This is a genomic window from Pseudomonas sp. 203-8 (assembly GCF_020708595.1).
Taxonomy (GTDB): Bacteria; Pseudomonadota; Gammaproteobacteria; order Pseudomonadales; family Pseudomonadaceae; genus Pseudomonas; species Pseudomonas aeruginosa.
The window spans coordinates 453,828-678,971 of record NZ_JAJFDF010000001.1 but is presented as its reverse complement, the minus strand read 5'-3'; the positions used below and the strand labels follow the sequence as shown (position 1 = coordinate 678,971).

Annotated in this window: 206 protein-coding genes, 2 tRNA genes and 1 other RNA gene (2 of these 209 running past the window's edge); 112 read left to right on the top strand and 97 right to left on the bottom strand. The window is 66.5% G+C overall.

Annotated elements, in window-relative coordinates; translation table 11 throughout:
- Together sutA and LJF27_RS03060 are read left to right on the top strand one after the other, a co-directional pair.
- Positions 1–242: the 3' portion of a transcriptional regulator SutA gene (gene sutA, locus LJF27_RS03065; RefSeq protein ID WP_003098240.1), read on the top strand. It extends 76 nt beyond the left edge of the window; the window shows 242 of its 318 coding nt (coding positions 77–318); the start codon falls outside the window, past its left edge; the stop codon is at positions 240–242.
- 423 nt (positions 243–665) lie between these two features.
- On the top strand, positions 666–1,580 hold the full coding sequence (locus LJF27_RS03060; protein WP_003163071.1) for a fimbrial protein: 915 nt from the start codon (positions 666–668) through the stop codon (positions 1,578–1,580).
- A 24-nt stretch (positions 1,581–1,604) separates the two neighbouring features.
- Here LJF27_RS03060 and LJF27_RS03055 read toward each other — a convergent pair whose 3' ends face one another.
- A complete protein-coding gene (locus LJF27_RS03055; protein WP_016852261.1) occupies positions 1,605–2,981 on the bottom strand; it encodes a PLP-dependent aminotransferase family protein in 1,377 nt (458 codons plus the stop codon).
- 162 nt (positions 2,982–3,143) lie between these two features.
- Here LJF27_RS03055 and LJF27_RS03050 point away from each other — a divergent pair, with 162 nt between their 5' ends.
- Positions 3,144–4,313: an MFS transporter gene (locus tag LJF27_RS03050; RefSeq protein WP_003098229.1), complete on the top strand. Its 1,170-nt coding sequence runs from the start codon at positions 3,144–3,146 to the stop codon at positions 4,311–4,313.
- A gap of 30 nt (positions 4,314–4,343) precedes the next feature.
- Here the strand turns inward: LJF27_RS03050 and LJF27_RS03045 are convergent, their stop codons facing one another.
- The 6 genes from LJF27_RS03045 to lptM are packed head-to-tail and all read right to left on the bottom strand — an operon-like array spanning position 4,344 to position 8,941.
- Positions 4,344–5,042, bottom strand: coding sequence for an HAD family hydrolase (locus tag LJF27_RS03045; protein WP_003123715.1), 699 nt, complete (start codon positions 5,040–5,042; stop codon positions 4,344–4,346).
- Positions 5,039–5,950 (bottom strand): tyrosine recombinase XerC, encoded by a 912-nt coding sequence (gene xerC / locus LJF27_RS03040; RefSeq protein WP_003114345.1) that lies wholly within the window; start codon positions 5,948–5,950, stop codon positions 5,039–5,041. The genes LJF27_RS03045 and xerC overlap by 4 nt, the downstream gene beginning before the upstream one ends.
- A gap of 19 nt (positions 5,951–5,969) precedes the next feature.
- Positions 5,970–6,671, bottom strand: a complete 702-nt coding sequence (locus LJF27_RS03035; protein ID WP_003096433.1) for a DUF484 family protein — start codon at positions 6,669–6,671, stop codon at positions 5,970–5,972.
- Positions 6,672–6,701: 30 nt separating this feature from the next.
- Positions 6,702–7,532, bottom strand: coding sequence for a diaminopimelate epimerase (gene dapF / locus LJF27_RS03030; protein ID WP_003098223.1), 831 nt, complete (start codon positions 7,530–7,532; stop codon positions 6,702–6,704).
- A gap of 10 nt (positions 7,533–7,542) precedes the next feature.
- Positions 7,543–8,790, bottom strand: a complete 1,248-nt coding sequence (lysA, locus tag LJF27_RS03025; RefSeq protein WP_003118055.1) for a diaminopimelate decarboxylase — start codon at positions 8,788–8,790, stop codon at positions 7,543–7,545.
- Between the two features lie 10 nt (positions 8,791–8,800).
- Complete coding sequence (gene lptM / locus LJF27_RS03020) at positions 8,801–8,941, bottom strand: LPS translocon maturation chaperone LptM (RefSeq protein WP_003096430.1); 141 nt, start codon at positions 8,939–8,941, stop codon at positions 8,801–8,803.
- Between the two features lie 253 nt (positions 8,942–9,194).
- Between lptM and cyaY the strand changes: the two genes are divergently transcribed.
- From cyaY to rnk, 3 genes are all read left to right on the top strand, one after another.
- Positions 9,195–9,530 carry an iron donor protein CyaY gene (gene cyaY, locus LJF27_RS03015; protein ID WP_004347352.1) on the top strand — a complete coding sequence of 112 codons (336 nt, stop codon included), beginning with the start codon at positions 9,195–9,197 and terminating at the stop codon, positions 9,528–9,530.
- Positions 9,508–9,717: a DUF1289 domain-containing protein gene (locus LJF27_RS03010; protein ID WP_071536992.1), complete on the top strand. Its 210-nt coding sequence runs from the start codon at positions 9,508–9,510 to the stop codon at positions 9,715–9,717. Before cyaY ends, LJF27_RS03010 begins: the two co-directional genes overlap by 23 nt.
- 135 nt (positions 9,718–9,852) lie before the next feature.
- Entirely contained in the window at positions 9,853–10,257 is a 405-nt protein-coding gene (gene rnk / locus LJF27_RS03005; RefSeq protein WP_003096424.1) for a nucleoside diphosphate kinase regulator, read from the top strand.
- Between the two features lie 43 nt (positions 10,258–10,300).
- Here the strand turns inward: rnk and LJF27_RS03000 are convergent, their stop codons facing one another.
- The 5 genes from LJF27_RS03000 to LJF27_RS02980 form a co-directional block, all read right to left on the bottom strand.
- Entirely contained in the window at positions 10,301–11,014 is a 714-nt protein-coding gene (locus tag LJF27_RS03000) for a glycine-rich domain-containing protein (RefSeq protein ID WP_014603416.1), read from the bottom strand.
- A 40-nt stretch (positions 11,015–11,054) separates the two neighbouring features.
- Entirely contained in the window at positions 11,055–13,907 is a 2,853-nt protein-coding gene (locus LJF27_RS02995; protein WP_014603415.1) for a class I adenylate cyclase, read from the bottom strand.
- A 148-nt stretch (positions 13,908–14,055) separates the two neighbouring features.
- Positions 14,056–14,289, bottom strand: coding sequence for a TIGR02647 family protein (locus LJF27_RS02990; protein ID WP_003096418.1), 234 nt, complete (start codon positions 14,287–14,289; stop codon positions 14,056–14,058).
- A gap of 42 nt (positions 14,290–14,331) precedes the next feature.
- Complete coding sequence (locus LJF27_RS02985) at positions 14,332–15,099, bottom strand: substrate-binding periplasmic protein (protein ID WP_003096415.1); 768 nt, start codon at positions 15,097–15,099, stop codon at positions 14,332–14,334.
- A gap of 132 nt (positions 15,100–15,231) precedes the next feature.
- Positions 15,232–15,507: a hypothetical protein gene (locus tag LJF27_RS02980; protein WP_003114340.1), complete on the bottom strand. Its 276-nt coding sequence runs from the start codon at positions 15,505–15,507 to the stop codon at positions 15,232–15,234.
- 101 nt (positions 15,508–15,608) lie between these two features.
- Here LJF27_RS02980 and LJF27_RS02975 point away from each other — a divergent pair, with 101 nt between their 5' ends.
- From LJF27_RS02975 to LJF27_RS02950, 6 genes are all read left to right on the top strand, one after another.
- Positions 15,609–16,589 carry a magnesium transporter CorA family protein gene (locus tag LJF27_RS02975; protein WP_003096411.1) on the top strand — a complete coding sequence of 327 codons (981 nt, stop codon included), beginning with the start codon at positions 15,609–15,611 and terminating at the stop codon, positions 16,587–16,589.
- Positions 16,590–16,638: 49 nt separating this feature from the next.
- On the top strand, positions 16,639–16,830 hold the full coding sequence (locus LJF27_RS02970; RefSeq protein ID WP_123788632.1) for a hypothetical protein: 192 nt from the start codon (positions 16,639–16,641) through the stop codon (positions 16,828–16,830).
- 51 nt (positions 16,831–16,881) lie between these two features.
- Positions 16,882–17,400, top strand: coding sequence for an Hcp family type VI secretion system effector (locus LJF27_RS02965; RefSeq protein WP_003083317.1), 519 nt, complete (start codon positions 16,882–16,884; stop codon positions 17,398–17,400).
- Between the two features lie 199 nt (positions 17,401–17,599).
- Positions 17,600–19,675 (top strand): type VI secretion system tip protein VgrG, encoded by a 2,076-nt coding sequence (locus LJF27_RS02960; RefSeq protein WP_023116831.1) that lies wholly within the window; start codon positions 17,600–17,602, stop codon positions 19,673–19,675.
- On the top strand, positions 19,672–22,941 hold the full coding sequence (locus LJF27_RS02955) for a hypothetical protein (RefSeq protein ID WP_023088680.1): 3,270 nt from the start codon (positions 19,672–19,674) through the stop codon (positions 22,939–22,941). The genes LJF27_RS02960 and LJF27_RS02955 overlap by 4 nt, the downstream gene beginning before the upstream one ends.
- Before the next feature lie 578 nt (positions 22,942–23,519).
- Positions 23,520–24,143 carry a hypothetical protein gene (locus LJF27_RS02950; protein ID WP_003099240.1) on the top strand — a complete coding sequence of 208 codons (624 nt, stop codon included), beginning with the start codon at positions 23,520–23,522 and terminating at the stop codon, positions 24,141–24,143.
- Positions 24,144–24,286: 143 nt separating this feature from the next.
- Here LJF27_RS02950 and argH read toward each other — a convergent pair whose 3' ends face one another.
- Complete coding sequence (argH, locus tag LJF27_RS02945) at positions 24,287–25,681, bottom strand: argininosuccinate lyase (RefSeq protein ID WP_003114030.1); 1,395 nt, start codon at positions 25,679–25,681, stop codon at positions 24,287–24,289.
- Positions 25,682–25,905: 224 nt separating this feature from the next.
- Between argH and algZ the strand changes: the two genes are divergently transcribed.
- The 8 genes from algZ to rsd all read left to right on the top strand — a co-directional run bounded on the left by algZ (position 25,906) and on the right by rsd (position 33,360).
- The gene (algZ, locus tag LJF27_RS02940; RefSeq protein ID WP_003096404.1) at positions 25,906–26,982 is read left to right on the top strand and encodes an alginate biosynthesis two-component system sensor histidine kinase AlgZ; all 1,077 of its coding nucleotides are present in this window, start codon (positions 25,906–25,908) and stop codon (positions 26,980–26,982) included.
- A 4-nt stretch (positions 26,983–26,986) separates the two neighbouring features.
- Positions 26,987–27,733 carry an alginate biosynthesis regulator AlgR gene (gene algR / locus LJF27_RS02935; RefSeq protein ID WP_003096397.1) on the top strand — a complete coding sequence of 249 codons (747 nt, stop codon included), beginning with the start codon at positions 26,987–26,989 and terminating at the stop codon, positions 27,731–27,733.
- A 108-nt stretch (positions 27,734–27,841) separates the two neighbouring features.
- The gene (gene hemC, locus LJF27_RS02930) at positions 27,842–28,783 is read left to right on the top strand and encodes a hydroxymethylbilane synthase (protein ID WP_003114031.1); all 942 of its coding nucleotides are present in this window, start codon (positions 27,842–27,844) and stop codon (positions 28,781–28,783) included.
- On the top strand, positions 28,780–29,535 hold the full coding sequence (locus LJF27_RS02925; RefSeq protein ID WP_003114032.1) for a uroporphyrinogen-III synthase: 756 nt from the start codon (positions 28,780–28,782) through the stop codon (positions 29,533–29,535). The genes hemC and LJF27_RS02925 overlap by 4 nt, the downstream gene beginning before the upstream one ends.
- Positions 29,536–29,561: 26 nt before the next feature.
- Positions 29,562–30,692 carry a uroporphyrinogen-III C-methyltransferase gene (locus LJF27_RS02920; protein WP_017001303.1) on the top strand — a complete coding sequence of 377 codons (1,131 nt, stop codon included), beginning with the start codon at positions 29,562–29,564 and terminating at the stop codon, positions 30,690–30,692.
- Positions 30,689–31,927 (top strand): heme biosynthesis protein HemY, encoded by a 1,239-nt coding sequence (locus tag LJF27_RS02915; protein ID WP_003096390.1) that lies wholly within the window; start codon positions 30,689–30,691, stop codon positions 31,925–31,927. Before LJF27_RS02920 ends, LJF27_RS02915 begins: the two co-directional genes overlap by 4 nt.
- 179 nt (positions 31,928–32,106) lie before the next feature.
- On the top strand, positions 32,107–32,598 hold the full coding sequence (locus LJF27_RS02910) for a disulfide bond formation protein B (protein ID WP_003099230.1): 492 nt from the start codon (positions 32,107–32,109) through the stop codon (positions 32,596–32,598).
- Positions 32,599–32,877: 279 nt separating this feature from the next.
- A complete protein-coding gene (gene rsd, locus LJF27_RS02905; protein WP_003120370.1) occupies positions 32,878–33,360 on the top strand; it encodes a sigma D regulator in 483 nt (160 codons plus the stop codon).
- A 61-nt stretch (positions 33,361–33,421) separates the two neighbouring features.
- Here the strand turns inward: rsd and LJF27_RS02900 are convergent, their stop codons facing one another.
- Positions 33,422–34,051 carry an FKBP-type peptidyl-prolyl cis-trans isomerase gene (locus LJF27_RS02900; RefSeq protein WP_003099229.1) on the bottom strand — a complete coding sequence of 210 codons (630 nt, stop codon included), beginning with the start codon at positions 34,049–34,051 and terminating at the stop codon, positions 33,422–33,424.
- Between the two features lie 125 nt (positions 34,052–34,176).
- Here LJF27_RS02900 and algP point away from each other — a divergent pair, with 125 nt between their 5' ends.
- A complete protein-coding gene (gene algP / locus LJF27_RS02895) occupies positions 34,177–35,199 on the top strand; it encodes an alginate regulator AlgP (protein ID WP_023116830.1) in 1,023 nt (340 codons plus the stop codon).
- Here algP and LJF27_RS02890 read toward each other — a convergent pair.
- Entirely contained in the window at positions 35,196–35,675 is a 480-nt protein-coding gene (locus LJF27_RS02890; RefSeq protein WP_003099227.1) for a TIGR02444 family protein, read from the bottom strand. The two genes, algP and LJF27_RS02890, sit on opposite strands and share 4 nt — an antisense overlap.
- Before the next feature lie 45 nt (positions 35,676–35,720).
- On the opposite strand from LJF27_RS02890, the gene LJF27_RS02885 reads away from it, so the two are divergent.
- From LJF27_RS02885 to LJF27_RS02860, 6 genes are all read left to right on the top strand, one after another.
- Positions 35,721–37,637 (top strand): ATP-binding cassette domain-containing protein, encoded by a 1,917-nt coding sequence (locus LJF27_RS02885; protein WP_003114037.1) that lies wholly within the window; start codon positions 35,721–35,723, stop codon positions 37,635–37,637.
- Positions 37,637–38,215, top strand: a complete 579-nt coding sequence (locus tag LJF27_RS02880; protein WP_003114038.1) for a mechanosensitive ion channel family protein — start codon at positions 37,637–37,639, stop codon at positions 38,213–38,215. The genes LJF27_RS02885 and LJF27_RS02880 overlap by 1 nt, the downstream gene beginning before the upstream one ends.
- A 6-nt stretch (positions 38,216–38,221) precedes the next feature.
- Positions 38,222–38,980: a TerC family protein gene (locus LJF27_RS02875; protein WP_003118047.1), complete on the top strand. Its 759-nt coding sequence runs from the start codon at positions 38,222–38,224 to the stop codon at positions 38,978–38,980.
- Positions 38,981–39,209: 229 nt separating this feature from the next.
- Positions 39,210–39,839, top strand: a complete 630-nt coding sequence (locus LJF27_RS02870; protein WP_003096365.1) for a LysE family transporter — start codon at positions 39,210–39,212, stop codon at positions 39,837–39,839.
- Between the two features lie 104 nt (positions 39,840–39,943).
- Positions 39,944–41,845, top strand: a complete 1,902-nt coding sequence (locus tag LJF27_RS02865) for a cytochrome c/FTR1 family iron permease (RefSeq protein ID WP_003115264.1) — start codon at positions 39,944–39,946, stop codon at positions 41,843–41,845.
- Positions 41,846–41,911: 66 nt separating this feature from the next.
- A complete protein-coding gene (locus LJF27_RS02860; protein ID WP_003099218.1) occupies positions 41,912–42,394 on the top strand; it encodes a YaiI/YqxD family protein in 483 nt (160 codons plus the stop codon).
- On the opposite strand, the gene LJF27_RS02855 is transcribed toward LJF27_RS02860, so the two are convergent.
- From LJF27_RS02855 to LJF27_RS02845, 3 genes are all read right to left on the bottom strand, one after another.
- Positions 42,379–42,852: a thioesterase family protein gene (locus LJF27_RS02855; RefSeq protein ID WP_003118044.1), complete on the bottom strand. Its 474-nt coding sequence runs from the start codon at positions 42,850–42,852 to the stop codon at positions 42,379–42,381. The two genes, LJF27_RS02860 and LJF27_RS02855, sit on opposite strands and share 16 nt — an antisense overlap.
- Before the next feature lie 95 nt (positions 42,853–42,947).
- On the bottom strand, positions 42,948–43,616 hold the full coding sequence (gene elbB, locus LJF27_RS02850; protein ID WP_003099212.1) for an isoprenoid biosynthesis glyoxalase ElbB: 669 nt from the start codon (positions 43,614–43,616) through the stop codon (positions 42,948–42,950).
- Positions 43,617–43,780: 164 nt separating this feature from the next.
- On the bottom strand, positions 43,781–44,371 hold the full coding sequence (locus LJF27_RS02845) for a DedA family protein (protein WP_003096354.1): 591 nt from the start codon (positions 44,369–44,371) through the stop codon (positions 43,781–43,783).
- A gap of 243 nt (positions 44,372–44,614) precedes the next feature.
- Between LJF27_RS02845 and hemB the strand changes: the two genes are divergently transcribed.
- Together hemB and ppk1 are read left to right on the top strand one after the other, a co-directional pair.
- Positions 44,615–45,628: a porphobilinogen synthase gene (gene hemB, locus LJF27_RS02840; protein WP_003096352.1), complete on the top strand. Its 1,014-nt coding sequence runs from the start codon at positions 44,615–44,617 to the stop codon at positions 45,626–45,628.
- Positions 45,629–45,645: 17 nt separating this feature from the next.
- Entirely contained in the window at positions 45,646–47,856 is a 2,211-nt protein-coding gene (ppk1, locus tag LJF27_RS02835; protein ID WP_003099209.1) for a polyphosphate kinase 1, read from the top strand.
- Here ppk1 and ppx read toward each other — a convergent pair.
- On the bottom strand, positions 47,843–49,348 hold the full coding sequence (gene ppx, locus LJF27_RS02830) for an exopolyphosphatase (RefSeq protein ID WP_003114040.1): 1,506 nt from the start codon (positions 49,346–49,348) through the stop codon (positions 47,843–47,845). The two genes, ppk1 and ppx, sit on opposite strands and share 14 nt — an antisense overlap.
- Before the next feature lie 198 nt (positions 49,349–49,546).
- On the opposite strand from ppx, the gene trxA reads away from it, so the two are divergent.
- The 5 genes from trxA (at position 49,547) to LJF27_RS02805 (ending at position 55,948) form a co-directional block, all read left to right on the top strand.
- Entirely contained in the window at positions 49,547–49,873 is a 327-nt protein-coding gene (gene trxA / locus LJF27_RS02825; RefSeq protein WP_003096336.1) for a thioredoxin TrxA, read from the top strand.
- Positions 49,874–50,117: 244 nt separating this feature from the next.
- On the top strand, positions 50,118–51,377 hold the full coding sequence (gene rho / locus LJF27_RS02820) for a transcription termination factor Rho (protein WP_003096334.1): 1,260 nt from the start codon (positions 50,118–50,120) through the stop codon (positions 51,375–51,377).
- Positions 51,378–51,446: 69 nt separating this feature from the next.
- Positions 51,447–53,435: an acyltransferase family protein gene (locus LJF27_RS02815; RefSeq protein WP_014603407.1), complete on the top strand. Its 1,989-nt coding sequence runs from the start codon at positions 51,447–51,449 to the stop codon at positions 53,433–53,435.
- A 78-nt stretch (positions 53,436–53,513) separates the two neighbouring features.
- On the top strand, positions 53,514–54,980 hold the full coding sequence (gene ubiD, locus LJF27_RS02810) for a 4-hydroxy-3-polyprenylbenzoate decarboxylase (RefSeq protein WP_003163059.1): 1,467 nt from the start codon (positions 53,514–53,516) through the stop codon (positions 54,978–54,980).
- Positions 54,980–55,948 (top strand): CDP-6-deoxy-delta-3,4-glucoseen reductase, encoded by a 969-nt coding sequence (locus tag LJF27_RS02805; RefSeq protein WP_003096331.1) that lies wholly within the window; start codon positions 54,980–54,982, stop codon positions 55,946–55,948. Before ubiD ends, LJF27_RS02805 begins: the two co-directional genes overlap by 1 nt.
- Before the next feature lie 36 nt (positions 55,949–55,984).
- On the opposite strand, the gene glpT is transcribed toward LJF27_RS02805, so the two are convergent.
- Both glpT and LJF27_RS02795 read right to left on the bottom strand, forming a co-directional pair.
- A complete protein-coding gene (gene glpT / locus LJF27_RS02800) occupies positions 55,985–57,331 on the bottom strand; it encodes a glycerol-3-phosphate transporter (RefSeq protein WP_017001294.1) in 1,347 nt (448 codons plus the stop codon).
- 249 nt (positions 57,332–57,580) lie between these two features.
- The gene (locus LJF27_RS02795) at positions 57,581–58,558 is read right to left on the bottom strand and encodes an NADPH:quinone oxidoreductase family protein (protein ID WP_003114042.1); all 978 of its coding nucleotides are present in this window, start codon (positions 58,556–58,558) and stop codon (positions 57,581–57,583) included.
- Between the two features lie 154 nt (positions 58,559–58,712).
- Between LJF27_RS02795 and LJF27_RS02790 the strand changes: the two genes are divergently transcribed.
- From LJF27_RS02790 to LJF27_RS02775, 4 genes are all read left to right on the top strand, one after another.
- Complete coding sequence (locus tag LJF27_RS02790) at positions 58,713–59,132, top strand: flagellar basal body-associated protein FliL (protein WP_003096328.1); 420 nt, start codon at positions 58,713–58,715, stop codon at positions 59,130–59,132.
- Between the two features lie 206 nt (positions 59,133–59,338).
- Positions 59,339–60,412: an HlyD family secretion protein gene (locus LJF27_RS02785; RefSeq protein WP_003136086.1), complete on the top strand. Its 1,074-nt coding sequence runs from the start codon at positions 59,339–59,341 to the stop codon at positions 60,410–60,412.
- Positions 60,409–63,159, top strand: a complete 2,751-nt coding sequence (gene rbbA / locus LJF27_RS02780) for a ribosome-associated ATPase/putative transporter RbbA (RefSeq protein ID WP_003114043.1) — start codon at positions 60,409–60,411, stop codon at positions 63,157–63,159. The genes LJF27_RS02785 and rbbA overlap by 4 nt, the downstream gene beginning before the upstream one ends.
- Before the next feature lie 3 nt (positions 63,160–63,162).
- On the top strand, positions 63,163–64,287 hold the full coding sequence (locus LJF27_RS02775; protein WP_003099197.1) for an ABC transporter permease: 1,125 nt from the start codon (positions 63,163–63,165) through the stop codon (positions 64,285–64,287).
- A gap of 9 nt (positions 64,288–64,296) precedes the next feature.
- On the opposite strand, the gene LJF27_RS02770 is transcribed toward LJF27_RS02775, so the two are convergent.
- From LJF27_RS02770 to LJF27_RS02750, 5 genes are all read right to left on the bottom strand, one after another.
- Entirely contained in the window at positions 64,297–64,755 is a 459-nt protein-coding gene (locus LJF27_RS02770) for an EVE domain-containing protein (protein ID WP_003114044.1), read from the bottom strand.
- A gap of 366 nt (positions 64,756–65,121) precedes the next feature.
- A complete protein-coding gene (locus LJF27_RS02765) occupies positions 65,122–65,733 on the bottom strand; it encodes a 5-formyltetrahydrofolate cyclo-ligase (protein ID WP_003118040.1) in 612 nt (203 codons plus the stop codon).
- Positions 65,734–65,742: 9 nt separating this feature from the next.
- Positions 65,743–65,921, bottom strand: a non-coding RNA gene (ssrS, locus tag LJF27_RS02760) — 6S RNA.
- Positions 65,922–65,954: 33 nt separating this feature from the next.
- The gene (locus LJF27_RS02755) at positions 65,955–66,269 is read right to left on the bottom strand and encodes a cell division protein ZapA (protein WP_003096316.1); all 315 of its coding nucleotides are present in this window, start codon (positions 66,267–66,269) and stop codon (positions 65,955–65,957) included.
- Positions 66,266–66,475 (bottom strand): TIGR02449 family protein, encoded by a 210-nt coding sequence (locus LJF27_RS02750; RefSeq protein WP_003096314.1) that lies wholly within the window; start codon positions 66,473–66,475, stop codon positions 66,266–66,268. Before LJF27_RS02750 ends, LJF27_RS02755 begins: the two co-directional genes overlap by 4 nt.
- A gap of 188 nt (positions 66,476–66,663) precedes the next feature.
- Between LJF27_RS02750 and LJF27_RS02745 the strand changes: the two genes are divergently transcribed.
- From LJF27_RS02745 to LJF27_RS02725, 5 genes are read left to right on the top strand one after another with little or no spacing between them, the layout of a single operon-like run.
- On the top strand, positions 66,664–67,218 hold the full coding sequence (locus LJF27_RS02745; RefSeq protein ID WP_003099193.1) for a YecA family protein: 555 nt from the start codon (positions 66,664–66,666) through the stop codon (positions 67,216–67,218).
- Between the two features lie 9 nt (positions 67,219–67,227).
- The gene (pepP, locus tag LJF27_RS02740; RefSeq protein ID WP_003096308.1) at positions 67,228–68,562 is read left to right on the top strand and encodes a Xaa-Pro aminopeptidase; all 1,335 of its coding nucleotides are present in this window, start codon (positions 67,228–67,230) and stop codon (positions 68,560–68,562) included.
- Positions 68,563–68,569: 7 nt separating this feature from the next.
- The gene (gene ubiH, locus LJF27_RS02735) at positions 68,570–69,754 is read left to right on the top strand and encodes a 2-octaprenyl-6-methoxyphenyl hydroxylase (RefSeq protein WP_003099190.1); all 1,185 of its coding nucleotides are present in this window, start codon (positions 68,570–68,572) and stop codon (positions 69,752–69,754) included.
- A gap of 4 nt (positions 69,755–69,758) precedes the next feature.
- On the top strand, positions 69,759–70,241 hold the full coding sequence (locus LJF27_RS02730) for a hotdog fold domain-containing protein (RefSeq protein WP_003099189.1): 483 nt from the start codon (positions 69,759–69,761) through the stop codon (positions 70,239–70,241).
- A gap of 28 nt (positions 70,242–70,269) precedes the next feature.
- Entirely contained in the window at positions 70,270–71,487 is a 1,218-nt protein-coding gene (locus LJF27_RS02725; protein ID WP_003115267.1) for a 2-octaprenyl-3-methyl-6-methoxy-1,4-benzoquinol hydroxylase, read from the top strand.
- 36 nt (positions 71,488–71,523) lie between these two features.
- Here the strand turns inward: LJF27_RS02725 and LJF27_RS02720 are convergent, their stop codons facing one another.
- Both LJF27_RS02720 and LJF27_RS02715 read right to left on the bottom strand, forming a co-directional pair.
- Positions 71,524–72,345 (bottom strand): hypothetical protein, encoded by an 822-nt coding sequence (locus tag LJF27_RS02720; RefSeq protein ID WP_003118038.1) that lies wholly within the window; start codon positions 72,343–72,345, stop codon positions 71,524–71,526.
- Between the two features lie 38 nt (positions 72,346–72,383).
- On the bottom strand, positions 72,384–73,577 hold the full coding sequence (locus LJF27_RS02715; RefSeq protein ID WP_003114048.1) for an MFS transporter: 1,194 nt from the start codon (positions 73,575–73,577) through the stop codon (positions 72,384–72,386).
- A gap of 96 nt (positions 73,578–73,673) precedes the next feature.
- On the opposite strand from LJF27_RS02715, the gene LJF27_RS02710 reads away from it, so the two are divergent.
- From LJF27_RS02710 to gcvP, 6 genes are all read left to right on the top strand, one after another.
- Positions 73,674–74,588, top strand: a complete 915-nt coding sequence (locus tag LJF27_RS02710) for a LysR family transcriptional regulator (RefSeq protein WP_003099180.1) — start codon at positions 73,674–73,676, stop codon at positions 74,586–74,588.
- A 67-nt stretch (positions 74,589–74,655) separates the two neighbouring features.
- A complete protein-coding gene (locus tag LJF27_RS02705) occupies positions 74,656–75,654 on the top strand; it encodes an extracellular solute-binding protein (RefSeq protein ID WP_003096289.1) in 999 nt (332 codons plus the stop codon).
- 67 nt (positions 75,655–75,721) lie between these two features.
- A complete protein-coding gene (locus tag LJF27_RS02700) occupies positions 75,722–77,341 on the top strand; it encodes an ABC transporter permease (RefSeq protein WP_003099178.1) in 1,620 nt (539 codons plus the stop codon).
- A gap of 150 nt (positions 77,342–77,491) precedes the next feature.
- Positions 77,492–78,574, top strand: a complete 1,083-nt coding sequence (gene gcvT, locus LJF27_RS02695; RefSeq protein WP_003114049.1) for a glycine cleavage system aminomethyltransferase GcvT — start codon at positions 77,492–77,494, stop codon at positions 78,572–78,574.
- 46 nt (positions 78,575–78,620) lie between these two features.
- A complete protein-coding gene (gene gcvH, locus LJF27_RS02690) occupies positions 78,621–79,010 on the top strand; it encodes a glycine cleavage system protein GcvH (protein ID WP_003107397.1) in 390 nt (129 codons plus the stop codon).
- A gap of 173 nt (positions 79,011–79,183) precedes the next feature.
- Complete coding sequence (gene gcvP, locus LJF27_RS02685; RefSeq protein ID WP_023116829.1) at positions 79,184–82,060, top strand: aminomethyl-transferring glycine dehydrogenase; 2,877 nt, start codon at positions 79,184–79,186, stop codon at positions 82,058–82,060.
- A 34-nt stretch (positions 82,061–82,094) separates the two neighbouring features.
- Here the strand turns inward: gcvP and LJF27_RS02680 are convergent, their stop codons facing one another.
- The 4 genes from LJF27_RS02680 to LJF27_RS02665 all read right to left on the bottom strand — a co-directional run bounded on the left by LJF27_RS02680 (position 82,095) and on the right by LJF27_RS02665 (position 86,416).
- Positions 82,095–82,424: a DUF2388 domain-containing protein gene (locus tag LJF27_RS02680; protein WP_003096280.1), complete on the bottom strand. Its 330-nt coding sequence runs from the start codon at positions 82,422–82,424 to the stop codon at positions 82,095–82,097.
- Between the two features lie 131 nt (positions 82,425–82,555).
- Positions 82,556–83,008, bottom strand: a complete 453-nt coding sequence (locus tag LJF27_RS02675) for an NfeD family protein (RefSeq protein WP_004352365.1) — start codon at positions 83,006–83,008, stop codon at positions 82,556–82,558.
- A gap of 221 nt (positions 83,009–83,229) precedes the next feature.
- Positions 83,230–85,014, bottom strand: coding sequence for a GspE/PulE family protein (locus LJF27_RS02670; RefSeq protein WP_023116828.1), 1,785 nt, complete (start codon positions 85,012–85,014; stop codon positions 83,230–83,232).
- A 37-nt stretch (positions 85,015–85,051) separates the two neighbouring features.
- Positions 85,052–86,416 carry an inorganic triphosphatase gene (locus LJF27_RS02665; RefSeq protein WP_003100082.1) on the bottom strand — a complete coding sequence of 455 codons (1,365 nt, stop codon included), beginning with the start codon at positions 86,414–86,416 and terminating at the stop codon, positions 85,052–85,054.
- A 113-nt stretch (positions 86,417–86,529) separates the two neighbouring features.
- Here LJF27_RS02665 and LJF27_RS02660 point away from each other — a divergent pair, with 113 nt between their 5' ends.
- The 3 genes from LJF27_RS02660 (at position 86,530) to argE (ending at position 89,774) form a co-directional block, all read left to right on the top strand.
- Positions 86,530–87,207, top strand: coding sequence for a TIGR00153 family protein (locus tag LJF27_RS02660; RefSeq protein WP_003100081.1), 678 nt, complete (start codon positions 86,530–86,532; stop codon positions 87,205–87,207).
- Between the two features lie 44 nt (positions 87,208–87,251).
- Entirely contained in the window at positions 87,252–88,520 is a 1,269-nt protein-coding gene (locus tag LJF27_RS02655) for an inorganic phosphate transporter (RefSeq protein WP_023107373.1), read from the top strand.
- A 99-nt stretch (positions 88,521–88,619) separates the two neighbouring features.
- A complete protein-coding gene (gene argE, locus LJF27_RS02650) occupies positions 88,620–89,774 on the top strand; it encodes an acetylornithine deacetylase (RefSeq protein WP_003100077.1) in 1,155 nt (384 codons plus the stop codon).
- Here the strand turns inward: argE and LJF27_RS02645 are convergent.
- Positions 89,747–90,448 (bottom strand): MarC family NAAT transporter, encoded by a 702-nt coding sequence (locus tag LJF27_RS02645; RefSeq protein WP_003114055.1) that lies wholly within the window; start codon positions 90,446–90,448, stop codon positions 89,747–89,749. The two genes, argE and LJF27_RS02645, sit on opposite strands and share 28 nt — an antisense overlap.
- A gap of 336 nt (positions 90,449–90,784) precedes the next feature.
- Here LJF27_RS02645 and argA point away from each other — a divergent pair, with 336 nt between their 5' ends.
- Positions 90,785–92,083 (top strand): amino-acid N-acetyltransferase, encoded by a 1,299-nt coding sequence (gene argA / locus LJF27_RS02640; protein ID WP_003096265.1) that lies wholly within the window; start codon positions 90,785–90,787, stop codon positions 92,081–92,083.
- Positions 92,084–92,125: 42 nt separating this feature from the next.
- On the opposite strand, the gene gshA is transcribed toward argA, so the two are convergent.
- From gshA to LJF27_RS02625, 3 genes are all read right to left on the bottom strand, one after another.
- Entirely contained in the window at positions 92,126–93,709 is a 1,584-nt protein-coding gene (gene gshA, locus LJF27_RS02635; RefSeq protein WP_023116827.1) for a glutamate--cysteine ligase, read from the bottom strand.
- A gap of 206 nt (positions 93,710–93,915) precedes the next feature.
- Entirely contained in the window at positions 93,916–94,278 is a 363-nt protein-coding gene (locus LJF27_RS02630) for a PaaI family thioesterase (protein WP_042115369.1), read from the bottom strand.
- Positions 94,279–94,316: 38 nt separating this feature from the next.
- Complete coding sequence (locus LJF27_RS02625; RefSeq protein WP_003100071.1) at positions 94,317–96,656, bottom strand: Tex family protein; 2,340 nt, start codon at positions 96,654–96,656, stop codon at positions 94,317–94,319.
- Between the two features lie 188 nt (positions 96,657–96,844).
- Here LJF27_RS02625 and amgR point away from each other — a divergent pair, with 188 nt between their 5' ends.
- Entirely contained in the window at positions 96,845–97,588 is a 744-nt protein-coding gene (gene amgR / locus LJF27_RS02620; protein WP_003096259.1) for a two-component system response regulator AmgR, read from the top strand.
- Positions 97,589–97,682: 94 nt separating this feature from the next.
- On the top strand, positions 97,683–99,002 hold the full coding sequence (gene amgS, locus LJF27_RS02615; protein WP_003096258.1) for a two-component system sensor histidine kinase AmgS: 1,320 nt from the start codon (positions 97,683–97,685) through the stop codon (positions 99,000–99,002).
- Positions 99,003–99,078: 76 nt separating this feature from the next.
- Here the strand turns inward: amgS and LJF27_RS02610 are convergent, their stop codons facing one another.
- The 3 genes from LJF27_RS02610 to LJF27_RS02600 form a co-directional block, all read right to left on the bottom strand.
- Positions 99,079–100,002 carry an LD-carboxypeptidase gene (locus LJF27_RS02610; protein WP_003100070.1) on the bottom strand — a complete coding sequence of 308 codons (924 nt, stop codon included), beginning with the start codon at positions 100,000–100,002 and terminating at the stop codon, positions 99,079–99,081.
- 190 nt (positions 100,003–100,192) lie between these two features.
- A complete protein-coding gene (rimK, locus tag LJF27_RS02605) occupies positions 100,193–101,098 on the bottom strand; it encodes a 30S ribosomal protein S6--L-glutamate ligase (protein WP_003096254.1) in 906 nt (301 codons plus the stop codon).
- 131 nt (positions 101,099–101,229) lie between these two features.
- Positions 101,230–101,664 carry an ATP-dependent zinc protease gene (locus LJF27_RS02600; protein WP_003123679.1) on the bottom strand — a complete coding sequence of 145 codons (435 nt, stop codon included), beginning with the start codon at positions 101,662–101,664 and terminating at the stop codon, positions 101,230–101,232.
- Positions 101,665–101,873: 209 nt separating this feature from the next.
- Here LJF27_RS02600 and LJF27_RS02595 point away from each other — a divergent pair, with 209 nt between their 5' ends.
- On the top strand, positions 101,874–102,269 hold the full coding sequence (locus LJF27_RS02595; protein ID WP_003136003.1) for an RNA-binding S4 domain-containing protein: 396 nt from the start codon (positions 101,874–101,876) through the stop codon (positions 102,267–102,269).
- A gap of 37 nt (positions 102,270–102,306) precedes the next feature.
- Here LJF27_RS02595 and LJF27_RS02590 read toward each other — a convergent pair whose 3' ends face one another.
- Entirely contained in the window at positions 102,307–103,110 is an 804-nt protein-coding gene (locus LJF27_RS02590; RefSeq protein WP_003114057.1) for a phosphatase PAP2 family protein, read from the bottom strand.
- A 112-nt stretch (positions 103,111–103,222) separates the two neighbouring features.
- Between LJF27_RS02590 and hslO the strand changes: the two genes are divergently transcribed.
- Both hslO and LJF27_RS02580 read left to right on the top strand, forming a co-directional pair.
- Positions 103,223–104,116: an Hsp33 family molecular chaperone HslO gene (gene hslO, locus LJF27_RS02585; protein WP_003096245.1), complete on the top strand. Its 894-nt coding sequence runs from the start codon at positions 103,223–103,225 to the stop codon at positions 104,114–104,116.
- A gap of 115 nt (positions 104,117–104,231) precedes the next feature.
- The gene (locus LJF27_RS02580) at positions 104,232–105,773 is read left to right on the top strand and encodes a phosphoenolpyruvate carboxykinase (RefSeq protein ID WP_003109982.1); all 1,542 of its coding nucleotides are present in this window, start codon (positions 104,232–104,234) and stop codon (positions 105,771–105,773) included.
- Positions 105,774–105,830: 57 nt separating this feature from the next.
- On the opposite strand, the gene LJF27_RS02575 is transcribed toward LJF27_RS02580, so the two are convergent.
- Complete coding sequence (locus tag LJF27_RS02575) at positions 105,831–106,187, bottom strand: hypothetical protein (RefSeq protein ID WP_003109981.1); 357 nt, start codon at positions 106,185–106,187, stop codon at positions 105,831–105,833.
- 253 nt (positions 106,188–106,440) lie between these two features.
- Between LJF27_RS02575 and LJF27_RS02570 the strand changes: the two genes are divergently transcribed.
- Complete coding sequence (locus tag LJF27_RS02570) at positions 106,441–107,043, top strand: nitroreductase family protein (RefSeq protein ID WP_003100063.1); 603 nt, start codon at positions 106,441–106,443, stop codon at positions 107,041–107,043.
- A 14-nt stretch (positions 107,044–107,057) separates the two neighbouring features.
- Here LJF27_RS02570 and LJF27_RS02565 read toward each other — a convergent pair whose 3' ends face one another.
- The gene (locus tag LJF27_RS02565) at positions 107,058–107,966 is read right to left on the bottom strand and encodes a LysR family transcriptional regulator (RefSeq protein ID WP_023116826.1); all 909 of its coding nucleotides are present in this window, start codon (positions 107,964–107,966) and stop codon (positions 107,058–107,060) included.
- 142 nt (positions 107,967–108,108) lie between these two features.
- Here LJF27_RS02565 and LJF27_RS02560 point away from each other — a divergent pair, with 142 nt between their 5' ends.
- Genes LJF27_RS02560 through LJF27_RS02545 form a run of 4 tightly spaced genes read left to right on the top strand, consistent with a single transcriptional unit; the run spans position 108,109 to position 112,792 of the window.
- A complete protein-coding gene (locus LJF27_RS02560) occupies positions 108,109–109,344 on the top strand; it encodes a 3-hydroxyacyl-CoA dehydrogenase (protein ID WP_003457758.1) in 1,236 nt (411 codons plus the stop codon).
- Between the two features lies 1 nt (position 109,345).
- Entirely contained in the window at positions 109,346–111,136 is a 1,791-nt protein-coding gene (locus LJF27_RS02555; protein WP_003161200.1) for an acyl-CoA dehydrogenase C-terminal domain-containing protein, read from the top strand.
- A gap of 26 nt (positions 111,137–111,162) precedes the next feature.
- Positions 111,163–112,326 (top strand): iron-containing alcohol dehydrogenase, encoded by a 1,164-nt coding sequence (locus LJF27_RS02550; RefSeq protein WP_003123674.1) that lies wholly within the window; start codon positions 111,163–111,165, stop codon positions 112,324–112,326.
- A 22-nt stretch (positions 112,327–112,348) separates the two neighbouring features.
- Positions 112,349–112,792 carry an acyl-CoA thioesterase gene (locus tag LJF27_RS02545; protein WP_012614655.1) on the top strand — a complete coding sequence of 148 codons (444 nt, stop codon included), beginning with the start codon at positions 112,349–112,351 and terminating at the stop codon, positions 112,790–112,792.
- On the opposite strand, the gene LJF27_RS02540 is transcribed toward LJF27_RS02545, so the two are convergent.
- Positions 112,774–113,331, bottom strand: a complete 558-nt coding sequence (locus LJF27_RS02540) for a chorismate mutase (protein WP_023116825.1) — start codon at positions 113,329–113,331, stop codon at positions 112,774–112,776. The genes LJF27_RS02545 and LJF27_RS02540 overlap by 19 nt on opposite strands.
- Before the next feature lie 224 nt (positions 113,332–113,555).
- Between LJF27_RS02540 and LJF27_RS02535 the strand changes: the two genes are divergently transcribed.
- Positions 113,556–113,771: a carbon storage regulator gene (locus tag LJF27_RS02535; protein WP_003096222.1), complete on the top strand. Its 216-nt coding sequence runs from the start codon at positions 113,556–113,558 to the stop codon at positions 113,769–113,771.
- A 68-nt stretch (positions 113,772–113,839) separates the two neighbouring features.
- On the opposite strand, the gene LJF27_RS02530 is transcribed toward LJF27_RS02535, so the two are convergent.
- The 5 genes from LJF27_RS02530 to LJF27_RS02510 form a co-directional block, all read right to left on the bottom strand.
- Complete coding sequence (locus LJF27_RS02530; protein WP_003100051.1) at positions 113,840–114,247, bottom strand: glycine zipper domain-containing protein; 408 nt, start codon at positions 114,245–114,247, stop codon at positions 113,840–113,842.
- A gap of 98 nt (positions 114,248–114,345) precedes the next feature.
- Positions 114,346–114,861 carry a hypothetical protein gene (locus LJF27_RS02525; protein WP_003100049.1) on the bottom strand — a complete coding sequence of 172 codons (516 nt, stop codon included), beginning with the start codon at positions 114,859–114,861 and terminating at the stop codon, positions 114,346–114,348.
- Positions 114,862–115,170: 309 nt separating this feature from the next.
- Positions 115,171–117,492 (bottom strand): FdhF/YdeP family oxidoreductase, encoded by a 2,322-nt coding sequence (locus LJF27_RS02520; RefSeq protein WP_023115645.1) that lies wholly within the window; start codon positions 117,490–117,492, stop codon positions 115,171–115,173.
- 7 nt (positions 117,493–117,499) lie between these two features.
- Positions 117,500–118,339 (bottom strand): formate dehydrogenase accessory sulfurtransferase FdhD, encoded by an 840-nt coding sequence (gene fdhD, locus LJF27_RS02515; protein WP_003100044.1) that lies wholly within the window; start codon positions 118,337–118,339, stop codon positions 117,500–117,502.
- Between the two features lie 96 nt (positions 118,340–118,435).
- On the bottom strand, positions 118,436–119,317 hold the full coding sequence (locus LJF27_RS02510) for a LysR family transcriptional regulator (RefSeq protein WP_003100042.1): 882 nt from the start codon (positions 119,315–119,317) through the stop codon (positions 118,436–118,438).
- Between the two features lie 175 nt (positions 119,318–119,492).
- On the opposite strand from LJF27_RS02510, the gene lysM reads away from it, so the two are divergent.
- Positions 119,493–119,930: a peptidoglycan-binding protein LysM gene (gene lysM, locus LJF27_RS02505; RefSeq protein ID WP_003096210.1), complete on the top strand. Its 438-nt coding sequence runs from the start codon at positions 119,493–119,495 to the stop codon at positions 119,928–119,930.
- A gap of 154 nt (positions 119,931–120,084) precedes the next feature.
- On the opposite strand, the gene yrfG is transcribed toward lysM, so the two are convergent.
- Positions 120,085–120,750, bottom strand: coding sequence for a GMP/IMP nucleotidase (yrfG, locus tag LJF27_RS02500; protein WP_003114065.1), 666 nt, complete (start codon positions 120,748–120,750; stop codon positions 120,085–120,087).
- 125 nt (positions 120,751–120,875) lie between these two features.
- On the opposite strand from yrfG, the gene nudE reads away from it, so the two are divergent.
- Both nudE and cysQ read left to right on the top strand, forming a co-directional pair.
- Positions 120,876–121,442, top strand: coding sequence for an ADP compounds hydrolase NudE (nudE, locus tag LJF27_RS02495; RefSeq protein WP_003096206.1), 567 nt, complete (start codon positions 120,876–120,878; stop codon positions 121,440–121,442).
- Complete coding sequence (gene cysQ / locus LJF27_RS02490) at positions 121,439–122,278, top strand: 3'(2'),5'-bisphosphate nucleotidase CysQ (RefSeq protein ID WP_023116824.1); 840 nt, start codon at positions 121,439–121,441, stop codon at positions 122,276–122,278. The genes nudE and cysQ overlap by 4 nt, the downstream gene beginning before the upstream one ends.
- 26 nt (positions 122,279–122,304) lie before the next feature.
- Here the strand turns inward: cysQ and fabY are convergent, their stop codons facing one another.
- From fabY to LJF27_RS02365, 25 genes are all read right to left on the bottom strand, one after another.
- On the bottom strand, positions 122,305–124,209 hold the full coding sequence (fabY, locus tag LJF27_RS02485; RefSeq protein WP_003114068.1) for a beta-ketoacyl-ACP synthase FabY: 1,905 nt from the start codon (positions 124,207–124,209) through the stop codon (positions 122,305–122,307).
- Positions 124,210–124,624: 415 nt separating this feature from the next.
- The gene (gene arcC / locus LJF27_RS02480) at positions 124,625–125,557 is read right to left on the bottom strand and encodes a carbamate kinase (RefSeq protein WP_003100033.1); all 933 of its coding nucleotides are present in this window, start codon (positions 125,555–125,557) and stop codon (positions 124,625–124,627) included.
- A gap of 60 nt (positions 125,558–125,617) precedes the next feature.
- Positions 125,618–126,628 carry an ornithine carbamoyltransferase gene (locus tag LJF27_RS02475; RefSeq protein ID WP_003100031.1) on the bottom strand — a complete coding sequence of 337 codons (1,011 nt, stop codon included), beginning with the start codon at positions 126,626–126,628 and terminating at the stop codon, positions 125,618–125,620.
- A gap of 79 nt (positions 126,629–126,707) precedes the next feature.
- A complete protein-coding gene (arcA, locus tag LJF27_RS02470; protein ID WP_003100029.1) occupies positions 126,708–127,964 on the bottom strand; it encodes an arginine deiminase in 1,257 nt (418 codons plus the stop codon).
- A 21-nt stretch (positions 127,965–127,985) separates the two neighbouring features.
- Positions 127,986–129,434 carry an arginine-ornithine antiporter gene (gene arcD / locus LJF27_RS02465; protein WP_003123669.1) on the bottom strand — a complete coding sequence of 483 codons (1,449 nt, stop codon included), beginning with the start codon at positions 129,432–129,434 and terminating at the stop codon, positions 127,986–127,988.
- A gap of 795 nt (positions 129,435–130,229) precedes the next feature.
- Entirely contained in the window at positions 130,230–131,513 is a 1,284-nt protein-coding gene (dctM, locus tag LJF27_RS02460) for a C4-dicarboxylate TRAP transporter large permease protein DctM (RefSeq protein ID WP_003105529.1), read from the bottom strand.
- Positions 131,510–132,142 (bottom strand): C4-dicarboxylate TRAP transporter small permease protein DctQ, encoded by a 633-nt coding sequence (gene dctQ / locus LJF27_RS02455; protein WP_023089721.1) that lies wholly within the window; start codon positions 132,140–132,142, stop codon positions 131,510–131,512. Before dctQ ends, dctM begins: the two co-directional genes overlap by 4 nt.
- Before the next feature lie 18 nt (positions 132,143–132,160).
- Positions 132,161–133,156, bottom strand: coding sequence for a C4-dicarboxylate TRAP substrate-binding protein DctP (gene dctP / locus LJF27_RS02450; protein WP_003105525.1), 996 nt, complete (start codon positions 133,154–133,156; stop codon positions 132,161–132,163).
- Positions 133,157–133,396: 240 nt separating this feature from the next.
- Entirely contained in the window at positions 133,397–134,785 is a 1,389-nt protein-coding gene (gene dctD / locus LJF27_RS02445; protein WP_003096187.1) for a two-component system response regulator DctD, read from the bottom strand.
- Positions 134,782–136,620, bottom strand: a complete 1,839-nt coding sequence (dctB, locus tag LJF27_RS02440) for a two-component system sensor histidine kinase DctB (protein WP_003123664.1) — start codon at positions 136,618–136,620, stop codon at positions 134,782–134,784. The genes dctD and dctB overlap by 4 nt, the downstream gene beginning before the upstream one ends.
- A 59-nt stretch (positions 136,621–136,679) precedes the next feature.
- Complete coding sequence (gene rfbC, locus LJF27_RS02435; protein ID WP_003121267.1) at positions 136,680–137,225, bottom strand: dTDP-4-dehydrorhamnose 3,5-epimerase; 546 nt, start codon at positions 137,223–137,225, stop codon at positions 136,680–136,682.
- Positions 137,225–138,106: a glucose-1-phosphate thymidylyltransferase RfbA gene (gene rfbA, locus LJF27_RS02430; protein ID WP_003161206.1), complete on the bottom strand. Its 882-nt coding sequence runs from the start codon at positions 138,104–138,106 to the stop codon at positions 137,225–137,227. The genes rfbC and rfbA overlap by 1 nt, the downstream gene beginning before the upstream one ends.
- Positions 138,103–139,011, bottom strand: a complete 909-nt coding sequence (gene rfbD, locus LJF27_RS02425; protein ID WP_003121266.1) for a dTDP-4-dehydrorhamnose reductase — start codon at positions 139,009–139,011, stop codon at positions 138,103–138,105. The genes rfbA and rfbD overlap by 4 nt, the downstream gene beginning before the upstream one ends.
- Complete coding sequence (gene rfbB, locus LJF27_RS02420; protein WP_003096179.1) at positions 139,008–140,066, bottom strand: dTDP-glucose 4,6-dehydratase; 1,059 nt, start codon at positions 140,064–140,066, stop codon at positions 139,008–139,010. The genes rfbD and rfbB overlap by 4 nt, the downstream gene beginning before the upstream one ends.
- A 234-nt stretch (positions 140,067–140,300) precedes the next feature.
- A tRNA-Thr gene (locus LJF27_RS02415) sits at positions 140,301–140,376 on the bottom strand.
- 73 nt (positions 140,377–140,449) lie between these two features.
- Positions 140,450–141,979: a DHA2 family efflux MFS transporter permease subunit gene (locus tag LJF27_RS02410; RefSeq protein WP_003096173.1), complete on the bottom strand. Its 1,530-nt coding sequence runs from the start codon at positions 141,977–141,979 to the stop codon at positions 140,450–140,452.
- Positions 141,980–141,989: 10 nt separating this feature from the next.
- The gene (locus LJF27_RS02405) at positions 141,990–143,174 is read right to left on the bottom strand and encodes an efflux RND transporter periplasmic adaptor subunit (protein WP_003110594.1); all 1,185 of its coding nucleotides are present in this window, start codon (positions 143,172–143,174) and stop codon (positions 141,990–141,992) included.
- Positions 143,175–143,188: 14 nt separating this feature from the next.
- Positions 143,189–144,667 (bottom strand): efflux transporter outer membrane subunit, encoded by a 1,479-nt coding sequence (locus tag LJF27_RS02400; protein WP_023116815.1) that lies wholly within the window; start codon positions 144,665–144,667, stop codon positions 143,189–143,191.
- A gap of 3 nt (positions 144,668–144,670) precedes the next feature.
- Complete coding sequence (locus LJF27_RS02395) at positions 144,671–145,141, bottom strand: MarR family winged helix-turn-helix transcriptional regulator (protein ID WP_003110596.1); 471 nt, start codon at positions 145,139–145,141, stop codon at positions 144,671–144,673.
- 403 nt (positions 145,142–145,544) lie between these two features.
- Complete coding sequence (locus LJF27_RS02390; RefSeq protein ID WP_023116814.1) at positions 145,545–146,765, bottom strand: methyltransferase; 1,221 nt, start codon at positions 146,763–146,765, stop codon at positions 145,545–145,547.
- Positions 146,766–146,833: 68 nt separating this feature from the next.
- Positions 146,834–147,526, bottom strand: a complete 693-nt coding sequence (locus tag LJF27_RS02385; protein WP_003096163.1) for an ABC transporter permease — start codon at positions 147,524–147,526, stop codon at positions 146,834–146,836.
- Positions 147,523–148,218 carry an ABC transporter permease gene (locus tag LJF27_RS02380; RefSeq protein ID WP_016562461.1) on the bottom strand — a complete coding sequence of 232 codons (696 nt, stop codon included), beginning with the start codon at positions 148,216–148,218 and terminating at the stop codon, positions 147,523–147,525. The genes LJF27_RS02385 and LJF27_RS02380 overlap by 4 nt, the downstream gene beginning before the upstream one ends.
- A 61-nt stretch (positions 148,219–148,279) precedes the next feature.
- Complete coding sequence (locus LJF27_RS02375) at positions 148,280–149,032, bottom strand: ABC transporter substrate-binding protein (RefSeq protein ID WP_003096156.1); 753 nt, start codon at positions 149,030–149,032, stop codon at positions 148,280–148,282.
- A 14-nt stretch (positions 149,033–149,046) separates the two neighbouring features.
- The gene (locus LJF27_RS02370) at positions 149,047–149,820 is read right to left on the bottom strand and encodes an ABC transporter ATP-binding protein (RefSeq protein WP_003096153.1); all 774 of its coding nucleotides are present in this window, start codon (positions 149,818–149,820) and stop codon (positions 149,047–149,049) included.
- A 248-nt stretch (positions 149,821–150,068) separates the two neighbouring features.
- A complete protein-coding gene (locus LJF27_RS02365; protein WP_003105540.1) occupies positions 150,069–150,758 on the bottom strand; it encodes a DUF502 domain-containing protein in 690 nt (229 codons plus the stop codon).
- Between the two features lie 158 nt (positions 150,759–150,916).
- Between LJF27_RS02365 and LJF27_RS02360 the strand changes: the two genes are divergently transcribed.
- Entirely contained in the window at positions 150,917–151,654 is a 738-nt protein-coding gene (locus LJF27_RS02360; protein ID WP_003096148.1) for an SDR family NAD(P)-dependent oxidoreductase, read from the top strand.
- 56 nt (positions 151,655–151,710) lie between these two features.
- Here the strand turns inward: LJF27_RS02360 and LJF27_RS02355 are convergent.
- From LJF27_RS02355 to LJF27_RS02320, 8 genes are all read right to left on the bottom strand, one after another.
- A tRNA-Phe gene (locus LJF27_RS02355) sits at positions 151,711–151,786 on the bottom strand.
- Positions 151,787–151,899: 113 nt separating this feature from the next.
- Entirely contained in the window at positions 151,900–152,982 is a 1,083-nt protein-coding gene (locus tag LJF27_RS02350) for an oxidoreductase (RefSeq protein WP_003105538.1), read from the bottom strand.
- Positions 152,983–153,009: 27 nt separating this feature from the next.
- On the bottom strand, positions 153,010–153,282 hold the full coding sequence (locus LJF27_RS02345) for an oxidative damage protection protein (protein ID WP_003096100.1): 273 nt from the start codon (positions 153,280–153,282) through the stop codon (positions 153,010–153,012).
- A 43-nt stretch (positions 153,283–153,325) separates the two neighbouring features.
- Complete coding sequence (gene mutY / locus LJF27_RS02340; RefSeq protein WP_003096098.1) at positions 153,326–154,393, bottom strand: A/G-specific adenine glycosylase; 1,068 nt, start codon at positions 154,391–154,393, stop codon at positions 153,326–153,328.
- Positions 154,390–156,642, bottom strand: a complete 2,253-nt coding sequence (locus tag LJF27_RS02335) for an AsmA family protein (RefSeq protein WP_003105535.1) — start codon at positions 156,640–156,642, stop codon at positions 154,390–154,392. The genes mutY and LJF27_RS02335 overlap by 4 nt, the downstream gene beginning before the upstream one ends.
- Positions 156,643–156,735: 93 nt before the next feature.
- Complete coding sequence (locus LJF27_RS02330) at positions 156,736–157,842, bottom strand: NAD(P)/FAD-dependent oxidoreductase (protein WP_023116813.1); 1,107 nt, start codon at positions 157,840–157,842, stop codon at positions 156,736–156,738.
- Entirely contained in the window at positions 157,839–158,075 is a 237-nt protein-coding gene (locus LJF27_RS02325) for a hypothetical protein (RefSeq protein WP_003112622.1), read from the bottom strand. The genes LJF27_RS02330 and LJF27_RS02325 overlap by 4 nt, the downstream gene beginning before the upstream one ends.
- A gap of 36 nt (positions 158,076–158,111) precedes the next feature.
- Positions 158,112–158,510, bottom strand: a complete 399-nt coding sequence (locus tag LJF27_RS02320) for an acetyl-CoA sensor PanZ family protein (RefSeq protein ID WP_003112623.1) — start codon at positions 158,508–158,510, stop codon at positions 158,112–158,114.
- 160 nt (positions 158,511–158,670) lie between these two features.
- Here LJF27_RS02320 and hisB point away from each other — a divergent pair, with 160 nt between their 5' ends.
- From hisB to LJF27_RS02280, 8 genes are all read left to right on the top strand, one after another.
- Positions 158,671–159,264, top strand: a complete 594-nt coding sequence (gene hisB, locus LJF27_RS02315; protein WP_003096088.1) for an imidazoleglycerol-phosphate dehydratase HisB — start codon at positions 158,671–158,673, stop codon at positions 159,262–159,264.
- Positions 159,264–159,902, top strand: a complete 639-nt coding sequence (gene hisH / locus LJF27_RS02310) for an imidazole glycerol phosphate synthase subunit HisH (protein WP_003096087.1) — start codon at positions 159,264–159,266, stop codon at positions 159,900–159,902. Before hisB ends, hisH begins: the two co-directional genes overlap by 1 nt.
- A 3-nt stretch (positions 159,903–159,905) precedes the next feature.
- Entirely contained in the window at positions 159,906–160,166 is a 261-nt protein-coding gene (locus LJF27_RS02305) for a DUF2164 domain-containing protein (protein ID WP_003096084.1), read from the top strand.
- 48 nt (positions 160,167–160,214) lie between these two features.
- A complete protein-coding gene (hisA, locus tag LJF27_RS02300; protein WP_003106336.1) occupies positions 160,215–160,952 on the top strand; it encodes a 1-(5-phosphoribosyl)-5-[(5-phosphoribosylamino)methylideneamino]imidazole-4-carboxamide isomerase in 738 nt (245 codons plus the stop codon).
- Positions 160,953–160,962: 10 nt separating this feature from the next.
- Positions 160,963–161,733 (top strand): imidazole glycerol phosphate synthase subunit HisF, encoded by a 771-nt coding sequence (hisF, locus tag LJF27_RS02295; RefSeq protein WP_003106334.1) that lies wholly within the window; start codon positions 160,963–160,965, stop codon positions 161,731–161,733.
- A 171-nt stretch (positions 161,734–161,904) separates the two neighbouring features.
- Entirely contained in the window at positions 161,905–162,651 is a 747-nt protein-coding gene (locus tag LJF27_RS02290; protein ID WP_003106332.1) for a substrate-binding periplasmic protein, read from the top strand.
- 90 nt (positions 162,652–162,741) lie between these two features.
- Positions 162,742–163,494: a substrate-binding periplasmic protein gene (locus LJF27_RS02285; protein ID WP_003106330.1), complete on the top strand. Its 753-nt coding sequence runs from the start codon at positions 162,742–162,744 to the stop codon at positions 163,492–163,494.
- Positions 163,495–163,643: 149 nt separating this feature from the next.
- The gene (locus LJF27_RS02280) at positions 163,644–164,399 is read left to right on the top strand and encodes a substrate-binding periplasmic protein (protein ID WP_003096075.1); all 756 of its coding nucleotides are present in this window, start codon (positions 163,644–163,646) and stop codon (positions 164,397–164,399) included.
- Between the two features lie 36 nt (positions 164,400–164,435).
- Here LJF27_RS02280 and LJF27_RS02275 read toward each other — a convergent pair whose 3' ends face one another.
- The 6 genes from LJF27_RS02275 to gpmI form a co-directional block, all read right to left on the bottom strand.
- On the bottom strand, positions 164,436–165,917 hold the full coding sequence (locus LJF27_RS02275) for a hypothetical protein (protein WP_021204963.1): 1,482 nt from the start codon (positions 165,915–165,917) through the stop codon (positions 164,436–164,438).
- Between the two features lie 68 nt (positions 165,918–165,985).
- Positions 165,986–166,759, bottom strand: a complete 774-nt coding sequence (locus LJF27_RS02270; RefSeq protein ID WP_003096069.1) for a divergent polysaccharide deacetylase family protein — start codon at positions 166,757–166,759, stop codon at positions 165,986–165,988.
- On the bottom strand, positions 166,759–168,069 hold the full coding sequence (cptA, locus tag LJF27_RS02265; protein ID WP_003096067.1) for a proteolytic complex protein CptA: 1,311 nt from the start codon (positions 168,067–168,069) through the stop codon (positions 166,759–166,761). Before cptA ends, LJF27_RS02270 begins: the two co-directional genes overlap by 1 nt.
- Before the next feature lie 28 nt (positions 168,070–168,097).
- The gene (locus LJF27_RS02260) at positions 168,098–169,384 is read right to left on the bottom strand and encodes a murein hydrolase activator EnvC family protein (protein WP_003123645.1); all 1,287 of its coding nucleotides are present in this window, start codon (positions 169,382–169,384) and stop codon (positions 168,098–168,100) included.
- A 149-nt stretch (positions 169,385–169,533) separates the two neighbouring features.
- On the bottom strand, positions 169,534–170,352 hold the full coding sequence (locus LJF27_RS02255) for a CPBP family intramembrane glutamic endopeptidase (RefSeq protein ID WP_023116812.1): 819 nt from the start codon (positions 170,350–170,352) through the stop codon (positions 169,534–169,536).
- Between the two features lie 313 nt (positions 170,353–170,665).
- The gene (gpmI, locus tag LJF27_RS02250) at positions 170,666–172,213 is read right to left on the bottom strand and encodes a 2,3-bisphosphoglycerate-independent phosphoglycerate mutase (RefSeq protein ID WP_003114478.1); all 1,548 of its coding nucleotides are present in this window, start codon (positions 172,211–172,213) and stop codon (positions 170,666–170,668) included.
- 324 nt (positions 172,214–172,537) lie between these two features.
- On the opposite strand from gpmI, the gene LJF27_RS02245 reads away from it, so the two are divergent.
- From LJF27_RS02245 to secB, 3 genes are read left to right on the top strand one after another with little or no spacing between them, the layout of a single operon-like run.
- Positions 172,538–172,957 (top strand): rhodanese-like domain-containing protein, encoded by a 420-nt coding sequence (locus tag LJF27_RS02245; RefSeq protein ID WP_003096058.1) that lies wholly within the window; start codon positions 172,538–172,540, stop codon positions 172,955–172,957.
- A 1-nt stretch (position 172,958) separates the two neighbouring features.
- The gene (gene grxC / locus LJF27_RS02240) at positions 172,959–173,213 is read left to right on the top strand and encodes a glutaredoxin 3 (RefSeq protein ID WP_003096057.1); all 255 of its coding nucleotides are present in this window, start codon (positions 172,959–172,961) and stop codon (positions 173,211–173,213) included.
- 36 nt (positions 173,214–173,249) lie between these two features.
- Positions 173,250–173,741: a protein-export chaperone SecB gene (gene secB, locus LJF27_RS02235; RefSeq protein ID WP_003096050.1), complete on the top strand. Its 492-nt coding sequence runs from the start codon at positions 173,250–173,252 to the stop codon at positions 173,739–173,741.
- Between the two features lie 58 nt (positions 173,742–173,799).
- Here the strand turns inward: secB and trmL are convergent, their stop codons facing one another.
- On the bottom strand, positions 173,800–174,261 hold the full coding sequence (gene trmL / locus LJF27_RS02230) for a tRNA (uridine(34)/cytosine(34)/5-carboxymethylaminomethyluridine(34)-2'-O)-methyltransferase TrmL (protein WP_003104666.1): 462 nt from the start codon (positions 174,259–174,261) through the stop codon (positions 173,800–173,802).
- Between trmL and LJF27_RS02225 the strand changes: the two genes are divergently transcribed.
- On the top strand, positions 174,260–174,727 hold the full coding sequence (locus tag LJF27_RS02225; protein ID WP_003096038.1) for a hypothetical protein: 468 nt from the start codon (positions 174,260–174,262) through the stop codon (positions 174,725–174,727). The two genes, trmL and LJF27_RS02225, sit on opposite strands and share 2 nt — an antisense overlap.
- 811 nt (positions 174,728–175,538) lie before the next feature.
- Here the strand turns inward: LJF27_RS02225 and ntrC are convergent.
- The 4 genes from ntrC to LJF27_RS02205 form a co-directional block, all read right to left on the bottom strand.
- Entirely contained in the window at positions 175,539–176,969 is a 1,431-nt protein-coding gene (gene ntrC, locus LJF27_RS02220) for a two-component system response regulator NtrC (RefSeq protein WP_003104661.1), read from the bottom strand.
- 2 nt (positions 176,970–176,971) lie between these two features.
- Positions 176,972–178,048, bottom strand: a complete 1,077-nt coding sequence (ntrB, locus tag LJF27_RS02215; RefSeq protein WP_003096033.1) for a two-component system sensor histidine kinase NtrB — start codon at positions 178,046–178,048, stop codon at positions 176,972–176,974.
- Positions 178,049–178,318: 270 nt separating this feature from the next.
- Positions 178,319–178,891, bottom strand: a complete 573-nt coding sequence (locus LJF27_RS02210) for a DUF4124 domain-containing protein (RefSeq protein WP_003114474.1) — start codon at positions 178,889–178,891, stop codon at positions 178,319–178,321.
- Positions 178,888–179,409 carry a DUF4124 domain-containing protein gene (locus LJF27_RS02205; RefSeq protein WP_003104660.1) on the bottom strand — a complete coding sequence of 174 codons (522 nt, stop codon included), beginning with the start codon at positions 179,407–179,409 and terminating at the stop codon, positions 178,888–178,890. Before LJF27_RS02205 ends, LJF27_RS02210 begins: the two co-directional genes overlap by 4 nt.
- A gap of 287 nt (positions 179,410–179,696) precedes the next feature.
- Here LJF27_RS02205 and LJF27_RS02200 point away from each other — a divergent pair, with 287 nt between their 5' ends.
- Positions 179,697–181,904 (top strand): mechanosensitive ion channel family protein, encoded by a 2,208-nt coding sequence (locus tag LJF27_RS02200; RefSeq protein ID WP_003111156.1) that lies wholly within the window; start codon positions 179,697–179,699, stop codon positions 181,902–181,904.
- Here the strand turns inward: LJF27_RS02200 and LJF27_RS02195 are convergent.
- Positions 181,901–182,305, bottom strand: coding sequence for a hypothetical protein (locus LJF27_RS02195; RefSeq protein ID WP_003114473.1), 405 nt, complete (start codon positions 182,303–182,305; stop codon positions 181,901–181,903). The genes LJF27_RS02200 and LJF27_RS02195 overlap by 4 nt on opposite strands.
- 147 nt (positions 182,306–182,452) lie before the next feature.
- Positions 182,453–183,862, bottom strand: a complete 1,410-nt coding sequence (gene glnA, locus LJF27_RS02190; RefSeq protein ID WP_003096016.1) for a glutamate--ammonia ligase — start codon at positions 183,860–183,862, stop codon at positions 182,453–182,455.
- 336 nt (positions 183,863–184,198) lie between these two features.
- Between glnA and thiI the strand changes: the two genes are divergently transcribed.
- Positions 184,199–185,653 (top strand): tRNA uracil 4-sulfurtransferase ThiI, encoded by a 1,455-nt coding sequence (thiI, locus tag LJF27_RS02185; RefSeq protein WP_023116811.1) that lies wholly within the window; start codon positions 184,199–184,201, stop codon positions 185,651–185,653.
- A gap of 216 nt (positions 185,654–185,869) precedes the next feature.
- Entirely contained in the window at positions 185,870–187,687 is a 1,818-nt protein-coding gene (gene typA / locus LJF27_RS02180; protein WP_003096009.1) for a translational GTPase TypA, read from the top strand.
- Between the two features lie 83 nt (positions 187,688–187,770).
- On the opposite strand, the gene LJF27_RS02175 is transcribed toward typA, so the two are convergent.
- Positions 187,771–188,196: a helix-turn-helix domain-containing protein gene (locus LJF27_RS02175; protein WP_003114472.1), complete on the bottom strand. Its 426-nt coding sequence runs from the start codon at positions 188,194–188,196 to the stop codon at positions 187,771–187,773.
- Between the two features lie 83 nt (positions 188,197–188,279).
- Between LJF27_RS02175 and LJF27_RS02170 the strand changes: the two genes are divergently transcribed.
- From LJF27_RS02170 to LJF27_RS02130, 9 genes are all read left to right on the top strand, one after another.
- A complete protein-coding gene (locus tag LJF27_RS02170; protein WP_003114471.1) occupies positions 188,280–188,864 on the top strand; it encodes an SAM-dependent methyltransferase in 585 nt (194 codons plus the stop codon).
- 138 nt (positions 188,865–189,002) lie between these two features.
- Positions 189,003–192,608, top strand: coding sequence for a DUF2339 domain-containing protein (locus LJF27_RS02165; RefSeq protein ID WP_023116810.1), 3,606 nt, complete (start codon positions 189,003–189,005; stop codon positions 192,606–192,608).
- A complete protein-coding gene (locus tag LJF27_RS02160) occupies positions 192,605–193,999 on the top strand; it encodes a DUF3999 domain-containing protein (RefSeq protein WP_003146454.1) in 1,395 nt (464 codons plus the stop codon). The genes LJF27_RS02165 and LJF27_RS02160 overlap by 4 nt, the downstream gene beginning before the upstream one ends.
- 108 nt (positions 194,000–194,107) lie before the next feature.
- Entirely contained in the window at positions 194,108–196,048 is a 1,941-nt protein-coding gene (gene estA / locus LJF27_RS02155) for an esterase EstA (protein ID WP_023116809.1), read from the top strand.
- 156 nt (positions 196,049–196,204) lie between these two features.
- On the top strand, positions 196,205–196,735 hold the full coding sequence (gene gloA / locus LJF27_RS02150) for a lactoylglutathione lyase (protein WP_003101793.1): 531 nt from the start codon (positions 196,205–196,207) through the stop codon (positions 196,733–196,735).
- Positions 196,736–196,874: 139 nt separating this feature from the next.
- Positions 196,875–197,885 (top strand): class 1 fructose-bisphosphatase, encoded by a 1,011-nt coding sequence (locus tag LJF27_RS02145; RefSeq protein WP_003095990.1) that lies wholly within the window; start codon positions 196,875–196,877, stop codon positions 197,883–197,885.
- Positions 197,886–197,889: 4 nt separating this feature from the next.
- Entirely contained in the window at positions 197,890–198,492 is a 603-nt protein-coding gene (locus LJF27_RS02140) for a DUF924 family protein (RefSeq protein ID WP_023116808.1), read from the top strand.
- A gap of 72 nt (positions 198,493–198,564) precedes the next feature.
- Entirely contained in the window at positions 198,565–198,822 is a 258-nt protein-coding gene (gene bamE / locus LJF27_RS02135; protein WP_003095983.1) for an outer membrane protein assembly factor BamE domain-containing protein, read from the top strand.
- Positions 198,819–199,388 (top strand): lipocalin family protein, encoded by a 570-nt coding sequence (locus tag LJF27_RS02130; protein ID WP_003141833.1) that lies wholly within the window; start codon positions 198,819–198,821, stop codon positions 199,386–199,388. The genes bamE and LJF27_RS02130 overlap by 4 nt, the downstream gene beginning before the upstream one ends.
- A 142-nt stretch (positions 199,389–199,530) precedes the next feature.
- Here the strand turns inward: LJF27_RS02130 and LJF27_RS02125 are convergent, their stop codons facing one another.
- Complete coding sequence (locus LJF27_RS02125; RefSeq protein ID WP_023116807.1) at positions 199,531–200,892, bottom strand: formimidoylglutamate deiminase; 1,362 nt, start codon at positions 200,890–200,892, stop codon at positions 199,531–199,533.
- 100 nt (positions 200,893–200,992) lie between these two features.
- On the opposite strand from LJF27_RS02125, the gene hutC reads away from it, so the two are divergent.
- The 20 genes from hutC to LJF27_RS02025 form a co-directional block, all read left to right on the top strand.
- Entirely contained in the window at positions 200,993–201,745 is a 753-nt protein-coding gene (gene hutC, locus LJF27_RS02120; protein ID WP_003095970.1) for a histidine utilization repressor, read from the top strand.
- On the top strand, positions 201,742–202,338 hold the full coding sequence (locus tag LJF27_RS02115; RefSeq protein ID WP_023116806.1) for a HutD family protein: 597 nt from the start codon (positions 201,742–201,744) through the stop codon (positions 202,336–202,338). The genes hutC and LJF27_RS02115 overlap by 4 nt, the downstream gene beginning before the upstream one ends.
- 141 nt (positions 202,339–202,479) lie before the next feature.
- Entirely contained in the window at positions 202,480–203,502 is a 1,023-nt protein-coding gene (locus LJF27_RS02110; protein ID WP_023116805.1) for an ABC transporter substrate-binding protein, read from the top strand.
- Between the two features lie 15 nt (positions 203,503–203,517).
- Entirely contained in the window at positions 203,518–204,456 is a 939-nt protein-coding gene (locus LJF27_RS02105) for a fatty acid desaturase (protein WP_015647888.1), read from the top strand.
- 18 nt (positions 204,457–204,474) lie between these two features.
- Positions 204,475–205,272, top strand: coding sequence for a phosphate/phosphite/phosphonate ABC transporter substrate-binding protein (locus tag LJF27_RS02100; protein ID WP_003101763.1), 798 nt, complete (start codon positions 204,475–204,477; stop codon positions 205,270–205,272).
- 325 nt (positions 205,273–205,597) lie between these two features.
- Positions 205,598–207,277 (top strand): urocanate hydratase, encoded by a 1,680-nt coding sequence (gene hutU / locus LJF27_RS02095; protein ID WP_003095958.1) that lies wholly within the window; start codon positions 205,598–205,600, stop codon positions 207,275–207,277.
- Between the two features lie 106 nt (positions 207,278–207,383).
- The gene (locus LJF27_RS02090; RefSeq protein WP_003123634.1) at positions 207,384–208,826 is read left to right on the top strand and encodes a purine-cytosine permease family protein; all 1,443 of its coding nucleotides are present in this window, start codon (positions 207,384–207,386) and stop codon (positions 208,824–208,826) included.
- 96 nt (positions 208,827–208,922) lie between these two features.
- Positions 208,923–210,452: a histidine ammonia-lyase gene (hutH, locus tag LJF27_RS02085; protein ID WP_023116804.1), complete on the top strand. Its 1,530-nt coding sequence runs from the start codon at positions 208,923–208,925 to the stop codon at positions 210,450–210,452.
- A gap of 62 nt (positions 210,453–210,514) precedes the next feature.
- Entirely contained in the window at positions 210,515–211,918 is a 1,404-nt protein-coding gene (locus tag LJF27_RS02080; protein WP_003101758.1) for an amino acid permease, read from the top strand.
- 117 nt (positions 211,919–212,035) lie between these two features.
- The gene (locus tag LJF27_RS02075) at positions 212,036–213,004 is read left to right on the top strand and encodes an ABC transporter substrate-binding protein (RefSeq protein WP_023116803.1); all 969 of its coding nucleotides are present in this window, start codon (positions 212,036–212,038) and stop codon (positions 213,002–213,004) included.
- Positions 213,005–213,028: 24 nt separating this feature from the next.
- Complete coding sequence (locus LJF27_RS02070; RefSeq protein ID WP_003095946.1) at positions 213,029–213,880, top strand: ABC transporter permease; 852 nt, start codon at positions 213,029–213,031, stop codon at positions 213,878–213,880.
- Positions 213,877–214,707 (top strand): quaternary amine ABC transporter ATP-binding protein, encoded by an 831-nt coding sequence (locus LJF27_RS02065; protein ID WP_003101756.1) that lies wholly within the window; start codon positions 213,877–213,879, stop codon positions 214,705–214,707. The genes LJF27_RS02070 and LJF27_RS02065 overlap by 4 nt, the downstream gene beginning before the upstream one ends.
- A complete protein-coding gene (locus tag LJF27_RS02060) occupies positions 214,704–216,236 on the top strand; it encodes an HAL/PAL/TAL family ammonia-lyase (protein ID WP_003101754.1) in 1,533 nt (510 codons plus the stop codon). Before LJF27_RS02065 ends, LJF27_RS02060 begins: the two co-directional genes overlap by 4 nt.
- Positions 216,233–217,441, top strand: a complete 1,209-nt coding sequence (hutI, locus tag LJF27_RS02055) for an imidazolonepropionase (protein WP_003457622.1) — start codon at positions 216,233–216,235, stop codon at positions 217,439–217,441. Before LJF27_RS02060 ends, hutI begins: the two co-directional genes overlap by 4 nt.
- Positions 217,434–218,234, top strand: coding sequence for an N-formylglutamate deformylase (hutG, locus tag LJF27_RS02050; protein ID WP_003117997.1), 801 nt, complete (start codon positions 217,434–217,436; stop codon positions 218,232–218,234). The genes hutI and hutG overlap by 8 nt, the downstream gene beginning before the upstream one ends.
- A gap of 269 nt (positions 218,235–218,503) precedes the next feature.
- Entirely contained in the window at positions 218,504–220,876 is a 2,373-nt protein-coding gene (locus LJF27_RS02045) for a type VI secretion system tip protein VgrG (protein ID WP_023111962.1), read from the top strand.
- Entirely contained in the window at positions 220,873–223,110 is a 2,238-nt protein-coding gene (gene pldB / locus LJF27_RS02040) for a type VI secrection system-dependent phospholipase D effector PldB (RefSeq protein WP_019396198.1), read from the top strand. Before LJF27_RS02045 ends, pldB begins: the two co-directional genes overlap by 4 nt.
- Positions 223,111–223,992 (top strand): tetratricopeptide repeat protein, encoded by an 882-nt coding sequence (locus LJF27_RS02035; protein ID WP_003115526.1) that lies wholly within the window; start codon positions 223,111–223,113, stop codon positions 223,990–223,992.
- Between the two features lie 8 nt (positions 223,993–224,000).
- Positions 224,001–224,870 carry a tetratricopeptide repeat protein gene (locus LJF27_RS02030; RefSeq protein ID WP_004352479.1) on the top strand — a complete coding sequence of 290 codons (870 nt, stop codon included), beginning with the start codon at positions 224,001–224,003 and terminating at the stop codon, positions 224,868–224,870.
- 8 nt (positions 224,871–224,878) lie between these two features.
- On the top strand, positions 224,879–225,144 hold the 5' end (the start) of the coding sequence (locus LJF27_RS02025; protein WP_078465401.1) for a tetratricopeptide repeat protein. 604 nt of this gene lie beyond the right edge of the window; 266 of the gene's 870 nt are visible here — the first part of the coding sequence; it begins with the start codon at positions 224,879–224,881; the stop codon falls past the right edge of the window.

Genomic DNA, 225,144 nt, shown 5'->3' with positions numbered 1-225,144 from the left:
ACGACGGCGAAGCGGACAGCGGCGACGGCGACGAGGCCCCCGCCCCCGGGAAGAAGGCGAAAGCCGCCGTGGTGGAAGAGGAGCTGCCCTCGGTCGAAGCCAAGCAGAAAGAGCGTGACGCCCTCGCCAAGGCGATGGAGGAGTTCCTTTCCCGCGGTGGAAAGGTGCAGGAGATCGAACCCAACGTGGTGGCCGATCCGCCGAAGAAGCCGGACAGCAAGTACGGCAGCCGCCCCATCTGATTTCGCGCCATCCCAAGGCCCGCCTCCCGCAAGGGATGGCGGGCCTTGTGCTATGGCGCCGGTCACTTTGACGGGCATCTCGCCCCGCCGCATCCCGGTTGGCGAGCCGATCTTTCGCCTGTTCAGGCACGGCTGGCGACGGGCCAAGGCCTTTTCCTTTCCGGTGGCAGCGCTACCGTTCCACATCGTCAACCGAAGCTGCTTGCCATCCAGGCGCTCCAAGCGGCGTCCGGGGCTGCCGGAGAGCGAGCTGTAGAGCTTGCTTAAGAATTTTCCTAGCGATTCTTAGGTGGATTCGCGGAGCCGTGTAGGTCCTGTCTTATGGCTCCTTTCCAGGTGTTCTGAAAAGATTAGCCACCCATCAAGTTCACTCCGGTTCCGGTGGATTTTCCCGGACATGCCGGACACATCGGTTGTCATCCCATGGAGTTCAAGACGTTCCGTCGAACCCTGCTGATCGCGGCATTCCTGTTCGTTCCCGCCGGCACCAGCATGGCTGCCAATCTGTACGCTTTCGGCGGCCGCGATATCGCCGTCCCCTCGATCCTTCCCGAGGGAAACGTCACGTCGCGCTACACGTTCACTCCCATGCAACTGTGCGGCAAGCCCAGCTGCGATCTCATCGGCGTCTCTCTGTACAACAAGGGAAGTGTCTGGGACCCGATCGATGGTCCGGACCTGAATACCAACGTGCCGGGCCTCTCGGTGCGCCTGCTGCTGGATGGCATACCGGCGAGCAGCCGTTTCAAGGGCACTTTTTCGCAAATCGCGGAGGTCCAGTTGTTCCGCAACTCGACGCCGCTCTCCGACGGCCAGTTCGCGAGCGGAGCGTTCAACTCGTACTTCCTCATTACCTACAAGGACGGGCTTATCGCGTCTGGCACCTCTTCCATCAGGTTGACCGGGAGCGTCACCACGATCAATGCGACCTGCCAGGTCGCCGACCAGACCGTGAAGCTGCAGTCGATCGCTGCCGCACGGCTGAACGGCGTCGGCACCTACGCGGCCGTTACCCCGTTCAATCTCGTAGTGGCCGGCTGTCCTCGCGGGTACAACCGCGTCGGCTACAGCCTTCAAGCGGTGGGGGGCGCGGTGGCCGAAGGCTCGGGTGTATTGCCGCGCCTGGCGGGCAGCACCGCGACCGGCGTATCGATCCGGGTCACCGACGAGGCCGGCGTTCCGCTACGGATGGGACTCTCGTTGCCGGTGACCGCGTACGACAAGAACACCGGCGGGGCTTACTGGATCCCGATGAAAGCGTCCTATGTGCAGACCGCCGAGAAAATCACGCCCGGCTCGGTCCTGGCCGCGATGGTGATCCTGCTCGACTACCAGTGAGGCAGGGGAGGGCAAGAGCGCGCCTCACCCGAACGCCTCGAAGAACGCCAGGGCCCGCGGGTCGCTGGCATAGGCGATGTTGATACGCAGCCAGTCGCTCTCCTCGCCTTCCGGGCTGAAGCCGCTGCCCGGCGACAGCAGCACGTTCAGGCGTGTCGCCACGGCCTGCAATTCGGCGAACGGGTAGTCGCCGATACGGGCCCAGACGAACATCCCGCCGACCGGTTCGGCGAACACCTCCCAGCCGTTGTCCCCAAGCACCCGCAGGGTCGCCGCCATCTGCCGGGTCAGGCGCTGGCGCAGGCGTTGCACCAGCTTGCGGTAACTGCCGTTGGCGAGCATGGTCGAGACCACGCATTCGGCGAAGCGCTGGCTGCCGATGCTGGTGTACATCTTCACATCCGCCAGGCGCCGGATCAGCTCGGGGTCGGCGATCAGGTAGCCGACCCGTAGCGAGCAACTGAGGGTCTTCGAAAAGCTCGCCAGGTAGATCACCCGGCGCAGCGAATCGAGGGTTGCCAGGCGGGTGCTGGGGCCGTTCTGGAAGTCGGCGTAGATGTCATCCTCGACGATGTGGAAATCATGCTGCTCGGCCAGTTGCAGCACGCGGTGGGCCACTGAGGGGCTGAGGCTGGTGCCGGTGGGGTTGTGGTACATGCTGTTGGTGAAAAGGAACTTCGGCTTGTGCGCGCGGAGGATCGTCTCCAGCGCGGCGGTGTCCGGGCCGTGGCGGGTGCGCGGCACGCCGAGCATCTTCACCCCGTGGAACTTCAGCAGGTTGAACAGGTTGTAGTAGCCGGGGTTCTCCACCACCACCACGTCGCCCGGCTTGAGCAGCGTGCGTACCAACAGGTCGAGGGCATGGCTGGCGCCGGTGGTGGTGAGGATCTGCTCCGGGTCGACATGGATATCGATCAGCCGCAGGCGTTTCTGGATGTGCTGGCGCAGCGCCGGCAGGCCCAGCGGAGTGCTGTAGTCGAACAGCCCGGCGAGTTCGCTGCGGGCGACCTGGCGGATCGCGTAGCTGAGTTCCTCGACTTCCCGCCAACTGTCCGGAATCCAGCCGCAGCCGAGCTTGAGTTTCGTCGAGCTGCCGCTGAACTGGCCCCATGCGTTTTCCGCGCCTTCGTGCCATTCGCTGTCGAGGTCGGTAGTGGCGGCGGGCGCCTCGGCGACGAAGAACCCCGAGCCGTGCCGCGATTCCAGCATCCCCAGGGCGACCAGGCGGTCGTAGGCCTCGATCACGCTGGACTGGCTGAGCTGGTTTTCCCTGGCCAACTGGCGTATCGACGGAATCCGCGTGCCGGCGCGGACGCGATTGCCGCGGATCCAGCCGCTGACCCCTGCGACGATCTGCTGCACCAGCGGCTCGCTGGCATTGCGGTCGATCCGGAGGTGCATGTCTGACTCACTGTTCGGTTTTTTCAGGCGAACAGTTAAGCACAAATCCGAACAGCTGTTACTTGTTCCGTAGCGCCGCCGCGCCGGATAGTCGACGCCTCTTCTCGCGGGCTAGCCAATGCCCACCGCTCTGCCGCGGCAGGCCCTTGAACGGAGAAACGCATGAGCAATACCCGTCGCCACGCCGCATGCCTGGCCTTCGGCCTGTGCCTGATCACCTTGGCGGTGAACCTCCAGGCGCCGCTGTACACCGCCTACGCGGAGCTTTCCGGTTACGGCGCGGCAGCTACCGCCAGCGCTTTCTCCGGCTATGTGCTCGGCGTACTGCCGGTGCTGCTGGTACTCGGCGGGTTGTCCGATCGGATCGGGCGCAAGCCGCCGATCGTCGTCGCGCTGCTGCTGTCGATGGTGGCCACCCTGGTGATGGCGCTCTGGCCGCGCCTGGAGGCGCTCGGCGTGGCGCGCCTGTTGCTCGGCGTCGGCACGGCTCTGGCATCGGCCACCGGGACGGCCTACATGAGCGAACTGATCGCGGGCGGGGATTCCCGCACCTCGGCCAACTGGGTGACCGCCAGCACCTCGCTCGGCTTCGGCCTCGGCGCGGCACTGACCAGTCTGTTCCTGCTGTTCCGGGAGAGCCTGGTGCCCGGCAGCTTCTGGGTCCAGTTGGGACTGGCCTGCGTGGCCCTGGCGGCGGTGGCGGGCCTGCCGGACGAGGCGCCGCGCGGGCGCGATACGCCGATGCTGCGGCTGCCGTTCTTTCCCGCCGGCAGCCTGCCGTACGGTCTCTCGATCCTGCTGGCATGGGCCACTGTGGGTCTGGTCATCGCGGTCCTGCCTTCGCTGCTGGCGGCCCACGGGCTGGCGCGCTGGTCGGGCTTCTCGACCTTCACCGTGATCAGCTGCGGCCTGCTGTTCCAGCCGCTGGCGCGGCGGATGGCGCCGGCCTCGGCGACCTGCCTGGGGCTGGTGATCCTGCCGCCGAGCTATGCCCTGCTGGCCTGGGGCGCGATCCACGGCTCATTGGCTGCGGTGCTGTTCGGTGCGCTGGGCGCGAGCAGTTCCTGCTACGGCTTCACCTACCTGGGCGGGCTGTCGGCGGTGAATGTCCTGGCCGGTGCGGAAAAGCCGCGGGCCAGCGCGGGCTACTTCCTGTTGGCCTACCTCGGCTTCAGCCTGCCGGTGATCTTCACCGGGTTGATCGCGGATCGCTTCGGTGCGTCGACGGCGTTGCTGCTTTTCGGCGTGTCGCTGACGTTGGCTGCGGTTGCGGTGGCGTTTTCCATCTTGCGCGGGGTCGGGCGCTTCAAGGCCAGCGCTTCGCGTGCCTAGGGCGCTACCCGCGACCGGGGGCCCGGTCCGTCATTGCAGGCGGGCGAGCAGGGCCGGCAGCTCGGCGAGGCTGCGGATCTCCGCGCTCGGCTCTTCCTCCCCGGCCCAGGGCTTGCCGTTTGGGTTGAACCAGATGGCACGCATGCCGGCGCGGCGCGCTCCGGCGATGTCGTCGCTGGGGTGGTCGCCGATGTGTACCGCTGCCGAGGCCTCGACGCCGGCGCGCTTCAGGGCTTCGCGGAATGGCGTCGGGTCGGGCTTGCCGACGCCCAGTTCCTCGGCGCAGAGGGCGAACCGGAAGTAGTCGGCCAGGCCCAGGCGGCGCACGTCGGCGTTGCCGTTGGTGAGCACGCCGAGGGTGAAGCGGTCGGCGAGGATCTCCAGGGTCGGGTGGACCTCGGGAAACAGAGTGACCCGGTGGCGCGCTTCGAGGAATACCTGGAAACCGGCCTCGGCCAGGCTTTCCGCCTCCGCCTGTGGATAACCGGCGTCGAGCAGGGCATGGAACAGGATGCGCCGGCGCAGCTCGCTGAGACGGTGGCGCAGCATCGGCTCGCGATCCAGCAGGCGGGTGCGGATCGCCCACAGGTGCTCGATGGGTACCGGACCCAGGCGCGCCGCGTTGCTCGCCAGCCATTCGCGGAGCAGGGCCTCGGCGTTGTTCATCACCGGGGCGACGTCCCACAGGGTGTCGTCGAGGTCGAAGGTGATCAGTCGCAGGCTGCTCATGGGTCGTTGCCTCCATCGGCGTTGCCCTTGCGCTTGGCGCGGGGATGGGCGCGGTCGTAGACCGAGGCCAGGTGCTGGAAGTCCAGGTGGGTATAGATCTGGGTCGTGGCGATGTCGGCGTGGCCGAGCAGTTCCTGCACGGCGCGCAGGTCGCCGGACGACTCCAGCAGATGGCTGGCGAAGGAGTGCCGCAGCATGTGCGGGTGCAGGTGCTGGCCCAGCTCGCGGACGCCGGCCTGGCGCACCCGCAGCTGGATCGCCCGTGGCGTCAGGCGCTTGCCGCTGCGGCCGATGAACACCGCACCGTCTTCCGGAGCGGCCTGGGTGCGCAGCGGCAGCCAGGCTTCGAGCGCCTGGCGCGCGGCCTTGCCGACCGGCAGCTCGCGGACCTTGTTGCCCTTGCCGCGCACTCGCACCAGGCCTTCCTTGAGGTCCAGCCATTCGAGATCGAGGCCGACCAGTTCCGAGAGGCGCAGCCCGGAGGAATAGAACAGCTCCAGCAGGGCCTGGTCGCGGCGGGCGATGAAGTCATCCTCCACGGCACCGTCGAGCAATTGCAGGGCGCGGTCGGCGTCGAGGGTCCTGGGCAGCTTGCGCGGACTCTTCGGCGCGCTCAGGCCGTTGGCAGGGTCGTGCCGGCAGCGCCCTTCGCGTAGCAGGTACTGGTAGAGGCCGCGCGTCGCCGAGAGCAGCCGTGCCAGGCTGCGGCTGGACTGGCCCTGCTGGTGCAGGCGGGCGACGAAGGTGCGCAGGCTGCGGGTGTCGAGGGCGTTCCAGTCGGAGAGCCCGGCCTTTTCGGCGAGGGCGAGGATCTTCAGCAGGTCGCGGCGGTAGCCGTCGAGGGTGTGCGCGGAGACCTGGCGCTCGCTGCGCAGATGTTCGAGGAAGGCATCCAGGTCGGCGCGCATCTCGGACCGCCCGCCGCGCTCAGCGGACCGAGCGCAGCGGCGAGGAGAAACGCGGCAGCACGCGGGCCAGGACCTCGGCGACGTAGCCGAGGAACAGGGTGCCGAGGGAACTCTTGTAATGCTGTGGATCGGGACTGCCGATGGCGAGCACGCCGTGCAGTCCCTGGAAACTCAGGGAGACCACCGCTGCGGAGCCGATCTCGTCGCGGTCGCTCTCGCCGAAGAGGAACGCCAGTTCGTGCGGACGCAGCACGCCGCAGACGGTCTTGCCGCCGGAGAGCAGGCCGCCGATGGCCTGGTGCGCCTCCGCGCTGCTCACCGAGCGGCCCACCGAGACGCTACTGTCGCTGAACAGGATCAGGCTCACGTAGGGCACCTGGAACTCGTGGCGCAGGCTGTCCTCGACGGTACTGACCACGTCTTCCAGGCTGGTGGCGTCGAGCAGGTCGAGGACCAGGCGGCGGGTCTTGTCGAACAGGCGGTCGTTCTCGCGGGCCACGTCCATCAGTTGCGAGAGCCGGTGGCGCATCTCGATGTTGCGCTCGCGCAGCAGGCGTACCTGGCGCTCCACCAGCGACACTGCGTCGCCGGGCTGGTGTGGGATGCGCAACTCGGGGATCAGCTCGTCATGCTCGACGAAGAACTCCGGGTGCTGGCTCAGATAGGCGGCCACCTGCTCGGCGTCCAGCGCTGCTGTCGGTTCCTGGCTTTTCTCGGTCATAAGCGTCTCGGTTCTCGCGGGCGACGGCCCTTACAGGCGGACCTGGCCTTCATACACGCGGACGGCAGGCCCGGTCATCATAACGGGCTGGCCGGGACCTGCCCACTCGATGTGCAGGCGGCCGCCGGGGAGGTCGATCTGCACCGGCGATTGCAGCCAGCCCTGGCGAATCCCGGCAACCGCCGCGGCGCAGGCGCCGGTGCCGCAGGCTTGGGTCTCGCCGACGCCGCGCTCCCAGACGCGCAGGCGCGCATGGTGCGGATCGAGCACCTGGAGGAAGCCGATGTTGGCCTTCTTCGGGAAGCGCGGATGGACTTCCAGTTGCGGACCGAGGCTGTGTACCGGTGCGCTGTCGACGTTCTCGACGCGCAGCACGCCATGGGGATTGCCCATGGATACCGCGGCCAGTTCGACGCGCTGGCCATTCACCTCTATCTCATAGGACAAGGCTTCGCGCTCGGCCTGGAACGGTATCTCGGCCGGGGCCAGGCGCGGCGGACCCATGTCCACCGTGACCTGGCCGTCCGGGCGGATATTCAGTTCGATGATGCCGCCCTTGGTTTCTACGCGGATGCTCTTCTTCACCGTCAGGCGCTTGTCCTGAACGAAGCGGGCGAAGCAGCGTGCGCCGTTGCCGCACTGCTCGACCTCGGAGCCGTCGGCGTTGAAGATCCGGTAGCGGAAGTCGACGTCGGGGCTGCTCGGGGCTTCGACGATCAGCAACTGGTCGAAGCCGACCCCGGTGTTGCGGTCGCCCCAGAGCTTGACGTGCTTGGGCTGCACATGGGCGTGCTGGCTGACCAGGTCGAGGACCATGAAGTCGTTGCCCAGGCCATGCATCTTGGTGAAGCGCAAAAGCATGGTCTGGGCCTCACTGCGGCAGCAGGCTTTCGCCGGCGTAGAGCTCTTGGACGGTCTCGCGGCGACGGACCTCGTGGGTCTGCTCGCCATCCACCAGCACCTCGGCGGCGCGGCCGCGGGTGTTGTAGTTCGAGCTCATGACGAAGCCGTAGGCGCCGGCCGAGCGCACCGCCAGGAGGTCGCCTTCGGCGAGCGCCAGGTCGCGATCCTTGGCGAGGAAGTCACCGGTCTCGCAGATCGGCCCGACCAGGTCGTAGCGGCGCGGCGCGGCGTCGCGCGGGCGTACCGCCTGCACGTCCATCCAGGCCTGGTAGAGAGCCGGGCGGATCAGGTCGTTCATCGCCGCGTCGACGATGGCGAAATCCTTGTGCTCGGTGTGCTTGAGGTACTCGACACGGGTCAGCAGCACGCCGGCGTTGGCGACGATGGACCGGCCCGGCTCGAACACCAGGGTCAGGTCGCGGCCGTGCAGGCGCTCGCGGATGGCGCGGATGTAGTCGCCGGCCAGCGGCGGCTGTTCGTCGCGGTAGCGCACCCCGAGGCCACCACCGAGGTCCAGGTGGCGAATGCCGATGCCTTTGCCGGCCAGGCGGTCGACCAGCCCGAGCAGGCGCTCGAGGGCGTCGAGGAAGGGCTCCAGCTGGGTCAACTGCGAGCCGATGTGGCAGTCGACGCCGATCACCTCCAGGTGGTCAAGCTCGGCGGCGCGGGCGTAGACCGCCTCGGCCTCGTCGATGGCGATGCCGAACTTGTTCTCTTTCAGGCCGGTGGAGATATAGGGGTGGGTCTGGGCGTCCACGTCCGGGTTGACCCGCAGCGATACCGGCGCTTTCACGCCGAGTTCCGCAGCTACCCGTTGCAGGCGCTCCAGCTCTTCGCCGGACTCGACGTTGAAGCAGTGCACGCCGACTTCCAGGGCGCGGCGCATGTCGTCGCGGGTCTTGCCGACGCCGGAGAACACCACCTTGGCCGGATCGCCGCCGGCGGCCAGGACACGCTCCAGCTCACCGCGGGAAACGATGTCGAAACCGGCGCCGAGGCGCGCCAGCACATTCAGCACCCCGAGGTTGGAGTTGGCCTTGACCGCGAAGCAGACCAGATGCGGCATGCCGGCGAGGGCATCGGCATAGGCGCGGTACTGGGCCTCGATGTGTGCGCGGGAATAGACGTAGGTGGGCGTGCCGAAACGCTCGGCGATGCGGGAAAGCGCCACCCCTTCCGCGAACAGCTCACCGTCGCGGTAACTGAATGTGTCCATGGGCGCTCTCTCAGAAACCGTAGCGGTCTTTGCTGTGTTCTTTCTTGGCTTTTTCGTCGTCCGGCAGGTACAGCGGGCCTTTCTGGCCGCAGGCGGCGATGGAGCCGGCGAGGAGGGCGAGCGCGACGAAGGACAGGAACAGCCGCTTCATGACGGAATCCTTGTAGAAAACGTGAATTGTTCCGGAGTATACCGACCCCCCGGCGCCTTGCCTATGCGAGCCGGATCAGGTGTGCCGGGGCTTGCAGAGGAATGGCCTGCGGCAGAGGGGATGCCGGCGTTTTCCGCGAGCGTCGCGGCAAAACAGCGCGGACTACGGCAATACCAGCGTAGAATTGTCGGAATAGGGCAAGACGAAGGTAGTCGTCCGCCTTTTTTCCCGTTAGCGAATGCCGAGGCAATGCATGAGTACGATGAATGAAGCGCGTTTCCACGACCTGATCGATGCGCTCCAGCAGCAGGTGGAAGACGCCTTCGATGACAGCGACCTGGACCTCGACCTGGAGAACGCCGGCGGCGTGCTCACCGTACGCTTCGAGAACGGCTCGCAGCTGATCCTCAGCCGCCAGGCGCCGTTGCGCCAGCTGTGGGTGGCGGCGAAGTCGGGCGGCTTCCACTTCGATTACGACGAGGCCAGCGGCCTCTGGCGCCACGATGGCAGCCAGGAACCGCTGGGCGCGCTGCTCAACCGGGCGACCCTGGAGCAGGGGGGCGAGGATGTCGAGTTCCCCGGCCTCTGAGGCTTCGCCGCCGGTGGTGCCCTCGCCTTGCCGGCGCCTGTGCTGCCTCGACGATGCGGACGTTTGCGTCGGCTGCGGACGTTCCCTGGCGGAAATCCGCGAGTGGGGCAAGGCCGACGATTCCCGCCGCTTGCAGATCAGGTCACAGGCCGCTCGACGCCAGTCGCTGGCGGGCCGTCTCTCCTGATAGGGGGGATGTTGCTAATTCCTGCGACTGTGTTAGTGTCCGGGAAAACCCCGCCTTCGGGCGGGGTTTTTGCTTTTTTGCGATTCCTGCTTTTCATCGATCAACCGAACCGGACCAAGGAGCACGCCTGCGATCATGAGCACGCCGCCGATCACCATCACTCGTCTGGACCTGCAGCGCCTGGAGCGCCTGCTGGATGGCCTGGACGAATTCGGACCCGCCGCCGAGGCGCTGGAGGCCGAACTGTCGCGCGCCCAGGTGGTGGGGCATGACGAGATTCCGCCGGGCGTCGTGACCATGAACTCCACCGTGCGCTGCCGCGAGGAAAGCAGCGGCAAGGAGTACACCCTGACCCTGGTCTATCCCGAAGACGTCGCCGGCGAAGGCAAGGTCTCGATCCTCGCGCCGGTGGGCACCGCGCTGCTGGGCCTGACCATCGGCCAGACCATCGACTGGCCGGCGCCGAGCGGCAAGACGCTGAAGCTGACCCTGCTGGAAATCGAATACCAGCCGGAAGCCGCCGGCGACTACGCGCGCTGATCGGTTTTCGCCCGTCGCCATTCGGCGACGGGCTTCGCGACCCTCAGTCGCCCCCACCGCCCCCGCATCCTCCACCCCCGCAACCGCTGCCGCCGTCTCCGCCGCTATCGCCGCCGCAGCCGTGGCGCGAATCCTGTCCGTCCGAACCGAAGGTACTGCCGCTATCGCTGGCGCAGCCGCTGCTGCAACCGATATGGCTGGCGCAATACACCGCTGCGCCGCCGTCTTGCCGCTGCGCGCAGTTCAGGGCGTAGCGGAAGCCGTCGGCGATCGCCAGTTCCGTGTCGAGGGCGAACAGCAGCGGTAGGCGCGTGGGATTCAGTGGGTCGATGCCCTCGCGGCGGCAGGCCAGCTTCCAGGCGCGCTGGATGCCCTCCTGGGCCTGTCGGGGGCTGCTCATCGCCTGGGCCGGCGTATGGTGGAGGAAGCGCCCGAGTCCCTTGCGGCAGACGTGCTGGTAGAGCCGGGTATGCAGGATCAGTTCGTGCCAGGCGACATCCACCACCTGGGACGGCATCGCGACCATCCGCTTGCCGGCTGCGCGGCATAGCAGCAGGTATTCGCGTAGGCCGCCGAGCACCCGTTGGACCTGTTCCTCGCTGAGCTGCGGATAGCGCTCGCGGACCGCCTGGGCGACCCGCGGCGGCAGGCGGAATTGCTGGATGAAGCGGTAGCGCCGGCGATCCAGGCCGCGGCGGTAGAGATAGCCGCCCACGAATGCGGCGCCAGCGAGCAGGGTAATACCGAGGAGTGCCATCCGTACGTCCTTGTCGAGCCCCGCGCGGTGCGGCGCTGGGTCATTGTTCCAGCAGCGCCTGGTTCAGCGCCGTTTCCAGGACGCTTTTATAACGCAGATAGTGCAGCGTTTGCGGCTGTTCGTCGGCGAACAGCCGCGACAGGTCGAGGTCGGTCAGGTAGCAGGGGTAGGGTTCGCTTTCCGCGCGATGCGCCAGGATATGCCGGGCGACCGCCTTGAACAGGCCGGCGCCGTACTCCAGTTCGGAAAACTCCTGGTGGTCGCAGTACAGGGTGACCTGCACGCGCTTGCGTTCGCCGCGCTCGAGTAGCGCCTGTAGCTCGTACAGCGCGGGCCCGGCCAGGGCCTCCGGCGCCTCGCGAGGCTCGACATGCACTCTGCCGTCGTTGGAGAGCAACTCGTAGTAGCGGATATCCAGCGCGGCCGGCACCTGTTCCGCCAGCGACAGGGCGTTGCGCCGGTACAGCAGCGATTGCAGGAAGCGCTGCAGCGGTGCGAGCAGGCTGCGTTCGTCACGCAATGCCTGGCGCTGGCGCCAGAGGGCGTTGCGTTCGTCGAGCAGGCTGATCTCGGCGCTGTCGAAGTCGCGCCGGTAGAACACCTGGATGCAGTCCGGCCGCCCCATGGACAGGATCAGCCCGAGGTCCTCGCCCTCCAGGGCGTGACGATCCAGCTTCAGGGCGCTGTAGCCATCTCGCTCGCGGCCCAGGTGCTGGAGCAGGCTCGGCAGGTCGGGCAGGCTCTCGTGGCTGACCGCTTCCGGCGACATTTCCAGCAGGTGGTACTGCTGGCGGATCTGCAGCAGGTAGCGGCTTGGCTGGCCGCCAAGCAGTTGCCCGTAGGTCTCGCGGAACAGCTCTTCGACCCGCACGGCGATGGCGGCGGCCCGGTTGCGACAGAAGCAGCGCACCATCAGTTCAGGCGGCTGCGGCGGGCTTCCGGGCTTTTCGCGGACGGCGTCGAGGAACTCGGCAAGGCACTCGGGCAGCGCCTGGGGGCCTGCGTAATGGCGCACCGTCAGTTCGTTCCAGCTGTTGAGGCTGAGCTGGTCGAGGGTCAGCACCAGGTTGTCGCGCACCCCGGCATAACCAAGCACGTTGGTACGCCCGGTAGCCATGTGCAGGTTCATCTGGCTGTGGTGGCGCAGCGGGTCGACACCGACGTTGACCAGTAGCAGGACGCTCTTGAGCCGACGCGGTTGCAGCAGGTCGGCGTCGTCCACGGTCGCCAGGGGGACAGGCAGAAACTGCCGCAGGCTGCCCAGGAGATTGTCCAGTTCGGCATCGCCGAGGTCGCTCTGGCCGGGATGCAGGGACAGCCGGGTGGCGCTGTCGATGACGCCGTTGCGATGGCACCAGGCGAGCAGCTCGACCAGCCTGAGGCTGCGTTTCAGCGGCGCGTAGTCAGGCCACTGGTGAGCGCCCAGGGCACCGGGGAAGATCGCCCACTGCGCCTGCTCGCGGTCGTCGTCGGCGGGCAGCTGGACCAGGGTCAGGACGTCTTCGCCGAGATCCGGGGCGATCCCCGGGTTGATGTTCTCCACCTTGCCTGCCTTGCGCTCGAAGGCGGCATACAGGCGGCGGCCGAGCAGGCCCAGGTCACGGCTGTCGATGCCGCTGTCAGCGCCTTGCTGGCGGGCGATCTGGAACAGCAGGCGGTAGCTGTAGGTCAGTTCGTTGACCACCGTGCGACGCTCTTCCATCACCTGGCGCATCTTCCACTGGCTGCGGCTGTCGAGCAGGGCCAAGCGGCGAGGCTCCCATTGCCATTCCGCGACGAGCCGCTCCATCGACAGGTGCTGCCAGCCCTTCTGCGCCTGGCGCTGGCGACCGCCGAGCTTGCGCCCGACCTTGAGGTACAGGCAGCGCCGCACGAGTTCCAGGCGTTCCGGCGCCTGCTGTTCCCGCAGGTAGCGTTCGAGATGGCGATAGACCAGGACGTAGGGGTCCAGTTCGTCGAGATCGAGCTGGCCGGCGAATACCTGCTCCTTGAAGCGCAGGGCGACGCAGCGGACCCGCGGGTGCTCGCTGGCGTAGGCTTCGGTGAGCAGCAGCTTGAGCAGCGACTTGTAGGGCGAATCGATGGCCTTGGACAACTGCCAGAGGCCGGCGCCGATGAACTCCCGGGCGGGGATGTGCGCCAGGTGGCCGAGGTCGAGCACCTCTTCGGCGCGGATGAAGCGTTTGCCGAGCAGGGTCCGGCAGTATTCGTCGTAGCGCCGTTCATGGGCCTGCGGCACCAGCCACCATAGAGGGGTGCGTCCGCCGAGCCAGATCGCGCTACGGTAGAACTCGTCGAGCAGCAGGAAGTGCTGGGTATTGCCGTCGCCGCCGGACTCTTTCCAGTCTTTGCGTTCGTCCTGGCCGAAACGGGCGACGTCGATCAGGAAACAGTGCACCTCGCTGCCCTGGCTGCGCGCCCAGTCCTCGATCAACGCGCACTTGCGGCGCAGCTCCTGGCGCGCGCCGGGCTCCAGTTCTGGGGCATGGCAGACCCAGAGGTCGAGATCGCTCTGTTCCTCCTGGGCCAGGCTCCCCAGGCTGCCCATCAGGAACAGGCCGTGGATCGGCTGCTGTGCGGGTTCTTGCCTGCGTGGCTTGTAGACAAACGAGCGGGCCAGGCGCTGGGCTTCGGCGAGTACTTCGTCGTCCGCCTCGAAACCGCTCAGGCCCGCTGGCGTGCTGGCCGACAGGTAGCCCGGCAGCAGCGGATGGTTGATGTGGAACAGCAGCGGTAGCAGGCGCAGGACCCGCTCCTGGCGGCTGGACAACGCCTGCCGGGCGCGTTGCAGGCGACCGGCATTGACCGCCAGGAAGCGTTGGCGCAACTGGCCGAGGACCTTGCGGTCGATGCCATCGTCGAGATCGAGGCTGAGTGCGGGATGTCGGTTCATGGGCGTCCGGGCACAGGCAAGGCCAGGCGCCGTGCCTGGCTCCGGTCATGCCATTGTATCGCCCGGAAGCGCGGCGGCTTGAGCACCGCACCGCGAACCGGGGTAACCGTCGCGGCCTGTCGGGAGCAGGTCGCGATGGCCGCTTCCGTCAACCCTTGAGGATGGTCAGCAGGCCCTGTGCCTGCTCCGCGGCGTCCAGCCCCAGACTGGTCAGGTAGCCGCCGTCGGGCTGGTCGATCAGCCCCTTGTCGTGCAGGCGTCGGGCGGCGGCGACGGCCTTGCCGTCGGCGGTGTGATGGACCTTGAGTCCTTCCTGGGTGTTGTTCAGGTTGAAGAGCGCCAGCAGTTCCAGTTCGTCGATCAGCTCGGGAGTGAAGGCCATGTCGGCTCCTTGCGGTGTTGAGCACCGGTGAGTGTAGTTGGACTAGGGCGTAGCGTCGGCGGCCTGGCTCCAGCCGTCGAGGATCTTCTGGTACTCGCCGCTGGCGAGGATGCGCTGCATGCCGAGGTCGAAGCGTTCGAGCAGATGCTCGGCCTGCGGGTGGCGGCGCGAGAACGACAGGTACAGCTCCGGGCGGTGGACCGTGGCCACCGGCTGGAACTGGCCTTCCAGTTCGGGATGTTCGCTGAACAACTGGCGAGCCGTATTGCGGTAGGCCAGGGCGTAGTCGACGCGGCCGCGCTGGAGCATGAGGAAACCGTAGTAGTCCTTGCGCACCGGGATGCGCACCAGGTCGTGGCGGCGATCGAAGCCGTCGCCGTATTCATAGCCGAGGGTCACCGCGACTTTCCGTCCGCTCAGCGCCTGCTCCGCATTCACCGGCCGCGCTTCGTCGCGTCGCGCCCAGAGCTGGATCTCCGCGCGGAACAACGGATGCCGGGGCAGACGGTAGTCGGCGAGGATGTGCGGGTTCGGCGAGGTATTGAAGCAGCCGGCGATCAAGCCTTTCAGGGCCAGCTTCATGCAGCGGGAGTAGGGGTAGGGATTGAGCTGGACCGGCGTGTCCGCAGCCCTGAAGGCGGCCCGCACGATGTCCGCGCTCATGCCCTGGATGCGGCCGTCCTTGTAGGCGGTATAGGGATACCAGTCGTCTTCGGCGCCGAGCACCAGGGGTTCTGTCGGGACGGCCGCTGCCGGGCCGGAAAGGGCCAGCAGCAGGCAGATGGGCAGGAAGTGGAACCAGGATCGCATCCGGTATCGCTCCGCGAAAGCAGGTGGCACGGAGAGTGGGCGCCACCTTTCTACCAGAGCGGCAGGCGTTTGGCGAAACAAAACCGCATGGATACGAGGGGCATTCGCCGGCACCAGTCGGCCCGGCTCCGCTCATTCGTCGTCCGGCAACGTCGGCAGGGCACGCAGCGCATGCTCGTAGCCGGCGCTGTCGAAAGCGCGGTCGGCGGCGAGCATGGCGTTGATCTCGTGGGCCAGCACGTAGGCCATCATGCCCAGCGCCTCGTCGCGCTCGTAGCCGACCAGGGTCAGCTTGTTGAACACGGCGCGCGCCGCCGGCGGATTCTCGCTTTCGATCTGGTTCTCGATGGCCTGGATCAGTTTTTCCTCGGCGAAGCCGTCTTCCTGGTTGTCGTCCTGTTCGCTCATCGGGCGTTCCTCGTTCTGGCGCAAAGTACCGCTTGTGCGGCGGCGGGAAGTTGTCCACCCTGCTTGGCCAACGGATGGCCGCGAAGGTAGCGATACCCGACATGATCACCTATTACATCCTTTCCGGCGACCGCCTGGAGCGACGCCAGCACGACGATGCCCAGCGGGGGTTGCCGCCGGGCACCCTGTGGATCGACCTGCATCACCCGACCCCCGAAGAGGAGCGCCTGCTCGAATCCCACCTGCAGGTGAACATCCCGACCCGCGAGGAGATGGCCGAGATCGAGGATTCGTCGCGCTTCTACGAGGACGGCAACGTCCTCTACATGACCACTTCGGTGGTCGGCGGGATCACCGAGCACCGGCCGAGCACAGAGGAAGTGACCTTCGTCCTCAGCGAGAAATGGCTGATTACCGTGCGCTACGCCGACCTGCGTTCGTTCCGCGAGTTCGAGAACCGCTGCATCCGCCAGCTCGACGCCAACCGCAGCAGCACCCAGTTGTTCGCCCTGATGATGGACAGCCTGGTGGACCGCATCGCCGACGTGTTGGAGGCCGTACAGGGGCAACTGAGCAGCATGTCGCGGGAGATCTTCGCCGAGTCCACCGCCCAGACCCGCAAGCCGAAGACCGACCTGCAGCAGATCATCAAGCACCTCGGGCGCAGCAGCTCGCTGCTGTCCAAGCTCAACGACAGCCTGCTCAGCATCAATCGGATGAACAGCTATTTCCGCCAGGGTTGCAACGGCTGGCTTTCCGAGCCGGCCAAGGTGCTGGCGAAGACCGTGGAGCGCGATGTGCGCTCGCTGGACGAGTACCTGGCGAAGATGTCCACCGAGATCAACTTCCTCCTCGACGCGACCCTTGGCCTGATCAACATCGAGCAGAACAGCATCATCAAGGTGTTCTCCATCGCCGCCGTACTGTTCCTGCCGCCGACCCTGGTGGGCACCGTCTACGGCATGAACTTCAAGGACATGCCCGAGCTGGACTGGTCCATCGGCTATCCGATGGCGCTGGGGATGATGGTGGTATCGGCGATCCTTCCGTACCTCTGGTTCAAGTTCAAGAACTGGCTCTGAGGCACTCGGCAGGTGTGCAACTTTTTGCTGGATAACTTCGGGAAAAGCTGTGGATACCACGCTGGGGCCAAGGCCTGACGGGGTCTTCGATGAAGTGAGCAAGTTCTTGCATAGCACTGTGCAACAACTTGCTCACTTTTTCGGGGTAAACCCAGGGGAAAGTGTTCGTGCGGGCCGGGAGATTCTTCAAGAATTTGATTTAAAAGGTAAATATTTTATTGGCACGAAGCTTGTTGGGTAGCTGCCGCACCAGGACATGTCGTCCCGGCTACCACTGACAAGGAATGCATCCATGGCAACCCCCGCCTATATGTCCATCACCGGCACCAAGCAGGGCCTGATCACCGCCGGCGCCTTCACCGAGGATTCGGTCGGCAACACCTACCAGGAAGGCCACGAGGACCAGGTGATGGTCCAGGGCTTCAACCACGAAGTGATCATCCCGCGCGACCCGCAGTCCGGCCAGCCGACCGGCCAGCGCGTGCACAAGCCGGTGGTCATCACCAAGGTCTTCGACAAGGCCTCGCCGCTGCTGCTGGCCGCCCTGACCTCCGGCGAGCGCCTGACCAAGGTGGAGATCCAGTGGTACCGCACCTCCGCCGCCGGCACCCAGGAGCACTACTACACCACCGTCCTGGAAGACGCGATCATCGTCGACATCAAGGACTACATGCACAACTGCCAGGACCCGGGCAACGCCCACTTCACCCACCTGGAAGACGTGCACTTCACCTACCGCAAGATCACCTGGACCCACGAAGTCTCCGGCACCTCCGGCTCCGACGACTGGCGCTCCCCGGTCGCCGGCTGAGCCGCGACCGCCGCACGCGGCCAGCCTCGCTGGCCGTCGTGCCCTCGATGACCCATAGCGCCGTGGCCAGGAAAGCCCGCGCCGGGTCGATGCCGCTTTGTTTGTTGTAGGCAGCTTCCGATCGAGCCTGCGCGCCCTTGTCTCGCCCGCGCCAGGCAGGACAATCGAATCGGTCGCCTGCGCCAGTGAGGGACAACGGATGTTCGCAGCAGCCAACCAGACCCATTTCAGCCTCGCCATCGACGGCCTCGCCCTCGACCTGCAGGTGCTCTCCTTCAGCGGCCGCGAAGCCATCAGCCAGCCGTTCGCCTTCGACCTGGAGCTGGTCGGCGAACGCCCCGTGCCGGACCTCGAAAGCCTGCTGCACAAACCCGCCTTCCTTACCCTCGGGCCCGCCGGCAACGGTATCCACGGCCTGGTGCGCAGCGCCGGACAGGGCGACTCGGGCAAGCGCCTGACCCGCTACCGCATCACCCTCGTCCCGCAACTGGCCTACCTCGCCCAGCGCACCAACCAGCGCATCTTCCAGCACCTCACGGTGCCGCAGATCGTCGGTCGGGTGCTGGAGGAACACGGCATCCTCGCCGACGCCTACCGCTTCCAGCTCGGCACCCGCTACCCCGAGCGCGAATACTGCGTGCAGTATGACGAGAGCGACCTGCAGTTCGTCCAGCGCCTGTGCTGCGAGGAGGGCATCCATTTTCATTTCCAGCACAGCGCCACGGCGCACCTGCTGGTGTTCGGCGACGACCAGACGGTGTTCCCGCGGCTCGCGCCGGTGGCCTACCAGCAGGACTCCGGCCTGGTCGCCGACCGGCCGGCGGTCAAGCGCTTCGGCGTACGCCTGGAAACCCGCACCAGCCGCGTCACCCGCCGCGACTACGACTTCGAGAAACCGCGCCTGACGCTGCAAAGCGCCGCCCGCGGCGAAGCCCGGCCGGACCTCGAGGACTACGACTATCCCGGTCGCTTCGTCGACCGCGAGCGCGGAAAGCACCTGGCCAGGCGCGCCCTCGAACGGCAGCGCAGCGACTACCGCCTGGCCGAGGGCCGCAGCGACCAACCGTTGCTGCTCAGCGGCCACTTCCTGCCGCTGGCCGCCCATCCCCAGGCGGGCTGGAACGACCTCTGGCTGCTCACCGAGGTGATTCACGAGGGGCGGCAGCCTCAGGTGCTGGAGGAAAGCATCGTCTCCGATGCCTCGGCGAGCCCGGACGACTTCCGGCAGGGTTACCGCAACCGCTTCCAGGCCGCGCCCTGGGAGGCGTTCTTCCGTCCCCCACCGACGCCGCCGAAGCCGCGCATCCTCGGCACGCAGAGCGCGGTGGTGACCGGCCCGAAGGGTGAGGAAATCCACTGCGATCGCTACGGTCGGGTGAAGGTGCAATTCCACTGGGATCGCGAGGGCCAGGCCGACGACAGCAGCAGTTGCTGGTTACGCGTTGCCTCCGGCTGGGCGGGAAGGAACTACGGTGCCATCGCCATCCCGCGGGTCGGCATGGAGGTGCTGGTGACCTTCCTCGAAGGCGATCCCGACCAGCCGCTGGTCACCGGCTGCCTGTTCCACAGGGAACATCCGGTGCCCTACGAACTGCCGGCGCACAAGACCCGCAGCGTTTTCAAGAGCCTCAGCAGCCCTGGCGGCGGTGGCTACAACGAGCTGCGCATCGAGGACCGCAAGGGCCAGGAGCAGATCTTCGTCCATGCCCAGCGCGACTGGGACGAAAACATCGAGCACGACCAGAAGATCCGCGTCGGTCACCAACGCCACGACACCGTGCAGGCGAACAGCTACAGCGAGTTCAAGGCCGAGGAACACCGCACCACCCACGCCGAGCGCAAGGTGGAGGTCCGAGCCAGCGACCACCTCACCGTAGCCAACGACCAGCACCTGAAGATCGCCAGCGGCCAGTTCGTCGAGGCCGGCCAGGAGATCCACCTGAGCAGCGGTCTGAAGGTGGTGCTGGAGGCCGGCGCCGAACTGACCCTCAAGGGCGGCGGCAGCTTCCTCAAGCTCGACGCCAGCGGCGTGACCCTCTCCGGGGCCAACGTCCGGGTCAACTCCGGCGGCAGCCCGGGCAACGGCAGCGGCGCGGCGCCGCTGTTGCCGGGGCCGCCGCTCGACGCGGATGCGGCGACAGCGGGCCAGGTACTGGACAACCCGGCGCGTAGCCGTCCCGAGCGGAAGGGGCCGGAACAATTGATCGTCGATGTCTGGGGAGACCCGGCGCAAGGAAGCCAGGTCGTACTGTTGCCACCGGAGAGCGAGGCATGAGCGGATTCCAGGACCAGAGTATCGACGAAGGCGTGCGCAAGCGCACCGCCTACCAGAACGATCGGCGTGCACGACTGGCATTGAACGTCGAGCGACAGGACGGCGGTATCCTGCAGATTCCGGTGGCCAGCGATATGCTCGGCCATGAGGAGCACGAGCGTATCCAGCAGAACACCTTCCTGGCTGTGATGCCGCTGGTCCGCCTGCCAACGCTGGGCAAGGCCGGTTATGGCGACCAGCTGCCCGCCGGCGCGCTACCGCGGGCGGGACGGATCTACCTGTTCCAGGACGGCAAGTTGTGGCGCGAACTGGAATGTGATGGCAAGGGCAACCTGTTCGAAGTCGATCTCCTGCAGGGGCGCAGCCAGCGTGCGGACAAGCGTCCGGCCGTAGGCAAGACACAAGCGCTGATCCTGGTGCCGGTGCTGGTCAAGGGGCAGTTCGTGATCCCACGCTACACCATGGCCTATAGCGAAACTCCCTGGCCTTGGTCGTACATCGACTGGCTGGAGGAGGACCCGCAGCGGGTCAACCGGCGCTGCCAGCAGATGGCGTCCGCTTGGAACGCCTCGGTGGCCAACCAGCACTGGAAAGCCTCCATCCATCAACCCGCGCTGGTCATTGATCATCACGCCCAGGGTTTGCGACCTCGCGACTTCAACGTCGAGAGCGCGCTGGAAGACCCGGCGGAATTCACACCTGCGTTCGCCGCCTTTCGCGAAGAGTCGCTGGTGTGCCAGTTGCAGCGACGCCAGCAGGAATTGGCGCCCCTGCTGAAGCAGGCTCCGCCCTCTGCGCTACCTACTCTGGAAGCCGGAGAGGACGTACTGGAAACCCTCAAGCTGCGTGGCCATCCCAACCTCATCGGGCTGATGCTCGACGACTCGCTGTTCGCCTTGCGCCACGCTGCGGCGCAGGCGCGCCACTGCGCCGCCTACTTGCGCAGCCTCAATGCACTGCTGCCGCACCGTCCCAACGGACGCTATGCACAGGTGCTGAGCAACATGCTCGACGGCCCGCTCGCCAAGCTCAGGGGCGAGGTCGATCAGGCCGAACTGGACGAGGCGATCTTCGCCGAGGAGCGACAGTCTTGCCGAATCCACCTGACGCAGCAGGTCGAGCATCTGGTTGCCCTGCTGGAAGGCCCCTTGCACCCGGTGTTGCAGGACTGGACCCACCAGTGCGACGAAGCCCTGCTGGAGCCCTACAGCCTGATGAGCGAGGCACTGGCTGCGCTGAACCAGCTTCCCGACCGCTGCGACGCACTGTACAGCGGTACCGCCTACCGGGCGCTGGCGGCACATGTCGAGCGGGTGGTCAGCACGGTTCTGCAGGCAAGCCACCCGCTTGGCGCCATGCTCCTGGCCAAGGACGAAGGACAACTTCCCGAGCCGGTTCGGCGCCTGCAGGCGCTGCGCGATAGCCCGCGGACGCCGGACCCCGACGCAATGGGCCTCAGCACGCTGATGCTGGGAGCCAGTCTGCTGGGCGAGGTCGACCAGCCCAGCGCCGGCAAGAGCCTCGCCTACTTCCTCGGCGACCTGCTGGACGTGTTCGGCGCCAGCGTAGTCGAGCAACTCGGCCGGCTGTCCCAGGGCGCCACCCAGATCCAGCTCGACCGCTTGTTCGCACCGACCTTCAATACTCTGAGCGCCCTCTCGGTGAAGATGAAAGGTATCCGCCTGCTGCCCGACAGTCAGGTGCCGCTCGACATGGTTGTCGTCGGCGTGCGCGGAGCCGGCCTGCGCAACGGTCTGACCGAGGTCGAGCGCCAGGAGCTGAGGCGCAAGAGCTATCGGCGCGCCATCGTTCAGGACGGTGCCGGCAATCCCCTGGCCGGCACCAGTCCCCGCGACACCGGCATGAGTCGCGCCAACCTGCGCAACGTCATGGTGGTGGCGGTACCCAAGGATCACCCGGACCTGCTTGCCTACACGAAATTCCGTACGCAGTTAGGCACGTTGACCCAGGTGATGGAGAACACTCGCATCGTGCCGACGATGATGCTGGGGTTTGCGATTTATAACTTGAATGTGCAGGTGCAGGCATACAGTGGCTTTGTAGACAGTGGAGAAAAGCACAGAGGGACGATCGGGGCTGTCGGTGCAGTAATCGATTTAACAGCCGCTGGAGGAAGCCATGCAAAGCTGCTTTTCGGACCATCTACTGCAAAGTATCTAGAAACCCCACGTATATCGGTAGCCCAAATATCCCCTCGATGGGCCAGGAATCTAGAAGTTCAAACAGGCAGCCCTAAGTTAGGGTTGCTACGTGGGCTTGGTGGCGCAGCCACACTATTCGGTGCAGGCATCAGTGTATGGGATGGCTACCGAGCTTTGAGGCAGGGAGATAGCGATGCGGCTGCGGCCTACGGTGTGGCCGCAGTGGGTGGGGGCCTGTGGGGTGCCTACGTCCTAGGATGGATAGTAAACCCTTATGCTTTGCTGGCTGGTGCGGTTTTGGCGATCGGAGGCACTGTGGTCGCTAATCTACTGACTGACAGCGATGCGGAAACCATCGTCAAGAAAGGCCCCTTCGGCCGGCAATTCGCCGAGGCTGGCCTGCTCGATTCGCTGATGGGCCAGGACCAGCGCTTCGCCCATCTGAAAGACCCGCAAACGGCCTATCGCCAATTGCTGGGAGTCCTCGGCCATCCGCGGGTCTTTGTCCATCGCCTGGAAGACTGGCGCAAATTGGCGCCGGCGGCGCATCGATCTGTCTTGCAGGAAGCGGAACGGGGTCGCCAAGCGGTCAGCCGCACTGCGCTATCCTGCATCGACCCCAAGTTGCAGGCGCTGGAGGCAAACGATTGGGCCGTGGTGCTGAGTTCCCCGCTCCTGGCCATGTTCGAGAATGGCCAGAAGGCGTTCCGCCTGGTGGCCCAGGAGTTTCTCAGCAGCTTGCCGATCGATCCGGGCACCCTGTTCGGCGTCAAGCGCTACCATCGGGTCCCCGCGGGCCCCGCCAAGCTCGAAGCCTTGCCGTTGGATGCTGCCAGCGTGCTCTACGTGCTGCCGGCCAGCCTGCCGATTCCGCAGTTGTCTCCTCGGGCCCGCTATAGCATGCGCATGACCCAGGGTTTGAAGATCAGCGCACAGTTCGAACTCAATGCCGACCAGCCTGAGCAGCGGCTTGTCCTGCCTCAACCCAGCCCGAAGAGTTGGAGTGCATTCACATCCGCCAATCGGTACCTTCCCCCGGACGACTTGGACCCCCATGCTGCGCCACCTTATTGGTTGATAGAGAACAGTGAGTTCAACGTATGACTGTACACATGGATGCCACGTACTCAGCCAGTGCTTATCGCAGTGAAGTCAACGACTCTTTACCGCCGCCAAGGTGGAAGGAGGAGTCTAACCGTAATGGTATTTTTGACACCCATCTTGCCTTTGGGAACTATGCCAATCTAGATCCGGAAATGGAGATTGTAGGGCAGCTTTCGATCGGGGCTGAGGATAAGTCAGAGGTTGGAGGTGCTGAGGCATATTGCAACTCTATGCGTTGGCAGTTCCAGAACTCTAGCAGAATTCCTTATATAATATTCACGCTTAGGATGCTGTGCTATTTTTTTGTATGGATTGCTTTGGGAATTGGCATAATGGGAGAAGCCACCGGAGAGTGGAGGAGGGACATACAGCAACTCTACATCTTGGTATGCTCATTCTTTGTGGTGGCTGTTTCAGTAATATCCATGGTGGCCTTTCTTTCGAATAAAAAATATCTTCACGTTATTCAGATGTCGGGTTTTTTATTTTCAATCCCATTGGCTTTGTACCAGTATGGAACAATATTTGGAACCAATGGTTTGCAAATAGCAATTTGGATAGGCGTAGCTACTTATTTTATGGGTGCAGTCGGCTTCAGCGCCATCCTTTGGCTCTACAGCAAAGTCTTCAAGCAAGATGGCAGTGAATTCAATCGCCTGGACGGCATGCTCCGCTTCAAGCGTCGCTTCCGCCGCCTGTTCGTCGCTCCCTTCGACGAGTTCGATCCGGTGCTGCAATTGCTGCCCAGTGGCTACGGCAGCCACGACTATGCGCTCTGGTTGCATCACCGCTATACCGACAACAAGGTCTGTCTGGCCACCCGCGTCCACTCCCTCGGTCTCGACAAGGTCAATGCCCTGGCCTTCTGGGACTGCCTGCAACGCTACATGGACGTGACCCAGCCGTTGCCCGACCTGCCGGTCCTGGAGCCGAGCCGCCCCTTGGATCCGGTCACCGCCGAGCATGATCGGCATACCGGACGCGATCCCCATTACTGGCGCCAGCGCACCTACCAGGGCTGGCCAGCCAAGGAGCGCAAGGAGCTGGACCGACGCCTGCATGAGTATCCCTGGCAACAGCAGCCCTGCATCGTCAGGGCGCGCATCGATCCCGGGCTAAGCATCGAAGCCTATTACCGGCGCCAGGAAGCCAAGGGCATTTTTGCCACGCCCAGGGCCGATGATTTCAATGATGAGCACTGATGCTGAGTTATTCCGCCATTGCGACCGGTTAGCGAAGAAGGACTTTCACTAGAGTGGCTGTCGATCTACAAGGGCGTTCCTGTCCCGCCGTGCGATCAAGTCTCGGGTAGGACAGGGAGATCTGCCGGGCACTGGGCGCGACTTCAGCGCTGTGCCAGCAGTTTTCTGCCGCGGGCGACGGCGGCACGGACCTGGTTCGGCGCGGTGCCGCCGATATGGTCGCGGGCGTTGACCGAGCCTTCCAGGGTCAGCACGTCGAAGACGTCGGCGTCGATCTGCTCGCTGAAGCGGCGCAGTTCGTCGAGGCTCATCTCGGCGAGGTCCTTGCCGCTGTCTACGCCGTACTTCACTGCGTGGCCGACGATCTCGTGGCAGTCGCGGAACGGCAGGCCCTTGCGCACCAGGTAGTCCGCCAGGTCGGTGGCGGTGGAGAAACCGCGGCGTGCCGCCTCGCGCATGATCTCGCGCCGGGGCCGGATCGCCGGGACCATGTCGGCGAAGGCGCGCAGGCTATCGCGCAGGGTGTCGGCGGCGTCGAACAGCGGTTCCTTGTCTTCCTGGTTGTCCTTGTTGTAGGCCAGCGGCTGGCCCTTCATCAGGGTCAGCAAGCCGGTGAGGGCGCCGAACACCCGGCCGGACTTGCCGCGTACCAGCTCCGGCACGTCGGGGTTCTTCTTCTGCGGCATGATCGAGGAGCCGGTGCAGAAGCGGTCGGGCAGGTCGATGAACTGGAACTGCGCGCTGGTCCACAGCACCAGCTCTTCCGAGAAGCGCGACAGGTGCATCATCGCCAGGCTGGCGGCGGCGCAGAATTCGATGGCGAAGTCGCGGTCGGAGACGCCGTCCAGGGAGTTGCCGCCAACCGCGTCGAAGCCCAGCAACTGGCAGGTGATCTCGCGCTGGATCGGGTAGGTGGTGCCGGCCAGGGCCGCCGAGCCGAGCGGCATGCGGTTGACCCGCTTGCGGCAGTCGACCAGGCGCTCGTAGTCGCGGCCGAGCATCTCGAACCAGGCCAGCAGGTGGTGGCCGAAGGTCACCGGCTGGGCGGTCTGTAGGTGGGTGAAACCGGGCATGATGGTATCGGCTTCCGCTTCGGCCAGGCCCAGCAGGCCCTCCTGCAGGCGGGTGATCTCGGCGAGGATGGTGTCGATCTCGTCGCGTAGCCAGAGGCGGATGTCGGTGGCCACCTGATCGTTGCGCGAGCGGCCGGTGTGGAGCTTCTTGCCGGTGACGCCGATGCGGTCGGTCAGGCGCGCCTCGATGTTCATGTGCACGTCTTCCAGGTCGACGCGCCAGTCGAAGCTGCCGGCTTCGATTTCCGCCTGGATCTGTTGCAGGCCGTCGACGATCGCATCGCGCTCGGCGTCGCTCAGCACGCCGACCTTGGCCAGCATCGTGGCGTGGGCGATGGAACCCATGATGTCGTGGCGGTAGAGACGCTTGTCGAAGTCGACGGAGGCGGTGAAACGGGCGACGAAGGCGTCGACGGGCTCGCTGAAGCGGCCGCCCCAGGACTGGTTGGTCTTCTCTACGCTCATGGTATCTCTCGCTGCAACAAGAAACGGACAGGCCGCGCGGCCTGCGTGACGGGCAAAGTGCGACGATGATAGCAGGCCGGGAGGAAAAACCGGCGGCTCGTCGACGAAGCCGGAACGAGCGCTGTTTCGCGGTTTTTTGCGGCAGATGGCATTTCGGTGCTTTATTTCGCCCGTACGCCCGCGGCTGTCTTGCGGGCGCCACGGGCCTTGCGGAAACTCTGTCGATGCCTATCCGATTCAAGCCCGGCCGCTCGACCCGGCCGGCCGTCCAAGACGACTTCTTCATTCCCGAGCTCTGCGAAGCCGAAGCCCTGTTCACCCTGGTGCTGCTGGCGGAGCTGCTGGTGCTCGTGCTGGTGCTGGCGGAGCCGATGACGCCGAGCTTCAACTGGGTGCGCCTGGCCCTGGCGTCGCTGTTCGTGCAGTGGATCGTACTGCTCTCGGCGGCGCTGTTCTGCCGCCTGCGGCCATTGCTCGCACGCCTGCCGGTGGCGCTGGCGGGGAGTGCCTGCTGCCTGTTGGTGGTGGCCCTCACCCTGGGCTGCACGGCGGTCGCCGAGCACTATCAGCTGGGCGGAGAACTGACGCGTGCCGGCGAGGTCAATCTGTATCTGCGGCACGCGCTGATCGCGCTGATCATGTCCGCCCTGGTGCTGCGCTACTTTTACCTGCAGAGCCAGTGGCGCCGGCAGCAGCAGGCCGAGTTGCAGGCGCGCCTGGAATCGCTGCAGGCGCGGATTCGCCCGCACTTCCTGTTCAACAGCCTGAACAGCATCGCCAGCCTGATCGAGCTGGACCCGCTGAAGGCCGAGCATGCGGTGCTGGACCTGTCCGACCTGTTCCGGGCCAGCCTGGCGAAGCCCGGCACTTTAGTTTCCTGGGAGGAGGAACTGGCGCTGGCAAGGCGCTATCTTTCCATTGAGCAGTATCGTCTTGGCGATCGCCTGCAACTGGACTGGCAGGTGCACGGGGTGCCGGCCAACCTGCCGATCCCCCAACTGACCTTGCAGCCGCTGCTGGAAAATGCGCTTATCTATGGCATCCAGCCGCGGGTCGAAGGTGGCCTGGTGCAGGTCGAGGCGGTTTATCGTGAAGGAGTGTTCCAGCTATGTGTGAGCAACCCCTACGACGAGGCGCTCGAGTCGCCCCCGTCGAAAGGCACGCGACAGGCGTTACACAATATCGATGCACGACTTGGGGCACTTTTCGGGCCTAAAGCGAGTCTCAGCGTCGAGCGCCGTGACGGACGGCACTACACCTGTCTACGCTATCCATGTGCGCGACTCATGCAGGAAGCCTGAGCTTATGAATGTCCTGATTGTCGATGACGAACCTCTGGCGCGAGAGCGCCTGGCCCGATTGGTAGGGCAACTGGACGGCTATCGCGTCCTCGAGCCCTCGGCCAGCAATGGCGAAGAAGCGCTGACGCTGATCGACAGCCTCAAGCCCGATATCGTCCTGCTGGATATCCGCATGCCCGGTCTGGACGGCCTCCAGGTCGCGGCCAGACTCTGCGAGCGGGAAGCGCCGCCGGCTGTGATCTTCTGCACGGCCCATGACGAATTCGCCCTGGAAGCCTTCCAGGTCAGCGCCGTGGGCTACCTGGTCAAGCCGGTGCGCAGCGAAGACCTGGCCGAGGCGTTGAAGAAAGCCTCGCGACCGAACCGCGTGCAACTGGCCGCGCTGACCAAGCCCCCGGCCTCCGGCGGCAGCGGTCCGCGCAGCCACATCAGTGCACGGACCCGCAAGGGGATCGAGCTGATCCCGCTGGAAGAGGTGATCTTCTTCATTGCCGACCACAAGTACGTGACCTTGCGCCATGCGCAGGGCGAGGTGCTGCTGGACGAGCCGTTGAAGGCGCTGGAAGACGAGTTCGGCGAGCGCTTCGTGCGCATCCACCGCAACGCGCTGGTCGCCCGCGAACGGATCGAACGCCTGCAGCGTACGCCGCTGGGGCATTTCCAGCTCTACCTGAAAGGCCTCGACGGCGATGCGCTGACCGTCAGCCGGCGGCACGTGGCCGGGGTCAGGCGTCTGATGCATCAGCTCTGACGGCGGTCGGCGGTTCGCCAGCGACCCGGGTGCGGCTATCGGGCCCAGCGTCCGCGCACTCGGGTTCGAACTGTTATCATGGGCGCATCCCTGTGCACGGAATATCCCATGTCGTCCCGCGAAATCCGCATCGCCACTCGCCAGAGCGCCCTCGCCTTGTGGCAGGCCGAATACGTCAAGGCGCGCCTGGAACAGGCGCATCCCGGCTTGACCGTCACCCTGCTGCCGATGACCAGTCGCGGCGACAAGCTGCTCGACGCACCGCTGGCGAAGATCGGCGGCAAGGGCCTGTTCGTCAAGGAACTGGAAACCGCCCTGCTCGAAGGCGCCGCCGACATCGCGGTGCATTCGATGAAGGACGTGCCGATGGACTTTCCCGAGGGGCTCGGCCTCTACACCATCTGCGAGCGCGAAGACCCGCGTGACGCTTTCGTCTCGAACACCTACGCCAGCCTCGAGCAACTGCCAGCCGGGAGCGTGGTCGGCACCTCCAGCCTGCGCCGCCAGGCGCAGCTGCTGGCGCGCCGGCCGGACCTGCAGATCCGTTTCCTGCGGGGCAACGTCAATACCCGCCTGGCCAAGCTGGATGCCGGCGAATACGACGCGATCATCCTCGCCGCCGCCGGCCTGATCCGCCTCGGCTTTGAGTCGCGCATCCGCTCCTCGATCAGTGTCGACGACAGCCTGCCCGCCGGCGGACAAGGCGCCGTCGGCATCGAATGCCGTACGGCCGACAGCGACCTGCATGCCTTGCTGGAACCCTTGCACCATACCGACACGGCTCTGCGGGTCACTGCCGAGCGCGCGCTGAACAAGCGGCTCAACGGCGGTTGCCAGGTGCCGATCGCCTGCTACGCCATCCGCGAGGGCGACCAGCTGTGGCTGCGCGGCCTGGTCGGCCAGCCTGATGGCACCCAGTTGCTGCGCGCCGAGGGGCGGGCGCCACTGGCGGAAGCCGAGGCGCTGGGCGTGCGGGTGGCCGAGGACCTGCTGGAGCAGGGCGCCGAAGCGATTCTCGAAGCCGTCTACGGCGAGGCCGGACATCCGTGAGCGGCTGGCGGCTCCTGCTGACGCGCCCCGACGAGGAGTGCGCGGCCCTGGCCGCCAGCCTCGGCGAGGCGGGCGTCCATAGCAGCAGCCTGCCGCTGTTGGCGATCGATCCGCTGGAAGAAACCCCGGAGCAGCGTACGCTGATGCTCGACCTGGACCGCTACTGCGCGGTGGTGGTGGTCAGCAAGCCGGCGGCGCGCCTGGGGCTGGAGCGGCTCGACCGCTACTGGCCGCAGCCGCCGCAGCAGACCTGGTGCAGCGTCGGCGCGGCGACCGCGGCGATCCTCGAGGCCTACGGCCTCGACGTAACCTACCCTGAACAGGGCGACGACAGCGAAGCGTTGCTGGCGCTGCCGGCGTTCCAGGATTCCCTGCGCGTGCACGATCCGAAAGTGCTGATCATGCGCGGCGAAGGTGGCCGAGAATTCCTCGCCGAGCGCCTGCGCGGCCAAGGCGTGCAGGTGGACTACCTGCCACTCTACCGGCGCCGGGCTCCGGACTATCCGGCCGGAGAGCTGCTGGCAAGGGTGCGGGCGGAACGCCTGAACGGCCTGGTGGTCAGCAGTGGACAGGGTTTGCAAAATCTGTATCAGTTGGCGGCAGCCGATTGGCCCGAGATAGGCCGGTTGCCGCTGTTCGTACCCAGCCCGCGGGTCGCCGAGATGGCGCGCGAACTGGGTGCGCAACGGGTGATTGATTGCCGGGGCGCGAGCGCGCCGGCCTTGCTGGCGGCCCTGACGAGCGCCGCCTAGAACTTTCTTGACCAAAGGATGGACCTGTGAGCGAAGCAGTCACTCCCCAAGACGACGCAAGAACTTCCACTTCCACCCCTTCTCCCGTTGCACCCGATGCATCCAGGCGTTCCGGTACCGCCACCGGCCTGGCGTTGCTCGCCCTGCTGGTTGGCGTGGCGGGACTCGGCGCGGGTGGCTGGAGCTTCTGGCAGGTCCAGCAGTTGCAGGGCACCGAGCGTGACCAGCTGGCGCAGCTGGAAGATGCCCGTGGCAAGACCGAATCCCTGGCCCAGCGTAACCAGCAACTGGCTGCCCGCCTGGACGCTTTGCCTACCGCGGACGAACTGGAGGCCCGGCGACGCCTTGTGGTGGAGCTGCAGGGCGACCAGCAGCATCTCAGCGAGCAACTGAAGAAGGTCCTCGGCCAGAGCCGCCAGCAATGGCGACTGGCCGAGGCCGAACACCTGCTGCGCCTGGCCAGCCTGCGCCTGTCCGCCTTGCAGGACGTGGGCAGCGCCACCGAACTGGTGCAGGGCGCCGATGACATCCTGCGCGCGCAGAACGATCCCGGCGCCTATGCCGCCCGCGCCAAGCTGGCGGCCAGCCTCGAGGCCCTGCGTGCGTTGCCGGAGCCGGACCGTACCGGGCTGTTCGTGCAACTGGCGGCGTTGCGCGAGCAGGTCAACCAGTTGCAACCGCTCACGCCGACCTTCAAGGAAGGCGAAAGCGGTGCCAGCAATGTCGCCTGGGGCGACGGCAACAGCACCTGGGAGCTGTGGTGGGAGAAGATCTCGCGCTACATCCGCATCGACTTCAATGCCGGCCAGGACATTCGTCCGCTGCTGGCCGGCGAGCAATTGGCGCAGGTGCGCCTGACCATCGGCCTGGCCCTGGAGCAAGCCCAGTGGGCGGCGCTGAATGGCAAGCAGCAAGTCTACGAGCAGGCGCTGAAGCAGGCCCAGGAAGTGCTGGACGGCTATTTCAACGTAGAGCTGGCCGACAGCCGCGCGTTGAAGTTGCGTATCGATGAGTTGGCGAAGCAGCCGGTCACCGTGCAGGTCCCTGACCTCGCACCGGCCCTGAGCGCCTTGCAGTCCTACGTGTCGCGCCGCGAGGCCGCCGGCAACCTGGTGCCTGAGGCGCAGGCGGCTCCGGCCACGGAGGGCCGTCCATGAGACGCATCTACCTCCTGGTTCTGGCGGTGGTGCTGGTCGCCACGCTGGTTGGGCTGGCGATCTCCGAGCAGGCCGGCTATGTGCTGATCGCCTACAAGAGCTTCCGTTACGAATCCAGCCTGTGGTCGTTCCTCGCCCTGCTGGCGGTGGTCTGGCTGCTGGTGGTGCTGGTGCGCCTGGTCCTGCGCCTGCTCGGCAGCTCGGGGCGGGTGGTCAACCCCTGGTCGCGCTACAACCGCCGGCGTCGCGTGCAGATGGCCGAGCACAGCGGCCTGCGCGATCTCGGCGAAGGCAACTGGCCGCAGGCGCTGCGTCATTTGCGGCGGGCTGCGGAGATGGGCGAGCGGCCGCTGATGCATTACCTCGGCGCGGCGCGGGCCGCCAACGAACTCGAGCGCTACGACGAGGCCGACGACCTGCTGAACCGGGCTCGCGAGCGCGAGCCGGATGCCCAATTGCTGGTCGGCCTGACCCGTGCGCAACTGCTGATCAATCGCGGCGACTACCCGCAGGCACGCAATACCCTCGAAGAGCTGCACGGGCTCCAGCCGCAGCACCGCACGGTATTGCGGCTGATGCAGCAGCTGTACGTCACCCAGCACGACTGGCAGGCCCTTTGCGTCCTGCTGCCGGAGCTGCGCAAGGAGCGTGTGCTGAAGGATTCCGAACTGCGCGACCTCGAACGCCGTGCCTGGGTGGCTTCCTTGCAGGAAGCCGGCGAGCGTGGACTGAACGAGGGCGAAACGGCGTTGCAGCCGCTGACCCAGCGCTGGCAGAACGTGCCTTCGGCGCTGCGTGCAGACCCGGCGATCGTCGCGGGCTATGCCGCCCAACTGCTTCGCCTGGGCGCCGAGGAAGAGGCTGAAGAAGTCCTCCGCCATGCGCTCAAGCAAGGCTTCGACGCGACCCTGGTGCAACTCTACGGGCAGGTGCGCGGGCGCGATCCGGGCAAGCAATTGCAGGCCGCGGAAGGTTGGCTCAAGGAACATCCGAACGATCCCGGCCTGCTGCTGACCCTGGGGCGCCTGTGCCTGATCAACAAGCTCTGGGGCAAGGCCCGGGAATACCTGGAGGCCAGCCTGAGCTTCCAGCGCAGTGCCGAGACCTGCGCCGAGCTGGGACGCCTGCTGGCGCAGCTCGGCGAGGTCGAGCGCAGCAACCAGTTGTTCCAGGAGGGCCTGGTCCTGCTCGATCGGCGTACTCCGGGGCTGCCCGTGGTGGTGGCGGGGATTTGAGCATGGGGAACGCCACCCGGCGTTCCCCGTTCGGCTCCATCGGCAGGACTGTGGCGGCTTGTCGCGGGCGCCCGGCATGATTCGGGATGCCTTGCCGCAGAGCTGCCTTGCGGCTTGAAACGGCCGGAGGCTTTCCACTACCGTAGGCGGCCTTTCCCCTGTGTACCTGTGGATCCGCCATGCCCCTGGCCAGCCCCCGTCAGCTTTTCCTTCTCGCGTTCCTGGCCTGCGTCGCCATCATGGGCGGGGCGCTGTACCTGGAACATGTGGTTGGCCTGGAGGCCTGCCCGCTGTGCGTCGTGCAGCGGATCTTCTTCATCCTGATCGGCTTGACCTGCCTTGCTGGCGCGATCCAGGGGCCCGGCCTGCGTGGGCGGCGTATCTACTCCGTGCTGGTGTTCCTGCTCGCTCTCGGCGGCGGGGCCACGGCCGCCCGCCAGGTATGGTTGCAGACCGTTCCGCTGGACCAACTGCCGGCCTGCCTGCCCAGCCTCGACTACATGATGCAGGCGCTTCCCTTCCAGGAAGTGATCCGCCTGGTCCTGCATGGCACCGCGGATTGTGCCCAGGTGAGCTGGACGCTATTCACCCTGAGCATTCCGGAATGGAGCCTGCTGGCGTTCGTTGCCTATCTCGGCTTCTCCATCGTGCAGTTCCTCCGACGTGCCTGATGCGGGCTGTCGCGTGGTCTTTCGTCAGCTCTCGAGCGTCGGCCGTATCGATTTGGCGAAAACCAGAGCGGATGCGGGATACCGATCAAACATCCGTATGAATTTTTCTGTACGGGCGTCTTGATGGGGTCATCCCGGGGGCATAATCTGGCTTTCCATAGCGCCGGAGTCCGCCCCTTGCACAGGCGTTCTCCCACAGAGCGCAGAGAGTGCGTCAGCAATGCGTCTCGGAGCGGACGATGATTCTCCGGGACGTCCGAAGAGGGAAGCGAGGACAACATGCTCGAAAGCTGCCGTAATGCCCAAGAGCGGTGGGGGGGTGTGCACCAACTGATCGATCGCTGGCTGCATGAGCGCCAGCAACTGGTGCAGGCCTTCGATGCCCTGAGCGGTATTCAGGCACCGGCGCCCAACGCCGAAGAACTCCAGCATTTCTGCCAATTGCTGCTGGACTATGTATCTGCCGGACACTTCGAGGTCTACGAGCAACTGACGGCGGAAGGCAAGGCCTTCGGCGATCAGCGCGGCCTGGAGCTGGCCAAGCAGATCTTCCCCCGGCTGGAAGCCATCACCGAATCCGCGCTGAACTTCAACGACCGCTGCGACAACGGCGATTGCCGTGAAGGAGCCTGCCTCATCGCGGAGCTGAAGGTCCTGCGGCAACAGTTGCACGAACGCTTCGAGCTGGAGGACTGCCTCATCGAAGTCCTGCACAACGCCCACAGCCAGAGCGGCGCAGAGGGTTCGGCAGTACCGGTCTGATTCACCGGCGAGTCGTTACGAAACGGCGCGTCTCCATGCGGGAGAGCGCCGTTTTTGCATTTCAGCGGAAGCCCAGCAGGTCGATCTCGAAGACCAGCGGAGCGTCGGGCGGGATCAGGTCGCCAGCGCCTTCGTGACCATAGGCTTGCGCCGAAGGAATCACCACTCGCCAGCGCGCGCCGACAGGCATCGCTCGCAACGCTGTCCGCCATCCCTCTATCACACTGTCCAGGGCGAACCACTCGGCGCTTTCGCTCTGGTCGAACACTTGACCGTCGGCAAGCAGGCCGCGGTAACGGACGTGTACCTGGGTTGCCGCGCCGATGCCGTTACCTTGGCCACGACGTAATTCGCTGACGAGGACGCCGCCGGTCAATTCGCGGACGCCGAAGCGGGCTTTTTCGTTGGCCAGGAAGCGGGCCTCGGCGGGTGTGGTCCGCGGTGTTTCCGTCGTGGCGTTCTCGTGTTGCAGCAGAAGTTGTTCGATGCGTTCGGGGGGGATTTCAAGTGCCTCGCCGCGATAGGCCTGGCGCAGTCCGAGAAGCAGCTCGGATAGCTCTAGGCCGGGCATTTCCTGCTGTAGGCGCATACCCAGGCGGGCGCCTACGGCATAGGCCAGTTCGTCCTTGGGAGGCGCGGCGAAAAGCGGCAGCGGCAGTAGAAAAAGACCGATGAAAAGGCGGCGCGGCATGCGGTTTCTCCAAACGAATCGGCGGGCAATCCTGGCGCACGTCGCTTGTAGCACATCGAACCCGTTGGCGAGAGGGGGTGTGCGGGTCTAGTATGGGCGCAACCACGTCCGCCTGGAGGCACGTCATGTCGGCCAACAAGAAGCCCGTCACCACCCCCTTGCACCTGTTGCAGCAACTTTCCCACAGCCTTGTCGAGCACCTGGAAGGTGCGTGCAAACAAGCGCTGGTCGATTCGGAAAAGCTCCTGGCCAAACTTGAAAAGCAACGTGGCAAAGCCCAGGAAAAGCTGCACAAGGCTCGCACCAAGCTGCAGGATGCTGCCAAGGCCGGCAAGACCAAGGCACAGGCCAAGGCGCGCGAGACCATCAGCGACCTGGAAGAGGCGTTGGATACCCTGAAGGCCCGGCAGGCGGACACCCGTACCTACATCGTCGGCCTCAAGCGTGACGTACAGGAAAGCCTCAAGCTGGCGCAGGGTGTCGGCAAGGTGAAGGAAGCTGCTGGCAAGGCTCTGGAGAGCCGCAAGGCGAAACCCGCGACCAAACCTGCTGCGAAGGCGGCAGCCAAGCCTGCGGTGAAAACCGTAGCGGCGAAGCCTGCGGCCAAGCCTGCGGCGAAAACCGCGGCAGCGAAGCCCGCAGCCAAGCCGACGGCGAAGCCTGCTGCGAAACCGGCGGCCAAGCCCGCGGCGAAAACCGCAGCCGCGAAGCCCGCAGCCAAGCCGGCGGCGAAGCCTGTGGCGAAACCGGCGGCCAAGCCTGCGGCGAAAACCGCAGCCGCGAAGCCCGCCGCCAAGCCGGCAGCGAAGCCTGTCGCGAAACCGACGGCCAAGCCCGCGGCGAAAACCGCAGCCGCGAAGCCCGCAGCCAAGCCAGCTGCGAAGCCTGCGGCGAAACCGGCGGCCAAGCCTGTGGCGAAATCCGCGGCCGCGAAGCCTGCAGCCAAGCCGGCTGCGAAGCCTGCGGCGAAACCGGCGGCCAAGCCTGCGGCGAAACCCGTAGCCGCGAAACCTGCCGCAACCAAGCCCGCCACCGCTCCTGCTGCGAAGCCTGCGGCGACTCCCAGCGCCCCGGCAGCCGCCTCCAGCGCTGCTTCGGCAACGCCTGCCGCGGGCAGCAACGGTGCCGCCCCGACCAGCGCCTCCTAAGGCGCTGTCTGCAAAGCCGCCGAGCCAAGCACCAGCAAAGCCCGGCGCTCTGCTTCCGTGCAGATGTCCCGGCTGCAGGCTTGCAGCCAGGCATCCGCACTGCGATTCGCTTCCTGGCCCTCCAGCCAGGCTGTGGCCAGGTCGGCCAGGCGTTGCAGGTGTTCCCGTTCCGCTCGTAGTTCCTGGGCCTTCATTTCCTCGCGGAGTTCGGCCAGGCAGGCGTCGTGGGTTGCCGCTTCGCGCCAGGCGCAACGCAATCTGCGCAGGGGTTCGATGACCGTTTCGCGCCAGGGACGCGCGGCGTTCTCCAGGATCTGGGCGCGTTCTTTCGAGCAGCTCACACCGCGCCTGCCAAGCCAGGCGGCGACCAGCAACAGGCAGACGTCCGCACCTTGCTCCTGAAGCGCGAGGCAAGCCGTTTCCACGCCCGGCCGGGCATAGACGTCCACCGCGAATTTCCAGACATTTCCAGTCATACAGCCTCACGCTCCGCAAGGGCGAAACTGATAAACTCCGCCGCCATGATCCGACTCCTCAATCTTACGCTACAGCGCGGGCCGCAGCGCCTCCTGGAAGCTGCTGAACTGACCCTGCACGCCGGCCAGAAAGCCGGTCTCATCGGGGCCAATGGCGCTGGCAAGTCCAGCTTGTTCGCGCTGTTGCGCGGCCAGCTCGGGCAGGATGCCGGCGACTGCCTGTTGCCCGCCGACTGGCGCATCGCGCACATGCGCCAGGAGGTCGATACCCTGGATCGCCTGGCGGTGGATTACGTGCTCGACGGCGACAGTCGCCTGCGCGAGATCCAGGCGGCGCTGGCCGTCGCCGAAGCGGCGCACGACGGTTCTGCCCTGGCGCGCCTGCATACCGAGCTGGACAACGCCGACGGTTATACCGCCGATGCACGGGCGCGCAAGCTGCTGGCCGGGCTCGGCTTCAGCAGCGAGCAGATGGAGCGCCGGGTCGGTGATTTCTCCGGTGGTTGGAGGATGCGCCTGAACCTGGCGCAGGCGCTGATGTGCCCGTCCGACCTGCTGTTGCTCGACGAACCGACCAACCACCTCGACCTGGACGCCATCCTCTGGCTGGAAGAGTGGCTCAAGGGTTATCCCGGCACTCTGGTGCTGATCTCCCACGACCGCGACTTCCTCGATGCGGTGGTGGACCACGTGGTGCATCTGGAAAACCGCAAGCTGACCCTCTACCGCGGCGGCTATTCCGCTTTCGAGCGGACCCGCGCCGAGCGGCTGGCTCAGCAACAGCAGGCCTACGAGAAACAGCAGGCGCAGCGTGCGCACATGGAAAGCTTCATCGCCCGCTTCAAGGCCAAGGCCACCAAGGCGCGCCAGGCGCAGAGCCGGATCAAGGCGCTGGAGCGTCTAGAGGAACTGGCGCCGGCACATGTCGATTCGCCGTTCAATTTCAGTTTCCGCGAGTCGGACAAGATCTCCCGGCCGTTGCTGGATCTCGGCGAAGGCCGTCTCGGCTATGGCGACAAGGCGGTGCTGGAGAAGGTCAAGCTGCAACTGGTGCCCGGTGCGCGGATCGGCCTGCTCGGTCCCAACGGCGCCGGCAAGTCGACGCTGATCAAGACCCTGGCCGGGGACCTGCCCGAGCTGGGCGGCCGCCTGCTGCGCGGCGAGAACCTGGCCATCGGGTACTTCGCCCAGCACCAGCTCGATTCGCTGGATCCACAGGCCAGCCCGTTGCTACATCTGCAGCGTATCGCCCCCGGCGAGCGCGAACAGACCCTCAAGGACTTCCTCGGCGGCTTCGACTTCCGCGGCGTTCGGGTGGACGAGCCGGTATTGAACTTCTCCGGTGGCGAGAAAGCGCGCCTGGCCCTGGCGCTGATCGCCTGGCAGAAGCCCAACCTGCTGCTGCTCGACGAGCCGACCAACCACCTCGACCTGGAAATGCGCCTGGCCTTGACCATGGCTCTACAGGAGTTTTCCGGGGCGGTCCTGGTGGTTTCCCACGACCGGCACCTGCTCAAAAGCACCACCGATGAATTCCTCCTGGTCGCCGATGGGCGCGTGGTGCCGTTCGATGGCGATCTCGACGATTACGCCCGTTGGCTGGTCGACTATCGTGCGCGCAAGGCGCCGCAGGCCGAGACCGCGCCGGGTGCGCCGACCGAACGCACCGACAAGCGCGCCCAGCGCCAGGCAGCGGCCGCGCTGCGCCAGCAGCTGGCGCCGCACAAGCGCGAGGCCGACAAGCTGGAGCGCGAACTCGGCGGCCTGCACGAAAAGCTAGCCGCTATCGAGGCGCGGCTGGGCGACAGCGCCCTGTACGACGTATCGCGAAAGGACGAATTGCGCGAGTTGCTGTCCGAACAATCGAGCCTGAAGGTTCGCGAAGGCGAGCTGGAGGAACGTTGGCTGGAGGCCCTGGAAACCCTCGAAGCCCTGCAGAAAGAACTAGAGGCCAGTGAGTGATGGAAGACTTGCAGGTGTTGACGCAGACCTGGAGCGGGCCGCTGGTGGTGGCGATGCAGATCCTGCTCATCCTGCTGGTCGCCTGGCTGCTACAGCGCCTGGTCCGACGCACGGTGACCCGTATCGGCGAGCGTTATCCGGTGCCGCCGGAGCTGCTCCTGCCGCTGCGTGGGGGCCTGCGCTGGCTGATCATGGTCAGCGCACTGATCATGGTGCTGGAGCGCCTGGGCGTGTCCGCCGAAGTGCTGTGGACCGCGCTGACCGGTTTCGCCGCGGTGGCGGCGGTAGCCTTCTTCGCCATCTGGAGCGTGCTCTCCAACCTGTTCTGTGCGTTGCTGATCTTCACCGTCGGGCCGTTCCGCATCGGCGACCGCGTGGAGCTGATCGATAGCGCCGACAAACCGGGCGTCACCGGACGCGTGGTTGCCATCAATCTCTTGTATACGACACTGGAAGAAACCCTCGAGGATGGCTCGCCGGGCCCGCTGCTGCAGATTCCCAACAGCCTGTTCTTCCAGAAAGCCGTGCGTCGCTGGCGTGGGCCAGGTTTTTCAACTCCAACAAAAAACGGGAAATAACCATCTATGGAATGGCTCGCCAGTCCTGAAATCTGGGTCGCGTTCCTGACCCTGACCGCCCTGGAAATCGTCCTCGGCATCGACAACATCATCTTCATCTCGATCCTGGTCGGGCGCCTGCCGCCGGCCCAGCAACCGAAGGCGCGCTTCTTCGGCCTGGCCCTGGCCATGGGCACGCGGATCCTGCTGTTGCTCTCGATCACCTGGGTCATGCGCCTGACCACCGACCTGTTCCACCTGTTCGGCCAGGGCATCTCCGGGCGTGACCTGATCCTCTTCTTCGGCGGCCTGTTCCTGCTGTTCAAGAGCACCATGGAGATCTACCACAGCCTGGAAGGCGCGGAAGAAGAGCAGAAGAGCGGCGGCAAGGTCCACGGCTTCATGGGCATCATCGTCCAGATCGCGATCATCGACATCATCTTCTCCCTGGACTCGGTGATCACCGCCGTCGGTCTGGTGCAGAACGTGCCGGTGATGGTCGCGGCGATCGTCATCTCGGTCGGCGTGATGATGCTGGCGGCAGGCACCATCAGCGACTTCATCGAGAAACACCCCTCGCTGAAGATGCTCGCCCTGTCGTTCCTCATCGTGGTCGGCACCGTGCTGGTGGCCGAGTCCTTCGAAGTGCACGTGCCGAAAGGCTACGTCTACTTCGCCATGGTCTTCTCCCTGGCGGTGGAGGCGCTGAACATCCGCTTGCGCGGAGCCCTGGCGCGCAAGCGCGGCGAAGAGCCGGTGAAGCTGCGCAAGGGTTCGCCGGACTGAGAGCGTTCGGGGCCAGGGCGAATAGCCGCATCGCGGTGGTCTGCCCAACATGGCTGAGCACGTATCCTCGGGAAAGCCCGGCATCTGCCGGGTTTTTTCTGTCCGCCAGGTTGCGCCCGCAAAGGTTGGGCGAGGCGCGTGGTCGGAAAACCTGTGCGGCTGCTCCGCCTTGGTGCACACTGGCTTTTTCGTTCCCGCCGCCAGCCGCGTTCGCTTTCCGAGGTGTGCAATGCTCGTCAGTACCTGGTTCGCCTTCTTCCTCGCCTGCTGGGCCATCAGCCTGTCGCCGGGCGCCGGAGCCATCGCCTCGATGTCCTGCGGGTTGCAGTACGGCTTTGCGCGAGGCTACTGGAACGCGCTGGGCCTGCAGATCGGCCTGGCCCTGCAGATCGCCATTGTCGCCGCCGGCGTCGGTGCGTTGCTGGCGACCTCGGCACTGGCTTTCAGCCTGATCAAGTGGTTCGGCGTGGCCTACCTGGTGTACCTGGCGGTGCGCCAGTGGCAGGCGCCGCCACAGGCCTTGAGCACCGATGGCGAACGGCCTCTGGGGCGACCGTTGACCCTGGTGCTGCGTGGTTTCCTGGTCAACGCCAGCAATCCCAAGGCGGTGATCTTCATGCTCGCGGTGCTGCCGCAGTTCATCGACCCGCACCAGCCGCTGCTGGCGCAATACCTGATCATGGGCGGCACCATGATCGTCGTCGACCTGATCGTCATGGCCGGCTACACCGGGCTGGCTGCGCGCGTGCTACGCGTACTGCGTTCGCCGCGCCAGCAGAAGCTGGTGAACCGTACCTTCGCCAGCCTGTTCGTCGGTGCCGCGGGGCTGCTGGCGACGGTACGCCGAGCGCCGCTCTGAGCCGCCCGACACGCTGATGGGCGTGATTGTTACAGAGTATTTCTTGCATGGGCGGGAAGGCGAAGGGACAATTTAATCTCTTCCATTCTCACTTCGTCTTCGCCATGCACCCTCCGAAAATCCTGCTGTGGCTGCTGCCGCTGGTCTGCGCGTTCAGCCTTGGAGCTCTTGCCGACACGGCCGTCGACCCCTCCCAAGCCTTGCATCTGTTGAGTTACCTGGCGGCCGACTATCCGCCGACCGTGGCTGACGGCAAGATCGTCGACCCCAGCGAATACCAGGAACAGGTGGAGTTCGTCGGCAACCTGCAGGCATTGGTCCTGACCCTGCCGATGCGCCCCGAGCGCGCCGAGCTGGAGAGGGGCGTCGCCAGCCTGCGCCAGGCCATCGAGCAGCGCTTGCCGGGAAGGGACGTGGCCCTCCAGGCGCGCAACCTCGAGGCACGGGTGGCGGATATCTACCAGGTGGTGCAGACCCCCGCGATCACCCCCGACCCGAGCCGCGCGGCGCCGATCTATGCCCAGCAGTGCGCGATCTGCCATGGCGATGCGGGCAAGGGCGACGGCCCCGCCGGCATCGGCCTGGAACCGCCGCCAGCGAACCTCACCGATCGCCAGCGCCTCGACCACCTGAGCCTCTACGACCTGCGTAACGTCATCGGCCTGGGCGTGGCCGGCACCGACATGCCGGCGTTCGCCGACCAGCTCGACGAACGCCAGCGCTGGGACCTGGCCAGCTATGTGGCCGGCCTGAGCGCCGGCAGTGCGCAGCCGGACAAGGCCCATGCCTACCCGCTGGCGACCCTGGCCACGCAGACTCCGGCCGAAGTCGCCGAGCACGACGGCGAGGCCGCTGCGGAGAGCTTCCGCGCCCTGCGTGCGCATCCGCCGCTGGAGCAGCGCGGTCCTGGGCAGTTGATCGACTATACCGCCGCCACCCTGGACAAGAGCTTCGCGGTCTATCGCGAAGGCGACCGCGACCAGGCCTACGACCTGTCGGTGGCGGCCTACCTGGAGGGCTTCGAGCTGGTGGAAAGCTCGCTGGACAACGTCGACGCCGATTTGCGCCGCTCCACCGAGAAGCAGCTGATGGCCTACCGCCAGGCGTTGCGCGATGGCCTCCCGGAAACCCAGGTGGCGCAACAGCTGGAGCTGGCCAAGGGCAAGCTGGCAGAGGCCGCCAAGCAGCTTGGCGGCGACTCGCTGAGTTTCTCCATCAGTTTCGTTTCCGCCTTGTTGATCCTGTTGCGCGAAGGGGTAGAGGCAATCCTGGTGCTTGCCGCCATCCTCGCCTTCCTGCGCAATACCGGGCAGGAAAGTGCCGTGCGTGGCGTGCACGTCGGCTGGGGGCTGGCCTTCGTCGCCGGTTTCGCCACCTGGGCGTTGGCCGCCTATGTGATCGATATCGGCGGTGCCCAGCGCGAGCTGATGGAGGGCTTCACCTCTCTGTTCGCCTGCGTGATGGTGCTCTGGCTCGGCGTCTGGATGCACGACCGCCGCCACGCGGCAGCCTGGCAGGACTACATCCGCAGCAGCCTGGTGGGCGGTGGCGGACGCTTCGGCTTCGCAGTGCTGGCGTTCTTCTCGGTCTACCGCGAGTTGTTCGAGGTCATCCTGTTCTACGAAACCCTCTGGTTGCAGGCCGGACCGGCCGGGCACAATGCCGTGATCGGCGGCGCGGCGACCGCCGTGGTCCTGCTGATCGGCCTGGCCTGGGTGATCCTGCGTGGTTCGGCGAAACTGCCGCTGGGGTTGTTCTTCAGCATCAACGCGGCGTTGCTCTGTGCGCTCTCGGTGGTGTTCGCCGGACATGGCGTCATCGCCTTGCAGGAAGCCGGGGTGATCGGCACCCGTCCGGTGCCGTTCTTCGACTTCGACTGGCTGGGGATCAAGGCCGACGCCTATTCGCTGTCGGCCCAGGCCATGGCGCTGGTGGCCATCGCGCTGCTCTACGGACGTAGCCGGATCGTCGAGCGCCGGCGTGCGGCGGCCAACGCGGCCGACTGAGCGGGTTCGCGCAACCACGACGGCCAGTGCGATACTGGCCGTCGTCATTTCTACGGAAGTCCGTTCATGCGTATCTGGATCGATGCCGACGCCTGCCCCAAGGCGGCCAAGGAACTGGTCTGCAAGTTCGCTCTCAAGCGCAAGCTGGAAGTCTGGATGGTCGCCGGCCAGCCGCAGGTCAAGCCGCCGTTCGCCTGCGTGCGTCTGGTGGTGGTGGAAAGCGGGATGGATGCGGCTGACGATTACCTGGTGGAGCAGGCTGAGCCGGGCGACCTGGCGATCTGCAGCGACGTACCGCTGGCCGATCGGCTGATCAAGAAACAGGTTGCCGCCCTCGATCCTCGCGGCCGCGAGTTCGACGCGCGGAACATGGGCGATAAGCTGGCCATGCGCAACCTGATGGCCGACCTGCGTGACCAGGGGCAGATGGGCGGCGGCCAGGCGCCCTACGGTGAGCGTGACCGCCAGGCGTTCGCCAACGCCCTGGACCGCCTGCTCACCCGCCTGCAGCGGGAAGCCGATCTACGCGCGAGTCAGCCGCACAGATAAGTACCGGTACCGACGGCGACCAGCGTGCCGTCGTCGCTATGCAGTTCCGAGCGCACCACTGCGACCTTGTTGCCCGAGCGAAGCGGCACCGCATGGGCGGTGAACGTCCGGCCGCGTCCCGGGCGCAGGTAGTCGACGCGCAAGTCGATGGTGCCGAGTTTCGACAGCCGCGCCATGCGCTCATGGCCTGGCAGTTCGCGATGCCGTTCGAGGGCGCCGATCAGGGCCATCGCTCCGCCGGTGACGTCGAGCAGGCTGGAGATCACCCCGCCGTGGAGAATGCCCTGGACGAAGTTGCCGATCAGTTCGTCCTTCATCGGCAGGTCGAGGACTACCCGCTCGCGGCCGAGGCTCACCACGCGGATGCCGAGCATGCGGTTGAAGGGGATGCGCTGGAAGAAATCCGCCACCAGTTGGTGGACGTCGTCAGGCAGGGCGGAGGAGGGCGTTTCGCTCATCGCGGCGTCTCGATTCGATGGTTTCGAGACGCACGCTGGCGTAGCGGCACGGATTTGAAAAGGGCGGCGGCGCGACCGCCCTCGTGCTTGGCCGATCAGGCCTTGTCCTGGTCCACCAGTTCGAGCACCCGGTCGACCAGCTTGTTGATCCCGGAAGCGGCTTCGGCTATCGACTGGGCGAGCATGTAGGCCGGGGTGGTCACCAGCTTGCGCGCGCTGTCTTCGACGATCTCGTCCACCGGCGCGTCGATGTGCTCGGCACCCATCTGCTTCAGCGCGTCGGCGGTGTCGGCGTCGTTGCCGATGGTGCATTGGACGCCGGCGCCGTAGATCTTCGCCGCCATCGCCGGAGCGATGCAGATCAGCCCGACTGGCTTGCCGGCTTCGGCGAAAGCCTTGGCCAGCGCCAGCACGTCCGGCTGCACCTGGCATTGCGCGCCGTTGATGGCAAAGTCGCTGAGGTTCTTCGCAGCGCCGAAGCCACCGGGCACGATCAGCGCGTCGTAGTCCTCGGCGCGGGCTTCGCGCAGGTCCTTGACTTCGCCGCGGGCGATACGCGCGGACTCGACCAGGACATTGCGGCTTTCCGGCATTTCCTCGCCGGTCAGGTGGTTGACCACATGGTGCTGGGCGATGTTCGGCGCGAAGCATTGTGCCTCGGCGCCACGCTGGCTGAGGCGGAGCAGGGTGATCACGCTTTCGTGGATTTCCGCGCCATCGTAGACGCCACAACCGGAGAGGATGACGGCAACTTTCTTGTGCATGAGGCTTACTCCTTGGGAACGCAGGATCCGGACCGGACGGGCCTGGCCGGGGTCGGTATCGCGCAAGCATAGCGAGCCGCCGGCCCCGGCGGCCAGCCGGAGCGGAGGGTACAAGGAGTTGGAGTGTACGAAGGGGCCGGCTGTTCAGTCGCGCCGGCGCGGGTTCACTCGGATTTGTCGGCGTTGCCGCCCGCGCCGTTGCCGCGCGGTGTCTTGAAACGCCGCCATAGCCAGAGCAGCAGGCCCAGCACGATCAGGCCGCCGAGGACCATGAGTTCGTATTTCTTGATGTTGCCGAGCATGCCTTCCAGTACGCTGCCGAAATAGTAGGCGGCGGAGCCCAGCGCGGCGGCCCAGACGATGGCGCCGATGCCGTTGAGAAGAAGATAGCGGGCCGGTGGATAGCCGGACAGGCCGATGGCCACCGGCATCACCGTACGCAGGCCGTAGACGAAGCGGAAACTCAGCACCCACAGGTCGGGATGGCGGCGCACATGGTCCAGCGCCTTGTCGCCGAGCTTCTGCCAGCGCGGCTTGCGCGCCAGCAACCGGCGTCCGTGGCGGCGTCCGAGGAAGTACCAGAGTTGGTCGCCGGCGTAGCTGCCGAGGAAGGCGGTGAGAATCACGGTATCCAGTTGCATGTAGCCGCGGAAGGCAAGGAACCCGGCCAGCACGAGAATGGTTTCGCCCTCGAAGAAAGTACCGAGAAAAAGGGCGAAATAGCCGAAGTCCTGCAGGAATTGTTGGAGCATCATCGGGGCAGCGAAGCGAAATGAACGCGCAGCCTAACTCGGTTGAGGGCGTGGGGAAAGCGCGATCGTCACGGCCCAGGTCATTGATTGTGCAATGAATGGCCTTTGCCGCTGGCTTTTTGCGATGATTGGCGGTGCGGCAGGATGCCGCGACCTTGAGTCACTGTCGTCGCTTGTTGCCAATCCGTCATAATCAGGGACTATAACTGCCACACTGTGCCCGTTATCTGGGCCCTGGAGTAAACCGTGAGCTTCACTCCCGCCAATCGCGCCTATCCCTACACCCGCCTGCGGCGCAATCGCCGCGATGACTTCTCCCGCCGCCTGGTCCGCGAGAATGTCCTCACCGTCGACGACCTGATCCTGCCGGTGTTCGTCCTCGATGGGGTCAACCAGCGTGAAAGCATTCCGTCGATGCCCGGCGTCGAGCGCCTGTCCATCGACCAGTTGCTGATCGAGGCGGAAGAGTGGGTGGCCCTGGGCATTCCGGCGCTGGCGCTGTTCCCGGTGACCCCGGTGGAGAAGAAGTCCCTGGACGCCGCCGAGGCATACAACCCGGAAGGCATCGCCCAGCGCGCCACCCGCGCCCTGCGCGAGCGCTTTCCGGAGCTGGGCATCATCACCGACGTGGCGCTCGACCCGTTCACCACCCATGGCCAGGACGGCATCCTGGATGACGATGGCTACGTCCTCAACGACGTCAGCATCGACGTGCTGGTACGGCAGGCGCTGTCCCACGCCGAGGCCGGCGCCCAGGTGGTAGCGCCCTCGGACATGATGGACGGTCGCATCGGTGCGATCCGCGAGGCCCTGGAGTCTGCCGGCCACACCAATGTGCGGATCATGGCCTACTCGGCCAAGTACGCCAGCGCCTACTACGGTCCGTTCCGCGATGCGGTCGGCTCGGCTTCGAACCTCGGCAAGGGCAACAAGGCCACCTACCAGATGGATCCGGCGAACAGCGACGAGGCACTTCACGAAGTGGCCGCCGACCTGGCCGAAGGCGCCGACATGGTGATGGTCAAGCCGGGCATGCCCTACCTCGACATCGTGCGTCGGGTGAAGGATGAATTCCGCGCCCCGACCTTTGTCTACCAGGTCAGCGGCGAGTATGCGATGCACATGGGCGCCATCCAGAACGGCTGGCTGGCCGAATCGGTGATCCTCGAGTCCCTTACCGCCTTCAAACGTGCCGGCGCCGATGGCATTCTGACCTACTTCGCCAAGCAGGCCGCAGAACAATTAAGACGGGGGCGTTGACCCCCTCGGGAAGATGAATGAATACGCAGCAAGGACTTGATGAGATCGAACGTATCGCCGCCGACGAAACCGTAGTGGCGAACGTGGAAAGCGAAGCAGAAGTGAAGATGGCCGAAACGATCCCGGTGGAAACGCCACCTGCGGTGGTTCCCAGCGTGGATGACAGCAGCCTGTACATTCATCGCGAGCTCTCCCAGTTGCAGTTCAACATCCGCGTGCTGGAGCAGGCGCTGGACGAGTCCTACCCGCTCCTGGAGCGGCTGAAGTTCCTCCTCATCTTCTCGAGCAACCTCGACGAATTCTTCGAGATCCGCATCGCCGGCCTGAAGAAGCAGATCACCTTCGCCCGCGAGCAGGCCGGCGCCGACGGCCTGCTGCCGCACCAGGCCCTGGCGCGGATCAGCGAGCTGGTCCACGAGCAGGTGTCGCGGCAGTACCGGATCCTCAACGAGACCCTGTTGCCGGAGCTGGCCAAGCACCAGATCCGCTTCATCCGCCGGCGTCACTGGACGCTGAAGATCAAGACCTGGGTGCGGCGCTTCTTCCGCGACGAGATCGCGCCGATCATCACCCCGATCGGCCTCGACCCGACCCATCCGTTCCCGCTGCTGGTGAACAAGAGCCTCAACTTCATCGTCGAGCTGGAGGGGATGGATGCCTTCGGCCGCGACTCCGGCCTGGCGATCATCCCGGCGCCGCGCCTGCTGCCACGGATCATCAGGCTGCCGGAAGACGTTGGCGGCGAGGGTGACAACTACGTGTTCCTGTCGTCGATGATCCACGCCCACGCCGACGACCTGTTCCCCGGCATGAAGGTGAAGGGCTGCTACCAGTTCCGCCTGACCCGCAACGCCGACCTGTCGGTGGACACCGAGGATGTCGAGGACCTGGCCCGCGCGCTGCGCGGCGAGCTGTTCTCGCGTCGCTACGGGGACGCGGTACGCCTGGAGGTGGTGGATACCTGCCCGCAGAACCTGACCAACTACCTGCTCAAGCAGTTCGGCCTGTCCGAAAGCGAGTTGTACAAGGTCAGCGGCCCGGTCAACCTGACCCGCCTGTTCAGCGTCACCGGCCTGGAAAGCCATCCGGAGCTGCAGTACCCGCCCTTCACCCCGGCGATCCCGCGTCTTTTGCAGAAGAAGGAAAACCTCTTCAACGTCCTCAGCAAGCTCGACGTGTTGCTGATGCACCCGTTCGAGTCCTTCACCCCGGTGATCGACCTGCTGCGCCAGGCCGCCAAGGATCCGAACGTGCTGGCGATCAAGCAGACCCTGTACCGCAGCGGTGCCAACTCTGAGATCGTCGACGCCCTGGTCGAGGCGGCACGCAACGGCAAGGAGGTCACCGCGGTGATCGAGCTGCGCGCCCGCTTCGACGAAGAGTCCAACCTGCAACTGGCCAGCCGCCTGCAACAGGCCGGCGCGGTGGTGATCTACGGCGTGGTCGGCTTCAAGACCCACGCCAAGATGATGCTGATCCTCCGTCGCGAGGACGGCGAACTGCGCCGCTACGCGCACCTGGGCACCGGCAACTACCATGCCGGCAACGCTCGCCTGTACACCGACTACAGCCTGCTGACCGCCGACGTGGCGCTCTGCGAGGACCTGCACAAGCTGTTCAACCAACTGATCGGGATGGGCAAGACGCTGCGCATGAAGAAGCTGTTGCATGCGCCGTTCACCCTGAAGAAGAACCTGCTGGAAATGATCAACCGCGAGGCGGCCCAGGCGGCGCTCGGCCAGCCTGCGCACATCATGGCCAAGGTCAACTCGCTGACCGATCCGAAGGTCATCCGCGCCCTGTACAAGGCCAGCCAGGCCGGGGTCAGGATCGACCTGGTGGTGCGTGGCATGTGCTGCCTGCGGCCGGGCATCCCGGGGGTCTCGCACAATATCCACGTGCGCTCGATTATCGGGCGCTTCCTCGAGCACAGCCGCATCTACTACTTCCTCAACGGCGGCGACGAGAAGCTCTATCTCTCCAGCGCCGACTGGATGGAGCGCAACCTCGACATGCGCGTCGAGACCTGCTTCCCGGTGGAAGGCAAGAAGCTGGTGCAGCGGGTCAAGAAGGAACTGGAAACGTACCTGACCGACAACACCCAGGCCTGGGTGTTGCAGGCCGACGGTAGCTACCAGCGGCTCAGTCCCACCGGTAACCAGAACCCCCGCAATACCCAGGCGACCCTGCTGGAGAAGCTGGCCGCGCCGGTGCTTACCGCACGTTGAGGCTGTAGCCGACCCGCTTGAGCCATTCGGCTTCCTGGGCGAAGTCGGCCTGGGTCAGCGGGTTGGCTTCCAGCCAGCCCTCGGGGAAGGTCACCGAAAGGCTCTTGGGCTCTGCCTTCAGACGCACCGAGGGCATTTCCTGGGTGCCGCGAATGTGGTGGAAGAGGATCGCGAAGCGCAGCACGATGCACAGACGTACCAGCTTGTCGCCTTCCTCGGCGAACTCCGCCAGCTTGTCCGCCGGAATGTTGCGGCGGTGGCCGCGTACCAGTAGCGACAGCATCTGCTGGTCCTGGCGCGAGAAGCCAGCCAGGTCGGAGTGCTCGATCAGGTAGGCGCCGTGCTTGTGGTAGTGGTAATGGGCGATGTCCAGGCCGATCTCGTGGACCCGTGCGCCCCAGCTCAGCAGGTCGCGGTGCAGTTCGCCGTTCAGCTCCCAGGCGTCGCCGACTTCGGCAAGCACCTTGAGGGCCTTGGCCTCCACCCGCGAAGCCTGCTCCGGATCGACGTGGTAGCGCTGCATCAGCGAGCTGATGGTGCGTTCGCGCACGTCCTCGTGCTGGTGACGGCCGACCAGGTCGTAGAGAACGCCTTCGCGCAGGGCGCCCTCGGAGTGAACCATCTGTTCCAGTTCCAGCGCGTCGAAGATCGCTTCGAGAATGGCCAGTCCGGCCGGGAAAATGGTCCGGCGGTCCGGCTTGATCCCTTCCAGATCGAGCTTCTCCACGTCGCCGAGCTTGAGCACCTTGCGCTTCAGCCAGGCCAGTCCGTCCGGGCTGATCTCGCCGTTGCCGTGGCCGCCGGCCTTGATCGCCAGCGCCACTGCGCGGATGGTGCCGGAGGCGCCGACCGCCTGTTGCCAGCCGAGGCGCCGCAGGCTGTTCTCGATGCCCATCAGTTCCAGGCGTGCAGCAGTGTACGCCTGGGCGTAGCGGGCCGGGGTGATCTTGCCGTCGCGGAAGTAGCGTTGGGTGTAGCTGACGCAACCCATCTGCAGGCTTTCCCGCAGCTCGGACTCGAAACCCTGGCCGATGATGAACTCGGTGCTGCCGCCGCCGATGTCGCTGACCAGCCGGCGACCGCCGCTGTCGGGCATGCTGTTGGCGACGCCGAGGTAGATCAGGCGGGCTTCCTCGCGGCCGGAGATGACTTCCACGGGGTGGCCGAGAACCTCTTCCGCACGACGGATGAAATCGCTGCGGTTGCGCGCCTCGCGCAAGGCGTTGGTCGCGACCACGCGTACGGAACCCTGGGGCATGCCGCTGATGAACTGGGCGAAGCGGCGCAGGCAGTCGAGGCCGCGCTGGGTGGCCTCTTCGCTAAGATTGCGCTCCTCGTCGAGGCCGGCGGCCAGTTGGACCTTCTCGCCCAGCCGTTCGAGGATGCGGACTTCGCCGTGGATATTGGCCTTGGCCAGACAGAGGTGGAAACTGTTGGAACCCAGGTCCAGGGCGGCAATCAGCGGGAATGCCTCGGCAGGTTTTTGCGGCATGCTTTGCAAGTCCATTGGAAAACTGCGCCATCCTGCCACGATAGGGCGAGGGTCGCCAATGCGGCAGCCGATCAATCGGGAATCAGCCGACCAACGATAGAGACTCTCAATCGGCTGCGCCTTCCGGCGAGGGTCAAGGCGGGATATGATGGTCGGCACTTTCGCGTTTCAATTCGCGTCCGACTACGGAGAGATTTCATGAGCGAACATATCGTCAACGTTACTGATGCCAGCTTCGAGCAGGACGTGCTGAAGGCCGACGGCCCTGTGCTGGTGGACTACTGGGCCGAGTGGTGCGGTCCGTGCAAGATGATCGCGCCGGTGCTGGACGAAGTCGCCAGGGACTATCAGGGCAAGCTGAAGGTCTGCAAGCTGAACATCGACGAGAACCAGGATACCCCGCCGAAATACGGCGTGCGTGGCATCCCTACCCTGATGCTGTTCAAGGACGGCAATGTCGAGGCGACCAAGGTCGGCGCACTGTCCAAGTCGCAGCTGGCGGCCTTCCTCGACGCCAATATCTGAGCCGGGCCCAGGCCTCGCTGGAAAGCCCCGCGATTCGCGGGGCTTTTTTTTGCGTTTCTATAGACGCCACCCGGCCACGGTGTTAAATTCGGGTTCGCGACGTTTTTTCCGTCGCCTTCTGCATGCCGTCCCGGACGCACTTCCTACTCGAACTTTCTAGCGCTCCTGTCGCCCCCTTGCGACACGGCTTTCCCAAGCTCGACGCTTTCTCCAATTCCTCTTTCTGCGTACCTATCTCTTTCCTATGAATCTGACCGAACTCAAGCAAAAGCCGATTGCCGAACTGCTGGAAATGTCCGATGCCATGGGCCTGGAAAACATGGCCCGTTCGCGCAAGCAGGACATCATCTTCGCCCTGCTGAAGAAGCACGCGAAAAGTGGTGAAGAGATCTCCGGCGATGGCGTGCTGGAGATTCTTCAGGACGGCTTCGGCTTCCTGCGCTCCGCCGACTCTTCCTACCTGGCCGGCCCCGACGACATCTATGTCTCGCCGAGCCAGATCCGGCGCTTCAACCTGCGCACGGGCGACACCATCATCGGCAAGATCCGGCCGCCGAAAGAGGGCGAGCGTTACTTCGCCCTGCTCAAGGTCGACTCGATCAACTTCGATCGTCCGGAGAATGCGAAGAACAAGATTCTCTTCGAGAACCTGACGCCGCTGTTCCCCAACGAGCGGATGAAGATGGAAGCCGGCAACGGCTCCACCGAAGACCTGACCGGCCGCGTCATCGATCTCTGCGCGCCGATCGGCAAGGGCCAGCGCGGCCTGATCGTGGCGCCGCCGAAGGCGGGCAAGACCATCATGCTGCAGAACATCGCCAGCAACATCACCCGCAACAACCCCGAATGCCACCTGATCGTCCTGCTGATCGACGAGCGCCCTGAGGAAGTGACCGAAATGCAGCGCACCGTGCGCGGCGAAGTGGTCGCCTCGACCTTTGACGAACCGCCGACCCGTCACGTACAGGTCGCCGAGATGGTGATCGAGAAGGCCAAGCGCCTGGTCGAGCACAAGAAGGACGTGGTCATCCTGCTCGACTCCATCACCCGTCTGGCGCGGGCCTACAACACCGTGATCCCCAGCTCCGGCAAGGTGCTCACCGGCGGTGTCGACGCCCATGCCCTGGAGAAGCCGAAGCGCTTCTTCGGCGCCGCGCGGAACATCGAAGAGGGCGGTTCTCTTACGATTCTCGCCACGGCGTTGGTGGAAACCGGCTCGAAGATGGACGAGGTGATCTACGAGGAATTCAAGGGTACCGGCAACATGGAACTCCCATTGGATCGCAAGATCGCCGAGAAGCGCGTGTTCCCGGCCATCAACATCAACCGTTCGGGTACCCGCCGCGAAGAGCTGCTGACCAGCGAGGACGAGCTCCAGCGCATGTGGATCCTGCGCAAGATCCTGCACCCGATGGACGAGATCTCCGCGATCGAATTCCTCATCGACAAGCTCAAGCAGACCAAGACCAACGATGAGTTCTTCGATTCGATGAAACGAAAGTAGTCTTCGAGAGTACCAAACAAAGGCGCTCCGGTTGACCGGGGCGCCTTTTGCATATCTGGAGGGACGTGGATGTCGAGCCTGGCCTATCGAAGGGACATCGATGGTTTGCGAGCGTTGGCCATTCTGCCGGTGGTGTTCTACCACCTTGGCTTGGGGGGCATCACCGGCGGCTATGTGGGCGTCGATGTTTTCCTGGTCATTTCCGGCTACCTGATCACTTCGATCATCCGGCGCGAGCAGCAGGCCGGACGTTTCAGCTTCGTCGACTTCTGGGCGCGCCGGGCACGCCGCATTCTCCCCGCGCTGTTCGTGATGATGGCGGCGAGCCTGGTGATCGGCTGGTTCCTCATGGCGCCGCGCGACTACGAAGAGTTAGGGCGTTCGGTTCGCTACCAGACGATGTTCGCCTCGAACATCCTGTTCTGGAAGCAGGATGGCTATTTCGACGCCGCGTCCGAATTCAAGCCGCTATTGCATACCTGGTCATTGTCGGTGGAAGAGCAGTTCTACATTCTCTTCCCTCTACTGCTGGCCGCGGTCTCCGGGCGTCTGCTGCGCTGGCGGCTCGCCATCCTCCTCGCGGTCCTGGCGCTATCGCTGGCGGCCAGCGTCTGGGCGGTTAGCCAGCGACCTGGCAGTGCATTCTTCCTCCTGCCGATGCGCGCCTGGGAACTCCTGGCGGGTGCCGTGCTGGCGTTGCTGCCGGGCGGTAGCCGCGGTCATTCGCAGTGGTCCCTGCAACTGGCGGCCACCCTCGGCATAGCGGCGATTCTCCTGCCGGTGTTCTTCTACGACAGCGACACTCCTTTCCCCGGCCTCGCGGCGCTGCCGGCGGTGCTTGGCACCGCCCTGCTGATCTGGGCCAACGGCGCCGGCGACACCTGGGTTCGCCGCCTGCTGGGCTGGCAACCGCTGGTCTGGTTCGGTCTGATCTCCTATTCGCTGTACCTCTGGCACTGGCCGCTGTACGTCTTCGTCCAGTACCACGCACTGGAAACCCTGGGCCTGCCGGCACGCCTGGGGTTGCTGGCGGCGAGCATCGGCCTGGCGGCACTGTCGCTGTACTACGTCGAGGCACCGTTCCGCGAGCGCAAGCTGTTCGCCGGGCGCCGGCAGATGCTTGGCGCGGCGCTGTGCAGCTTGCTGCTGCTGGGAGTCATCGGCCAGTTGGTGCGGCATTACGACGGCGTGCCGTCGCGTCTTTCCGAGGAAGCCTTGCGTTATGCCAAGGCGTCCAAATGGCGCGATGGGCAGACCGACTGCATGTTCGACAAGAAGGCGCTCAGTCAGGAAAGCATCTGCCGCTTCCCGGCGGAACTGGCTGCCGAACGACCGCTGCTGGTCAGTTGGGGCGACAGCCATTCCGCGGCGTTGAGCCCGCTGCTGCGCGAACTGGCTACCAGTCGCCGACTGCCGATCTGGCAGGCTTCGCTGGCGGGCTGTCCGCCGTTGCTGGGGATGCTGGAAAAGGACACTTGCCTGCGTTTCAACCAGCAGATGCTCGAGTTCGTCGAACAGCAGCGGCCGGGCGGGGTGATCCTCGCCGGGCGCTGGGACATGTATATATACGGCGACTCGCAGGACGGTACCCGCAACATTCTCCGCGAGCCGGACGACACGCCGGACAGCTCGATCGCCGAGGCGCTGCTGCGGCAACGCCTGAGCGGAATGATCGAAAGGCTGAACGCGGCCGACGTACATGTCTGGCTGGTCAAGGACGTACCGCTGCTGCCATTCAAGGCACCGGCGCGGCTGGTGCGGCTGAGTCTGAGCGGGGAGGATGTCGGGCGCGCACGTTTTCCCTTCGCTGAGCACGCTGCGCGCGTCGCCTACGTGAATGCGCTGTTCGATGCGCTGGCCGAAGGCAACCCGCGGGTGAGCGTGCTCGACCCCTCCAGCGTGCTCTGCGATGGCCTGGATTGTTTCGCCGAACGTGATGGCTGGTCGCTGTACATGGATAACAACCACCTTTCGACCCAGGGGGCCCATGAACTCGGGCCTTTGTTCGAGCCGATGCTACAGAGCCTCGACGACTCGAGGATCGCCAGCCAGCAGTGACCGAATGCCGCGTTTGCCTGCTGCCGGATGGGCCGGGAGCAGGTAGGATGTGGGGTCTTGCAGTGAATGGTTAGGCCAATGACGTTCAAGGATCTCCGCGATTTCATCGCCCAGCTGGAGCAGCGCGGTGCGTTGAAGCGCATCCAGGTGCCGATTTCCCCCGTGCTCGAGATGACCGAGGTGTGCGACCGCACGTTGCGCGCCAAGGGCCCGGCATTGCTGTTCGAAAAGCCGACCGGCTTCGACATGCCGGTGCTCGGCAACCTGTTCGGTACGCCGGAGCGCGTGGCGCTGGGCATGGGCGCCGAGGGCGTCGGCGCACTGCGCGAGATCGGCAAGCTGCTGGCGCAACTCAAGGAGCCCGAGCCGCCGAAGGGCCTCAAGGACGCCTGGGCCAAGCTGCCGATGTACAGGAAGGTCCTGTCCATGGCGCCGAAGGTGCTCAAGGACGCCCCCTGCCAGGAAGTGGTCGAGGAGGGCGAGGACGTCGACCTCGGCCGGCTGCCGGTCCAGACCTGCTGGCCGGGCGATGTCGGGCCGCTGATCACCTGGGGCCTGACCGTTACCCGCGGGCCGAACAAGGAACGGCAGAACCTGGGCATCTACCGCCAGCAGGTGATCGGCCGCAACAAGGTGATCATGCGCTGGCTCAGCCATCGCGGCGGCGCACTGGACTACCGCGAGTGGTGCCAGAAGCATCCGGGCCAGCCCTATCCGGTAGCCGTGGCGCTGGGCGCCGATCCGGCGACCATCCTCGGTGCGGTGACGCCGGTGCCGGACACCCTTTCCGAATACGCTTTCGCCGGCCTGTTGCGCGGGCATCGTACCGAGCTGGTCAAGTGTCGCGGGAGCGACTTGCAGGTGCCGGCCAGCGCCGAGATCGTCCTCGAAGGGGTGATCCACCCCGGCGAGATGGCCGACGAAGGCCCCTATGGCGATCACACCGGCTACTACAACGAGGTCGATCGCTTCCCGGTGTTCACCGTCGAGCGCGTCACCCGCCGGCAGAAACCGATCTACCACAGCACCTACACCGGGCGTCCGCCGGACGAGCCGGCGATCCTCGGGGTGGCGCTGAACGAAGTGTTCGTGCCGATCCTGCAGAAGCAGTTCCCGGAAATCGTCGATTTCTACCTGCCGCCGGAAGGTTGTTCCTACCGGATGGCGGTGGTGACCATGAAGAAGCAGTACCCAGGGCACGCCAAGCGCGTGATGCTCGGGGTCTGGTCGTTCCTGCGGCAGTTCATGTACACCAAGTTCGTCATCGTCACCGACGATGACATCGATGCGCGCGACTGGAACGATGTGATCTGGGCCATCACCACGCGGATGGACCCCAAGCGCGACACGGTGATGATCGACAACACGCCCATCGACTACCTCGACTTCGCCTCGCCGGTTTCCGGCCTCGGCTCGAAGATGGGGCTTGATGCCACCCACAAGTGGCCGGGCGAGACCAGCCGCGAATGGGGGCGCGCCATCGTCAAGGACGAAGCGGTGACACGGCGCATCGACGCCCTCTGGTCGAGCCTCGGGATCGACTGATGCGTATCGTCCTGCAACCGTCCGGCGCCTGCCTCGAGCTGCTGCCGGGGGAACGCATCCTCGATGGCGCCCGGCGGCTTGGCTACGACTGTCCGCAGAGCTGCCGCAACGGCAACTGCCATATCTGCGCGGCGCTGCTGGTGGAGGGGCGGGTACGCCAGAACGGCGAGGTACGCGATCATGGCGAACTCTTCACCTGCCTCGCCGAGCCGCTGGAAGACTGCGTGCTGCATTGGGACGGGGTGCTGGCGCCGGGTGAACTGCCTCTGCGCAAGCTGACCTGCCAGTTGAGCTTCTGCGAAGAGGTCGGCGGCGACGTCTACCGGGTCGGCCTGCGCGCGCCGGCCGGCAAGCCGCCACGCTATCACGCCGGGCAGTACCTGTTGCTGGAGCGTGACGGCGGCGACAGCGCGGCGTTTTCCCTGGCCTCCGCGCCGCATGCGGGACGCGACCTTGAGTTGCACATCCTGGCCAAGGAAGACAGTGCCGTCGCGCTGATCGCGCAATTGCAGCGCGAGCGCCTGGCACGGATCCAGCTGCCGTTCGGCGACGCGCACCTGGCGGAACTGCCCGACGGTCCGCTGGTGCTGATCGCGGCGGGAACCGGCATGTCGCAGATGCACAGCCTGATCGAGCACTGCCGCGCCGCCGGCTTCGCCCATCCTGTACATCTCTACTGGGGCGTTCGGCGTCCGGAGGATTTCTACCGACTGCCGCACTGGACGGAGTGGGAAGGCCTGCCGAACCTGTTCCTGCACCGGGTGGTCAGCGACCTCTGTGGCTGGGAGGGGCGTTGCGGCTTGCTGCACGAGGCGGTGCGCGAGGATTTCGCCGACCTGTCGAGCCTGCATGTGTATGCCAGCGGCTCGCCGGCGATGGTCTACGCGACCCTGGATGCCCTGGTCGAAGCAGGGATGGATGCGCACCAGATGCGCGCCGACGTGTTCGCCTACGCGCCGCGGGACTGAACGCGGCTCCGGCCTGGCGCCGGAGCCGCCGCGTCATCAGCCGGCTTGCTGCGGCGCGGCCTGGACCGCGGGTTTGCGCAGGGTCAGGGAGAGGAACAGGATGGCCAGCAGGCAGGCGCCGATCAGCAGCTTGAAGCCACCGTCCCAGCCGAAGTGATCCACCGTGTAGCCGACCAGGGCGTTGGCCGCCACCGAGCCGCCGAGGTAGCCGAACAGACCGGTGAAGCCGGCGGCGGTGCCGGCCGCTTTCTTCGGCGCCAGCTCCAGGGCCTGCAAGCCGATCAGCATCACCGGGCCGTAGATCAGGAAGCCGATCATGATCAGCGCGGCCATGTCGATCGCCGGGTTGCCGGCCGGGTTCAGCCAGTAGATCAGGGTGCCGACGGTCACCAGGATCATGAACACCACGCCGGTGGCGCCGCGATTGCCCTTGAACAGCTTGTCCGACAGCCAGCCGCAGAGCAGGGTGCCGGGAATCCCCGCCCATTCGTAGAAGAAGTACGCCCAGGACGACTTGTCGACGTTGAAGTGCTTGGCCTCCTTGAGGTAGGTCGGCGCCCAGTCGAGCACACCGTAGCGCAGCAGGTAGACGAACACGTTGGCCAGGGCGATGTACCAGAGCAGCTTGTTGCGCAGCACGTAGGTGACGAAGATCTCCTTGGTCGACAGCTCGCGCTCGTGGTGTTCGTCGTAGCCTTCGGGGTAGTCGTCCTTGTGCTTCTCGATCGGTGGCAGGCCGCAGGATTGCGGGGTGTCGCGCATGGCGAAATAGGCGAACACGGCTACGCCCACGGCGACGATGGCCGGCACGTAGAAGGCCGAGCGCCAGTCGCCGAACAGCGCCAGGCCGAGCAGGAACAGCGGGCCGATCAGGCCGCCGCCGACGTTGTGGGCGACGTTCCACACCGAGACCACGCTGCCGCGCTCCTTCTGCGACCACCAGTGGACCATGGTCCGTCCGCTCGGCGGCCAGCCCATGCCCTGGGCCCAGCCGTTGATGAAGAGCAGGACGAACATGATGGCGACGCTGGAGGTAGCCCAGTGCGCGAATCCGAAAATGAACATCACCGCCGCCGACACCAACAGGCCGAACGGCAGGAAGACCCGTGGGTTGGAACGGTCCGAGACCAGGCCCATGATGAATTTCGACAGGCCGTAGGCGATGGCGATGGCCGACATCGCGACGCCCAGTTGACCGCGGCTGTAGCCGTCCTCGATAAGGTAGGGCATGGCCAGGGAGAAGTTCTTGCGCAGCAGGTAGTAACCCGCGTAGCCGATGAAGATACCGGCGAAGATCTGCCAGCGCAGGCGCCGGTAGGTGCTGTCCACCTCGGCATCGGGCAGTGGCGCCTGGTGTGGCGCGGGACGAAAGATTCCGAACATCGCGAGCTCCGCTTGTTGTTGTGTCGCGCCTTTTTACGCGGTTGCGAACACTACATTTTTCGTAAATGAAAAAATAGCGGAAATGTTACAGGTTGAGTGCATTGGTCGGAAATAAGAAAGCCCCGGTCGGAAACCGGGGCCTTCATAGGGGAAAAACATCTGACAGCGTGGGCCTCGGCCGGTGTATCGCTCCGGCCCGCCATGCCTTTCTCCGCACGGGCGGGAGGCAATACTCGCCGCCTTCGTGGCTCAGCGAACCTCCACCACCACCTTGCCGACCGCCCTGCGCTGGCCGAGGGCGTCGATAGCGTCGCCGGCCCGTTCCAGCGGGAAGCGCTGCGACACCAGCGGCTTCAGTTTGCCTTCGGCGTGCCAGGCGAACAGCTGGCGGAAGTTGTCAGCGTTGTCCTGCGGCTGGCGTTGGGCGAACGATCCCCAGAACACGCCGACCAGCGAGGCGCCCTTGAGCAGGGTCAGGTTGGCCGGCAGCGAAGGGATGCTGCCGCTGGCGAAGCCGACCACCAGCATCCGTCCGTTCCAGGCGATGCTGCGGAAGGCCTCCTCGAACAGTTCGCCGCCCACCGGATCGTAGATCACATCGACGCCCTGGCCGCCGGTCAAGGCCTTGAGCTGCTCGCGCAGGCTACCTTCGCTGTAGTTGATCAGTTCGTCGGCGCCGGCGGCCTTGGCCACGGCGAGCTTGTCGGGGGTACTGGCGGCAGCGATCACCCGGGCGCCCATGGCCTTGCCGATCTCCACGGCAGCCAGCCCGACCCCGCCGGAAGCGCCGAGCACCAGCAGGGTCTCGCCGGGTTGCAGGTTGGCGCGCTGTTTCAGGGCGTGCATCGAGGTGCCGTAGGTCATGCCGAAGGCGGCGGCGCTGGCGAAGTCCATGCCTTCGGGAATCGGCATCACGTTATAGCCGGGCACCTTGACCTGCTCGGCGAAGCTGCCCCAGCCGGTCAGGGCCATGACCCGGTCGCCGGGCCTGACGTGGGCGACCTTTTCGCCGACCGCGGCGACCACCCCGGCCGCCTCGCCGCCCGGGGAGAAGGGGAAGGGTGGCTTGAACTGGTACTTGCCCTCGATGATCAGGGTGTCTGGGAAGTTGACCCCGGCGGCGTGCACATCGAGGAGGATTTCGTTCTTCGCCGGGCTCGGGCTGGCGATTTCTTCCAGGACCAGGCTGCTGGCCGGGCCGAAGGCTTTGCAGAGGACGGCTTTCATCGGGGACGCTCCAGTTTGCGGTCCGGCCAGTGTAGGAGGGAGACGCCGGGGGTCAATCAGCATCGCCGCAACTGATGGTTGTCCATAAACCCCGGGCTTGGGCCCGGCCGAGAGTCTGGCTATGCTTGCCGGCATTCGTCGAGGAGATGCGCCCGTGAGAACCCCCATTGCCCTGTCGCTGGCCCTGTGCCTGAGTCTGTTCCCGTCGTTCGCCTCGGCCGAGGAGGCCGCGCCGGAAGGCGAGGGCGCGAACAAGCCGGTCTACGTCGACCTGACCCCGGCGCTGGTCGGCAACTACGGCAGCGGGCCGCGCCTGCAGTACTACAAGGCCGACATCGCCCTGCAGGTGGCCGACAAGGACGCGGCGACCAAGGTCGAGCATCACGAGCCCTTGATCCGCAACCAGTTGATCATGCTGTTCGCCCAGCAGACCGACCAGAGCCTGGGTACGGTCGAGGCCAAGGAAAGCCTGCGCCAGGAGGCGCTGAAGCAGGTCCAGCAGACCCTCGAGCAGGAAGAGGGCAAGCCGCTGGTGACCGACCTGCTGTTCAACAACCTCATCGTCCAGCCCTGAGGTCAACTATCCGTTCTGTCCCGCGCTCCCGGATGCGAGGCACCGGCGATTCTGCTTTCCTGTGAGATTCGGTCGGGCGCGTCTGACGTGCATCAACACCCGCGCGCCGCCCTGGAGGGACAATCGAGCCAGTGAAGTCCGCGGCGGCCGCGCTTTCCAGCGTGAGCGCTATCGCCGCGGCCTGGCCGGACGTGCGAGGAGAAGGGATGAAACAGGAAAGCAAACGGTGGCTGAGCCGTGCCCTGGTCGTGGCGGCGCTGCTCGGCGTAGGCGTGCTGGTCTGGCAGGTATCGCGACCGACCGGCCTGGGCGAGGGATTCGCCAGCGGCAACGGACGCATCGAGGCCACCGAGGTGGACGTGGCGGCCAAGCTTCCCGGGCGGGTCGCCGAGATCAAGGTCGACGAGGGCGACTTCGTCAAGGCCGGCGAAATCGTCGCGCGGATGGATACCCAGGTGCTCGAGGCGCAGTTGGCCCAGGCCCAGGCCCAGGTGCGCCAGGCGGAGAACGCCAAGCTCACCGCGACCTCGCTGGTGGCCCAGCGCGAGAGCGAGAAGAGCACCGCCCAGGCCGTGGTGGCGCAGCGCCAGGCCGAGCTGACAGCGGCGCAGAAGCGCTTCACCCGTACCGAGGCGCTGGTCAAGCGCAATGCCCTGCCGCAACAGCAACTCGACGACGATCGGGCGACCCTGCAGAGCGCCCAGGCGGCGTTGTCCGCGGCACGCTCGCAAGTGATTTCGGCGCAGGCGGCGATCGAGGCCGGGCGTTCCCAGGTAATCGAGGCGCAGTCGGCCATCGAGGCGGCCAAGGCCAGCGTCGCCCGGCTCCAGGCGGATATCGACGACAGCCTGCTCAAGGCGCCGCGCAACGGCCGCGTGCAGTACCGCGTGGCACAGCCGGGGGAAGTGCTGCCGGCCGGTGGCAAGCTCCTCAACATGGTCGACCTGGCCGACGTCTACATGACTTTCTTCCTGCCATCCATGCAGGCCGGCAGGGTCGGACTGGGCCAGGAAGTGCGCTTGGTGATCGACGCGGTGCCGGACTACGTGATCCCGGCCAAGGTTTCCTATGTCGCCAGCGTCGCCCAGTTCACCCCGAAAACGGTGGAAACCGCCAACGAGCGGGAGAAGCTGATGTTCCGGGTCAAGGCGCGGCTCGATCCGGCGCTGCTGGAAAAATACATCACCTACGTCAAGACCGGCGTGCCCGGAATGGCCTACCTGCGACTGGACCCTGAGGTCGAGTGGCCGGCCAACCTGCAGATCAAGGTTCCGCAATGACCGCTGGCGGGAGCGGCGTGGCGAGCCTCCGGGGCGTTTCGCTGCGCTACGGCGAGACGCGCGCGGTGGACGACGTCAGCCTGGAGATCCCGGCCAACCGCATGGTCGGCCTGATCGGTCCGGACGGGGTCGGCAAGTCCAGCCTGCTGGCGCTGCTGGCCGGCGCACGGAAGATGCAGGATGGCGAGATCCGCGTGCTCGATGGCGACATGCGCGACCGCCGCCACCGCCGGGCGGTCTGCCCGCGCATCGCCTACATGCCCCAGGGGCTGGGCAAGAACCTCTACCCGACGCTCTCGGTGTTCGAGAACGTCGACTTCTTCGGTCGGCTGTTCGGCCACGACAAGGCCGAGCGCGAGCGGCGCATCGCCGATCTGCTGCAAAGCACCGGATTGGCGCCGTTCGCCGAGCGTCCTGCGGGCAAGCTGTCCGGCGGCATGAAGCAGAAGCTCGGGCTGTGCTGCGCGCTGATCCACGATCCCGACCTGCTGATCCTCGACGAGCCGACCACCGGCGTCGACCCGCTGTCGCGCAACCAGTTCTGGGAGCTGATCGGCCGTATCCGCGCGGGCCGCGAAGGCATGAGCGTGCTGGTCGCCACCGCCTACATGGAGGAAGCCGAGCGCTTCGACTGGCTGGTGGCGATGGACGACGGAAAGGTCCTGGCCACCGGTACGCCGCAGGAGCTGCGCGAGCGTACCGGGACGCAGAGCCTCGAGTCGGCGTTCATCGCCCTGCTGCCGGAAAGCAAGCGCGCCGGCCACCATCGATTGGTGATCCCGCCGCGACCGCAGAGCGAAGGCGCGCCGCGGATCGCCATCGAGGCCGAGGGCCTGACCTGTCGTTTCGGCGACTTCGTCGCGGTCGATCACGTCAGCTTCCGTATCGAGCGTGGGGAAATCTTCGGCTTTCTCGGCTCCAACGGCTGCGGCAAGTCCACCACCATGAAGATGCTCACCGGCCTGCTGCCGGCCAGCGAAGGCACGTGCGCGCTGTTCGGCCAGCCGGTGGACGCCAGCGACATGGCGACCCGTCGCCGGGTCGGCTACATGTCCCAGGCCTTTTCCCTGTATGCCGAGCTGAGCGTGCGGCAGAACCTGGTGTTGCACGCCCGGCTGTTCCACCTGCCGGCGGATGGCATCCCGGCACGGGTCGGCGAAATGCTCCGGCGCTTCGACCTGGAGAAGGTGGCCGACGAGCTGCCCAACGACCTGCCGCTGGGCATTCGCCAGCGTCTGTCGCTGGCGGTGGCGGTGATCCACAAGCCGGAAATCCTGATCCTCGACGAGCCCACTTCGGGGGTCGACCCGGTGGCTCGCGACGGCTTCTGGGAGCTGATGGTCGAGCTGTCGCGCCGCGACGGGGTGACCATCTTCATTTCCACCCACTTCATGAACGAGGCTCAGCGCTGCGATCGCATCTCGCTGATGCATGCCGGCAAGGTACTGGCCAGCGATACTCCCGATGAGCTGGTGCGCCAGCGTGGTCTGCCGACCCTGGAAGCGACCTTCATCGCTTACCTGGAGGAAGCCGCGGGTGCCGCCGCGCCAGCGCAACCGGCCGAGGCGCCGGCCGTCGCGGAGCAGCCCGGCGATGGCCAGGAGCGCCAGGCGCAACGCGAACGCTTCAGCCCCCTGCGGCTGTTCAGCTATGCGCGCCGCGAAGCCATGGAGCTGCGCCGCGACCCGATCCGCCTGACCCTGGCCCTGCTCGGCACCGCGCTGCTGATGTTCATCATCGGCTATGGCATCAACATGGACGTCGAGGACCTCTCCTGGGCGGTCCTCGACCGTGACCAGACCACCACCAGCCAGGCCTACGCGCTGAACATCGCCGGCTCGCGCTATTTCGTCGAACATGCGCCGATCACCGACCCGGACGACCTCGACCGGCGCCTGCGCAGCGGCGAGCTGAGCCTGGCGGTGGAGATTCCGCCGAACTTCGGGCGCGATCTCAAGCGTGGCTCCGATCCGGCCATCGGCGTGTGGATCGACGGAGCGATGCCGACCCGTGCCAACACCGTGCTCGGCTACGTGCAGGGTCTGCACACCAGCTACCTGGCGGACCTCTCGCGGCAGGCGGGTGGGGCCGAGGCCAGCGCGGCGGCCAGCACCGAGGTGCGCTATCGCTACAACCCCGACGTGGAAAGCCTGAAGGCGATGGTGCCGGCGGTGATCCCGCTGCTGCTGATCATGATCCCGGCCATGCTCACCGCCCTCGGCGTGGTGCGCGAAAAGGAACTGGGTTCGATCACCAACCTCTATGTCACCCCGGTGACGCGCCTGGAGTTCCTGGTCGGCAAGCAGCTGCCCTACGTCGCCATGGGCATGATCAACTTCCTGCTGATGCTGGTCCTGGCCATCGTGGTATTTCGCGTGCCGCTCAAGGGCAGCTTCCTGGCGTTGACCATCGGCGCTTTCCTCTATGTGGTCACCAGCACTGGCCTAGGGCTGTTCCTCTCGACGTTCATGCGCAGCCAGATCGCCGCTGTATTCGGCGTGGCGATCGCCACCATGATCCCGGCGATCCAGTTCTCCGGGCTGATCCACCCGGTGTCCTCGCTGGAGGGTGCGGCGGCCTGGATCGGCAAGCTCTATCCGACCTCGCATTTCCTGGTGGTCAGCCGCGGCGCCTTTTCCAAATCGCTGGGTCTGTCCGATCTCTGGGCCTACTACCTGCCGCTTGCCGCTTCCATCGTGGTGCTGACCCTGCTCAGCGTGGCCTGCCTGAAGAAGCAGGAGGACTGAGCGATGCGCAGCCTGGCCAACATCTTCAACCTGGGCATCAAGGAGTTCCGCAGTCTCGGCCGCGACTACGCGATGCTGGCACTGATCGTCTGGGCCTTCACCCTGGGCGTCTACAGTTCCGCCACCGGTATTCCGGAAACCTTGCATCACGCGCCGATCGCGGTGGTCGACGAGGACCGCTCGCAGCTCTCGTCGCGTATCGTCAATGCCTTCCAGCCCCCATACTTCCGGCCGCCGGAAATGATCGGACATGCCGAGATGGATCGCGGCATGGACGTCGGCCTGTATACCTTCACCCTCGATATCCCGCCGGACTTCCAGCGCGACGTGCTCGCCGGGCGCAAGCCCTCGATCCAGGTCAACGTCGACGCGACCCAGACCGGGCAGGCCTTCTCTGGCGCGGGCTACATCCAGAACATCGTCGCCACCGAGGTGCGCGAATTCGTCAGCCGCTACCGCGCGGAGCCGAGCATGCCGGCGCAGATCGAGGTGCGCATGGAATTCAACCCGAACCTGACCCAGGCCTGGTTCGGTGGGGTGATGGAAGTGATCAACCAGATCACTATGCTGTCGATCATCCTCACCGGCGCCGCGCTGATCCGCGAGCGCGAGCACGGCACCGTCGAGCACCTGCTGGTGATGCCGCTGTCGGCCTTCGAGATCATGATGGCCAAGGTCTGGTCGATGGGGTTGGTGGTGCTGGTGGCGGCGGGGCTCTCGTTGCAGTGGGTGGTGCGTGGCTGGCTGGACGTGCCGATCAGCGGCTCGGTGGGACTGTTCCTGCTCGGCGCCGGATTGCATCTGTTCGCCACCACCTCCATGGGCATATTCCTCGGCACGGTGGCGCGTTCGATGCCGCAGCTCGGACTGTTGACCATCCTCGTGCTGCTGCCGCTGAACATTCTTTCGGGCGGCACCACGCCACGGGAGAGCATGCCGGAACTGGTGCAGAACATCATGCTGGCGGCGCCGACCACGCATTTCGTCAGCCTGGCCCAGGCGATCCTGTTCCGCGGCGCCGGTTTCGACATCGTCTGGCCGCAGTTCGCCGGTATCGTGGTGATCGGTTCGGCGTTCTTCTTCGGCGCGCTCTGGCGTTTCCGCCGGACCATCTCGCAGATGGCCTGAGCGATGGCTTCAGCGTTTCGCCAGCGGCAGGATCGCCTGCCATTCCTCGGCGCTGACTGGCATTACCGAGAGGCGGCTGCCCTTCTGCACCAGGGCGAGGTTGGCCAGGGCGTCCTGGGCCTTCAGCCGGGCCAGTGGAACGACCTCGGCGAAGGCTTCGACGAAGCTGACGTCGCGGGCGCTCCAGGGGTTCTTCCCGGCGCTGGCCTTGGGGTCGTGGTAGGGGCTGGCGGGATCCAGGGCCGTGGGATCGGGGTAGGCTTCGCCTTCGATGCGGGCGATACCGGCGATGCCGGGCTGCGGGCAACTGGAGTGGTAGAAGAAGAACAGGTCGCCGGGGTTCATGCTGCGGATGAAGTTGCGCGCCTGATAGTTGCGCACGCCATCCCAGCGGGCGGTTCCGAGGCGTTGCAGGTCGCGGATCGAGAGTTCGTCCGGCTCGGATTTCATCAGCCAGTAGGCAGGCATGAACTTTGCTCCTCTTTCGTAGATATACGTAGGAAACGTCTGCGCGTGACCACCGGTCGCCGGTGTAATTGCGTATGACTTCAGCTTATCGGAAAATGCCGTTTTTCAGCGGGGCAGGGTGCTCAGGCGATAAGATAATCGCAAGGACCGGCCTCGAAAATTGCCTGGAAGGGGGAGGCAATCGATGAAGCGCAAGCCAGACTTGCTGTGGGTTTTGGTCATCATCTTCGGACTTGGGGTCGTCACCACCGGTTATACCCAGAGCCTCTGGGAACGACAGGCCAGTACGCCCGCCCAGGTGACGCAACAGCCGTAAGACTCGCCGGGTATCGCATGGAACGCGGTACCCAGGGTTCTCCCTCCTTCCTAGCGTTTCCCTGCCACGTACCAGCCCGCATCGGTCACCGTTCCCGCCAGGGGAATGTCCCAGCTGGCCAGCGCCAGTCGATCCACCTTCTGACATTCATGGGCCAGGCCGATCAGCGTCGGTTTGTGACCATTTTTGCGCCTCGCCAGGTAGGCCAGGCTGCGGTCGTAGAAGCCGCCGCCCATGCCCAGGCGCCCGCCCTGTTCGTCGAACCCCACCAGCGGCAGCAGTACCAGGTCCAGCGCCCAGGCCTTGCGCTGGCGGCCGGCGTCGGCCAGCGGTTCGCTGATGCGGAAGCGGTTGCGGGTCCAGCGTTCGCCGCTGCCGACCCGCTGGAATACCATGCGCGTCCGCGGCCAGGGCGCCAGCACCGGCAGGTAGGTGGCCTTGCCGCGCTTCTGCGCCGCACGCAGCAGCGGACGCGGGTCGATCTCGCCGTCGTTGGGCAGGTACAGGGCGATATGGCGGGCACGGCGGAAAAGGGGATGCTGCGCCAGTTGTCGATAGAGGGCGCGGGCGGCGAGGCGTTGCTGCAGGGGGGGGAGCGCGCGGCGCGCCTGGCGGAGCTTGCGGCGCAGGGCCGGGCGGCTGAGGTCTTGCGATTCGATCATGTGGAAAGGTAGCTCCCCGGTCGTGCCGCTGTCGGGTTAGCCCTTGAACCCGAAAGTTCAAGGTGGCGGTTGCAGTAGACCTTAAGGCTTTCCGTCGTGCGGACATGCACACCGGTCCAACTGGCAACCTCCGTTGTTGCAGTTATCGGCTCAGGGACATCACCGACTGGCCAACACACCAGGGAGCGGAGGCCAGTATACCCGAATTGGCCGCGCCCGGGTCAGGCTTCGCCGGCATCGGCCGGATTCGCCAGGGCGCGGTCGACGCGATCGAGCAGTTCGCGCACGCGCTCGCGGGTCGAGCTGCTTTCCTGGTCCAGGCGCTCCTTGCGGTGCAGCAGGTCGTGGGTGATGTTGAGGGCGGCCATCACGGCAACCCGGTCGGCGCCGATGACTTTGCCGCTGGAGCGGATCTCGCGCATCTTGCCGTCCAGGTAACGGGCGGCGCTTTCCAGGTTGGCGCGCTCGTCGTCCGGGCAATTGATGCAGTATTCCTTGTCGAGAATCTGCACGGTGAGGGTATTCGACTGGCTCATGTGTCCTGCTCCAAGGCTTTCAGACGCAAAATCATCGCTTCGACCTTGTGTCTCGCCATTTCGTTCTTTTCGATCAGATGAGCGCGCTCTTCGCGCCAGGACTTTTCGTTCGCCCGCAGCAGCCGGTTCTCCGCCTTGAGCTGTTCCAGCTTCTGGAGCAGCTGGTCGAACTTGGCCGTCAACAATTGCAGATCGGCGTCTTCCATGGGCTCTCGCTTGGGAATTGGGGTGATTGGACAACTATATAGGATCGTCCCCGGTCGGGGCCAATGCCCCGGCCGGGCCGGCGCGCCGGCAACCGGTCGCATGGTCTTGCCGGGGCGGGCGGTGCTAGGATAACCACCTTCATTTCACGTGTAGCGCCCCAATGGCGCCCAGCCGTCAGGGTCCCGAGATGTCCACTCAGAATTCCGCCTACAGCGCCTTTTCCTCCCTTCTCGCCGAGGCGGCCATGCCGGTCTCGCCGGCCGAACTGCACGGCCATCTGCTGGGTCGGGTCTGCGCCGGCGCCGGCTTCGACGAGGCCGCCTGGCAACACGCTGCCGCCGAACTGCTCGGCGGCGCGCCGGGCGAACGACTCAAGGCCGCGTTGTCCGGCCTGCTCGGCATGGTCCGGCAGGACTTTTCCGCCGGCGAGGTCGCCGTCGTCATGCTCCTGCCCGACGACGAAACCCCGCTCGCCCAGCGCACCGAGGCGCTCGGCCAATGGTGCCAGGGTTTCCTCGCCGGTTTCGGCCTCACCGCCCGCGAAGGCAGCCTGACCGGCGAAGCCGAGGAAGTGCTGCAGGACATGGCCGCCATCGCCCAGGTCCAGGGCCAGCTGGAAGACAGCGAGGACGGCGAGACGGACTATATGGAAGTCATGGAATACCTGCGGGTCGCTCCGCTGCTGCTGTTCGCCGAGTGTGGCAAGCCGCTGGAGCCCGCTCCCAAGCCTTCACTGCACTGAGGTTTCTGCATGATCCGTATCCCCAAGTCGGAGTACGCCCGTCGGCGCAAGGCGCTGATGGCGCAGATGGAACCCAACAGCATCGCCATCCTGCCGGCGGCGCCGATGTACATCCGCAATCGCGACGTCGAGCATGTCTACCGCCAGGACAGCGACTTCCAGTACCTCACCGGCTTCCCAGAGCCGGAGGCGGTGATGGCGCTGATTCCCGGCCGTGCCCACGGCGAATACGTGCTTTTCTGCCGCGAGCGGGATCCGGAGCGTGAACTGTGGGACGGCCTGCGCGCCGGCCAGGACGGTGCGATCGGCCAGTACGGCGCCGACGACGCCTTTCCCATCGGCGATATCGACGACATCCTGCCCGGCCTGATCGAAGGCCGCGACCGGGTCTACTACGCCCTTGGCGCCAATCCCGACTTCGACCGCCGGCTGATGGACTGGATCAACGTGATCCGCTCCAAGGCCCGCCAGGGCGCGCAGCCGCCGAACGAGTTCGTTGCCCTCGACCACCTGCTGCACGACCAGCGGCTGTACAAGAGCGCCAACGAAGTGAAGGTCATGCGCTACGCCGCCGAGGTCTCCGCCCGGGCGCACATCCGGGCGATGGAGGTGTGCCGGCCGGGGCTGTTCGAGTACCACCTGGAAGCCGAACTGGAATACGAGTTCCGCAAGGGCGGGGCGAAGATGCCGGCCTACGGCTCGATCGTCGCCGCCGGACGCAACGCCTGCATCCTGCACTACCGCGAGAACGATGCGGCGATCAAGGACGGCGACCTGATCCTGATCGATGCCGGCTGCGAGATCGACTGCTACGCCAGCGACATCACCCGTACCTTCCCCGCCAATGGCCGCTTCAGTCCCGAGCAGAAGGCGATCTATGAACTGGTGCTGGAAGCCAACATGGCGGCGTTCGACTACATCGCCCCCGGTCGCCACTGGAACGAGGCCCATGAGGCCACCGTACGGGTCATCACCGCCGGGCTGGTGCGCCTGGGCCTGCTGGAGGGCGACGTCGACGAGCTGATCGCCCACGAGGCCTACAAGGCTTTCTACATGCACCGCGCCGGCCACTGGCTGGGGATGGACGTGCACGACGTCGGCGAGTACCGCGTCGGCGGCGAATGGCGGGTGCTCGAACCGGGCATGGCGATGACCGTCGAGCCGGGCATCTACATCGCCCCGGACAATACCTCGGTGGCGAAGAAGTGGCGCGGTATCGGCGTACGCATCGAGGACGACGTGGTGGTCACCCGCAATGGTTGCGAAGTGCTGACCAACGGCGTGCCGAAGACCGTCGCCGAGATCGAGGCGCTGATGGCCGCGGCCAAGAGCGAGGCAGCCTGAGGTGACGATGAGCAAGGTCAACCTGGCGATCATCGGCGGGGGCCTGGTCGGCGCCTCGCTGGCGCTGGCCCTGCAGGCCGGCGCTCGGGAGCGCGGCTGGTCGATCGTGCTGATCGAACCCTTCGCCCCCGGCAACGCCTACCAGCCCAGCTACGACGCCCGCTCTTCGGCGCTGTCCTACGGCAGCCGGCAGATCTACGAGCGACTCGGCCTGTGGCCGGCGATCGCCGAGCGGGCCGAGCCGATCCTGCATATCCATGTTTCCGACCGCGGCCGCTTCGGCGCCACCCGCCTGACCGCCATCGAGGAAGGCGTGCCGGCGCTGGGCTACGTGGTGGAGAACGCCTGGCTCGGCCAGTGCCTGTGGAAGGCGCTCGACCCCGAGGTGGTGCGCTGGCACTGCCCGGCCGAAGTGAAGACCCTGGAAGCCCGGGAGGGCGGTTACCGGCTTACCCTCGACGACGAGACGCAACTCGATTGCGAGCTGGCGATCCTCGCCGATGGCGGTCGTTCCGGGCTGCGCGAACAACTTGGCATCGCCGTGGAGCAGACGCCGTACCGGCAGACTGCGCTGATCGCCAACGTATCGCCCTCCGAGGCGCACCTCGGGCAGGCCTTCGAGCGCTTCACCCCCAGCGGTCCGATGGCCCTGCTGCCGTTGCCGGATAACCGTTGCGCGCTGATCTGGACCCGCCCAGGCAAGGACGCCGAACGCCTGCGTGGCCTCGATGACGCGGCCTTCCTCGGCGAGCTGCAGGCTGCCTTCGGCTACCGCCTCGGCGCCTTCCGCCAGGTCGGCGCACGGCACTGCTACCCCTTGCACCTGGTCGAGGCCCGCGAGCAGGTGCGTCCGCACCTGGTGGTGCTGGGCAACGCTGCGCACAGTCTGCACCCCATCGCCGGCCAGGGCTTCAACCTGTCGTTGCGCGACACCCTGGCGCTGGTCGACGCCCTGCTCCACGACGACGCGCCGCTGGGCGAGTTCGCCGTGCTGCAGCGCTACCTCGATGGGCAGCGCCTGGACCAGCAGATGACCGTCGGCTTCTCCGACCGGGTGACCCGGCTGTTCTCCAACGACCGCGCGCTGCTCGGCGCCGGGCGCAACCTCGGCCTGCTCGGGCTCGACCTGCTGCCGCCGGCCAAGCGCTGGTTCGCCCGCCAGGCCATGGGCCTCGGCGCGCGGCCGCTGTAGCGCCATGCCGGTCTGGTCGAGGGCGCGCAAGGCCCGCCTGCTGCGCTTCGCCATGAATCTCTACCCGCCCTTCCTGGGGGCGGGCATCCGTGTGCGGCACATCGCTGGCGATTTCCGCGAGGTTCGGGTGCGCATGGGCCTGAACCGGCTCAATCGCAACTATGTAGGCACCCAGTTCGGCGGCAGCCTCTACGCGATGACCGACCCGTTCTTCATGCTGATGCTGATGGAGAACCTGGGCCGCGACTACGTGGTCTGGGACAAGGCGGCCAACATCGAGTTCGTCAGCCCGGGCAAGGGCCCGGTGCATGCGCATTTCAGCATCGACCAGAAGCTGCTCGACGAGGTCCGCGAGCGGACCGCCGGCGGCGAGAAGTACCTGCCCCGGCTGCACGCCGAAGTGCGCGACGACGCCGGCACCCTGGTGGCGCGGGTTCAGAAAACCCTGTACGTGCGGCTCAAGCCGCGCCTGCGGAACGCGGCCTGAAGAGGGCCCACGAGTGGAGAACGAGGATATGCACGCGGATCTGGTCATCGTCGGCGCCGGCATGGTCGGTAGCGCCCTGGCCCTGGCCCTGGAGGGCAGCGGCCTGGAGGTGCTGCTGGTGGACGGCGGCTCGCTCGACGTGGCGCCGTTCAAGCCGGAGGCGCCCTACGAGCCGCGGGTCAGCGCGCTGTCCGAAGCCAGCCGGCGGATTCTCCAGCGCCTGCATGCCTGGGACGGCATCGTCGCGCGCCGCGCCGAGCCCTATCGCGAGATGCAGGTGTGGGATGGCTCCGGCACCGGGCGGATCGGCTTCAGCGCCGCCAGCGTGCACGCCGAGGTACTCGGCCATATCGTCGAGAACCGGGTGGTGCAGGACGCCCTGCTGGAACGCCTGCACGATTCCACCACCGGCCTGCTGGCCAATGCGCGCCTGGAACAGATGCGCCACTCCGGCGACGACTGGCTGCTGACCCTGGCCGACGGTCGCCAGCTGCGTGCGCCGCTGGTGGTCGCCGCCGACGGCGCCAACTCGGCGGTACGCCGCCTGGCCGGCTGCGCCACCCGCGAATGGGATTACCTGCACCACGCCATCGTCACCAGCGTGCGCTGCGAGAACGCGCACCGCGCAACCGCCTGGCAGCGCTTCACCGACGACGGTCCGCTGGCCTTCCTGCCCCTGCCGGACCGCGGCGACGAGCACTGGTGCTCGATCGTCTGGTCGACCACCCCGGAACAGGCAGAACGCCTGATGGCGTTGGACGAGGATGGCTTCCGCGCCGCCCTCGGCGAAGCCTTCGAACAGCGCCTGGGCGCCATCCTGCATGCCGACCGGCGCCTGTGCATCCCGCTGCGCCAGCGGCACGCCAAGCGTTACGTCGAGCCGGGCCTGGCGCTGGTCGGCGATGCTGCGCACACCATCCACCCGCTGGCCGGACAGGGCGTGAACCTGGGCTTCCTCGATGCGGCGGTGCTGTCCGAGGTCCTGTTGCACGCCCTGGAGCGCGGCGAACGGCTTGCCGACGAACGCGTGCTGAGTCGCTTCGAGCGGCGGCGGATGCCGCACAACCTGGGCATGATGACGGCGATGGAAGGCTTCGAGCGCCTGTTCCAGGCCGACCGGTTGCCGCTGCGCTGGCTGCGCAACGCCGGCCTGCGCCTGGTCGACGGCCATCACGAGGCGAAGGCGCTGTTCGTCCGCCAGGCGCTTGGCCTCAGCGGCGACCTGCCGATGCTGGCACGAGTCTGAGCGGGGCGGCCCCCCTGACGGGAGGGCCGCCAGTCCTCAGAACAGCGCCGCGCAGTCACGCATGACCTGCGCCTTGTTGCGCAGGTAGAGCCCGAACAGGTTGCGCGCGGCTTCTTCGTTCACCTCGATTTCCATCGCCTCGACGAAGGCGTTCACCGCCGCCGTGGCGTGGGCGAAGTGATTGCTCTCGGTGCCGCCGGTGTGCACCGTTACCCAGGCCACGGTGGCGCGGGCGCGTTCGGCGGGTACGCCCATGTCGCGGCTGAACCATTCCTTGTACAGCGGGTGGATGTACTCCACCTCGCCGTGGGTATAGACCTCGTGTACCAGCGTGGTCAGCAGTCCCTGCATCAGGTCGCGCTCGCGCAGGCGCTGGCGGTCGGTCCAGTCCTTGAACGCCTGCGCCGAAGGCAGGCAGTTCTCGCGCAGCAGCCAGCGGTCGTCGCCGCAAAGGGTGGTGGCCATGGTGTAGAAAAGATCGGCATGCACGGTGTTGCCGAGGGCGCCGAGGTCTTCGTCGGTGATCCGTTGCAGGCTGCCGCAGGCTCGATAGAGCTGGTCTGCCGCTGCCGAACCCTGTTCCGAACGGGCCAGCAGGGTAAGGCGATTGGCCAGTCCGGAAACGCTGGCCGCCGAGTTGTTGGTCTTCGACCAGCTGGCGAAGAACTTGCGCAGCGGCTCGACCGCCTGGCGCCGGGCGGTGACCCGGGCGAAGGCGTCCTCGATGTCCAGCAACGACGCCGTCTCGTCCCAGAAGGCTCGGAACAGTGCGTGGCGCAGGGTTCCGGCGGGCATGTCGTTGAGGACCGGCTCGATGACGCCGAGCAGCTTGCTGTGGGGGGTGATGACATGGTTCATGGCTAACCTCCTGTCGGTTCTTGTTGTTCTTGCGATGGTTACGGTCTTCCTTGCGACGCGCGCAGGGCCGCGCGTTCGGCCTGTGGTGCGGACCAGCCGTAGCGGGTCAGAAGCAACGGCAGCAACTGGGCCAGGAGGATCAGGCCCAGGCAGCCCGGCCAGCCCCAGCGCTCCCAGAATGGCGCCGGCAGCACCGCGCCGAGGCTGCCACCGGCGTAGTAGCAGGTCAGGTAGAGGCCGACGGCACCGGCCTTGTCGGTCCCGGCATTGCTGGCGGTGAAGGCGTTGACCGTGGACTGTGCGAGGAACACGCCGGTGGCGCTGAGGGCCAGGCCGACGAGAATCGTCGGCAGGCCCGGCGCCAGGGTCAGCAGCGAGCCGCACACGCCCAGCAGCGATGCGCCCAGCAGCAACTGGCGGTGCGGGCGGGTGCGGGCCAGGCGGCCGCTGGCGGGAATCACCAGCAGGGCGAGGAGGAACACCGCGTAGATCGAGCCGAGCTGAGCGGTGTCCAGGCTGTACGGCGGACGGCTGAGATGGATGCCGATATAGGTGAACATGGCGACCTGGGAAAAGAGGACACAGAACCCCACCGCGTAGGACGACAGCAGCGGAGCCCGGAACAGTTCACGGGATACTAAGGGGCGTTTCCCCGGTGCGGGCGCGTGCCTGCCAGAATTGGCAGGGAGCAGCGCACGGATGGCGACAGCGATGAGCAGGGTCAGCCCGGCGAGGATCCGGAAGGCGACGCGCCAATCCCACTCCTCGGTCAGCAGGCCGGTGAGGAAGCGTCCGGCGAAGCCGCCGAGGATGGTCCCGGCGACATAGAGGCTGGTCAGCTCGATGACCGCGCCGCCGCTCCAGCGCTCGCCGATGTAGGCCACGCTGCTGGCGAACAGCAGGGGAATCAGCATCCCTTCGGCGAAGCGCCAGAGCAGGAAGGCGGCGAAGCTGCCGGCATGGGCGGCCAGCAGCATGGGCACGCAGAGCAGGCTGGCGGCGAAGGCGATCACCCGGCTGCGCTCGCGGCCGCCGCTGAGTCGGCCGACGAAGGGCGCGGCGAGAGCCACCGCCAGGGTGGTGGCGGTGATGCTCCAGTTCGATTGATGGGCGCTGATGTGGAAGCTCGCCGCCAGTTCGTCGAAGATGCCCTGGGTGGTATAGAGATTGAGGAACGCAGCGCAACCGCAGAGAAACAGCGCGAGGCGGGGGAAACCCTGGGACGAATTCATGGAACGCTCTGCCTGGACGAGAAACCCCCTGTTATAGGGGCGCTCCCGACGGGCTGGCCAATACCGATTCAGGACCGATCGATACCGAGGAACCGCATGCTCGACCTACGCCGCCTGCGCTGCTTCGCAGCCGTTGCCGAAACCCTGCATTTCGGCCGCGCCGCCCAGCGCCTGCACATGGCGCAGCCGCCCTTGACCCGGCAGATATCCGCGCTGGAGGAAGAGCTGGGCTTTCGCCTGTTCGACCGCTCCAGCCGGGCGGTGACCCTCACCGCCGAGGGCAGCCTGTTCCTGCCTTACGCACGCGCCCTGCTGGACCAACTGGAGCGCACCGCCGGCTTCGCCCGCAAGCTGGCGCAGGGGCTGGCCGGCCACCTGACCCTCGGCTACGCCAGCTCCATCGCCCTGTCGGACCTGTTCACCGAGGCGATCCGACTGTTCCGCGAGCGCCATCCGGAGGTGCAACTGGAGCTGCTCGAAGGCGCTTCGGCGGCGCAATGGGCGCAGATCGCCGAAGGCGGCATCGATGTGGGGCTGGGGCGCCTGCCGCCGCCGGAAGGCCAGGTCGGCATCGAGGTGCTGGCCCTGGGCGGCGAGCCGCTGGTGGTGGCCGTGCCCAACGGCGATCCGCTGGCGCGGCAAGAGCGGATCGACCTGTACGATCTGCGTGATCGGCCGCTGATCCTGTTTCCACTGGACTACGGCTCCGGCCTCAACGAACTGATCGAGCGCCTCTACCGGAAGGCCGGGCTGGCGCTGACGAGGGGACCGGCCGGACGCCAGATCACCTCGATCATCGCCCTGGTCGCGGCCGGCCAGGGCGTTGCCCTGGTGCCGCGTTGCAGCACCGCGCTGGCCCGGGCCGGAGTCGTCTATCGCCCGCTGGCCGAGCCCGAGGCGCTGGCCGATTTCCTCGTCTTCACCCGCCGCCATGGCCGCAGCGCCGCGGTGGAGGCGTTCCTCGCCATCCTCGGTGGCTTGGACGCAGGCGAAACACCCCGACACATTTAGTCGCGCGGGTTCGCAAGCGAGATTTCTTATCATTCGTGCCTACGTTCCGCTGACGAGGCTGTTCTTCATGCAGGCAAGCAAAGCTCTACTCGCCGCCCTGGCCCTGGGCATCACCGGCCTGGCCCAGGCCGCCGACGAAGTGGTGGTGTATTCCTCGCGCATCGACGAGCTGATCAAGCCGGTGTTCGATGCCTACACCAGCAAGACCGGCGTGAAGGTCAAGTTCATCACCGACAAGGAAGCGCCGCTGATGGCGCGGATCAAGGCCGAAGGCGCTAACACCCCGGCCGACCTGCTGCTCACCGTGGACGCCGGCAACCTCTGGCAGGCCGAGCAGATGGGCCTGCTGCAACCGTTCAAGTCGGCCACCATCGAACGGAACATTCCCTCGCAGTATCGTTCCAGCACCGATAGCTGGACCGGACTGTCGCTGCGCGCGCGGACCATCGTCTACTCCACCGAGCGGGTCAAGCCGGAAGAGCTGAGCACCTACGAAGCCCTGGCCGACAAGCAATGGGAAGGCCGCCTGTGCCTGCGCACGGCGAAGAAGGTCTACAACCAGTCGCTGACCGGGACCCTGATCGAGACCCACGGGGCGCAGAAGACCGAGGAAATCCTCCAGGGCTGGGTGAACAACCTGGCCACCGACGTATTCGCCGACGACAACGCGGTGATCCAGGCGGTGGACGCCGGCCAGTGCGACGTCGGCATCGTCAATACCTACTACTACGGGCGCCTGCACAAGCAGAACCCGAACCTGCGGGTCAAGCTGTTCTGGCCGAACCAGGCCGACCGCGGCGTCCACGTCAACCTGTCGGGCATCGGCCTGACTCGCCACGCGCCGCATCCCGAGGCAGCCAAGGCGCTGGTGGAATGGATGACCGGGCCCGACGCCCAGGCGCTGTTCGCCGGGATCAACCAGGAATTCCCGGCCAACCCGCAGGTCGCGCCGTCAGCCGAAGTCGCCAGCTGGGGCAGCTTCAAGGCCGACAGCATCCCGGTGGAAGTTGCCGGCAAGCGCCAGGCCGAGGCGATTCGCCTGATGGACCGCGCCGGCTGGAACTGACCGCCGGTTATACTCGACGCCCCGGCTCGTCCGAGCGGGGCGTCGTTCGTTCCGCACCGAGGATTTCGTGGCCCATCCCGCTCCCCGCCGCTGGTACCCCATCACCTTCACCGTTGCCGCGCTGGTGCTGCTGCCGCTCAGCGTGCTGCTGCTGAGCTGGCTGGAGATCGACCGGGAAATCTGGAGCCACCTGTGGGATACCCAGTTGCCGCGCCTGCTCGGCAACACCCTGACCCTGGTGCTCGGCGTCGGCATCGGCGTGACTCTGCTCGGGGTCAGCCTGGCCTGGCTCACCAGCCTCTGCGAATTCCCCGGGCGGCGCTGGCTGGACTGGGCGCTGATGTTGCCGTTCGCGATCCCGGCCTACGTCCTGGCGTTCGTCTTCGTCGGCCTGCTGGATTTCGCCGGACCGGTGCAGAGCCTGCTGCGCGAGTGGTTCGGCAGCGGCCTGCGGTTGCCGCGCGTACGCTCCACCGGCGGGGTGATCCTGGTCCTGGTGCTGGTGTTCTATCCCTATGTCTACCTGCTCGCGCGCAGCGCCTTCATCGCCCAGGGCAAGGGCCTGATGGAAGCCGCGCGGGTTCTCGGCCTGTCGCCCTGGCAGGCGTTCCTGCGGGTCGCCCTGCCGATGGCGCGGCCGGCGATCGGCGCCGGCCTGGCGCTGGCGGTGATGGAAACCCTGGCCGACTTCGGCGCGGTATCGGTGTTCAACTTCGACACCTTCACCACCGCCATCTACAAGACCTGGTACGGCTTCTACAGCCTCTCCAGCGCCGCCCAGCTGGCCAGCCTATTGTTGCTCGGGGTATGCCTGGTGCTGCTCGGCGAGCGCCACACGCGAGGCCGAGCCAAGGCCGCCAGCGAGCGTCCGCGCGGCGCGCCGCTGTACCGCCTGCGCGGCGCCAGGGCGCTGGCGGCGAGCGCCTGGTGCGGGCTGGTGTTCCTCTGCGCCTTCGTGATTCCCGTGGCGCAACTGGTTGTCTGGTTCTGGCGCCAGGGCCGTTTCGACCTCGACGAGCGCTACTGGGACCTGATCGGCCATACCCTGACGCTGGGCGGCATCGCCGCGCTGGCGACGGTCGCCGTGGCCCTGCTGCTGGCCTTCGCCGTGCGCCTGGCGCCGACCCGCGCTATCCGCGGCGCGGTGGGCCTGGGCAACCTCGGTTATGCGCTGCCGGGCTCGGTCCTGGCGGTTTCGATCATGCTGGCCTTCAGCTGGCTGGACAATCACTGGGTGATCCCGCTTTCCAGCGCCCTCGGCGGCGCCGGCAAGCCGCTGCTGCTGGGCAGTCTGTTCGCCCTGCTGCTGGCCTACCTGATCCGTTTCATGGCGGTGGCCTACGGGCCGCTGGAAAGCGGGCTGGCGCGGATCCGCCCGTCGCTGCCGGAAGCTTCGCGCAGCCTCGGCGTGGGCGGCCCGCTGCTGTTCCTGCGGGTCTACCTGCCGCTGTTGCTGCCGGCCTCGCTGAGCGCCGCGCTGCTGGTCTTCGTCGACGTGCTCAAGGAGATGCCGGCGACCCTGCTGATGCGTCCCTTCGGTTGGGACACCCTGGCCGTACGGATCTTCGAGATGACCAGCGAGGGCGAATGGGCGCGCGCCTCGCTGCCGGCCCTGACCCTGGTGCTGGTCGGCCTGCTACCGGTGGTCGGGTTGATTCGTCGTTCTGCCCATCATTCAGATCGCTGAGCCCAGTATCCATGCAGGTCGTAGGGTCTATGCACGGATCGCGGCACGCTTCCATGGTGTCCTGCTCCGGGGCTTGCGGCTACAATGCGCGCGATTTCGTGCCGGCGGTCCCTGCCGACGGCACCCGCTACGCCCGGAAGGAGAATACCCATGGGATTGCGCACCCCGCTTTACGAGCTGCACGTCGCGCTCGGCGCCAAGATGGTCGATTTCGGCGGTTGGGACATGCCGCTGCACTACGGTTCGCAGGTCGAGGAGCACCATCAGGTTCGGCGTGACTGCGGCGTCTTCGACGTGTCCCACATGACCGTGGTCGACGTCGCCGGCGAGCAGGCCACGGCCTATCTGCAGCATCTCCTGGCGAACGACGTGGCGCGTCTCGGCGAAACCGGCAAGGCGCTCTACAGCGCGATGCTCAACGAAGAGGGCGGGGTGGTCGACGACCTGATCGTCTACCTGACCGAGCACGGCTACCGGGTGGTGGTCAATGCTTCCACCCGCGACAAGGACATCGCCTGGATGCAGGCGCAGGCCGCCGGCTTCAAGGTCGACCTGCAGGAACGCGGCGACCTGGCGATGCTCGCCATCCAGGGCCCCAACGCCCGCGTGCACAGCTCCGAACTGGTGTCCCCGGCACGCGCCGCACTGATACGCGAACTCAAGCCGTTCCAGGGCCGTGCCGAGGGCGACTGGTTCATCGCCCGCACCGGCTACACCGGCGAGGACGGCCTGGAAATCATGCTGCCGGCCGCCGAGGCGCCGGGTTTCCTCAACGAGCTGGTTGGCGCCGGGATCTCCCCGGCGGGCCTGGGTGCGCGCGATACGCTGCGCCTGGAGGCCGGGCTCAATCTCTACGGCCAGGACATGGACGAAAGCGTTTCCCCGCTTGCCGCCAACATGGGCTGGACCGTAGCCTGGGAGCCGGTTGCGCGGGACTTCGTCGGCCGCCGCGCGCTGGAAGCGCAGAAGGCCGCCGGCGACCAGCCGAAGCTGGTCGGCCTGGTTCTGGAGGAGCGCGGCGTGCTGCGCGCCCACCAGGTGGTGCGGGTAGCTGGCATTGGTGAGGGGGAGATCACCAGCGGCAGCTTTTCGCCTACCCTGAACAAGTCCATCGCGCTGGCCCGCGTGCCGGCCGCCACCGGCGACCGCGCCGAGGTGGAAATCCGCGGCAAGTGGTACCCGGTACGGGTGGTCCAGCCCAGTTTCGTGCGTCACGGCAAGCCCCTGATCTAACCTGGCAATGGCGACCGCCGTCGCCCCCGACTTCGAGGAAAACAAGATGAGCAATATTCCCGCCGAACTGCGTTACGCCCAGAGCCACGAATGGGCTCGCCTGGAAGCCGACGGCAGCGTTACCGTGGGCATTTCCGACCATGCCCAGGAAGCCCTTGGCGATGTGGTCTTCATCGAGCTGCCGGAGCTGGGCAAGACCCTCGCCGCCGGGCAGGAAGCGGGCGTGGTCGAGTCGGTGAAGGCCGCCTCCGACATCTATTCGCCGATCGGCGGCGAAGTCATCGCCATCAACGAAGCCCTGGCCGACACCCCGGAAGACGTCAACAACGACCCGTACGCGTCCTGGTTCTTCAAGCTCAAGCCGAGCAATCCGGCCGAGCTGGACAAGCTGCTCGACGCCGCTGGCTACCAGGCCGCCGTCGACGCGGAAGGCTGAGCCGCCGCGTAGTCGCGACAAAACCCGCTATCCTTGGACAAGGCCTCGATCATTCGAGGCTTTGTTCTTTTTGCAGCGGCGAAATGCGTTTTCGCCGTCGTTGCTTTCTCATTCGATATCCGTTCGGCGACGATCGCTGGCAGGGCGATGCCGCCCCCAACGAGACCGAAGCCATGTCGCAGACGCCGTCCCTCGCCCAGCTCCAGCCCGCCGATGCCTTCCTGCGCCGCCACCTCGGCCCCGATCCTGCGGAACAGCAGGCCATGCTGGACTTCCTCGGAGTTTCCACTCGCGCCGAACTGATCGTGCAGACGGTGCCGCCGGCGATCCGCCTCAACCGGCCGCTGGAACTGCCCGCCGCGCTCGACGAACAGGCCGCCCTGGCGCGCCTGCGCGGCTACGCCGGGCTCAACCAGCGCTGGACCAGCCTGATCGGCATGGGCTACTACGGCACCGTGACGCCGTCGGTGATCCTCCGCAACGTGCTGGAGAATCCCGGCTGGTACACCGCCTATACGCCCTACCAGCCGGAAATCGCCCAGGGCCGCCTGGAAGCGCTGCTGAATTTCCAGCAACTGACCATCGACCTCACCGGACTCGACCTGGCCAGCGCCTCGCTGCTCGACGAAGCCACCGCCGCCGCCGAGGCCATGGCCCTGGCCAGGCGGGTGGCGAAGGCCAGGAGCAACCGGTTCTTCGTCGATGCGCATTGCCATCCGCAGACCGTTTCGGTGTTGCGGACCCGCGCCGAGGCGTTCGGTTTCGAGCTGGTCGTCGACGAGCCGGACAATCTTGCCGCCCACGCGGTGTTCGGCGCCTTGCTGCAATACCCGGACAGTCGCGGCGAGATCCGCAACCTGTGCCCGCTTATCGAGGCGTTGCACGGCCAACAGGCGCTGGCTTGCGTCGCCAGCGACCTGCTCGCCCTGTTGTTGCTGACCCCGCCGGGGGAACTCGGTGCCGACGTGGTGCTCGGCAGCGCCCAGCGCTTTGGCGTACCGATGGGCTACGGCGGGCCGCACGCGGCGTTCTTCGCCACCCGCGAAGGGTACAAGCGGGCAATGCCGGGGCGGATCATCGGCGTTTCCCGCGACGCCCGCGGCAACCCGGCGTTGCGCATGGCCCTGCAAACCCGCGAGCAGCACATCCGTCGGGAAAAGGCCAACTCGAACATCTGCACCGCCCAGGTGCTGCTGGCCAACATTGCTTCGCTGTATGCCGTCTACCATGGGCCGCAGGAGCTGAAACGCATCGCCCAACGCGTCCAGCGCCTGACCGCGCTGCTGGCGGCGGGCCTGGAAAGCAAGGGACTGCGGCGGCTCAACCGGCACTTCTTCGACACCCTGACCTACGAGGTCGGCGAGCGTCAGGCGGCGATCCTCGAACGGGCGCGGGCGGCACGGGTCAACCTGCGCGTGGTCGACGACCGGCGGCTGGCCCTGAGCCTCGACGAAACCTGTGACGCGGCGACCCTGGCGACCCTGTTCGAGATCTTCCTCGGCGCCGGCCACGGGCTGGATGTCGCGCACCTGGATGGCGGGGCGGTGGCCGACGGCATCCCGGCGGTCCTGCAACGCACTTCGGCCTACCTGCAGCATCCGGTGTTCAACGCCCACCACAGCGAGACCGAGATGCTTCGCTACCTGCGCCAGCTGGAAGGCAAGGACCTGGCGCTGAACCAGGCGATGATCCCGCTCGGCTCCTGCACCATGAAGCTCAACGCCAGCAGCGAAATGATCCCCATCACCTGGCCGGAATTCGCCGAACTGCATCCGTTCGTGCCGCGCGAGCAGGCCGAGGGCTATCGCCGCATGATCGACGAACTGGAAGCCTGGCTGCGGGCGATCACCGGCTTCGACGCCATCTGCATGCAGCCGAACTCGGGAGCACAGGGCGAATATGCCGGGTTGCTGGCGATCCGCCGCTACCACCAGAGCCGCGGCGATAGCCAGCGCGACATCTGCCTGATCCCCGCATCGGCGCATGGCACCAACCCGGCCTCGGCGATCATGGCCAGCATGCGGGTGGTGATCGTCGAGTGCGATCCCCGCGGCAACGTCGACCTCGACGACCTGCGCCTCAAGGCGGCCGAGGCGGGCGACCGGCTGTCCTGCCTGATGATCACCTATCCCTCGACCCACGGCGTCTACGAAGAGGGGATAGGCGAGATCTGCGAAGTGGTCCACCGCCACGGCGGCCAGGTCTACATGGACGGCGCCAACCTCAACGCCCAGGTCGGCCTGGCGCGACCGGCGGACATCGGCGCGGACGTCTCGCACATGAACCTGCACAAGACCTTATGCATCCCCCATGGTGGTGGCGGGCCGGGCATGGGGCCGATCGGGGTCAAGCGGCACCTGGCGCCGTTCGTCGCCAACCATCCGGTGATCCGCGTCGAAGGGCCGAACCCGCTGAACGACGCGGTCAGCGCGGCGCCCTGGGGCAGCGCCAGCATCCTGCCGATCAGTTGGATGTACATCGCCATGATGGGCCCGCAGCTGGCCGACGCCAGCGAGGTGGCGATCCTCTCCGCCAACTACCTGGCGAACCGCCTGGACGGGGCGTTCCCGGTGCTCTACCGCGGGCGCAACGAGCGCGTCGCCCACGAATGCATCCTCGACCTGCGACCGCTCAAGGCGCAGACCGGGATAACCGAGGAAGACGTGGCCAAGCGCCTGATGGACTACGGCTTCCACGCCCCGACCATGTCCTTCCCGGTGCCGGGCACGCTGATGGTGGAGCCGACCGAGAGCGAGTCGAAGGCGGAGCTGGATCGCTTCGTCGAGGCGATGCTGAGCATCAGGGCCGAGATCGGCAAGGTGGAGAGCGGCGCCTGGCCGGCGGAGGACAACCCGCTGAAACGGGCGCCGCATACCCTGGCCGACGTCACCGGGATCTGGCAGAGACCCTACGAGATCGCCGAGGCAGTGACCCCGAGCGAACATGCGCGGGCGTTCAAGTACTGGCCGGCGGTTAACCGGGTGGACAACGTCTACGGCGACCGCAACCTGTTCTGCGCCTGCGTGCCGCTGGACGACTACCGCGAGTGACCTCGCCTCCGGGCGGAGGCGAGGTCGCCGGGGCCTACTGCTGGACGGCGGACTGCTCGCCGCCGGCGAGGATCGCGCTGGCCAGTTCCATGTCGCTGGCCTGCAGGTCCGGGTTGTCGTTGCGCAGCTTCTGCAGGGCGGCTTCCAGGTACGGCCCGCGGATCGCGCCGTCGCTGGCGATGTAGCTGCCGGCGTCGTCCTGCGCGGCGACGATCAGCTTGTGGTCGTGGCGGAAGGTCAGGTAGGTGGAGGCCGTGGTGGCACCCGAGGAAATGATGTTGCGCCAGAAGGTATCGGCCATGGCCGAGCCCAGCGGCAGGGCGGCGATGACCAGGGTGGCGGCGGCGAGTTTGACGGAACGCATGGGGGAACTCCTGATAGGGGGCTGCGTGTTACATCAGATCGCGTTTGCCGTCCCGGAGTTCCAGCGGGGATGACCGTCCGGTCGCTTTTTCCGCTGCCGTACAGCCCCCGCCGGCCGGGAGCTACAGCGATTCAGGGCGTGGCAGGCTCGACGTGCAGCAGGGCGCCGTCCTGGCCGGTGACCCGGACCAGGGCGCCGCGCGGCAGGTCGGGACCGCTGACCAGCCACGACGCGTCCTCGACGCGCAGCTCGCCGAGCCCGCCGACGATCGCCCGGTGCAAGGGAAAGGTGCGGCCGAACAGGTCGTCGCCGCGTCGCTGCAACCCTGGCGTTTCCTCGACGCTACCGGCCTTGCGGCGACGGCGTCGATGCAAGGCGGCGACCAGCCCGGAGAGCAGGACGAACAGCCCTACCTGCCAAGGCCAGGCCAGTCCCGGCAGGAGCGCGCCGAGCGCACCGACACAAGCGGCGGTGAGGCCGACCCGCAGCAGATAGCCGCCGGCACCGAAGATTTCCAGGAGCAGGAGGACGGTACCGAAGGCCAGCCAGTCCCAGAAGTCCAGGCGTAGCAGCAGGATTTCCATCGGCCGGCCCTCAGCGCCGGCTCGGCGGCCGGCCGAGCCACATCGAGCCAGGGACGCCGCTCGCGGCTCGCCGCAGGTGCGGTGCGCCGCGGCTGGGGAGCGTCGGCGCGGGGACGGCGGGGGGAACGCTCGTCATCGTCTACATCCTTGTCTGTGGGCCTGGCAGGCCCGTCCGGCGTTGTGCCGTGCAACCGTCGGAACTCCGCCGACGGGATGTGCCGCTACTTCTGTTCGCTCTGCGGGGTCACCCGCAGTACTTCCTCCAGCGTACTGATACCTGCGGCGACCTTCTGCGCGCCGGACAGGCGCAGGCTGCGGGTGCCTTCCTTGTACGCCTGGCGGCGTAGGGCGACCAGGTCGGTGTCGGCGGTGATCAGTTCTTTCAGGCTATCGCTGAGCAGCATGATTTCATAGACGCCGGCGCGCCCGCGATAGCCGGTGTCGCGGCACTCCAGGCAACCCACGGCCTGGTGCGCGCCGCTGGGCGGCGGGGCGCTCCAGGGGCGGGTCAGTTCGTGCCAGTCGCTGTCCGCCAGTTGCATCGGCGCCTTGCAGTGCGGGCAGAGCGTGCGCACCAGGCGTTGGGCCATGACCCCTAGCACCGTGGCGCGGATCAGGTAGTAGGGTACGCCCAGTTCGAGCAGGCGGGTGATCGCCGTGGGGGAGTCGTTGGTGTGCAGGGTGGAGAGCACCAGGTGCCCGGTGAGCGCCGCCTGGATCGCCATCTCGGCGGTCTCCAGGTCGCGGATCTCGCCGACCATGATGATGTCCGGGTCCTGCCGCAGCAGGGCGCGTACGCCGCTGGCGAAGGTCAGGTCGATGTTGTGCTGGACCTGCATCTGGTTGAACGAGGGCTCGATCATCTCGATCGGGTCCTCGATGGTGCAGACGTTCACCTCATCGGTGGCCAGTTGCTTGAGCGTGGTGTAGAGCGTGGTGGTCTTGCCCGAGCCGGTGGGGCCGGTGACCAGGATGATGCCGTTGGGCTGGCTGGTCATGCTCTGCCAGCGGCGCAGGTCGTCGGCGGAGAAGCCGAGCTGGTCGTAGCTCTTGAGCAGCACCTCGGGGTCGAAGATGCGCATCACCATCTTCTCGCCGAAGGCGGTGGGCAGGGTCGACAGGCGCAGCTCCACCTCGGCGCCGTCCGGGGTCTTGGTCTTGACCCGGCCGTCCTGCGGCTTGCGTTTCTCCGCCACGTTCATCCGTCCCAGCGACTTCAGGCGGCTGACCACCGCCATGGTCACCTGCGGCGGGAACTGGTAGACGTTGTGCAGCACGCCGTCGATACGGAAGCGCACGGTGCCCTGCTCGCGGCGCGGCTCGATGTGGATGTCGCTGGCGCGCTGCTGGAAGGCGTACTGGAACAGCCAGTCGACGATGGTGACGATGTGCGCGTCGTTGGCGTCCGGCTCCTGGTCGGCGGCGCCGAGGTTGAGCAACTGCTCGAAGTTGCCGACGCCGCTGATCTTCTGGTCCGGCGAGGTGGCGCCGCTGACCGAGCGGGCCAGGCGGAAGAACTCGACGGTGTAGCGCTGGATGTCCGCCGGGTTCGCCACCACCCGCTTGATCGGTCGCTTGAGCACATGCACCAGGTTGCTTTCCCAGCCCTGTACGAAGGGCTGGGCGCTGGCGATGGTGACTTCCTCCGGACTCAGCGCGACGGCGAGGATGCCATGGCGCTGGGCGAAGGCGTAGGACATCAGCGGAGTCACCGCGGCGACGTCGATCTTCAGCGGGTCGATGCGCAGGTAGGGCTGGCCGGCGTACTCGGCCAGCCACTGGGTGAGGGTCTCCAGGTCGAGCTTGCGTCCGGGGCGCTTGAGATCCTCGACCTGCTGCGCGGCGAGGAACTCCAGCGGATGCTGCTGGTTGCGCACTGCGCTGCGGCGGATCGCCAGGCACTGTTCGGCCTGCTCCTGCCCGACCCGGCCCTGGGCGACCAGCTCGCGGAGCAGGTCGCCGAGGTCCAGCAGGCGGTCCTGGGCGGCGGTGGCGAACACGGACATGCAGACTCCCTTCGGATGATGGCGGTAGCGGCGAAGCTTATTTCATCAGCGCCTTCCAGGGTTTGAGCGTCAGCACAGTATGGGCCTGCGTGGCGCGGGCAGCCAGGCGCTCGGCATCGACAGGTTGCCGCAGCAGCTCCAGCAACTTGGCCAGTTCGCCGTAGAGGCGGTCGGCTTCCGGCAGGTCGAGCACGCCGCGCGCCAGGCGCAACCAGGTAAGCATGCGCTGCAGGCGCGGCGCTTGGTCGGGGAGCAGCTCGGGATGCTGGTGGGCGCGCGCCAGCGGCGTGGCCTGGGCTTCTTCGGCAAGGCTGCGCAGCAGCCACTTGCCCAGCGCGGCAGAGCCCTGGCGGTTGCCGCGCTCGTTGCGCGACTCGGTCCAGGCCTTGGCCAGCAGCCAGCGCGAGGCATTCAGGGAGAACAGGCCCCAGCGGGTCTCGTCGAGTTCGCCGCGGAACAGTTGCGGCGCCTGCTGGCGTAGCGTCTCGTCGTCACGGCCGCGCTCGATGCGCGGCGCCCAGTCGGCGAGGAGAGCGTCCAGCGCTTCGCGCAGCTCGCGACTGCTGGCGCGTGGCACCGCCTGGCCGAGGCTGCCGAGCAGGGTACGCAGGTCCTGCAGGTGTTGCAGCCAGTCCTCCAGCAGGCGCCAGTGGCCGTTGAAGCGATACTGTTCGGCCAGTCGCTGGCTGCTGCCGAGCAGGTACCAGGCGATGGCGGCGAAGGCACCGTCCAGCGGGGTTTCCGCCAGCAGTTTCTGGGCCGGGGGATCGACCTCGTAGCTGTTCGGATCGAACAGGCGGTAGCCGCGCTCGGCCTTGCTGATGTCGCAGGGCATCAGCGGCAGGTCGGCGGCCAGTTCCGCGGCCAGCTCCAGCAGCGCGGCGGCATCGCCCTGGCGCAGTTCCAGCTCCAGTTCGCAGATTTCCTCCTGGTTGTCGCCGGCGACCACCTTGCCCAGGTCGAGCGCCGCCTCCACGACTACCCTGGCCTTGCCGCGGCCCCAGGCGATCTCGGCGCGCTGGCGGACGAAGTCGGTGCTGAAGATCGGCTTGAGCTGCTTCTTGTCGAGATCCTTGAGGGCCGCCGGCCAGCACTTGTCGTCGAGTTTCTTCAGGTCGAGCTTGTTCTTTTCCAGGTACCAGTCCCACTCGTTGCGTTCGGACAACCCGGCCACGCTCTGCCCGCGGCTTTTCAGCGTCTGGATGTACTGCTCGCCGTCGCGGCGCATGCGCAGCGCGACCTTGGCCCGGGCCAGCTCGCGGCCGGGGGTGTCGTAGTACTGGTTGTACAGTTCGCGGCGCTCCCAGCCCGATTTGTTGCGCTTCTTCAGCAACGGGTGCTCCTGCAAGGCTTCCAGGGTGGCGCGGCTGACGCGGAGTTTGATTTCGGTTTCTTTCTGCATGGGGCGATGTCCGGCTCGGGACGCCAGGCGTCCGCGGGTGAAGGTGTTCCAGATCAAAGGCGCGCGGGGTGGGTGGCCTATACTTTTCGGCATTTCCATCAGGGAGGCGTTCCATGCCGACCAATCCGTTCATCAGCCTGTTCGGCCGTTCGCCGATCGGGCCGATGCAGCAGCACATCGCCAAGGCCCACGAATGCGCGGCCGGCCTGTTGCCGTTCTTCCGCGCGGTGATCGCCGAGGACTGGGCGCAGGTCGAACAGGTTCAGCAGGACATGGTGCGACTGGAGCAGGAAGCCGATCGGCTGAAGAAGAACGTCCGGATGCACCTGCCCAAGAGCCTGTTCCTTCCGGTGCCGCGCTCCGATCTGTTGGAGCTGCTCAGTGTACAGGACAAAGTCGCCAATCGCGCCAAGGACATCGTCGGGCTGATGCTGGGCCGGCGCATGCGCATCCCGTTGCCGCTACAGGGCCAGATGCTCGCCTATGTGCAGCGCTCGGTGGACGCCAGCGCCCAGGCGTTGCGGGTGGTCAACGAACTCAACGAACTGCTCGAGACCGGCTTCGGCGGGCGCGAGACCAGCCTGGTGGAGAGCATGGTGGAGGAACTCGAGGCGATCGAGAACGATACCGACCGCATCCAGGTCGAGGTACGCCGCGAGCTGTTCCGTCTGGAAAGCGAGCTGCCGCCGGTGGACGTGATGTTCCTCTACCAGATCATCGAATGGATCGGCGATGTCGCCGACCGCGCCCAGCGGGTCGGCAACCGCCTGGAGCAATTGCTGGCGCGGTGAGCGCCAGTCTTCTTTCCGACCCTGCCTGCACACGGATACCGCCCATGTCCCTGATCGCCGACCACGGCTTCGCCTTCCTCGTACTCGCCTGCCTGTTCGGTTTCTTCATGGCCTGGGGCGTCGGCGCCAACGACGTCGCCAACGCCATGGGCACTTCGGTGGGCTCGCGCGCTCTGACCATCCGCCAGGCGATCCTGGTGGCCATGGTCTTCGAGTTCTGCGGTGCCTATTTCGCTGGTGGCGAAGTCACCGAAACGATCAGGAGCGGCATCGTCGACCCGCAGTACATGACCCCCGACCTGCTGGTCTTCGGCATGCTCTCGGCCTTGCTGGCCGCCGGGGTCTGGCTGTTGCTGGCGACGATCAAGGGCTGGCCGGTGTCGACCACCCACTCCATCGTCGGCGCGATCATCGGCTTCGCCTCGGTCGGTGTCTCGGTGCACGCGGTGCACTGGGGCGCGATCGGCCCGATCGTCGCCAGTTGGGTGGTGACGCCGGTGCTGTCCGGGCTGCTCGCCTTCGCCCTGTTCAGGAGCGTGCAGTGGCTGGTACTGCATGCCGAGGACCCGTTCCGCAGCGCGCGCCGCTACGTGCCGCTGTACATGTTCCTGGCGGGCTTCATGGTCGCGCTGATGACCGTCGGCAAGGGCCTGAAGCATGTCGGCCTGGAGCTTTCCGGCCTCCAGACGCTGGGCCTGGCGTTGCTCGCCGGTGGCCTGGTGATGGGCCTGGGCATCGTCCTGCTGTTGCGCATCCGACCCACTGGCGGAGCCGATCCGCGTGGCGGCTTCGCCAGCGTCGAGCGGGTCTTCGCGGTGCTGATGATCTTCACCGCCTGCTCCATGGCTTTCGCCCATGGCGCCAACGACGTGGCCAACGCCATCGGCCCGGTGGCGGCGGTCGTCGCGGTGGTCCAGGCCGGCGGCGACCTGGAACTGGTGACCCGCTCACCGGTGCCGTCCTGGGTACTGCTGCTGGGTGCGGTGGGCATCGTCATCGGCCTGGCTACCTATGGCTACCGGGTGATCGCGACCATCGGCCGGGAGATCACCGAGCTGACCCCCAGCCGCGGCTTCGCCGCCGAGCTGGCGACCGCCTCCACGGTGGTTGGCGCCTCGGCCATCGGCCTGCCGGTGTCCACTACCCATACCCTGGTCGGCGCGGTGCTCGGCATCGGCATGGCGCGCGGTATCGGCGCGCTCAACCTGCGGGTGATCGGCTCGATCTTCCTGTCCTGGGTAGTGACCCTGCCGGCCGGCGCGTTGCTGGCGATCCTGTTCTTCCTGGTCCTGCGCGCGCTGTTCGGCGCCTGAGCTCGGTCTTCGTCGGCTGGCGCAGGCGGAACCGGAACGGACGGTTTTATCCACTGCCGCGATAGGCCATGATGGGGCTCGATCCGTGTGGAGAGTCCCATGCCGTTGCCGTCTCTGAAAGACCAGTTCGGCGCGCTGATCGCCGCGTCTTCCGTCAGTTGCACCCAGCCCGAGCTGGACCAGACCAACCGCCCGGTGGTCGACCTGCTGGCCTCCTGGCTGGGCGATCTAGGCTTCCGCTGCGAGATCCGGGAAGTCTCGCCGGGCAAGTTCAACCTGCTGGCCAGCTACGGCAGCGGTCCCGGCGGGCTGGTGCTGGCCGGCCACACCGATACCGTGCCCTACGACGAAGCGCTGTGGAGCAGCGATCCGCTGCGCCTGGACGAGCGCGACGGCCGCTGGTACGGCCTCGGCAGTTGCGACATGAAGGGCTTCTTCCCGCTGGCCATCGAGGCCTTGCTGCCGCTGCTCGACCAGCCGTTCCGCCAGCCGCTGATGATCCTCGCCACCTGCGACGAGGAAAGCTCGATGGCCGGCGCCCGTGCCCTCGCCGAAAGCGGGCGACCGCTGGGTCGCGCCACGGTGATCGGCGAGCCGACCAACCTGCGGCCGATCCGCCTGCACAAGGGGGTGATGATGGAGCGCATCGAGATTCTCGGGCAGAGCGGCCATTCGTCCGATCCGAACCTCGGCCGTAGCGCCCTGGAGGCCATGCACGCGACCATCGGCGAGCTGATGGCGCTGCGCGGGGAATGGCAGCGGGCCTGGAACAACCCGCAGTTCAGCGTGCCCCAGCCGACCCTGAACTTCGGTTGCATCCACGGTGGCGACAATCCCAACCGCATCTGCGGCCAGTGTTCGCTGGAATTCGACCTGCGCCCGCTACCCGGCATGCAGCCTGAGCAGTTGCGCGAGGCGATCCGCCAGCGCCTGCGGCCGCTGGCCGAACGGCACCAGGTGAGCATCGACTACCAGCCGCTGTTCCCTGCCGTGCCGCCGTTCGAACAGGCGCAGGACAGCGAACTGGTACGCGTCGCCGAACGCCTGACCGGGCATCGCGCCGAGGCCGTGGCGTTCGGTACCGAGGCGCCGTACTTCCAGCGCCTGGGCAGCGAGACCCTGGTCCTCGGTGCCGGCGACATCGCCTGTGCCCACCAGCCCGACGAGCACCTCGAACTGGCGCGTATCGAACCGATGGTCGGCGTGCTGCGCCGGCTGATCCAGCATTACTGCCTGACGCCCGCCGCCGACTGAAGCGCGGCGTGGCCGGCGACCAGCTCGAAGCCGCCGTTGATGACGAACTGCACGCCCATCGCCACCAGCAGGAAGCCGACCACTCGCGAGATGGCGTCGATCCCGGATTCGCCGAGGAACTTCATGATGCGCCCGGAGCTTTGCAGGGCGATCCAGAAGATCAGCGCGGTGAGCAGGGTGACGGTGATCGCCGCGAGGTGGATGAACAGCGGAATGCTTCCGTAGGTGGATTGCAGCGTCGACGCCGAGCTGACCACCAGGGCGATGGTCCCCGGCCCCGCGGTACCCGGCAGGGCCAGCGGAACGAAGGACAGGTCGCGGAAGTGCGGGGTGATCTTTTCCTCGTCCGACAGCAGGTCGTGCTGGACTTCGGTCTCGTCCGGCGTGGTGGCGGGGAACAGCATGGTGAAACCGATATAGGCGACGATCAGCCCGCCGGCGATGCGCAGGCCGGGAATGGAGATGCCGAACACCTGCATCACCAGGCTGCCGCCGTAGAAGCTGACCAGCATGATCAGCGCCACGTAGAGGCTGGCCTTGAATATCTGCCGGTTGCGCTCCGCCGGCGGCAGGCTGCCGCCGAGGCCGAGCAGTAGCGAGACGCTGGTCAGCGGGTTGGCCACCGGAAGCACGGCGAGCAGTCCGATCAGGACGTGATGGAAGTATTCGCTCATGGATTTTCCTCGTTCGCGTGGTTGCGCGCCGGACGGCACGGCGAACGAGGCAGCCTAGCGAAAAAGCGCTGTACGAGTTAACCGGGGTTTTCGGATAGTTTTTTTCAAAAATAGTGGTAAAACGGTTCGTTCCGGCCCCAGGCCCCGTACCATGGTCGAATCCCGCGGCCGGGGGGCCGCCGAGGGTTTAAACTCGCGCGTGATCCATCCGTCTCGTTAACCAGAAAGTGAGGAGAAGCCTGTCGATGTTGCTGCGACGACGATAACGGCGCCCTTCGGGCCGTCCCGGCCGCTCACGCTTTGCTCTCGCTCACGAAACGACAGGCTTTCCCCACCATGCCCGACTACGTCAACTGGTTACGTCACGCTTCGCCCTACATCAACTCGCACCGGGACCGCACCTTCGTGGTCATGCTCCCCGGCGAAGGGGTGGAGCATCCCAATTTCGGCAATATCGTCCACGACCTGGTCCTTCTCCACAGCCTCGGCGCGCGCCTGGTGCTGGTGCACGGTTCGCGCCCGCAGATCGAGGCGCGCCTGGCCGCGCGCGGCCTGGCTCCGCGCTATCACCGCGACCTGCGAGTGACCGATGCGCCGACCCTGGAATGCGTCATCGACGCCGTGGGTAGCCTGCGCATCGCCATCGAGGCGCGGCTGTCGATGGACATGGCCGCCTCGCCGATGCAGGGCGCGCGCCTGCGGGTCGCTGGCGGCAACCTGGTCACCGCGCGGCCGATCGGCGTGGTCGAGGGTGTCGACTACCACCATACCGGTGAGGTCCGTCGCATCGACCGCAAGGGCATTGGCCGCCTTCTCGACGAGCGCAGCATCGTTCTGCTTTCGCCGCTGGGCTACTCGCCGACCGGGGAAATCTTCAACCTGGCCTGTGAAGACGTGGCCATGCGCGCCGCCATCGACCTGGAAGCGGAAAAGCTGATTCTCTACGGCGCCGAACAGGGCTTGCTGGACGCATCCGGCAAACTGGTCCGCGAACTACGCCCGCAGCAGGTGCCCGCGCACCTGCAACGGCTGGGCAACAGCTACCAGGCCGAGCTGCTGGACGCCGCGGCGCAGGCCTGCCGGGCCGGGGTCAAGCGCAGCCATATCGTCAGCTACACCGAGGACGGCGCGCTGCTCAGCGAGCTGTTCACCCGCACCGGCAACGGCACCCTGGTCGCCCAGGAGCAGTTCGAGCAGTTGCGCGAGGCGGGCATCGAGGACGTTGGCGGGCTGATCGAGCTGATCCGCCCACTGGAAGAGCAGGGCATCCTGGTACGCCGTTCCCGCGAGGTGCTGGAACGCGAGATCGAACAGTTCAGCATCGTCGAGCGCGAAGGGCTGATCATCGCCTGCGCCGCGCTCTATCCGATCGCCGATTCCGAGGCGGGCGAGCTGGCCTGTCTGGCGGTCAACCCGGAGTACCGCCACGGCGGGCGTGGCGACGAACTGCTGGAGCGGATCGAAGAGCGCGCGCGCGGACTCGGCCTGAAGACCCTGTTCGTGCTCACCACGCGGACCGCGCACTGGTTCCGCGAGCGCGGCTTCCAGCCCAGCAGCGTCGAACGGCTACCGGCGGCGCGGGCCTCGCTGTACAACTTCCAGCGCAATTCGCAGGTATTCGAGAAGAGCCTGTGATCCGCCGGCGCGTCCCTGGGCGCAGGGGCGCGCCGGCTTGGCTCAGTTGCTGATCAGGCCGAGGATGCTCGCCTGGTAGGCGGCGACGAAGGTATCGAAGTCGCCATCCTGGTCGCGTTCCAGCTCCGTCTGTTCGGTCAGGGAGTCGCTGGCCATCTTCTCGAAGCGCGCCTGCTCTTCGGCGGCCAGCGGATGCTGGCGGAAATACTCCGCGTGTTCGCGGCTCTGGCGCAGGGAGAACGCTTCGAAGCTCTCGCCGCGCTCGCGCATGACCTTCAGCACCTGCGCCGAAGGCGTCAGTTCCGCATCGGCCACCTTCGCCCGCTGCGCTGCCAGCGCCGCCGCGTGGGCTTCGCCGCCGCGCGCGCGGTCGAGCAGCGCCGCGGTGTCGGCGATTCGTTCGAGCAGCTCGTTCGCCCAGACCTGCAATTCCACCGGCTGGCCGCGACGTTGCAATTGCAGGCCCGGCCGCCTGCCTTCCTTGACCACGGCGAGGAAGTTGTCGGTGGCGTCGCTGCACTCGCCGTTCAGCAGCGGGCTGTCGCTGAACGCGCAGAACAGCAGGAAGGCGTCGAGGAAGCGCGCCTCGTCCAGGTCGATGCCCAGCGGCAGGAACGGGTTGATGTCCAGGCAGCGCACTTCCACGTACTGCACGCCGCGAGCGGCCAGGGCCTGCACCGGACGCTCGCCGGTGTAGGTGACGCGCTTTGGCCGGATGCTCGAGTAGTACTCGTTCTCGATCTGCAGGATGTTGGTGTTCAGCTGCACCCATTCGCCATCCTGCTTGGTGCCGACCTTCTCGTAGGGCGGGTAGGGCGTGCTGACCGCCTGGCGCAGGCTGTCGATGTAGCTCTGCAGGTCGTTGTAGCAGGGCGTCAGACCGGCCTGGGCGTTGTTCTGGTAGCCCAGGTCGCTCATCCGCAGGCTGGTGGCGTAGGGCAGGTAAAGCGTGTGTTCGTCGAGGCGCTCCAACTGGCTCGGGCGGCCACGCAGGAAGCCGGCGTCGAGGGCCGGCGAGGCGCCGAACAGGTACATCAGCAGCCAGCTGTAGCGGCGGAAATTGCGAATCAGGGCGATGTAGGCGGCGGACTGGTAGTCGCGTTCCGACAGCTCGCTGCCTTCGGCCTGGCGCAGCAGCGGCCAGAGCCTCTCCGGCAGGGAGAAGTTGTAGTGGATGCCGGCGATGCACTGCATGGTCTTGCCGTAGCGCAGCGCCAGGCCCTTGCGGTAGACGTACTTCAGGCGGCCGATCATCGAGCTGCCGTAGCGGGCGATCGGGATGCTCTCCTCGTCCGGCAGCTCGCAGGGCATCGATGGGCTCCACAGGTATTCGCCGTCCAGTTTCGAACTGGCGAAGCGGTGGATGCGCTCGAGATCGCCCAGAGTGTCGGCGACGTCGGTTTCCGTGGGCGTGATGAACTCCAGCAAGGCCTCGGAGTAGTCGGTAGTGATCTGCGGATGGGTCAGGGTCGAACCCAGGGCCCGGGGGTGGGGGGTGAGCGCCAGCTTGCCGTCGCTATCGACTCGCAGGCATTCGCGCTCGATGCCATGCAGGCACTCGGTCAGCAGGGGCAGGTTGGCTGCGGCGCCGAGCAGAGCCAGGCGGCGGGAGAGAAGATCGCTCAAGTCGGGATTCCTTGTGATCGCGTCCCAGATCGGTCGCCCCAATATGAGGGTGGACCGAGCGGTCTACAAGAGGGAGGACGTAAATGCGTTTTCGCTTCGTCCGGGGGCCGGTCGCCGCGACTTCGGCGGGAGCCGTCGAGGCGGGCGCCCGGCACGGATCGGGATCGCCGTTGCGCGCCATTCTGCCGCATGGCGGCCGCGCCGGTTTACAACTGGGCGAAGGTACCTTGTCCTTTCGCGACCAGTTTGTCGCCTTGCCGCACCTCGGCTTCCACCACCAGGCTGCGGCGCCCGGCATGGAGGACGCGGGCGACGCAGCGCACCTCGCCGTCGGCGACGGCGCGGATGTAGTTGATCTTGCATTCCAGGGTGACGCTCTGGCGGTCGAAACCATGGGAACTGGAGCAGGCCAGCCCCATGGTCACGTCCATCAGCGAGAACAGCGCGCCGCCGTGCATGACCCCGCCGCGGTTGCGCAGGTGCGCGGCCATCGGCAGGCGTACCTCGGCGACGCCGTCGCCGAGGCTGACCGGGTCCAGGCCGACCAGTTCGCTGTAGGCGCTGATCATCTGCTCGCGGGCGGGCATCTCGCTCATGGACGGCTCCGTCACTTCTTCTTCAGTTGCTTGGCGTTGGCGAACAGCGCGGCCATGGCGTTGTTCGCCGGCGGCGCGCTCTGTCCGCGCGGGGCGCCACGCTCCTGGCGCGGCTGGCCGCTGCCGGTGGGACGCCCGCCGCGCTGGCCTTCGACCTTCTCGCCGGGGGTGTCGCTCATGCGCATGGACAGGCCGACACGGTTGCGCGGGATGTCCACTTCCATGACCTTGACCTTGACGATGTCGCCGGCCTTGACCACTTCGTACGGATCCTTGACGAACTTCTCGGACAGCGCCGAGATGTGCACCAGGCCGTCCTGGTGGACGCCGATGTCGACGAACGCGCCGAAGTTGGTGACGTTGGTCACCACGCCCTCCAGGACCATGCCCGGCTTGAGGTCCTTGAGGCTCTCGACGCCTTCCTGGAATTCTGCGGTCTTGAACTCCGGACGCGGGTCGCGGCCGGGCTTGTCGAGTTCCTTGAGGATGTCGGTGACGGTCGGCAGGCCGAAGGTCTCGTCGGTGAACTTCTTCGGGTCGAGGCGCTTGAGGAACGCCGAGTCGCCGATCAGCGAGCGGATGTCGCGCTCGGTGTCGGCGGCGATGCGCTGCACCAGCGGATAGGTCTCCGGGTGCACCGCCGAGGCGTCCAGCGGGTTGTCGCCGTTCATCACGCGGAGGAAGCCGGCGGCTTGCTCGAAGGTCTTTTCGCCCAGGCGGCTGACTTTCTTCAGCTCGTCGCGGGTGCGGAACGCTCCGTTGGCGTCGCGGTGCGCGACGATGTTCTGCGCCAGCGTCGAGTTGAGGCCGGAGATGCGTGCCAGCAGGGCGGCGGAGGCGGTGTTGACGTCGACGCCGACGGCGTTCACGCAATCCTCGACCACCGCGTCCAGGCTACGCGCCAGCTTCAGCTGGGACACGTCGTGCTGGTACTGGCCGACGCCGATCGACTTGGGCTCGATCTTCACCAGCTCCGCCAGCGGGTCCTGCAGGCGACGGGCGATGGATACGGCGCCGCGCAGGGACACGTCCAGCTCGGGGAACTCCTTCGCCGCCAGTTCGGAGGCGGAATACACCGATGCGCCGGCTTCGCTGACCATGATCTTGGTCAGCTTCATGCCCGGATACTTCTTGATCAGTTCGCCGGCCAGCTTGTCGGTCTCGCGGCTGGCGGTGCCGTTGCCGATGGCGATCAGCTCGACCTGGTGCTTGGCGCACAGCGCGGCGAGCACGGCGAGGGTCTGGTCCCACTGGTTCTTCGGCGCATGTGGGTAGACGGTGGCGGTGTCCAGCAGCTTGCCGGTGGCGTCGACCACCGCGACCTTGACCCCGGTGCGCAGGCCCGGGTCGAGGCCGAGGGTGGCGCGCGGGCCGGCCGGGGCGGCCAGCAGCAGGTCGTGCAGGTTGCGCGCGAACACGCTGATCGCCTCGTCCTCGGCGCCGTCGCGGAGCTCGCCGAACAGGTCGGTTTCCAGGTGGGTATAGAGCTTGACCTTCCAGGTCCAGCGCACCACCTCGGCCAGCCACTTGTCGGCGGCGCGGCCCTGGTTGGACAGGCCGAAGCGCTCGGCGATCATGACCTCGCATGGGTGCAGGGTGCCCGGCGCTTCCTCGCCGACCTTCAGCGAGGCGCTGAGGACGCCTTCGTTGCGTCCGCGGAAGATCGCCAGGGCGCGGTGCGACGGGGCGCTTTTCAGCGGCTCGTCGTGTTCGAAGTAGTCGCTGAACTTGGCGCCTTCCTGTTCCTTGCCGGGGACCACGCGGGCGGTCAGGGTCGCTTCGTTCTTCATGAACACGCGCAGCTTGTCGAGCAGCGTGGCGTCTTCGGCGAAGCGCTCCATGAGGATGTACTTGGCGCCTTCCAGCACCGCCTTGACGTCGGCGAAGCCTTTCTCGGCGTCGACGAAACGCGCGGCCTCGCTTTCCGGGACCAGGGTCGGGTCGTCGAACAGTGCGTCGGCCAGCGCGCCGAGGCCGGCTTCCAGGGCGATCTGGCCCTTGGTGCGGCGCTTCTGCTTATAAGGCAGGTAGAGGTCTTCGAGACGGGTCTTGGTGTCGGCGAGCTTGATGTCGCGGGCCAGTTCGGGGGTCAGCTTGCCCTGTTCCTCGATGCTGGCGAGGATCGCGCCGCGGCGTTCTTCCAGTTCGCGCAGGTAGCGCAGGCGCTCTTCCAGCATGCGCAACTGGGTATCGTCGAGGCTGCCGGTGACCTCTTTGCGGTAACGGGCGATGAAGGGAACGGTGGAGCCTTCGTCGAGCAGGGCGACGGCAGCGGCGACTTGCTGCGGTTGAACGCGGCCGGAGGGCAGTGCGGAGAGCTCTTCGGCGATACGGGTGTTGATGCTGTCCATTGATCCACCTGGTAAAACGAACGAAAACGGGCCGTGTAGACAACGCCCCGCCGCAAAAGCGCCGCATTATACCTGCCAAGTTTCGCCTTGGAGGGCGGCTGGTCGGGGAAAAATCTGCTAACAATGGACAGTCCGGCCCAGCCGCTACCTGGGCGATAATGCCCGCCTGACTCATTCTGGGAGTTTCTATGTCGAACCCTGCCGCCCTGGCCGAAGGTGAAAAGATCCTCGTCGTCGACGACGACGCCCGCCTGCGCCGCCTGCTCGAACGTTTCCTCGACGAGCAGGGCTACCGCGTCCGCGCGGTGGAGAACACCGAGCAGATGGATCGCCTTCTATCCCGCGAACTGTTCCAGCTGGTTGTGCTCGACCTGATGCTTCCCGGCGAGGACGGCCTCACTGCCTGCCGCCGCCTGCGCGAACAGAACAACCAGGTGCCGATCATCATGCTCACCGCCAAGGGCGACGAGGGCAGCCGCATCCAGGGCCTGGAACTGGGCGCCGACGACTACCTGGCCAAGCCGTTCAACCCGCGCGAACTGCTGGCGCGGATCAAGGCCGTGCTGCGCCGCCAGGCGCCGCTGGTGCCCGGCGCGCCTGCCGGTGCCGACGAGGTGGTGACCTTCGGCGACTACCAGCTGTTCCTCGCCACCCGCGAACTGAAGAAGGGCGACGAGGTACACATGCTGACCACCGGCGAGTTCGCCGTGCTCAAGGCCCTGGTGCAGCACGCCCGCGAACCGCTGACCCGGGACAAGCTGATGAACCTCGCCCGTGGCCGCGAGTGGGATGCCCTGGAGCGTTCCATCGACGTGCAGATCTCGCGCCTGCGCCGGCTGATCGAGCCGGATCCGTCCAAGCCGCGCTATATCCAGACGGTCTGGGGCGTCGGCTACGTGTTCGTGCCGGACGGCAACGCGCGCAAGGCCTGAGTCTCCGCGCGGCCGGTGCAGCGATGCACCGGCCGCGTCGTCTTACCCGCAACAGGCGTCGGCCCCGTCCGCCGGCGCGCAACCGGTCCGATCGATGAAAACGCCGCTCTGGTTCCCGCAAAGCTTCTTCGCCCGCACCCTCTGGCTGGTGCTGATCGTCGTGCTGTTCTCCAAGGCGCTGACCCTGGTCTACCTGCTGATGAACGAGGACGTGATCGTCGACCGCCAGTACAGCCACGGCGCGGCGCTGACCATCCGCGCGTTCTGGGCTGCCGACGAGGAGTCGCGCGCGGCCATCGCCAAGGCTTCCGGCCTGCGCTGGGTGCCGAGCAGCGCCGACCAGCCCGGCGAGCAGCACTGGCCGTACACGGAAATCTTCCAGCGGCAGATGCAGATGGAGCTGGGGCCGGACACCGAGACCCGCCTGCGTATCCACCAGCCGTCGCAGCTCTGGGTGCGCGCACCGAGCCTCGGCGAAGGCTGGCTGGCGGTGCCGCTGTATCCGCATCCCTTGCGTGGCCAACGGATCTGGAGCGTGCTCGGCTGGTTCCTCGGCATCGGCCTGCTCTCCACCGCCGCCGCCTGGATCTTCGTCCGCCAGCTCAGCCAGCCGCTCAAGCGCCTGGTGGTCGCCGCCCGCCAGTTCGGCCAGGGGCGCAGCGTGCGCCTGCCGCTGGGACCGGAGACGCCGAGTGAAATGGCCGAGGTGTATCGCGCCTTCAACCAGATGGCCGAGGACATCGAGCAGGGCGGGCGCGAACGCGAATTGATGTTGGCCGGTGTCTCCCACGACCTGCGCACCCCGCTGACGCGCCTGCGCCTGTCGCTGGAGTTGCTGCCGGAGAGCGAACGGGAGATGGTCGAGGACATGATCCGCGACATCGAGGACATGGACGCGATCCTCGACCAGTTCCTCGCTTTCATCCGCGACGGCCGCGACGAGCCGGTGGAGGAGGGCGACCTGACCGACCTGGTGCGCGAGGTCGTGGCGCCGTTCAACCAGACTCGCGAGCAGGTGCGCATGGCCTTGCAACCGGTACCGGCGATGCCGTTGCGGCGTGTGTCGATGAAGCGTCTGCTGGGCAACCTGATCGACAATGCCCTGAACCACGGCGGCGGTTCGGTGGAGGTGGCCAGCTACGTGGCCGGCGAAAGCGCGGCGCCCTACGTGGTGCTGAGCGTGCTCGATCGCGGCCAGGGCATCGATCCCGCGGAAGTGGACAGCATCTTCAATCCCTTCATCCGTGGCGACAAGGCGCGTGGCGGCAAGGGCACCGGCCTCGGCCTGGCGATCGTCAAGCGCATCGCCGCCCAGCACGGCGGCAGCGTCGAACTGCGCAACCGCGATGGCGGCGGCCTGGAAGCGCGGGTCTGCCTGCCGCTGGGGTTGCTGCTGCCGCGCGGCGCGGCCTGATACCCGACGGGTTTGTGCCGTTCCAGCGGCACTTCCCGCCCCCTCTCGCGCTTACGGAGAAGGGCGCGCCCCGTCCCTACCAGCGCAACCGGTTTCCCTCGAGCACCGCGGTCTTCCCGTAAGGCCAGGCTCGGTTCTGCGCACCATGCCCGCTGGGCAGGTGGTGGTAGAGCGGCACCTCGATGGCGGCGGCGTATTCGCCGAAGATCCGCTCCAGGCTGTGGGCGACTTCCTTGCGCGGGCAATCGGTGAACGAGCCCAGGCAGATCGCGCCGAGCTGGCGCGCGTCGATGCTTTCGAGCAATTGCCAGAGGCTGCGCTCCAGGCGGTAGTAGGGTTCGCCGACGTCCTCCAGGACCAGGATCGACCCCGCCGGGGCGTGCAGGCCGCCGAGGGTGCCGGCCATGCAGGCCAGGGCGGTGAGGTTGCCGCCGATCAGCGCGCCTTCGACGCGTTGCTTGTGTCCGCCGAGGTGCTGCACCGGGAGTTCATGGTCGATTCCGGCCAGCAAGCGGCTGACCGAGGCCAGAGAGGCTAGCCGCTCCTGCTGCTCGCGGGGGGCGCTCAGCGGCGACAGACCGAGTCCGGTGGCCACCGGGCCGTGGATCGCAGGCAGGCCGTGGCGGTGGAAAGCGCTGAGCAACACCGAGATGTCGGAGAAACCGATCAGTGGCCGCGGCGAGGCCGCCTGCAGGCGCCCCCAGTCCAGGCCCGGCAGCAACTGGCCGCAGCCGTAGCCGCCGCGCAGGCACCAGACCGCGGTGATGTCCGGCATGTCGAAGGCGTTGTGCAGGTCTTCCAGGCGCTGCTCGACCGTCCCGGCGAGGTAGCGGTAGCGGGCTTCGACGTGGCGGCCGAGATGGTAGTCCACGCCGTGCACTTCCAGTTGCCGCAGGGTCGCCTCCAGCACGTCGGTGGCGATGGCCGAGGCTGGCGCGATCAGCGCCACCCGGCCGTCGATGGGCTGCCAGGTCTGGTCGGAGGAAGGACGAGAGGTCATGCGGCGATTCCGTGAAGCGTCAGGAAAGGATTCGAGTGCCGGAATAGCCCAGGGTTCGGCGGGGTTTCCGGCATCGGTTGCGGCGATGCTTCATTCAAGCGTGGCATGGACCTTCTGTCGAGGCCGGGATCGCCAGCGTAATGCGGTGCGTCCGATGGGCCGGGACAACGCATGCGTTGTCTGGTCCGGCTCACCCCTTTCCCTTCGTCCTGGCCAGGTGGGGGCCGCCGTTCTTTTCCAGGTACTGGATGATGATCCCGGCGATGTCCTTGCCGGTGGTGGATTCGATACCTTCCAGGCCCGGCGAGGAGTTCACCTCCATTACCAGCGGACCATGGTTGGAGCGCAGGATGTCCACCCCGGCGACGTTCAGGCCCATCACGCGGGCGGCGCGGATGGCGGTCATGCGTTCTTCCGGGGTGATCTTGATCAGGCTGGCGCTGCCGCCTCGGTGCAGGTTGGAGCGGAACTCGCCGGGCGCTGCCTGGCGCTTCATCGAGGCGATCACCTTGTCGCCGACCACGAAGCAGCGGATGTCGGCGCCGCCGGCTTCCTTTATGTACTCCTGGACCATGATGTTGTGCTTGAGCCCCATGAAAGCCTCGAGCACCGATTCGGCGGCCTTCTCGGTTTCGCAGAGGACCACGCCGATGCCCTGGGTGCCCTCCAGCAGCTTGATCACCAACGGTGCGCCTCCGACCATCTCGATCAGGTCCGGGACGTCGTCCGGGGAATGAGCGAAGCCGGTCACCGGCAGGCCGATGCCCTTGCGCGACAGCAGTTGCAGCGAGCGCAGCTTGTCCCGCGAGCGAGCGATGGCGACCGACTCGTTGAGCGGGAACACGCCCATCATCTCGAACTGGCGCAATACCGCGCAGCCGTAGAAGGTCACCGAGGCGCCGATGCGCGGGATCACCGCGTCGAAGCCCTCCAGCGGTTGTCCCCGGTAGTGGATCTGCGGCTTGTGGCTGGCGATGTTCATGTAGGCGCGCAGCGTATCGATGACCACCATTTCATGGCCGCGCTCCCGCCCGGCCTCCACCAGGCGACGGGTCGAGTAGAGCCGGGGATTGCGCGACAGCACGGCGATTTTCATTCAGCACCTGTGGATGGGTTGGACCGGCTGGTGGGCAGCGGCGGCGAGGCTGTGGGTTGTCGTCGCGGCAGGCATTGGACCGGCCGTTTCGGGAATGGATGGAGGTTGGACAGGTGCTGCCGGCGAATGGCTCAAACCGGACTCCCGTCGAGCAGGTTGATGCCCGTCGCCGCGGGCAGGGCGGCCGGCGACTCGGGACGATCCTGGACGTAGGCCAGGGCCGGGTTGACCACCAGTTGCCCGGCGATCAGCGCCTTGGAGCCGAGCAGCACGCGATAGCGCATGGACTTGCGGCAGGCCAGGGTGAACTCCACCGGCCACATGCGATCGCCCAGCGCCAGGGTGGTGCGGATCACGTAGCGGGTCTGGGCCTGGCCGTTGGAGCTGCGAATGGTCTTGCGCGCGACCATCGGCGCTTCGCAACGGTGCCGGCGCTGTACCAGCGTGCCGAGGTGGGCGGTGAAGCGCACCCACTTCTCGCCGTCGCGCTCGAAGGGAACGATGTCCGAGGCATGTAGGCTGGAGGTGCTGGCGCCGGTGTCGATCTTCGCGCGCAGCCCGACCATGCCCAGTTCGGGAAAGGCGATCCACTCGCGCAGACCGATGACGGAAAGCTGGTCGAATGTCTTCACGGGTAGGCATTCCAGGCGTTTTGCCGGCATTCTAGCAGGGCTATGGGCGGCCGCCAGACGGCTGCCCGAGGATGCCGAAGACGAACCTAGCGGCTGTCGATGACAGTCGCGAGACAGCGGCGGAACGAATACGGGAAATGCCAGTGAGCGAGAAAGACGACGACAAGGTGCGCCTGGACAAGTGGCTCTGGGCGGCGCGCTTCTTCAAGACCCGGGCGTTGGCCAAGGCCGCGATAGAGGGCGGCAAGGTGCATTGCCGGGGCGAGCGGTGCAAGCCGAGCAAGGAACCCAGGGTAGGGGAGGAATTGACCATTCGTACGGGCTTCGACGAGCGAACCGTGACGATTCGCGCGCTTTCCGTAGTCCGTCGTGGGGCGCCGGAGGCCCAAGCTCTCTACGAGGAAACCGCGGACAGCGTGGAAAGCCGCGAGCGCGCGGCGGCCATGCGCAAGGCCGGGGCGCTGGGCGTACAGACCGAGGGGCGGCCGAGCAAGAAGCAGCGGCGGCAGATCCACCAGTTGCGCGGCGGCCAGGACTGAGAAGCGCCGGTCTCCCGCAGGGGAGACCGGGATGGCCTCAGGCCGAGTCGCGGACCACGCCGAGGCGGCCGATCAGCGGCAATTTCGCCAGCAGGCGGAACAGCGGTTCGGTCACCTGCACCAGCCAGCCGCTGGCCTTCGCCGCCAGCGGTGTGTAGCAGCCCCAGGCGAGGGCCAGCAGGGCCATCTGCAGGCCGCCGATGTAGTCGTCCTGGCCCCAGTGCGCGCCGGCTACCAGGCGCGGCAGCATGAACAGCACGGCCAGGGTCCAGATCAGCAGGAACTGCCCGGCGCGGCGGGCGAACAGCGACATGAACAGCGCCCAGACCAGCAGCACCGAGGCGTGGTCGCCGGGGAAGCTGCGCTTGGAGCGGTCCTTGATTTCCCACACGCGTTCCCAGTCCGGGAAGTGGTCGCTGAGGTGGATGGCCTTGTCCATCAGCATGGACAGGCTGGCGTGCTGCCAGTGCAGGTGGTGGGCGATCTTCGCGTAGAGCACGCGGATCACCACCAGGATCAGCAGGGTCACGATGAAGCCGAAGGTCAGCCGCCGTACCTGGTTCGCCGGCAGCAGCCAGTCGCCGCGAATCAGCAGGCAGAGCAGGATCACCCCGACCACCGCGTCGAACGGTCGGGTACTGAGCAGGCCCCAGAGTTTCAGCCAGGTTTCGTTGAGGGCGAGGGAGCCGTTGAGCTTGTCGAAGAGCCAGAAGTCGAAGCCGTTCATCAGCTCGCGGGTGGGGCCCCAGAGCCACAGGATCAGCAGCAGGAGCGCCAGAAGATGACAGATGGCGAACTTGCGCCATTGCCAGGCCGCTTGGAACGGAGAGGCATTATCCATAAAATCGTTTCCCCCTATCGGCGCCGGGTCGGCGTACGACTGTCACGAAGCGCGCTTTTATAGGCCTTTGTCACTCACTTGTCATTCCCTCATTCGTAGCGTTGTGTCCCGCATGTCCCATTCAGATCAGAGCCAGCGTTTCCTTTTCGACGATACCGACGTGCGCGGCGAGATGGTCGATCTCGAGCGCAGCTACAGCGAAGTGCTGGCCAAACATCCCTATCCGGAACCGGTCGCGCAGCTGCTCGGGGAGATGCTCGCGGCGGCCTCGCTGCTCTGCGGCACGCTCAAGTTCGACGGCCTGCTGGTATTGCAGGCGCGCTCCAGCGGCGCGGTTCCGCTGTTGATGGTGGAGTGTTCCAGCGACCGCCAGGTGCGTGGCCTGGCCCGCTATTCGGCGGAGTCCATCGGCGCCGACGCCGGCATGCAGGAACTGATGCCCGAAGGCGTGCTGACCCTCACCGTGGACCCGGTCAAGGGCCAGCGCTACCAGGGGATCGTCGCCCTGGAGGGGGTGAACCTGGCGGAATGCCTGTCCAACTACTTCGCCAGCTCGGAACAGCTGCCGACCCGTTTCTGGCTCAACGCCAACGGCCGCCGTGCCCGCGGCCTGCTGCTGCAGCAGCTTCCCGCCGACCGCCTGAAGGACCCCGAGGCCCGCGAGGCCAGTTGGCAGCACCTGACCACCCTGGCCGACACGCTGACCGCCGAAGAGCTGCTGGCGCTGGACAACGAGACCGTCCTGCACCGCCTCTACCACGAGGAAACCGTGCGCCTGTTCGAGCCGCAACCGCTGGTCTTCCATTGCAGTTGCTCGCGGGAACGTTCGGCCAACGCCCTGGTCAGTCTCGGGCAGGCCGACTGCGAGCGGCTGCTCGAGGAGGAAGAAGGCTCGATCAGCATCGACTGCCAGTTCTGCAACCAGCGCTACCTGTTCGACGCCTCCGACGTCGCCCAGTTGTTCGCTGGCGCTGGCAGCCAGGGGCCTTCCGAGACCCGCCACTGACGATTTTTCATCCAGCGGGCTTTTCTGGCATAATCCCGCCACTTTTTTCCTGTAGTGAGTTTTTTGAAGCGCTACGAAGTTTGGAGGACTCGGCCTCTGGCCGACGGGGAACCACATGACGCAAGCCAACAACGCCGTGTACACCGATATCAGCGCCGCCCAACTGGTAGAAGAAGCCATTCGCCGCGGTGAGGGCGAACTGGCCGCCAACGGCTCGCTGGTCGTACGTACCGGCCATCGCACCGGCCGTTCGCCGGTCGACCGTTTCATCGTCGAAGAGCCGAGCACCAAGGACGCGATCGCCTGGGGCAACATCAACCGTCCGTTCCCGGCCGACAAGTTCGATGCGCTGTGGGCCCGCGTGGAAGCGTTCAACAACGCCCAGGACCATTTCGTTTCCCATGTTCATGTAGGTTCCGCCGAGGCTTACTACCTGCCGGTGAAGATGACCACCGCTACCGCCTGGCAGAATCTGTTCGGCCGTTGCCTGTTCATCGAGCCGGAGCAGTACAACCCGGCCGGCAAGGACGAGTGGCAGGTCCTCAATGTCGCCAACTTCGAATGCGTGCCCGAGCGCGACGGCACCAACTCCGACGGTTGCGTGATCCTCAATTTCGCCCAGAAGAAAGTGCTGATCGCAGGCATGCGCTATGCCGGCGAGATGAAGAAAGCCATGTTCTCCGTGCAGAACTTCCTGCTGCCCGAGCGCGACGTGCTGCCGATGCACTGCGCTGCCAACATCGGCGAAGCGGGCGATGTGACCCTGTTCTTCGGCCTGTCCGGCACCGGCAAGACCACCCTGTCCGCCGATGAAAGCCGTTACCTGATCGGTGACGACGAGCACGGCTGGGGCGAGGGCGTGGTGTTCAACGTCGAAGGCGGTTGCTATGCCAAGTGCATCGACCTGTCCGAGAAGAACGAGCCGGTCATCTGGAAAGCCATCAAGTTCGGCGCCGTGCTGGAGAACGTGGTTCTCGACGAAGAGCGCGTGCCCAACTACGCCGATGACAGCCTGACCCAGAACAGCCGCGCCGCCTACCCGCTGGAGCACGTCGAGAAGCGTTCGGAGAAGAACCTCGGCGGCGAGCCCAACGCGGTGATCTTCCTGACCTGCGACCTGACCGGCGTACTGCCGCCGGTATCGATCCTGAACAACGAGCAGGCGGCCTACCACTTCCTGTCCGGCTACACCGCGCTGGTCGGCTCCACCGAGATGGGTTCCGGCGGCGGCATCAAGTCGACCTTCTCCACCTGCTTCGGCGCTCCCTTCTTCCCGCGTCCGGCCGGTGTCTACGCCGAGCTGCTGATCAAGCGTATCAAGGCCTTCGGCTCCAAGGTCTACCTGGTCAACACCGGCTGGACCGGCGGTGGCTACGGCGTCGGCAAGCGCTTCAACATCCCGACCACCCGTGGCGTGATCGCGGCGATCCAGAGCGGCGCGCTGATCGGCGCGGAAACCGAGCACCTGGACATCATCAACCTGGACGTGCCGAAGGCCGTTCCGGGCGTCGAGACCAATCTGCTCAACCCGCGCAACACCTGGGCTGACAAGGCTGCCTACGACGAGGCGGCGAAGGGCCTGGCCAAGCAGTTCATCGAAAACTTCAAGAAATTCGAGGTTTCCGATGCGATCAAGGCCGCCGGCCCGCAGCTGTAAGCCACGTTTCGGCACCATGAAAAAACCGCCTTCGGGCGGTTTTTTCATGGGCGAACGTCAGGGGTAGGTGACGGTGATCAGGTAGTTGCCGGAGCGGCGACCGCTTCCGGCCAGCTCATAGCGCGCCGAGAAGTCCCGTTCACCGATGACCGTATCGCTGGGTTGCAAGTGGCGCACCTCGCCGGTCTTCATCGAACGGATGCTGACATCCGCGGTGCGCGCCTGCATGGGACAGCCACTGAGGTGGAAACTGCCCTTGCTTTCGTCTTGGCGGGGAGCGCTCATCGAGCATGGTGGCTCGACAATGGCGCCGGTGAAGCGGATGACGCCGCTGATGCTGCCGGGGGCGGCGAACAGGTTGCTGGAAGTTCCTACAAGAAGACCGAACAAAGCCAGTTGGCCCATCCTGTTCATGAGCTTACTCCTACGTGAGTTCATCCTTATTTTTCTGCGTTCGTGCGTCCCGGGAGGGGCCCTCTCCCAGGCGCTGGCATTGGAGTGGAATATAGGACAATTCCTTAGGAAAATTCCTTCCTAGGAATAGTCCTAGTCCTAATTCTGTAAGTAGCTGCTGTGGGGCTGCGTCGGATTTATTGAAGTCTGGTTTATCTTCTCGCCAATGCCCTAGAGTGGGCGCCCCTTTGTTCCCTCGCAGTGGATTTCCCCCATGCATATCGAAGACGCCGTTCGTAGTCGCCGTGCCATCAAGGGCTACGACTCATCCTTCAGCCTGACTCGCGAAGAGAAGGACCATCTCCTGGACCTGGCGCTGCATGCGCCTTCCGCCTTCAACCTGCAACACGTGCGGCTGGTCGAGGTCAGCGATCCGCAATTGCGCGTGCAGTTGCGCGAAGTGGCCTGGGACCAGGCGCAGGTCACCGACGCGGCGATGCTGGTGGTGGTGTGCGCCCAGCTCGACAGTTGGGAGCGCAACGCGCAGCGGGTCTGGGACGGTGCTCCCGAGGCGGTACAGGCGTTCATGGCAGGCGCCATCGACACCTACTACCGCGGCAAGCCCCAGGTACAGCGCGACGAAGCCATGCGCAGCTGCGGCCTGCTGGCGCAGACCCTGATGCTGGTCGCCCGCGGCCAGGGCCTGGATTCGTGTCCGATGGATGGTTTCGACTTCGATGCCGTGGCCCGGCTGATCAACCTGCCGGACAACCATGTGATCGGCCTGATGGTCGCGGTCGGGAAAAAGGCCGTTGAACCCTGGCCGCGCAGCGGCAAGCTGCCGCGGGAAGAACTGGTCATTCGCGACCGCTTCTGACTGCCCGGATTCCCCTAGTCCGGTCCGGCGGCCCCGACCTGGCGGATCTGTTCGACCAGCCATTGCAGGGCGATGTCGCGTTCGCGCTGGGCCAGAAACACCAGTTCCAGGTGGAACGGGCCGAGGTCGAACGGCAGGTCGAACGATTGCAGGGGCAGCAATCGTTCGAAGTAGTGCGCCAGTTGTCGCGGCAGGACGCCGACCAGGTCGCTGTACGCGGCGATGTGCGCTGCCTGCAGGTAGTTCGGCGTGGTGTAGGCCACTTGCCGCTTGAGCCCCTGGCTGCCCAGCCACTGGTCGACCATCCCCTTGCTCTGCCCGCCGTGCACCCACAGGTGCTGCAGCTCCAGGAAGGTGGCCAGGTCGGGAGCCTGCGCCAGCAGCGGGTGCTGACGCCGGGCGACCAGTTGCAGGGTCTCGCTGGCCCAATGGCGGCGCTGGAAGCGCGCCGGGACGTTTTCGAAGCGGCCTAGCACCAGGTCCAGTTCGCCTTTGTCCAGCGCCTCGGCCGGCAAGGTCGGGGTCAGGTGCTGGATGGCGATGGAGATTCCCGGCGCCCGCTCACTCAGGCGGCGCATCAGGGCGGGCATGCAGATCAGTTCGACGTAGTCGGTCACCGCTACGGTGAAGCGCTGCCGGCTGCGCCCCGGATCGAAGCCCTCGCCGTCGCCCAGGCTCTGTTCGATCTGCCGCAGCGCCGCGCGGATCGGCGCTTCCAGCGCCAGCGCCCGGGGCGTCGGCTGCATCGCACGACCGGCGCGGACCAGCAGCGGGTCGTCGAGCAGCTCGCGCAGGCGGTTCAGCGCATTGCTCACTGCCGGCTGGCTCAGCGCCAGGCGCTCCGCCGCGCGCGAGACGTTGCGTTCGCGCAGCAGCGCGTCAAGGACGCGTAGCAGGTTGAGGTCGAAGGTTTGTATATTCACTGCCTGAATTCCAGCTATCACAAGACTAAATTTCAAAAATAGTACGACCTTCCCCTAAGGTAGTGGTCGCTTTTTGTGCGGTCGGACTGCCGCAGGTTTCGTCCACCGTTCCTCCTGCGCTCGCTACAACGAGGACAAGACCATGAGCCAGAACTTTTCCTTCCGCCAGGCCGCGGTGATCGGCGCCGGCACCATGGGTCGCGGTATCGTCATGTGCCTGGCCAACGCCGGTCTCGACGTGCAGTGGCTGGACAGCAACCCGCAGATGCTCAACCAGGCGCTCGGCGCCGTGGCCGACACCTACGCGCACAACGTGCGCCAGGGGCGCATCGGCGAAGAGGAAGCGGCCGCGCGCCGCGCCCGCATCACGCCGGTCCAGCACCTCGCCGCGATGCGCGAGGCGGACCTGGTGATCGAGGCGGTCTACGAGAACCTGGAACTCAAGCAATCGATCTTCCGCGAGCTGGACGCGGCGCTGAAGCCCTCCGCGGTGCTGGCCAGCAATACCTCCTACCTGGACATCGACGCCATCGCCGCGGTCACCGCGCGTCCGCGTCAGGTGCTCGGCCTGCACTTCTTCAGCCCGGCGCACATCATGCGGCTGCTGGAGATCGTGCGCGGCGCGCAGACCGCGCCGGCGGTGCTGGAGGCGGCCCTGGCGCTGGGCGAGCGGATGGGCAAGGTCAGCGTGGTGGCCGGCAACTGCCACGGCTTCATCGGCAACCGCATGCTCGAACCCTACGCCACCGAGGCCCGCCTGATGCTGCTGGAAGGCGCCCTGCCGTACCAGGTGGACCGGGCTCTCCAGGCGTTCGGTTTCGCCATGGGGCCGTTCCGCATGTACGACGTGGTCGGTATCGACCTGGAGTGGCGCGCCCGCGAGTTGGCCGGGGTCGGCCAGGACCAGCCGGCCGTGCAGGTGGACAACCGCCTTTGCGAGATGGGCCGCTTCGGCCAGAAGAGCGGTGCCGGCTACTACCGCTACGCGCCGGGCAGCCGCCAGGCGGAGCACGATACCGAGGTGGATGCCCTGGTGCTCCGGGTTGCCGAGACGCTGGGCTACCCGCGGCGCGATTTCGCCGACGAGGAAATCCTCGAGCGTTGCCTGCTGGCGCTGGTCAACGAGGGCGCGAAGATCCTCGACGAGGGTATCGCCGCCCGTAGTGCCGACATCGACACTGTCTACCTGAACGGCTACGGCTTCCCCGCCGCGGAGGGCGGTCCCATGGCCTGGGCCGATCGCCTCGGCGCGGCCGAGCTGCTGCAACGCTTGCGTTTCCTCGAACAGCGCCACGGCGCGCGCTGGAAGCCGGCGTCCCTGGTCGAGCGCCTGGCCGCCGAGGGCGGAGCCTTCGCCGACCTGCAGGAGGCGCGCTGAGATGGATTACCAGGCCCCCTTGCGCGACATGCGCTTCGTTCTCCATGAACTGTTCGATGTCGGCGCGCATTGCGAACTGCTGGGCAACGGCATCGATCGCGAACTGATCGACGGCGTGCTCGAGGAAGGCGCGCGCTACACCGGCCAGGTGGTGGCGCCGCTCAATCGCAACAGCGACGAGGAAGGCGCGAAGCTGAAGGACGGCGTGGTGACCACCCCCACCGGCTTTCGCGAAGCCTACCGGCAGTACAGCGAGAACGGCTGGGCGAGCATGACCGGACCCACCGAGTACGGCGGCCAGGGCTTCCCGCAGATGGTCTCCGCGTGCTTCCACGAGATGCTGATGGCCGCCAGCCTGTCCTTCCGCGTCTATTCGGGGCTGACCGAGGGCGCCGTGCTGGCCCTGTACAAGCATGGCGACGAGGCGTTGCGGCGCGACTACCTGGGCAAGCTGGTGAGCGGCGAATGGGCCGGCACCATGTGCCTGACCGAACCCCAGGCCGGCACCGACCTCGCCCTCCTGCGCACCCGCGCCGAGGCGCAGGCCGACGGCAGCTACGCGATCAGCGGCAGCAAGATCTTCATCAGCGGTGGCGAGCAGGACCTCACCGAGAACATCGTCCACCTGGTGCTGGCGCGCCTGGCGGACGCGCCGGCCGGGGTGAAGGGCATCAGTCTGTTCCTGGTGCCGAAGTTCGTCGCCAATCCCGATGGCTCCCTGGGCGAGCGCAACAGCCTGGGGTGCGGCGCCATCGAGCACAAGATGGGGATCAAGGGCGCCTCCACCTGCGTGATGAACTTCGACGGCGCCAGGGGCTGGCTGCTGGGCCAGGCGAACCAGGGCCTGGCCTGCATGTTCACGATGATGAACGACGCGCGCTTCCAGGTCGGCCTGCAGGGCCTGGGTATCGCCGAACGGGCCTTCCAGGGCGCCCTCGGCTACGCCCGCGAACGCCTGCAGTCGCGCGCCCTGGTCGGCCCGCAGGCACCGGACAAGGTCGCCGACCCGATCATCGTGCACCCCGACGTGCGGCGCATGCTGCTGACCCAGAAGACCCTGGTCGAAGGCTGCCGCATGCTGGCGTCCTGCTGCGCACGCCAGCTCGACCTGGAACACGGCCATCCGGATGCTGACGGCCGGCGCGCGGCGACGCGCCGTGCAGCGCTGCTGATCCCCATCGTCAAGGCCTTCCTTACCGATGTCGGCCAGGAAGTCGCCAGCCTCGGCGTACAGGTCTATGGCGGTCACGGTTTCATCCGCGAATGGGGCATGGAGCAATTGATGCGCGACAGTCGCATCACCCAGATATACGAAGGCACCAATGGCATCCAGGCGCTCGATCTGGTCCGCCGCAAGCTGCTCGGCGACCAGGGCGGCGAACTGCTGGCGCTGCAAGGCGAACTGGCGGTGGCCAGCGAGGCGCTGCAAGGGCGTGCTGCGCTGGCGCCACTGGCTGAGCCGGTGCTGCAACGCCTGGAGGAGTGGCGGCAGCTCACCGGCCAGGTACTCGAGGCCTGCGCCCGCGATCCCCAGGAGATCGGCGCCACTTCGGTGGACTTCCTCCAGTACAGCGCCTACGTATTGCTCGCGGCCCTCTGGTTGCAAGCCGCGGCGCGAGCCCAGGAAGCGCTGGACGGCGGCTCCGGCGAGGGCGATTTCTATCGGGCCAAGCTGCGCAGCGCCGATTTCTACCTGCGGCGCATCCTGCCGCGGGCGAGCATGCACCGCGAAGCCTTGCTCGGTGGCGCCGACTGCCTGATGGCCCTGCCCGAGGAGCATTTCTCGTTCTGACGGGCGTCTCGCCCAAGGAGACCGATATGCAAGCTTTCAGTTTCGCCACTACCGCGCAGATCCTCTGCGAGGCCGGCTCCGCCATCCGCCTGGCGGAACTCTGCCGCGAGCGAAGGGCGCGCCGCGTGTTGATCGTGACCGACCCGGGGATCACCCGGCTCGGCTTGCTGGATGCGATCCTGCCCGGCTTCCCGCGCCTGGGCCTGGCCGTCGAGGTGTACGACCAGGTGCTCGCCGATCCGCCCGAGGCGGTGGTCGAGGCCGCGCTCGGGCGGGCGCGGGGCATGGCTGCCGAGCTGGTGGTCGGTTTCGGCGGCGGCAGCTCCATGGACGTAGCCAAGCTGGTCGCGCTGCTCGCCCACCCAGAAGCAGGGCAGGGGCTCGGCGAGGTCTTCGGGGTCGGCAACGCACGCGGGCCGCGCCTGCCGCTGATCCAGGTGCCGACCACCGCCGGGACCGGCTCCGAGGTGACGCCGATCGCCATCGTCACCACCGGCGAGACCACCAAGATGGGCGTGGTCTCGCCCCACTTGCTGCCCGACCTGGCGCTGCTCGACGCCGACCTGACCCTCGGCTTGCCGCCGGCGGTCACCGCGGCGACCGGTATCGACGCGATGGTGCATGCGATCGAGAGCTATACCAGCAAACTGAAGAAGAACCCGCTGTCCGACCTGCTGGCGCGGGAGGCGTTGCGCCTGCTGGCGGCCAACCTGGAACGCGCGGTAGGCGACGGCGGCGACCGCGAGGCGCGCCAGGCCATGCTGCTGGGCGCCTGCCTGGCCGGGCAGGCCTTCGCCAATGCGCCGGTGGCGGCGGTGCATGCCCTGGCCTATCCGCTGGGAGGGCATTTCCACATTCCCCACGGCCTGAGCAATGCGCTGGTGCTACCGGAGGTGATCCGTTTCAACGCTCCCGCTGCCGCTGGACTCTATGCCGAGCTGGCGCCGCTGCTGCTGGGCGACCGCTTGCGTCCGGGCGATCGCGACGCGCTTACCGTGCAGCTGATCGACGAACTGGCCCAGCTCAGTCCGCGCAACGGCCTGCCGAGCCGCTTGCGCGACGCCGGGGTGGACGAGGCGATGCTGCCGCGCCTGGCCGCCGACGCGATGCTCCAGCAGCGTCTGCTGGTCAACAACCCGCGCGAGGTCGGCGAGGCGGATGCCCTGGCGATCTATCGCGCGGCATACTGAATCCCTTCTACGAGGACCGGGCATGGCGACCGCCCCGCGACCGCTGCGCGAGCAGTACCTTCATTTCCAGCCGATCACCACGCGCTGGCACGACAACGACATCTACGGACACGTGAACAACGTGACCTACTATGCGTTCTTCGACACGGCGGTGAATACCTACCTGATCGAGCGCGGCGGCCTGGATATCCAGGGCGGCGAAGTGATCGGCCTGGTGGTCAGTTCCAGCTGCGACTATTTCGCGCCGGTGGCCTTCCCCCAGCGGATCGAGATGGGCCTGCGGGTGGCGCGCCTGGGCAGCAGCTCGGTGCAGTACGAACTGGCCTTGTTCCTCGAAGGGCAGCGGGAGGCCTGCGCGGCCGGGCGTTTCGTGCATGTCTTCGTGGAGCGCCGAAGCAGCCGCCCGGTGGCCATTCCGCAGGAACTACGCGATGCGCTGGCCGCGCTTCAGAGCGCGGCCCAGTGACAGAGATCGCCCGCCGCCCGTGACAGGGCGATGGCGTGCAGCTCGTCCAGGCGATCGTTGCGTACCTGCCGTTGCAGCGCCTGGTTGAGCCTCGGCCGGCAGTCGTCGACGCGCAGTTCGGCGAGCGCCGGGGCGTAGCCGCGCAGCAGCTCCAGGTTGAGCTGATTGAGGCGGCTGCGGATGCGCTCCAGGTCGACCGCCTGGCCAGCGTCCGGTAGCGGCCGGCTGAGCAGGCGGTACTGGACCAGCTTGTTCGCCTCGATCTGCGCGGCGAACAGCAGGCGCACCTGCTCGGCGCCGACCCCGTGGCTCCCGGCTTGTCCGGCGAGCATCTGCAACTGTTGTTCTTCCCGCGGGCTGTCCTGTACCGCCTTGCCCGACTGGGCCTTGCTCTGGGCTACCTGATCGGCTAGTTGCAAACGCTGGCTGCTCAGGCTCAACAGTTGCTGGAGAGCCGGTGACAGCGGCTGGGCATGGAGCAACGGGCCTTGCAGGAGCAGGAGGGCAAGCAGGCCCCAACTGGCGAACGACGGGCGCATCTGGAAATCTCGGATGGAATTGATGTCCGGCACGCTAGCAAAGCGAGCCCGGTGCGACAATCCATGACATGGCGTGAGGCGAACAGGAAGCGCTGGATGGGACATTTCTGATTGAACGTTTGCAGTCTCGACGCTGGAGCAATGTTCTGTGACCATCCCTCCACACCATTTCATTCACCAAAGGGGCCGGTTTGCCCCTGCTATGACTGGCAAGGACGCGGAACATGGGTTTCCTGATACTCTCCCGCCGAGAAGGCGAAGGCATCACCCTGTCCCTCAAGGCCGACTACCCGGCGGAGGAACTGATTCGGCAATTGCGCGAAGGCGGCATCCGGATCCTGGTCACCGATATCATCGGCAACCAGGCCCGGGTCGGAATCGAGGCGCCGCGTGGCGTCCTGATCGTTCGCGACGAGTTGAAAACGGCACCGAAAGGCTGACGAACGGTAGAAAGTAAAAGCCCCGCGTTCGCGGGGCTTTTACACATCAGCTTCGGCAAGCATGCCGATCAACGATGCTTGTGCTTGCGGTGTTTCTTGCCGCGGTGACCGCTGTCGTTGTCCTTGCCCAGGTTGTTACCGACCGCGCCACCCGCTGCGCCGCCGAGGCCTGCACCTATGGTCGCGCCGGTGCTGCCGCCCAGCTTGTTGCCGATCACCGAACCGCCGGCCGCGCCTAGCCCGCCACCCAGGGCGGCTTCGGTCTTGCGCCCGTCCTTGGCGGTCATCGCGCCGCCGGCCGCGCCACCCAGGCCGGCGCCTATGGCCGCACCGGTGCTACCGCCGATGGCGCCGCCCACGACGTTGCCCAGGGCACCGCCTACGCCGCCGCCCACCGCGGTCTTGGTGGAATCGCCGGCGAGCGCGGCTTGTGCGCTCAGCAGGCCGAACGCGATTACCAGGAGAGATTTACGCATCGTGCGTGCCTCATCGTTTCAATCGGGAGGGAAATACGGTCGTTCGCACAAAGGCCGGACCATCCGGCCCGGCCTTTGCGTCGTAGGGAGCGGCGGGTTCAGTCGTCGTAGTAGCGACGATGATGCTTGTGGCGCTTCCACTTCTTGTACTGGCCATAGTGATGGCCGTTGTCATGCCGGTAATAGCCATCGCGATAGCCGGCGCGGCGGTAGTAGCGACGGTCGCGGTAGTCGTCATCGTCGTCGTAGCGGCGGTTGCCGTCGCCATAATGGTTGCCCAGTGCGCCGCCGCCGGCGCCGCCGAGGGCCGCGCCGATCAGGCCACCGGTGCTGCCACCGATCTGCCGGCCGATAACGTTGCCGCCTGCGGCACCGAGGCCGCCGCCGATCGCCGCTTCGGTCTTGTTGCCGCGTCCGGCGCCGACTGCACCGCCCGCAGCGCCACCGATGCCACTACCGATCGCGGCGCCAGTGCTGCCGCCGACCGCATCGCCGACGACCGAACCCAACACCCCGCCCAAGGCGCCGCCGATGGCCGCGCGGGTGTCGTCGCCTGCGAAGGCGGTACTACCGACCAGACTCAGGGACAACAGGAGTATCGAGGAATACTTCATAGAGAGTTTCTCTCTGTGGGGATGACGGCTGCGATGCTGGGGTTGGCCCAAACCGCTGACAAGCGCCAGCCGACGATTGGTAGAGCAAATTCGAAATATTCCAAGTACTTGTTTTGTATGGGGAACTTTCTTAAGTAGAGGCGGTCGTAGACCGAATGTGAACCGCGATTTCAGGGTCGAAATCGGTATTTTTGCTGGCGGGATGCTGGCCATTCTAACGCCGACGAGCGGCCTGCCTTCAAGGCCTTTCATCGACTTTTTCCTTAAGACGCCGCCTCCTGTTGCAGGAGGCGGCGTTTTTCATGGGCTTCAGATAATGCGCCCGTCGCCCGTGGCCTTTTCCAGGCGTACCGCGATGAACTTCGAAGTCGGCGTATGGCTGCCGACGCCGACGCTCTCCAGCGGCACCAGGGGATTGGTTTCCGGGTAGTAGGCGGCTGCCTGGCCGGCCGGGATGTCGAAGGCGAGCAGGGTGAAGCGGCGTACCCGGCGTTCGATGCCATCGCTCCACAGCGAGACCAGGTCGACCTTGTCGCCCGGCTGGTAGCCCAGGCGGCGGATATCCGCCTCGTTGGCGAATACCACTTCGCGCTGGCCCTTCACTCCGCGATAGCGATCGTCCAGGCCGTAGATGGTGGTGTTGTACTGGTCATGGGAGCGCAGGGTCTGCAGGATCAGGTCGGGTTCGAGGCCGCTGTCGCGCACCTGTGCCGGCAACAGGTCGCGGGGCAGCGGGTTGGCGACGAAGTTGGCCTTGCCGCTGGCGGTGTTCCAGCGTCGTTCGCCGGCGGAGTTGCCGAGGTAGAAGCCACCGGGATGGCGGACGCGGCGGTTGAAGTCGGCGAAACCGGGGATGGTGTCGGCGATCAGCTCGCGGATGCGCTCGTAGTTGGCGATCAGCGCGTCCCAGTCCACCGGATGGTTGCCCAGGGTTGCCTTGGCGATGCCGGCGATGATCGCCGGCTCCGAACGCATCTGCTGCGAGAGCGGCTCCAGTTGCCCGTAGGATGCGTGGATCATGCTGAACGAGTCTTCCACCGTGACCGCCTGCGGGCCTTCGGCCTGGCGGTCGATGTCGGTGCGCCCCAGGCAGGGCAGGATCAGTGCGTCGCGGCCGGTGGTCAGGTGGCTGCGGTTGAGCTTGGTGCTGATGTGCACGGTCAGGTCGCATGACGCCAGGGCGGCGTGGGTGCGCGGACTGTCCGGGGTGGCCTGGGCGAAATTGCCGCCCAGGCCGATGAAGACCTTCGACTTGCCGGCGAGCATCGCGGCGATCGCCTCGACGGCGTTGTGCCCGTTGTGGCGTGGCACTTCGAAGCCGAAGCGCCGTTCCAGTGCGTCGAGCAGCGCCGCCGGCGGCCGCTCGTTGATGCCCATGGTGCGGTCGCCCTGCACGTTGCTGTGGCCGCGGACCGGGCAGAGACCGGCGCCCGGGCGGCCCAGGTTGCCGCGCAGGAGTTGCAGGTTGACGATTTCCTGGATGATCGCCACCGAATGGTGGTGCTGGGTGATGCCCATCGCCCAGCAGACGATGACCCTGTTCGCCCGCCGGTACATCCGCGCAGCCTGCTCGATTTCCGCCAGGCTCAGCCCGGACTGGCGCTCCAGGTGTTCCCAGGGGGTGGCATCCAGTTCGGCCAGGTAGGCCTCGAGGCCGTCGGTGTGCTCGGCGATGAAGGCGTGGTCGAATACCGGCTCGCCGCCATCGGCCTGGGCGTCGCGCTCCCAGGCGAGGAGGAACTTGGCGATCCCGCGGATCGCCGCCATGTCGCCGCCCAGTGCCGGACGGAAGAACGCGGTGTTCAGCGGCGAGGACCCGTTGGTCAGCATTTCCAGCGCATTCTGCGGATGCTGGAAGCGCTCCAGGCCGCGCTCCTTGAGAGGGTTGAAGCAGACCACCTGGGCGCCGCGCTTCACTGCTTCGCGCAGCGGCTCGAGCATGCGCGGGTGGTTGGTGCCGGGGTTCTGCCCAAGGATGAAGATCGCGTCGGCGTGTTCGAAGTCGTCGAAGGTCACGCTGCCCTTGCCGACCCCGACGCTGCGACCCAGTGCCACGCCGCTGGCTTCGTGGCACATGTTCGAGCAGTCGGGGAAGTTGTTTGTGCCGAACGCGCGGACGAACAACTGGTAGAGGTAGGCCGCCTCGTTGCTGGCTCGCCCGGAGGTATAGAACTCCGCCTGGTCGGGGCTATCCAGGCGTCGCAGGTGCTCGGCGACCAGGGCGAAGGCGGCGTCCCAGGTGATCGGCTGGTAGTGGTCGCTGAGCGGGTCGTAGCGCATCGGTCCGGTGAGGCGGCCCTGGTATTCCAGCCAGTAGTCGCTCTGTTCGCGCAGGGCGCTGACGCTGTAGCGGGCGAAGAACGCCGCGTCGACGCGGCGCTTGGTGGCTTCCCAGTTGACTGCCTTGGCACCGTTCTCGCAGAACTTCACCCGGCCGTCTTCCGGCGAGTCGCCCCAGGCGCAGCCGGGGCAGTCGAAACCGCCGTTCTGGTTGGTCTTGAGCAGGGCGCGGAGGTTCTTGAACGGCTGTTTGCTGTCCAGCCAGAAGTGCGCCACGCTGCGCAGCGCGCCCCAGCCGGCGGCGGCGCCGGCATAGGGCTTGTAGCGGGGTTGGAGAGGTTGCAGGCTCATGGCGGACTCACTCGGTTGCGGCCGGCGCCGGGCTGTAGACCCGCGGGGCGTTGTGATGGGGCTGGTGGATCAGGTTCAGTTGGTGGCGGCGCGCCCATTGCACGGTCAGGGCGGTGGGTGCGGAGAGGCTGACCAGGGTGCCGATCCCAGCACGTACGGCCTTGTGGATAAGCTCCAGGCTGCAGCGGCTGGTGACCACGGCGAAACCGCGCGCGGCGTCGAGGCCTTGGCGGTGCAGGGCGCCGATCAGCTTGTCGAGGGCGTTGTGGCGGCCGATGTCCTCGCGACACAGGCGCAGCTCGCCATGCCCGTCGAAATACAGCGCGGCATGCAGGGCGCCGCTATGGCGCGCCAGTCGCTGGGCCTGCTCGATACGCTGGCGCAGGGCGCCGAGATGGGCGGCGGGAGGCAGCGCCTGCGGCGACCGTTCCGGCAGTTGCGGCAGGGCCTGCTCCAGGGCTTCGACGCCGCACAGGCCGCATCCGGAAGTGCCGGCCAGTTGCCGGCGTTGGCGCTTGAGGTTCCAGAACGCGCGGCTGCTGATTTCGACCTCGGCGTGGAGGGATTCGCCCTGGCCGCTGACGCGGATTTCATAGATGTCGTCGATGGACTCCACGAAGCCGCTGCTGAGGCTGAAACCGCGGACGAAATCCTCGATGTCCTCGGGCGAGGCCATCATCACCGCCTGGTTCAGTCCGTTGTAGCTGATCGCCACGGCACACTCGGCGGCAAGGGAGGCCTGGCCGACCTGCTGCGGCAGGTGCAGGTCGGCGTAGCGGTAATCGTCGGGAACGGCGGAAGGCGCCCAGGTATCCGCGGATACCGGGCATGCAGGCTGGCAAGGCATGGGCTGGGCCCTATCGTTCTAGGTGTGGCACCAGCCTAGGCCTGACGCGGGGCAGCGTCTAATCGGTTGTGCCGATGCGCTGATCGACGTGATCTATCAAGACTGCGGCGCCAACCAGTTCCGGGCTTCCTCGAAACAGGCTTCGGCCAGCGCCGAGCGCGGCTGTCCGCTGCGGATGATCAGACCGAGCGCTGCCAGGGTATGGGCGTCCTCGATGGGGATCAGGCGCAACTCGCCGTCGACTTCGCTGCCCAGCGGCATGATCGCGCAGCACAAGCCGCGCTGCACCGCCTGCAGCAGTTGCTGTACCGAGTCGGTTTCCAGGCGCGCGATGGGGCTCAACCCGCGGCTGCGGAAGTTGTGGTCGATGGATTGGCGGAAGTGCATGCCCGCCGAGAGCAGGCCTAGCGGCAGGCCAGCCAGCGCTTCCCAGTTCAGCAGCGCGGCGTCGAGCGGGAAATGGCTGGGGTGATGGAGCAGGCCCATGCGGGTCTCCGCCAGTTCGATGCCCTCGAAATGGCTGCGGTCCAGACGGTCCAGATAAGAGACGCCGAGATCGAACTGGTTGCGCGCCAGGCCTTCGAGTACCTGTTCCGAACTCAGGGAATAGAGCTGGAAACGCAACTCCGGGTGGCGCCCGGCCATGTGCTGGACCAGGCGCATCGGGTCGAAGCTGGCCAGCGGCACCACGCCCAGGCGCAGGGTCCCGACCAGTTGCCCGCGGCAGGCGGCGGCTTCCGCGTACAGCCCTTCCTGGGCCGCCAGCAGGCTGCGTGCCCAGGCCAGTACGCGCTCGCCGGCCTCGGTGAAGCCTTCGAAGCGCTGGCTGCGTCGCACCAGTTCCAGGCCGAGTTCTTCCTCCAGGCTGCGCAGGCGCATGGACAGGGTCGGCTGGGTGACGTGGCAGCGCGCGGCGGCCTGGCCGAAGTGGCGGGTTTCGTCGAGGGCGCAGAGGAATTTCAGTTGCTTGATGTCCATCGGCGCTTCCGTGGCGGGGGGGGGGCGCCGAATCTTAACGCGAATGGGCGCAGTGTTATGGGGTGACGAAGGAGCCTGGGGATATTTCGCCGGTTTTTGCAGTCTAGACTTGGCTAGTCGCGGATCGGGATTGCGCCGGCCGCTTGCAACCGTAACCGTAAAGGGAGAACCAAAGATGGGTATTTTCGCGTTCGTGAAGGAAGCCGGTGAAAAGCTGTGGGATACGCTGACGGGGCATGAGGCACAGGCGGCCGAGTCGCTGAAGGAGCACGTCGCCAAGGTCGGCCTGGGCAACCCGAACATCCAGGTTTCGGTGGAAGGCGACAAGGTCATCGCCTCGGGCGAGGTGGCCAGCCAGGAGGAGAAAGAGAAGATCCTGCTGGCGCTGGGCAACGTCGCCGGCGTCTCCTCGGTGGAAGACAAGATCACCGTGGCCCAGGCCGCTCCGGAGGCGCGCTTCGTCACCGTGAAGAAAGGCGACACCCTGAGCGCCATCGCCAAGGCCGAATACGGCAATGCCAACGCCTACATGAAGATCTTCGAGGCCAACAAGCCGATGCTCAGCCATCCGGACAAGATCTACCCCGGCCAGGTCCTGCGCATTCCCGAGTGATCCCGGCGTTTCGCCAACCCCGCCCGCGTGGCGGGGTTTTCGTTTCCGTGGCGCGAGGGTCCGTTGGGCATTGCTGCCCGGCTTCGCTCCCCACGGCGAACCGCTTTTCGGGCACTAGCCACCATCGTTATGGCGGGCAGGCGGACAACCGCGGCTACGGCAGTCCTTCGAGCAGCCGCCGGTAGTCCTCCTGGGCGGCGAACTCCTCGGTGTCCCGGACCTGGCCACGGCTGTCCGGGTGGCGTACCGCCAACAGGTGGGCGACACCATAGGCGCGGGCGCTGCGCAGGATCGGCAGGCTGTCGTCGATGAACAGGCTGCGCTGCGGGTCGAAGCCGAAATCGGCTTGCAGGGCGCTCCAGAAGCGCGCGTCCTCCTTCGGGTAGCCGTAGTCGTGGGAGCTGATCAGTCGGTCGAAATAGGGCGCCAGTTCGATCCGTTCCAGCTTCAGCGACAGCGAGTCGCGGTGCGCGTTGGTGATCAGCGCCACGCGCTTGCCGGCCCGGCGCAGGGCGGCGAGGAAGGTATCGGCGTGCGGACGCAGCGAGATCAGGTGCGCCACCTCGTGCTTGAGTTCGCGGATCGACAGGTCCAGTTCCCGGCTCCAGAAATCCAGGCAGTACCAGTTGAGCTGGCCGGCGTGTTCGCGGAACAGCGGCTCGAGCACGGCGTCGGCTTCGGTGCGACTGAGGCCATTGCGTTCGGCATAGCGCTGGGGCAGGTGTTCCAGCCAGAAGTGGTTGTCGAAGTGCAGGTCGAGCAGGGTGCCGTCCATGTCGAGCAGCACGGTGTCGATGGCGGACCAGGGCAGGGTGGGCATGGCGGCTCTTGTCGCGGTTCGTCGCGATCGATGCGGAAATCTGTCGCTTCCCATCAATCTCCGACAGGGATAATCGGAAAAGCCGGGGTATGATAACCCGCCGGCTTCGCCAAGGAGTTATCCACATGCGTCAGAAACCCACCGTACTCGCCAGCGAGATCGTCGCGAAGAGCCGACTGTTCGCTGTCGAGGAGTTGCAACTGCGCTTCAGCAATGGCGTCGAGCGCACCTACGAGCGTCTGGTCGGCAAGGGCCAGGGCTACGGTGCGGTGATGGTGGTGGCCATGCTCGATGCCGAGCACGCGGTGCTGGTGGAGGAATATTGCGCCGGGGTCGACGAATACCAGTTGTCGCTGCCCAAGGGCCTGGTCGAGCCGGGCGAGGACATCCTCGCGGCGGCCAACCGCGAGCTCAAGGAGGAAGCGGGCTACGGTGCCCGGCAACTGGAGCACATCACCGAACTGTCGCTGTCGCCGGGCTACATGAGCCAGCGCATCCAGGTGGTGCTGGCGCGCGACCTCTACGAGGAGCGCCTGCCGGGCGACGAGCCGGAGCCGATGGGCGTCGATCGCATCAGCCTGCGCGAACTGTCGAGCCTGGCCCAGCACGCCCAGTTCAGCGAAGGCCGCGCCCTGGCTGCGCTGTACCTGGTACGCGACCTGCTCACTCAGCGCGGCGAGTACCAGGCATGAGACCGGTGCCCTGGGGCGAATTGGTGGCGCTGGTGCGGCGCGCCGGCGAGGCGATCCTGCCGCACTGGCGCGCCGACGTGGCGGTGCGCTCGAAGGCCGACGAATCGCCGGTTACCGCCGCCGACCTTGCCGCGCACCATATATTGGAGGCGGGGTTGCGGGCGCTGGCGCCGGACATTCCGGTGCTTTCCGAAGAGGATTGCGAGATACCGCTGAGCGAGCGCGGCCACTGGCGGCGCTGGTGGCTGGTGGACCCGCTGGACGGCACCAAGGAGTTCATCTCCGGTAGCGAGGAGTTCACCGTCAACGTGGCCCTGGTCGAGGATGGCCGGGTGCTGTTCGGCCTGGTCGGCGTGCCGGTGAGCGGCCGCTGCTACTACGGTGGCGCCGGTCTCGGTGCCTGGCGCGAGGAGGCCGATGGCCGCGCGCAACCGATCAGTGTGCGCCTGGAGCCCGAGGAGGCCTTCACCGTGGTGGCCAGCAAGCGCCATGGCAGCCCGGCCCAGGAGCGCCTGCTGGATGGCTTGAGTGAGCGCTTCGGCGACCTGCGGCGAGCCAGCATCGGCAGTTCGCTGAAGTTCTGCCTGCTGGCCGAGGGCGCTGCCGACTGCTATCCGCGCCTGACGCCAACCTCGCAATGGGACACGGCCGCCGCCCAGGGTGTGCTGGAAGGCGCCGGCGGCGAGGTGCTCGACCTGCATGGCGCGCCATTCACCTACGAGCCGCGCGAGGACTACCTCAACGGCTCCTTCCTGGCCCTGCCGCGCGCTGCCGAGTGGCGCAGCGAGCTGATCCAACTGGCGCGCGCTGCACTGAAACGAAAAGGCCCGGTCTAGCCGGGCCTTTTCCGTTGTGGTGGCGCTCAGTCGAGCATGTCACTGAAACGCGCGTCCTTCTTGTATACCAGCGGCTGGCTGAAGCCGGGCACCGTCACCTGTTCGGCGCTGACCTCGATGGCGTGTTCGTCGATCAGGTCCTGGCCGAAGTTGTAGATGATCTCCAGGTCGCCCTGCAGCGCGCGCTGGTCGTAGGCGCGGGCGGCGGCGCGGGTCTGCTCGCGCTTTTCGACGTAGGCGGCGAAGGCCGCTTGGCCATGGCGCTTGCGCAGCATCTTCTCGGCGATTCGCGGCGACAGCACCACGCCGCTGGCGTTGTTGCCGCCGAAGCCCTTGGAGTTGATGAAGCATACCTCCAGCGGCTTGTCCTGGCGCATGTCGCGATTGGAGATGCTCAGGCGCTGCTGGTGGACGTCGTCGGCGACCTTGTCGATGGTCTTGATCCCAGGGAGGATGCCGTACTTGAAGGTGCCCAGGGCGGAAATCAGTTGATCGGCGCTGGCGGTGGCCAGGGAGTGGCCGACGTAGGCCTTCACCGCGGTGACCGGCCAGCCGTCGATGCCGAAGGCGCTGGCCACGCGGTCGAGGATTTCCGATTCGGTGACCCGGTTGGCCGGCGTGCTGGAGCCGTGGGCGTGGACGAAGCTGGCGTGGCGCACGGTGTCCAGGCCGACGATCTGCACCGCGCTGGCCACCGCCTTGGCTACCGTCAGGTAGTTGCCCGGGCCGGGGGCGGAGATGGACTTCTTGAAACCGTCGGCGTTGATGAACACGTCGGTTACCGCGCCGTGGATATCCGCGCCCAGGCGCAGGGCCAGTTCGTCGTCCATCAGCACTACGTACTGGCTGGACTCGGCCAGGGTGAAGCCGCAGTTCTCGCCGAACGGCCGGCTGGCGCGGCGGAAGTCCACGTCGTCGCGGCCTTCGATCAGGCGCAGGCCTTCTTCGGTGGCCAGCGCGCCCATGGCACTGTAGCCCTCGATGCACTCCGGCAGGATCGGCGCCTCGCTGTTGCCGACGATGACCACCCGGGCCTGGCCGCTGGTGATGACGTCGATACCCTTCTGCAGGTTGTAGAGGAAGGTGGCGCAGGCGCCTGTGATGCTGCCGGTCATGCCGACGCTGCCGAGCACGTAGGCATTGATGAAATCGGTGGGCATGCTGTTGAAGCCCAGCGGCAGTTGCTTGGCCGAGACCCGGTGGCCCTTCAGGCGGGATTGCATCAGGCCGCCGAAACCGTTGTCGTCGAGCTGGCTCATGATGCTGCCGGAGAATACCGCGATCTCGTCGGGCTGGACGTTGTCGACGATGGTCTTCCAGTCGATGCCGGTGGAGCGGATCGCGTCGGTCGCGGCGACCACCGACATCTGCAGGCCTCGCGGGTGGAAGCGCGAGTTGTACAGCTCGCCCGGTTCGAAACCGGTGGGCAACTGGCCGGCGGACTTCACCGTCAGCGCACGGTAGCTGTCCACCTTGAACTCGCAGCGCTCGTGGATGCTCACCAGCACCTCGCCGTCCTCCGCGGGAGCGATCGACCAGTTGGCCGGCAGCGGCTCGGGCAGTTGCTTGGGCGAGGCCTTGAAGGTCAGCGCCTGGCCTTCGGCAGGGGACAGCTCGAGGACCTTGTGCCAGTGGACTGCATCCGGGTCGAGGTACTGCGGTTCGATGCGTCGCACCAGGGTAGAGGCGAAGATGCGTTCGGCGTAGCGCCGCTCGATGTCCTCCGGGGACAGCGGCGTGCCGTCTTCGGCCAGGTAGCGGCCGCCTTCGGCCTTGACCAGTTTCATCATGACCGCCAGGCCGGCTAGGGTTTCCTGGCGCGCCTGCGGGTCCATCGATTCGATGACCATGCGGCGGAAGCCGTGGTGGAAGGAACTACGGCCTGCTGCGTTGTAGCCACCGAAACCAACAATGACCGGTAGTCGAGACATCACTCAGAAACTCCTTCGAATAGTCGTTCGCGTGCCGGGCTGCTGCCTGGTCCGGAGCGGGAAGCGCGTGGCGGCGATGGCGGCCTTTCCCGTCGGCGAGGCGAGCTTCACGGACCCGGGCACGAGCCAGTGGCCGTTGAAATGATCAGGGTGACTATGCTGACGTGAATCATGACTATCGAGTCACGTATTTTCCTACTGAATACCGCGTTGCGTGGGCTTTCCACAAGTGCTGGCGGTCTGCCGTGGGGGGATTGACGCCCATGGCCGGGCTGTTGGCAGAGGTGGGGCGTAGGCGAGTGTTGCGGGACTTGCTTGAAAGTCCGCGCGCAGAGGCGTGGCGCTATCCACCTTTCGCCCGATGCCGGCAGAGGAGAATGAAGAAGGGCCGCGAAGCGGCCCTGGGGGTGGTGTATCAGCGGTACTCGATGCCCGCCTTGCGCGTGCTGACCCGTGTTCCCGCCTTGCCCTCGGTGATTGCGACGATGTCCGCGAGCGAACCGATCACCGCGTCCTTGCCGGTGGCGCGGGCGAACTCGATGGCGGCCTGGACCTTCGGACCCATGGAGCCGGCGGCGAAGCCGAGGCGCTCCAGTTCGTCCGGGTGGGCCTGGGCGATGGCCTTCTGGGTCGGCTTGCCCCAGTCGACGTAGGCCGCGTCGACGTCGGTGGCGATGATCAGGATGTCGGCCACCAGCTCCTGGGCCAGCAGCGAGGAGCAGAGGTCCTTGTCGATCACCGCCTCGACGCCGCTGAGCTTCTTCCCGGCCTCGTCGTACATGGTCGGGATACCGCCGCCGCCAGCGCAGATGACGATGGTGCCTTTCTCCAGCAGCCACTTCACCGGGCGGATCTCGAAGATCCGCTTCGGCCGCGGGCTGGGCACCACGCGGCGGAACTTGTCGCCGTCCGGGGCGATGCTCCAGCCCTTCTCGGCGGCCAGGCGCTCGGCTTCTTCCCTGGAGTAGACCGGGCCGATCGGCTTGGTCGGGTTCTGGAACGCCGGATCCTTACCGTCCACCTCGACCTGGGTGAGGATGGTGGCGAACGGCACTTCGAACGGCAGCAGGTTGCCCATTTCCTGTTCGATCATGTAGCCGATCATGCCCTCGGTTTCCGCGCCGAGGACGTCCAGCGGGTAGGGCGAGACCTTGTCGTAGGCGGCACCCTGGAGGGCCAGCAGGCCGACCTGGGGGCCGTTGCCGTGGGCGATCACCAGCTCGTTGCCGGGCGCCACCTTGGCGATCTGTTCGGCGGCGATCCGCACGTTTTCCCGCTGGTTGTCCGCGGTCATGGGTTCGCCACGGCGTAGCAGGGCATTACCGCCCAATGCGACGACGATACGCATATCGGTTACCTCCGGAAGGCGGCTGCGCCCGGCCGCGTGGGCCGGGGCGCAGGAGCGCGGTCAGATGTCGGCGAGGGTCGAGACGAGGATCGCCTTGATGGTATGCATGCGGTTCTCGGCCTGCTCGAAGGCGATGTTGTAGGGCGACTCGAAGACGTCCTCGGTCACCTCGATGCCGTTGGCAAGGTTCGGATACTGCTCGGCGATCTGCTTGCCGACCTTGGTCTCGCTGTTGTGGAACGCCGGCAGGCAGTGCATGAACTTGGCCCGCGGGTTGCCGGTGGCCTTCATGATCTCCATGTTGACCTGGTAGGGCAGCAGTTCCTTGATCCGCTCGCCCCAGGCTTCCACCGGCTCGCCCATCGACACCCAGACGTCGGTGTGGACGAAGTCCACGCCTTTCACGGCTTCCTTCGGATCCTCGGTGAGGGTCAGCTTGGCGCCGCTTTCCTCGGCGAACTTCTTGCACTGGGCGACGAACTCGTCGTGCGGCCAGAGCGCCTTCGGCGCGGCGATGCGTACGTCCATGCCGAGCTTGGCGCCGATCAGCAGCAGGGAGTTACCCATGTTGTTGCGCGCGTCGCCCAGGTAGGCGTAGCTGATGTCGTGCAGCGGCTTGTCGCTGTGCTCGCGCATGGTCAGCACGTCGGCGAGCATCTGGGTCGGGTGGTATTCGTCGGTCAGGCCGTTGAACACCGGAACGCCGGCGAACTTCGCGAGTTCCTCGACGATTTCCTGCTTGAAGCCGCGGTACTCGATGGCGTCGTACATCCGGCCGAGAACCCGCGCGGTGTCCTTCATGCTCTCCTTGTGGCCGATCTGCGAGGAGTTCGGGTCGATGTAGGTGACGTTGGCGCCCTGGTCGTAGGCGGCCACCTCGAAGGCGCAGCGGGTGCGAGTGGAGGTTTTCTCGAAGATCAGGGCAATGTTCTTGCGCTTCAGGTGCTGCTGCTCGGTGCCGGTGTACTTGGCGCGCTTGAGGTCGCGGGACAGGTCGAGCAGGTAACGCAGCTCGCGGGTGCTGTGGTGCATCAGGCTGAGCAGGTTACGGTTGTGCATGTTGAAAGCCATGATTGATCTCCTTGTGGGAAGTCGGTGGGCGGCGCCCCTCCTGGGGACGCCGCCGTTCAGCTCGAGAGCGGGTTGTCTGTCAGTAGTCGATCGGGTCGCGGATGATCGGGCAGGTCATGCAGTGGCCGCCGCCGCGACCGCGACCCAGTTCGCTGGCGCTGATGGTGATGACCTCGACGCCGGCCTTGCGCAGCAGGGTGTTGGTGTAGGTGTTGCGGTCGTAGCCGACCACCACGCCCGGCTCCAGGCAGACCACGTTGTTACCGTCGTCCCATTGCTCGCGCTCGGCGGCGAAGCTGTTGCCGCCGGTCTCGACCACGCGCAGTTTCTTCAGGCCGAGGGATTCGGCGACCACTTCGAGGAAGGTTTTCTCCTCGCGGCGGATGTTCATGCCGTAGGGGCTGCTCGGATCGGGGCGCAGGCTGAAGGGCACGATTTCCTTGACCACTTCCGGGAAGACCGTGACCAGGTCGCGGTCGCAGAAGCTGAACACGGTGTCCAGGTGCATCGCGGCGCGGGACTTCGGCAGGCCGGCGACGATCACCCGCTCGGCGGCGCCCTTGGCGAACAGCGACTGGGCGACCTGACCGATGGCCTGGCGCGAGGAGCGCTCGCCCATGCCGATCAGGACCACGCCGTTGCCGATCGGCATCACGTCGCCGCCTTCCAGGGTCGAGGAGCCGTGGTCCTTGTCCGGGTCGCCGTACCAGATCTCGAATTCGGCGTTGGCGAACTCGGGATGGAACTTGTAGATGGCGGTGGTCAGCAGGGTTTCCTGTCGTCGCGCCGGCCAGTACATCGGGTTCAGGGTCACGCCGCCGTAGATCCAGCACGTGGTGTCACGGGTGAACTGGGTGTTCGGCAACGGCGGCAGCAGGAAGCTGGAATGGCCCAGGTACTCGCGGTACATCTTGAGGATGTCGGCGCCTTCGCTGGCGGGCAGGTCGTCAGCGGCGACGCCGCCGATCAGGTACTCGGCCAGCTTGCGCGGCTCCAGGCTCTCCAGCCAGGAGCGCAGCTCGCTGGTCAGGCCCAGGCCGACGCTGTCGGCGGTGATCTTGCGATCGAGGATCCACTTCAGCGCTTCCGGGTTCTGGATGGTCTCGGTCAGCAGATTGTGCATCTCGAGGACGTCGATGCCGCGCTCGCGCATCTTGGTGACGAAGTCGAAGTGGTCGCGCTTGGCCTGGTTCACCCAGATCACGTCGTCGAACAGCAACTCGTCGCAGTTGCTCGGGGTCAGGCGCTGGTGGGCGAGTCCGGGCGAGCAGACCATCACTTTGCGCAGTTTGCCGGCTTCGGAGTGGACGCCAAGTTTGGTTTTTTCCGTGCTCATTTCACGTCTCCAGTGGAGTAATCAGAGGGTGAGGAAACCGTCGTAGAGGCCGTAGGCAGCCACCAGGGCGCCAATGACGACTGCGGCGAAGATCAGTTTTTCGATTCCGGTGAAGATCGGCTGGCCGACCTCGTGCTTGGCCTTGGCGAAAAGGATCGCGCCGGGCGCATACAGCAGGGCGGACAGCAGCAGGTACTTCAGGCCCCCGGCGTAGAGCAGCCAGACCGCGTAGGCCACGGCGATGCCGGCGATGACCAGGTCCTTGCTGCGTTCGCGGGCATCGTTCTCGTAGGTCTCGCCCTTCAGGGTCAGCAGCAGGCCATAGGCGGCGGACCAGAAGTACGGGATCAGGATCATTGAGGTGGCCAGGAGCAGCATCTTGGTGTACGGGTCCATGCCGTCCGGGTCGCCCGAGGTGAAGAACACCACCACCAGGAACACCTGTACGCAGATGTTGGTCAGCCACAGGGCGTTGGCTGGCACCTGGTTGGCGTTCTCGCGGCGCAGGAACTCCGGCATGGTGTGGTCCTTGGCGGCGGCGAACATGATCTCGGCGCACAGCAGCACCCAGGAGAGCAGCGCGCCCAGCAGCGAGATCAGCAGGCCGACGCTGATCAGCACGGCGCCCCAGTGGCCGACCACATGCTCGAGTACCAGCGCCATCGACGGGTTCTGCAGCTTGGCCAGTTCCGGCTGGGTCATCACGCCCATGGACAGCACGTTGACCAGCACCAGCAGGAGCAGGACGGTGATGAAGCCGATCACGGTGGCCTTGCCGACGTCGGAACGTTTTTCCGCGCGGGAGGAGAAGATGCTCGCGCCCTCGATGCCGATGAACACCCAGACGGTGACCAGCATCATGTTGCGCACCTGGTTCATCACGCTGCCCAGGTCCGGGTTGCTCTTGCCCCAGATGTCGGCGGTGAAGATGTCCAGCTTGAAGGCGAACAGGCAGATCAGGATGAACAGGAACAGCGGCACGACCTTGGCCACGGTGGTGACGGTGTTGATGAACGCCGCCTCCTTGATCCCGCGCAGCACCAGGAAGTGCAGGGCCCAGAGCAGGACCGAGGCGCAGACGATCGCCGCGACGGTGTCGCCCTTGCCGAAGATCGGGAAGAAGTAGCCGAGGGTGCTGAACAACAGGACGAAGTAGCCGACGTTGCCCAGCCAGGCGCTGATCCAGTAGCCCCAGGCCGAGGAGAAACCCATGTAGTCGCCGAAGCCGGCCTTGGCGTAGGCGTACACGCCGCCGTCGAGTTCGGGCTTGCGGTTGGCGAGGGTCTGGAAGACGAAAGCGAGGGTGAGCATGCCGACGGCGGTGATCGCCCATCCGATCAGGACGGCGCCGACATCGGCGCTGGCTGCCATGTTTTGCGGGAGGGAGAAGATGCCCCCTCCGATCATCGAGCCGACAACCAGAGCCGTTAGCGCTCCTAGTCGGAGTTTTTGGCTGGATTCTTGGGACATTTTCGGAATCTCCCTATAGGAATTGAGAGTGAAGCCATTAGGCGGCAGCGGCTATTGTTGAATGCTGATCCACGTCAATAGCTTCCTACTCAAAGTAATTAGATGACGCATTCCTGTAAGTTGCGAGTGCCAAAGATAGAAGAGGAATCTAAGACCTGCCCGCAATAGGGCGGTTTTTTCATGTGATAGGGGAAGTCTTGCCATCCGCTACGGGGAAAGCTTGAAATTGCTCGAAATCGGGCTATAAGCCGCGGATCAAGCCGGATCGTTGATGCCGATCAATGAATTTCGCGAGACGGTATTCTGACTTTCAGGTGGGTGGTCGCCGGCTTGTTGACGGTCCGTCGAAAAACCGCCGCGACTTTCCAGGGAAGTGTTGCAGTATTTCGAGAGGAGTATTTTTTATTTATAAGTAAAAATAATTTTCCGCTCTTATCAAAGAACGAAAAAGCACAAGGAAAGAAATGAAGAAGCCCGGCGTTCGCCGGGCTCTTCATTTGGGCTTCAGGGTATGAAGACCGCTGGGGGGACGGGATCGCCGCCCACCCGCCGCGCGTGCTGGCGCACGTCGGCACAGGGGAAGGGGCCGCCATCCGGTTCGTGGCCGAAGGGCGCGGTTCGCTGGGCGAACCGAAAGCCGGTGCCAGGGGCACTGCGAGCGATTGAGCAAGCGGCGTGCCAGCCATCGACAGGTGGCCCGGCCCGTCAACTGCGGGGCACGGGCCTGCGGCATGAGCGGATTTTTGCCGAAGGCCCGAGCGCAGGGCGGGGTTTTCCGCCGTCGTTACCGTTCCGTCAGCTCATCCCCAGCCAGTTCGGCAATGCCAGGGATACCGCCGGGATGTAGGTCACGATGATCAGGAACACCAGCAGGATCATCAGCCACGGCAGCGCTGCGCGGATGGTCGCGCCCAGCGGCATGCCGGTGACCGCCGAGGTGACGAACAGGTTGAGCCCGACCGGCGGCGTGATCAGGCCGATCTCCATGTTCACCACCATGATGATGCCGAGGTGGATCGGATCGATGCCCAGCTCCATGGCGATGGGGAAGAAGATCGGCGCCAGGATCAGGATGATCGCCGAAGGCTCCATGAAGTTGCCGGCGATCAGCAGCACGATGTTCACCACCAGCAGGAACATCCATGGCGAAAGTCCCAGTTCCGTGACCCAGCTGGCGATGCTCTGCGGTATCTGCTCGGTGGTCAGCACGTGGGCGAAGAGCATGGCGTTGGCGATGATGAACATCAGCATGATGGTCAGCTTGCCGGACTCCAGCAGCACCTTCGGGCATTCGCTCAGGCGCATGTCGCGGTAGACGAACAGTGCGACGAAGGCCGAGTACACCGCGGCGACGGCGGCGGCCTCGGTGGGGGTGAAGGCGCCGGAATAGATGCCGCCGAGGATGATCACCATCAGCAGCAGCCCCCACAGCGCCTTACGCGCGCTGGCCAGCCATTCGCGCAGACTGACCCTTGGCATGGCGGGCAGCTTCTTGACCCGGGCGACGATGTAGATCACCACCATCAGGATCAGTCCCAGCAGCAGCCCCGGAACCACGCCGGCGATGAACAGCTTGCCCACCGAGGTCTCGGTGGCGGCGGCGTAGACCACCATCACGATCGATGGCGGGATGAGGATGCCGAGGGTGCCGGCGTTGCAGACGATCCCGGCGCCGAACGCCTGTGGATAACCCGAGCGGACCATGCCGGCGATGGCGATCGAACCCACTGCCGCCACCGTTGCCGGAGACGAGCCGGATAGCGCGGCGAAGAGCATGCAGGCGAGCACCGCGGCGATCGCCAGGCCGCCACGGATGTGTCCGACGCAGGCGTTGGCGAAGTCGATCAGGCGCCGCGCCACGCCACCGGTGGTCATGAACGCGCCGGAGAGCAGGAAGAACGGGATCGCCAGCAGGGTGTAGTGCTCGGAGGTCTCGAACAGCTTGATCGCCAGCGAGCGTACCGAGTCCGGGCTGAACAGGAGGATCGTCAGTGCGCCGGAGAGACCCAGGGAGACGGCGATCGGCACGCCGATGAACATCAGCAGGAAGAGCAGCAGGAAGAGGAACAGAATGGTCATGTCTTGGGCTCCTCGTGCTCGGTCAGCTTCAGCGCGTCGGCAGCCTCGTCGGCCAGTCCCAGTCCGGTCTGGCGGTTGCGCAGGATGCGCACGAGGATCTCGGCGAAACGGATGAACACCAGCGCGAAGCCGACCGGCACGATCAGGCCGATGTGCCATTGGCGGATGCCGAAGTGGTCGAGGTCCTCGGCGCCGATGCCGGCGATGAACAGGGTCTTCACCCAGTCGTAGCTGGCCACGCAGAGCAGGCCGGCGTAGCCGAGGCAGGCCAGGCAGGCGATCACGCCGAGCACTCGCTGTACCGGTCGCGAGGCCAGCTTCACCAGCACGTCCACACCGAGGTGCCCGGCGGTGCGTACGCCGTAGGCGATGCCGAGGAAGATCAGCCAGGCGAACAGGGCCTTGGTCAGGGCGTTGCTCCAGGTCATCTCCTGGGCCAGGGTGAGGACCCCATCGCCGATGGCGAGCAGCGTCTCGTTGCCGCCCTCCCAGAGATCGGCGAGATCGTAGAGCAGCGTATAGAGGTTATTGAGGACTACATAAACGAAGGTAACCAGCGTCATGGCGGCGAGGAGGAAGGCGATCAGGCCTTCCTCCAGGCGCGCCCAGACGCGCGCGAGCGCGTGCATGGGCTTTCCCTCTTCTTCTTATTGGGCCTGGTTGGCGGCTTCGGCGGCCTTGATCAGGTCGGCGCCGATCTCGCCTTCGAACTTCTTCCACACCGGCTGCATGGCCTTGCGCCATTCGGCCCGCTGTTCGGGAGTGAGTTCGATGATCTCGCTGGTCTTGGCCTCGACGATGCGCTGCTTGTCGCCCTGGTTGAGCGCCTCGGCCTGCTTGTTCACCTCCACGGTGACCTCGTCCATGGTCTTGGCCAGCACGCCGCGCACGTCTTCCGGCAGGCCGTTCCAGAACTTGGTGTTGGTGATCACCATGTAGTCCAGCACGCCGTGGTCGGACTCGGTGATGTACTTCTGCACTTCGTGCATCTTCTGCGAGTAGATGTTCGACCAGGGGTTCTCGGTACCGTTGACCACGCCGGTCTGCAGGCCCTGATAGACCTCGGCGAAGCTCATCTTGCGCGGGTTGGCGCGCACCGCCTTGAACTGTTCCTCGAGCACCTTGGAGGCCTGCACGCGGAACTTCAGGCCGCGGGCGTCCTTCGGCTCGCGCAGGGGCTTGTTGGCGGACAACTGCTTCATCCCGTTGTGCCAGTAGCCGAGGCCAGTGATGCCCTTGTCCTGCATCGAGGTCAGCAGCTCCTTGCCCTGCGGGCTCTGCTGGAAGCGGTCGACCGCCTGGATGTTGTCGAACAGGAACGGCAGGTCGAAGATCTGCAATTTCTTGGTGTACTGCTCGAACTTGGCCAGCGACGGCGCGATGATCTGCACGTCGCCCAGCAGCAGGGCTTCCATCTCCTTGCCGTCGCCGAACAGCGACGAGTTCGGGTAGACCTCCACCTTGACCTTGCCCGGCAGGCGTTCCTCCACCAGTTTCTTGAACAGCAGCGCGCCCTGGCCCTTGGGCGTGTGCTCGGCGACGACGTGGGAGAACTTGATGACGATCGGGTCGGCTGCCTGGACGATTCCGGCGACGGTCAGGGAAAGTGCGCAGACGAGCGCCTTCGCGGTGTGCTTGAGCATGAGACTTCCTCTTTGTTCTTGTCTGTCTTTTATGAAGAGGACGGGTGTCCTCTCGGCGTGGCCGAACAAGGGAAGTCTAGGCAGCGCAGCGGCAGATGCTGCGTGAATCGGAAAAGCGCCTGGTCTTCTGCTTGTTGGAACGCTCGGGAAGCCGTGAGCAAGCCCTGTGCCAGTCGGGCAAGGGTACGCAGGGGAGATGCTGCGGGCGCGGATGGCGAACGGTTGGCGGTAATCCGCCATTCATTCGCCATCATCTGGCGGATTTTCGCCAGGCGTGTTGAACGGCAGGCCGTGCTTGCGCAGCTTGTCGTGCAGGGTCTTGCGCGGGATACCGAGGGCCTCGGCGACGCTGCGCAGCGAATTGTGCGGGCGTTCCAGTTCGGCAGCGATCAGCGAGCGCTCGAAGGCCTCGACCTTGGCGCTGAGGTTGTGCGGCTCGTCGGCGGCGTCGGGCAGGACTCCGTCGTCCAGGCTCAGGCCGAGACCCAGGGCGAAGCGCTCGGCGGCGTTCTGCAATTCGCGCACGTTGCCCGGCCAGTCGTAGGCCAGCAGCCGCGCCGACTGGCCGGCGTCCAGTTCGCGTGGCGTCAGGCCATGACGCATGGCGCCGGCTTCGGCGAAATGGCGGAACAGCAGCGGGATGTCTTCGCCGCGCTCGCGCAGCGGTGGAATGCGCAGGCTGGCGACGTTGAGGCGGTAATAGAGGTCGGCGCGGAAGCGGCCCTGGTCGGCGGCCTGGCGCAGGTCTTCCTTGGTTGCCGCGATGATGCGGATATCCAGCGGGATCAACTGGTTGGAGCCGAGCCGCTCGACTACCCGTTCCTGCAGCAGGCGCAACAGCTTGACCTGCACGTCCAGGCTCATGCTCTCGATCTCGTCGAGGAACAGGGTGCCGCCATTGGCGTACTCGAACTTGCCGATGCGGCGCTTCTGCGCGCCGGTGAAGGCGCCGGCCTCGTGACCGAACAGTTCGCTTTCCACCACCGATTCGGCGAGGGCGCCGGCGTTGATCGCGACGAACGGTCCGTCGCGTCGGCTCGACAGGTCATGCAGGGCCCGCGCGACCACCTCCTTGCCGGCGCCGGTTTCGCCAAGGACCAGCACGTCGGCCTGGATCGCCGCCAGCGAGCCGACCTGCTCGCGCAGGCGCTGCATGCCGGCCGAGCGTCCGATCAGGCGCCCATGCAGCTCGTGGCGTTCGGCCAGGGCCAGGCGCAGGGTGCGGTTCTCCAGGACCAGCCGGCGCACCTCCAGGGCGCGGCGCACGCTGTCGAGCAGGGCGTCGCTGGGGAAGGGCTTTTCCAGGAAGTCATAGGCGCCGCCGCGCATGGCCTGGACCGCCAGCGGCACGTCGCCGTGGCCGGTGATCAGGATCACCGGCAGGTCGGCGTCCTGTTCGTGCAATTGGCGGAGCAGTTCCATGCCATCGATGCCGGGCATGCGGATGTCGCTGACCACCACCCCGGGCCAGTCCTTGCACTGCGCGGTATCCAGCTGGCGCGCGTCATCCAGGGTCGCGACCTTGAGCCCGGCGAGGTCGAGCGTCTGGCGCAGGGCCTGGCGCAGGTGCGGATCGTCGTCGATCAGCAGGACCTGGGTCTGGGCATCGAATGGCGCGAAGGGACTCATGCGCGGGTTTCCTCCTGGGGCATGGCGGCGACGCCGGGAACTCCCGGCAGCAAGTGCAGGCGCACCACGGCGCCGCCTTCGAGATGGTTGCCCATTTCCAGGCGGCCGCCGAGGGCGCGCAATAGGTTATCGCAGATGGCCAGGCCGAGGCCGAGCCCTTTGGCGGTGGTCTTGGTGGTGAAGAAGGGTTCGTGGGCGTGGGCCAGGGCGTCCTCGGAAAACCCCGGGCCGTTGTCGCGCAGAGTCAGGGTCACGCCGTGCTGGTCCTGGCTGGCGATTACCCACAGGCGCCGCGGCGGAGCTTTCTCGGCGAGCGCGTCGAGGGCATTGGTGAGCAGGTTGCCGAGGATCTGCCGCAAGCGGGTCTCGCCGGCCTGGACCCACAGCGGGGCGTCCGGCACGTCGCGCAGCAGTTCGACGTTCATCGCCCGCCGCCGGCTGGCCACCATCGACAGGGCGTCCTCGATCGCCGGCTGCAACTGCACGTTCTCCGGCGCCCGGCGCGCACCGCGGGCATAGGCCTTGAGGTGGGCGATGATCGAGGCCATGCGGGTGGTGAGGTCGCTGATCTGCTCGAGATTGCCGCGGGCGTCCTCGGTGCGCTGGTGGTCGAGCAGCACCCGGGCGTTGTCGGCGTAGCTGCGGATCGCCGCCAGCGGCTGGTTGAGTTCGTGGCTGATGCTCGCCGACATGGTGCCGAGGGCCGTGAGCTTGCCGGCCTGGACCACTTCGTCCTGGGCGCGCATCAGCTCGCGCTGGGCCTGCTCGCGTTCGTGGACTTCCTGCTGCAACTGCGCGTTGGCGTTCTCCAGCTCGCGGGTGCGTTCCAGTACGCGCTCTTCCAACTGGCGCTTGGCCTCGGCCTCGAGAGCGATGCGGTCCAGGTAGTGACGGCGGCTGAGGGTCAGCAGGGTAAGCAGCAGGAGCAGGGCGAGCAGGGTCGCGCCGCCGATCAGCAGGACGCTGCGCACCGGCCGTTCGATGAGGGTGCGGGGGGCGTAGATGCTCACCGTCCAGCCGGTTTCCGGTAGCGTCCGGCTCTGGCTGAGCCAGGCGCTCTGTTGCAGGCGCAGGGGCTTCGGGTCCTGCACCGGGTAGGGGATGTTGGCGTGGATCTCGTCGCGCTCCGCCGCGCTCAGCGGCCGACTGGCATGGAAGCGCCAATCCTCGCGCGAGGAGAGGATCACCACGCCGTAGTTGTCTATCACCAGCAGTTGCTCCGGGGAATTGCCCCAGAGCCGTTCGATGTGTTCGAGATCGACCTTCACCACCAGCACGCCGATGATCCGCGAGCCTTCCTTCACCGCACTGGCGAAGTAGTAGCCGCGCTTGATCGAGGTGGTGCCCAGGCCGAAGAAGCGCGCCAGGCGGCCCTGCATGGCCTCGCGATAATAGGGGCGGAAGGCGAAGTTGCGGTGGACGAAACTGTCCGCCTGGGCCCAGTTGGAGGCGACCTGGGTGGTGCCGTCCGGTTGCAGCAGGTAGATCACGTCGGCGCCGGTGCGTCGGCGGATGTCAGCCAGCGCCTCGTTGGCGATCTTCTGCAGCAGCGGGTCGCCAGGTTGTTGCAGGGCCTGGCGCAGCACCGGCAGGCCGCCGAGGATCTGCGGCAGTTCTTCGTAGCGGCGCAGCGTGCCGAGCAGGTTGGCGACGTAGAGGTCGAGCGTCTGGCGGTTCTGCTCGGCCAACTGCTCGCTGTAGTAGCGCTCGGCGAAATATTGCAGGGGCCAGAGCAGCGGCGCGAGAAGCAGGGCGAGGATGACCAGCGAGCGCCAGCGATGGAAATAGGCTTTCAAGACGAACGAACCTGCCGTGGCTGCGAGTATCCGGGGCATCCCGGACGGGATGCCCTAAATTATCACGCCTTGCGCCGAGTCCGGTCGCTCCCTGCCGTTCAGGGGAAGCAGTCGGCGTCGGCGAATGCCTTGCCCTGGCGGTCCTTCTCCGAAAGCAGGGGGGCATCCTGCAGCGGCCAGTCGATCTTCAGCTCGGGATCGTTCCAGAGGATGCAGCGTTCGTGTTCCGGCGCCCAGAAGTCGGTGGTCTTGTAGAGGAACTCGGCGTATTCGCTGAGCACCACGAAGCCGTGCGCGAAGCCGGCCGGAATCCACATCTGGCGCTTGTTCTCCGCGCTCAGGCGTTCGCCTACCCACTGGCCGAAGGTCGGCGAGCCGCGACGCAGGTCGACGGCCACGTCGAATACCTCGCCGAGAGTGGCGCGCACCAGTTTTCCCTGGGCTTGCCGGATCTGGTAGTGCAGGCCGCGGAGGACGCCACGGGCGGAACGCGAATGGTTGTCCTGGACGAAGCTGACCGGATGACCGCAGGCCTCCTCGAAGGCGCGCTGGTTGTAGCTTTCGAAGAAGAATCCGCGATCGTCGCCGAACACCCGGGGTTCGAAGAGGATGACGTCGGGAATTGCCAGGCGGGTCGCTTTCATCAGTACACGGTCTCGGTCAGCAGGCGCTTGAGGTATTGGCCGTAGCCGTTCTTGGCCAGCGGCGCGGCGAGTTTTTCCAGTTGCGCGGCGTCGATCCACTTCTGCCGGTAGGCGATCTCTTCCGGGCAGGCCACCTTGAGACCCTGGCGGTTCTCCAGGGTGGCGATGAACTGGCCGGCCTCGAGCAGCGAATCGTGGGTGCCGGTATCCAGCCAGGCGTAGCCGCGGCCCATGATCTCCACGCTGAGCTGGCCGCGCTCCAGATAGGCGCGGTTGACGTCGGTGATCTCCAGCTCGCCGCGCGGCGAAGGCTTCAGGTTCCTGGCGATGTCCACCACCTGCTGGTCGTAGAAATACAGGCCGGTGACCGCGTAGTTCGACTTTGGCTCCAGTGGCTTCTCTTCCAGGCTGATGGCCTTGCCGCCCTGGTCGAACTCGACCACGCCGTAGCGCTCCGGGTCCAGCACGTGGTAGGCGAAGACACTGGCGCCGGTCTGGCGCTGCGAAGCGCTGCCGAGCAACTCGTGGAAGTCGTGGCCGTAATAGAGGTTGTCGCCCAGGACCAGCGCGCTGAGGTCGTTGCCGATGAACGACTCGCCGATCAGGAAGGCCTGGGCCAGGCCGTCCGGCGACGGTTGCACGGCATATTGCAGGTCCAGGCCCCAGTTCGAACCGTCGCCCAGCAACTGCTGGAAGCGTGGGGTGTCCTGTGGGGTCGAGATGATCAGTATCTCGCGGATGCCCGCCAGCATCAGGGTACTGAGCGGGTAGTAGATCATCGGCTTGTCGTACACCGGCAGCAACTGCTTGGAGATGGCCAGCGTTGCCGGGTGCAGGCGGGTGCCCGAGCCTCCGGCGAGGATGATGCCCTTGCGTTTCATAGTGGTCCCTGCTCGCTCAGTTCCTGGATCATGCGTCCGGCATGGTAGCGCCAGTCTGGCAGTACCAGGCCGAAGACCTGTTGCAGCTTGCGGTTGTCGAGGCGCGAATTGGCCGGACGCTTCGCCGGCACCGGGTAGTCCTCGGTGGCGATCGGCAGGACCCGCTGCGGCGTCGCCTGCAACTCCCAGCCCCGCTCCAGCGCCTGTTCGATGACGAAGCGCGCATAGAGGTGCCAGGACGTCTCGCCGCTGGCGACCAGGTGGTAGGTGCCGCTGGCCCGTGCTGCCAGCTCGACATCCCAGCGCAGGCGCTGCAGGGCCTGGGCGGTGACGTCGGCGATCAGCTCGGCGCTGGTGGGCGCGCCGAACTGGTCGGCCACGACCTTGAGTTCGTCGCGTTGCCCGGCCAGGCGCAGCATGGTCTTGGCGAAGTTTCCGCCGCGCGCGGCGTAGACCCAGCTGGTGCGGAAGATCAGGTGGCGGCAGCCGCTGGCGCGGATGGCCTGCTCGCCTTCCAGCTTGGTCTGCCCGTAGACGCTCAGCGGGCCGGTCGGCGCGTCCTCGGCGAAAGGCACGCTGCCCGCGCCGTCGAACACGTAGTCGGTGGAGTAATGCACCAGCCAGGCGCCGCAGCCCGCGGCCTCCTCGGCCAGTACCGCGACGGCGCGGGCATTGATCAGGCGGGCGTTGTCGGCATCGCTCTCGGCCTTGTCCACCGCGGTGTAGGCACCGGCGTTGACGATGAACTGCGGCCGCTCGGCGCGAACCAGTCGCGCCAGGCCTTCGGGGTCGGCGAGATCGGCGCGCCGACGGTCACAGACCAGCAGTTCGCCCAGCGGCGCCAGGGCGCGCTGCAGCTCCCAGCCGACCTGGCCGTTGGCGCCGAGGAGAAGGATCCGGTTCATGCGTACTGCTTACCCACCCACTCGCGGTAGGCACCGCTGGTTACGTTGGCCACCCAGTCCTGGTTGTCCAGGTACCAGCGCACGGTCTTGCGGATGCCGGTCTCGAAGGTTTCCGCCGGCTTCCAGCCCAGCTCGCGCTCCAGGCGCGTGGCATCGATGGCGTAGCGGCGATCATGGCCCGGACGATCCTTGACGAAGGTGATCTGCTCGCGATAGCTGCGGCCGTCGGCGCGCGGCTGCTCCTGGTCGAGGATGGCGCAGAGGGTCTCGACCACGTCGAGGTTGGCCTTTTCGTTCCAGCCGCCGACATTGTAGGTCTCGCCCAGTTGCCCGGCTTCGAGGACCCGGCGGATGGCGCTGCAATGGTCCTTGACGTAGAGCCAGTCGCGGATCTGCTGGCCGTCGCCGTAGATCGGCAGCGGCTTGCCGGCCAGGGCGTTGTGGATCACCAGTGGGATGAGCTTTTCCGGGAAGTGGTACGGGCCGTAGTTGTTCGAGCAGTTGGTGGTCAGCACCGGCAGCCCATAGGTGTGGTGATAGGCCCGCACTAGGTGGTCGGAGGCCGCCTTGGACGCCGAGTAGGGACTGTTCGGCTCGTAGCGGTTGTTCTCGGTGAAGGCCGGATCGCTCGGTGCCAGCGAGCCATAGACTTCGTCGGTGGAGACGTGGAGGAAGCGGAATGCCGCCTTCGCTTCCGGCTCCAGCGCGCCCCAGTAGGCGCGCACTTCTTCCAGCAGGCGGAAGGTGCCGACGATGTTGGTCTGGATGAAGTCCTCGGGGCCGTGGATCGAGCGGTCCACATGGGATTCCGCGGCGAAGTTGAGGATCGCCCGCGGCTGGTGCTCGGCGAGCAGGCGGGCTACCAGCTGGCTATCGCCGATATCGCCGGCGACGAAGGTGTGCCGGGCGTCGCCGTCGAGGCTGGCGAGGTTCTGCCGGTTGCCGGCGTAGGTGAGCTTGTCGAGGCTGACCACCGGCTCGTCATGCAGGGCCAGCCAGTCGAGCACGAAATTGGCGCCGATGAAGCCGGCGCTGCCGGTCACGAGAATCGTCATGAGTCATACCTTGTTCAAGCAGTGGTTGTCCGTAGGGCTGCTTCGACACGTCCCGCCAAGGTGTACCAATCGATCGTGAAGACGACGATTAGTACGGGAAAAATGGCGATCCTGCCAACCCCAGATCTGGTAGGTGCATCTGACCCGGCATTCTATTCGAAGTGCCATCACTGGGTAGAAAGGAAGCAGGATAAAACAAAAAGCCCCGCGCGAGGCGGGGCTTTTCGGGATTCATGGTGCCGGCACCAGGAGTCGAACCCGGGACCTACTGATTACAAGTCAGTTGCTCTACCAGCTGAGCTATACCGGCGAAGAGGGCGACATTATAGCCAGCCGCCGCCAGGAGTAAACCACTGATTTTCCTGCCCGAATGCCGTTCGTCCTCAGTGCCCGGAGGCGGCCGCGCCGGGCTTGGCGCCGAACGGCGGGCGGGCCAGCCAGATGATCACCAGCAGGGCGAGGAACAGCCAGCCGAGCATGGTGAAGTAGTCGATGGTGGACATCATGTAGGCCTGGCTCTGCACCATCCGGTCGAGCAGCGCCGCGTTCGCCTGGGTGTTGCCGCCGAGCTGGGCGAGGGTTTCGTGGGTGGCCGGGTCGTAGAGGCTGATGTTTTCGCTGAGGTAGGCGTGGTGTTGCGTGGCGCGGCGGTTCCAGATCCAGGTGGTCAGCGAGGCGGCGAAGCTGCCGCCGAGGGTGCGCAGGAAGGTGGCCAGGCCGGAGCCGTCGGCGATCTGGTCGGGGGGCAGGTCGGAGAGCAGGATGCTCAGGATCGGCATGAAGAAGAACGCCACGCCGAGCCCCATGATCAACTGCACGATGGCGATGTGCTGGTAGTCGACCTCGGTGGTGAAGTTGGCGCGCATGAAGCAGGTGATGGCCATCGCCAGGAACGACAGGCCGGCGAGCATGCGCAGGTCGAAATGGTTGGCGTAGCGGCCGACCAGCGGCGAGAGGAACACCGGGAGGATGCCGATTGGCGCGGCGGCCAGCCCGGCCCAGGTGGCGGTGTAGCCCATCTGGGTCTGTAGCCATTGCGGGAGCAGCAGGTTGATGCCGAAGAACGCGGCATAGCCCAGCACCAGCGCCAGGGTGCCGGCGGCGAAGTTGCGGTGGGCGAACAGGCGCAGGTTGACGATCGGATGGCGGTCGGTGAATTCCCAGATGATGAAGAAGGCCAGGGCGATCGCCGCGATCAGCGCGCCGCCGACGATGAAGTTCGACTCGAACCAGTCCAGGTCGTTGCCCTTGTCGAGGACGATCTGCAGGGCGCCGACGCCGATCACCAGGGCGATCAGGCCGACGTAGTCCATCGGCGCCTTCTTGATCACCACCGGGCGTGCCTTCAGTTGCTGGTAGACGACGAAAGCGGCGAACAGGCCGACCGGCACGTTGATGAAGAAGATCCACGGCCAGCTGTAGTCGTCGGTGATCCAGCCGCCGAGGATCGGCCCGGCGATCGGCGCTACCACCGTGACCATCGCCAGCAGGGCCAGTGCCATGCCGCGCTTCGCCGGTGGGTAGATGGAGATCAGCAGGGTCTGGGTGATCGGATACAGCGGCCCGGCGACGAAGCCCTGCAAGGCGCGGAAGCCGACCAGAGAAGGCATCGACTGGGCGATGCCGCAGAGGAACGAGGCGAGTACGAACAGCAGCGCGGCGGCGATGAACAGGCGCACCTCGCCGACCCGCCGGGCCAGCCAGCCGGTCAGCGGCAGGGCGATGGCGTTGCTCACGGCGAACGAGGTGATCACCCAGGTGCCCTGTTCCGAACTCACCCCGAGGTTACCGGAGATGGTCGGCAGGGCGACGTTGGCGATGGTGGTGTCGAGCACCTGCATGAAAGTCGCCAGGGACAGGCCGATGGTCGCCATCACCAGGCTGGGCGGGGAGAAGCTGCTGCTTTCGCTCATGCTGGCGGGCTCAACGCTGGGCGGTCTTGCCGTGGTCTTCGGCGAGGTTGGCTTCGATCAGGCGTTCGATCAGCTTGTCGGCCGAGGCCAGTTGCTGCTGGTAGACATCGGTGGAGAACAACGCTTCGCGCGGTGGCTGCTGGGCCAGGGCCGGGCCGCTCTGGTCATGCAGATCGACCTTGACGTCCATCGACAGGCCGATGCGCAGCGGATGCTTCTGCAATTCTTGCGGATCGATATGGATGCGCACCGGCACCCGCTGGACGATCTTGATCCAGTTGCCGGTGGCGTTCTGCGCCGGCAGCAGGGAGAACGCGCTGCCGGTGCCCACGCCGAGGCTGTCGACGGTGCCGCTGTAGCGCACGTCGCTGCCGTAGAGGTCGGAGCGGATCTCCACCGGCTGGCCGATACGCATGTGCTTGAGCTGGGTTTCCTTGAAGTTGGCGTCGATCCAGATCTGGTCCAGCGGGACCACGGCCATCAGCGCATTGCCCGGTTGCACGCGCTGGCCGACCTGTACGCTGCGCTTGGCGACGTAGCCGGTGACCGGCGCGACGATGGTCGAACGGGCGTCGTCCAGGTAGGCCTGGCGCAGTTGCGCGGCGGCGGCCTTGACGTCCGGATGGGAGGTGATCTGGGTGTCGTCGACCAGCGCTCGATTGGTGTTCAACTGCTGTTCCGAGCTGGTCAGCGAGGCTTTCGCGCTGTCCAGCGCGTCGCGGGCGTGGGCCAGTTCCTCCTGGGAAATGGCGCCGTCGTCGGCGAGGTTCTTGCGCCGCTTGTAGTCGGCCTCGGCCTTGGCCAGCGCGACCTTGCGGGTGGCGACCTCGGCGCGATAGCCGTCGACGTTGCTGAACAGCCCGCGTACCTGGCGCACGGTGTGGGCCAGGTTGGCCTCGGCGCGCTGGAGGGCGATGTCGGCGTCGCTGGGATCGAACCTGACCAGTTCCTGGCCCTTGCGCACCAGGTCGCCGTCGTCGGCGCCGATGCTGACCACGGTGCCGACGATCTGCGGGGTGATCTGTACCACGTTGCCGTTGATGTAGGCGTCGTCGGTGTCCTCGTGCCAGCGGCCGTAGAAGAACTCCCAGGCCACGCTGGCCAGGGTGGCGAGGACGATCACGGCGAGCAGGATCAGCAACCAGCGCTTGCGCTTCGGGTTGCCGGCGGGAGTTTCGCTGTTGGCGGTAGTCATGGTGGGTGCCTCGTTCATTCTGCCGGCGCTTTCGCGGTAGCGAGCGCAGCGGAGCGGGAATCGGGTTGGAAACCGCCGCCCAGGGCCTGGACCAACTGGACGGAAAGATCGATCTGCTGGCTCTCCAGGCTGGCCAACTGGCGTTCGGCGACCAGCAGTTGCTGTTGCACGCTGAGGGCGTCGAGGTAGCTGCCGACGCCTTCGCCGTAGCGACGCATGGCCAGGTCGAAGTTGGACCTGGCGATATCGCGGGCCTGGCGCTGGTCGACCACCTGCTGCGCCAGCGAGCGCAACTTGCCGAGGTCGTCGCTGACCTCGCCGAGGGCCTGGACCAGCGTCTTGTTGTACTGGCCGACGGCCAGGTCGTAGTCGGCGTCGCGTTCGGCCAGGTTGGCGCGGCGGCGGCCACCGTCGAAGATCGGCAGGGAGATCGCCGGCGCCACCTGGAAGAAGCGGCTCGGCGCCTGCAACACGTCGCTGGTGTGCAGGGCGGCGAGGCCGGCCATCGCGCCGAGATTGAGGTTGGGATAGAACTCGGTCTTCGCCGAGTCGATGTTGCGGCGCGCCGCCTCGACCCGCCAGCGCGCGGCAACGATGTCGGCGCGGCGGCCGAGCAGCTCCGCCGGGAGCACCGAGGGCAAGCTCAGGCTGGCCGGGTTCAGCGGTTGCGGGCGCTGCAGTTCGAGACCGCGATCGGGCCCCTTGCCCAGCAGCACGGCGAGGGCGATGCGGGCGCTGGCGATGTCCTGCTCGGCGGCGCTGAGCTGCTGGCGGGCGGTGGCCAGCTGGGTCTGCGTCTGTTGCAGCTGGACCTTGCTGTCGAGTCCGGCGCTCATGCGCTTCTGGCTCAGCTCGGTCATGCGCTGCGAGCGCTTCAGTTCTTCCTCGGCGAGATCGCGCACGGTAAAGGCGTGGGCGAGGTCGCTGTAGGCGCGGGCGATGCTCGCCGAGAGGCCGATGCGCGCGGCCTGGCTGTCGATCCGGGCGGCATTGGCCTGGCCGAGGGCGGCTTCCCAGGCGGCGCGCTCGCCGCCCCAGAGGTCGAAGTCGTAGTTGAAGCCGAGCGACAGGTACTTGATCGCCGAATAGCGGCCGCCGAGCGGTGCCGGGGCCACGCTGGTCGGCGCGCGGATGCCGGAGTAGCTGGCCTTGGCGTCCAGCGTCGGCTGGCGCGCGGCATCTTGCGCCTGGGCCGTTGCCGCCGCCTGGCGCGCACGCGCCTCGGCGATCTGCAGGTCGGGGGTGCCTTGCAGGGCTTCGCCGATCAGTTGGTCGAGCTGCCGGTCGCCGAGCCCGGTCCACCAGTCCTGGCGCGGCCAGGCCGCTGGCGAAAGGGCTACGCCGTCCAGGCTCCTGCCCGCCTGGAGGGCGCCTGCCGGTTGCAGTTGGGCGTTCGGTTCCAGGCCTTCGGAAGTGACGCAGCCGGCGGCCAGCAGTATCGCCGAGGCCAGCGCCAATCGCTGCGGCCAGGGATGGAGAAGAGGGAACGGCATGGATCAGGACTCCTGCAGGCTGGCCCTAGGGCAGCCGGCGTGTAGCAGAACCTTGGTCAGCAGATGGGTCAGCGTCTGCAATTCTTCCGTGCTCAGGCAGGCGACCAGCTCGTTCATCGCCGCCGAGGCGATCAGCGGAAGCTGCTCCTGGACCTTCCGTCCCGCTTCGCTGAGATCCAGGCGCAGGCAACGGCGGTCTTCGGGACAGCGGCCGCGCAGCAGCAGCCCTTTTTTCTCCAGGCGCGCCAGCATGCGCGTCATCGAGCCGCTGTCCACCGACAGCTCGCGACACAGTTCGACCGGACTGTTGGCGCGGTTGAGACCGACGAAGATCAGCACCTTGAACTGGGCGGCGGTGATGTCCAGCGCGGCGAGGTGCTTCTCGAGGATGCGGTCCTTGGTCGCGGCACTGACGCCGATGAGCTGGCCAATGGAGCCCTTGAAGGGAAAGTCGGAGGCGCTGTAGTGACCCATGGTGGAGGGGATCGCTGTCTAGGCAGGGAAAGTGTTTCAAAATAATACTGCCTAGGCAGCGATTAACAAGAGCTCAACCGTTGCAATAAAAGAACAATCCGTTCCTTCGAACGTCATGCGATGCCGTTCTGCAACTATTGCCGGTGCTGAAGTCCACTTTCGGATTAACCGGAAAGCCAGGCTTATGCACAAGTGGGCAAGGGATAGGAAGGAAACGCTCTAAGAATCGCTGCGGTTATCTCGGTTGTTATCAAGATATTGTTTTATATGGATTTTATTTTTTCTGTTCATTTTTTGAACAGCATTGACCGCCCCTGGATACGGGCCCCTCGGCAGATGTTTCCCAGAACTTGTCACCAGACTTATCCACAGGTTGTGTGGGCAACCATCCGGCACACCCGTATCAGCTGCGCTCCGCAAGGATCAGCAGGTTTCGCGGAGACAGGGAGGTCGGACAGAACTCGCCCAGGCGGACGCTATAGCCCTGTTCGACCAGATACAGGCAGCGGTCCAGCAGCAGCCAGAGTTCCAGCGGGCGGCGGAACAGGGCGCGCACCAGTTCCAGGTTGCGAACCATCGCCAGGCGCTTCCAGCCGGCCGCTTCCAGCGCCTGCCAGTCGCGCGCGGCCGGTTCGGGAAGTCCCTTGAGGACGGCGAGTTCGCGACAGTAGTCGGCGTATGGACGTTCCAGCCAGGCCACCGGAAGGGAAGGCACGCTCAGGTACTGGTCGATTCCGCGTAGCTCGCGCTGCAGCAGGTCGAAACCCAGGCGCCGGGCCATCGACTGGTCGCGCTGGCGACGGACCCGTTGGCTGGCGGTGACTGTCTCGCTCAGGGGTAGGCGCAGGTCGTCAAGCGATAGCGCGAGCAGCGATCGGCCTGCCGCTTGCGAGAGCGGCTGGTAGAAAGGCCCCGGAATGCGGTTGTAGCAGCATGGCGCCACCGCCAGTTGGCGACAGCCGGCCTGGCTGGCCAGGCGCAGCAGGCGCAGGTGCAGTTCGCCGCAAGCGTGCAGGGCCACTGGCGTATGCCCGGGAAGCAGGCGCTCGGCGCAGTCCACGGCCAGCACATCCTGGCGGAGGTGGTGGGCGGAGAGCCCCAGGCGGTCGCTCAGGCGCTGTCCGTCGGCGACCAGCGCGGGATCGTGTTCGAGGCAGGTCAGCGGTTGCCCCGCATGGGCCAGCAGGCGGCCCAGATGGCCCTTGCCGGAGCACCAGTCGAGCCAGTGGACGACCGGCCGGGCGAACTGCAGGCGCCCGGCGAACAGGCCGATCTGCTGCCACTTGCGTCCCGGTACGTCGACATTGAAGCGGTTCGGTGCCTGCGGGCGTTCCGCCAATGGCAGTTCGCCGACCGCGCCCAGCGCTGCGGCCTGGGCGGCGAGCTGCGGATAAGGCGCGGGCGCGGCCAGGCGGGTGGGCTGGTTGTGCTCCGCGTCGGCCTGTTCGAGGCTGCGCCCGCGCAGCCAGGACGCCAGCTCGGAGTGTTCGGCTTCCCACGCCAGGGTCGGTTCGCTGAACGGGCGGGGTCGCCAGAGCCGCTGGTGTTCGAGGAGGAACGCGTCCAGCGCGAGGAAGCGCTGCGACAGGGCGTCGCCAGTGAGGAACGGGAAGGTTTCGGACACGATGCGAGCGGCAGCGGGAAAACGGGGCGGCGATTATAGCCGCCCCGCAGGCATCGGAAAGCGCCCGCTCAGCGGCCCTGGGTGGCGTCGACCCGCAACCAGCGTTCGATCAGGCGGAAGATCCGCGTCAGCACGATGGTGATCACCAGGTACAGCGCGCCGGCCAGGCAGAAGAACAGCATCGATTCGTAGGTGCGGGCGATGATGGTCCGGGCCATGCCCATGATGTCGAACAGGGTCACGGTGTAGACCACCGCGCTGGCCTTGAGCATCAGGATCACTTCGTTGCTGTAGGCCGGCAGGCCGATGCGCACCGCGCGCGGCAGGATGATGTGCCAGAGCGCCTGGCGCCGCGACATGCCGAGGGCGCGGGCGGCCTCCACCTCGCCGACCGGCACCGAGTGGATCGCGCCGCGGAGGATCTCGGCGATATAGGCGGCGGTGTGCAGGGTCATGGTCAGCAGCGCGCACCAGTACGGATCGCGCAGGTAGGGCCAGAAGGCGCTCTTGCGCACTTCCTCGAACTGCGCCAGGCCGTAGTAGACGATGAACAGTTGCAGCAGCAGCGGCGTGCCGCGGAAGAAGAAGATGTAGGCGTACGGCACCGCGCGCACGTACCAGTGCCGCGAGGCGCGGGCGATGCCCAGCGGCAGGGCCAGGGCGAGCCCGGCGACCACCGCGATCGCCAGCAGCTCCAGGGTCAGCGCCGCGCCCTGGAGCATCTTCGGCATCCACTTGAGGATCAGCTCCCACTCGCTCATAGCTCGTTCCTCACGAAACCACGGCCGGCGCGACGTTCGAGGAAGTGCAGGGCGACCATGATGATGACCGTGAGGCTCAGGTAGATGGCGGCCGCGGTCATGTAGAAGGTGAAGGGTTCCTTGGTCGCGTTGGAGGCGACCTGCGCCTTGCGCATGATCTCGTCGAGGGTGATCAGCGACACCAGCGCGGTGTCCTTCAGCAGGATCAGGTACAGGTTGCCGAGGCCGGGCAGGGCGACCCGCCAGATCTGCGGCAGGACGATGCGCCAGAAGATCCGTCCGGGCGACAGGCCGAGCGCCTGGCCGGCCTCGCGATGGCCGCGCGGAATGGACAACAGCGCGCCGCGGAACACCTCGGTGGCGTAGGCGCCGAAGCACAGGCCGAGGGCCAGGGTGCCGGCGGCGAACGGCGAGAGCGCCAGGTCCGGCTTGCCGAAAAGGTCGCCGAGGGCGTTCAGGCCGCTCACCGTGCCGAAATAGATCATCAGTACCCAGAGCGTTTCCGGCACGCCACGGACGATGGTGGTGTAGGTGCCGCCGAGGAAACGCAGGGCCGCGTACTTCGAAGTCTTCGCGATGGCGCCGAGGAGGCCGAGCAACAGCCCCACGCAGACCGCCGCCAGCGATAGCTTGAGGGTCATCCAGGTCCCGGCGAGCAGTTGCTCGCCGAACCCATGCAGGTCGAGAATCATGAGAAGTCAGGCCTGAAGGCGGCCACCGCCGGGACGCGCCCGGCGGTGGCCTGGCTTGGCATCAATAGATGCTGAAGGGGAAGTACTTGTCGTTGATCTTCTTGTAGGTACCGTCGGCGACGATTTCCTTCAGCGCGGCGTTGAGCTTCTCGCGCAGCGGGTCGCCCTTGCGCACGGCGATACCGATCTTGTCGTTGTCGAACACCGGTTCGCCCTTGAACTCGAACTCCTTGCCGGCGTCGCTCTTCAGCCAGTCGTACTGCACGAACTTGTCGGCCAGCACGCCGTCCAGGCGCCCCGAGGAGAGGTCGAGGTAGGCGTTCTCCTGGGTGTCGTAGAGCTTGATGGTGACCACGTCGGCCATGTTGTCTTCCAGCCAGGTGCCGGCGATGGTGGCGCGCTGGGCGCCGATCACCTTGCCCTTCAGGGAGTCCTTGTCGGTCTTGAAGTCGACGCTCTTCGGCGCGACGAACTGCAGCTTGTTGGTGTAGTAGGGATCGGTGAAGTCGACTGCCTGCTTGCGCTCGTCGGTGATCGACATGGACGCGACGATGAAGTCGAACTTCTTGGCGTTCAACGCCGGGATGATGCCGTCCCAGTCGGAGGTCACCACCTCGCACTCGGTCTTCATCTTGGCGCACAGCGCCTTGCCGATGTCGAGGTCGAAGCCGACCGCCTGGCCGCTGGCATCGATGCCGTTGAAGGGCGGGTAGGCGCCTTCGGTGCCGATGCGCAGCTTGTCGGCGGCGCTGGCGTCGAGGGCGAAGGCCAGGGTTGCAGCGGCGGCCAGCAGGATCTTCTTATAGTTCTTCATGCGGTGTTGCTCCGTTAGCGGTGGCTGGACATGAACTGTTTGCAGCGCGCCGACTGGGGGTTTTCGAAAACCTGTTGCGGCGTTCCCTGCTCTTCTACCAGGCCCTGGTGGAGGAATACCACCTCGCTGGAAACCTGGCGGGCGAAGCTCATTTCGTGGGTGACCAGCAGCATGGTCCGGCCCTCTTCGGCGAGCGCACGGATCACGTTAAGCACTTCCTGTACCATTTCCGGGTCGAGCGCCGAGGTGGGCTCGTCGAACAGGATCACCTTGGGTTGCATGGCCAGGGTCCGGGCGATGGCCGCGCGTTGCTGCTGGCCGCCGGAAAGTTGCGCGGGATAGCTGTGGCGCTTGTCGGCGATGCCGACCTTGGCCAGCAGGCCCTCGGCGATCTCGATCGCTTCGGCCTTGCTCTTGCCCAGTACGCGACGTGGCGCCTCGATCACGTTGTCGAGGATGCTCATGTGCGGCCACAGGTTGAAATTCTGGAAGACGAAACCGAGTTCGCTGCGCAGCCGGTTGATCTGCTGGCTGTCGGCGGCGACCAGGTCGCCGTTCTTGCTCTTCTTCAGGCGCAGCTCTTCGCCGGAGACCAGGATCTGGCCCTGGTGCGGGTTCTCCAGCAGGTTGATGCAGCGCAGGAAGGTGGATTTGCCCGAGCCGGACGATCCGAGGATGGAGATCACGTCGCCGTCGCGGGCGGTGAGGGAGATGCCCTTGAGCACTTCGAGGTCGCCGTAGCGCTTGTGCAGGTTACGGATTTCCAGTGCGGGGGTGGCCTCGGCCATGGATTTTCCTCTTGTTATTCGGATTGGAAGGGCCTTCCTGGCGAAGGCAAGCTAGCACAGCGCTTCAACCGGAGCCAAGCAGGCGGCGTGCCTCTGGAGCGGGGTTGGCGGCATCTTGTCGCATCGCTGCAGTGCGCTGTCGCGTAGGAACAAAACTGTCGGCTTTCGAAGAAAACTCCTGGCGAACCCTGACCTGAAGCAGAGCCTGGAGGTCGGTGCGCGCCCCGTTCCCGGGCATGCGGGACCGCCTATGGAGCCGCCGGCGGCTGCTCCGCGCGCGGCTCCGCCAGCACCTTGGCGGCGGCCAGCGGCGGCGGTGGGGTGATGCCCATCGACACATAGATGCTGGTGAAGGTGTCCATGCCGATCTGTGCCGGTTTCACCCATTCCACCGGAACGTAGAGCAGGCCGCCGCCCACCGGGATCGGCGCGGTCGGCACCAGGATCGCGTAGTGCGCGCGGCCGTCCAGTTCCACCGCTTCGGGGTTGGGCATCAGCGCCAGCACGGCGGCGCCGTCGCCGCCGAAGAAACACCACACCGGACTCATCGCGGCGATGTCGGCGTCCTGCTTCTTGTCCAGCAGGCCGACGAAACGGTCGGCCAGGTTGTACAGGTTGCCGATCAGCGGGGTGCGCCGCAGGGTCAGGTCGAACAGGTTGGCCAGCGGCCGCTTCAGGCCTAGCTGTACGCCGAGGCCAAGCAGGTAGATGGCTACCAGCAATAGCGCGGTACCGAGCAGGTAGGCCAGTGGCGAATCGCCGGCGAGCGGCTGGCCGATGGCGGCGAAGCCGCGACCGATCAGGCTGGATGGACCGACGAAGCGGTTCAGCAAGCTGACCACCCAGGCCAGCAAGGCTAGGGTGAGTACCAGCGGCAGCATCACCAGCAGGCCGGCGAGCCAGGTGGTGAGCAGGGAGTTGAAGCTTTTCTTCAGCATCGATCGGGGGTCCGGACAAGGTCCGCCTAGTCTATCGGCACTGCCTGGCTCACGCTCGGCCGTTCGCCGGGATGGGCGAAAGATCCGCCGCGGCGATTCGTCATTCCTTGTAGGCTGTGCGAGTCGCGTTCATTCCAGCAGGCCTTCACGGAGGGCGTATGGCGGAGAGAAAGACCCTGTTGCTGACCGGGGCGAGCCGCGGTATCGGGCATGCCACGGTGAAGTACTTCAATGCCGCGGGTTGGCGGGTGTTCACCGCGTCGCGGCAGAGCTGGGCCAGCGAATGTCCCTGGGCGGACGGCGAGGAAAACCACATCCATCTGGACCTGGAGGACATTCCCGGCGTCGAGGCCAGCCTGGAACTGATCCGCGAGAAGCTTGGCGACGGCCGGCTCCACGCGCTGGTGGACAATGCCGGCATCTCGCCCAAGGGCGAAGGCGGCGAGCGCCTCGGTGTGCTGGAAACCGACTACGCCACCTGGCTGCGGGTGTTCAACGTCAACCTGTTCTCCACCGCGCTGCTGGCGCGCGGACTGTTCGCCGAGCTGAAGGCGGCGCAGGGAACGGTGATCAACGTGACCTCCATCGCCGGCTCGAAGGTGCATCCGTTCGCCGGGGTGGCCTACGCCACTTCCAAGGCGGCGTTGTCCGCGCTGACCCGCGAGATGGCCCACGACTTCGGCCCGCATGGGGTGCGGGTGAACGCCATCGCGCCGGGGGAGATCGACACCTCGATCCTGTCGCCGGGCACCGAGGAGATCGTCGAGCGCAGCATCCCGCTGCACCGCCTCGGCCGGCCGGAGGAGATCGCTTCGCTGATCTACTTCCTCTGCACCAGCGGCGCATCCTACGTGAATGGCGCGGAAATCCACGTCAACGGCGGGCAGCACGTCTAGGCGAACGGCGGAAAGCAAAAAGGCCCACCCGGAGGTGAGCCTTTTCGTCGTATTCATGGTGCCCAGGGACGGAATCGAACCGCCGACACGGGGATTTTCAATCCCCTGCTCTACCAACTGAGCTACCTGGGCAACGGGGCGCAATTAAACGGGTTTAGCGCGGCAGTGTCAACACCGGCGAAGAAATTTTTTTTGTTTTTTAACGCCTTACGATCCCCTCGCGGTTTCCGCCGGACTGCCGGGCCTCAGTTCCAGGCCTGGCGTTCCTCGTCGCGCAGCTCCACCGGCAGGCTCCGGCCTTCCTCGGCGGAGCGTCGTGCCAACTCCAGCAGGGCCATCAGCGCGCAGGCCTGTTGCGCCGACACCGGGTTGCGCGACTGGCCGCGGATGGCGGCGGCCAGCGCCTGGTAGTAGCGGCTCTGGTCGCCTGCCGGGGTGACCAGCGACTGGCGCAGGCCCTGGCCATCGATGTGCTGCAGCAGGTCGGGATCGCGGCCCCAGCCGGCGGAACCGGGGTGCAGTCCCTGGAGCAGTTGCGCTTCCTGGATGTCGGCGCCGGCCTTGAGCAGGCTGCCGTGGTCGCCGTGCACATTGAAGCGTGGCGCCGGATTGGCGGCGAGCATGCTGGCGCGCAGCGCTACCTGGCAGTGCGGATAATCGAGCAGGACCTCGAACCAGTCGTCGGTCTGCGCACCCTCGCGCAGCCGGCGCAGGTGTCCGTGCACACGCTGCGGTATGCCGAACAGGCACAGTGCCTGGTCGAGCAGGTGCGGGCCGAGGTCGAACCACAGCCCGGAGCCGGGCAGGTCGTGTTCGCGCCAGCGGTCGCGGACCTGCGGACGGAAGCGCTCGATGGCCGACTCGAAGTAGCGCACCGGGCCGATGCTGCCGGCCTGCAGGGCGGCCTCCACGGCGAGGAAGTCGCTGTCGAAGCGCCGGTTCTGGAACACCGAGAGGACCTGCCCAGGCCGTTCACGGGCGAGGTCGGCGAGGCGCCGGGCTTCGGCCAGGGTGACGGTGAACGGCTTGTCCACCACCACGTGCTTGCCGGCGCGCAAGGCCCGTTCGGCGAGGCTGGCGTGGGTGGCATTGGGCGAGGCGATGACCACCAGGTCGATGTCGGCGGCCTCGATGGCCTCATCCGGATCGGCGCTGACCCGGGCTTCGGGCAGGTCGGCGTGCACCCGCCCAGGGTCGCGGGAGACCACGTGCTCCAGGCACAACGCCGGTACCGCGCGGATCAGCGGGGCGTGGAAGGTCTTGCCGGCGAAGCCGTAGCCGATCAGCGCGGTGCGGATCGGAGGCAGGCCAGAGAGGGATGGGGTCATGGCGGCCTCCGTCGGGCGGGGTGGGGGTCAGGCGGATGGCGGCACGTAGCCGTCGGCCTTGGCGTAGTCCTCGCCGGAGAGGAACTTGTCCATCTCCTGCTGGAGGAACTTGCGGTCCTCGGCGTTCATCATGTTCAGGCGACGCTCGTTGATCAGCATGGTCTGGTGCTTCTGCCACTCGTCCCAGGCCTTGCGCGACACGTTGTTGTAGATGTCCTCGCCCTTCGCGCCAGGATACGGCGGGCGGTCGAGGCCGGGCAGCTCTTCGTGGTACTTGCGGCACATCACGGTGCGGCTCATGGTCGTTCTCCTGCAGTTGCCGCCGGGCCCGCGGGCCCGGCATTCACGCGGTCGTGCCGCGTCCGAGTTCCTGTTCTGCGCGCTTGAGCAGCTTCTTCACCGGAGCGGCGAGGCCCAGGCGCGGCGGGGTGGCGAGGTTATACCAGAGCCAGTCGCCCTCGGCCACGGCGCGCGGAGCGCCTTCCACCGCCACCAGCCAGGGCTCGATGGCGAGCTGGAAATGACTGAAGGTATGGGTCAGGCCGCTCAGTTCGCGGCGCTCGCCGAGGGCCAGGGAATGGCGCGCGGCGAGCGGTTCGAGGCCGTCGAGGTCGTCCAGTTCGGGGAGGCTCCAGAGCCCGCCCCAGAGTCCGCTGGAAGGCCGCCGGTAGAGCAGTATGGCGCCGTCGCGGTTGGCCAGGATCGGCATCAGCGTGCGCTTCTGCGGCAACGCCTTGCGCGGCTTGGGCTGCGGATAATCGGCTTCGCGGCCGAGCAGGTGCGCGCGGCAGCCGGAGACCAGCGGGCAAAGCAGGCAACTGGGCTTGCTGCGCGTGCAGAGGGTGGCGCCGAGGTCCATCATCGCCTGGGTGTAGTGGTTGACCCGTGCGTGCGGGGTGAAGCGTTCGGCGGCTTCCCACAGCGCCCTGGCCACCTTCGGTTCGCCGGGATAGCCGTCCTGCGCCAGGTAGCGCGCCAGTACGCGCTTGACGTTGCCGTCGAGGATCGGTGCGCGCAGGCCCATCGACAGGCTGGCGATGGCTCCAGCGGTGGAGCGGCCGATGCCGGGCAGTTCGGCGAGTTGCTCGACGTCGCGGGGGAACTCCCCCGCATGCCGCTCGACCACGATCTGCGCGGTCTTGTGCAGGTTGCGCGCACGGCTGTAGTAGCCGAGCCCGGTCCACAGGTGCAGGACTTCGTCCTCGGCCGCCGCGGCCAGTGCCTCGACGTCGGGCAACGCTGCCATGAAACGGTCGAAGTAACCGAGCACGGTGCTGACCTGGGTCTGCTGCAGCATGATTTCCGAGACCCACACCCGGTAGGGGGTGATGCCCTGCTGCCAGGGCAGATCCTTGCGACCGTGACGGTCGTACCAGTCGAGGACCGCGCCGTTGAAGCCTTCAGGTGTCATTTGCGGTTGAACAGCCCTTTGAGTGCGTCTTTCAGCTCCGGACTGACCTTGTCGCCGAGCTTCTCTTCGAGTTTTTCGTTGAGGCGATTGCCGGCCAGTTTCGCGGCGACCTTGCCCATGCCTTCCTTGTCCAGGCGGCAGGCCTTGGCGCCGAGTTCCAGCGGGCCGCGGCAGAGCAGCGGCCATTCGATGCCGGCGTAGCGCTGGTTGACCTGGCAGGCCGGGTCCGGCATGTCGCTCTTGTCGCCCTGGATCTCCACGCCGATGCGATAGTCCATGCCCAGCACGCGCAGGTCGATATCGCCGTGGCCGCTGACCGCCAGGCCGGGAATGGCCACTTTCAGGTCAGGGTTGCTGGCCACGCCGTTGGTGAAGTTCAGGCTGCCCTTGAGCTCGCGGAAAGGCGTGTCCTTGCCGCCGTGAGTACCGGCAAGGGCCTTGCGGTTGAGGGTAGCGATGCCCTGGCAGAGCTGTTGCTCCAGGTTGGCGTCGGGCAGCACGCCGTTGATCAGGCTGAAGCGTGCGTTGCCGTTGAGATGGTCGATCCAGGATTTCTCGCTGTTGCCGCTGGTGCGGATGTCGGCATCGAGATCGAGCAGCCCCTTCACCGGCGGTTTCTTGCCCTGGGCTTCGAGCAGGCGCTCCACCGGCACGTTGGCGATGTGCTTGGTGGCGGTCAGCACGGCGCTGTCCTGGCGTACATCGAGGTTGGCCTTGGCGTTGAAGCGGCCGTTGTACAGCCCGCCGCGCATGTCGTCGAGGCTGATCACGCCGCCCTGGCCGCGCAGCTTCAGGCTGGCGTCGTCGATCGGCAGCTTCTCGACGGTCAGCCGGCCGAAGTTCAGCGCCACGTCCAGGTCGAGCTTGCGCAGGGTCGCGATGGGCAGCAGCGGCGCGTCGCTCCAGGCCTGCCTGGTCGGTTTTTCCGGTAGCGGCGTGTTGCCCTGGGCGGCACTGGCCACGGTGGCGTCGACTTCCGCCTTGCGCGTGGCGCTGGCGGCATCCTGGGCTTGCTTGGCCTTGGCCGGCAGGTAGCGGTCGAGGTCGAGCTTGTCGCCCTTGAGCTGGGCGCGCAGCGATTGCCTGGCGAAATCGGCGATGCCGAAGCGGCCGCTGAAGGCAGTGTCGTCCAGACCCAGCTTGAGGTCTTCGAGATTCAGGCTGTTGCGGCTGCCGGCCAGGCGGGTGTTCAGCTCGAACTTGCCGAGGGTGTTGGCATCGGCCATGGCCGGCAGGGTCACACCGATGCCGGCGAGGAACTCGCGCAGGTTCATCGGCGCGATCGACAGGCCGCCGCTGAACTTGGTGTCCTTGTCCAGCTCGCGGGCCTTCAGTTCGCCGAGGGCGCGCAACTGGTTGACGCTCAGCTTCAGGCCGTTCCACTCGGCGATCTGCGCCGACTGGTCGAGCAGCAACTGGCCCTGGGCGGAGAAGGTGGCGGTCTTGCCTTGCAGCGGCTCGCCCGAGGCTTCGCCGGAGAGCCTGGCGTCTTCCAGTTGGTAGCGCCTGAGCGCGGTGTCGAAGCGCAGGTTGCCGGTCAGCTCGGTCTTGACCCGTACCACCGGCTGGTTGGTGCCGAGGTAGGCGTTGAGCTTCAGCGGAATGCTGCTGCCTTCGCGAATGGCGCCGGTGCTCAGCTCGATGCCCTCGACGTTGTACTGCTTGCCGCTGGCTTCGTCGGTGTAGGTGACGCGGGCGTTGTTGACATTGAGGCTGTCGATGTCGAGCTTGATCGGGGTGCGCGGGCTGTCGTTCTGCGGCGCCTGCTCCGGTGCCTGCGCCTGGGCGCCCTTGCCGTCCGCTGCCGGCGGGGTGGCGGAAGGAGCGGCCGGGGCCTGGGGCTGGGCCGGCTTGCCGATGTTTTCCCAGTTGCCCTTGCCCTGCTTGTCGCGGACCAGGTCCAGGCTCAGGCCTTCGACGCGGATCGCGCTCATCTGTACGTCCTTGCGCAGCAGCGGCAGGACCCGCACCGACAGGCCGAGCATCTGCAGGTCGGCGAACGGCTTGGTCGGCGTGGCGGCGCTGGCGATGCTGGTGTCGTGCAGCTCCAGGCCCAGCCAGGGGAACAGGCTCCAGCCGATGTCGCCCTTCAGGTCCAGCTCCAGGTTGGCCTTGTCGCGGGCGATCTGGCGGATTTCGTCCTTGTAGTCATTGGGATCGAACAGGTGGGTCAGGGCGAAGCCCAGGGCCACGACGAGCAGTAAGAGTCCCAGGAAGAACAGCCCCAGGACCTTGCCGAATGCTTTCATGGACGAATCCTTTGTGCTGGCAGCGGTGAATGTGCGGGCGAGTATAACAACGCCGTTTTGCCAGGCCGACCCTGCGCGCGGCGAAACCTCGTCTCAGAGTGCGCGGGCGACCCGTTCGGCGAGCGCCAGGCTGGCGGTGAGGCCGGGCGACTCGATGCCGAACAGGTTGACCAGGCCGGGCAGGCCGTGTTCGGCAGGGGTTTGGATGATGAAGTCGGCGGCGGGTTCCCCCGGCCCGCCGAGCTTGGGCCGGATGCCGGCGTAGCCGGCGGCCAGGCGCCGAGGATCGATGCCGGGGAAGTAGCGCGAGATGGCCTGGGCGAAGGCGGGGCGGAGGGATTCGTCGACGCGGTAGTCGAGGTTGTCCACGTAATTCACGTCGGGACCGAAGCGCAACTGGCCGCCGAGGTCGAGGGTGGCGTGGATGCCGAGCCCGGCGGTGCGCGCCTCGGGCATCGGGTAGACCAGGTGGCGGAACGGCGAGCGGCCGCTGTAGGAGAAATAGCGCCCCTGGCACAGGTGCAGCGCCGGCACCAGGCGCGGATCGAGGCCTTCGGTGCGTTGCGCCAGCGCCTGGGCGAACAGGCCGCCGGCATTGACCACCCAGCCCGCGCGCAACCGGAACGCTTCGCCGACGCTCTGTCCTTCGGCGCGCCAGCCGCCGGCGTGGCGCTCCAGGCGGTCGACCCGGGTGTCCAGCGCCAGTTGTGCGCCGTGGCGTTCGGCGACGGCCTGCAGCGATTGCAGGTAGGCGTGGCTGTCGATGATTCCCGTGCTCGGCGAGAGCAGGGCGGCGACCCCGCGGACCTGGGGCTCCAGCGCGCGCAGCGTGGCGCCGTCCAGCGGCATCAGGTCGTCGACCCCGCAGGCGCGTGCGTTGGCCGCCAGGGCCTGGAGCCTCTCGCGCTCGTTTTCCTCCACCGCCACCAGCAGCTTGCCGATGCGCCGGTGGCCGACGCCGTGGCGGGCGCACCAGGCGTACAGGCGTTCGCGGCCTTCCAGGCAGAGATCGGCCTTGAGCGAGCCGGGCGGGTAGTAGAGGCCGGCGTGGATCACTTCGGAATTGCGACTGGAGGTGTGGCCACCGACCAGCCGTTCGCGCTCCGCCACCAGTACGCCGTGGCCGGCTTCGGCCAGGCGCGCGGCGCAGGCCAGGCCGAGGGCGCCGGCGCCGACTACCAGTACGTCGACGTCGTTCATGCGTCGCTGGCTGCGCGCTGCAGCACGGCGACGATCGCTGCCCGCGCCTGCGGGCTGTTCTTCCAGCAACTGGAGCCGGTCAGGGCCGCGCCCTGGGCGAGGATACTCGCGGCGTCGCAGTCGCGCAGCCGGACGAAGCTGTCAAGGCCCATCTGCTCCAGGCGTTGCAGCACGGTCGGGCCGACCCCCTTGAGGGCAAGCAGGGCGGCGCGTTCGGCGGAGGAAAAGGACATGGCGAAGCTCCGTGGCGGGGACCGCCACCGAGCATATCAGAGGCTGTCCAGCGGCAGCCCGTGGCGTGCCGCGAGGGCACGGGCCTCCAGGTGCCCGTCCGGGGCGACCAGGCGCAGCGGCTTGCCGGCTTCGGCAGCTAGGCGCCGGGCCTCGTCGAGGAGGCGTCGGCCGACCCCGCGGCCGCGGGTGATGCCGCGCACGCAAAGGTGCGACAGCTGCCAGGCGTCATCGCCGCGCCGCAGCAGGGCGGCACCCAGCAGGCGGTCGTTGAAGCGCCCGGCGATCAGCTCGCCGGCGGCCAGCCCGGCCGCGACCAGCGCCGCGCCGTCGGCATGCGGGGCGAACAGCCAGTCCGGCGCATCGGCGTAGATCTTCGCCAGGTCCAGGCGATCCTGGGCGCTGGGTTGGGCGAGGGTTTCGACGATCACGGGCATGCGGCTCTCCGCGGCGGGATGAAAGGAGCGCAGTGTAAGGCCTGGCCCGCCGCCCGTGGGGCGATTCGCGCCGACGGTCGCGGCTGGCAGCGCCAGCCCGGGCCTGCCTATAATGCTGGCCCTCTTATAATTACGTGCAGTGTTAGCTGTGGAGCTGGTGATGGCCGAACGCAAGGCATCCGTCGCGCGCGACACCCTGGAGACCCAGATCAAGGTCTCCATCGACCTGGATGGGACCGGCAAGGCCCGGTTCGATACCGGGGTTCCCTTCCTTGACCACATGATGGACCAGATCGCCCGCCACGGCCTGATCGACCTGGACATCGAGTGCAAGGGCGACCTGCATATCGACGATCACCACACCGTCGAGGACATCGGCATCACCCTCGGCCAGGCCTTCGCCAAGGCCATCGGCGACAAGAAGGGCATCCGCCGCTACGGCCACGCCTACGTGCCCCTCGACGAGGCGCTGTCGCGGGTGGTCATCGACTTCTCCGGGCGGCCCGGCCTGCAGATGCACGTTCCCTTTACCCGTGCCAGCGTCGGCGGCTTCGACGTCGACCTGTTCATGGAATTCTTCCAGGGCTTCGTCAACCACGCCCAGGTGACCCTGCACATCGACAACCTGCGCGGGCACAACACCCACCACCAGATCGAGACCGTGTTCAAGGCCTTCGGCCGCGCGCTGCGCATGGCCATCGAGCTGGACGAGCGGATGGCCGGGCAGATGCCGTCGACCAAAGGGTGCCTGTGATGCAGACGGTAGCCGTGATCGACTACGGCATGGGCAACCTGCACTCGGTGGCCAAGGCCCTTGAGCACGTCGGTGCCGGCCGGGTGCTGGTTAGCAGCGACGCGGCGGTGATCCGCGAGGCCGACCGGGTGGTGTTCCCCGGGGTTGGCGCGATCCGCGACTGCATGGCCGAGATCCGCCGCCTGGGCTTCGACGCCCTGGTCCGCGAGGTCAGCCAGGACCGCCCGTTCCTCGGCATCTGCGTCGGCATGCAGGCATTGCTGGAGCGCAGCGAGGAGAACGACGGGGTCGACTGCATCGGTCTGTTCCCCGGCCAGGTGCGCTTCTTCGGCAAGGACCTGCACGAAGCCGGCGAGCACCTGAAGGTGCCGCACATGGGCTGGAACCAGGTGAGCCAGGCGGTGGAGCACCCGTTGTGGCACGAGATTCCCGACCAGGCGCGCTTCTACTTCGTGCACAGCTATTACATCGAGGCCGGTAACCCGCGCCAGGTGGTGGGGCACGGGCACTACGGCGTCGATTTCGCCGCCGCGCTGGCCGAAGGCTCGCGTTTCGCCGTGCAGTTCCACCCGGAAAAGAGCCATACCCACGGCCTGCAACTGCTGCAGAACTTCGTGGCCTGGGACGGGCGCTGGTAGGCCATGGCCAGGGCGAAGAGCAAGACGCCGATCCTCCAGCTGGACGCCGCGCAGACCCAGGACGCGGTACTGGCGATCAAGCGCTTCATGGAGGACCGCTTCGAACTGGAGCTGGGTTCCTTCGAAGCCGAGGAACTGCTCGATTTCTTCGCCCGCGAGTTCGCCCCGTACTTCTACAACAAGGCCATCCTCGACGTGCAGTCGTACCTGAAGGAACGGTTCGAAAGCATCGAGAGCGATGTCTGGGCGCTGGAAAAGAGTTGAGTTTCCGCGCGCCTGTCCACCGAATACAGACTTGAACAGGGTTCACCGATGCTGATCATTCCCGCGATCGACTTGAAAGACGGCGCCTGCGTGCGTCTGCGCCAGGGCCTGATGGAAGACGCCACGGTCTTCTCCGACGATCCGGTGGCGATGGCCGCCAAATGGGTCGATGGCGGTTGCCGCCGCCTGCACCTGGTGGACCTGAACGGCGCTTTCGAAGGCAAGCCGGTCAACGGCGAGGTGGTCACCGCCATCGCCCGTCGCTACCCGGACCTGCCGATCCAGATCGGCGGCGGCATCCGCTCGCTGGAAACCATCGAGCATTACGTTCGCGCCGGCGTCAGCTACGTCATCATCGGCACCAAGGCGGTCAAGCAGCCTGAGTTCGTCGGCGAGGCCTGCCGCGCCTTCCCGGGCAAGGTCATCGTCGGCCTGGATGCCAAGGACGGTTTCGTCGCCACCGACGGCTGGGCCGAGGTCAGCGAAGTCCAGGTGATCGACCTGGCTCGTCGCTTCGAGGCCGACGGGGTGTCCGCCATCGTCTACACGGATATTTCCAAGGACGGCATGATGCAGGGCTGCAATGTCGAGGCTACCGCCGCGCTGGCCAATGCCACGCGGATTCCGGTGATCGCCTCCGGCGGTATCCACAATCTCGGCGACATCCAGAAGCTGCTGGACGCCCGCACCCCGGGGATCATCGGCGCCATCACCGGCCGGGCGATCTACGAAGGCACCCTGGACGTGGCCGAAGCCCAGGCGCTGTGCGACAACTTCAAGGCCTGAGGCGAACCGCATGGCACTGGCAAAACGCATCATCCCCTGCCTCGACGTGGACAACGGCCGAGTGGTCAAGGGCGTCAAGTTCGAGAACATCCGCGACGCCGGCGACCCGGTCGAGATCGCCCGCCGTTACGACGAGCAGGGTGCCGACGAGATCACCTTCCTCGATATCACCGCCAGCGTCGACGGGCGCGACACCACCCTGCATACCGTCGAGCGCATGGCTAGCCAGGTGTTCATTCCGCTGACCGTGGGCGGCGGCGTACGCAGCGTGCAGGACATCCGCAACCTGTTGAATGCCGGCGCGGACAAGGTCTCGATCAACACCGCCGCGGTGTTCAACCCCGAGTTCGTCGGTGAGGCCGCCGACCGCTTCGGCTCGCAGTGCATCGTGGTCGCCATCGACGCGAAGAAGGTTTCCGCCCCGGGCGAGGCGCCGCGCTGGGAAATCTTCACCCATGGCGGGCGCAAGCCCACCGGGCTGGATGCCGTGCTCTGGGCGAAGAAGATGGAAGACTTGGGCGCTGGCGAGATTCTCCTGACCAGCATGGACCAGGACGGCGTGAAGAGCGGTTACGACCTGGGCGTGACCCGCGCCATCAGCGAGGCGGTGAACGTGCCGGTGATCGCTTCCGGCGGCGTCGGCAACCTGGAGCACCTGGCCGCCGGCATCCTCGAGGGCAAGGCCGACGCGGTGCTCGCGGCGAGCATCTTCCACTTCGGCGAGTACACCGTGCCGGAAGCCAAGGCCTACCTGGCCAGCCGCGGTATCGTGGTGCGCTGAGGCGCGTTGCGCCGCAGCGCACAGGGCCGGTGATCGGCTAGCCATTCCTGAGCGCGAGTCGACACTCGCGCGGCTTTCTTTCAGGTACAGTCACGCCCCCCGCATCAGGTGCCGCTAGAGCGCCGATGCCCTGCCATAACGACAAACATTGCGACCGACAGGGAGTCCTCCATGTCCATCTTCCGTCTGGCTCTCGGCTGCGTCGGCAGCCTGGCCCTGCTATGCGCTAGCGCCCTGGCGCGCGCCGAAACCCTGGTCCTGCTGACCGAGAACCTGGTGCCGTTCAACATGGCGGTGAACGGCGGCAACTACGCCAAGGACGATGGCATCAGCGGCATCAGCACCGATACCGTGCGCGCCGCCTGCGAGCGCGCGCAGATCGAGTGCCAGCTGATCCTGCGCTTCCCCTGGGACCGGGTCTACCAGCAGGCGCTGAGCGAGCCCGGCTATGGCGTGTTTTCCACCGCCCGTACGCCGGAGCGCGAGGACAAGTTCAAGTGGGTCGGCCCGCTGGCGGTCAACGACTGGGTACTGATGGCTCGCGGCGACAGCAGCATCCACCTGAACAGCCTGGAAGACGCCGCGCGCTACCGGATCGGCGGCTACAAGAACGACGCCATCAGTCAGCACCTGGTCGACCGCGGCCTGCAGGTGCAACTGGCGCTGCGCGACAACGAGAACGTCGACAAGCTGGCCAGTGGGCAGATCGATCTCTGGGTCACCGCCGATCCGAGCGGGCGCTACGTCGCCCAGCGCGAGGGCCTCAAGGAGGTGAAGGTGGTCCAGCGTTTCCATACCGCCGAGCTGTTCCTGGCGCTGAACAAGGACACCCCGGACGAGCTGGTGCAGAAGTTGCAAACGGCGGTCGACGCGCTGCGCAGCGAAGGCTTGTTGAAGCAGATCCGCGAGCGCTACTGACGCCTCGCCGGCGATGCTGGCAAAAGGCTGGCCTGGCGGCGCGGCGCTGGTTATTCTGCCTCGCTCCAGGCCCCTGACAGGATGACAACAATGCAAAGAAGCCTGCTCTTCGCGCTGCTCGCAACCCTGCTGCTGGTCGGCGGCGCGCGCGCCGAAACCGATCCCGACTACAGCATGGTCCTGCTCACGGAGAACTTCCCGCCGTACAACATGGCGATCAACGGCAAGAACTTCGCCCAGGAAGACAACATCGACGGCATCGCCGTGGATATCGTCCGCGAGATGTTCAAGCGCGCCGGCATCAAGTACAGCCTGACCCTGCGTTTCCCCTGGGACCGCATCTACAAGCTGGCGCTGGAGAAGCCCGGCTACGGGGTGTTCGTCACCGCCCGCCTGGCCGAGCGCGAGGACAAGTTCAAGTGGGTTGGTCCGATCGGCCCGGACGACTGGGTGCTGCTGGCCAAGGGCGACAGCCCGATCACCCTGGGCAGCCTGGACGAGGCGAAGAAATACCGGATCGGCGCCTACAAGGGCGATGCCATCGCCGAGTTCCTCGGCAAGAACGGTTTCGAGGCCGACCTGGCGCTACGCGACCAGGAAAACGCGCAGAAGCTGGTCAAGGGCCAGATCGACCTCTGGGCCAGCGGCGATCCCGCCGGGCGCTACCTGGCCAAGCAGGAAGGCGTGACCGGCCTGAAGACGGTGCTGCGCTTCAACAGCGACCAGCTGTACCTGGCGCTCAACCGCGAGACTCCCGACGAAGTGGTGCAGAAGCTCCAGGCAGCCCTGGACGGCATGCGCAAGGAAGGTTTCGTCGAGGACATCCTCAACAGCTATCTCTGATTCGCTCCGTCCGGCCAACAGGGGGCCGGGCGGGGAAACGCCTTTGCCGGCCCCGCCGGCAATGCCATGGAAGGCCGACGAGCCAGGTATTTCGTCCTGACGCAGGGATGCCGCTAGCCAATAACGATAACCAAGCGAGCGGTGTGACCATGCTGAAAGTCCTGATCCAGACCCTGATCCTGGGGGTGTTGCTGGGGGCCTCCGCGGCCCGTGCCGAATTGCCCGCCGACTACAAGGTGGTGCTGCTGACCGAGAACTTCCCGCCCTTCAACATGGCGGTGGACGACAAGAACTTCGCCCGCGACGATGGCATCGACGGCATCAGTGCCGACATCGTCCGGGAGATGTTCAGGCGCGCCGGCATCGGCTATTCCCTGAGCCTGCGCTTCCCCTGGGACCGCCTGTACCGGTTGACCCTGGACAAGCCCGGCTACGGGCTGTTCTCCATGACCTACACCCCCGAGCGGGTGCCGCAGTTCAAGTGGGTCGGCCCGCTGGCCGACACCAGTTGGGTGTTGCTGGCGCCGGCCGGCAGCAAGATCGCCGTGAAGAATCTCAAGGACGCCGCCCGCTACAAGCTCGGCGCCTACAAGAACGACGCGGTCAGCCAGCACCTGGAGGCCCAGGGCATCCCGGTGATCAACGCCCTGCGCGACCAGGAAAACGTGAAGAAGCTTACCGGCGGGCAGATCGACCTGTGGGCCACCACCGATCCGGTCGGCCGCTACCTGGCCAAGCAGGAAGGCGTGTCCGGCCTGCAGACGGTGCTGCGTTTCAACGAGGCCAAGCTCTACCTGGCGTTGAACAAGGACACTCCGGACGAGGTGGTGGAGCGCCTGCAAAAGGCCCTGGAGCAGATGCGCCAGGAAGGCTTCGTCGACGAAGCCGTCGCCAACTACCTCTGACTGGCGGGCGCCCCTCCGCCGGCGCGGCGAGGGGGCTCAGTCCAGGTCGTAGGCCTGGACGCCGAGGTCGCGGCTGTCGTACCAGTTGCCGCGGGCCCAGAACACCCGGTCGTGCGCCTCGTCGAAACCGAGCACGCCGAGGTAGCCGGCGATGTCCAGGCGGCGCCAGGATGAGCCCCAGTCGTCCGAGTAGTACACCGCGTTGGCGGAGACGCTCGCCGGCTCTTCGTCGGGATACAGCCACAGCGGCACTTCGTAGTGGCTCATGGTGTTGGCCAGCAGCACATTCCTGCCCATGTAGAACTCGCGCAGCCCGGAACTGGACGGCAGGGGCCAGAACGGGCTGGGCAGCTTGCCGGTGATCTTCCATTCGAGCGCGTCGCGATCGAGCTCGGCGATCAGCGAGCGCGATTCGTCCGGGTGGTCGAGCACTGCGATCACCCGACCGTCCATGTTCTGTTCCAGGCGCTCGACGGCCACGCCGTCGGTGCGCCGGATCGCGCCCATCTGCCAGCGTCCGCCCTCGCGGCGCAGTTCGGCCTGGGTGGTGACCAATATCGAGCTGGTCAGGTAGCGCCCCTCGGGTGGGCCATAGCGGAAGGTCTGGCTTACCCAGATCGCGGCGCGCTCCGCGTCCAGTTGGGCGACGTGTGCCTTGATCTGCCCGTGCTTGCCGTTGTAGTCGCCCCAGCTGACGCCGTTCGGCGCCAACTCGCGGGCGTAGGCGAGGTCGACCAGCAGCGGCGCGGAGGTGGCGATCGACTCGACACTGGCGCCGCGGTCGGGCGAATAGAACAGCCCGCTCGGCTGGCCGGGTTCCCGGCCGCCATCGGCACCGCCGTATTCGAAATCACCCCAGACCCAGACTTCGTCCTTGCCGTGGAAGCGCGGTGCGAGAGCCCAGCCCAGTCGATTCGCCTCGGCCATGAAGCCTTCCTCGAGCCGCCGCCAGCTCTTGCCCTGGTCGTCGCTGCGCAGCACCACTGTCTGCTCGCGCTGACCGTTGTCCTTGCCCGGGCGCCGCAGGCCGGTGAGCAGGAAGACGCTGGAACCGTCCGGCGTGACTTCCAGGCAGGCGGTCTCGCCGAGCCGCGCCACTTCGTGGAACACGCCGTCCGCGCCCAGGCGCGAGACATAGGTGGTTTCCGGATCGCCGCCGGATAGCAGCATGCCGTTGAGGAAGTTGAAGAGGTGGGGTTCGGACTCTTCTTCCCTGGGCTGGGCGGCCGCCACCAGGTCCAGGTCGATGACGCCCTCGGGCAGAGCCTGCTCGTCGCGGCCGACCTCGCGCCGGCCTACCAGCCAGGTGCCGGCGGGCGTCGCCCGCACGCCGGTGCAGAATTGCTCCATGGCGCGCTGGTCGATGTTCTCGACCTTGCCGACGGTGCTCTCGCCGGGGCTGGCGCCGCCTATCTCGAACTTGGCGCTGGTGAGGATCCAGATGAAACCGAGGGGAATCGCGCCTGCGACCAGCAGGGCGGCGGCGAGCAGGGGCATGGGAGGGGAAGGGCGGGCCATCGGTGCGTCCGTGCAGGAATGACGAGGACGTCACCTTAACCGCTGCCGCGACGCCGGTAAACCCGGCTTCAGTGCGGCGCCTGGCGTGGGTTGACGTTGCGGTTGCCGCGCTCGCCGATGAGCATCTGCGGCGGTACCAGCTCGATGCCCTGGGCGCGCAGCTTCGGCAGCTCCCGCGCCAGCACGTCGAGGGTGGCCTTGTGCGGGTGGCCAATGAGCAACGCCGAACCCTGCTTGCGGGCCAGGGCGACGCCGGCCTGCAGTTGTGCGGAGACCGCTTCCGGTGTGGCTTCGTTGTCGAGGAACACATCGCGCGAGACGCTCGCCAGGCCGATCCGCTGCGCCTCGCTGGCGGCCACGGTGGCGGCGCTGGTGCGGCTGTCGACCAGGTACAGGCCGCGACGCTGGAGTTCCTCGGCGAGCCAGGCCATCGCCGGGCGCACCGCGGTCATGCGGCTGCCCTCGTGGTTGTTCAGGCCTTGCACGAACGGCACCTTGGCCAGCGCCGCGTCCAGCCGCCGCGCACGCTCTTCCTGGGTCAGCTCCGGCCGCCAGGCGTAGGGACCGCCGGCCGGGTCCATCGGCATGTGCAGGATCACCGTGCGCCCGCGCTGGTGCGCCTCGCGGGCCAGTTCGGCGGCATGCGGGGTTTCCGGGATGATCGCCAGGGTTACGCCGGGGGGCAGGTCGAGAACCCGGCGGTCGCGTGCCAGGTTCTGCCCGAGGTCATCGATGACCACGGTCAGCAGCGGCGGGCGCTGGTAGGGGACGGGGTCCTGGCGGGCCTGGGCCTGGTTGAACAGCAGGCACAGGCCCAGCAGGGCAACGCGGAACGCCGACATCAGTTGCCGCGGGTGACGCTCAGGCCTTTCAGCAGGCTAAGGGCCTGGCTGAGCTGGTAGTCGGAATCCTGCGGGCGCTCGCTCGGCGCGGCACGCTTGCCGGTGGGGCGGTCGGCGCCGCCGTTGCCGTTGGCCAGGTGGCCCTGCAGGTCGGCTTCCTTGAAGCCCTCGAAGCTGCTCCGCTCCTGGGTCACCTTGGCGCGTCCGACTTCGATGTCCGGAACGATGCCCTGGGCCTGGATGGAGCGCCCGTTGGGGGTGTAGTAGAGCGCGGTGGTGAGCTTCAGGGCGCGGTCGTTGTTCAGCGGCAGCACGGTCTGCACCGAGCCCTTGCCGAAGCTGTCGGTGCCCATCAGGATCGCGCGCTTCTGGTCCTGCAGGGCACCGGCGACGATTTCCGCCGCCGAGGCGCTGCCACCGTTGATCAGCACCACCAGCGGAACCTTGTCGCTGGGATCGGCCGGGTCGGCGCTGAAGCGCAGCTCGGAGTTGGCGATGCGGCCCTTGGTGTAGACGATCAGGCCCTTGGTGAGGAAGGCGTCGGCTACCTCGACGGCGGACTGCAGCACGCCGCCGGGGTTGTTGCGCAGGTCCAGGACCAGGCCCTTGAGACGGCCCTTGTTGTCCTTGCGCAGCTGGTTCAGCGCCTTGACCACTTCCTCGCCGGTGTTGACCTGGAACTGGGTGATGCGCAGGTAGGCGTAGCCGGGTTCGAGGACCTGGCTCTTGACACTCTTGACCTTGATGATGGCGCGCTTGAGTTCGACGTCGAACGGTCTGCCGCCATCGCGGACGATGGTCAGGGTGATCGGGGAGCCGGCCTTGCCGCGCATGCTGTCGACCGCTTCGGTCATCGACTGGCCCTTGGTCGGCTTGCCGTCGATCTGCACGATCAGGTCGCCGGGCTGGATGCCGGCGCGGGCCGCGGGGGTGTCGTCGATCGGCGAGACCACCTTGATGAAGCCGTCTTCGCTGCCGACCTCGATGCCCAGGCCGCCGAACTCGCCGCTGGTGCTTTCCTGCAGCTCGGCGAAGTCCTCCGGGCCGAGGTAGGCGGAGTGCGGGTCGAGGTTGCTGAGCATGCCCTTGATGGCGTTCTCCAGCAGGGTCTTGTCGTCCACTGGCTCGACATAGGCGGCCTTCACCCGGTCGAGAACCTCGGCGAAGGTACGCAGCTCGTCGAGGGGCAGCGGGGCACTGCTACCGTTGGCCAGTGGCGCGGCGTCGGCCGGGGCGTCGGCAGCCTGGGCCGCGCCCGCGCCGAGCAGCAGGGCCAGCGCCAGGGTGGTGGGACGGAAGCAATGCAGCATGTTCAGCTCCTAATCACGAGTTCGGCGCCTATCCCTGTGCGCGGCACCAGGTAGTAGGGTCCGCCGGGCGGCCCTGATGGCGAATGGCGAAGTACACGGCCGGGCTACTCTGGCCGCCGCTGGTTCCAACGGTGGCGATCGGGTCTCCGGCCTTCACGGTGTCGCCGGCGTCTTTCAGCAGGCTTTGATTATGGCCATAAAGGCTGAGGTAGCCGCCACCGTGGTCGAGGATGACCAACAGGCCGGCTCCGCGCAACCAGTCGGCGAATACCACGCGTCCGCCGTGCACCGCGCGGACGGTGCTGCCGGCGCTCGCCGAAATCAGTACGCCGTCCCATTTCGCCCGCGGATCGTCGCCGCGCTGGCTGCCGAAGCGCGCCACGACGCGGCCATTCACCGGCCACGGCAGCTTGCCGCGGGCCGAGCCGAACGCGCCGCCGTAGACCGCGCCAGTGCTTGAGACCAGCGGGCCCGGCGCAGGTTCGCGCGGCGGGCTGGTGACTCGTCCGGGGGCGGCCTGCTGCTGGCGCGCACGCTCGCGTTCGGCGGCCAGCGCGCGCTGGCGCTCGCGCTCCGCCGCGGCGGCGGCTTCGCGGGCCTGGCGGGCCAGGGTTTCCTCGATGGTCCGCAGTACCTTGGCCAGCTCGGCCTGGTCCTGTTGGCGGGACTTGAGCTTCTGGTCGCGTTCGCGGTAGTCGCTGTTCAGCTTGGCCAGGGCTTGCTGGCGCTCCTTGCGGGTCGCTGCCAGCGCCTCGCGGCGGCTGTCCAGCTCGCCTTGCTTGCTCAGTTGTTCGGCTTTCTGCGCAGAGATGTCCTGCTCGACGTTGGCCAGCTGGCGGAGGGTTTCGTTGAAGCTGGCGAGCTGTTCGAGACGGGCTTTGTTGATGTAGTCGTAGTAGGTGAGGGTGCGGCTGAATTTTTCCGGGTGTTCCTGGTTCAGCAGCAGCTTCAGGTATTCCTCGCGTCCACTCTGGTAGGCCGCGCGGGCCTGGATGGCGAGGAGGCGCTGCTGCTCAATGCGCGCGTCCTGGAGTTTTTTTTTCTCCCCATCCAGCCGTTTCAGCTCGGCTTCGCTCTTGTCCAGCTCGTCCTGCAGGGCCTTGATCTGTTTTTCCAGGTCGCCCATCTCGGTCTCGGTGGACTTCAGCTGCTTCTGCACGCCGCTCTTTTCCTGCTGGATGCCGTCCAGCAGCTTCTTCAGCTCGCCGATGTCCTTCTGCGTCTGTTCCAGCTGGCGTTGGGTGTCGGCGCGCTCGTCGGCGAAGGCCGGAGCGAGACAGGCGAGGGATAGCAGGAGAGGAAGGAGGCGGAGCATGGGGTGGCGGGCACCTGGGAATTGGACCGGCCTAGTATGCCCGTGGCCGCCGTTAAAAAAAACGCCCCGCACCGCGCGCTGTGGGGCGCTTCCACGTATTTCAGCCGGATGGCAGCGGCGGATGTCGTCGACGACGAAGGCCACGGGCATCAGGCGGGTCTGTAGAGCGGGTAGGTGAACAGCAGCAGATGCGTCAGGTTCAGCCCGAAGTGGAACAGCGTCGCCACCCACAGGCGGCCGCTCCACAGCCAGGCCAACCCGTAGATCAGCCCGGCGAGGCCGGCGAACAGCATCAGCAGCGGGCCGCCGGCGAAGTGCGCCAGGCCGAACAGCGCCGAGGCCAGCGCCAGGGCGGGCCAGGGGCCCAGCCATTGGCCCAGGCGTTGCTGCAGGTAGCCGCGGAACAGCGCTTCCTCGGCAAGGGAAACGAAGAACAGGTTGGCCAGGACGAACTGCCAGAGCCAGGCCGGCGCGTGGAGTTCCGGCCGCAGCAGGCCGACGCCGACAGCCAGCAGAAGCAGCGCCGGCACCGCCGCCACGAGCAGCAGCCAGTACCAGGGGCGGCCGGGAGCGCGGGCTTCGTCGCGGAACAGGCTCGGCAGGCAGGCCAGTAGCAGGAACGGCACCAGTGCCTTGTCGAAGTTGAAGTACATGGTGAACGGCAGGCTCTGCGGGCCGACCACCGCCTTGTCCAGGATCCTGGGGTTGGCGAAGCCGGGTAGCAGGTGCAGGAACAGGCCCACCGCGCCGGCGACCAGCAGCAGCTCCAGGCCCAGGGCCCAGGCGCGGCGTGCCGCCAGGCGCCGGCGCAACAGGGCGAGGACGCCCAGTACAGCCAGGGCGGCGACCGCAGGCGGAGCGAGAACCCCGTCGTAGAAGGCGAGACAGCAGGTCGCGAGCAGCAAGACGAGGGCCAGCAGGCGCTGGAAGGACAGGGCGAGGAGCGAGGTGGCGAGGAGGAACCACATCGGCGGAAATCCTTGTAGGGCAGATGGAAAAGACAGCGCGGGCAAGGCTAGCACGGGCCTCGGCGACGTAGCGGGAGGCAGGGGGGGAGACGCGGAAAATGAAAACCGCGGCACACGTCTCGACGCCGCGTGGCCAGGCCTGTCGGCCGATCGGCAGCGTTAAAGCGGGGAAGGTGGCGTCGTGGAAACAGGGCGCGGCGCCCGGCCCGCTACGGCGGATAACGTCGCAGGCGTTATCCGTCGATGGCCTGCAGAAGCGGCGGATAACCGCGACGCGGTTATCCGCCCTGCGCGGGAGTTCGTCGTTCGCGGATCAGCCGAGGGTGACGATGCTGCGACCGGTCATTTCCGCCGGCTGCTCCAGCCCCATGAGGGTCAGCATGGTCGGCGCCACGTCGGCCAGCACGCCGCCTTCGCGGATGCTCAGCTTGCGCTTGCCGACGTAGACGAAGGGCACCGGTTCGCAGGTGTGCGCGGTGTGCGCCTGGCCGGTGGACTCGTCTTCCATCTGCTCGACATTGCCGTGGTCGGCGGTGATCAGGGCTTCGCCGCCGACCTTGTCCAGCGCCTCGACGATACGGCCCATGCAGGTGTCCAGGCACTCCACGGCCTTGACCGCGGCCTCGAACACCCCGGTGTGGCCGACCATGTCGCCGTTGGCGTAGTTGACCACGATCACGTCGTAGCGCTGTTGCTCGATGGCCTCGACGATACGGTCGGTGACTTCCGGCGCGCTCATCTCGGGTTGCAGGTCGTAGGTGGCGACCTTCGGCGAGGGGATCAGGATGCGCTCCTCGCCCTCGTAGGGTTCCTCGCGGCCGCCGGAGAAGAAGAAGGTCACATGGGCGTACTTCTCGGTCTCGGCGATGCGCAGCTGGGTCTTGCCATGCTTGGCCAGGTACTCGCCGAGGACGTTGGTCAGCGGCTCCGGCGGGAAGGCGCAGGGCGCCGGGATGCTCGCCGCGTACTGGGTCAGCATGACGAAACCTGCCAGCTGCGGGGCTCGTTCGCGGGGGAACTCATTGAATGCCGGCTCGACGAAGGCGCGGCTCAGCTCGCGGGCGCGGTCGGCGCGGAAGTTCATGAAGATCACCGCGTCGCCATCCTCGACCCGCACCGCTTCGGCGCCGGCCGGGACCACCGCGGTGGCCTTGACGAATTCGTCGCTCTCGCCGCGGGCGTAGGCGGCCTCGAGGGCTGCCACCGAGGAGTCGGCGGTGAACTCGGCCTTGCCGTCGACAATCAGTTCATAGGCGGCCTGGACGCGGTCCCAGCGGTTGTCGCGGTCCATCGCGAAATAGCGGCCGATGATCGAGGCGATGCGGCCCTTGCCGAGCCCGGCGAAGGTGGCGTCGAGACGCTCCAGCGACGGCTGCGCGCTTTTCGGCGGGGTATCGCGGCCATCCAGGAAGGCATGCAGGTAGATCTTGCCGGCGCCGCGCCTGGCGGCCATCTGCGCCATCGCCACCAGGTGGTCTTCATGGCTGTGTACGCCGCCCGGGGAGAGCAGGCCGAGGATGTGCACCGCCTTGTCGGCGGCGACGGCCTTGTCGACCGCGCCGGCGATCACCGGGTTTTCGAAGAATTCGCCGTCGCGGATGGCCTTGGTGACGCGGGTGAAGTCCTGGTACACCACGCGGCCTGCGCCGAGGTTCATGTGGCCGACCTCGGAATTGCCCATCTGGCCGTCGGGCAGGCCGACGTCCATGCCGGAGCCGGAGATCAGGCCGTGCGGCTGGGTTGCCAGGAGGCGATCCCAGACCGGCTTCTTCGCGGCGTAGATGGCGTTGTAGTCAGGGCTTTCGCTGTGGCCGAAGCCGTCCAGGATGATCAGGACCAGGGGTTTGGGCGTGGCAGTCATATGTCCGGCTCTATTTCCGCGGGGTTCAGAAACTGACCAAATTTAGTGGGAACATTGTCGTTCAAGACGTAGGAAGAGGCTGATTGATTAAACCGATGACGCCGATCCGCAACCGAATGCCGCTATCCTCGCTCCCTCTGTCCCGCCCGAACCGTGCCCGGGCCGGAACTGGCCAGCTTCACAGAAAAGGACCGGCATTCTAACCGTGAAGTTTCCCGCGACGCCATTTCCTGGAGCCGAGCGGGGCGCCGCCCGGCGGGTTCCCCCCTGGCCGGCGCGGTCTGTATACTGGCCGGCATTTTTACGCCCTGGATATCCGTCACCATGCAATTCGTTTCCCGTCTGATCGAGTTCGCCACCAACCACTACCTGCTGGTCGCGGCGCTGCTGGTCCTGCTGGTCCTGCTGTTGCTGCACGAGCTGCGCAAGGGCGGCAAGAGCCTGTCGACCCGCGAGCTGACCGCGCTGGTCAATGCCGACCAGGCGGTGGTCCTGGATATCCGTCCGGCCAAGGAGTTCGCCAGCGGGCACATCGTCGACGCGCTGAACATCCCGGCCGACAAGCTGAACAGCCGCATGACCGAACTGGAAAAGTACAAGGGCAAGACCATCATCCTGGTCGACGCCATGGGCCAGCACTCCGGTACCTGGGGCGGCGTCCTGAAGAAGGCCGGCTTCAACGCCGCCAAGCTGTCCGGCGGGATCGGCAGCTGGCGCGGCGACAACCTGCCGCTGGTGAAGTGACATGCCGCCCGTCGTGATCTACACCACCGCCTGGTGTCCGTACTGCATCCGCGCCAAGCAGTTGCTGCAACGCAAGGGCGTGGACTTCCAGGAGATCGCCTGCGACGGCAAGCCCGAACTGCGCGCCGAGCTGGCACGCAAGGCGGGATCGACCACCGTGCCGCAGATCTGGATCGGCGAGACCCATGTCGGCGGCTGCGACGACCTTCATGCACTGGAGCGCGCCGGCAAGCTGGACGCGCTGCTGTCTGCCTGAAACCATTCATGAATTGACCCAAGGGAAGGCCCGAAAATGACCGAGCAAGCTACCAACGGCGCTGCCGACGAGCAGCAACCCCAGTTCTCCCTGCAGCGCATCTACCTGCGCGACCTGTCGTTCGAGTCGCCGAAGTCCCCGGAAATCTTCCGCCAGGAATGGAACCCGTCCATCAGCCTGGACCTGAACACTCGCCAGAAGCAGCTGGACGGCGACTTCTACGAAGTGGTCCTGACCGTATCGGTGACCGTGAAGAACGGCGAGGACACCACTGCCTTCATCGCCGAAGTGCAGCAGGCCGGCATCTTCCTGATCAAGAACCTCGATCCGTCGAGCATGAGCCATACCCTCGGCGCGTTCTGCCCGAACATCCTCTTCCCGTACGCTCGCGAAGCCCTGGACAACCTGGTGGTACGCGGTTCGTTCCCGGCGCTGATGCTGTCGCCGGTGAACTTCGACGCCCTCTACGCCCAGGAAATCGCCCGCATGCAGGCCTCCGGCGAGATCCCGACGCCGTCGGTCCAGTAAGCCCAGCGCTTGCGAAGAAGCCCGCCTTGCGCGGGCTTTTTCATGCCTGTCGGCCGGCTCAGTCCATGGCGAAGCCGAGCTGGCGCCAGGCTTCGTAGACGGTCACCGCCACCGTGTTGGACAGGTTCAGGCTACGGCAGCCTTCGCGCATCGGCAGGCGCAGGCGCCGATCGGTTGGCAGGGCGTTGCGCACGTCCTCCGGCAGTCCGCGGCTTTCCGGGCCGAAGAGGAAGGCATCGTCGCGCTGGTAGGCCACTTCGTGGAAGGCCCGCGACCCCTTGGTGGTGAAGGCGAACAGGCGTGGCTGGCCGAGGGCCTCGAGGCAGCTCTGCAGATCCGGGTAGCGGCGTACGCTGGCGTATTCGTGGTAGTCGAGGCCGGCACGGCGCAAGCGCTTGTCGTCCAGTTCGAAACCGAGCGGCTCGATCAGGTGCAGACTGCATCCGGCGTTGGCGCAGAGCCTGATAATGTTGCCGGTATTCGGAGGAATTTCCGGTTGAAACAGGATGACGTGGAACATGCAGGGCTCCGGAGCAGATAACGGGCGGCATTCTACCTCCGCCATCGACGATCTGCGGCGCCAGCGCTGGAAAGTCTGGGGTGCGCTGGTGCTTGCCGGGTTGTTGTTCGGGCTGATGCTCGGCAGGTTGTTCGGTCCCGCTTCGCTGCCGACGTCTGCGCCGCAACTGCTGGCGGTCGGGGAGAGCGAGCAGGGCCTGGTCCTGCGCTTCGATCGCCAGGCTGCGGTTACGGCGGCACGGGTGGAGGGTGCCCTGACGTTGCGCATCGTCGCCCGGGGCGCGGCGCAGCAGGGAGATGGACGATGGCTGGGCCAACCGTTGCGCTGGCGCGTCCGCGAGGAGGGAAAGGCGCTGCTGTTGAGCCTGGTCTCGACCCGCCCCTTGCAGGGGCGCTGGCAGTGGTCGGAGGACGGCGAGGGCTGGCGCCTGGTCGTCGAACTGCAGGAGCGCGACGGCCGGGAATAAAAGGGGGAATTCTCAGCCTGCCTGTACCGAGGTCCCCAAACGGGAGGGCGGAGGCGCGGATCACTGCGCTACCGCCGGGCATAAAAGAGGGGAGTTCTCAGCCTGCCTGTACCGAGGTCCCCGAAACGGGTGTGGCGGTTGCGCGCGGATGCTGCGTCTGCCGCCGGGTGTAAAAGAGGGGATTCCCCAGCCTGCCTGTACCGAGGCCCCCGAAATCTTCGTTATCTGCTCCAATGCAGGGGCTGTGCCAATTCTCATGAGCGCGCTGGCGGCGCGCTCGCTTTCCTGAAGGATTGTGGGTAAGTCTGTGGGCGAGCTGGTGATGAATGCCTCTGGAAGCCCGTGGATCAAGGGCTTGGCGGCATCCCAGGGGTTTGTGGGAAGTCGATTGCGGAAAAATGACGGAGCGGGCTTTTCCGCCAGCGATTGATGCCGATTTGTCGCCTGCTGGTGCACGCTGCCCAAAATCCGGGCAAGGGCCGCTGTCCTGCCGAACCGGCGGATAACCGCGATGCGGTTATCCGCCCTACGCCCCGGTTTGATCGACGGTGCCGGGCGGGCGCTCGCCGAGGTTGGGGCTGTGCTGCGGACGGTAGGGCGAATAACGCCATAGGCGTTATCCGCCGCGGCCCTGCACAATCGGCGGATAACCGCGATGCGGTTATTCGCCCTACGCTACGATTTGACCGGTGGTGCCGGGCGGGCGCCCTGCCGAGGCCGGGGCGGCGTCTCGCTTGGCACGGGCGCGCGACGGACCATGAAAAACGGGGCCCGAAGGCCCCGTTGGGTCGCTCATGGGAGCAGTGGCGCTTCAGTCGTCGCCTTCGTCGTCGGCTCCATCGACGTTCATCCCCAGCTCCTTGATCTTGCGGGTCAGGGTATTGCGGCCCCAGCCGAGCAGCACGGCGGCATCGCGGCGGCGGCCGGCGGTGTGCTTGAGGGCGGTTTCTATCATGATCCGTTCGAAGGCCGGCACGGCGCTGTCCAGCAGGTTCGACTGGCCGCGGCCCAGCGCCTGGTCGGCCCACTGGCGAAGGGCCTGTTCCCAGTTCGCCGCCGGCGCGCTGTCCTGCGGCTGGGTCAGCAGCTCCGGCGGCAGGTCGTCGATGTGCACCTCGCGGCCGGAGGCCATCACGGTGATCCAGCGACAGGTGTTCTCCAGTTGGCGGACGTTGCCCGGCCAGCCGAGGTTCTTCAGGTACTCCTCGGTTTCCGCCTTCAGCAGCTTGGGTTCCACCGCCAGCTCCTGGGCGGCGCGGCTGAGGAAGTGCCGGGCCAGCGCCGGGATGTCCTCGCGGCGGTCGGCCAGCCGCGGGATGTGGATGCGGATCACGTTCAGGCGATGGAACAGGTCCTCGCGGAACTTGCCGTCGCGCACCAGGCTTTCCAGGTTCTGGTGGGTGGCGGCGATGATCCGCACGTCGACCTTCACCGGCGTGTGCCCGCCGACCCGGTAGAACTCGCCGTCGGCCAGGACGCGCAGCAGGCGGGTCTGGGTGTCGGCCGGCATGTCGCCGATCTCGTCGAGGAACAGGGTGCCGCCATCGGCTTGCTCGAAGCGTCCGCGGCGCTGGGCGGCGGCCCCGGTGAAGGCGCCCTTCTCATGGCCGAACAGCTCGGATTCCATCAGGTCCTTGGGGATCGCCGCCATGTTCAGCGCGATGAATGGCGAGGCTGCGCGCGGGCTGTGGCGATGCAGGGCATGGGCGACCAGCTCCTTGCCGGTACCCGATTCGCCGTTGATCAGCACGGTGATGTTGGAATGGCTGAGGCGGCCGATGGCGCGGAATACCTCCTGCATCGCCGGCGCCTCGCCGATGATCTCCGGCGTGCGCGCCTGGTTCGCCGGCAGCTCCAGGCCCTGCTGCTCCTGGGCGTGCTGGTTGGCGCGCTTGACCAGGGAGACCGCCTCGTCGACGTCGAACGGCTTGGGCAGGTATTCGAAGGCGCCGCCCTGGTAGGAGGCCACCGCGCTGTCGAGGTCGGAATGCGCGGTCATGATGATCACCGGCAGGCGCGGATGCAGTTCGCGGATCTGCGCCAGCAGGTCGAGGCCGCTGGCGCCGGGCATGCGGATATCGGAGATGATCACGTCCGGCTGCTGCCGGCCGAGGCGGCCGATCACGCTGTCGGCGCTGTCGAAGCTCACCGTGGTCATGCCTTCCTGTTGCAGGGCTTTTTCCAGTACCCAGCGGATGGAGCGGTCGTCGTCGACGATCCAGACGGTCTCTGATCGGCTCATGGTCAATGCACTCCTTGTTCCAGGGGCAGGAACAGACTGAACACGGTATGGCCGGGGTGGCTCTCGCATTCAATCAGCCCCTGGTGCTGGCTGATGATGTTCTGGGCGATGGCCAGGCCGAGTCCGGTACCGTCCGGACGGCCGCTGACCATGGGGTAGAAGATGGTTTCCTGGAGCTCGGCCGGGATGCCCGGGCCGTTGTCGATGATCTCCACCTTGCACACCAGGCGGTGACGCGTGTGGCCGATGGTGAACTGGCGCAGGGTACGGCTGCGCAGGGTGATGCGACCGAGGCGCAGGTCGTTCTGCCCGGCGATCGCCTGCATGGCGTTGCGTACCATGTTGAGCACGGCCTGGATCATTTGCTCGCGGTCGAGCAGCAGGTCGGGGATGCTCGGGTCGTAGTCGCGGACCAGGGTGATGCTGCCCTGGCTCTCCGCTTCCACCAGGCTGCTGACCCGCTCCAGCACCTCATGGATGTTGGTCGGCGCCAGGTTCGGCAGTTTGTTCGAGCCGAGCATGCGGTCCACCAGGTTCCGCAACCGGTCGGCTTCTTCGATGATGACGTTGGTGTAGTCCTTCAGCGACTCTTCCGGCAGCTCGCGGGATAGCAGTTGCGCTGCGCCGCGGATGCCGCCGAGCGGGTTCTTGATCTCGTGGGCGAGCCCGCGCACCAGCAGCTTGGTGGTCTCCTGCTTGGACAACTGCGCTTCTTCGCGGGTGATCCGCATCAGCCGGTCGCGCGGATGGACCTCGAGCAGCAGCAGCGTCTCGTTGCGGTTGAGGATGGGCGTCACCGCATAGTCGACCGTGATGCTGACGCCGGTGATCGAGGTCAGGGTCGCTTCGCGCTTGGTGAACGGATGCGCCTGTTCCACCGCCTGGCGCAGCGAGTTCAAGGCTTCCGGCGATTCGGTGAACAGCTCGCTGATGAATTGCCCGTGGCTGCGCTGGCCGCTCACGGCCAGGAGCATCTCCGCCGCCGGGTTCATGTACTCCAGGCGCAATTCGCCGTTGAGCAGGATCACCGCGGTGGTCAGGTTGTCGAGCAGCAGTCGGTGCAGGGTATCGGTCGGCATGGCGGGCAGCTGTTCCAAGGTTGGGCAGGAAAATGCAAAAAGCAAACCAGGCGCCGAAAAGGCGCGTTTTTTCTGCCGAGGCGCTGGCTAGAGGTGCGCCGGGAAGGTTTTCGGCGACGAGCGGTGACCCGAAATGGGGACAGTATAGAAAGTGGTGCGGGTAATCGCACCAATCTGGTGCGTTGGCGTGGCCGGCGGCGTTTTCGCCAGGAGAATCGGGAAATAAACCGGAAAATCCCGCCCACCGTGGAGTGGGCAGGGGAAGTTCGGCTAGCGCTCGCTTGGCTCTATCGCGCTGACCAGCGGCGTATCGACCTCCGGCAGGGGTTGCCCGGCGATGCTCACTCGATGCAGGTGGAAGGGCTGGCTCGGGGTGCTTTCGACGGTCATGCCGTCGCCATCGATGATTTCCACTGCGACCTGGTGGGTGCCGCGATCGAGGTTCTTCAACGGGAACACCGGGCTGCGTCCCGGCACTCCGGCAGGCTTGCCGTCGAGCAGCAGGCGATAGCGATGGCCGGGCAGCAGCGCCGGCTCGCTGGTGACGGTGACGATGACGTCGCCGCTGTTGGCGCGCAGGGTTGCGTCCGGTTCGGGGAAGAGGATGCGCAGTAGCTGGTAGGCCGGCGGCTTCACCTCCAGCGGCGCGGCGGGCGGACGATAGCGTATGCCCGGCGGCGCCACGCTGTTGCCCGGCGCCAGTTCGACGCGTTGGGCCTTGCGCCCGCTGGGCGGCTGGTCGGTGTAGACGCGGTTGCCCTCGGCGTCGATGTAGGTGTAGACCCCCGCTTGCGCGGCGCAGGCCAGGCACAGCAGGAGGGCGCCGAGAATGCGCGGGATCATCGCTTCTTCCCGAGGTGCACGCGCTGCACGGTGAAGGTCACCGGCGGGCTGGATTGCAGCACCCGTTCGCCGTTGAGTACCTGTACCGCGAGGCTGTGGTCGCCGCGGTCGATCTCGTGCAGGGTGAAGCGGGTGCCGCTGCTGGGCGTGCCGTAGGGTTTGCCGTCCAGCACCAGTTGCAACTGGTGGCCGCTGTGCAGGGCCGGGCGGATGCTGACGCTGACGTTGAAGGTGCCGTTGTTGGCGCGCAGCGCCTCTTCCGTGGGGAGGTCGCTGAGGGCAAGGATCTCGTAGGCGGCGGCCTCGCTATCGGCGGCCGGGGCATTGCCCGCGGAGGACTTTTCCGGCGTGTCGATTCCTACGGTATTGGTCGGCTGCAGTTCGACGGTCTGCGCCTGCACCCCGTCTGGCGGCTGGTTGGTGAATACCTTGTTGCCGTTGGCGTCGGTGTATTGGTAGATCTGCGCCATGGCCGGCAGGGCGGCGGCCAGGAGCAGGCAGCTGGTGATCAGGCGCATGGACGGTCTCCGGGTGAACCTGCCAAGCGTTGCACCGCATCGGCGCGCTGGCAAGCCGTGCATTGTGCGGCATGCGGGTATTCGAAGGTGTGCGCTGGGGCACGTTGGCGGTCGCTGTGCCCCGCCGCGCGGCTGCGTTCGTCTCAGCCGGCACTGGCGGGGCGAACCCTCGTTGCGCCAGAGTGTCTGTGCTTGCGCCGCCGGCCGGCGGCCCCGTTCGAAACGGCGGGTGTCCGGCTTGTATGATGCGGCTGTTTCGGTTTCTCACCTTGGGGACTGCCTTTCTCGTGCCGATCATCGCCCGCTTCACCCTTCGCTCCCGCGTCCTGGCGGCCCTGCTGCTGTGCCTCTGCGCCGCTCTGTTCTACTCGCCGCCGGGCGCCGCGGCGCTGCCGAACCCGTTGGCGGGGAGTTCCTCCGGTGGCGAGAAGGTCAGCGATGCGCAGTTGGAACAATCGCTGAACCAGGTCATCCAGACCCTGGAGAACGACAGGCAGCGCGCCGACCTGCTGAAAAAGCTGAAACAGCTGCGCGACGTGACCAAGAAAGGCAAGGAAAGCGAGGGTGGGGTGCTGGGGCTGATCGGCGATACCCTGACCAGCCTGGAAAAGCAGTTCCAGGGCGCGAACAGCCCGGTTGCGTTATGGGGCAACCAGTTCCAGCTGGCGCGTGCCGAACTCGAGGAGCGCTTTCCCAGCTGGCGCGACCTGCCGGCGATGGTCTTCGATTTTTCGGTGGTGATCCTCCTCTGGGCCTGCCTGGCCAGCGCGCTGCTCTGGCTCAGCCGGCGCATGCGCGAGCGCTTCGGCCTGTCGGCGGAGTTGCCGCAGCATCCGAAGACCCGCGACCTGCTGCTGTTTTCCCTGCGCAAGCTGGGCCCCTGGCTGGTGGCCTTCCTCATCACCCTGTACCTGTCGGTGGTGCTGCCGGACTCCCTGAGCAAGACCCTGGCGATGGTCATGGCCTATGTGCTGGTCTGCGGCACGCTGTTCTCCGCGCTGTGCGTGATTTCCCTCTCGCTGCTCAGCGGCCCGCACCGCCAGCGCGCCCTGGATATCCTGCGGCGCCAGGCGTTCCGCCCGTTGTGGCTGATCGGCAGCCTCGCCGCGCTGGGCGAGGTCGCCCACGATCCGCGGCTGATCGCCGGCCTCGGCGAGCACACCTCGATCTGCCTGAGTACCCTGGCCAACGCCAGCGCCGCGCTGTTCACCGCCTTGTTCGTGATGCGTTTCCGCCGGCCGATCGCCCACCTGATCCGCAACCAGCCGCTGGAGCGCCGCCTCAAGCGCCGTAGCCTGCACGACCTGGTGCAACTGGTCGGCTCGCTGTGGTTCGTGCCGGTGCTGGTGCTGGTGGGGATTTCCCTGTTCGCCACCTTCGTTTCCGCCGGCGACAGCAGTTCGGCGTTGCGCCGGGCGCTGGTCTGCGCGGTGCTGGCGGTGGTGGCGATGACCGTGATCGGGCTGATCCGCCGCCGTTCCAGTCGGGTCGGCGCCGGCCCGCGCCGCAGCGCGCCGTACATCGAGCAGTTGCAGAGCTTCGGCTACACCCTGCTGCACATCTTCGTGGTGCTGTTCTTCATCGAGGTCGCCTTGCGCGTCTGGGGCATGTCGCTGATTCGCTATGCGGAAGGCGAGGGCGAGCAGATCAGCATGAAGGTAGTCAGCTTCGGCACCACCCTGCTGGTCGCCTGGCTGATCTGGATCCTCACCGATACCGCGATCCAGCACAGCCTCGGCCTGGGCGGCAAGAGCCGGCCGAACACCCGCGCGCTGACCATGCTGCCGCTGATCCGCAACGTGCTGTTCGCCACCATCGCGGTGATCGCCCTGATCGTCGCCCTGGCCAACATGGGCATGAACGTCACCCCGCTGCTGGCCGGTGCCGGCGTGATCGGCCTGGCCATCGGCTTCGGTGCGCAGTCGCTGGTGGCGGACCTGATCACCGGCCTGTTCATCATCATCGAGGACTCGCTGTCGATCGACGACTACGTCGACGTCGGCGGCCACCTTGGCACGGTCGAGGGCCTGACTATCCGTACCGTGCGCCTGCGCGACCTGGACGGCGTGGTGCATACCATCCCGTTCAGCGAGATCAAGAGCATCAAGAACTACTCGCGCCAGTTCGGCTACGCGATGTTCCGCTGGCCGGTGCCGGCGAGCATGCCGATCGACGACGCGGTGGCGCTGGTGCGCGAGGTCGCGATGGAGCTGCGCAGCGACCCGGCGGTCTACCGCAACCTGTGGTCGCCGATGGAATTGCAGGGCGTGGAGAGTTTCGACAACGGCCAGGCGATCCTGCGCTTCCGCTTCAAGACCGCGCCGATCAAGCAGTGGGAGGTCCAGCGGGCGTTCAACCTGCGCCTGCGTCGGCGCCTCGACCAGGCCGGCCTCGAACTGTCCATGCCGCGTCTCAACGTACAGTTGAGCCGGGCGCCCAAGGCGAAATCCGCGGAACCGGACGAGCAGGGCACGCCGGCGGACGGCGGCATCTAGCGCGACAGGATGACCCGGCAGATGCGGCGCATGTCGCGGTCGTCGATGCCGTCGCACTGCCACGGCGCACGCGATACCACGGCCCTGCACTGGCGGCGCATGTCGCGGCTGTCGATGTCGTCGCAGCGCTTGCGGTCGCCGCGGACGATGGCGCGGCACTGGCGGCGCGTGTCGCCGTCGCGGATGTCGTCGCAGTCGTAGCGCTGTCCCGGCGCCAGCAGCGCGCCGCAGTAACGCCGCATGTCGCGGCTGTCGATGTCGCCGCAATCCCCGCTGTCGCCGCGTTCCAGTGCGTTGCACATGCGCCGCAGGTCGCGGTCGTGGATATCGCGGCATTCGGTGCCGGCCTGGGCGGGCAGGCTGAGGATGGCGGCAAGCAGGAGCCAGAGAGAGTGACGCATGGACGGTCCTTATCCTTGGGGCGGGGAGCGCGGCAAGTCTAACCGAACGGCGCGGCGAACTTTGCGTTTCTCCATGGGCCGGCCCATAAAAAAGGCCTCCCGAAGGAGGCCTCAAGAGGGTGACTCGTTGTTATAGGAAAGGGTGGATCAGACGCTGTAGTACAGGTCGTATTCCAGCGGGTGCACGAAGGTGCGCACCTTGATCTCTTCTTCGCTCTTCAGCTCGATGTAGGCATCGATGAACTCGTCGGTGAACACGCCGCCCTTGGTCAGGAACGCGCGGCCCTTGTCGAGTTCTTCCAGCGCCTCTTTCAGGCTGCCGCAAACCTGCGGGATTTCCTTCGCCTCTTCCGGCGGCAGGTCGTACAGGTTCTTGTCGGCGGCATCGCCGGGGTGGATCTTGTTCTGGATGCCGTCCAGGCCGGCCATCAGCAGCGCGGCGAAGGCCAGGTAGGGGTTGGCTGCCGGGTCCGGGAAGCGCGCTTCGATACGGCGGGCCTTCGGGCTGGATACGTAGGGGATACGGATCGAGGCGGAACGGTTGCGCGCCGAGTAGGCCAGCATCACCGGAGCTTCGAAGCCCGGGACCAGGCGCTTGTAGGAGTTGGTCGAGGGGTTGGTGAAGCCGTTCAGGGCCTTGCCGTGCTTGATGATGCCGCCGATGAAGTACAGGGCGGTCTCGGACAGGCCGGCATAGCCTTCGCCGGCGAAGGTGTTCTTGCCGTCCTTGGAGATCGACATGTGCACGTGCATGCCCGAGCCGTTGTCGCCGTACAGCGGCTTCGGCATGAAGGTCACGGTCTTGCCGTAGGCGTCGGCGACGTTGTGCACGCAGTACTTCAGGGTCTGCACTTCGTCGGCCTTGGCGACCAGGGTGTTGAACTTCACGCCGATCTCGTTCTGGCCGGCGGTTGCCACTTCGTGGTGGTGGACTTCGACCACCAGGCCCATTTCTTCCAGGGCGTTGCACATGGCGGTGCGGATTTCATGGTCGTGGTCGACCGGCGGTACCGGGAAGTAGCCGCCCTTCACGCCCGGGCGATGGCCCTTGTTGCCGGACTCGATGTCGGCGTCGGTGTTCCAGGAAGCCTGCTCGGAGAAGATCTTGAACATCGAGCCGGAGATGTCGGACTTGAACTTCACTTCGTCGAAGATGAAGAACTCCGGCTCCGGGCCGACGAACACGGTGTCGCCGATGCCGGTGGACTTCAGGTACTCCTCGGCGCGCTTGGCGATGTTGCGCGGGTCGCGCTCGTAGCCTTGCATGGTGCTCGGCTCGATGATGTCGCAGACCAGGATCAGGGTCGGCTCTTCGGTGAACGGATCGAGGACGGCGGTGCTGTCGTCCGGCATCAGGATCATGTCGGAGGCTTCGATGCCTTTCCAGCCGGCGATGGAGGAGCCGTCGAACATCTTGCCGGCTTCGAAGAACTCATCGTCCAGCGCGTCGCGAGCCGGCATGGTGACGTGTTGCTGCTTGCCCTTGGTATCGGTGAAGCGCAGGTCTACCCACTTCACGTCATGGTCTTTGATCAGTTGGTGCGACTTGTACGACATGCTGTCCTCCAGGAGGGATTAGAGCTGGGAGCTTTTTCTGTGCCCCAGTATCGGGTGATGCCGGCCGGAATACTCCGCCAGGGCAACCTGCCTCACAAGTGAGCAAGTTGCGTGCCAGTGCCCGGAATCGGGCAGGGCCCCATGTTTGGCGGGGCCAGGTCTTCTTCAGGGTAGCTGGGCGGCCTTCGGGTGCACCGTTATGGTGCTCCATGTTGGTGCATCATTCCATTTTGGTGCAGCAAAAATAACTGTGCATATTTCTGCTCAATACGTGAGCAATTTCAGATATAATTCCGCCCCTTTTTTTCCGTCGCCCCGCGCGTTCGCGTCCCTCGCATGAAACTCATCGTCAAGACCTTCCAGGAAATCACCATCAAGAGCCGGCCGGTGCGCAAGCGCTTCATCCGGCAGTTGGCGAAGAACATCCGCGCGGTGCTGCGCGACCTGGACCCGGAGCTGAAGGTCGAGGGCGAGTGGGACAACCTGGAGGTAGAGACCGCCGTGGTCGACGCCAAGGCCAGGCGCGAGATGATCGAGCGCCTGACCTGCACCCCGGGCATCGGTCATTTCCTCGAGGTCCACGAGTATCCGCTGGGCGATTTCGACGACATCCTCGCCAAGTGCAAGGCGCATTTCGGCGACCAGTTGGCCGGCAAGACCTTCGCCGTGCGCTGCAAGCGCGCCGGCAAGCACGCGTTCACCTCGATGGAGGTGGAACGTTACGTCGGCAGCGGCCTGCGCCGCGAATGCGGGGCTGCCGGGATCGACCTGAAGCAGCCGGAGGTCGAGGTGCGGATGGAAATCCGCTTCGACCGCCTGTTCGTCATCCATCGCCAGCATCCGGGCCTGGGCGGCTATCCGCTGGGCGCGCTGGAGCAAGTGCTGGTGCTGATGTCCGGCGGCTTCGACTCGACCGTGGCGGCCTACCAGATGATGCGCCGCGGGATGATCAGCCACTTCGTGTTCTTCAACCTCGGCGGGCGCGCCCACGAATTGGGGGTGATGGAAGTCGCCCACTACCTGTGGGAGAAGTACGGCCGCTCGCAGCGCGTGCTGTTCGTCAGCGTGCCGTTCGAGGAAGTGGTCGGCGAGATCCTCACCAAGGTCGACGACAGCTATATGGGCGTGACCCTCAAGCGCATGATGCTGCGCGCCGCCAGCCGCGTGGCCGAGCGCCTGGAGCTGGACGCGCTGGTGACCGGCGAGGCGATCTCCCAGGTGTCCAGCCAGACCCTGCCGAACCTCTCGGTGATCGACCGGGTTACCGACACCCTGGTGCTGCGCCCGCTGATCGTCAGCCACAAGCAGGACATCATCGACACCGCCCGGCAGATCGGCACCGCCGAGTTCGCCCGGCACATGCCGGAATACTGCGGGGTGATCTCGGTGAACCCGACCACCCAGGCCAAGCCCTACCGCGTCGAGCACGAAGAGTCGAAATTCGACATGGCGGTGCTCGAGCGCGCCCTGGAGCGCGCCACCCAGCGCACCGTCGACCGGGTGATCGACGAACTCGGCCAGGACCTGCAGGTGGAAGAGGTCGGCGAGGTGCTGCCCGGTCAGATTGTCATCGATATCCGCCATCCTGATGCCCAGGAAGACGAACCCCTGGCCCTGGAAGGCGTCGAAGTCCAGGCGCTGCCGTTCTACGCGATCAACAGCCGCTTCAAGGAACTGGACGCCAACCGCCAGTACCTCCTGTATTGCGACAAAGGGGTGATGAGCCGCCTGCATGCCCATCACCTGCTCAACGAGGGGCACACCAATGTGCGTGTTTATCGTCCGGCTTAAGCAGCCGGGCTTGTTCGGCGGCAGCATCCGCCACCGTCCTCCCGACACGTCCGCCGCCTAGGCCGATGCCCGCCCTTCGGCGTGCCGGCCGGACCGGGGCAGCGTCCGCCTGCTGCCCGCCCCTTAATTGAAGAAGCCTGTCGTGTCGGGCGCCGCCCTGTCCGACCCCACCACCGCCGCGAAGCCGCGCTTCGGGCGTTAAACGAGACAAGACTTGTGATCGAAAATCTGCGCAACATCGCCATCATCGCCCACGTCGACCATGGCAAGACCACCCTGGTGGACAAGCTGCTGAAGCTGTCCGGCACCCTCGACCGCAAAGAAGCGGAAAGCGAGCGGGTGATGGACTCCAACGACCAGGAAAAAGAGCGTGGCATCACCATCCTGGCGAAGAACACCGCGATCAAGTGGAACGGCTACAACATCAACATCGTCGACACCCCCGGTCACGCCGACTTCGGCGGCGAGGTGGAGCGCGTGATGTCGATGGTCGACTCCGTGCTGCTGGTGGTCGACGCCCAGGACGGCCCCATGCCGCAGACCCGCTTCGTGACCCAGAAGGCCTTCAAGGCCGGCCTGCGTCCGATCGTGGTGGTGAACAAGATCGACCGCCCGGGCGCGCGTCCGGACTGGGTCATCGACCAGATCTTCGACCTGTTCGACAACCTCGGCGCCACCGACGAGCAACTCGACTTCCCGATCGTCTACGCCAGCGCCCTGAACGGCATCGCCGGCCTCGACCACGAGAAGATGGACGACAACATGGACGCGCTGTTCCAGGCGATCATCGACCACGTCCCGGCCCCGGTGGTGGACACCGAGGGTCCGTTCCAGATGCAGATCTCGCAGCTGGACTACAACAGCTTCCTCGGCGTGATCGGTATCGGCCGCATCACCCGCGGCAAGGTCAAGTCCAACACCCCGGTGGTGGCCATCAGCGACGACGGCAGCAAGCGCAACGGCCGCATCCTGAAGATCATGGGCCACCACGGCCTGCAGCGCGTCGAGGTGGCCGAGGCGGAAGCCGGCGACATCGTCTGCGTCAGCGGCATGGAGGAGCTGTTCATCTCCGATACCCTGTGCGACCCGCAGAACGTCGAGGCGCTGCCGCCGCTGACCGTCGACCAGCCGACCGTGAGCATGACCTTCCAGGTCAACGATTCGCCGTTCGCCGGCCGCGAAGGCAAGTTCGTCACCAGCCGCAACATCAAGGAGCGCCTGGAGAAGGAACTGCTGCATAACGTGGCGCTGCGCGTCGAGCCGGGCGACAGCCCGGAGAAGTTCAAGGTTTCCGGCCGTGGCGAACTGCACCTGTCGGTACTGATCGAGACCATGCGCCGCGAAGGCTTCGAGCTGGCCGTGGGCCGCCCGGAAGTGGTGATCATCGAGAAGGACGGCGAGAAGCAGGAGCCCTACGAGAACGTCACCATCGACATCGAGGAGCAGCACCAGGGCTCGGTGATGGAGCAGATGGGCCTGCGCAAGGGCGACCTGAGCAACATGATTCCCGACGGCAAGGGCCGCGTGCGCCTGGAGTACACCATTCCGGCGCGCGGCCTGATCGGCTTCCGCAACAACTTCCTGACCCTGACCTCGGGCACCGGCATCCTGACCTCGACCTTCAGCCACTACGGTCCGATCAAGGCCGGCGAAGTCAGCAACCGCCAGAACGGCGTACTGGTCTCCATGGCCACCGGCACCGCGCTGACCTACTCGCTGGAGACCCTGCAGAGCCGCGGCAAGCTGTTCCTCGGCCCGGGCGACGAAATCTACGAAGGCCAGTTGGCCGGCATCAACAGCCGTGACAACGACCTGGTGATCAACCCGACCAAGGGCAAGAAGCTCGACAACATGCGCGCTTCCGGCAAGGACGAAGTCATCGCCCTGGTTCCGCCGATCCGCTTCACCCTCGAGCAGGCGCTGGAGTTCATCGCCGACGACGAGCTGGTGGAAGTGACGCCGAAGTCGATCCGCCTGCGCAAGAAGATGCTCAACGAGAACGACCGCAAGCGCTACGAGCGCAGCAAGGTCTAAACCGTTGCCGTACCGGCGCGCCGCAACGGCGTGCCTCGCGGCCGGCAGGCAGGGCAGGGGTGCCCGGCCTGCCGGCCGTTTTGCTATGCGCCGGGCGCTTTCCGGCGTGGCTTGATGGCCCCCGCGGCAGCGGCCCGCAGCAAGCGGCGGAACGTCGGGCAGTCCATGTGCTCGCGCGCCGGACAGGCCGCGGCATGCCGCAGGCCGTCGCGCATGGCGGCGAGGCGGCGGATCGTCCGGTCCAGTTCGTCGGCCTTGGCCGCCAGCGCCGCGCGGTCGATCCGCAGCGCGCCGTCGGCTGCGCCCATGCCGGCAATCTCGTCCAGCGACAACCCGGCGGCGCGGCCCAGCCCGATCAGCGCCAGCCGCTCCAGCACGCCTGCATCGAACAGCCGGCGCAGGCCGTGCCGGCCGCTGGAGGCGATCAGTCCCTTTTCCTCGTAGTAGCGCAGGGTCGAGGCCGGTACCCCGGATCGTCGCGCGACCTCGCCTATGTCCAGTTGCCGCATGCCCTTGACCTCAAGTCGACTTGAAGTGGAAGACTAGCGTTTCGGCACCTGGGCCGTGACGAAATACAGACGAGGTGAACCTCATGTGGGACGAACGCTATGCCGCCGAAGAGTATGTCTACGGAACCGAACCCAACGCTTTCCTGAAGGAGCATGCGCAGCGGCTGGCCGGGCCGGTGCTGAGCGTCGCCGAGGGCGAGGGGCGCAACGCGGTGTTCCTCGCTTCGCTGGGGCTGGAGGTGCTTGGCGTGGACGGCTCCACCGTCGGCCTGGCCAAGGCGCGCCGGCTGGCCGAGGCGAAAGGCGTGTCGATCGACACCCTGGTGGTCGACCTGGCGGACTACGAACCGCCGGCAGCGGCGTTCGGCGCGGTGGTGTCGATCTTCGCGCACCTGCCCAGTCGCGTGCGCGGCAGACTCAACCGCCTGCTGGAGCGTTCGCTGCGACCGGGCGGTCTCTTCCTGCTGGAGGCCTATCGGCCGGAACAGCTCGGCCGCGGCACCGGCGGCCCGGCGGACGTCGACATGCTGGTGAGCCGTGCGGCGCTGGAGGCTGAGCTGCCGGAGTGCGAAGTGCTGCTGGCGCGGGAAATCGAGCGCGAGGTGGTCGAGGGCCGTTTCCACACCGGCGCGGCCTGCGTGGTCCAGTTCATCGCCAGGAAGAGGTAGCTCGCCACGGGGCGGGCGTCGGAATGCGTCGAATCTCTGGAATGCGGGCTGTATACTCCCGGCGCGGGTTCCGCTCTGGCAGGATGGCCAGGGCAGGTATCAGTGGATCGTGGTACCTCTTGATCAAGGATTCGACGCATGCAATGGATTTTCATGCTGGTGGGCCTGATCCTCGGCGGCTTCGCCGGGGAATCGCTGGTCGGCGCCCTCCTCGGCGGCCTTTCCGGCCTGGCCCTGGGACAGGCCGTCTCGCTGCAGAACCTGGCGCAACAGAACGAGCGCCTGCGCAAGCAGATGAGCGAATTCGCCGAACGCTTCGAGCGCGGCACCGAGGTCATCCACCAGCGCTTGCTGCGCGTGGAGCGCCAGGCGCAGGACCTTCCCGAAAGCGTTCCCGAGCCGGCCGCCGGCATCGACCAGCCGCTCGCAGACACGCCTCCCGCTCCTCCCGCCGAGGTTGCCCCGCCGCTGGACTGGGACATCGAGCTACCGGCCGTCGAGGCTGCGCCGCCTCCGCCTCGTCCCCCCGAACCCGTCCAGCCCATCGAGCGTCAGCCGGCGTTCCAGCCTGACGCCCAGCCAGCGCCGCGCCGTGCCGCCCCTCCAGCGCCTCCACGCGAACCCTCGCTGGTCGAGCGTGGCTTCGCCGCGGCCAAGGGCTGGCTGTTCGGCGGCAACACGGTATTGCGCATCGGCGTGGTGCTGCTGTTCATCGGCCTGGCCTTCCTCCTGCGCTATGCCTCGGAACGGGTGGCGGTGCCGGTGGAGTACCGCTACGCCGGGGTGGCGCTGGCAGCGATGGCGCTGCTCGGCGTCGGCTGGTGGTTGCGCGAGCGGCGCGCCGCCTACGGCCTGATCCTGCAAGGCACCGGTATCGCGGTGCTGTACCTGACCATCTTCGCCGCCATGCGCCTGCATCCGCTGATCTCTCCCGGCGCGGCGCTGGCCCTGCTGGTGGTGGTGACGATCTGCTCGGCGATCCTCGCCGTGCTGCAGAACGCCATGGGCCTGGCGGTGGTGGCGGCGCTCGGCGGCTTCGCCGCGCCGATCCTGACCTCCACCGGCAGCGGCAACCATGTAGCGCTGTTCAGCTACTTCGCCCTGCTCAACGCCGGCATCTTCGCCATCGCCTGGTTCCGCGCCTGGCGGCCGCTCAACCTGGTCGGCTTCGTCGGCACCTTCGGCATCGGTTTCGCCTGGGGACTGCGCTCCTATACACCGGAGCTGTTCGCCAGCACCGAGCCGTTCCTGGCCCTGTTCTTCCTGATGTACGTCGGGATCGGCCTGCTCTTCGCCCGCCGCAAGCTGCTGGAGGCCGCGCAGGCGCCTGCCGAGCGCGGCGAACTGCTGCGCTGGTCGGCGCGACAGGCCGACTACATCGACGCCACCGTGCTGTTCGGTCCGCCGCTGGTGGGGTTCGGCCTGCAATGCGCGGTGATCGGCCACATCGACTTCGGCATGGCCTTCAGCGCCCTGGCCCTGGGGCTCTTCTACATGGTCCTGGCGCGGGTGCTGCGCGGCCATGCTTCGGCCGGACGCACCAGCCTGCTGGTGGAAATCTGCCTGGCGCTGGGGGTGGTCTTCGGCACCCTGGCCATTCCGCTCGGCCTGGACGCGCGCTGGACCTCGGCCGCCTGGGCGGTCGAGGGCGCCGGCATATACTGGCTCGGCCTGCACCAGCAACGCCGCCTGGCGCGGATCTTCGCTCTGCTGCTGCAGGGCGGTGCGGCGTTGGCCTATCTGAATGGCGTGCGGCCGGGTGAGACGACGTTGCTGGAGGGTTCGCCGCTGGGCGCGCTGATGCTCGGTGCGGCGGCGCTGTTCAGCTTCTGGCAGCTGCGTCGCGCGCCGGCGAAAGTGCTGGCCGACTGGGAGCCGGCCTGCCGGCCGTTGCTGGCGGCCGCCGGCCTGGCCTTCCTCTACCTGGTCGCACCGCTCTGCCTGGCCGTCGACGGCACCGCCATCGCCTGGGCCGTGGCCGGCCTGGCGAGCTTGTTCGCCGGCTTGCGCCTGGGCTCGCGTACCTTCCTGTTCTGCGCCTTCGCCGTGCAACTGCTGGGCGGTGCGCTGTTCCTCCTGCATTTGCAGGGCGGCGATGGCCAGGGTGGGGTATTCGACTCGGGCTGGCGTGGCTTGATGACCGCCTCGCTGATTGGCCTGGCGCTGATCGGCGGCATGCTGCTGGCGGCGCGCGACCCGCTGGTGAAGGACGACAGTCGGCTGCTCATGGGCTTGAGCCTGGTGCTGCTGGCCGGTCTGGCGTTCGTCAACCTGGCAGTGCTGTTCGTCCTGCCTTGGCGCAGCGCCAGCGCGGTATGGGCCGGTAGCGGGCTGCTGATCATCTGGCTGAGCCTGGTGCTGCGCCAGCGCCTGAGCTTCTACTTCGGCCTCGCCTTGCAGGTAGTGGGCGGCCTGGCGTTCCTCCTCGCCGGGCCGTCGCTGTTCGGCTCGCTGAGCGGCGAAGGCCTGCGGCCCCTGGCCCATTCCGGGTTCTGGACGCCGGCAGTGCTGGCCCTGGCGGCGCTGGTCGGCGCCTGGCGGCTGCGCCGCGCCGGCGAGCGCGAGCGGGCGCTGGGTATCGGTACCCTCGGCCTGGCCGAGCTGTCGCACTTGCTGCTGCTCTGGGGAGCCGGCTGGTGGGCGCTGACCGCGCTGTGCGAAACCGTCCGCTTCGTGCCTTATGGCCTGCGCGAGCATGCGTTGCTGCTGGTGGCCGCGGCGACAGTGGCGTCGTGGATGCTGCTGGCGCTGCGCGAGCGCTGGCGCGAACTGGCCCTGCTGTGCCTGGCGCTGGTCCCGGTGGCGCTGTTGGCCCTGGCCAGTGCCTGGCGTTTCGATTACCAGCCGTTCGGCGAATTCGGCTGGCTGGCCTGGCCGCTGCTGTTCGCCACGCACCTGCTGTCGCTGCGACGCCTTGCCCCGCTGCTGCCGGCGAAGGCCCTGAGCGTCGCCCATGTGCTCGGTTGCTGGCTGTTGCTCGGGGTGCTGGCGCTGGAGCTGCGCTACCTGTTCGCCCTGCTCGCCGAACAGTACAACGCCTGGCGTTGGCTGGGCTGGGCGTTGGTCCCGAGCGCCTACCTGCTGCTGGTGGCTGGCGGGCGGAGCCTGCCCTGGCCGCTGCGCGACTTCCCGCGGGAGTATCGGCTGCTCGCCGCTGCGCCGGTGGCGCTGTTGCTGCTCGGCTGGTTCTGGAGCGCCAACCTGCTCAGCGACGGCGCTGCCGAGCCGCTGCCTTACCTGCCGCTGGCCAACCCGCTGGAACTGGGGCTGCTGATCGTGCTGTTCGCCCTCTACCGCTGGAGCGACGCCAGCCTGGCCTCGCTCGTCGATGGCAATGCCAGCGCGCGCCTGGGGCGCCAGGCGTTGGCCGGCGCCTCGCTGTTCGCCCTGCTGACCCTGGCGGTGTGCCGCGCCGCGCACCACCTGGCCGGCGTACCGTTCCAGGCCGAGGCGCTGGCCGCGTCGATGCTGGTGCAGGCGGGGCTGTCGCTGGTCTGGACGCTCTGTGCGCTGGGCCTGACCATCGCCGGTACCCGTCTCGGCCGGCGCGACCTGTGGATGGTCGGCGCGGCGCTGGTCGGCGTCGTGGTGGTCAAGCTGTTCTTCGTCGAGCTGGGCAACAGTGGCAGCCTGGAGCGAATCATCTCCTTCATCGGGGTCGGCGTCCTGTTGCTGGTCGTCGGCTACTTCTCACCCTTGCCTCCGCGTCGCGCCGAGGTCGCATCGGAGGCCGAGCAGCCATGACGCGCTCCTTTTCGTTCAGAACCGCCGGCCTGCTCCTGCTGGGCGCCTGCCTGTCCCTGCCGCTGTCGGCGAAGGAGTCTGCCGAAGGTTTCAGCCGCCAGGTGGCGCTGTCGCTGCAGGGCGAAGGTCCCTGGTATCGCCTGAGCATCCCGATGAGCGTGCAGTTGTCGGCTGCCCATGCCGACCTGCGCGACCTGCGGGTCTTCGATGCCGAAGGCGAGGCCTTGCCCTACGCCCTGGTGGCCGGCAGCGAGCGCCAGGCCAGCACGCCGCATGAGGCCGAGGTGCGGCTGTTCCCGTTGCGAGGCACGTCCGCCGCCGACGCGACGCAACCGAACCTGCGGGTGCAGCGCAACACCAGCGGCACCATAGTCGAGGTGCTGCCGGAAAACGCCGGGCCGGCTGCCGAGACTTTGCGCGGCTGGCTGATCGACGCGAGCGCGGTGACGTTTCCCCTGGAGCGCCTGCGGCTGGACTGGAGCAGCCCGGAGGAGGGCTTCCAGCGCTTCTCCGTGGAAGCCAGCGACGACCTCGAGCATTGGCAGGCCTGGGGTGACGGACAGATCGCCCGCTTGACCTTCAACGGCGAACGCATCGACGTCAGCGAGGTCAAGCTTCCCGGCCGCCAGGCCCGCTACCTGCGTCTGGCCTGGCCGGCCGGGGCAACCGCGGCAGACCTCCAAGGCGCCCGCCTGCAAGGCAGCACGCGGAGCACCGAGCCGGCGCCGATGATCTGGTCCGAGCCGCTGGCCGGGCGCCAGGCGGGGGACGGCGAGTACCGCTGGCAGTTGCCGCTGGCGTTGCCGTTGCAGCGGGTGCGGGTGTCCCTGGAGCAGGCGCTGACCCACACCATCGTCCCGGTGGAACTGTCCGGCCGTGATCGTACGGAGAACGCTTCGCCGCGCCGGGAGGCCGCCTGGAGCAGCCTGGCACGCGGGGTTCTCTACCGGCTGCCGATCGACGGCCGCAACGTACAGCAGAACGAGCTGGAACTGCCGGGCTGGGCGGTGCGCGAGCTGCGTCTGCAGGTGGACCAACGAGGTACCGGCCTGGGCCCGGAGGTCCCGTCCCTGAGTGTCGGCCTGCCGGCCAGCGAACTGGTGTTCCTGGTGCGCGGCAGCCCGCCGTACCGGCTGGCGTTCGGCAAGCCCGGCGCGCAGTCGGCGGCGCTGCCGCTCGGCGTACTGATTCCCGGCTATACCGAGAGCAAGCGCGCCACCCTGGGTAGCGCCAGCCTGGGCGAACCGCTGGAGGTGGCCATGGCGGTCGCGGCGCCGGCACCGGGTAGCGACTGGAAGAAGATCGGCCTGTGGGCGGTACTTCTGCTGGGGGTCGCTCTGCTGGTAATAATGGCAATGAGCCTGCTGCGTTCCTCGCCGAACAAGCCATGAGCCGGTTCCGCGCTATGCTGTTCGGCTGAGGAGGCTTTATGACGGGCCCCGGGGCGCATGCCGACGACGCGGCGGCCCGACAATAAAAACAAATCACGGAGTAAGAGAATGATCAGAATGGCGCTCAAGCCACTGGTAGCGGCCTGCCTGCTGGCTTCGCTGTCCACCGCCCCGCAGGCTGCTCCTTCGCCCTATTCGACGCTGGTGGTGTTCGGCGACAGCCTCAGCGATGCCGGGCAGTTCCCCGATCCTGCCGGCCCCGCCGGAAGCACCTCGCGTTTCACCAACCGGGTCGGCCCGACCTACCAGAACGGCAGCGGCGAGATCTTCGGACCGACCGCGCCCATGCTGCTCGGCAATCAGCTCGGCATCGCCCCGGGCGACCTGGCTGCCTCGACCTCGCCGGTCAACGCCCAGCAGGGCATCGCCGACGGCAACAACTGGGCGGTGGGCGGCTACCGGACCGACCAGATCTACGACTCGATCACCGCGGCCAACGGCTCGCTGATCGAGCGCGACAATACCCTCCTGCGCAGCCGCGATGGCTACCTGGTGGACCGTGCCCGCCAGGGCCTGGGTGCCGATCCGAACGCGTTGTACTACATCACCGGCGGCGGCAACGACTTCCTCCAGGGGCGCATCCTCAACGACGTCCAGGCACAACAGGCCGCCGGTCGCCTGGTGGATAGCGTGCAGGCCCTGCAGCAGGCCGGCGCGCGCTACATCGTGGTCTGGCTGTTGCCCGACCTGGGCCTGACCCCGGCTACCTTCGGTGGTCCCTTGCAGCCTTTCGCCAGCCAACTCAGCGGCACGTTCAACGCCGAGCTGACCGCCCAGTTGAGCCAGGCCGGCGCCAACGTCATTCCGTTGAACATCCCGCTGCTGCTCAAGGAAGGCATGGCCAACCCGGCTTCCTTCGGCCTGGCCGCCGACCAGAACCTGATCGGCACCTGTTTCAGCGGCAACGGCTGCACCATGAACCCGACCTATGGGATCAACGGCAGCACGCCCGACCCGAGCAAACTGCTGTTCAATGACAGCGTGCACCCGACCATCACCGGCCAGCGCCTGATCGCCGACTACACCTATTCGCTGCTGTCGGCGCCCTGGGAGTTGACCCTGCTGCCGGAAATGGCCCACGGCACCCTGCGTGCCTACCAGGACGAACTGCGCAGCCAGTGGCAGGCGGACTGGGAGAACTGGCAGAACGTCGGCCAGTGGCGCGGCTTCGTCGGCGGCGGTGGCCAGCGCCTGGACTTCGACTCCCAGGACAGCGCCGCCAGCGGCGACGGCAATGGCTACAACCTGACCCTTGGCGGCAGCTACCGCATCGACGAGGCCTGGCGCGCCGGGGTCGCCGCCGGTTTCTACCGGCAGAAGCTGGAAGCCGGCGCCAAGGATTCCGACTACCGAATGAACAGCTACATGGCCAGCGCCTTCGTGCAGTACCAGGAAAACCGCTGGTGGGCCGACGCGGCGTTGACCGGCGGCTACCTCGACTACGACGACCTGAAGCGCAAGTTCGCCCTGGGCGGCGGCGAGCGCAGCGAGAAAGGCGACACCAACGGCCACCTGTGGGCGTTCAGCGTGCGCCTGGGCTACGACATCGCCCAGCAGGCCGACAGTCCCTGGCACCTGTCGCCGTTCGTCAGCGCCGACTATGCACGGGTCGAGGTCGACGGCTATTCCGAGAAGGGCGCCAGCGCCACCGCGCTCGACTACGACGACCAGAAGCGCAGCTCGAAGCGCCTGGGCGCCGGCCTGCAAGGCAAGTACGCGTTCGGCAGCGATACCCAGCTGTTCGCCGAGTACGCCCACGAACGCGAGTACGAGGACGACACCCAGGACCTGACCATGTCCCTCAACAGCCTGCCGGGCAATCGCTTTACCCTCGAAGGCTACACCCCGCAGGACCACCTCAACCGCGTCTCCCTCGGCTTCAGCCAGAAACTGGCACCGGAGCTGTCGCTGCGCGGCGGCTACAACTGGCGCAAGGGCGAGGACGATACCCAGCAGAGCGTCAGCCTGGCGCTGAGCCTGGACTTCTGAGGTAGCGGCGACCGGCGCCCGGGCGGCGCCGGTCGCGTTTCTCGCCGACGGAACGAACGGCGCGCGCCGGCATCAAGAGAGTAGTACCCCGCTGTTACTCGCCGCCCGGTCGACCGCCATACACTGCCGATCCGTTTCGTTCGAGGGAATCGCCCGATGAGTTTCAACACCGAAGTACAGCCCGGCATCTGCATGGAGCCGGACGCCATCACCCAGGAATACGTGTTCAACCACACCATGTTGCGGGTCAAGGATCCGAAGCGCTCGCTCGACTTCTACTCGCGGGTGCTCGGCATGCGCCTGCTGCGTCGCCTGGATTTCGAGGAAGGCCGCTTCTCCCTGTATTTCCTCGCCATGACCCGTGGCGAAGAAGTGCCTGATGCGGTCGACGAGCGCCAGCGATATACCTTCGGGCGCCAGTCGGTCCTCGAGCTGACCCACAACTGGGGCAGCGAGAGCGACGACAGCCAGTACCACAACGGCAACCAGGACCCGCGCGGGTTCGGCCATATCTGTTTCTCGGTGCCCGACCTGGTGGCGGCTTGCGAGCGTTTCGAAACGCTCGGGGTGAACTTCGTCAAGCCGTTGGACCGAGGCATGAAGAACGTGGCCTTCATCAGCGATCCCGACGGCTACTGGGTGGAAATCGTCCAGGCCAGCCTGAACGGCGAGATGGGGCGCGGCTGACGACCGTCGATCGGTTGCGCGCCGCGGAAATGAACCGCGCCGCCGCCGCCGATCTCCAACCGGCGGTTGCGCGGAGTCAAGCGTGACCGCCAATTCCGCGTTAAACTGCGCGGGTTTTTTCCTCTCTCCGGAGCCATCCATGTCCCGCGTTACCCTGAGCCGCTATCTGATCGAGCAGACCCGCAGCCACAACACCCCGGCCGACCTGCGCTTCCTCATCGAGGTCGTGGCGCGTGCCTGCAAGGAAATCAGCCATGCGGTGTCTAAGGGCGCGCTGGGCGGCGTGCTCGGCAGCATGGGCACCGAGAACGTGCAGGGCGAGGTGCAGAAGAAGCTGGACGTGATGTCCAACGAGATCCTGCTGGAAGCCAACGAATGGGCCGGCAACCTGGCCGGCATGGCCTCCGAGGAGATGGACCACCCCTACCAGATTCCGGGGCGCTATCCGAAAGGCGCCTACCTGTTGGTCTTCGACCCGCTGGACGGCTCCAGCAACATCGACGTCAACGTCTCGGTCGGCACCATCTTCTCGGTGCTGCGCTGCCCCAACGAGTACCTGAACCAGAACGATACCCTGCGCGAGGAAGCCTTCCTCCAGCCGGGCACCACCCAGGTCGCCGCCGGCTACGCCATCTACGGCCCGCAGACCATGCTGATGCTGACCCTCGGCAATGGCGTCAAGGGCTTCACCCTGGATCGCGAGCTGGGCAGCTTCGTCCTCACCCACGACAACATCAGCGTGCCGGAAAGCACCGCCGAGTTCGCCATCAACATGTCCAACCAGCGCCACTGGGAAGCGCCGGTGAAACGCTACGTGGAAGAACTGCTGGCCGGCAAGGAAGGCCCGCTGGGCAAGAACTACAACATGCGCTGGATCGCCTCGATGGTCGCCGACGTCCACCGCATCCTGACCCGTGGCGGCGTCTTCATGTACCCGCGCGACGCCCGCGAGCCGGAGAAGCCCGGCAAGCTGCGCCTGATGTACGAAGCCAACCCGATGTCGTTCATCATCGAGCAGGCCGGCGGCGCCGCCACCAACGGCACCCAGCGCATCCTCGACATCAAGCCGGAGAACCTGCACCAGCGTGTCGCGGTGTTCCTCGGCTCGAAGCAGGAAGTCGAGCGCATCACCGGCTACCACGCGGAGTAGGCCGATGAGCGCGCCCTGGGAGACCTTGCTCGACTGGTGGTTCGGCACCTCCAGCGATGTCGCCGAGGTGGTTGCCCAGCGCAACGGCCTGTGGTTCGGCAAGAACGTCTGCCAGGACGCCGACGCCGGCGGCCGTTTCGGCGACCTGGTGAACCAGGCGCTGGACGGCGGCTTGCAGGAGTGGACGGCCGAGGCCGATGGCTGGCTGGCGCTGATCCTGTTGCTCGACCAGTTGCCGCGGATGATCTACCGCGACACGCCGCGTGCCTACGCCGGCGACGCCCGGGCGCAACGGGTGGTGCGCGAGGGCCTGGAAAAAGGCTTCGACCGCCAGTTGCCGCCGGTGCGCCGGGTGTTCGCCTACCTGGTCCTGGAGCACGCCGAGGACCTGCCCAGCCAGGAGCGGGCGGTAGCCTGCTTCCGCGACCTGCGCGATCAGGTCGGCGGCAGTGCGCGCCAGCCCTTTGATGACTTCTACGACTATGCCGAGCGGCATCATGCGGTAGTCGCCCGTTTCGGCCGCTTCCCCCATCGCAACGCCATTCTCGGCCGCCCTTCCAGCGAGGAGGAGACGGCGTTCCTCAGGGAACCCGGTTCGCGTTTCTGACTCCAAGGCTTCGGATTTCCCCCGCGTATGCCAAGCTGTAGGGCAGCGCTTCCCCCGAACAAGGAGTTCCTCATGGCGTCGTTCCGTACCCTGGCCGTGGTCGCTTTCTGCGTCGTCCTGGCTGCCTGCAGCAAGATCAACCAGGAAAACTATTCCAAGCTCAAGGCCGGCATGAGCAAGGCCGAGGTCGAGGCGATCCTCGGCAAGCCGACCGAGTGCTCCGGCGCGCTGGGCATGTCCAGCTGCACCTGGGGCGACGAGAAGGCTTTCATCAGCGTGCAGTACGCGGCCGACAAGGCGCTGCTCTTCTCCGGCCAGGGGCTCAAGTGATCGGTCTGCCGATCCGGGTGCTCTGCACCCTGTGGCTGGGCTTGCTGCTGGTCGGTTGCGCGGGCTCGCCGAAGAATCCGCCGGCCACCGAGCAGGTCGACCTCCAGCGCTACCAGGGCACCTGGTACGAACTGGCGCGCTTGCCGATGTTCTTCCAGCGCAACTGCGCGCAATCGGAGGCGCATTACCGCTTGCAGGAAGACCAGAGCATCCAGGTGATCAACCGCTGCCTGACCCGGGATGGCGAGTGGGAGCAGGTGGAGGGGCGGGCGGTCGCCCAGCAGCCGGGCCGCACCGACAAGTTGTGGGTGCGCTTCGACAACTGGTTCGCCAATCTCTTCCCCAACGTGGCGCGCGGCGACTATTGGGTGCTGGCGGTGGACGACGACTACCGCACCGCGCTGGTGGGCAATCCGAACCGTGAATACCTGTGGCTGCTGTCGCGTACCCCGCAGGTTTCGCAGCAGACCCGCGAGCGTCTGCTGGAAGAAGCGCGCAGCCGCGGTTACGCGGTGGACGAGCTGATCTGGCGGGTACCCGACGGCCAGTTGAAGCGGAGCCAGTGAAGGAACGCCCCGCCGGGGCGTTTTTTCTTTCCAGCGCCGTTCACGCCTGGCGGCTGGCGTGGGAAGTATCGGCGTTTAGCGCCCGACGGCTCGAACGAGTCGGGCGGATAAGCGCAACGCGGTTGTCCGCCGCTGCGCAGGGTCAGTCGAGCAGTTCCCCCAGCACCTGGACGAATGCCCGGGCGCTGCGTTCTTCCCCGGCATGCCGGCCGTCGCGCACCACCCATCTGCCGGCCACCATCACGTCGCGCACCTGGCGGTCGCCGCCGGCGAACAGCCAGCGGTTGAGCAGGGCGTCGCCCTCGGCGCTGGCCAGGTAGGGGTCGTTGCCGTCGAGCACCAGCAGGTCGGCGCGGCGGCCAACGGCGAGGCTACCGATCGGCTGCCCAAGGGCCTGAGCGCCGCCAGCCAGCGCAGCGTCGTAGAGCGTGCGGCCGATCATCGGCTGGTCGTTGCGGTACAGCCGGTTGCGTTTCCGGTCGCGCAGGCGCTGGCCGTATTCCAGCCAGCGGAGTTCCTCGACCACGCTGAGCGAGACGTGGCTGTCCGAGCCGATGCCCAGGCGCCCGCCCTGGGCGAGGAAGTCCGTCGCCGGGAAGATGCCGTCGCCGAGGTTGGCCTCGGTGCTCAGGCACAGGCCGGCCACCGCGCCGCTACGCGCCATCGCCGCCACCTCGCCGGGGTCGGCGTGGGTCGCATGGACCAGGCACCAGCGCTGGTCGACCGCGACGTTCTCGTACAGCCATTGCAACGGCCGGCGTCCGCTCCAGGCCAGGCAGTCGTCGACTTCCTTCTGCTGTTCGGCGATATGGATGTGGACCGGCAGGTCGTCGTGGCCGGCGGCGAGGACCGTGGCGATCTGCTGCGGAGTCACCGCGCGCAGGGAGTGGAAGCACAGGCCCAGGGAGTGGCCTGCCGCGTCCAGCGGCGCGCGCAGGCGCTGGAGCAGTTCCAGGTAGGCCTCGCTGCCATTGATGAAGCGCCGCTGGCCCTCGCTGGCCGGCTGGCCGCCGAAGCCTGCGTGGCTGTAAAGCACGGGAAGCAGGGTCAGGCCGATGCCGGCGGCGCTGGCGGCGCGGGAGATGCGCAGGGAAAGTTCGGCGGGGTCGGCGTAGGAGCGGCCGTCGAGGTCGTGATGGACGTAGTGGAATTCCGCCACCGCCGTGTAGCCGGCCTTGAGCATCTCGATATAGAGCTGGCGGGCGATGACCTCGATCTGTTCCGGCGACAGCCGAGCGACCATCCGGTACATCAGCTCGCGCCAGGTCCAGAAACTGTCGTTGGGATTGCCGGCGACTTCGGCGAGCCCGGCCATGGCGCGCTGGAACGCGTGCGAATGGAGGTTGGGCATCCCCGGCAGCACGGCGCCGCCGAGGCGTTCGGCGCCGTCGGCGTTGGCGTCGGGACGAATCTCGGCGAGGACTCCGTCCGCGGAAATCTCGAAACGGACATTTCGCGCCCAGCCTTCCGGCAGCAACGCACGTTCAGCGAAAATTGCGGACATAATCAGCTCACACGCAGTCTGTTTTATTTGTATATACATATACAGACGATTAAGCGGTGCGTAAACTCACTTCATCGACGCCTCGACAAGGAGTCTCTCCGTGACGTCCTCTTCTTCCGATCGTTCCCCGCTGGCCTCGCAACTCGGCGAGGTACCGGCGCCGCTCTACGCGCGGGTCAAGCAGATGATCGTCAGCCAGATCCAGTCGGGCGCCTGGCCGCCGCACCACCGGGTGCCCTCCGAGAGCGAACTGGTCAGCCAGCTCGGCTTCAGTCGCATGACCATCAATCGCGCCCTGCGCGAACTGACCAGCGACGGCCTGCTGGTGCGCATGCAGGGGGTCGGTACCTTCGTCGCCGAGCCCAAGGGCCAGTCGGCACTGTTCGAGGTGCACAATATCGCCGACGAGATCGCGGCCCGCGGGCATCGCCATCGTTGCCAGGTGATCACCCTCGGCGAGGAGGTCGCCGGCCCCGAGCGCGCCCTGGCACTGGACGTGCGCGAAGGCCAGCGGGTGTTCCACTCGCTGATCGTGCACTACGAGAACGATATCCCGGTGCAGATCGAGGACCGCTACGTGAACGCCGCGGTGGCGCCGGACTACCTCAAGCAGGATTTCACCCGGCAAACGCCCTATGCCTACCTGACCCAGGTGGCGCCGCTCACCGAGGGCGAGCATGTGGTCGAGGCGATCCTCGCCGAGCCGGCCGAGTGCAAGCTGTTGCAGATCGAACGCGGCGAGCCGTGCCTGCTGATCCGCCGCCGCACATGGTCCGGGCGTGTCGCGGTGACCGCCGCGCGGCTGCTGCACCCGGGTTCCCGCCACCGTCTGGAAGGACGTTTCAGCTCATGAGCGAACTCCGCATCCTGCGCGCCGTCGACTACTCGAGAATGCCGTGGAAGAACGGCGCCGGCTCCACCGAGGAGATCGCCCGCGACGGCGACGGCGGCGACGGCCTGGACGGCTTCGGCTGGCGCCTGTCGATCGCCGATGTCGGCGAGTCCGGCGGCTTCTCCCGCTTCGCCGGTTACCAGCGGATCATCAGCGTGCTGGAGGGCGGCGGCATGCGCCTGCGGGTGGATGGCGCGGAATCCGCGCCGCTACGCGCGCGGCAGGCCTTCGCCTTTTCCGGCGACAGCGAGGTGCACTGCACCCTGCTCGATGGAGCTATCCGCGACTTCAACCTGATCTATGCGCCCCAGCGCCATCGCGCGCGCCTGCAATGGCTGCGGGTCGAGGGCGAGCTGGACTGGCACGGCACGGCGAGCACGCTGCTGCTGTTCGCCCAGCAGGACGGGGTAGCGATTTCCTTGCAAGGGCAACCTCGCGGGCAACTGGCTGCCCACGACTGCCTGTGCGCCGAGGGGCTGCAGGGCTTGCAGCATTGGCGCCTGACGGCCCACGAGCCGGCGTGGGTCTGTGCGGTGGAACTCGATTCGCTGTGATTCGCCGGCGCCGCCAGGAAAAAGCGTCTACACCGAAAGGGTAGGCGCTTTTGTCTATCCAAAGAATCAAACGTTATTAATCCAATATTTTTAATGCCTATATAGTTCCGCATGCCGTCCGACTCCAACCGGGAGACCCGCATGCCCCCGCTTCGCCAGATCCTCGCCGTCCTCGCCCTGGGCGCCAGCCTCGCCAGCCAGACCGCCGTCGCGGCGGAATGCCCGTACCCGGGCAAAGTGGTGTTCGCCGGGCTGAACTGGGAAAGCGGCATGTTCACCACCGACCTGTTGCGCTACGTACTGGAAAAAGGCTACGGCTGCGAGACCGACGCGCTGCCGGGCAATACCGTGACCATGGAAAACGCCCTGCGCCAGAACGATATCCAGGTCACCGGGGAGCAATGGGCCGGGCGTAGCCCGGTGTGGCGCGCGGCGGAGGAGGCGGGCGAGGTGTTCTCCGTCGGCGAGACGGTGAAGGGCGCCACCGAGGGCTGGTGGGTGCCGGAGTACCTGGTCAAGGGCGACCCGCAACGAGGCATCGAGGCGAAGGCGCCGGAGTTGAGGTCGGTCGCCGACCTGCCGCGCTACAAGGCGCTGTTCCGCGATCCCGAGGAGCCCGCCAAGGGGCGTTTCTACAACTGCCCGACCGGCTGGACCTGCGAGATCGTCAACAGCCAGAAGCTCAAGGCCTACAGGTTGCAGGACAGCTACACGAACTTCCGCACCGGCACCGGCCCGGCGCTGGATACGGCGATCAGTGCGGCCTTCCGGCGCGGCGAGCCGGTGCTTTTCTACTATTGGTCGCCGACTCCGTTGATGGGCCGTTTCAAGCTGGTGCAACTGGAAGAGCCGCCGTTCAGCGAGAAGGCCTGGGCCACCCTGTCCGATCCGAAGAACCCCGACCCCATCGGTTCCCGCTCGTTGCCGGCGAAGATCACCATTGGTGTTTCCCGCGATTTCCATGACAAGGCGCCGGCGTTGGTCGAGCTGTTCCGCAAGGTCGAGATCCCCTTGCCGCTGTTCAACGAGCTGCTCGCCGACATGGCGCAGAATCATCGCGAGGTCGGCGAGGTGCGTGCGCAGTTTCTTCGCCAGCATCGCGAAATCTGGAGCCACTGGGTGCCGGCCGAAGTCGCCGCGCGCCTCGATACCTCCCTGAAGTAAGCCTCGCCAGCCTTCATGGCGCACTACCTGAGCGGGCGTCAGCGCACCCTGGTGCGGCGGCTCCAGGATACCTTCCAGGCGCGCAGCGAATGGCCGACCTGGCTGCTGATCGCCTGCCTGTACGGCGGTTGGGCACTGCTCGCCAGCCAGTATGAGCGCTGGGGTTGGCCGGTGCTGGCGGGACTGGTGCCGTTCGCCTCCCTCTACATGTCGTTGCAGCATGAGCTGATCCATGGCCACCCGACCCGCTGGCCGAGGTTCAACGCCATGCTCGGCTACCTGCCACTGGCCGTCTGGTATCCCTATCCGCTGTACCGTGACAGCCACTTGCGGCACCACCTCGACGAGCAACTGACCTACCCGGGGCTGGACCCCGAGAGTCGCTACGTCAGTCTGTCCGAGTGGCCGCGCCTGGGCTCCTGGCGGCGGCGCTGGCTCTGCCTGGACAAGACCCTGCTCGGTCGCGCCACCCTCGGCCCGCTGCTGGCCCTGGCGGCGATGGCGCGCCTGGAAGGTTCGCGGTTGCGCCGGGGAGAGGGTGCCGCCTGGCGCCTGTGGGGCCTGCATGCCGTGCTGCTGGGCGGGTTGCTGGCCGGGCTTTGGCGCTGGGCGGGCATCCCGCCCTGGCTGTACCTGCCGGCGGTGGCCTATCCGGCCCTCGGCCTGAGCATGCTGCGCTCTTTCTACGAGCACCGTCCGGCCCGCGAGCCGGCGCAGCGCAGCGTGCTGGTCGAGGCGGGGTGGCCGTGGCGGCTGCTGTTCCTCAACAACAACTTGCATCTGGTCCACCACGATCTGCCGGGCCTGCCCTGGTACCTGCTGCCGCGCGTGTATAGCGCAAGCCGCCGTGCCTACCGGCGACGCAGTGGCGATTTCCACCTGCCCGGCTATGGTCGTCTATGGCGGCGCCACGGTTGGCGGCCAGTGGATGCGCCGGTGCATCCCGAGCATTGAAGGCAGGCGGACGAGAGCATGATCGATACCCTGGTGGTGGCGGCGCTGGACATGTATGTCGAGCCGGACTGCGTCAGGCAGGCCGGCGCAACCTTCATCGGCGAGGTCTGCCGGCGCCTGGGCGTGCGCCGTTACGCGTCGGCCGCCACCGATCTGGCGGTGCAGTGGCGACAGCCTAACCTGTTGTTCGCGCAGACCTGCGGCTATCCGCTGATGACCCAGTTGCGCGGCCAGGTGGCGGTGCTCGCGGTGCCCAGCTACGACTTGCCCGATTGTGCTCCCGGCGAGCATTGCAGCCTGTTCGTCGCCGCCGAAGGACAGGCGCGCCAGCGCCTCGGCGACTTCCGCAATACCCGCCTGGCGCTCAACGACCACGACTCCAACAGCGGCATGAACCTGCTGCGCCATGCGCTGGCGCCGCTGGGGCGAGACTCGGCGTTCTTCGCCGAGGTGCACATCAGCGGCGGCCACCTGCGCAGCCTGGCGATGGTGGCCGCGGGTGAGGTCGAGCTGACCTCGGTGGATGCAGTGACCTTCGGCTACCTGCAACGCCACGCACCGGAGCGCCTGGACGGCCTGCGCGTGCTCGGGCGCAGCGCGCCGAGCCCGGCCTTGCCGCTGATCACCTCGCTGCACTGGAGTGCGGCGCAACGCCGCGAGCTGTTCGAAGCGCTGAACCTGACGCTGATCGAGTGCCCGCACCTGGCCGCGACACTGGCGCTGAAAAGCTTCCTCCCGGCCGGCGAGGAGCATTACCGGATTCTCCTCGACTACGAGCGTCAGGCGCAGGGCTGGGGTTACCCGCAATTGCGCTGAACGGTGTTACCGAAGGCCCCAAACCGGTGCGCGCACGCTTCGATCACGTGCACCCAGGGCCGTTCCGGCAGGCTCCTTCTCCCGGGGGAGAGGCTACCTTCGCTAATTCTTAACTACAGAAAAATCAACGGGTTGAATGAAATTCACGGGAATGTGGAGATATCGCCGGAGGGCGTGGCGGCAGAATTGGCCCTTCCTTTGCTTATACTTGTATGTACAAGCATAGATGTGTTCGGTAGACCCAGCCCGACCTCTGCTTCGTCCCCGAATTCAGGCGCACCCTCGCCGGTCGCCGCCCGTTGAACGCCACGCCCAGGAGCCTGCCGTGACCACCCCGAGCAAATTCCGCGATATTGAAATCCGCGCCCCGCGCGGCACTACGCTGACCGCCAAGAGCTGGCTGACCGAAGCGCCGCTGCGCATGCTGATGAACAACCTCGACCCGGAGGTCGCGGAGAACCCCAGGGAACTGGTGGTTTACGGCGGCATCGGCCGTGCCGCGCGCAACTGGGAGTGCTACGACAGGATCGTCGAGACCCTCAAGCAACTGAACGACGACGAGACCCTGCTGGTACAGTCCGGCAAGCCGGTCGGCGTGTTCAAGACCCACGCCAACGCGCCGCGGGTGCTGATCGCCAACTCCAACCTGGTGCCGCACTGGGCGACCTGGGAACACTTCAACGAACTGGACGCCAAGGGCCTGGCGATGTACGGCCAGATGACCGCCGGTTCGTGGATCTACATCGGCAGCCAGGGCATCGTCCAGGGCACCTACGAAACCTTCGTCGAGGCTGGCCGCCAGCATTACGACGGCAATCTCAAGGGCCGCTGGGTGCTTACCGCCGGCCTTGGCGGCATGGGCGGCGCCCAGCCGCTGGCGGCGACCCTGGCCGGCGCCTGTTCGCTGAACATCGAGTGCCAGCAGAGCCGCATCGACTTCCGCCTGCGCAGTCGCTACGTCGACGAGCAGGCCAAGGACCTGGACGACGCCCTGGCGCGGATCCAGCGCTACACCGCCGAAGGCAAGGCCATCTCCATCGCCCTGCTGGGCAATGCCGCCGAGATCCTTCCGGAACTGGTTCGCCGCGGCGTACGCCCGGACATGGTCACCGACCAGACCAGCGCCCACGATCCACTCAACGGCTACCTGCCGGCCGGCTGGAGCTGGGAAGAGTACCGCGACCGCGCGCAGACCGACCCGGCCGCCGTGGTCAAGGCCGCCAAGCAGTCCATGGCGGTACACGTGCGGGCCATGCTGGCGTTCCAGCAGCAGGGCGTGCCGACCTTCGACTATGGCAACAATATCCGCCAGATGGCCAAGGAAGAGGGGGTGGCCAATGCCTTCGATTTCCCCGGCTTCGTCCCGGCCTACATCCGCCCGCTGTTCTGTCGCGGCATCGGTCCGTTCCGCTGGGCCGCGCTGTCGGGCGACCCGCAGGACATCTACAAGACCGACGCCAAGGTCAAGCAACTGATCCCCGACGATGCCCACCTGCACCGTTGGCTGGACATGGCCCGCGAGCGCATCAGCTTCCAGGGCCTGCCGGCGCGCATCTGCTGGGTTGGCCTGGGGCTGCGCGCCAAGCTCGGCCTGGCCTTCAACGAGATGGTGCGCAGCGGCGAGCTGTCCGCGCCGATCGTCATCGGCCGCGACCACCTCGACTCCGGCTCGGTGGCCAGCCCCAACCGCGAGACCGAGGCCATGCAGGACGGCTCCGACGCGGTGTCCGACTGGCCGCTGCTGAATGCCCTGCTGAATACCGCCAGCGGCGCCACCTGGGTCTCGCTGCACCACGGCGGCGGCGTGGGCATGGGCTTCTCCCAGCACTCCGGGATGGTGATCGTCTGCGACGGCAGCGACGAGGCCGCCGAACGCATCGCCCGCGTGCTGACCAACGACCCGGGGACCGGGGTGATGCGGCACGCCGACGCCGGCTACCAGGTCGCCATCGATTGCGCGAAGGAGCAGGGCCTGAACCTGCCGATGATCACCGCCCAGCGCTGACTCGGAAACCGCCTCCACGCCGGCGGGGCGTGGGGGCGGTCGCCCACTGTCCCGACCAGGCCACAACAAGAATGGCGGCGCGCGAGCCGCAGCGGAGTACAGCAGCATGACCCAGGGCAGCGACAGCAAGCCACTGATCGAACGGCGCTCGATCGACTACATCCCGGCGAACGAGCGCCACGGCCGCCTCTACAGCCAGTTCACCCTCTGGCTGGGGGCTAACCTACAAATCACCGCCATCGTCACCGGCGCCCTCGCCGTGGTCCTCGGCGGCGACGTGTTCTGGTCGCTGGTCGGCCTGCTCATCGGCCAGCTCCTCGGCGGCGCGGTGATGGCCCTGCACGCCGCGCAGGGGCCGCGCCTGGGGCTGCCGCAGATGATTTCCAGCCGGGTGCAGTTCGGCGTCTACGGCGCCTGCATCCCGATCGCCCTGGTGTGCCTGATGTACCTGGGCTTCACCGCCACCGGCACGGTGCTTTCCGGCCAGGCCATCGGCCAGCTCACCGGGCTCAGCGACAGCGCCGGGATCTTCATCTTCGCCGCCTTCATCGTCCTGGTGACGGTGCTCGGCTATCGCGTCATCCACATCATCGGGCGGATCGCCAGCGTCCTCGGCATCATCGCCTTCGCCTACCTGTTCAGCCGCCTGATGCTGCTCAGCGACATCGGCGACCTGCTCGCCATCCGCCATTTCAGCTGGGCCTCGTTCCTCCTCGCGGTGTCGCTGGCGGCGTCCTGGCAGATCGCCTTCGGCCCCTACGTGGCCGACTATTCACGCTACCTGCCGGCGTCCACCTCGTCGTGGAAGACCTTCCTCGCCGTCGGCCTCGGCTCGGTGCTCGGCGCCCAGGCCTCGATGGTCCTCGGGGTGTTCTCCGCAGCCCTGGCCAACGGCCAGTTCGCCGGCCGCGAGGTGGCCTACATCGTCGGCCTGGGCAGCAGCGGGACCGTCGCCGCGCTGCTCTACTTCAGCATCGCCTTCGGCAAGGTGACCATTTCCACGCTGAACTCCTACGGCAGCTTCATGTGCATCGCGACCATCATCAGCAGCGTACGCGGCCAACTGGAGATCACCCGCGTGCAACGCCTGTTTTTCGTCCTCGCGATCGTCGGCGCCTCGACGCTCATCGCGCTGCTCGGCCAGCACTCGTTCCTCGCTGCGTTCAAGTCCTTCATCCTGTTCCTGCTGACCTTCTTCACCCCGTGGAGCGCGGTGAACCTGGTCGACTACTACTTCATCACCCGCGAGCGCTATGACGTGCCCGCGCTGGCCGACCCCGACGGCCGCTACGGTCGCTGGAACCTGCCGGGAATCGCCGTCTATACCCTCGGCGTGCTGGTGCAGATGCCGTTCCTGGCGACCACGCTGTACACCGGACCGATGGTCGAGCACCTCGGCGGCGTGGATATCTCCTGGATCATCGGCTTGCTGGTGCCGGCGGTCCTCTACTACCTGGTGGCGCGGCGCAAGGCCACGCGCCAGGCCCCGGCGCGAATGATCCTGCCGGCCGATCCCGGCGCCTTCGAACGTCCCGCGCACGGGGCCTGAGACGAATTTCCAGGGCGGCGCGGCCGCCTTCAATCCCATGAAACGCCGCCGGCGGACGGCGCTGCCGAGCCCGCCGAACCGAACAAGGAGCCTTCGATGAGCCTGCATCTGAAACCCGGCCAGTTGACCCTGGCCGACCTGCGCCAAGCCTACCTGGCCCCCGTGCGCCTGAGCCTGGATCCCAGCGCCGACGCGCCGATCGCCGCCAGCGTCGCCTGTGTCGAGAACATCATCGCCGAGGGCCGCACCGCCTACGGCATCAACACCGGCTTCGGCCTGCTGGCCTCGACGCGGATTTCCCCGGCCGACCTGGAGAAGCTCCAGCGTTCCATCGTCCTGTCCCATGCCGCCGGCGTCGGCGAGGCGCTGGACGACGCCATGGTGCGGCTGGTCATGCTGCTCAAGGTGAACAGCCTGGCGCGCGGGTTCTCCGGCATCCGCCGCAAGGTGATCGACGCGCTGATCGCGCTGATCAACGCCGAGGTCTATCCGCACATCCCGCTGAAAGGCTCGGTGGGTGCGTCCGGCGACCTGGCGCCGCTGGCGCACATGTCGCTGGTGCTGATCGGCGAAAGCCGGGCGCGCCATCGCGGTGAGTGGCTGCCGGCCGCCGAAGCGCTGGCGGTGGCCGGGCTGGAGCCGCTGACCCTGGCGGCGAAGGAAGGCCTGGCCCTGCTCAATGGCACCCAGGTGTCCACCGCCTACGCGCTGCGCGGGTTGTTCGAGGCCGAGGACCTGTTCGCCGCCGCCACCGTCTGCGGCGGGCTCAGCGTCGAGGCCATGCTCGGTTCGCGGGCGCCGTTCGATGCGCGCATCCATGCCGCGCGCGGCCAGCGCGGGCAGATCGACGTGGCCGCGGCCTATCGCGACCTGCTCACCGCCAGCAGCGAGGTGGCGCGTTCCCATGAGAAGTGCGACAAGGTCCAGGACCCCTATTCGCTGCGTTGCCAGCCGCAGGTGATGGGCGCCTGCCTGACCCAGATGCGCCAGGCCGCCGAGGTGCTGGAGATCGAAGCCAACGCGGTGTCCGACAACCCGCTGGTATTCGCCGCCGAGGGCGACGTGCTCTCCGGCGGCAACTTCCACGCCGAACCGGTGGCGATGGCCGCCGACAACCTGGCCCTGGCGTTGGCCGAGATCGGTTCGCTGTCGGAACGGCGCATCTCGCTGATGATGGACATGCACATGTCGCAGTTGCCGCCGTTCCTGGTGGCCAACGGCGGGGTCAACTCCGGCTTCATGATCGCCCAGGTCACCGCCGCCGCGCTGGCCAGCGACAACAAGGCCCTGGCCCACCCGGCCAGCGTCGACAGCCTGCCGACCTCGGCCAACCAGGAAGACCATGTGTCGATGGCGCCGAACGCCGGCAAACGGCTCTGGGCGATGGCCGAGAACGTCCGCGGGATTCTCGCCGTGGAGTGGCTGGGTGCCTGCCAGGGCCTGGACTTCCGCGAGGGCCTGAAGAGTTCTCCGAAGCTGGAGCAGGCTCGCCGCCTGCTGCGCGACAAGGTGCCGTACTACCAGGAGGATCGCTTCTTCGCCCCTGACATCGAGGCAGCCAGCCAGTTGCTCGCCAGCGGTTGCCTGAACGCGCTGCTGCCGGCCCGGCTGTTGCCGAGTCTTTGATACCCGCCCCCGGCCGCTCGGCCGGGGCGCTCCAGCAAGAACAACAACAGGAGAGCCGAGGGATGACGCACGACACGGGGCTTCGGCGCGGACTGAACGCCCGTCATATTCGTTTCATGGCACTGGGGTCGGCGATCGGCACCGGCCTGTTCTACGGTTCCGCATCGGCCATCCAGATGGCCGGGCCGGCGGTGCTGCTGGCCTACCTGATCGCCGGCGCGGCGGTGTACATGGTGATGCGCGCGCTCGGCGAGATGGCGGTGCACGAGCCGGTGTCCGGCTCGTTCGGCCATTACGCCAGCAGCTATCTCGGCCCCCTGGCCGGGTTCGTCACCGGCTGGACCTACGCTTTCGAGATGATCATCGTCTGCCTCGCCGATGTCACCGCGTTCGGCATCTACATGGGGTTCTGGTTTCCCGACGTGCCGCGCTGGATCTGGGTACTGTCCATCGTGCTGTTCATCGGCGGGCTGAACCTCTGTCATGTCAAGGTCTTCGGCGAGCTGGAGTTCTGGCTGTCGCTGGTCAAGGTCGGTGCCATCGTCGCGATGATTCTCGCCGGGCTCGGCATCATGTTCTTCGGCTTCAGCCTGGGCGGCGCGGCGACGTCCGCCACCGGCGTGCACAACCTGTGGCAGCACGGCGGCTTCCTGCCCAACGGCTGGGCCGGGCTGGTCGCCTCGCTGTCGGTGGTGGTATTCGCCTTCGGCGGCATCGAGATCATCGGCATCACCGCCGGCGAGGCGCAGGACCCGCAGCGGGTGATCCCGCGGGCGATCAATGCGGTGCCGCTGCGCATCCTGCTGTTCTACGTGCTGACCCTGTTCGTGCTGATGGCGATCTTCCCCTGGCAGCAGATCGGCAGCAACGGCAGTCCCTTCGTGCAGATCTTCGACGGCCTGGGGATCGAGTCGGCCGCGGCGATCCTCAATGTCGTGGTGATCACCGCGGCGATTTCGGCGATCAACAGCGACATCTTCGGCGCCGGTCGCATGCTCTACGGCATGGCCCGCCAGGGCCAGGCGCCGGTCGGCTTCTCGCGGGTGTCGCGGCACGGCGTGCCGTGGATGACCGTGCTGCTGATGGCGGTGGCCCTGCTGCTCGGCGTGGCGCTGAACTACCTGATCCCGCAGAGCGTATTCCTGTTGATCGCTTCCATCGCCACCTTCGCCACCGTGTGGGTCTGGCTGATGATCCTCCTGGCCCAGGTCGGCATGCGCCGGCGCATGGGGCCACGCCAGGTCGCCGCGCTGAAGTTCCCGGTGCCGCTGTGGCCATTCGCGCCGGCGGCGGCGATCGTCTTCATGCTGTTCATCTTCGTGGTGCTCGGCTATTTCCCGGACACCCGCCCGGCCCTGTGGGTCGGGGCTATCTGGATCGCCTTGCTGGTGATCGCCTACCGGCGCTGGGTCAGGCCGAAGGGCGATGCCGCGCATGGCGTGCTTCAGGCCCAGGGAGGGCTGTGACGGAACCGACGGCGGCCTGAGCCGCCGGCCAATAACAACGATCGAGGCCGTTCCCCCGGGCGCGGCCCGCAGGTTTTCCAACTGCCTTTCCCAATCGTGCATCTGGAGCGTCGAACCATGCGATACAAGAAGTCGATGTTGAGTGTTCTCAGTGCCCTCGGCCTGCTCGCCGCCGCGGCGGGCGCCCAGGCGGAAGGCTGGTGCGAGTCCGGCAAGGCGGTGAAGTTCGCCGGGCTGAACTGGGAGAGCGGGACCCTGCTCACCGAGCTGATGCAGTTCGTCCTGGCCAAGGGCTACGGCTGTACCACCGACAGCCTGCCGGGCAACTCGATCACCATGGAGCAGGCGCTGAGCACCAATGACATCCAGGTCTTCGCCGAGGAGTGGATCGGCCGCAGCGACGCCTGGAACAAGGCTGCCGCGGCCGGCAAGGTGGTCGGCGTCGGCGAACCCATCGTCGGCGCGGTGGAGGGCTGGTACGTGCCGCGCTACGTGATCGAGGGCGACCCGCAGCGCAAGCTCGAGGCGAAGGCGCCGAAGCTGCGCTCTATCGCCGACCTGGCGCAGTACGCCGAGGTCTTCCGCGACCCGGAAGAGCCGGGCAAGGGGCGCTTCTACAATTGCCCGGCCGGCTGGACCTGCGAGCTGGAGAACAGCGAGATGCTGAAAAGCTACGGCCTGGAGGAGACGTTCACCAATTTCCGTCCGGGCACCGGCCCGGCACTGGACGCGGCGGTGCTGTCGAGCTATCGGCGCGGCGAGCCTATCCTGTTCTACTACTGGTCGCCGACGCCGCTGATGGGCCGCGCCGACCTGGTGCGCCTGGAGGAAAGGCCCGGCGTCGACAAGCGCATCAGGATCCAGGTCGGCCTGTCGCGGACCTTCCACGACCAGGCGCCGGAGCTGGTGGCGGTGCTGGAGAAGGTCAACCTGCCGGCGGAGCTGCTGAACAGCGACCTGGCGCGGATGGCCAAGGACCGGATCGATGCGGCGCGCCTGGCGCGCGAGTTCCTCAAGGAGCACCCCGAGGTCTGGCACGCCTGGGTCGACGAGGACGCGGCGAAGAAGATCGAAGCGGCACTCTGAACCCACGACCGACGAGAGCAGACCATGTTTCCCGAACGCCTGACATTTTCCATCGCCGACTGGGTCAACGCTTGGGTCGACGCCCTGGTGACCAACTACGGCGACCTGTTCCGCAAGATCTCCGACACCCTGCTGTGGGCCATCGTCAACCTCGAAGGGCTGCTCCGCGCCACGCCCTGGTGGCTGTTGCTGGCGATCGTCGCGGCGATCGCCTGGCACGCCACCCGGCGCCTGCTGCCGACCCTGGTGATCACCGGCCTGCTGTTCCTGGTCGGCGCCGTCGGCCTCTGGGACAAGCTGATGCAGACCCTCGCGCTAATGCTGGTGGCGACCTTCATCTCGGTGCTGATCGGCATCCCCCTGGGCATCCTCGCCGCGCGCAGCAACCGCCTGCGCGCGGTGCTGATGCCGCTGCTGGACATCATGCAGACCATGCCCAGCTTCGTGTACCTGATCCCGGTGCTGATGTTGTTCGGCCTGGGCAAGGTGCCGGCGATCTTCGCCACCGTGATCTATGCCGCGCCGCCGCTGATCCGCCTCACCGACCTGGGCATCCGCCAGGTCGACAGCGAGGTGATGGAGGCGGTCAACGCCTTCGGCGCCAACCGCTGGCAGCAGCTGTTCGGCGTGCAGTTGCCGCTGGCCCTGCCGAGCATCATGGCGGGGATCAACCAGACCACCATGATGGCCCTGTCGATGGTGGTGATCGCTTCGATGATCGGCGCCCGCGGCCTCGGCGAAGACGTACTGGTGGGCATCCAGACGCTGAACGTGGGCAAGGGCCTGGAAGCCGGCCTGGCGATCGTCATCCTCGCGGTGGTGATCGACCGCATCACCCAGGCCTATGGCCGTTCCCGGCACGAGACGAGCAAATGAGCGGTGCGCAGATGAACAAGATCGAAGTGAAGAACGTGTTCAAGATCTTCGGCCCGCGCGCCGATGCCGCGCTGGCCCTTATCCGCCAGGGACGCAGCAAGGGCGAAGTGCTGGCGCAGACCGGCTGCGTGGTCGGCGTCAACGACCTGTCGCTGACCATCGGTGCTGGCGAGATCTTCGTGATCATGGGCCTGTCGGGTTCCGGCAAGTCGACCCTGGTGCGCCATTTCAACCGCCTGATCGACCCCACCAGCGGCGAGATCCTGGTGGATGGCGAGGACATCCTGCGCTACGACATGGAAGCCCTCCGGCAATTCCGCCGGCGCAAGATCAGCATGGTGTTCCAGAGTTTCGGCCTGCTGCCGCACAAGAGCGTGCTCGACAATGTCGCCTACGGCCTGAAGGTTCGCGGCGAAAGCCGGGCGCAGTGCCACGAGCGGGCCCTGCACTGGATCGCCACGGTGGGCCTGAAGGGCTACGAGAAGTCCTATCCGCACCAGCTTTCCGGCGGCATGCGCCAGCGTGTCGGCCTGGCCCGCGCGCTGGCCGCCGACACCGAGATCATTCTCATGGACGAGGCCTTCAGCGCCCTCGACCCGTTGATCCGCGCGGACATGCAGGACCAGTTGCTGGAACTGCAGAAAACCCTGCACAAGACCATCGTCTTCATCACCCACGACCTCGACGAGGCGGTACGCATCGGCAACCGCATCGCGATCCTCAAGGACGGCCAACTGATCCAGGTCGGCACGCCACGGGAAATCCTCCACCAGCCGGCCGACGACTACGTCGACCGCTTCGTCCAGCGGCGGGTGGCGAACCTATGAGCGACCTACCGAGCGTCGTGTTCGGCGACGGCCCGCTGCGTTGGCAGGAACTGGTCGCGGTGGCCCGGCACGGTGCGCGCCTGGAACTGTCGGCGGCGGCCTGGGCACGGATCGACAACGCCCGCGCCATCGTCTGCCGTATCGTCGCCAACGGCGAGCGTGCCTACGGCATCAGTACCGGCCTCGGCGCGCTGTGCGACGTCCTGCTGGAAGGCGAGCAGCTCGCCGAGCTGTCGCGCAACACCTTGCTCAGCCATGCCTGCGGGGTCGGCGAGCCGCTGCGCGACGAACAGACCCGGGCGATCATCTGTGCCGCCGTCGCCAACTACAGCCAGGGCAAGTCCGGGCTCGACCGTTCGCTGGTGGAAGGACTGCTGGCGCTGCTCAACCACGGCATTACCCCGCAGGTGCCGGCCCAGGGCTCGGTGGGCTACCTGACCCACATGGCGCACGTCGGCATCGCCCTGCTCGGCATCGGCGAGGTCAGCTACCGCGGCAGCGTCGTGCCGGCCGCCGCCGCGTTGGCGGCGGAAGGCCTGGCGACGGTGCGCCTGGGAGCCAAGGACGGGCTCTGCCTGGTCAACGGCACGCCGTGCATGACCGGCCTCGCCTGCCTGGCCCTGGACGACGCGCAGCGCCTGGCGCAGTGGGCCGACGTGATCGGGGCGATGAGCTTCGAGGCCCTGCGCGGCCAACTGGCGGCGTTCGACGCCGAGATCGTTGCGCTCAAGCCGCATCCCGGGATGCAGCGGGTCGCCGCCAATCTGCGAGCCTTGCTGGCTGGCAGCCAGGTACTGGAGAACGCCCGCGGCATCCGCACCCAGGATGCCCTGAGCATCCGCTCGATACCGCAGATCCATGGCGCCTGCCGTGACCAGTTGGCCCACGCGGCGCGGCAGATAGAGACCGAACTCAACTCGGCCACCGACAACCCGCTGCTGCTGGGTACGCCGGAAGCCTACCGGGTGGTATCCCAGGCCAATCCCCACGGCGAATCGGTGGCGATGGCCGCCGACCTGCTGGCGATCGCCGTGGCCGAGCTGGGCGGGGTCGCCGAGCGGCGCCTGGATCGCCTGGTCAACCCGCTGGTCAGCGGCCTGCCGGCGTTCCTGGTGGGCAAGCCGGGAGTCAACTCGGGGATGATGATCACCCAGTACGTCGCCGCCTCCCTGGCTGGCGAGAACCGCCAGCTGGCGCAGCCGGCGGTGGTCGACAACTTCGTCACCTCGGCGCTCCAGGAGGACCACCTGAGCCTCGGCACCAGTGCCGCGCTCAAGCTTGGCAGGGCCCTGGAGAACCTCCGGCGGATCCTCGCCATCGAGTACCTGCTGGCCGCCCAGGCCTTCGAATTCCTCGCCCCGCAACGCTTCGGCCAGGGCACCGCGGCGGCCTGGGGCATCCTGCGCGAGCGCGTGCCCGCGTACGACACCGACCGCTGGCTGGCTCCCGACATCGCCAGCGCGGCGGCCATCCTCGGCGAGCGGAAGAGTCTCGCCCGGCTGGCCGCGAGCATAGGAGACCTGCAATGAAACGACTCTGGCAGCATTGCCATGCCGCCACCCTCAAGGGCGGCAAGTACTCGATCGTCGAGGACGCCGCCCTGGTCACCGACGGTCCGCTGATCCACTGGATCGGCCCGCGCGCCGAACTGCCGCCCGACGACTACGCCGAACGCATCGACCTCGATGGCGCCTGGCTGACCCCGGGGTTGATCGACTGCCACACCCACGCGGTGTTCGGCGGCAACCGCAGCGGCGAATTCGAGCAGCGCCTGGAGGGCGTCAGCTACGCCGAGATCGCCGCCGCCGGCGGCGGCATCGCCAGCACCGTACGCGCCACCCGCGAGGCCAGCGAGGAAGAATTGCTGGCCAGCGCGCGCAAGCGCCTGGAGCCCTTGCTGCGCGACGGCGTGACGGCGCTGGAGATCAAGTCCGGCTACGGCCTCGACCTGGCCAGCGAGCGCAAGATGCTACGAGTCATCCGCCGCCTCGGCGAACGCCTGCCGGCGACCGTGCGCAGCACCTGCCTGGCCGCCCATGCGCTACCGCCGGAATACGCCGGGCGCGCCGACGACTACATCGAGCATATCTGCTCGACGATGCTCCCCGCGCTGGCCGGAGAGGGACTGGTGGACGCGGTGGACGCCTTCTGCGAGCACCTGGCGTTTTCCCCGGCGCAGGTCGAGCGGGTATTCATCGCCGCCCGCGAGCTGGGCCTGCCGGTGAAGCTGCACGCCGAGCAGCTATCCTCGCTGCACGGTTCCAGCCTGGCGGCGCGCTACCGGGCTTTGTCGGCCGACCACCTGGAGTACATGACCGAGGACGACGCCCGCGCCATGGGCGAGGCGGGCACCGTCGCGGTGCTGCTGCCGGGCGCCTTCTACCTGCTGCGCGAGACCCAGCTGCCGCCGATCGATGCCCTGCGCCGGCACGGCGTGGCCATGGCCATTGCCAGCGATCTCAATCCCGGCACCTCGCCGGCGCTGTCGTTGCGCCTGATGCTGAACATGGCCTGTACCCTGTTCCGCCTGACCCCGGAGGAGGCGCTGGCCGGTGTCACCCTGCACGCCGCCCGGGCGCTGGGGCTGGAAGCCAGCCACGGCAGCCTGGAGGTTGGCAAGCTGGCCGACTTCGTCGCCTGGGACATCGAGCGTCCGGCGGAGCTGGCCTACTGGCTGGGCGGCGATCTGCCGAAACGCGTCATTCGCCACGCCGAGGAGGTATACCGTGGATGAAGTCCTGAGTTTCAAGCGCGGCCGCGTGCCGCTACTGATCAGCATGCCGCACCCCGGCACGCGCCTGACCCCGGCGGTGGACGCCGGCCTGGTGGAGGAGGCGCGGGCGCTGACCGATACCGACTGGCACATTCCCCGGCTCTACGATTTCGCCGAGGAACTGGGCGCCAGCACCCTGGCTGCCCACTATTCGCGCTATGTAGTCGATCTCAACCGCCCTTCCGACGACAAGCCGCTGTACAGCACCGCCACTACCGGCCTGTATCCGGACACCCTGTTCGACGGCCGGCCGCTCTACCGCGAAGGCATGGCGCCGTCCGCCGAAGAACGCATGCGCTACCTGGCCGAAGTGTGGACGCCTTACCACCGGACCATCGCCGAGGAACTGGCGCGGCTGAAGGCCGAGTTCGGCTACGCGCTGCTCTGGGACGCCCACTCGATCCGTTCCCACGTGCCGCACCTGTTCGACGGCCGACTGCCCGACTTCAATCTCGGCACCAACGCCGGCGCCAGTTGCGATCCAGCGCTGGCGGCCCGCCTGGAGGCGGTCTGCGCTGCCGCCGAAGGCTACAGCCATGTGCTCAACGGGCGCTTCAAGGGCGGCCACATCACCCGCCACTACGGCCAGCCGGAGCAGCACGTCCATGCCGTCCAGCTGGAGCTGGCGCAGTGCACCTACATGGACGAGCAGGCCCCGTTCGCTTACCGCGCGGACCTCGCCGAAGCGACCCGCGCGGTCATCCGCGAACTGCTGGAAAGCCTCCTCGCCTGGGGGCACGAGCGCTACGCCTGAGGCGCTCGAGGCGGCGGACGCCTGGCCCGTCCTGGCGGACGTGAATGCCGCGGATGGGGTGGGGCGTCCGTGTCGGCATTCTGGAAATTTTCTGTTACAAATTTATTGAGGTCAGCGTTGATGCGGCCGGGAGGCCGAGTGCGCAAAGAGTTGCACAACTGTTCTCCTCTATCCTCTCGGCCAGCATTTCCATCGCGCGGGCGCAGGCGCGTCGCGCCCGGAACCGAATACGCCAGGAACGCACGGCTGCGTTTCCAAGAGGACAGTGAATGTTCGCCCCCGCCAACCAGACGCACTTCAGCCTTCGCATCGAAAACCTCCGGCACGACTTCCAGGTACTCGCCTTCCGCGGTCGCGAAGCCATCAGCCAGCCCTTTCGCTTCGACCTGGAGCTGGTCAGCGAGCGATCCGATCTGGACCTCGACGCGCTGCTGCACCAGCCGGCCTTCCTGATCCTCTCGCCGAGCGGGCAAGGGGTCCACGGACAGCTCACCAGCATCGCCCAGGGGGACTCCGGCAAGCGCCTGACCGGCTATCGCGCGACCCTGGAGCCGCGCCTGGCCTACCTGGGGCTGTGCAGCGACCAACGCATCTTCCAGCGCCTCAGCGTGCCGGAAATCATCGGCCGGGTGCTGGAGGGCCACGGCATTCTCGCCGACGCCTACCGCTTCCAGCTGGGCCCGACGCCGTACCCGGCCCGCGAATACTGCACGCAGTACGACGAAACCGACCTGGCGTTCCTCAGCAGGCTCTGCGAGGAGGAGGGCATCCATTACCACCATGAGTTTTCTGCCCAGGGCCATATGCTGGTCTTCGGCGACGACCAGACCTCCTTTCCGCGGCTGCAACGCCCCGTCGCCTACGTGCAGGACGCCGGGCTGGTCGCCGACCAGCCGGTGGTCAAGCGCTTCGGCGTGCGCTTCGACACCCGTGCCAGCCGGGTTACCCGGCGCGACTACGACTTCGAGCAACCCGCGTTGCAGATGCAGGCCGCCCATGGCCCGCAGCCCGGGGCGCAGCAACCGGACCTGGAGGACTACGACTATCCCGGCCGCTTCACCCACCGCGAGCGCGGCAAGCACCTGAGCCGGCGCGCGCTGGAACGGCATCGCGCCGACTACCTACAGGCCAGGGGCGAAAGCGACGAACCGGCGCTGCTCAGCGGACACTTCCTGACGCTGTCCGCGCATCCCCGCGGCGAATGGAACGATCTCTGGCTGCTTACCGAGGTTCTCCACGAAGGGCGGCAGCCGCAGGTACTGGAAGAGTCGATCGACAGCGACGTCGCGCAGGGCCGGGGCGATTTCCGCCAGGGCTATCGCAACCATTTCGTCGCCACTCCCTGGAGCGCGCATTTCCGTCCCCCGCTGGAGCATCCCAGGCCACGCGTGCTGGGCTGCCAGACAGCGGTCGTGACCGGCCCCGCCGGCGAGACCATCCACTGCGACCAATACGGCCGGGTCAAGGTGCAGTTCTTCTGGGATCGCCTCGGCCAGGCCGACGACAACACCAGTTGCTGGTTGCGCGTCGCCTCCAACTGGGCGGGCAAGCGCTATGGCGGCGTCGCCATCCCGCGGGTGGGCATGGAAGTCCTGGTGGGTTTCCTGGAGGGCGATCCGGATCAGCCGCTGGTCACCGGCTGCCTCTACCACAGCGAAAACCGGGTGCCCTACGAGCTGCCGCAGAACAAGACCCGCAGCGTTTTCAAGACCGACAGCTACCCCGGCGGCGGCGGTTTCAACGAACTGCGCATCGAGGACCGCAAGGGCCAGGAACAGATCTTCGTCCACGCCCAGCGCGACTGGGACGAGAACATCGAGCACGACCAGAAGATCCGCGTCGGCCACGAGCGCCACGACACGGTCGAGGGCGATAGCTACAGCGAGTTCAGGGCCGAGGAACAGCGCACGGTCCATGCCGACCGCAAGGTCGAACTGAAGGCGGCCGACCACCTCAGCGTCGCCGACGCGTTGCACCTGAGGATCGGCACCGGCCAGTTCGTCGAGGCGGGCGACGAGATCCATTTCAAGGCCGGCGACAAGGTAGTGATCGAGGCAGGCATGGAGCTGACCCTAAAGGGCGGTGGCAGCTTCGCCAGGCTCGACCCGGGCGGTGTCACCCTCGACGGCGCCCAGGTGATGATCAACAGCGGCGGCAGCCCCGGCATCGGTAGCGGCGTTCGTGCGCTGTCGCCGCTGCAACCGCTCGCGGCCGACGCCGCGGCGGCGGGAGGCGCCTTGTTGGGAGCCATCGCCCAGAAGATCGGCGAAGCGCCGCAGAAACTCCTGCGTTTCGAACTCAGTCCGTTGCCCGGCGTGGCATCGGCGGCCAGGCAACCGTATCGGCTCTACGCCAACGGTGCCCTCAAGGAGGAGGGCATCGCCGACGAAGGCGGCGCAATCAGCTTCGAACCGCTGCCGGGCGAACGCACCTATCGCATCGAGACCGCCAATGGCCACGCCTACGAAGTGGAGATGGTCGACCAGCCGGACGCACTGCAGGCCGACGATCGGCTCGCCCAGCAGGGGTTCCGCGACTACCGGGCGGAAATGCCCCAGCACAAGCCGCGTTCCGCCCCGGACGCCTACCGGCGCGACGCCTCGCGGCCCGGCGCCGCCGACAAGGATGACCCCACGCCATGAGCGACCTGTACAAACCGCAGACCCTCAAGCTATACGCGCAACAGGCCGGCAGCGTCCGGCTGACCCTCGACTGGTTCGCCAACAAGGCTTTCTACCCGCCGCGCGCGGGTGTGCACATCAAGCCGCTGATCAATGGCCAGGCGGCCTTCGACGCGGTGCATGCGGCGATGGAGGCGGCCCGGCACAGCATCGACATCATCACCTGGGGCTTCGACCCGGCCATGCGTTTCAAACGCCCCGACGGACCGCGAATCGGCGAATTGCTGCAGACGAAGGGCCGCGAAGGAGTGCAGGCGCGAGTGCTGGTCTGGAGCAACCAACTCGCCAGGCTCAAGGAAAACACCATCCCCGGGGCCGGCGTCGGCGGTTCCGGCGGCACCTGGGCGGGCTCGGGCGTCGCCAGCGGCAGCGCGGTGGACAACGAGGTGCTGCGACTGGAGCAGCGGCGCCAGCATAACCTCAACCTCATCGCGCGGCAGCAGGAAGCCCTGGAGCGCTCGGAACGGCTGCACCGCGAAGGCAGGCTGCCGAGCTTCGACCCGCGGGGCGCCGCCCACGCGCGGGCGCGCATCGCCGAGCTGGAGGCGGAGAACGCCGAGATCCAGCGCACTCTCGACAGCAGCGAGGCCCAGGGCTACGGCGGCAAGCGCGGTTCCGGCGGCACCCGCCAGGATCCCTGGGGGCAGATATTCACCCGCGACTGGTTCAAGGCGGTACGCGGCGGTGGGTTGCAGAACGTCGAGTTCCGTACCCGCGACTTCGAGCAGACGGCCAGACCGGTGATGAACGGCGAGCAAGTGCGCCTCGTCAACGGGCGGCTGCAAAGCCTGATCCACCTGTTACGCGCCGATGGCATCGACGACCTGGGCATCGGCCAGTTGCTGGTACTCACCCAGTTCGCCAGCCATCACCAGAAGATGGTCCTGGTCGACTATGGCAGCCCGCAGGCCATCGGCTTCGTCATGGGTCACAACATGCACCGCAACTACTGGGACACCAGCGCCCACCTGTTCGACGACCGCGCCGCCGGTCGCGATCCCGGGTTCGGGCCCTGGCAGGATATCTCCATGCAGGTCCAGGGCCCGGTGCTGGCCGACCTCAGCCGCAACTTCAGCGAGGCCTGGGACCTCGAGACGCCGTGGTACAAGCGCTGGTTCTCGACGCCATCGCTGACCGCCGAGCGCGACGCCTTGCCGCTGCCGAAGATCGCCACGCCCGCCAGCAACAGCGTCGCGCAGATTTGCCGAACCCAGCCGCAGGACGACGAGCGCTCGATCCTGGAGCACTATCTCAAGGCCCTGGGCAATGCCACCGACTACGTCTACATGGAAAACCAGTACTTCCGTTATGCCGGCTTCGCCGAGCGCCTGCGGAAGACTGCGCAGGTGCGCAAGGCCCGGGGCGTGCCCGGCGACCTGTACCTGTTCGTCGTGACCAACACCCCCGACTCCAGCGACGCCTCGAAGACCACCTACGACATGATGAAAGGCCTGGGCCAGGAGCAACTGATGCCGCAGGTACAGCGCGACCTGGCGCATGACTTGCGGGAAAAGCGGGAGCAGTTGAAGCAGGTCAGGGAAAACCTACATCCCGATCCCTATGTCCGGCGCGGCCAGGAAAACAACATCGAACGGCTGGAGCGCAAGATCGAGGCGCTCGAAGAGAAAGGCGTGACGCCGGAAGTCGAGCAACGCCTCGGCGATCTCGGCGCGCAGGAGATTCCCGGACTGGCGAAGAACACCGGCGAGGACGACAAGCCCTATCAACTCGTCGAAGTACCCGGCCTCAAGGTGGTCGTCGCCACCCTGGCCACCAGCGACCCTGCCCCCGGCAGCCCGCCGCCAGCGCGCCTGTCCGCCGAAGCCGAGGCCGCCCTCGGGGCGCCGCCGCTGAAGGCGCGCTACAAGCACATCTACGTGCACTCCAAGCTGCTGCTGGTGGATGACCTCTATACCCTGCTCAGCTCGGCCAATATCAATGTCCGCAGCATGCATGGCGACAGCGAGTTGGGGGTTGCCCAGCCCAATCCGGATTTGGCGAGGGCGATGCGGGAGGAGTTGTGGGAGCTACATGCCCAGAAAGTGGCTACGACAACCGAAAAAAACTTCAAACTCTGGAATCAGAAAATGGATGCGAATTGGAGACAGCAACGTAAAGACGAGCCTTTGGTAGCTAACTTGCTTCGCTTCTGGGATGTCGTGACACCTTATAGCCCCGGTCTCACGGTGGACTGAATGATGCGTCCATTATGTTTTTTTCTCTTGATTTTTTTGTTGTCGGGAAATCCTGTCATGGCGGCTGAACTACGACCTTTTATATGCGTTAACGAAAAAGACCACTTGCCATCTCTAGATCCTCAGGCTGATGCATGGTATCGGGAGGCAGTAGCTCTCGCCAAGCCCGATACCCTGCGTCCCTGGGATCGTATCGTCGATCTATACAGTAAGGCAGTTGAGCGTGGTCACTGGAAGGCTATGCATAACTTGGCGAGCCTCTATCGTACCGGTTGGCCAGGCGGTGTGGAGAAGGATACTCAGAAAGCTCTAGATCTCTACCAGAAGATGATCGATTTGAAGGTTCCTCAAGGTTTCTACGATATGGCGGCAATGATCGGAAATCGTGCTGGCGTCAAGAATCCTGCGACTGATGGACTTACCTTTCTCGATAAGGCTGCAAGCTTGGGTAATCCACCAGCATTAACTGAGTTAGGAAGGCTATATATATATGTTGCTGGTCAGGATGAGTTGGGGCTGAAATATACGAACTGTGCTGCAGGCCAGGGCTATGCTCCTGCCAATTACGAGTTGGCGATGTACTATCGTTTGGTGGCACATAACTACCCAAAGGCGGCAGGCTATTACCTTCTTGCTGCAAGCCAAGGAAATGATGATGCTGCCTTCTTCATGTCCGGAGTTTTTGATAAGACTAGTCCCGATGTTGACAGAATGTGGTACGCCCCCGATGAGAAGCTGCACAAACTATATGATGGTATTTACGATCAACTTGCCGCTGATCCTGATTTGCGTTTTCCCAATTTGATAAAGGACCATCCTCTGCCTCCTCACCCGACCCAGGGCTACGACGCAGATCGGCCCGACTGGAAACCGGGGCAGTGATGCGGCTGATGGCTATTGGACTTTGGGCCGTGCTCTGTCTTGCAGGCGTCCCCGTGATGGCCAACAGCAAACCATTTGTCTGCGCTAATGAAAAAGACCATCTGCCGCCGTTGGATCCGCAAGCCGATGCTTGGTACCGCGAAGCAGCCGCCTTGGCCAAGCCCGATACTCTGCGGCCTTGGGGCCGTATCGTCGAGCTTTACAGCAAGGCAGTGGAGCGCGGTCATTGGAAGGCCATGCATAATTTGGCGAATCTTTATCGTACAGGGTGGCCCGGAGGAGTAGAAAAAGATCCGCAGAAGGCATTGGATCTCTATCAAAAGATGATAGATCTGGATGTGCCTCAGGGGTTCTATGATATGGGGGCAATGATTGGTAATCGTGCCGGTGTTAAGAACCCTGCTACCGATGGTCTGACCTTCTTGGATAAAGCCGCTAGTTTGGGGAACCCGCCAGCACTGACCGAGTTGGGTAAACTCTATATTTATGTGGCCAAGGAAAAGGAATTGGGGCTGGCGTATGCCAGTTGTGCTTCCAGTCAAGGTTATGCTCCGGCGAGCTATGAGCTTGGAAGCTACTATGAGTTGGTTGAAAATAATTATCCAAAGGCACTTAGCTACTATCAAGTCTCCGTCTCTCAAGGCGGCAGGAGTGCAGCCTTTTTTCTCTCGCGCGTCTTCGGAAAGAGGACGCCTCCTTCAAGTGCAATGTGGTATACGCCGGATGAAAAGCTTGAGAAATTCTACTACTCCCTCTATCTGCAAATTGATGCCGACCCCGATCTTCGTTTTCCCAATTTGGTAAAAGATAACCCCTTGCCACCCCACCCCGTCCAGGGCTACGACGCAGCTCGACCCGACTGGAAGCCGGGTCAGTGATTCGGCTAATGGCTATTGGAATATGGGCTGTACTTTGTCTCGCAGCAGTTCCCGCTATGGCTGACAGCAAGCCTTTTGTCTGCGTTAACGAAAAGGACCATCTACCCCCTCTGGACCCGCAGGCCGATGCTTGGTATCGCGAAGCGGCGACCCTGGCCAAGCCCGATACCTTGCGTCCGTGGCCTCGTATCGTCGGGTTGTACAGCAAGGCGGCCGAGCGCGGCCACTGGAAGGCCATGCACAACTTGGCGAATCTTTATCGTACAGGGTGGCC

Bases quoted from the DNA above. Each gene is read 5' to 3' on its own strand.
- LJF27_RS03060 (WP_003163071.1), top strand. From the start codon at position 666: ATGGAGTTCAAGACGTTCCGTCGAACCCTGCTGATCGCGGCATTCCTG.
- LJF27_RS03055 (WP_016852261.1), bottom strand. From the start codon at position 2,981: ATGCACCTCCGGATCGACCGCAATGCCAGCGAGCCGCTGGTGCAGCAG.
- LJF27_RS03050 (WP_003098229.1), top strand. From the start codon at position 3,144: ATGAGCAATACCCGTCGCCACGCCGCATGCCTGGCCTTCGGCCTGTGC.
- LJF27_RS03045 (WP_003123715.1), bottom strand. From the start codon at position 5,042: ATGAGCAGCCTGCGACTGATCACCTTCGACCTCGACGACACCCTGTGG.
- xerC (WP_003114345.1), bottom strand. From the start codon at position 5,950: ATGCGCGCCGACCTGGATGCCTTCCTCGAACATCTGCGCAGCGAGCGC.
- LJF27_RS03035 (WP_003096433.1), bottom strand. From the start codon at position 6,671: ATGACCGAGAAAAGCCAGGAACCGACAGCAGCGCTGGACGCCGAGCAG.
- dapF (WP_003098223.1), bottom strand. From the start codon at position 7,532: ATGCTTTTGCGCTTCACCAAGATGCATGGCCTGGGCAACGACTTCATG.
- lysA (WP_003118055.1), bottom strand. From the start codon at position 8,790: ATGGACACATTCAGTTACCGCGACGGTGAGCTGTTCGCGGAAGGGGTG.
- lptM (WP_003096430.1), bottom strand. From the start codon at position 8,941: ATGAAGCGGCTGTTCCTGTCCTTCGTCGCGCTCGCCCTCCTCGCCGGC.
- cyaY (WP_004347352.1), top strand. From the start codon at position 9,195: ATGAGTACGATGAATGAAGCGCGTTTCCACGACCTGATCGATGCGCTC.
- LJF27_RS03010 (WP_071536992.1), top strand. From the start codon at position 9,508: ATGTCGAGTTCCCCGGCCTCTGAGGCTTCGCCGCCGGTGGTGCCCTCG.
- rnk (WP_003096424.1), top strand. From the start codon at position 9,853: ATGAGCACGCCGCCGATCACCATCACTCGTCTGGACCTGCAGCGCCTG.
- LJF27_RS03000 (WP_014603416.1), bottom strand. From the start codon at position 11,014: ATGGCACTCCTCGGTATTACCCTGCTCGCTGGCGCCGCATTCGTGGGC.
- LJF27_RS02995 (WP_014603415.1), bottom strand. From the start codon at position 13,907: ATGAACCGACATCCCGCACTCAGCCTCGATCTCGACGATGGCATCGAC.
- LJF27_RS02990 (WP_003096418.1), bottom strand. From the start codon at position 14,289: ATGGCCTTCACTCCCGAGCTGATCGACGAACTGGAACTGCTGGCGCTC.
- LJF27_RS02985 (WP_003096415.1), bottom strand. From the start codon at position 15,099: ATGCGATCCTGGTTCCACTTCCTGCCCATCTGCCTGCTGCTGGCCCTT.
- LJF27_RS02980 (WP_003114340.1), bottom strand. From the start codon at position 15,507: ATGAGCGAACAGGACGACAACCAGGAAGACGGCTTCGCCGAGGAAAAA.
- LJF27_RS02975 (WP_003096411.1), top strand. From the start codon at position 15,609: ATGATCACCTATTACATCCTTTCCGGCGACCGCCTGGAGCGACGCCAG.
- LJF27_RS02965 (WP_003083317.1), top strand. From the start codon at position 16,882: ATGGCAACCCCCGCCTATATGTCCATCACCGGCACCAAGCAGGGCCTG.
- LJF27_RS02960 (WP_023116831.1), top strand. From the start codon at position 17,600: ATGTTCGCAGCAGCCAACCAGACCCATTTCAGCCTCGCCATCGACGGC.
- LJF27_RS02955 (WP_023088680.1), top strand. From the start codon at position 19,672: ATGAGCGGATTCCAGGACCAGAGTATCGACGAAGGCGTGCGCAAGCGC.
- LJF27_RS02950 (WP_003099240.1), top strand. From the start codon at position 23,520: ATGGGTGCAGTCGGCTTCAGCGCCATCCTTTGGCTCTACAGCAAAGTC.
- argH (WP_003114030.1), bottom strand. From the start codon at position 25,681: ATGAGCGTAGAGAAGACCAACCAGTCCTGGGGCGGCCGCTTCAGCGAG.
- algZ (WP_003096404.1), top strand. From the start codon at position 25,906: ATGCCTATCCGATTCAAGCCCGGCCGCTCGACCCGGCCGGCCGTCCAA.
- algR (WP_003096397.1), top strand. From the start codon at position 26,987: ATGAATGTCCTGATTGTCGATGACGAACCTCTGGCGCGAGAGCGCCTG.
- hemC (WP_003114031.1), top strand. From the start codon at position 27,842: ATGTCGTCCCGCGAAATCCGCATCGCCACTCGCCAGAGCGCCCTCGCC.
- LJF27_RS02915 (WP_003096390.1), top strand. From the start codon at position 30,689: ATGAGACGCATCTACCTCCTGGTTCTGGCGGTGGTGCTGGTCGCCACG.
- LJF27_RS02910 (WP_003099230.1), top strand. From the start codon at position 32,107: ATGCCCCTGGCCAGCCCCCGTCAGCTTTTCCTTCTCGCGTTCCTGGCC.
- rsd (WP_003120370.1), top strand. From the start codon at position 32,878: ATGCTCGAAAGCTGCCGTAATGCCCAAGAGCGGTGGGGGGGTGTGCAC.
- LJF27_RS02900 (WP_003099229.1), bottom strand. From the start codon at position 34,051: ATGCCGCGCCGCCTTTTCATCGGTCTTTTTCTACTGCCGCTGCCGCTT.
- algP (WP_023116830.1), top strand. From the start codon at position 34,177: ATGTCGGCCAACAAGAAGCCCGTCACCACCCCCTTGCACCTGTTGCAG.
- LJF27_RS02890 (WP_003099227.1), bottom strand. From the start codon at position 35,675: ATGACTGGAAATGTCTGGAAATTCGCGGTGGACGTCTATGCCCGGCCG.
- LJF27_RS02885 (WP_003114037.1), top strand. From the start codon at position 35,721: ATGATCCGACTCCTCAATCTTACGCTACAGCGCGGGCCGCAGCGCCTC.
- LJF27_RS02880 (WP_003114038.1), top strand. From the start codon at position 37,637: ATGGAAGACTTGCAGGTGTTGACGCAGACCTGGAGCGGGCCGCTGGTG.
- LJF27_RS02875 (WP_003118047.1), top strand. From the start codon at position 38,222: ATGGAATGGCTCGCCAGTCCTGAAATCTGGGTCGCGTTCCTGACCCTG.
- LJF27_RS02870 (WP_003096365.1), top strand. From the start codon at position 39,210: ATGCTCGTCAGTACCTGGTTCGCCTTCTTCCTCGCCTGCTGGGCCATC.
- LJF27_RS02865 (WP_003115264.1), top strand. From the start codon at position 39,944: ATGCACCCTCCGAAAATCCTGCTGTGGCTGCTGCCGCTGGTCTGCGCG.
- LJF27_RS02860 (WP_003099218.1), top strand. From the start codon at position 41,912: ATGCGTATCTGGATCGATGCCGACGCCTGCCCCAAGGCGGCCAAGGAA.
- LJF27_RS02855 (WP_003118044.1), bottom strand. From the start codon at position 42,852: ATGAGCGAAACGCCCTCCTCCGCCCTGCCTGACGACGTCCACCAACTG.
- elbB (WP_003099212.1), bottom strand. From the start codon at position 43,616: ATGCACAAGAAAGTTGCCGTCATCCTCTCCGGTTGTGGCGTCTACGAT.
- LJF27_RS02845 (WP_003096354.1), bottom strand. From the start codon at position 44,371: ATGATGCTCCAACAATTCCTGCAGGACTTCGGCTATTTCGCCCTTTTT.
- ppk1 (WP_003099209.1), top strand. From the start codon at position 45,646: ATGAATACGCAGCAAGGACTTGATGAGATCGAACGTATCGCCGCCGAC.
- ppx (WP_003114040.1), bottom strand. From the start codon at position 49,348: ATGCCGCAAAAACCTGCCGAGGCATTCCCGCTGATTGCCGCCCTGGAC.
- trxA (WP_003096336.1), top strand. From the start codon at position 49,547: ATGAGCGAACATATCGTCAACGTTACTGATGCCAGCTTCGAGCAGGAC.
- rho (WP_003096334.1), top strand. From the start codon at position 50,118: ATGAATCTGACCGAACTCAAGCAAAAGCCGATTGCCGAACTGCTGGAA.
- LJF27_RS02815 (WP_014603407.1), top strand. From the start codon at position 51,447: ATGTCGAGCCTGGCCTATCGAAGGGACATCGATGGTTTGCGAGCGTTG.
- ubiD (WP_003163059.1), top strand. From the start codon at position 53,514: ATGACGTTCAAGGATCTCCGCGATTTCATCGCCCAGCTGGAGCAGCGC.
- LJF27_RS02805 (WP_003096331.1), top strand. From the start codon at position 54,980: ATGCGTATCGTCCTGCAACCGTCCGGCGCCTGCCTCGAGCTGCTGCCG.
- glpT (WP_017001294.1), bottom strand. From the start codon at position 57,331: ATGTTCGGAATCTTTCGTCCCGCGCCACACCAGGCGCCACTGCCCGAT.
- LJF27_RS02795 (WP_003114042.1), bottom strand. From the start codon at position 58,558: ATGAAAGCCGTCCTCTGCAAAGCCTTCGGCCCGGCCAGCAGCCTGGTC.
- LJF27_RS02785 (WP_003136086.1), top strand. From the start codon at position 59,339: ATGAAACAGGAAAGCAAACGGTGGCTGAGCCGTGCCCTGGTCGTGGCG.
- rbbA (WP_003114043.1), top strand. From the start codon at position 60,409: ATGACCGCTGGCGGGAGCGGCGTGGCGAGCCTCCGGGGCGTTTCGCTG.
- LJF27_RS02775 (WP_003099197.1), top strand. From the start codon at position 63,163: ATGCGCAGCCTGGCCAACATCTTCAACCTGGGCATCAAGGAGTTCCGC.
- LJF27_RS02770 (WP_003114044.1), bottom strand. From the start codon at position 64,755: ATGCCTGCCTACTGGCTGATGAAATCCGAGCCGGACGAACTCTCGATC.
- LJF27_RS02765 (WP_003118040.1), bottom strand. From the start codon at position 65,733: ATGATCGAATCGCAAGACCTCAGCCGCCCGGCCCTGCGCCGCAAGCTC.
- LJF27_RS02755 (WP_003096316.1), bottom strand. From the start codon at position 66,269: ATGAGCCAGTCGAATACCCTCACCGTGCAGATTCTCGACAAGGAATAC.
- LJF27_RS02750 (WP_003096314.1), bottom strand. From the start codon at position 66,475: ATGGAAGACGCCGATCTGCAATTGTTGACGGCCAAGTTCGACCAGCTG.
- LJF27_RS02745 (WP_003099193.1), top strand. From the start codon at position 66,664: ATGTCCACTCAGAATTCCGCCTACAGCGCCTTTTCCTCCCTTCTCGCC.
- pepP (WP_003096308.1), top strand. From the start codon at position 67,228: ATGATCCGTATCCCCAAGTCGGAGTACGCCCGTCGGCGCAAGGCGCTG.
- ubiH (WP_003099190.1), top strand. From the start codon at position 68,570: ATGAGCAAGGTCAACCTGGCGATCATCGGCGGGGGCCTGGTCGGCGCC.
- LJF27_RS02730 (WP_003099189.1), top strand. From the start codon at position 69,759: ATGCCGGTCTGGTCGAGGGCGCGCAAGGCCCGCCTGCTGCGCTTCGCC.
- LJF27_RS02725 (WP_003115267.1), top strand. From the start codon at position 70,270: ATGCACGCGGATCTGGTCATCGTCGGCGCCGGCATGGTCGGTAGCGCC.
- LJF27_RS02720 (WP_003118038.1), bottom strand. From the start codon at position 72,345: ATGAACCATGTCATCACCCCCCACAGCAAGCTGCTCGGCGTCATCGAG.
- LJF27_RS02715 (WP_003114048.1), bottom strand. From the start codon at position 73,577: ATGAATTCGTCCCAGGGTTTCCCCCGCCTCGCGCTGTTTCTCTGCGGT.
- LJF27_RS02710 (WP_003099180.1), top strand. From the start codon at position 73,674: ATGCTCGACCTACGCCGCCTGCGCTGCTTCGCAGCCGTTGCCGAAACC.
- LJF27_RS02705 (WP_003096289.1), top strand. From the start codon at position 74,656: ATGCAGGCAAGCAAAGCTCTACTCGCCGCCCTGGCCCTGGGCATCACC.
- gcvT (WP_003114049.1), top strand. From the start codon at position 77,492: ATGGGATTGCGCACCCCGCTTTACGAGCTGCACGTCGCGCTCGGCGCC.
- gcvH (WP_003107397.1), top strand. From the start codon at position 78,621: ATGAGCAATATTCCCGCCGAACTGCGTTACGCCCAGAGCCACGAATGG.
- gcvP (WP_023116829.1), top strand. From the start codon at position 79,184: ATGTCGCAGACGCCGTCCCTCGCCCAGCTCCAGCCCGCCGATGCCTTC.
- LJF27_RS02680 (WP_003096280.1), bottom strand. From the start codon at position 82,424: ATGCGTTCCGTCAAACTCGCCGCCGCCACCCTGGTCATCGCCGCCCTG.
- LJF27_RS02675 (WP_004352365.1), bottom strand. From the start codon at position 83,008: ATGGAAATCCTGCTGCTACGCCTGGACTTCTGGGACTGGCTGGCCTTC.
- LJF27_RS02670 (WP_023116828.1), bottom strand. From the start codon at position 85,014: ATGTCCGTGTTCGCCACCGCCGCCCAGGACCGCCTGCTGGACCTCGGC.
- LJF27_RS02665 (WP_003100082.1), bottom strand. From the start codon at position 86,416: ATGCAGAAAGAAACCGAAATCAAACTCCGCGTCAGCCGCGCCACCCTG.
- LJF27_RS02660 (WP_003100081.1), top strand. From the start codon at position 86,530: ATGCCGACCAATCCGTTCATCAGCCTGTTCGGCCGTTCGCCGATCGGG.
- LJF27_RS02655 (WP_023107373.1), top strand. From the start codon at position 87,252: ATGTCCCTGATCGCCGACCACGGCTTCGCCTTCCTCGTACTCGCCTGC.
- argE (WP_003100077.1), top strand. From the start codon at position 88,620: ATGCCGTTGCCGTCTCTGAAAGACCAGTTCGGCGCGCTGATCGCCGCG.
- LJF27_RS02645 (WP_003114055.1), bottom strand. From the start codon at position 90,448: ATGAGCGAATACTTCCATCACGTCCTGATCGGACTGCTCGCCGTGCTT.
- argA (WP_003096265.1), top strand. From the start codon at position 90,785: ATGCCCGACTACGTCAACTGGTTACGTCACGCTTCGCCCTACATCAAC.
- LJF27_RS02630 (WP_042115369.1), bottom strand. From the start codon at position 94,278: ATGATCAGCGCCTACAGCGAACTGGTCGGCCTGGACCCGGTCAGCCTC.
- LJF27_RS02625 (WP_003100071.1), bottom strand. From the start codon at position 96,656: ATGGACAGCATCAACACCCGTATCGCCGAAGAGCTCTCCGCACTGCCC.
- amgR (WP_003096259.1), top strand. From the start codon at position 96,845: ATGTCGAACCCTGCCGCCCTGGCCGAAGGTGAAAAGATCCTCGTCGTC.
- amgS (WP_003096258.1), top strand. From the start codon at position 97,683: ATGAAAACGCCGCTCTGGTTCCCGCAAAGCTTCTTCGCCCGCACCCTC.
- LJF27_RS02610 (WP_003100070.1), bottom strand. From the start codon at position 100,002: ATGACCTCTCGTCCTTCCTCCGACCAGACCTGGCAGCCCATCGACGGC.
- rimK (WP_003096254.1), bottom strand. From the start codon at position 101,098: ATGAAAATCGCCGTGCTGTCGCGCAATCCCCGGCTCTACTCGACCCGT.
- LJF27_RS02600 (WP_003123679.1), bottom strand. From the start codon at position 101,664: ATGGTCGGGCTGCGCGCGAAGATCGACACCGGCGCCAGCACCTCCAGC.
- LJF27_RS02590 (WP_003114057.1), bottom strand. From the start codon at position 103,110: ATGGATAATGCCTCTCCGTTCCAAGCGGCCTGGCAATGGCGCAAGTTC.
- hslO (WP_003096245.1), top strand. From the start codon at position 103,223: ATGTCCCATTCAGATCAGAGCCAGCGTTTCCTTTTCGACGATACCGAC.
- LJF27_RS02580 (WP_003109982.1), top strand. From the start codon at position 104,232: ATGACGCAAGCCAACAACGCCGTGTACACCGATATCAGCGCCGCCCAA.
- LJF27_RS02575 (WP_003109981.1), bottom strand. From the start codon at position 106,187: ATGAACAGGATGGGCCAACTGGCTTTGTTCGGTCTTCTTGTAGGAACT.
- LJF27_RS02570 (WP_003100063.1), top strand. From the start codon at position 106,441: ATGCATATCGAAGACGCCGTTCGTAGTCGCCGTGCCATCAAGGGCTAC.
- LJF27_RS02560 (WP_003457758.1), top strand. From the start codon at position 108,109: ATGAGCCAGAACTTTTCCTTCCGCCAGGCCGCGGTGATCGGCGCCGGC.
- LJF27_RS02555 (WP_003161200.1), top strand. From the start codon at position 109,346: ATGGATTACCAGGCCCCCTTGCGCGACATGCGCTTCGTTCTCCATGAA.
- LJF27_RS02550 (WP_003123674.1), top strand. From the start codon at position 111,163: ATGCAAGCTTTCAGTTTCGCCACTACCGCGCAGATCCTCTGCGAGGCC.
- LJF27_RS02545 (WP_012614655.1), top strand. From the start codon at position 112,349: ATGGCGACCGCCCCGCGACCGCTGCGCGAGCAGTACCTTCATTTCCAG.
- LJF27_RS02540 (WP_023116825.1), bottom strand. From the start codon at position 113,331: ATGCGCCCGTCGTTCGCCAGTTGGGGCCTGCTTGCCCTCCTGCTCCTG.
- LJF27_RS02535 (WP_003096222.1), top strand. From the start codon at position 113,556: ATGGGTTTCCTGATACTCTCCCGCCGAGAAGGCGAAGGCATCACCCTG.
- LJF27_RS02530 (WP_003100051.1), bottom strand. From the start codon at position 114,247: ATGCGTAAATCTCTCCTGGTAATCGCGTTCGGCCTGCTGAGCGCACAA.
- LJF27_RS02525 (WP_003100049.1), bottom strand. From the start codon at position 114,861: ATGAAGTATTCCTCGATACTCCTGTTGTCCCTGAGTCTGGTCGGTAGT.
- LJF27_RS02520 (WP_023115645.1), bottom strand. From the start codon at position 117,492: ATGAGCCTGCAACCTCTCCAACCCCGCTACAAGCCCTATGCCGGCGCC.
- fdhD (WP_003100044.1), bottom strand. From the start codon at position 118,339: ATGCCTTGCCAGCCTGCATGCCCGGTATCCGCGGATACCTGGGCGCCT.
- LJF27_RS02510 (WP_003100042.1), bottom strand. From the start codon at position 119,317: ATGGACATCAAGCAACTGAAATTCCTCTGCGCCCTCGACGAAACCCGC.
- lysM (WP_003096210.1), top strand. From the start codon at position 119,493: ATGGGTATTTTCGCGTTCGTGAAGGAAGCCGGTGAAAAGCTGTGGGAT.
- yrfG (WP_003114065.1), bottom strand. From the start codon at position 120,750: ATGCCCACCCTGCCCTGGTCCGCCATCGACACCGTGCTGCTCGACATG.
- nudE (WP_003096206.1), top strand. From the start codon at position 120,876: ATGCGTCAGAAACCCACCGTACTCGCCAGCGAGATCGTCGCGAAGAGC.
- cysQ (WP_023116824.1), top strand. From the start codon at position 121,439: ATGAGACCGGTGCCCTGGGGCGAATTGGTGGCGCTGGTGCGGCGCGCC.
- fabY (WP_003114068.1), bottom strand. From the start codon at position 124,209: ATGTCTCGACTACCGGTCATTGTTGGTTTCGGTGGCTACAACGCAGCA.
- arcC (WP_003100033.1), bottom strand. From the start codon at position 125,557: ATGCGTATCGTCGTCGCATTGGGCGGTAATGCCCTGCTACGCCGTGGC.
- LJF27_RS02475 (WP_003100031.1), bottom strand. From the start codon at position 126,628: ATGGCTTTCAACATGCACAACCGTAACCTGCTCAGCCTGATGCACCAC.
- arcA (WP_003100029.1), bottom strand. From the start codon at position 127,964: ATGAGCACGGAAAAAACCAAACTTGGCGTCCACTCCGAAGCCGGCAAA.
- arcD (WP_003123669.1), bottom strand. From the start codon at position 129,434: ATGTCCCAAGAATCCAGCCAAAAACTCCGACTAGGAGCGCTAACGGCT.
- dctM (WP_003105529.1), bottom strand. From the start codon at position 131,513: ATGACCATTCTGTTCCTCTTCCTGCTGCTCTTCCTGCTGATGTTCATC.
- dctQ (WP_023089721.1), bottom strand. From the start codon at position 132,142: ATGCACGCGCTCGCGCGCGTCTGGGCGCGCCTGGAGGAAGGCCTGATC.
- dctP (WP_003105525.1), bottom strand. From the start codon at position 133,156: ATGCTCAAGCACACCGCGAAGGCGCTCGTCTGCGCACTTTCCCTGACC.
- dctD (WP_003096187.1), bottom strand. From the start codon at position 134,785: ATGAGTCCCTTCGCGCCATTCGATGCCCAGACCCAGGTCCTGCTGATC.
- dctB (WP_003123664.1), bottom strand. From the start codon at position 136,620: ATGCCCCGGATACTCGCAGCCACGGCAGGTTCGTTCGTCTTGAAAGCC.
- rfbC (WP_003121267.1), bottom strand. From the start codon at position 137,225: ATGAAAGCGACCCGCCTGGCAATTCCCGACGTCATCCTCTTCGAACCC.
- rfbA (WP_003161206.1), bottom strand. From the start codon at position 138,106: ATGAAACGCAAGGGCATCATCCTCGCCGGAGGCTCGGGCACCCGCCTG.
- rfbD (WP_003121266.1), bottom strand. From the start codon at position 139,011: ATGAACCGGATCCTTCTCCTCGGCGCCAACGGCCAGGTCGGCTGGGAG.
- rfbB (WP_003096179.1), bottom strand. From the start codon at position 140,066: ATGACGATTCTCGTGACCGGCAGCGCCGGCTTCATCGGCGCCAATTTC.
- LJF27_RS02410 (WP_003096173.1), bottom strand. From the start codon at position 141,979: ATGAGCGAAAGCAGCAGCTTCTCCCCGCCCAGCCTGGTGATGGCGACC.
- LJF27_RS02405 (WP_003110594.1), bottom strand. From the start codon at position 143,174: ATGACTACCGCCAACAGCGAAACTCCCGCCGGCAACCCGAAGCGCAAG.
- LJF27_RS02400 (WP_023116815.1), bottom strand. From the start codon at position 144,667: ATGCCGTTCCCTCTTCTCCATCCCTGGCCGCAGCGATTGGCGCTGGCC.
- LJF27_RS02395 (WP_003110596.1), bottom strand. From the start codon at position 145,141: ATGGGTCACTACAGCGCCTCCGACTTTCCCTTCAAGGGCTCCATTGGC.
- LJF27_RS02385 (WP_003096163.1), bottom strand. From the start codon at position 147,526: ATGAGCGAGTGGGAGCTGATCCTCAAGTGGATGCCGAAGATGCTCCAG.
- LJF27_RS02380 (WP_016562461.1), bottom strand. From the start codon at position 148,218: ATGATTCTCGACCTGCATGGGTTCGGCGAGCAACTGCTCGCCGGGACC.
- LJF27_RS02375 (WP_003096156.1), bottom strand. From the start codon at position 149,032: ATGAAGAACTATAAGAAGATCCTGCTGGCCGCCGCTGCAACCCTGGCC.
- LJF27_RS02370 (WP_003096153.1), bottom strand. From the start codon at position 149,820: ATGGCCGAGGCCACCCCCGCACTGGAAATCCGTAACCTGCACAAGCGC.
- LJF27_RS02365 (WP_003105540.1), bottom strand. From the start codon at position 150,758: ATGCTGAAGAAAAGCTTCAACTCCCTGCTCACCACCTGGCTCGCCGGC.
- LJF27_RS02360 (WP_003096148.1), top strand. From the start codon at position 150,917: ATGGCGGAGAGAAAGACCCTGTTGCTGACCGGGGCGAGCCGCGGTATC.
- LJF27_RS02350 (WP_003105538.1), bottom strand. From the start codon at position 152,982: ATGACCCCATCCCTCTCTGGCCTGCCTCCGATCCGCACCGCGCTGATC.
- LJF27_RS02345 (WP_003096100.1), bottom strand. From the start codon at position 153,282: ATGAGCCGCACCGTGATGTGCCGCAAGTACCACGAAGAGCTGCCCGGC.
- mutY (WP_003096098.1), bottom strand. From the start codon at position 154,393: ATGACACCTGAAGGCTTCAACGGCGCGGTCCTCGACTGGTACGACCGT.
- LJF27_RS02335 (WP_003105535.1), bottom strand. From the start codon at position 156,642: ATGAAAGCATTCGGCAAGGTCCTGGGGCTGTTCTTCCTGGGACTCTTA.
- LJF27_RS02330 (WP_023116813.1), bottom strand. From the start codon at position 157,842: ATGAACGACGTCGACGTACTGGTAGTCGGCGCCGGCGCCCTCGGCCTG.
- LJF27_RS02325 (WP_003112622.1), bottom strand. From the start codon at position 158,075: ATGTCCTTTTCCTCCGCCGAACGCGCCGCCCTGCTTGCCCTCAAGGGG.
- LJF27_RS02320 (WP_003112623.1), bottom strand. From the start codon at position 158,510: ATGCCCGTGATCGTCGAAACCCTCGCCCAACCCAGCGCCCAGGATCGC.
- hisB (WP_003096088.1), top strand. From the start codon at position 158,671: ATGGCCGAACGCAAGGCATCCGTCGCGCGCGACACCCTGGAGACCCAG.
- hisH (WP_003096087.1), top strand. From the start codon at position 159,264: ATGCAGACGGTAGCCGTGATCGACTACGGCATGGGCAACCTGCACTCG.
- LJF27_RS02305 (WP_003096084.1), top strand. From the start codon at position 159,906: ATGGCCAGGGCGAAGAGCAAGACGCCGATCCTCCAGCTGGACGCCGCG.
- hisA (WP_003106336.1), top strand. From the start codon at position 160,215: ATGCTGATCATTCCCGCGATCGACTTGAAAGACGGCGCCTGCGTGCGT.
- hisF (WP_003106334.1), top strand. From the start codon at position 160,963: ATGGCACTGGCAAAACGCATCATCCCCTGCCTCGACGTGGACAACGGC.
- LJF27_RS02290 (WP_003106332.1), top strand. From the start codon at position 161,905: ATGTCCATCTTCCGTCTGGCTCTCGGCTGCGTCGGCAGCCTGGCCCTG.
- LJF27_RS02285 (WP_003106330.1), top strand. From the start codon at position 162,742: ATGCAAAGAAGCCTGCTCTTCGCGCTGCTCGCAACCCTGCTGCTGGTC.
- LJF27_RS02280 (WP_003096075.1), top strand. From the start codon at position 163,644: ATGCTGAAAGTCCTGATCCAGACCCTGATCCTGGGGGTGTTGCTGGGG.
- LJF27_RS02275 (WP_021204963.1), bottom strand. From the start codon at position 165,917: ATGGCCCGCCCTTCCCCTCCCATGCCCCTGCTCGCCGCCGCCCTGCTG.
- LJF27_RS02270 (WP_003096069.1), bottom strand. From the start codon at position 166,759: ATGTCGGCGTTCCGCGTTGCCCTGCTGGGCCTGTGCCTGCTGTTCAAC.
- cptA (WP_003096067.1), bottom strand. From the start codon at position 168,069: ATGCTGCATTGCTTCCGTCCCACCACCCTGGCGCTGGCCCTGCTGCTC.
- LJF27_RS02260 (WP_003123645.1), bottom strand. From the start codon at position 169,384: ATGCTCCGCCTCCTTCCTCTCCTGCTATCCCTCGCCTGTCTCGCTCCG.
- LJF27_RS02255 (WP_023116812.1), bottom strand. From the start codon at position 170,352: ATGTGGTTCCTCCTCGCCACCTCGCTCCTCGCCCTGTCCTTCCAGCGC.
- gpmI (WP_003114478.1), bottom strand. From the start codon at position 172,213: ATGACTGCCACGCCCAAACCCCTGGTCCTGATCATCCTGGACGGCTTC.
- LJF27_RS02245 (WP_003096058.1), top strand. From the start codon at position 172,538: ATGCAATTCGTTTCCCGTCTGATCGAGTTCGCCACCAACCACTACCTG.
- grxC (WP_003096057.1), top strand. From the start codon at position 172,959: ATGCCGCCCGTCGTGATCTACACCACCGCCTGGTGTCCGTACTGCATC.
- secB (WP_003096050.1), top strand. From the start codon at position 173,250: ATGACCGAGCAAGCTACCAACGGCGCTGCCGACGAGCAGCAACCCCAG.
- LJF27_RS02225 (WP_003096038.1), top strand. From the start codon at position 174,260: ATGCAGGGCTCCGGAGCAGATAACGGGCGGCATTCTACCTCCGCCATC.
- trmL (WP_003104666.1), bottom strand. From the start codon at position 174,261: ATGTTCCACGTCATCCTGTTTCAACCGGAAATTCCTCCGAATACCGGC.
- ntrC (WP_003104661.1), bottom strand. From the start codon at position 176,969: ATGAGCCGATCAGAGACCGTCTGGATCGTCGACGACGACCGCTCCATC.
- ntrB (WP_003096033.1), bottom strand. From the start codon at position 178,048: ATGCCGACCGATACCCTGCACCGACTGCTGCTCGACAACCTGACCACC.
- LJF27_RS02210 (WP_003114474.1), bottom strand. From the start codon at position 178,891: ATGATCCCGCGCATTCTCGGCGCCCTCCTGCTGTGCCTGGCCTGCGCC.
- LJF27_RS02205 (WP_003104660.1), bottom strand. From the start codon at position 179,409: ATGCGCCTGATCACCAGCTGCCTGCTCCTGGCCGCCGCCCTGCCGGCC.
- LJF27_RS02195 (WP_003114473.1), bottom strand. From the start codon at position 182,305: ATGCGTCACTCTCTCTGGCTCCTGCTTGCCGCCATCCTCAGCCTGCCC.
- glnA (WP_003096016.1), bottom strand. From the start codon at position 183,862: ATGTCGTACAAGTCGCACCAACTGATCAAAGACCATGACGTGAAGTGG.
- thiI (WP_023116811.1), top strand. From the start codon at position 184,199: ATGAAACTCATCGTCAAGACCTTCCAGGAAATCACCATCAAGAGCCGG.
- LJF27_RS02175 (WP_003114472.1), bottom strand. From the start codon at position 188,196: ATGCGGCAACTGGACATAGGCGAGGTCGCGCGACGATCCGGGGTACCG.
- LJF27_RS02170 (WP_003114471.1), top strand. From the start codon at position 188,280: ATGTGGGACGAACGCTATGCCGCCGAAGAGTATGTCTACGGAACCGAA.
- LJF27_RS02165 (WP_023116810.1), top strand. From the start codon at position 189,003: ATGCAATGGATTTTCATGCTGGTGGGCCTGATCCTCGGCGGCTTCGCC.
- LJF27_RS02160 (WP_003146454.1), top strand. From the start codon at position 192,605: ATGACGCGCTCCTTTTCGTTCAGAACCGCCGGCCTGCTCCTGCTGGGC.
- estA (WP_023116809.1), top strand. From the start codon at position 194,108: ATGATCAGAATGGCGCTCAAGCCACTGGTAGCGGCCTGCCTGCTGGCT.
- gloA (WP_003101793.1), top strand. From the start codon at position 196,205: ATGAGTTTCAACACCGAAGTACAGCCCGGCATCTGCATGGAGCCGGAC.
- LJF27_RS02145 (WP_003095990.1), top strand. From the start codon at position 196,875: ATGTCCCGCGTTACCCTGAGCCGCTATCTGATCGAGCAGACCCGCAGC.
- LJF27_RS02140 (WP_023116808.1), top strand. From the start codon at position 197,890: ATGAGCGCGCCCTGGGAGACCTTGCTCGACTGGTGGTTCGGCACCTCC.
- bamE (WP_003095983.1), top strand. From the start codon at position 198,565: ATGGCGTCGTTCCGTACCCTGGCCGTGGTCGCTTTCTGCGTCGTCCTG.
- LJF27_RS02125 (WP_023116807.1), bottom strand. From the start codon at position 200,892: ATGTCCGCAATTTTCGCTGAACGTGCGTTGCTGCCGGAAGGCTGGGCG.
- LJF27_RS02115 (WP_023116806.1), top strand. From the start codon at position 201,742: ATGAGCGAACTCCGCATCCTGCGCGCCGTCGACTACTCGAGAATGCCG.
- LJF27_RS02110 (WP_023116805.1), top strand. From the start codon at position 202,480: ATGCCCCCGCTTCGCCAGATCCTCGCCGTCCTCGCCCTGGGCGCCAGC.
- LJF27_RS02105 (WP_015647888.1), top strand. From the start codon at position 203,518: ATGGCGCACTACCTGAGCGGGCGTCAGCGCACCCTGGTGCGGCGGCTC.
- LJF27_RS02100 (WP_003101763.1), top strand. From the start codon at position 204,475: ATGATCGATACCCTGGTGGTGGCGGCGCTGGACATGTATGTCGAGCCG.
- LJF27_RS02090 (WP_003123634.1), top strand. From the start codon at position 207,384: ATGACCCAGGGCAGCGACAGCAAGCCACTGATCGAACGGCGCTCGATC.
- hutH (WP_023116804.1), top strand. From the start codon at position 208,923: ATGAGCCTGCATCTGAAACCCGGCCAGTTGACCCTGGCCGACCTGCGC.
- LJF27_RS02080 (WP_003101758.1), top strand. From the start codon at position 210,515: ATGACGCACGACACGGGGCTTCGGCGCGGACTGAACGCCCGTCATATT.
- LJF27_RS02075 (WP_023116803.1), top strand. From the start codon at position 212,036: ATGCGATACAAGAAGTCGATGTTGAGTGTTCTCAGTGCCCTCGGCCTG.
- LJF27_RS02070 (WP_003095946.1), top strand. From the start codon at position 213,029: ATGTTTCCCGAACGCCTGACATTTTCCATCGCCGACTGGGTCAACGCT.
- LJF27_RS02065 (WP_003101756.1), top strand. From the start codon at position 213,877: ATGAGCGGTGCGCAGATGAACAAGATCGAAGTGAAGAACGTGTTCAAG.
- LJF27_RS02060 (WP_003101754.1), top strand. From the start codon at position 214,704: ATGAGCGACCTACCGAGCGTCGTGTTCGGCGACGGCCCGCTGCGTTGG.
- hutI (WP_003457622.1), top strand. From the start codon at position 216,233: ATGAAACGACTCTGGCAGCATTGCCATGCCGCCACCCTCAAGGGCGGC.
- LJF27_RS02045 (WP_023111962.1), top strand. From the start codon at position 218,504: ATGTTCGCCCCCGCCAACCAGACGCACTTCAGCCTTCGCATCGAAAAC.
- pldB (WP_019396198.1), top strand. From the start codon at position 220,873: ATGAGCGACCTGTACAAACCGCAGACCCTCAAGCTATACGCGCAACAG.
- LJF27_RS02035 (WP_003115526.1), top strand. From the start codon at position 223,111: ATGATGCGTCCATTATGTTTTTTTCTCTTGATTTTTTTGTTGTCGGGA.
- LJF27_RS02030 (WP_004352479.1), top strand. From the start codon at position 224,001: ATGGCTATTGGACTTTGGGCCGTGCTCTGTCTTGCAGGCGTCCCCGTG.